Raw genomic sequence first — 192462 nt, forward strand, 5'->3', positions numbered from 1 at the left:
ACACCCGAGAGATCGGGTACTCGGTCATGTAGCCGTAGCCACCGAACAACTGGAGACATTCGTCGGCGACCTTGCACTGCTGGTCGGCGAGCCACCACTTGGCCTTGGCCACGGTCGGCACGTCCAATTCGCCCACCAGGTGCTTGGCGATGCAGTCATCGACGAAGCTCCACGCGACGCTCTTGATGGTGTCGCACTCGGCGAGCACGAACTGGGTGTTCTGGAACTTGAAGATCGGTTTGCCGAACGCTTCCCGCTCCTTGGTGTAGGCGACAGTGAGCTCGACGGTCTTCTCGATCACGGCAGCGGCGATCACGCCGAGGAAGAGCCGCTCCTGGGGCAGCTGCTGCATCAGCTGGATGAAGCCCAGCCCTTCGGCGGTGCCCACCAGGTTGGACTGGGGAACCCGGACGTCGTCGAAGAACAGCTCGACGGTGTCCTGGCCGTGCTGGCCGATCTTCTCCAGATTGCGGCCGCGCCGGAAGCCGTCGCGATCCGTCTCCACCACAATGAGCGAGGTGCTGTCCACGCCGTTGCTCTCGGGATTGGTCTTGGCGGCCACGATCACCAGATCCGCCAGGTAGCCGTTGGAGATGAACGTCTTGGACCCGTTGATCACATAGTCGTCACCGTCCTTGACGGCCTTGGTCTTGATGCTCTGCAGATCCGAGCCGGTGCCCGGCTCGGTCATGGCGATGGCGCCGATGGCTTCGCCGCTGGCCATCTTCGGCAGCCAGGCCTGCTTCTGCTCTTCGGTGCCATAGCTGCTGATGTAGTGGGCGACGATGGTGCTGTGCAGCGGGCCACCGAAACTCGGTGCCAGGGCACGCATCTGCTCGATCGCGATCACTGCGTCATGGGCGAAGGTGCCGCCGCCGCCGCCGTACTCCTCGGGGATGCTCGGGCACAGCAGTCCGAGGTCACCGGCCTTTTTCCAGACCTCGCGGTCGGTGTGCTGCTGGGCGCCCCATCGCTCCTCGTTCGGGGTGCATTCCTTCTCGTAGAACCGGCGCGCGAGATCGGTCAGCGCGTCCAGGTCCTTGTCCATCCATGCTGATCGGTGCAAGGCCACGGTTGAACTCCTCTGTTCTGTAATGACTCCTGCTTCGACGCTATGGGTCTGGTGGACCGCCACCAATGACCGCGGCGATCACCTCGTTGACCGGATCGCTCGCGGTGCCAAGGCGCGCGTTCAGCGCTGATATGAGCCCGGCGCGCTACCGGTCCAACGCCGGAAGGCTCGGGAGAACGCGCTGGGTTCGGAGAAGCCGAGCCGGCGGGACAGGGCCGCGACGGTTTCGTCGCCGCGCACCAGGCTGGCGATCGCGGCGTCACGCAGGATCTCTTCCCGGATGTCGCGAGCCGAGGTGTTCTCCTCGCGCAGCTTGCGCCGAAGGGTCTGCGGACTCACGGCCAGTTCGGCCGCGATGTCATCGACGCTTGGCCAGTCGCCGCCGAGCCCGCGTTGCAGGATGCGCCGCACGTGGCTGGTCAGCGAGACCCCATAGTCACGTCGTTCGAGCACCCCCGCAGGAGAGTCCCGAAGGAAGTCCATCAACTCCTGCTCGTTGCGCACGATCGGTGCGGAGAGCACCTCGGCGTCGAACACCAGCGCCGGCGCCGGCGCCGAGAACCGCACGGGCGCACCGAACAGCAGGTCGTAGTCGTCAAGTCCGGGATCCGCTGGGTACGGCACCTCGACACCCCGCAGGGCCACCCTGCGACGAATCGCCCAGCCGATGAAGCGGTGCATGACGGCCAGCATGGTGTCGATGGCCAGGCCCACCGGCTGGGGCACCGCGCTTATGTCGAACGACAGTCGGGCGACTCCCGCGTCCTCGGACAGTGTCACCGGCGGAACCCCCGGCAGTGACTTGTTGAAGCTTTCGAACCGGCCCAGGGCAATGCGCACGTCGGCGGCGCTGAGCAGACCGAAGCACACCAGGCGAAAGGTGCCGCGCGGCACAGGCTGCAAACCCAGCCCGAGCAGCTCGTCGTCGGTGACCTGCCACACGTGTCGAATCAACGTGGAGGCCTGGGCCGTCGTGACACGGGACCGCCCCTCGTCGAGCAGCATCGGCTCGATGCCCGCCTCGGTAAGCAGGGTCTTGACGTCCAAATTCAGGCGTCTCCCGAGCTCGACCATGTCCTGCACGCGCCGAATCGCGATCGTGTACCCAGAATCGGCGGACATGACGCCGACCGTAGCAACCGGATCCGGCCACCGGTGAAAAGCGTGAGCGTTTCGGTCAACGGGGCGAGAGGTTTGGTCATCGCCGGAGCTCAGTCCCGCTCCATAGCGTCGAACGCGACAACTCGCCCGAAGATCCGCACAGGAGTTCACCAGTGGCCGACAACGAGGGATACAACCTCGACCGCCTCGATGTATGGGGCGAAGAGCAGGAGTTCAAGGTTGAGGCGGAGCGCACGATCGCTTACGCCAAGGCCACCAACGACCCGATCGCCCAGCACTTGGACGGCACGTACGCGCCGCCGGTGTTTGCGGTCGTGCCGGCCATGGTGATGATGGCCGACGCCACCATGTCTGTGGTCCCGGACGAGCTGATGCTGCGAATCCTGCATGGCGAGCATGACTTCCGGTTCCACCGCCCGATCGAACCCGGCGAGGTGCTGACCGTTCGGGCCAAGCCGATCGGTATCGAGGGCAAGTCTTCCGGGGTGGTGGTGACCACGCTGATGGAAACTCGCAGCAACCGCGGCGATCTGGTCAACGAGCAGTACTTCATCGGGTTCTTCCGCGGCGGCCAATTCGGCCGCTCTCTCGGCGTTCCCGCACCGGATCACGCGTTCGACGAGTCACTGCGTGAGCGCGACCCGGACTTCACCGTGGTCCAGCAGTTCGACGAGGACCAGACCTTCCGGTACAGCGAGCCTGCCGGCGACCCGATGCCGATCCACCTGGACGACGAATTCGCCAAGGCCATGGGCCTTCCCGGGATCATCATCCACGGGTTGTGCACCATCGCCTTCACCTCGCACGCCTTGATCACCAACATCTGCCCCGAAGATCCCGCCCGGTTGAAGCGGCTGGCGGTGCGTCTGTCGAAGCCGGGCCGGCCGAAAGAGACCATCACCAGCCGGATCTGGCGCAAGAAAGACGGCGTGTACGCCTATGAGACCGCGGGCGATGAGAAGCCCGACAAGCTCGTCATCACCGACGGTCTCGCCGAATTCAAGGAGTGAACACTATGTCTAACAGGGTATTTGTCGTCGGCGTCGGCATGACGAAGTTCGAGAAGCCGGGCCGCCGCGAGGGCTGGGACTACCCGGCGATGGCGAAGGAATCCGGCACCAAGGCACTGGAGGACGCCGGGATCGAGTACGGCCAGATCCAGGAGGCCGCCGCGGGATACGTCTACGGTGACTCGACCTCGGGCGAGCGGGCCATCTACGAACTCGGCATGACCGGCATCCCCGTGGTCAACGTGAACAACAACTGCTCCACCGGGTCGTCGGCGTTGTACCTGGCCGCACGGGCCATTCGCGGCGGGCTGGCCGACTGCGCGCTGGCGATCGGGTTCGAGAAGATGCAGAGCGGCTCACTCGACGCCGGCTTCAGCGACCGGGAGCAGCCGCTGCTACGCCACATCGAGGCGCTCGCGCAGTTGCGGGACTTCGCAATGCCGGTGGCGCCCTGGATGTTCGGCGCCGCGGGTGCCGAGCACATGGAGCAATTCGGCTCCACCCCGGAGCACTACGCCAAGATCGCCGAGAAGAACCACCGGCACTCGGCAAACAACCCGTATGCCCAGTTCCAGGATGTGTACACGCTGGAGGAGATCCAGTCCGCGAAGATGGTCTACGAGCCGCTGCAGATGACGCGGCTGATGTGCTCGCCCACGTCGGACGGCTCCGGCGCTGCGGTTCTGGCCAGCGAGCGATTCGTCGAGGAGCATGATCTCGCGGATCGCGCGGTGGAAATCGTGGGCCAGTCGCTGGTCACCGACACCGAGTCGACATTCTCCGCGAAAACCGCCCGTGCGCTCGTCGGGTACGACATGAGTGCCACCGCGGCCCGCAACGTCTACGAGCAGGCCGGTATCGCCCCCGACGACGTCGACGTGATCGAGCTGCATGACTGTTTCGCCCCCAACGAACTGCTCACCTACGAGGCGCTGGGCCTGTGCGCCGAAGGTGAGGGCCACAAACTGGTGGACGCCGGCGACACCACCTACGGCGGCCGCTGGGTGGTCAACCCGTCCGGCGGGCTCATCTCCAAGGGCCACCCCCTCGGCGCGACCGGGCTCGCGCAGTGCGCCGAGATGACGTGGCAGCTGCGAGGCCAGGCCGACGCCCGCCAGGTGCCGAACGCGCAAGTTGCACTCGCCCACAACATCGGTCTCGGTGGCGCCGCCGTCGTCACCGCCTACCGGCCAGCCCAGCGCTGAAACAGACTGTCCCACAAAATCAATCACGAACAGGGAGTAGGAAAATGGCATCATCGAACGTAACCCGAGAGTTTGCGGCACCGCAGGAAAAGGTGTGGGCGGTACTCTCCGACCCGAACCGGTTCGAGGAGTGGCTGACCTTGCACACCAAGTGGAAGGAAGCACCGCCCGCGCAGCTGTCCAAGGGTGCAACGATGGCCGAAGTCCTCACCATCATGGGCATGGCCAACACGATCACCTTCACCGTCGACGAGTACGACGCGCCGAACACCACCAAGTTCTCGGGCACCGGCATGGCAGGCGCCAAGATCGCCTTCACGCTGACTGTCGAACCCAAGGGTGACGACGCGTCGATCGCGACGCTCGACGCGGAGTTCATCAGCCAGATGATGGTCGGCGCCATCGGCGGTGCGATCGAGCGGGCCTCCACCAAGGAGCTCGAAGCCTCCCTGGACAACCTGACCGCGCTGATCGTCTGACCGGCTCGTCAGCCCCGACTGAACTGAAGGAAAACACAATGGGTTCAATGGAGAATCGCGTCGCCGTCATCACCGGCGCCGGGCGCGGTATCGGTCGCGAACATGCGCTGCTCTTCGCCAAGGAAGGTGCCAGCGTGGTCGTCAATGACCTCGGTGGCAGCAACGACGGCAGCGGCACGGACGCCGGGCCGGCTCAGCAGGTGGTCGACGAGATCATCGCCGCCGGCGGCAAGGCCGTGGCCAACACCGACAACATCGCCACCTGGAGCGGGGCGAAAGGTCTTGTCGACCAAGCCATCTCCGAATTCGGCGGCCTGGACGTCGTGGTGAACAACGCGGGAATCCTGCGCGACGCGTTCATCGCGGGCATGGACGAGTCACAGTGGGACTCGGTGATCGCGGTGCACCTCAAGGGTCATTTCTCGGTGCTCCATCATGCCGCGGCCTACTGGAAGGATCAGGTCAAGGCCGGTAAAGAGGTCAAGGCCGCGGTGGTCAACACCGCGTCGGCATCGGGCACGTTCATGCCCAACGCGGGGCAGGCCAACTACGGTGCGGCCAAGGCCGGTATCGCTGCCCTCACCGAGGTGGCCGCACTGGAACTCGAGCGCTACGGCGTGCGGGTGAACGCGATCGCCCCGGTGGCGCGTACCCGCCTCACCCTGGCTACCCCGGGCATGAGCGCGATGTTCTTGGAAGAAGTTCCCGAGGGCGAGTTCGATGCCTTCAGCCCGGCCAACATCGCCCCGGTCGTGGTGTACCTCGCCTCCGAAGACTGCCCGTTGACCGGCAAGGTCCTCGCGGTGCAGGGTGGCGCGGTGTCGCTGCTGCAAGGCTGGACCACCAAGGATGTCGTCGAGACCGACGGCCCCTGGCTGTTGGACAAGCTGCCCGCGCAATTGGATCACTGGGCCACCACCGAATGATCGGCGAACGGCGCGCAACCTACGCCGGTGTCGGTACCCGCGAGCTGTATGTCGACGGAGCGGGGCCGACGCTGGTTCTGGTGCACGGATTCGGCCATCCCGCGCCGTGTTGGCGTCCCATTCTGGAGCGGTGCGCCGCGGCCGGGCAGGCGGCCATCGCGGTCGACCTGCCCGGCTTCGGCGAGGCCGACCCACCCTCGCCGGGTCCGTTCCTGCCACAGCTGGTGACGTTTCTGCGGGCCGTGGTGACCACGCACGGAGCTGGCACTCCCGTTGTGCTGGTGGCAAACTCGCTCGGCGCGAGCAGCGCCGTGCGATTGCTCGACACCGAATCCGATCTGCCGGTCTGCGGGCTGGTTGCCTTGGCCACCGCCACCGACCAGTGGACGCCGCTGATGAAGGCCGGGATGATCCGCCGAGGCCGGACACTGGCCGGACTGGCCGGCCTCCCGCTGCCACGTGGGATCCTCGGGCGCGGCGCGAACATCGTCGGCGCCCGACTCCTTTACGGCGACTACCGGCTCGCCGACGCCGCCACAGTCGCCCTGCTTACCGACCAACTCAGCTCGCGGCAGGTACGACGCGATCTCGCCGTCCTCGGCGGCCCGCTGATGTTCGAGGTCGCGGTGGTCGCCACCGCACATGACATCAGCTATCCCACCGTGTTCGTGCACGGCACCCGGGACAAGCTCGTCGCGGTCGCGGCCAGCAAGCACCTGCACGCCGCCAATCCAGCGAGTCGACTCGAGTTGCTGGACGGCATCGGGCACTGTCCCCACCTGGACGCGCCGGACCGCGTCACCGCCCTCGCCCTGGAACTGGCAGGCGCCGCGGGCGGGATTCGTACCGGCACCGTATGAAGGAGTTTCGATGGCAGATCGGGTAGCAGCGGTGCGCGGCAAAGTCGTTGTCATCACCGGCGGTGCGCGGGGTATCGGGCTGGCGACGGCGACCGCCTTGCACAATCTGGGCGCGAAGGTCGCCATCGGAGACATCGACGACGTCGCCGTCAAGAACGCCGCCGACGAGGTCGATCTAGCGTTCTACAGCAAGCTCGACGTCACCGACCGGGATTCTTTCGCGGCATTTCTCGACCAGGTCGAACAAAAGCTCGGACCGATCGACGTCTTGGTCAACAACGCCGGAATCATGCCGGTCGGCCGGCTGGTCGACGAGTCCGACGCTATGACCCGGCGCATCATCGACATCAACGTGATGGGCGTGATCATCGGCTCGAAGCTCGCCGCGCAGCGTATGCTGCGCCGGAACCACGGCCATATCATCAACGTGGCGTCGCTGGCCGGCGAGATCTACGGCTCAGGAATGGCCACCTACTGCGCCAGCAAGTTCGCGGTGGTGGGATTCACCGATGCCGCCCGCGTCGAGCACCGCAACACCGGTGTCGCGTTCTCGATTGTGATGCCGTCCTTCGTCAACACCGAGCTGACCGCCGGCACCAAAGGCATCCGCGGCATCAGAAACGCTGAGCCCGAAGACATTGCCGCGGCGATCGTCCGCTTGGTCGGCAAGCCTCGGCCGCGCGTCCGGGTGACCAAGCTCGCCGGCGGCCTCGCGGCGACGCAGAAATTCTTGCCGCGTGGCTTCGGCGAGTGGTTGGCCCGAGTGCTCGGCGGCGAAACGGTCTTTCTCGACGACGTTGACACCGAACGGCGTCGAGACTATGAGGAACGCGCCCGCCACAGCTGATTGATCACGACTCGCTAGTAACGGAAAGGTCTGATATGTCTGACGCCGCGATGATTCGCTGCAACACGGTGCAGCGGTCCTACGACGAGCTGCACGCGCGCGCCGCGCGGATCGCAGCGGGCCTGCGCGGCCTGGGCATCGCGGCGGGCGACAACGTCGCGGTCGTGTTGCCGAACTCCGTCGAGTTCCTGGAGGTGACCACGGGTATCGCGCTGGCCGGCGCCAACCCGGTCCCGGTGAACTGGCACTGGAAATCCGAAGAACTCCACTATCTGCTCGACAACAGCGAAAGCAAGGCGGCGTTCGTGGGTTCGGACTTCCTTGCCACCGTCGAACAGACCCGCACCGCGATCCCGCTGCTGGTGGTTCCGGCCGACGGCGCACCGGCGGCGGACCCCCGAGACTACGAGAGTTGGCTGAACTCTCAGGATGCCGACGGCGCGGAGTTCACCCCGTCGGCCGGTCTCGGCATGATCTACACCTCAGGGACCACCGGGCGGCCCAAGGGCATTGTCCGGGAACCGGTTTCCGCCGAGCGCATCCTGCAGGTGGCCATGGCGACCATGCAGCGTATGGGGCTCGGGCCGGGAGTACGGACCCTCATTCCGGCGCCGCTGTATCACACCGCACCCAACACCATGGCGGTGCTGGCCACCAAACTCGGGATGGACATCACCGTGATGCCGCGATTCGACGCCGAGGAGTTCCTGGCGACGGTAGAACGCCACCGCGTGCAGCAGGTGCAGATGGTGCCGACCATGTTCACCCGGCTGCTGCGACTGCCCGATGAGGTGCGCGGCCGCTACGACGTCTCGTCGCTGCAGACGATCGTGCACTCCGCGGCCCCGTGCCCGCCCCACGTCAAGCGGGCGATCATCGACTGGTTCGGGCCCATCGTCAGCGAGTATTACGGCGGATCCGAGACCGGGCCGGCGGTGTGGTGCACCAGCGAGGAGTGGCTGGCCCATCCGGGGACGGTCGGCTGCCCGGCCGACGGTGCGCAGGTCCGCATCGTCGACCCGGAAACCCGGGAGCAGCTGCCGACCGGCCAGGTGGGGGTGATCTACATCAAGCCGGCCGACTACTGGCCCGGCTTCAGCTACCACCGCGACAACAACAAACGCCGGGAGATGGAGCTCGATGGCTTCGTCACCGTCGGCGACATGGGCCGCCTCGACGAGGACGGGTACCTGTACCTGACCGACCGCGCCAACGACATGGTCATCTCCGGCGGCGTCAACATCTACCCCGCCGAGATCGAGGCGGTGCTCTACGAGATGCCCGCGGTGCGTGATTGCGCGGTGTTCGGCATCCCCGACGAAGAATACGGTGAATCGCTTGCCGCCCACATCGAAGTCGACGACGGCTTCAGCCTGACCGCCGACGAGGTGCGTGCCTTCCTGCGCGAGCGGCTCGCCGGCTTCAAGGTACCCAAGACCGTCGTGTTCGACGACAACCTGCCGCGCGAGGATTCCGGGAAACTGTTCAAACGCAAGATCCGCGACCTGTACTGGCGCGACGCCGAGGCCAAGATCTAGGAGTCGCGGGGGTGACGCTGCGCAGCGCGAATGACACCGCCTCACAGGGCGGCACACGGCGTCCCGTGTCGGAGAACTACACCCTGCAGGGTTTGCTGGCGACGCAGCGCGCCGCGTTCCTGCGCGACGGAATACCCGACGCGCGAACCCGAATCGATCGCATCGATCGGCTGGCGGCGCTGTTGCTCGATAATGCCGACGAGATCCGGCAGGCACTCAACGACGACTTCGGGACCCGCCCGGCTGACCTGTCGACCGCGACCGACATCGTCGGCTGCATGTACGACCTGCTGCACCAGCGCGCACACATCCGCCGCTGGATGAAGACCGAGCGGATCGGAAAGCTCCGCATTCTCGGTCTGTCCCAACGGATCCGCCACGATCCCCTCGGGGTGGTGGGAGTCGTCGGGCCGTGGAACTTCCCGCTGGCACTGACCATGGTGCCGGCCGGCGCCGCGCTGGCCGCCGGCAACCGGGTGTTGGTGCGGCCGTCCTCGACCACGCCGCTGACGGCCGGGGTCGTCGCCGCCCACGCCGGCGACTACTTCTCGATCGAGGAACTCGCGGTCGTCACACCGGCACACGGATCGGGATCGGATTTCTCCAAGCTGGAACTCGATCACCTGTTCTTCACCGGTTCCCCGCACGTCGGGGCTTCGGTGGCCGCCGACGCGGCCCGGAATCTCACGCCGGTCACCCTCGAACTCGGCGGCAAGAACCCGGCCGTCGTCGACGTGTCGGCCGACCTCACCAAAGCCGCCGAACGGGTCGCCGACTCGCGGATGGTCAACAGCGGACAGGTCTGCTTGAGCCCCGACTACGTGTTCGTCCCGGATGGCGCACTCGGCGAGTTCTGCGACCGCGTGGTCGATCGGTGGCGCAGCGCATACCCGACCATCGAGCAGAACCCCCAGTACACCTCGATCATCGACGACAAGAACTTCCGGCGCGTGTGCAGCCTGGTGGACGATTCGGTCGCCGCCGGCGCCGCCAAGCGGGTCGCCCTCCCGCCGGGGGAAACCCTGCCCGATGCCGATACCCGCAAGATTCCGCCGACCCTGTTGACCGGAGTCGATGGATCGATGCACATCGAGACCGAGGAGATCTTCGGTCCGGTTCTGGTCGCCTACCCCTACCGCGAGCTCGGTGAGGTGATCGACCACATCAACCGCCACAGTCATCCGCTGGCGATCTACTGGTACGGCAACGACAACGACAGGTTCGAGCGTCTGCAAGCGTCGACGCGCAGTGGCGCGGTGTGCGGCAACGATTTCGCGGTCCACCTCGCGACCGGTGACCTGCCGTTCGGCGGGGTCGGCCGCAGCGGGATGGGCTCCTACCACGGCAGGTGGGGCTTCGCCACCTTTACCCACGCGCGGGCGGTCTTTCACTCGAGGATGCCGGTTTCGCTGGCGTCGCTGATGTCGGCGCCGTTCGAGGGGGTGAAGAAGCGGGTGTGGTCGGCGCAGCTCGCGTTGTTCCGGGGGTGGATTGGCAGGCGTCGCCTTGGGCATTTCCGGCCGATACGCGACCGACAGCTAAGGTATGCTGGCATACATGAAACGGACGACGGTCAAGATCCCTGACGCGTTGGATGCTCGCCTGCGGCACGAGGCTGAGCGACGGAATTTGACCATCTCGGACGTTAGCCGTGAAGCGCTCGAGGCATACCTTGGCACGACCGGTACCGGTCGGCTCCTCAAGGCAGCGGCCGCCGGCCGTAGCGGTCGAAGCGATGTCTCCGAGCGTATCGAGGAGATCTTGGCCGCCGAGGTCGGGCCATAGCGGCAATTGTTGTCGATGCGGGTCCGCTATATGCCTACGTCGACGCCGACGACGCTCACCATGCGCCGTCGCTGGAACTTCTACAGACCCATCCCGGCCCGTTGATCGTCCCGACACTTGTCATCACCGAGGTGGTCTACCTACTGGCTACCCGGCTGGGCACCGAAGCCGAAGTGCGATTCCTCGGCGACTTGGCCGACGGTGCGTTCGCCGTCGAACCGGTAGCCGCCGGAGATTGGCTGCGGATCGCTGAGCTTGTCGCCCGATACCGAGACCTGCCACTTGGCACCGTAGACGCCTCCGCGGTGGCCACAGCAGAACGGTTGGGCATCGGTGAGATCGCGACCGTCGACCGCCGCCACTTCACCGTCATCCGTCCGAGCCATACCGAGAGCTTCACCCTTCTTCCGTGAATCCCCGGCAGTGCCGATCTCCTGGCCGCCGCCTACTTCGCGATCGCCATCAACGCGCCCGGCCTCAGCCAGCCGATGATCTTCACGAGCGTGGCGTCATCGATCGCCACGCAGCCCGCCGTCGGCCCGCCGTCGGTGGTGTGAAAGAAGTAGGCGGAGCCGTCACCGGGTGTGCGGGACTTGTTCACGCCGATGACCACCGCGTGCCGGTACTGCGGGATGTCGAGGTTCTCGCTGGCCGCCGTGTCGAACGGGCACTGGGCCTTTTTGCAGACCTGCATGGTGTTGTAGGTCGGACTGTTGGAGTCGCTGTCCCACCAGTGGTCGGAGCCGACTTGCACATACGGCAGGCCACCACCGGGATTCGGGGCGGTGCCGAACGCGGAATCGAGCGTGTAGAACCCCATCGGGGTCGACGGTTCGCCTTCCTTGGTTTGCGGCGTGATGCCCGCCGAGCCGACATGTGCCGGAATCCCGACCGCAACCGGTTCCCAGCCCGCTGGGGTTCGCTGATAGACATCGATCTTTGCAGTCGAATGACCCACTCCGACAACCGAAACCACTTGGGTGGCGTTACCAACCGCATTCGCGAACCACGGTTCCACGACCGCCGCGGCCCGTGGCGCGGTCACCGAACTCACGCCCAGCGCCAACGCCGCCGCGCACAGCAGAACCACCAGTCGACGCACCGCTTCATGGTCGATGACCGGTGGCGCCGGCGTCAAATAACCAGCGGCCTCATCACCCTGCTTCGCGGGAGCTGAACCGGGCGACCATCCGTTGCGCCTGCAGCTCCCGGCACCCAGCGGCCAACAGACCGTCGTAGCCGGCCGGGCCCGCAGCGATCACCGGCAGGCCCATCGCCGCCGCGGTGCGACCACTGGCCTCAGAACCGGCGATCACCAGCGCCTCCCCGGCAACGATGCCCAGCTCCCACAGCGCCAGCCGGTAGAGCTCGGCGTAACCGGCCGGACCGGTCAGGTCGTCGGCGCTGATGACCGTCTCGGCCATGCCGTCCCCGAGCAGTTCCCGCACCCGCGGCTGCACCCAGTCGCGCGGCCCCGCGCCGACCACCGCGACCCAGATACCGGTGGCGAACAGGCTCAGCACCAGGTCAGCCAGCCCGGACTGGGGCTCACCGTCGTCGTCGGCAAGCGCATCCAGATCGAAGATCACGGCTTGCAGGGGATAAACCTCGGCATCGGGGTGCACCTGGTCCCACCAGAACGGGCGGCCCGGACCGGTCCATGTCGCGAGTTCGGTTGTGATCTGCATAACAGCTACGGTGCCGGAAACCGGCTCGCGTGTCCTCCCCCATTGGGGGGATCTGGCCGGGGTAATCGTCCACCGGGTTCCGTCGGCGAGGCTGCGTGGGGCCTTATTGTCTTGCTATGCCCGTGCGACTGGTCCTCGTCGACGACCACGAGATGGTGATCGAGGGCCTGCGCGCGATGCTCACCTCGTTCGCCGACCGCATCGAGGTGGTCGGGCAGGCGATCAGCACCGATCAGGCACTGGACGTGATCGCCGACACCGACCCCGACATCGTGCTGTGCGACGTGCGGATGCGTGGCGAGAGCGGACTGGACCTCTGCCTGGCGCTGCGCGAACGCGACCCGGAACGCAAAGTCGTGATGCTGTCGGTCTACGACGACGAGCAGTACCTGTTCGAGGCGCTGCGGGTCGGTGCGGCCGGTTACCTGCTCAAGAGCATCAGCAGCGACGATCTGGTGCACCAGATCGAGTTGGCCCACCGAGGCGAGACGGTGATCGATCCCGGCCTGGCGGCCCGGGCGGCCGGCACCGCCGCGCGGCTGCAGCGTGACGAGTTCTGGCCCGGCGCCCGCCAGGGGCTCACCCAGCGGGAGAGCGAGATCCTGGCCTACATGGTCAGCGGGCTGTCCAACCGCGGTATCGCCACCAAGCTGGTGATCGGCGACGAGACCGTCAAAAGCCACCTCCGTTCGATCTACCGCAAGCTCGGAGTGTCCGACCGGACCGGCGCCGTGGCCACCGCGCTGCGCGAAGGCATCTACCGATGAGCTCGGCGGGTCAGAATCGCTCCCGCGCCCGCAAGCCCAACGCGGTCCGGGATTTTGTAGACGCCAATCATGAGTTGGCGCTGCTGCGAGAGCTCATCCAGGCCGCCTCCAGCGGGCCCGGGGTGGAACCGCTGGCCGCCGCGGCGGCCAGGATGATCACCGCGGCCACCGGCACCGACGTCTGCTTCGTGCACGTCCTCGACGACACCGAGCGCTCGCTGACCCTGACCGGCGCCACCCCGCCGTTCGACACCGAGGTGGGCAAGATCCGGCTGCCGCTGGGGTCGGGGGTGTCGGGCTGGGTGGCCCGCCACCGCGAGCCGGTGGTGATCAGCGACGACAAGGAGTCCGACCCGCGCTACGTGCCGATCGAGTCGCTGCGCGGACGCGAGTTCACCTCGATGGTGTCGGTGCCGATGGAGACCGATCCGGGCGGGCTGGTGGGCGTGCTCAACGTGCACACCGTGGCGCGCCGTGAGTTCACCCACGGCGACGTCGAACTGCTGCGGGTGATCGGTCGGCTGATCGCCGGCGCCATGCACCAGGCCCGGCTGCACCGCCAGCTGGTGGCCCGCGAACGCGCCCACGAGCTGTTCGTCGAGCAGGTGATCGAGGCTCAGGAGATCGAGCGGCGCCGGCTGGCCGGCGACATCCACGACGGCATCTCCCAGCGGCTGGTGACGCTGTCCTACCGGCTGGACGCCGCCGCCCGGGCGGTCCGCAAGGATCCGGACGAAGCCTCCACGCAGCTCGAGGCCGCCCGCGAGCTGGCCGGGTTGACGCTGCAGGAGGCCCGGGTGGCGATCAGCGGGCTGCGTCCGCCGGTACTCGACGACCTGGGCCTGGCCGGAGGGCTGGCCAGCCTGGCCCGGTCGATCCCGCAACTCAAGATCGAGCTGGACCTGGCCGAGGTCCGGCTGCCGGAGCACATCGAGCTCGCGCTGTACCGGATCGCGCAGGAGGGTCTGCAGAACGTCGTCAAGCACGCCGCCGCGACCACGGTGCGGCTGGGGTTCGCGGTGACCGCCGATCCCGACATCGCCCGGTTGGAGATCATCGACGACGGGGTGGGTTTCGACACCTTCGAGCACCCGGTGGGCGGCGACGAGATGGGCGGCTACGGGGTGCTGTCGATGGCCGAACGCGCCGAGCTGGTGGGCGGCCGGCTCAACATCCGGTCGCGTCCGGGTGCGGGCACCGCCGTCACCGCCACCATCCCGGTCCCGTCCCCCGCCGCGCGAGAATCCGCCGACTAGGAATGACGGCGTCGAGCTAGAAGTCCCCGGCGTTGCGCCGCAGCGTCTCGATCGCCGAAGACAGCGTGCGGGACTCCTCCGCCGACATCCCGATGTCGGCGAACACCTCGCGGTTGAGGCTGGCCGTCGCCTCGGCCACCGTCGAGCGGCCCAGGTCGGTGATGGACACCAGCGTGGTGCGGCCGTCGGTGGGGTGCGGCAGCCGCTCCACCAGGCCGGCGGCCTCCAACCGCCGGATCGCGTGCGTGACGCTGGTGACGTGCACCTGCAGCCGGTCGGATGCCTTGGTGATCGGCAGCGCGCCGGAGCGACTGAACGCCAACAGCCGCAGCAGCTCGAACCGGGAGAAACTCAGATCGTAGGGCCGCAGCGTCGCCTCCACCCGGGCCAGCAGGATCTGATGGGCGCGCATCACCGACGTCACCGCCACCATGCCGTCGGCGACCTCACCCCAGCCGGCGCGCTCCCAGTTGGCGCGGGCCAGTGCGATCGGGTCGGGCTCTTCGGGAGGGCTCATGGTCCCCGCTCGTCAGGAGATCGTCAAGATCCGGGGCCCGTCGTCGGTCACCGCGACGGTGTGTTCCCAGTGCGCGGCGCGGGACCCGTCGGCGGTCACCACCGTCCACTCGTCTTCGAGGATGACGGTCTGGTCGGTGCCCAGGGTCAGCATCGGCTCGATCGCCAGCACCGACCCGGCCACCAGCAGCGGTCCACGGCCCGGCGAGCCCTCGTTGGGCAGGAAGGGGTCCATGTGCATCTGGCGGCCGATACCGTGGCCGCCGTAGCCGGCGACGATGCCGAACCCGCATTTGAACTCCGCCGACGCGGCGCGGGCACCGGTTTCGATGGCGTGCGAGACGTCGCTGAGCCGGTTGCCCACCACCATCGCCGCGATCCCGGCCTCCATCGCCTGCCGGGTGGCCGCGGACAGGTTTTCGTCGGCGGGCGTCAGCGTCCCGATCCCGAAGGTGACCGCGGCGTCGCCGTGCCAGCCGTCCAGGATCGCGCCGCAGTCGATGGACACCAGGTCGCCCGCTGCCAGCACCTCGGTCGCCGTCGGGATGCCGTGCACCACCCGGTCGTTGACCGAGCTGCAGATCGACGCCGGGAAACCGTGGTAGCCCAGGAACGACGGCGTGGCGCCGGCATCCCGGATCACCGATTCGGCGACCTCGTCCAATTCCAGGGTGGACACCCCCGCAGCGGCAGCCTCGCGGACCGCGGCCAAGGCCGCCGCGACGACGGCGCCGGCGGCGGCCATCGCGTCGAGCTCCCCCGGGCTGCGATGCGGCACCGCTTTGCGCCGCTTCGGCAGTCCGATCACCTACTGTCCCAGGGCGTGCAGTGCGCGGGAGAACACCTCGTCGAGCGTGCCGAGTGCGTCCACGACATGCAGGTCGTGCTCGTCCTGGTAGTAGTCCAGCAGCGGCGTGGTCTCTTCGCGGTAGACGATCATGCGATTGTGGATGACCTCGGCGGTGTCATCGGCGCGACCACGTTCCTTGAGCCGCTTGAGCAGTTCACTCTCGGTGACCCGGAACTCCAGCACCGCGTCCAGCTTGGTCTGACGGCGTTCCAGCATGTCGTGCAGCGCCTCGGCCTGCTCCACCGAACGGGGGTAGCCGTCCAGGATGAATCCGCCTGCCGCATCGGGCTGGTCGATCCGGTCCTCGACCAGCGCGTTGGTCAGCTCGGGCGGCACCAGATCACCCGCATCGAGGTACTGCTTGGCCTGGCGGCCCAGCTCGGTGCCCTCGGCGATGTTGTGCCGGAACAGGTCGCCGGTGGAGATCTGCGGGACCCCCAGCTTCTCCGCCAGCTTCGCAGCCTGGGTGCCCTTGCCTGCGCCCGGCGGTCCCAGCAGTACGACTCTCACTTGAGGAACCCTTCGTAGTTGCGCTGCATGAGCTGGCTCTCGATCTGCTTCACCGTGTCAAGGCCGACGCCGATCATGATCAGCACCGCGGTGCCGCCGAAGGGCAGGTTCTGGACTGTTCCGGCGCTGCCCATCGACAGGAACAGGTTGGGCAGCACCGAGATGACGCCCAGGTAGATCGAGCCGGGCAAAGTGATCCTGTTGAGCACGTAGCGCAGATAGTCCGCGGTCGGGCGACCCGGCCGGATGCCCGGAATGAAGCCGCCGAACTTCTTCATCTCGTCGGCACGCTCGTCGGGGTTGAACGTGATCGACACGTAGAAGTAGGTGAAGAAGATGATCAGGCCGAAGTACACGCCGATGTAGACGAGACTGGACGGGTCGGACAGGTAGTTGCTGACGAGCTTGTCCCACCAGCTGTTGCCGGAGCCTCCGCTGCCGCTGTGGACCAACTGGGTGATCAGCTGCGGGATGTAGATCAACGACGAGGCGAAGATGACCGGGATGACGCCGGCCTGGTTGACCTTCAGCGGCAGGTAGGTCGACGTGCCGCCGTACATGCGCCGGCCCACCATGCGCTTGGCGTACTGCACCGGGATACGGCGCTGGCCCTGTTCGACGAAGACCACGCCGACGACGATGGCCAGTGCCGCCAGCAAGACCATGGTGAACACCATGCCGCCGCGGGAGTCCAGGATGGTCTTGCCCTCGATCGGGATGCGGGCGGCGATACCGACGAAGATCAGCAGCGACATACCGTTGCCGATGCCGCGCTCGGTGATGAGCTCACCGAGCCACATCACCAGCACCGCGCCCGCCGTCATCACCAGCACGATGACGATCAGCGTGAAGATGCTGTGGTCGGCGATGATGTCGTGACGCAGGCTGCAGGACTGCAGCAGGCCGCCGTTGGCGGCCAGCGCCACGATGCTGGTGGCCTGCAGGATGGCCAGCGCGACCGTCAGGTAGCGGGTGTACTGCGTCATCTTGTTCTGGCCGGATTGGCCTTCTTTACGCAGTTCCTCGAAGCGCGGGATCACCACGGTGAGCAGCTGCACGATGATGCTGGCGGTGATATAAGGCATCACCCCGATGGCGAACACCGTCAGCTGGAGCAGCGCGCCACCGGAGAACAGGTTGATCAGCGAGTAGACCTGCGCCGCGTCGCCGCCGCTGACTTCCTTGATGCACTGCTGCACGTTCTGGTAGTCCACGCCGGGCGACGGGATGGCCGCACCGAGCCGGTACACCACGATGATGCCCAGCGCGAACAGAATCTTGCGCCTGAGGTCGACCGTCCGCAGTGATGAGATGAAAGCCGAGAACACTCTTCTCCTCCTGCGCAGCCGAGGTCCGGTCGCGGCGTGCCGATGGGCTGTTTCGTTCCAGCCCTGGTTAGTCCTGGGTTAGTCCTGCGTTTTCACGTCGACGCGCGGGCCGATCATGACAAGCCACGCGTGTCTTATTGGCGCGTCAGCAGTCTACGAGACTAACAGCTCAGCACGGCGGGCCGGGCTGGCGTGGGGCGTCATTGTCAGCAGACGATCAGCGAGGAGGCGTACAGTCAGCGATAGCTCGTTAAATACGCTAACTAACTTTCGGGGATGTTCCCGACATGGACAGGGAGTTCGCACCATGGCGCGCACCGAGAACGACAGCTGGGACCTGGCCTCCAGCGTGGGCACCACCGCCACCATGGTCGCGGCCGCCCGCGCGCTGGCCACCGTGGAGGCCGACGCGATCATCTCCGACCCGTTCGCCGCGCCGCTGGTGCGCGCGGTCGGCATCGATTTCTTCACCCGGCTGATCGACGGCGAGCTGGAACCGGCGGTGGCCGCCGAGGCCAAGGCCGCCGCGGGGCCGATGACCGCGGTGATGGCGGTCCGCACCAAGTTCTTCGACGACTTCTTCCTGCAGGCCGCATCCGCCGGCATCCGGCAGTCCGTCATCCTGGCCGCCGGTTTGGATTCGCGGGCCTACCGTCTGGCGTGGCCGCCGGGCAGCCACGTCTATGAGATCGACCAGCCCGACGTCATCGAGTTCAAGACCCGCACGCTGGCCGCGCTGGACGCCCAACCCACGGCGGATCGCCGTACCGTAGCCGTCGACCTGCGCGATGACTGGCCGGAGGCCTTGCGCCGCAGCGGTTTCGACGAGACCAAACCCACCGCGTGGAGCGCGGAGGGTCTGCTCGTCTATCTGCCGCCGGAGGCGCAGGACCGGCTGTTCGACCACATCACCGCGTTGAGTGCGCCGGGCAGCCGGCTGGCCACCGAATACCACCCCGACGGCGCCGCCGCACTGACCGACTCGAACCAGTCTCTGGGCCAGCGCTTCGCCGATCAAGGCCTGGATCTCGACATCGCCAACCTGGTCTACTCCGGCGAGCGGAACCCGGTCGGGGCATACCTGACCGACCGAGGATGGCAGGTGCGGGAACGCGCCCGGACCGAAGTCTTCGACGCCTACGGTCGCAGCTTTCCCGACGGCGAAATCGTTGCGCGGATGCGCAATTCGGTTGCGATCGAGGCTATTCGTGCCGTGACGTGACGAGCCGTATCAGCCCGCCAGTGCGCCGACGTCGAGCAGCAGGGACAGGTCAGAGACATCCAGGTCCGGAACGGTGAACTCGGCGCCACCCGGCACCGGCAACGGGGCGTCGGTCGGCGCGATCACACCCGAGCCGAGCATGAACGCGATCGCCCGGGCCACGGCGTTGGTCGAGTCCACCACCAGGCCACCGACGGCGTCGTTCACCCACTGGGTGCCCTGAGCCAGCGCGCTGATCAGGAAGATGTCCTGGTCGACGATCCCCTGCAGGAACTTGTCGATGTCGGTGAAAACGCCGTTGAGCAGGTACGGGATGGTGGCGACCACCGTACGGATGCCCAGCGAGATGTCGTTGCCGATATTCGGGTAGCCGAACATCGCGATCGCCGAGTACAGCGCCTGCTGGAGATCGACGGGCGTGACGTTGCTGTTCAGGACGCTCGGGTCCAGGTGTATCGGGACGCCGTCGAAGTCCGACCGCAGCGGAATTCCGAAGAGCGACAAGATCGTGGGCGTGATGTCAGCCGTGGAGTAACTCAGGTTCTGGCTGCCGTCGGTCGCGTCGTCGCCGGCTCGATCGAAGATGACGAACGACGTCGTCTCGTTGGGCGACTGGAAGCCGTGACCGAAGCCCAGCGACTGCTGGTGGCCGTGGTCGGTGGTGAGGATGATCGACCAGTCGTCGCCGGTCTCCGCCCGCACGTAGGCGATCGCGGCCAGGATCTGTTGGATGTTGGCGCCCAGATTGATGACGGCCTGCATGTATTCTTCCGACCCGCCGCCGAACGAGTGCCCGGCCTCGTCGGCCTGCACCTGGTAGGAGAACAGGAAGCTCGAAATGTCGTCCGGGTTGTCCAAGGTACCCATGATCCGGGCGATGGTGAGCGCGGTGACCAGCTCGTCGGTGTTGGCCCAGCTGTCCTCGAACGGGACGAAGACATTGTTGTCGACCGGGTAGTTGCCGGCGTCGGCCAACTGGTTGAGGTAGTCCCAGTTGCTGATGATCGTGGTGTCGATCTCGGGCTTGTTGTACTCGATCAGGTTGAACACCGATGGCCATTGGGTGTAGACCTCGGGCCGGAACAGGTTGTTGATCACGCCGTGCTTGTCGTCCCACACGCCGGTGAGGATCGTCGACCATGACGGTCCGGAGATCGTGGTGTGGTTGGTCAGGCTGGCGGCTCCGGTGATGCCCTGATCCATCGCGGTCTTGAAACCGCTGTCTTCGTTATAGGCGTATTCCAGGATCTTGGACAGGTTGACGCCGTCGACACCGATCAGCAGCACGTGCTCGGCGGCCAGCATCCAGTCGGCGGACAGTGTGGACAGTCCCACCTGCGTCCCGACCGCCGCCCCTCCTCCGGCAACCAGGCTGGCGACCGCCGCACCACACAGAAACTGCTTGACTGTTGTCATGATCCAATTCCCTCGCCGAAGTTATGCGGGACCGATTTTGCGGCGATACTAGCAGGTTACCCAGGGAAAACTCAGGTTATTTGCCTAATCCGCTCATTGAAATCGCGATTCCGTGCTAGCCGACGGCCGGCCGCGGTATAACGCACCGATGGTGCTCAAACTCAGGGTTTCACCGGATCTGATCGGCGGCGACGTCGACGAGGGCTACGGCAAGATCGCGGACGCGTTCCGCGCCAATTTCGCTGGCGGCCAGGAGGTCGGCGCCGCGGTTGCGGTGTACCGCGACGGCGTCAAGGTGGTCGACCTGTGGGGCGGCTACCGCGACGGCGTCGCCTTGCAGCCCTGGCAACCCGACACCATGGTCAATGTCTTCTCGAGCACCAAAGGTGTGGCAGCCCTGGCCGTGGCGTTGGCGGTGTCGCGGGGACTGTTCGGCTACGACGACAGGGTGGCCGACCATTGGCCGGAGTTCGCCCAGGCCGGCAAGGGTGAGGTCACTGTGCGGCAACTACTGGGCCATCAGGCCGGGCTACCCGTGCTGAAGCCGGCACCCACCTTGGCCGAGGTCGCCGACCCGGACCGACTGGCGCCGATCCTCGCCGCACAGCGACCGGTGTGGGCGCCGGGCACCCGGCACGGCTATCACGCGGTCACGCTGGGCTGGTATGAATCCGAGCTGATCCGTCGCACCGACCCGGCCGGCCGCACCCTGGGCCGGTTTCTCGCCGACGAGATCGCCAGACCCCTCGGGCTGGACTTGCACATCGGTCTGCCGAGTTCGGTGTCGCGCGACCGGGTGGCGCTGTTGCACCAGTGGAAACGGGTGGAGTCACTGCGGCACCTCAACGTGATGCCGATGCGGCTGGTGGCCGCGTCGTTCAATCCGGTCGGATTGCTGGCCCGCGCGGGGTGTCTTCCGCGCGATGTCACTCCGTGGGCCGGCGACTACAACCGCGACGACGTCCGCGCGGTGGAGATCCCCTCGGCCAACGGGATCGCGACGGCATCGGCCATCGCGCGACTCTACGGCGCCGCGGCGACCGCGGATCCCGCCCTGCCCCTGAGCACCGATGTGCGCGATGCGCTCACCGCGATGCCGGCGCCACCGACCCGCGGCGAACGCGACAAAGTGCTGGGTGTCGAGGTCCTGTTCTCGCTGGGACTGTCCAAACCGGCCTTCGGCGCCGTCTTTGGTTCATCGGATAAGGCTTATGGCACACCGGGTTTCGGTGGGTCTTTCGGATTCGCCGATCCCGACACCGGGGTCGGTTTTTCCTACGTGATGAACCGTCTGGGCTTTCACCTCTACAGCGATCCTCGTGAACTCGCGCTGCGCCAGGCGCTGTTTCGCGACGTGCTCGGGGCCAGACCGCAGACCTGACAGCTACCGCGTATTGCCGCTTACCAGCGCGACTCCCCTAGCCACAGCACCTGCGTACCGTTGACCGACCGCTCGACCTGGTCGACGATCCCGCACAGTGACCGAACGAGCAGCCCGCCGAGAGCATCGGAGAGCACCGCGGCGGGCTGCGACGACTGGCGCGGCCGGACGAACTCCCACAGCGACGAGCCCGGGTAGGACACCGTGCGGACCTGCGCGTCGGCATCGAGGCCGGCCAGCACCTTGGCGCGACGGACCGCGGTGCGCAACCCGCCCAGCTCGTCGACCAGGCCACGTTCGGCGGCGTCGGCCCCGGTCCACACTCGCCCGCGCGCCACCGCGTCCACCGCCTCGGTGGACAGCTTGCGGCCTTCGGCGACCCGCGCGACGAAGTCGGTGTAGAACAGGTCGGCTTCGGTCTCCACCTGCTCCAGCTGTTCGGCGGTGAACGGGGTGTTGATCGACCAGGCGTCCGCGTTGGCTCCGGTACGCACCGTGTCGGTGCCGACGCCGAGGCGGTCCTTGAGCTGGCGGGCGACCACCTTGCCGGTCACCACCCCGATCGATCCGGTGATGGTGCCGGCGTTGGCCACGATGGTGTCGGTGGCCGCCGAGATGTAGTACCCGCCCGAGGCTGCAACCGCGCCCATTGAGGCCACCACCGGTTTGCCGGCCTCGCGGGCCTGCTGCACCGCCCGCCAGATGGTCTCCGAACCGGTGACCGACCCGCCCGGGCTGTCCACTCGCAGCACGATCGCGGCGACGTCGTCGTCGGCGCACGCCTCACGCAGTGCCGCCGCGATCGTGTCGCCACCGACGCTGCGATTGCCCAGCGGCGACAGCTGCGGCCCGCCCGAGCCGCTGACGATCGGACCGGCCACGGTCACCACGGCGATGGTCGGTTTGGGCTTGCGCCCGGGCAGGCCCGACCCGGACCGCTCGGCGGTGGCGTTGGCATAGCGGGACAGGTACAGGCGAGGTGGCGCGCCGTCGTCGTCCGCGCTTTCGATCCCCTCGCCGCCGATCAGTTCGGCGATCCGGTCATAGGCCTCGTCGCGGAACCCGATCCGATCGATCAAGCCCGAGTCCAGCGCGTCGTCGCGCAGCAGCGGGGCCTTGTCGGCCAGGCTGTCAACGACCGCGGGGTCCAGGTTCCGGGATTCGGCGACGGCCCGGCGCACCTGGGCATGCAGGCTCTGAACCAACGCGGTGTCGGCCTCGCGGTGCGCGTCGGTGTAGGAGTCCTGGGTGAACAGATTGGCCGCCGACTTGTATTCGCCGCGGGCGACGAACTGCGCCTCGATTCCGGCCTTGTCCAGCGCGGTGCGCAGGAATGTCGCGTTGGTGGCGAAGCCGACCAGCCCCAGCGTCCCCGACGGCTGCATCCACACCTCACCGAACGCCGAAGCCAGATAGTAGGACAGCGTGCCCGGATAGGTCTCGGCCCACGCCAGCGACGGCTTGACGGCGGTGAAGTCGGCGATCGCGGCGCGCAACTCCTGCACAGGTCCGGCAGCTGCGGCCGAAAGCTGCACCCTCGCAATCAATCCGGCAACGCGCGGATCTTCGGCCGCGCGATAAATCGCGGCCACCACGTCGCGCAGCACCGGCGGCCGGCCACCGGAACGAATCAGCGCCAGCGGATCGAAACCGCCGGTCTCGTGCGGCAGTTCCTGCAGGTCCAACTCGAGCACGACGCCGTCGGGCACACCGTGGTGCCGGGCGGTGTCGATGCGGCGGGCGACGCCGCGCAGGTCGTCCAGGCCGGGCATTGACGGCAGCAGGGAGAACATGGAACTCACCCTACCGGCGCCCTCCGACATGCCCGGCCGGACGAAGTCCCGGTCCTAGAAGGCGGGTGCGCCGGCGCCGCCGGTACCGCCGTTGCTTCCGCTCGGGGCTCCGCCAGGCTGGCCGGCGGTGCCGAGGCTATTGCTGCCGCCATCTCCACCGTTGCCACCCCCGCCGGGTGCGTTACCCCCGGTGCCACCGGTCCCACCGGCGCCCGGGATGAAGGGACTAATGAACCCGGCGCCGCCGGAGCCGCCCTTGCCACCGTCACCGCCGACGCTGTCGACTGTGCTGCCGGAGCCACCGGCACCGCCCGCGCCGCCTTGGCCGCCGGTAGCCAATCCGACGAAGGCCCCTCCGCCGTCGCCGCCCTGGCCACCGTTGCCACCGACGCCGTTGGCCCCGGTACCGGCGACGCCGCCGGTACCGCCCGTACCGCCTGCGGCACCGGTCACCGCCGTGAGGAGGTTGCTACCACCGGTACCGCCTTGGCCACCGTCACCGCCGGTGCTGTTGGCTCCGGTGCCTCCAGCGCCGCCGGCGCCACCGGCGCCTCCCTTACCGCCGGTGAAGAGACCAGCCACATTGCTACCGCCGTGGCCGCCCTGGCCGCCGACACCACCGATGTTGCCGTCGCCGCTGCCCGCGGCACCGCCGACGCCGCCACTACCACCGTCGGCGGCGGCCACGCCACCGAGGAGCGCGGCACCGCCGGTACCGCCCTGGCCACCGGCACCGCCGACGCTGTTGTCTCCAGCGCCGGCAGCGCCACCGGTGCCGCCGGCGCCGCCCTTGCCGCCAGTGAAGGCGCCGATGGCGTTGCTGCCGCCGTCGCCACCCTGGCCGCCGGCCCCGCCAACGCTGCCGTTGCCGTTGCCCGCGAAACCGCCCTCACCGCCCTTGCCACCGTCACCGCCGGTCCCCAGGCCAACGAGGTTAGATCCGCCCTCGCCGCCCTTACCGCCGGCGCCGCCAACGCTGCCGTCGACGTCACTGGCGGCGAGGCCGCCCTTGCCTCCGGCACCGCCCACACCGGCGCTGAGCGCACCACCGAGCAAGTCACCGCCTTGACCGCCCTCACCGCCTTCGCCGGCGACGCTGCCGTCCTGGTGGGCTGCGTTACCGCCGACGCCACCCGTACCGCCGACGGCGGCACCACCCAAGGCGGTGGCAAAGCCGTCGCCGGCGTCACCACCAACGCCACCCTTGCCACCCACACCGGGACCGCCTTGGTCAACTCCGCTACCGCCACCGGTTCCAGCATCGCCGCCGGCTCCACCAGTGCCACCGTCGCCGCCACCGCCGGCGAGGCCGATAAGGATGTTTCCACCGTCGCCGCCGCGTCCACCAACGCCACCGTTGCCGCCGGCGCCGTTGCTGCCGGTGGCGCCACCGCCCGCTGTACCAGCCGTTCCGCCGGTGCCGCCGACTCCGGCCGCTCCGCCGGTGCCACCCTTGCCCGCATCGGCACCCAGGGGGAACGGGTTATCCCCACCAGCACCACCTGCGCCACCGGTACCACCGGTACCACCGGTACCACCGGCGCCGGAGTTGAATCCGTTACCTCCGTCGCCGCCTATACCGCCGGCGCCGGCGGCTCCGCCTGTGCCGCCTTTGCCGCCCGGGATGATCAAGGTACCGAGGGTCCCATTCGCACCCGCCTTGCCCGTGCCGCCTTGACCGCCATTACCACCGTTGCCGCCGTCGCCCTGCTGGGCCTGGGTGACGTTGTCGGCTTCCAGGCCGCCCTGGCCGCCGTTTCCGCCGGTGCCGCCCTTGCCGCCGACGCCGCCCGGCGTGGCCGTCGAGCCGGAGGTGGTCCCCTGTGCGCCGTTGCCGCCGAGGCCGCCGTTCCCACCGACGCCGGCTTGGCCGTCCGTGCCGTCGGTGCCGGCCGCGCCGTCGACCGTCGGGCCGGCCCCGTTCCCGTCTAGGCCGCCAACACCGGCCGTGCCGGCCGCGCCCGCGTGGCCCGCGTCGCCACCCTTGCCGCCCGTCCCGCCGTTGCCGCCGTTGGCCCCATTGAGCGCGGGCGAGCTGTAACCGGTGCCGCCGGTCCCGCCGGTACCACCGTTGCCGCCATCGCCGCCGTCACCGGCGTCACCGCCCTTACCACCGGCGCCCACCGCGCCCGGCGTGAGCCCACCGCCCGCGGCACCGCCCTTACCGCCGGTGCCGCCGTTACCGCCGGTGCCGCCGTTGGTTCCGTTGCCGCCGATGCCCCCGGTGCCGCCATTCGGCGTACCGGCCGTTCCCGCCGTACCGATACTGCCGTTGTTGCCGTTGCTGCCGGCCACACCATTGCCGCCCGCACCACCGTCACCACCAGCACCACCATTACCGGAGGCCGCCTGCGTCAGACCACCAGCCTCCAGGCCACCGTCACCGCCCTTGCCACCGGCGCCACCGTTGCCGCCACTGGTACCCGAATCACCCGGGTTGACACCATCAACACCGGCCGCACCATGACCACCCTTACCACCGGCAGCACCCGTCCCCGCAACACCATCGACACCATCGGCCTGCTGACCATTACTGCCGGAACCACCGGCACCACCAGAACCGGCATTGCCACCCGAACCACCGGCCTGACCATCGGTGCCATTCGGATTGCCCTCATTACCGACCGCAAAGCCGTCCAAACCATCAGCACCGACCGCGCCGTTACCACCCTTACCGCCGTTACCACCCACAGCACCCAGGCCCTGCGTGCCCGCCGACGCACCCCCACCACCAGCCGCACCACCCAGGCCACCGGAACCACCGGCACCACCATCACCACCACTGGTCCCCGAATCACCCGGGTTCACCCCATCAACACCGGCCAGACCATGACCACCGGCAGCACCATTACCACCATTGCCCCCATCACCGGAGGCCGCCTGCGTCACCCCATCGGCCTCCAGGCCACCAGCACCACCAGCACCACCAGCGCCACCATTACCACCGGCAGTGCCATCAGGAGTCCCCACCGTGCCATCAACACCGGCCGCACCATGACCACCCTTACCACCGGCAGCACCCGTCCCCGCAACACCATCGACACCATCGGCCTGCTGACCATTACTGCCGGAACCACCGGCACCACCAGAACCGGCATTGCCACCCGAACCACCGGCCTGACCATCGGTGCCATTCGGATTGCCCTCATTACCGACCGCAAAGCCGTCCAAACCATCAGCACCGACCGCGCCGTTACCACCCTTACCGCCGTTACCACCCACAGCACCCAGGCCCTGCGTGCCCGCCGACGCACCCCCACCACCAGCCGCACCACCCAGGCCACCGGAACCACCGGCACCACCATCACCACCACTGGTCCCCGAATCACCCGGGTTCACCCCATCAACACCGGCCAGACCATGACCACCGGCAGCACCATTACCACCATTGCCCCCATCACCGGAGGCCGCCTGCGTCACCCCATCGGCCTCCAGGCCACCAGCACCACCAGCACCACCAGCACCACCATTACCACCGGCAGTGCCATCAGGAGTCCCCACCGTGCCATCAACACCGGCCGCACCATGACCACCCTTACCACCGGCAGCACCCGTCCCCGCAACACCATCGATACCGTTTCCAGCACCACCGGCCCCGCCGAGACCGGCATTGCCACCGGAACCGCCGCTACCACCCGCAGTCCCATTCGGGTTGCCCTCATTGCCAACCGCATTGCCGTCCAAACCATCAGCACCGACCGCACCGCTACCGCCGTTACCACCGTTACCACCGGTGCCCAGCTCGGTTCCGGTGCCGCCTAGACCGGCATTACCTCCACTGGCGCCCGGTATAGCTGTCTGATCCGTCGCGGCGTCATAGCCGTCGCCGCCGTCGCCACCGTTGCCCTGCGGACCGGACGGTCCGGCTCCTTCCTGCCCGTCCGCACCCGGCGTCGAGCCGGCTCCGCCGTTACCGGCCGCGCCGGCTTCGCCGAGCGCACCGCCGTTACCGCCCTTACCGGCGTGGGGGTTGTCCGCCATGCCGTCGGCGCCCCTGCCACCGTCGCCGGCCATGCCTGCGTTGCCGCCGTTGCCGCCGGCGCCGCCGTCTCCCTGCACGCCGTCGCCGGCGCCGTTGATGCCGATGCCACCGGCTCCGCCGGCACCGCCGTCACCACCCGCCGCGCCGCTGCCGGCCGCGCCGCCGTCGCCGCCATTGCCGGTACCGCCATCGTCGAAGGTCCCAGCGGCGCCTAGCGCACCATCACCGCCGTTGCCACCGTTGCCACCGGTGGCGCCGGCGCCGCCCTTGCCGCCGTGGTTGCCCGCACCGGAGCCCACACCACCGGCACCGCCGGTGCCGCCGGCCTGACCCTCGACGCCGCCTCCACCGGCCTCGCCGGGTTGCGCACCATCGTCGCCGTCGGCACCGTTCGCACCCACGGTTCCGTCGCCGCCGTCGCCGCCGTTGCCGCTGCCGATGGCGTCACCACCGTTGCCGCCGCTGCCGCCGTTGGCACCGCCGTTACCGGCGTCACCGCCGTCGCCCTGGTCGGTCCCGCCGTCGCCGCCGTCACCACCGTTACCGCCGGTGCTTCCACCGATTCCGGTGCCGTCACCGCCGTCGCCGCCGTGCCCACCGTCGCCGATCGCGCCGGCGTTGCCGCCGGCGCCGCCGTCGCCGCCGTCGCCGGCGCCCTGCCCGTCACCGCCCTTGCCGCCGTTGCCGCCGTTGCCCGCCTCGGTGCCGCCCGCACCGCCGTCGCCGCCCTTGCCGCCGTTAGCGTCCTCACCGCCGCCTCCGCCGTCGCCGCCATGCCCGCCGGTGCCGATGGTCCCGCCGCTGCCGCCGGCACCGCCGGCGCCGCCGGCCTCTCCTGGCGTGGTGGAGCTCCAGCCGTCACCACCGTTGCCGCCGTGGGTGTCTCCGGGCGACGGGCTCGATCCGTCCGCGCCGCCTGTGCCCGCATTGCCGGTGTTCTCTGCCCCACCGGTGCCGGCAGCGCCGCCGGCGCCGCCGGTGCCGACCTGTCCGGCGTCACCGGCGTTACCGCCATTGCCACCGTCCGGGTTGTTCGCGTCGCCGTCGGCGCCGTCACCGCCGATACCACCGGCACCGGCGTTTCCGCCGGCGCCGCCATCGCCGCCGTTGCCGTTGTCGCCTGCCGTGCCGGTCGGCGAGGTTGCCGCGCCGCCATTGCCGCCGGTTCCACCCGCGCCACCGGTTCCACCGGCGCCACCGGTCTGCCCGTTGGTGCCCGCGTCACCGGGATTGACGCCAGCCTTCCCGTCCAGCCCCGCCGTCCCGTCGCCGCCCTTGCCGCCGTTGCCGGCATTACCGCCGGCGCCGCCATTGGCACCGGTACCGCCCGCGCCGCCGCCGCCGCCGAGTCCACCGTTGCCGCCGGAGGTACCTGGCGCAGCACCGGCATCGACCGCGTCGAATCCGGCTCCACCGTTACCGCCCTTGCCGCCGGCACCGCCGTTGCCGTCGGAGGCGTTGGTGCCGTCGGCCTCCAATCCGCCTTTACCACCGTTGCCGCCGGCACCTCCGGTGCCGCCGGAGGTGCCGTTCGGGGCGGTGGAGGTGCCGTCGACCCCGTCGATACCGTTGCCGCCCTTGCCACCGTTTCCGCCGATGCCCGCCTTACCGTCGGCACCGTCCGCGGCGACCACTCCGTCGCCACCGACGCCGCCGGCGCCACCGAGCCCGGCATTGCCGCCGTTGCCGCCGTTGACACCGGCGGTTCCGTTCGGGTCACCCGACGTGCCGTCGCTTCCGTCTGCACCGTCGGCGCCATTGCCGCCGTTTCTGCCGTCACCCCCGACGCCGCCGGCACCCGCCGCACCTTGCGTACCCACGGCGCCAGGGCCACCGAACAACCACGCGCCCGCGCCGCCGGCGCCGGCCTGCCCACCGACTCCGCCATTCCCACCGGCACCGCCGTTGCTGCCGTTGCCGCCGTTGCCGTCACCGCCGTTGGCGAATGATCCTGCGGCCCCGTCGAAACCGTCACCGCCCGCGCCGCCGGCACCGCCGGCACCGCCGGTACCGCCGTTGCCACCGATCCCGAGCCACGTCGAACCGGCCCCGCCGTCACCGCCGTTGCCCCCCGCCGTACCCGAACCGCCGTCGCCGCCGTTCACCCCCTCGGTCGAGGAGTCCGCACCGGCGGCGCCGGCCAGACCCGCCCCGCCCTTGCCACCGTTGCCGCCGTTGCCCCACGCGCCCATTCCGAAGAAGTCCTGCGCCTGGCCCGAGGATCCGCCATTGCCACCGTTGCCGGCCGCCAGCGCCGCCGTCGCAGCGCCGCCGGCGCCACCGTCGCCGCCATGGCCCCACATCTCGCCGCCGTGACCACCGTTACCACCATCAGCACCCAGGCCGCCGGCGCCGCCGTCGCCACCATTGCCGATACCCCCGGCGTGACCGCCGTTACCGCCGGCCACGCCCTCGATGTTCGAGGTCCAGCCGTTGCCGCCGTCGCCCATCCACAGCCCGCCGGCCTGGCCGTTCACACTGAACTCGGTGCCGTCGGCGCCGTTGCAGATCATCCCGCAGAAGTTCTCGGTGAACGGCGCGAAGATCTGGTTGATCACACCATTGACCTGCGACCCGAAGTCAGAGTTGATCCAGGCCTGCAAACTCGCATGAAACGGCGCGTAGAAATAGGTGTCCCACAGCTGGGCTATCTCCACCCCTGTCTCATCAGCCGAGCCGGGCAGTCCCCAGAACGAGCCGGTCCACTCCGGCGTCAGCGCTTGGAAGTCGGAGTCCAGGCCGAACCAATCCAGGAAGTCGTCGAACCCGGAATCCGCTCGTGCCTCCGGTACTGCGGCAAACGGCGCCATCCCAAAAGCCAGGAAAGCGGCGACCGCGCTTCCGGCGCCCGCAGCACGTCGAGAGGCAGACCGCCGCCCGGAATCTGAACGCCACCGACGACTCATATGCCCACGCCTTCCTCGAATACGACCTGGGCAAGTGACGTAGATCACCACTGCCTATGATCGTTATATAAGCCTGAGAAGGGCATAGCAACTATTAACTTTTGGGGCGGTGCACCAAATGTCCAGCAAACATAAAATCGCACCCCATCAAGTCGATGGGGTGCGATTTTGTGGACGATTGTGGAACTAGAAGGGCATGCCCTACAGCTCGGTGGCGGTGCCTCCGGCCGCGGTGATCTTGTCCCGGGCACTGCCGCTGAACTTGTGCGCGGTGATGTCGGCCTTGACGGTCAACTTGCCGTCGCCGAGCACCTTGACAAGCGTGTTCTTGCGAACCGCGCCCTTGGCCACCAACTCGTCGAGACCGATGGTCCCGCCGTCCGGGAACAGCCGGTTGATGTCGCCGACGTTGACGACCTCGTACTCGGTGCGGAACCGGTTGCGGAAGCCCTTGAGCTTGGGCAACCGCATGTGGATCGGCATCTGCCCACCCTCGAACCGGACCGGCACGTTCTTTCGTGCCTTGGTGCCCTTGGTGCCGCGGCCCGCGGTCTTACCCTTGGAGCCCTCACCGCGACCGACGCGGGTGCGCTTGGTCTTCGACCCGGGCGCGGGGCGCAGGTCGTGCAGCTTGATGGTCATTCTGCTTCCTCCACTTGCACGAGGTGGTGAACAACCCGGATCAGCCCACGGGTCTGGGCGTTGTCCTCACGCACCACCGACTGGCGGATCTTGCGCAGGCCCAGGGTCCGCAGGCTCTCGCGCTGCTTCCAGCGCGCACCGATGGTGCCACGGACCTGGGTGATCTTCAGGTTTGCCATGATTACGCCGAGCCTTCCCGCGCCGCGCTGGCAGCCAGCGCTTCGCTCTCCCGGCGCGCCTTGAGCATGGCGGCCGGCGCCACGTCTTCGATGGGCAGGCCACGCCGGGCCGCCACCTCTTCGGGACGCTGCAGCATCTTCAGCGCGGCCACGGTGGCATGCACCACGTTGATCGCGTTGTCGCTGCCCAGCGACTTGGACAGGATGTCGTGCACCCCAGCGCATTCCAGCACGGCACGCACTGCGCCGCCGGCGATGACACCGGTACCGGGGCTGGCCGGACGCAGGAACACCACACCGGCGGCCGCCTCGCCCTGCACCGGGTGCGTGATGGTGCCACCGATCAGCGGCACCCGGAAGAAGCCCTTGCGCGCCTCCTCGACACCCTTGGCGATCGCCGCCGGCACTTCCTTGGCCTTGCCGTAGCCGACACCGACCATGCCCTTGCCGTCGCCGACGATCACCAGCGCGGTGAAGCTGAACCGGCGGCCACCCTTGACCACCTTCGACACCCGGTTGATCGCGACGACCCGCTCCAGGTAGTTGCTCTTGTCGCCGTCGCGGTTGTCACGGCCGCCGCGACCGCCGTCACGGCCACCGCGGCCGCCCCGGTTGTCGCGCCCGTCGGTGCGGGGGGCGCTGCCCGTGTCGGGACCTGCCGAGGAGGCCCCTGTCGGCTGCTCCGCCATCATGCGGTCCTTCCAGTCATTTTCGAGAAGTCAGTCATCAGCATCAGAACTTCAACCCGCCCTCGCGCGCCGCGTCAGCCAGCGCCGCGATCCGCCCGCCGTAGGTGTAACCACCCCGGTCGAACACCACGGTCTCGACACCGGCGGCCTTGGCACGCTCGGCGATCAGCTGGCCGACCCGCACGCTGTGGGCCTTCTTGTCGCCGTCGACACCGCGCACGTCGGCCTCGATCGACGATGCCGCGGCCACGGTGTGACCGGCCAAGTCGTCGATCAACTGGACGTGGATGTGCCGCGTGGAACGGTGCACCACCAGGCGGGGACGCTCGGGAGTACCGGCGATCTTCTTGCGCAGCCGCGCGTGCCGACGAATCCGGTGCGCGCGCCGGACCTCCGAGACGTTCTGCCCGACGGGCTTGCGGTCCGTGGTGCCTGCTTGTGATTGGGCCATGACTACTTACCTGTCTTTCCGACCTTGCGCCGAACCTGCTCACCCTCGTAGCGCACGCCCTTGCCCTTGTAGGGGTCGGGGCGGCGCAGACGGCGGATGTTCGCCGAGATCTGGCCGACCTTCTGCTTGTCGATGCCCGAGACCGAGAACTTGGTGGGCGTCTCCACCGCAAAGGTGATGCCCTCCGGAGCCTTGATCAACACCGGGTGGCTGTAGCCCAGCGCGAACTCCAGGTCGCTGCCCTTGAGCGCGACGCGGTAGCCGACGCCGAAGATCTCCATCTTGCGGACGTAGCCCTCGGAGACCCCGGTGACCAGGTTTGCCAGCAGGGTGCGGCTCAGACCGTGCAGGGACCGGTTGCGCCGGTCATCGTCCGGGCGGGTCACCACGATCGCTCCGTCGTCGTTGCGGGCGACGTTGATCGGTTCCGCCACGGTGAGCTCCAGGGTGCCCTTGGGTCCCTTGACCGATACGTTCTGACCATCGATGGTCACGTCGACCCCGGACGGAACCGGGACCGGTTGCTTACCAATACGCGACATGTCTGCTACTCCCTCACCACACGTACGCGAGGACTTCGCCGCCCACGCCCTGCCTGGCCGCCTGACGGTCGGTGAGCAGACCCGAGGACGTGGAGATGATCGCCACGCCCAGGCCGCCGAGCACCCGTGGCAGGTTGGTCGACTTTGCGTAGACCCGCAGGCCGGGCTTGGACACCCGGCGCAGACCGGCGAGGCTGCGCTCCCGGTTCGGGCCGTACTTGAGGTTGACCACCAGCGCCTTGCCCACCCGGGCGTCTTCGACGTGGTAGTCGGTGATGTAACCCTCGCGCTTGAGGATCTCGGCAATGTTGGCCTTGATCTTCGAGTGCGGCAGGGTCACCTCGTCGTGGTACGCCGAGTTGGCGTTACGCAGACGGGTCAGGAAGTCCGCGATCGGATCCGTCATAGTCATTTAGGCTGCTCCTCCACCCTCACCAGCTGCTCTTCTGCACACCGGGCAGCTCGCCGGCGTGCGCCATCTCGCGCAGGCAGATTCGGCACAGGCCGAACTTCCGGAGCACCGCGCGCGGACGGCCGCACTTGTTGCAGCGGGTGTAGGCGCGCACCGCGAACTTGGGCTTGCGGGCCGCCTTGATAACCAACGCCTTCTTAGCCATGTGGTCAGTTCTCCTTGAACGGAAAGCCGAGAGCCCGCAGCAGCGCTCGTCCTTCGTCGTCGTTGGTCGCCGAGGTGACGACGGTGATGTTCATCCCCCGCGGGCGGTCGATGGAGTCCACGTCGATCTCGTGGAACATCGACTGCTCGGCGAGCCCGAAGGTGTAGTTGCCCGAGCCGTCGAACTGCTTGGGCGACAGCCCGCGGAAGTCGCGGATACGCGGCAGGGCGATCGAGGTGAGCCGGTCCAGGAACTCCCACATCCGGTCACCGCGCAGGGTGACCCGGGCGCCGATCGGCATGCCCTCGCGCAGCTTGAACTGCGCGATGGACAGGCGGGCCTTGCGGATCTCCGGCTTCTGGCCGGTGATCGCCGCCAGGTCGTTGACCGCGTTGTTGATCAGTTTGGCATCCCGGGCGGCTTCGCCGACGCCCATGTTCACCACGACCTTCACCACGCCCGGGATCTGCATCACGTTGGCGTAGTTGAACTCTTTGTTGAGCGCGTCCCGGATCTCCTCGCGGTAGCGCACCTTCAGCCGAGGCTGGATCTTCTCTGCAGTCGTCATCTCTAGATGTCCTTGCCGTTGCGCTTGGAGATGCGAACCTTCTTGCCGGACTCGGCGTCCACCCGGTAGCCGATCCGGGTGGGCTTACCGTCGGAGTCGACGACCATCACGTTGGAGACATGGATCGGGGCCTCTTGCGTGACGATCCCCCCCGAGGAGGCACCGGCCTGGGTGGCCGAGTTCGCGACGTGCTTCTTGATCCGATTGACGCCCTGGACCAGGACCCGGTTGCGGGTGGGGTAGGCCCGCAGGACCTTGCCCTTGGCGCCCTTGTCCTTACCGGCGATGACCAGCACGGTGTCGCCCTTATGGACCTTCATCTACAACACCTCCGGTGCCAGCGAGACGATCTTCATGAAGCGCTTCTCACGCAGCTCGCGGCCGACCGGCCCGAAGATGCGGGTGCCGCGGGGGTCGTTGTCGGCCTTGATGATCACGGCCGCGTTCTCGTCGAACTTGATGTAGCTGCCGTCGGCGCGGCGACGCTCCTTGACGGTGCGCACCACCACGGCCTTGACGACATCACCCCGCTTGACGTTGCCACCCGGGATGGCGTCCTTGACGGTCGCGACGATGACATCACCGATGCCGGCGTAGCGCCGCGACGAGCCGCCGAGCACCCGGATGCACAAGATCTCCTTGGCGCCGGTGTTGTCGGCGACCTTCAACCGCGATTCCTGCTGAATCACCAGATCTCCTCAATAATCGGGACGACGCCCGGCATCACAATTGGCATGCCGGAATCTCCCGGTCGTGCATGGTCTTCATCACCGAAGAGCACGCAGGGCCAACTCACGCCGGCCGAGGTCTGCTCACGGCAACCCCTAGAGCTTAGGTGACGGATCGCCCAGCTCCAAATTGCTGGTTAAGACAGCCTGACGGTGCAGCCCGCCTGAGCCGGGTCAGCCGCCGTCAGTCGTCGCCTTGCCGGTGCCACGCGTAGATGAACAAGCTCATGGCCGTCGCCAGCGCAAGCAACACCCACTGGACGATTGCCTGGTCGATCCAGGATCCCGGCGGCGGGGCGCCGGGGAGGATGTTGCGCAGCGGGATGATCGCAAACAGATTCGCTGCATACCAGGTCCCCAGCGGCGGCAAGAACTTCCGCTTACCCAATGCCATCGGCACGGCAACCCACAGCGCCAGGGTCGGCAAGCTGACCAGGACCAGGCAGATAGCGAGGTCGAAGATCAACGGCCCCTTGGCACGCTGGATCTTCACCACCACCGCCGCATCGGCATCGCCGCGCTGGTTACGCGTTCTGCTGGCGTCATGAACCCGCGAGACGCTGGCGTCCCAGCCGTCCAACGCTCCGGTCACCTCGACGCGAGCCGGGATCCGGATCCGGTCATCACCGGTCCCGACGAAGACATCAGCCGCCAGCTCTTCGGTGGTGTAGGCATCGAAGGGCCAGTTGCCCGGGGCGCCGTACGCCTCGATCAGCGTGGTGACGCGCGCGGGCGCATCCCCTTCGGGGTAATGCAGGTCCCCCAGATCATTGGCGGGATACAACCGCACGGCCAGATCCGTGGTGAGAACATCAAACCGCTTGTCGTACAAAGCTTCTCCGGGGTGGACCAACACGTCCACCTCAAGCCGGTTCTCGACTGGCTTCAGTTTCTGAAGTCGCACTTGGACAATCGTGTCCGCCGGGTTCGCCGCACTCAGGTCGAGCGGAGGCAGAGGGCTGTCCGACGTCTGCAGGGCGTGCACTCCGAACAATGACGACGCGTAGGCGGCGACAATCGCGAGCATGACCGCCGTGGCTGTCAGAAAGCGCGGCCGCTTTCGCTTCGTCTCACCCGTGGCGTCCGCCGACATGGGGGTCAGGGTAGCGAACACCGACGCCGACTGCGCCGAGCGGGCGGCGCCCAAAAGGTATGCGGGTCAACAAATTTATCGCGACCCGATGTAACCCGCCCAGACGTCACCCGCTGCCCCCGCGCCGTTAACCTCTTGTTCGGCAATGCGCGGATTTCGGTTGCTATACAGGCGCCATGGATCGTCATCGGGGCGAGGGAACCCGCGCTTCAAGCGTTGCCGTGAGCATACTTTTGATCGTTGGCGCCTTGGTTCTGTCGGCGTGCGAAGTCCCACGTATGACGCTGGCCTACGCCAGTGAACTCGTTACCTGCGGCGGTAAGTCGGCCCTGATCGCCAGCGGGTCGACGGCGCAGGCGCACGCGATGGATGAGTTCATCATCGCCTACCGCAACGCCTGCACCGGTCACATGCTCAACTACACCCCGAACGGTTCGGGCGCCGGCATCGCCGACTTCCTGGCCGGAGAAACCGACTTCGGTGCGTCCGACACCCCGCTCAGCGCTGAGCAGCGCGAACTCGCCAGGGAGCGTTGCGGCGGCGCCGAGCCATGGAATCTGCCGATCGTGTTCGGGCCACTGGCCATCACCTACAACCTTCACGACGTCGACGTTCTGGTGCTCGATGCGCCCACCATCGCCAAGATCTTCAACGGCAGCATCACCCGCTGGGACGATCCAGCCCTGGTCGCACTCAACGGGCCGCTGCCCGCGCAGGACATCCATGTGGTCTACCGCAGTGACCTGTCCGGCAGCACCGACAACTTCCAGTCCTACCTGCAGGCCGCATCCGGTGGCGCTTGGGACAAGGGCGCAGGTAAGGCGTTCAACGGTGGCGTCGGCGTGGGTGCCAGAGGCAACGAGGGAACCGCGGCAATGGTGCGCAACACCGAGGGCGCGATCAGCTACAACGAGTTGGCCTTTGCGATGGACCAGGGGCTTTTCGCCGCTGAGATCAAGACCCTGGCCAGCCGCAAGTCCAAACGCCCGGTGCGCATCGGAACGGACTCCGTCGGCAAGACCATCGCCGGCGCGAAGATCATCGGAACCGGCAACGATCTCGTGCTCGACATCTCGTCGTTCTACAACCCCACCCAGGGCGATGTGTATCCGATCGTCCTGGTGGTCTACGAGATCGTCTGCTCGAAGTATCCGGATCCCGGCGTGGGCCAGGCGGTCAAGGCGTTCCTGCAGTCTGCGGCCGGCCTGGGCCAGGCCAACCTCAACAAGAAGGGCTACATCCCGCTGCCGCCCAATTTCCAATCACGGGTCTGGGCCGCCGTCGACGCCATCTCCTGAGCCCCGCCACTCCCGCTAGGCTGCGATCTCTATGGAGCAGACGCGGGACCGCTTCGCCGGCCGGCACGTGGCCACCGTGGTGTGCGGCAGCAACGTCGACGTCGGCGCCTACCAGCGCTGGGTTGGCCCCACCGGATGAGGGTGCGAGTCAACCGCTCGCGCAACGAAATCCGATGTGATTGGTGGCGGTGTCCTGAGACTGCGGAGACCGGGCCGCGGGCCGGTAGCGGTGGCAGTACTCCGGCGCGCAGAGGTGCGACCCACCTTTGAGTGCCTGGCTGATGCCGGGATCGGCAGGCCCCGACGGCGCACAGCACGCCTTCGGCGGTGCGTCGAGCCGGTGATGGCCGGTGAACTCGGTGGTGGTCCACTCCCACACATTGCCGATCATGTCGAGCAGGCCCCAGGCGTTCGGCGGGAAAGTGCCCACCGGCGACGTTCCGGACCAGCCCAGGGCGCCGTCGTTGCGGTACGGGAAGGCGCCCTGCCAGGTGTTGGCCATCAGATTGCCCGCGGGCTTCTCCTCCTCTCCCCAGGGGTATGTCGTGCCGGTGCCGGCTCGGGCGGCGTATTCCCATTCGGCTTCGGTCGGCAGTCGCCGTCCGGCCCATCGGGCGTAGGCCGCCGCATCGGGATAGGCGATTTGGACCACCGGATGATCCGGCAGGGCGACGACGGTGCTCGCGGGCCCGAGCGGGTGGCGCCAGCTGGTACCCGGAACCCACCGCCACCACTGCCGCCAGTCGGCAAGGTCGACCGGGCCGTCGGTTGCGGTGAAGACCAGGGCGCCGGGTTCAATCGGCGGTCCCAGCTTCGCCTCTCCTCCGTCGAGCCTCGCTGAACCGCCCGGCTCGGCGTCGTAAACGAGGTCGAGTTCCTGCTCGGCAAGGGTCACATAACCGGTCGCGGCGACGAAGTCGGCGTACTGCGCATTGGTCACCGGATGCCGCTCCAGCGCGAACGGCGCGACGGCGACGGTGTGGATCGGCGCCTCTTCGGGATAGAAGCTCGTCGAGCCCATCCGGAACACTCCGGCGGGAATATCGACGAGTTCTGTCAGCATGGCGTCAGTCTCGCGAGAATGCTGCAGCGATAGCCTTTTTCACGTCGAGGTACGGCTCGCCGCTGACATCCACCGTGACGTCGGCGATGGTGCCGCCGGTGAATCTGAACGGGGCCCGGTACGCCGACGACACCGCCTGGCCGGTGTTGCGGCCGACACTCACCCCGCCGCCGGCCAGCGCGAACGCAGCCGGCTGGGTGATCATGCCGGGCAACGTCGCGACTACCGTGTCGTCGATGTAGAGCGAGGCCTCACCGACCGGCGTGTGACTGCCCTCGACGGTGCCGCTGCGTTCGAAACGAACGCCGAACATGTGTTCTCCCAACGGAATCCGATCGGGAGCCGACAGCCACTGTTCGCGTTCGCCGAGGAAGTTGTAGACGTAGTGCAACCGACCGTCCTGGACGAACAGCGCATGGCCGCCATGCCGGGCGCCATGCTTGAACAGCACACCCTCGGCTGCCGAGGACTCCACCGAGACACGGGCCACCACCGAGAAGGACCGGCCGCGCAGCTCCACGCACGCGCCCAGCGGCACCTCGGCGGTGTTCGGGTAATAGGTGTAGTCGGTACGGTCGCCGGACAGGTAGGGACGCTGCCGGCTCGTCATCTCGAAGATGTTCAGGTCCGCCAGCGGCAGCCCGTTGAATTTCTCCGCCTCGGCGAACCACATCGCCTGCAGCTCTGCGAGCTTCTCGGGATGCTGCTCAGCAAGGTCGCGGCATTGGCTGCGGTCTTTGTCGAGGTGGTAGAGCTCCCATCGATCAGCATCGAAATGGCCCCAGCCGGACGGGGTGGCCGCGTGCACGGTGTTGGCGAACCAGCCCCGGTGCCAGATCCCGCGGGTGCCGAGCATCGTGTAGAACTGGGTGTGCTTGCCGGTGTCCGCTGCCGGATCGGCAAGTGCCGCTTTGAAACTGACGCCCTCCAGCGGACGCTGCGCTACGCCGCGCACGGTGTCCGGCGGGGTGATACCGAGCAGGTCGTAGACCGTCGGGGTCACGTCGCATACGTTGATATAGGTGTCGCGCACCTCGCCACGGGCGGCAATTCCGTTGGGCCAGCTGACGATCGCAGGATCGGCGATGCCGCCCTCATGGGAGGCGTAACGCTTGTAGAGCTTGTAGGGCGTGTTGAACGCCATCGCCCATCCCACCGGATAATGGTTGTAGGTCTCCGGACCGCCCAGCTGATCGAAGAGCTTCATAGCCTCCTCGACGGTGTCGATATAGCCGTTGAAGAACTTGTTCTCGTTGGGAGAGCCGTTCGGCCCGCCCTCACCGCTGGCCCCGTTGTCGGAGATCACCACCACAATGGTGTTGTCCAGCTGACCGGATTCCTCCAGGTAGTCCAGGATCCGGCCGATCTGGGCGTCGGTGTAGCTCTGGAATCCGGCGAACACCTCGGCCATCCGGGCGAACAGTCGCTTCTCGGTGTCATCGAGGCTGTCCCACGGACGCACCGTGTCCAAGATCGGCCATGGCTGGCCGTCGGCACCGGTCGCATCGGCGTAGGGATTGACCTCAGACAGTTCGGTGTCCGCCGGCACCAGACCCAGCTTCTTCTGGTTGGCCAGCACGATCTCCCGGTACTGTTCGTAGCCCATGTCGAACCGGCCGGCATAGCGGTCGGCCCACTCGACCGGCACATGGTGCGGGGCGTGGCCGGCGCCCGGACAGACATAGCCGAACCAGGGCTTGCCGGGCGCGATCGTCTGCGCGTCGCGGATGAATTCGATTGTCTTCTCGGCGAGGTCCGCCGAAAGGTGATAGCCCTCCTCGGGAGTTGCCGGCGGCGCCACCGGGTGGTTGTCGTACACCAGGTCGGGATACCACTGGTTGGTCTCACCGCCCAGGAAGCCGTAGAACCGTTCGAATCCGCGCTGTGTCGGCCAATGCCGCCGGGTGCCGGCCATGTTGGACTCTTCGAGCGGAGTCAGGTGCCACTTGCCGACGCAGAAGGTGTTCCAGCCGCGTTCGGCCAGAACCTCACTCAGCAGCGCGGTTTCGAACGGGATGCGTCCACTGCAGTTGGGGAACCCGTCGGTGAACTCTTCGATGGTGGCCATACCGACACTGGTGGCATTGCGACCGGTGAGCAGCGCCGCCCGGGTCGGGGAGCACAGAGCGGTGGTGTGGAACTGGGACAACCGGACGCCACGTTCGGCGATCCGGCCCATCGCCGGCATCTCAACCAGCCCGCCGAAGCAGTCCCAGGTGGCGATACCGGTGTCATCCCACACCAGGTACAGCACATTGGGTGCGCCCTCGGGCGCGGTCGGCGCGGCGAAGGGACCCCAGTCGGGTTCGGAATCCCGGATATCGAGATTGATCTTGCCTTTGAAATCCACCATTACCCATTCCGCTGTCGCCCCCGGATCGGGTGAGACACTACCGGCCCGGTGACGCTGCGGACGTCATTCACACGACGGGCGGCTCCCGGCGGCCGGACACGGCGCCGCCCGACACCAGCTCACCGAGAAAGGCCGCGGCCGCCGGTGACGGTGCCCGCTCGCTCGGGGTGATCAGCGCCAGCTCACGCGGGATCATCGGGTCGGTCGCCACACCGGCGAGGTGCTCGGATTTCTCCACCAACGCCGGCGGCAGAAACGCGACGCCCAGACCGGCGGCAACCAGGTCAACCAGATCGACCGGAGTGTTGGACTCGGCACAGATGCTCCGCCGAAAGCCGAGCTCGGCGCAGATGCCGTCGATGTGCAGACGTGTCCGCAGATCCGCCCGGCGCTCCACGAACTCGCGCTCCTGCAGGTCGGTCAGAGCGACGACGTCGCGGCCGGCGAGCGGGTCGTCGTGGCGCACCGCCAGTACCAGCGGCTCGTTCCCCAGGAACAGTTCCTTGACCCGGCTCCCGTCGTAGGGGCGGCTGACGAAGGCCAGGTCCAGGCCGCCGTCGGCGGTTGCCTGCACCAGTGTGTCGATGGGATCGTGGCGCAGCGAGATGTCGATACGCGGGAAGCTCCGGTGATACCTCGCCAGCAGCGCCGGCAGGTCGACAGTCCCCAGCCCCTGGATCACCCCGATGCACAGGTGCCCGGACAGCACGCCCCGGACCGCGTCGACGGCGGCGCGGGCCTGATCGGCCGCGGCCAGTGCGTTCTGCGCATCCGGCAGCAGCGCCTGTCCAGCCGTGGTGAGGTCGACGCGACGATTGTTGCGAACCAGCAGCGCGGTGCCGAGCTCATGTTCCAGGCTGCTGATCGACGCGGACAGAGTGGACTGCACCACGTGGACTTTCGCAGCCGCGCGGGTGAAGTGCAGCTCCTCGGCCACGGCGACAAAGTGTTTCAGCTGTCGCAGTTCCATAGCGATCAGTGTGCGGCCCGCCACCGGTTGGTCAAATCGAAGTTCCGTACCGCCAACGTTGTTGCTTTGATTCCACTGAGGCCAAACCGGGACAAACGCTGATCTTGGCCATAATCGAACTGTCGCAAGTACTTACATCGTCGCCTTTACGTGCGTCGATCGATGACGACGATTCTCTACATTGAGATTAACTGTTGAAATATCCACTCACAGGGGTGGTGACGTCGTCCTCGACCCGTTAGCGTCTGACGAGGATGCCAAGGGGGGGTTGAGGCAGGGTCCCTGACATCCGGGATATCCGTTGTCGCCCAAGATGTTCCATGCAATTGCGGTGCCCATACCAGGGTGGTCCATGCGTGGATCAAGGGCAAGCGACGATGTCCGCCCAATCCCGGGCAGGTCCCAAGGGGACCTCACAGGACCGGGAACGCCAAGGAACGGAAGGAACGCACCGAAAATGAGTCGTCGGATCATATCCCTGGTCGGCGGTGCCACCGCCGGTCTACTTACGGCCACATTTCTACCCGCGACAGTCGCTTTGGCCGACAGCGGTGTCGGCACGGCAGGCAATGTCGGCGGCACCGCCTTGCCGGTCGAGTTGACCAGCAACGTCGCCGGCACCGGGGGCACAGCGGCGTTGGGTGACGCCGGTGCCCTGGGTGCGAACGTGAACGCGCCCACCCCCAACCCGCTCGGCGAGCTCGGCGCCCTGTCTCCGATCCCGATCGCCAGCACACCCGATGCCACCCCCGGTGATGACGTGGCGCCCGTTGCCGACCACAGCTTCACGATCGGTGACCACACTTTCGACGCGGTCCAGGACGACGGGTCGGACGGCTTCAACCCGGTCAGTCCGCTGTTCAGCGCCCCACCGTTCTTCCAGGTCGGCGAGGGCGAACAGTCATTCGACGTCAGCAGCGGAACCGGGGACGACGCCACCGAACTCGGCAGCGTCACCGCCAGCACGAATGTCACCAATCTCTTCGGTGGCATTTACGGCACACAGTTCACGATCACCGACGTGGATCCGGCCGACGGCGCAACCGAGTCCGACCTTCCCACCGAGGGCACGGTGTACAGCGTCCTGAACTTCGGCAACGGATTCTCGAACGTCTACACCGCCATCCCCGGGGTCGACGGCGCTGACACCGACATCACCAACACCCTGGTGACTCCGTTCGGCGACTTCGACGTTCCGACCGATTTCGATGCCACCGGACTGCTGGATCCAGGCGACGCCTTCAGCGGATTGTCCGCGGTGGGCACCGATGTCGCAGGTAGCGCCGCGGACGCGGCAGCCGCAGGTGCCGCCGACGCGGCCGGAGGCGCCACGGATATCGCGAGCTTGCTCGATCCGACAGCCTTCTTCGGAATCTAGGGCATTTCCCGGCCGGGGTGGGCGGCCGGCTGAACATCCCAGGTCCATGTCGTCGGGCCTGGGGTGTTTGGCCCAGCACCGGATTGGGTATCCCGGCCGTCGCGTAGTTCATGGAGGTTCTGGGGGGACCATGAGACGGATGCAACGATGAGGGCGCAGCATACTTTCGGGCTGAACCTGTCCTGGATGCGTGTGACCACGGTGTTCCTGATCGATATCGGCATCTTGTGGCTGGCCGGCCACTGGCCCGCCGAGCTCGGGGCGGCGAACCGCGCTTGGTGGCCCGCCGTCGGATTGGCGGCGGTCCTCACCACTGCGGCGTTGATCACCCATCGCCGGGTTCCGCTGACGGCCATCCTGGTAGCCCGACTGCTCGATCGGTTCGCCACCCCGGAGGCGTTTCTGACCGAGGGCTGTACGGCCGGAGTCGATCACCGCCGCCGCTACAGCCGCGACGTGGTCGGCATGCGTGAGTACCGGGGCCGGCTCGTCTCCGTGATCGCCATACCCGAACAACCGGCCGAGCCCGCCGGCCGGCATCGTCGCGGGCCTGTGCCGGCACCCACACTTCCGGCCGAAGTCGTCGCCGCGGGCCTGCGGCAGTTCGATGTGCAGCTCGACGGCATCGATGTGGTCTCGGTGCGGACGTGCGACTCCCCCGCCGACGGCGAACCCGCCGACGACACGACGCCGGCGAGTGTGCCGCACACCGCCGGTCCACGCGATACCTGGGTGATCCTGCGGATGGATCCGATGAGCAACGCCGACGCGGTGGCCGTTCGCGATTCGGTGGCAGCCACCCTGGCCGCGGCCACCGAGCGGTTGGCGCACGATCTCGCCGAGCACCACCTTCTTGCGCGCGTGCTGTCCGCCGAGGAGTTCGACCAGGTCGATGCGGCCGTGCTGGCCGGTCTCCAGCCCTCCCGCATCCGCCGCCGGCGGCGGCGGTTGAAGCAGAAGGAACGCAAGGGGCCCAAGCAGTACGCGGCCACCTTCTGGATGTCGCCACGCGACATCACCTCGGCGAATCTGGAGCGGCTGTGGTTGCCCGAGACCGACACCACCGCGGTCACCGTGAGGCTGGCGCGACGTCACCACCGCACCGAGGTCGCGGTGCTGGTGCGATACCACAGCGCCAGCCGGCTGCCCCGGAAGAACACCTGGGCTGGGTTGAACCGCCTCAACGGCCGCCAGTTGACCGCGCTCCGGACCAGCCTGCCGACACCGATGCGCCGCACGCTGGCGGTGCCCGCCAGAGAGCTGAACGGTCAGGACTCGCTACAGCTACCGCTGGGCGCCGACGCCCGAGGCCCCCACGCCCAGCAACCGCTGGCGCGGGTCAGAATACCGGCGTAGCCGGTACTACTTCGCCTTCTCGAGGATCTCGACCAGGCGCCAGCGCTTCGTCGCCGACAGCGGACGGGTCTCCATCAGCGACACCCGGTCGCCGATGCCGGCGGTGTTGTTCTCGTCGTGCGCCTTGACCTTCTTGGTGGTCCGGATGATCTTGCCGTACAGCGGGTGGCGCACCCGGTCCTCGAGCTCGACGACGATGGTCTTCTCCATCTTGTCGCTGACCACGTAGCCGATCTGCGTCTTGCGGCGGCCCCGCGGCTTCTCGGTGCGCGGAGTGTGCTTGGGGCCCTTCTCCGCGGCGTTAGCCTTTGCAGCCTGTGCCATTACGATGCCTCGCCTTCAGAACCATCGGGACCGGACGCCAGGCCCAGTTCCCGTTCGCGCAACACGGTGTAGATGCGCGCGATCTGGTGGCGCACCGTGCGGAGCCGACGGTTGTTGCTGAGCTGCCCGGTCGCCATCTGGAAACGCAGGTTGAACAGCTCCTCTTTGGACTCACGCAGCCGCTCGACGAGCTCGTCGGCATTGAGCTCGCGCAGTTCGCCGGCGGTAACTCCCACTGCCATCAGAACTGCTCCTCTCGGGTGACAATGCGCGCCTTGATCGGCAACTTGTGGATCGCCCGGGTCAGTGCGGCGCGGGCGATGGCCTCGTTGGGGTAGCTGAGCTCGAACAGCACCCGGCCCGGCTTGACGTTGGCGACCCACCACTCCGGCGAACCCTTACCTGAACCCATACGGGTTTCGGCGGGCTTCTTGGTCAGCGGACGGTCCGGGAAGATGTTGATCCACACCTTGCCGCCACGCTTGATGTGCCGGTTGATGGCGATACGAGCCGACTCGATCTGCCGGTTGGTGACGTAGGCGTGCTCCAGTGCCTGGATGCCGTACTCACCGAACGTCACCGACGTGCCGCCGCTGGCGATACCGCGCTGTTTGGGGTGATGCTGTTTGCGGTGCTTGACCTTACGGGGAATCAACATGATTTAGCTCTCCGTGCTCTGCGTTGCTTGCGGCTCCGCGGTCACTGCGCTTTCCTGGACCGGTTCGGCAGCAGCGGTGTTCTCGGTGCTCTCAGCGGCCCGCCCGGCGTCGGTGCTGGTCGCGGTGGTACCGGACGCACCGCTACGGCGCGGGCGGGTGCCCGACGGCCGCTCCCGGCGAGGACGGTCGGCCGACGGAGCGGCGACGGCCAGCTCACGCTTGCCGCCCACCACGTCGCCCTTGTAGATCCAGACCTTCACGCCGATCCGGCCAAAGGTGGTCTTGGCCTCGTACAGCCCGTAGTCGATGTCGGCGCGCAGCGTGTGCAGCGGCACCCGGCCCTCACGGTAGAACTCCGACCGGCTCATCTCGGCGCCGCCGAGACGGCCCGAGCACTGCACCCGGATGCCCTTGACGTTGGGCTGGCGCATCGCCGACTGGATCGCCTTGCGCATCGCCCGGCGGAACGCCACCCGGTTGCTCAGCTGCTCGGCGACACCCTGTGCGACGAGCTGTGCGACGGCCTCCGGCTGCTTCACCTCGAGGATGTTCAGCTGCACCTGCTTGCCGGTCAGCTTCTCCAGGTCCGAGCGGATCCGGTCAGCCTCGGTGCCGCGGCGGCCGATGACGATGCCCGGCCGGGCGGTGTGGATGTCCACCCGCACCCGGTCGCGGGTCCGCTCGATGGTCACGTCGGCGATGCCGGCGCGCTCCAGGCCGCTGGACAGCAGTCGCCGGATCGCCACATCTTCCTTGACGTACTCGGCGTACTGCTTGTCGGCGTACCAGTGCGACTTCCAGTCGGTGGTGATCCCGAGCCGGAAGCCGTGCGGGTTGATCTTCTGGCCCATTACTCCGAGCCCTCCTTCGCGTCGGACGTCTCAGGCGCCTTCTTGGTTGCCGCCTTCTTGGCGGGCGCCTTCTTCGCCGCCGCTTTCTCGGTCGTCTTCTCGGCAGCCTTGGCCGCCGGAGCCTTCTTGGCGGCCGCCTTCTTGGCCCCACCAGCCGGGGTGGCCTTCTCGGTCGCCTTCTCCGCGGTCTTGGCCGCCGGAGCCTTCTTGGCAGCCGACTGCGCTGACCCCTTCTCCGAAGCCGCCTTGCTGGCCTGCGCACGACGTGCCCGGGTGGCGCCGGCGGACTGCGCCGAACCGCCGCCCTTCACCGGCCGGCTCTCAACCACGACGGTGATGTGGCTGGTGCGCCGACGGATCCGGTACGCACGCCCCTGGGCACGCGGCTTGATCCGCTTGGCGGTCGGGCCCTCGTCGGCGTAGACGGTGGCCACCACCAGGGTGGCCGGGTCCAGGCCGTTGTTGTTCTCGGCGTTGGCCGCCGCGCTGGCGATGACCTTGGCCACCGGCAGGCTGGCCTGCTGCGGCGCCCAGCGCAGGATGTCCAGCGCTTCGGACACGGACTTGCCGCGCACCAGGTTGATCACCCGGCGCGCTTTGCTTGCCGACACCCGCACAAAGCGGGCCTTGGCGACAGCAGACGGAAATTCAGTCGTAACGCTCACCGGCGCTTAGCCTTCCGGTCGTCTTTGATGTGTCCCTTGAAGGTGCGCGTCGGAGCGAATTCGCCGAGCTTGTGCCCGACCATCGACTCGGTGACGAATACCGGGACGTGCTTGCGGCCGTCGTGAACGGCGAACGTGTGCCCGATGAAGTCCGGGATGATCGTCGACCGACGCGACCAGGTCTTGATGACCTGCTTGGTGTTCTTCTCGTTCTGAACGTCGACCTTCTTGAGCAGATGGTCGTCGACGAACGGACCCTTCTTGAGGCTGCGTGGCATCGCTTTCCCTCCGATTCCTAGCGCTTCTTGCCGGTGCGCCGGCGTCGGACGATGAGCTTGTCGCTGGGCTTGTTCGGCCGGCGGGTGCGACCCTCCGGCTTACCCCACGGGCTGACCGGGTGCCGGCCACCGGAGGTCTTGCCCTCACCACCACCGTGCGGGTGGTCCACCGGGTTCATCACCACACCACGGACGGTCGGGCGCTTGCCCTTCCACCGCATCCGGCCCGCCTTACCCCAGTTGATGTTGGCCTGTTCGGCGTTGCCCACCTCGCCGACGGTGGCGCGGCAGCGCACGTCGACCCGGCGGATCTCGCCGGAAGGCATACGCAGCGAGGCGTAGGTGCCTTCCTTACCGAGCAGCTGGATGCTGGACCCGGCCGAGCGGGCCAGCTTGGCACCGCCGCCCGGGCGCAGCTCCACGGCGTGCACCAGGGTGCCGGCCGGGATGTTGCGCAGCGGGAGGTTGTTGCCCGGCTTGATGTCGGCGTTGGCACCCGACTCCACCACGTCGCCCTGCGACAGGCCCTGCGGGGCGATGATGTAGCGCTTCTCGCCGTCCAGGTAGTGCAGCAGCGCGATCCGCGCGGTGCGGTTCGGGTCGTACTCGATGTGCGCGACCTTGGCGTTGACGCCGTCCTTGTCGTGGCGACGGAAGTCGATCACCCGGTAGGCGCGCTTGTGGCCGCCACCCTTGTGCCGGGTGGTGATCCGGCCGTGGGCGTTACGCCCGCCGTGGCCGTGCAGCGGCCGAACCAGCGACTTCTCCGGGTGAGAGCGGGTGAGCTCAGCGAAATCGGAGACGCTGGCACCGCGACGACCGGGGGTCGTCGGCTTGTACTTGCGGATTCCCATGTCAGTTAGGTCTCTCTCTCACTCCGGTCAGGCCGGTGCGGCGAACAGGTCGATCGGCTTGCTGCCGGGCGCCAGGGTCACAATGGCGCGCTTGGTGTCCTTGCGCTTGCCGTAGCCGGCCCGGGACCGCTTGCGCTTACCCGGACGGTTCGCGGTGTTCACCGACGCGACCTTGACGGCGAAGATCTTCTCGATCGCGATCTTGATCTGCGTCTTGTTCGAGTCGGGGTGCACCACGAACGTGTACACGTTGTCCTCGATCAGCCCGTAGGACTTCTCGGAGATGACCGGCGCGAGGATGATGTCGCGGGGGTCGGTGATGGTCGCCATCAGGCCGAAACCTCCTCGGTTTTGGCGGTGTGCGCCTCGATGTAGGCATTCAGGGCCTCAACGCTGAACACCACGTCGTCGGCACGCAGCACATCGTGGGTGTTGAGCTGGTCCGGCGACAGGATGTGCACACCCGGCAGGTTGCGCACACTCTTGGCGCCCGTCTCGTCGGCCCGGCCGATGACCACCAGCACCTGCTTGCGGTCGGTGATCGAACCCAGGAACGTCTTGGCGCTCTTGGTCGACGGGGTCTGTCCGCTCACCAGCTCGGTGACCGCGTGGATCCGGCCGTTGCGCGCCCGGTCCGACAACGCTCCGCGCAGGGCGGCGGCGATCATCTTCTTCGGGGTGCGCTGGCTGTAGTCGCGCGGCTTCGGGCCGTGCACCACGCCACCACCGGTGAACTGCGGCGCCCGGGTCGAACCCTGACGGGCCCGGCCGGTCCCCTTCTGCCGGTAGGGCTTACGGCCACCGCCGCTGACCTCACCGCGGGTCTTGGTCGAGTGCGTACCCTGACGGGCCGCAGCCAACTGAGCGATCACCACCTGGTGCATCAGCGCGATGTTGGCGGGAGCGTCGAACAGCTCGGCGGGCAGCTCGACCGAGCCGCTCTTCTTGCCGTCCGGAGTCTTGACGTCAATCTTGATGCCGGCCATTACTTCTCACCCTTTTTGATCGCGCTGCGGACCAGAACCAGCCCACCGTTGCGTCCCGGAATGGCGCCCTTGATCAACAGCACGCCGTTCTCGGCGTCGACCTTGTGCACCACCAGGTTCTGGGTGGTGACGCGGTCGTTGCCCATCCGGCCCGACATCCGGGTGCCCTTGAACACCCGGCCGGGGGTCGAGCAGCCGCCGATCGAGCCCGGCCGGCGGTGCACCGCCTGGGCGCCGTGTCCGGCGCCCTGGCCGCGGAAGCCGTGCCGCTTCATGGTGCCGGCGAAGCCCTTGCCCTTGGAGGTTCCGGTGACGTCGACGTAGCTGCCGTCGGCGAAGATCTCGGCGGTCAGCTCCTGACCGACTTCATAAGCCGCCGCTGCATCTTCGCTGTCCAGCCGCAACTCGGCCAGGTGCCGGCGCGGGTTGACCCCGGCGGCGGCGTACTGACCGGTCAGCGGCTTGTTGACCTTGCGAGGGCTGATCTCGCCGTATGCGAGCTGCACGGCGCTGTAGCCGTCCCGCTCGGGGGTGCGGATGCGGGTCACCACATTCGGTCCGGCCTTGACGACCGTGACCGGCACGACCTTGTTGTTCTCGTCGAACACCTGTGTCATGCCCAGTTTGGTACCCAAAATACCTTTGCGTGCCATGGTTTCTTCCGAGCTCCTACTGGGATGCCTTATTGGATGTTGACGTCGACGCTGGCCGGCAGATCGATGCGCATCAGGGCGTCAACGGTCTTCGGCGTGGGATCGAGGATGTCGATCAACCTCTTGTGGGTGCGCATCTCGAAGTGCTCCCGCGAGTCCTTGTACTTGTGCGGGGACCGGATGACGCAATAGACGTTCTTCTCGGTCGGCAGCGGCACCGGGCCCACCACGGACGCCCCGGTGCGGGTGACCGTCTCGACGATTTTGCGCGCCGAGGCGTCAATCGCCTCATGGTCGTAGGCCTTGAGCCTGATGCGGATCTTTTGTCCCGCCACGCTTCTGCTACCTCACTCCTGCAAAGGGGGCTCGATGTTTCGAGCCCTTTCGTGCCCCAGCTCGTCTGTCGGACCCGTGGGTCCGGTGTCGACACTGCGCTGGGCGCTGCCGCCGCTGTTTACCTGTCCTGGTCCACCGGTCCCCGCGGTCGGGCGTGTCGCCCGCACGCGGCCTCGTGCACGGTGAAAAAACTCCGTACTGCGAGAGTGGGACCGGATGCGCCCGGGTGGGCGCTGGTCGTATGCCCAGCCAGGGGCAAACCTGGCGCAGGCGAACCTGAACAGTATGCCCCAGATCGGTTCAGCGGCCAAATCCCCGCGGTTTAGCAAGACTCGACGAAGGAGAGGCGAAGCTGGAACCGCGGCATCAACCCAGCCGTAGCTCCGCCGGGCCGCCGGACAGGTCACCGAAGAGCCGCCCGACACGCGATCTTACTTGTCGGTAAGATCGGTAGGCGTGACCGGATCTACCAGTACTTATCAGACATGGCGACGGCTCGCGGGCATGCCCGGCGGCACCCGGCTGTTCTCGGCCGCGGCGATGGCCCGGGTCCCCTACTTCGCCTCGGTGCTCCCACACGTGGTCCGAATGGAGCCCGGGCTGGCGGAAGTGCTGGTGCCGAAGTGGCCTTTCGTCTACAACCACCTGCACACGGTGCACGCGATCGCCTCCTGCAATGCCGCCGAGGTAGCGATGGGAATGCTGATGGAGGCCACCGTGCCGCGCACTCACCGCTGGATCCCCAAGGCGATGAACGTGCAGTACCTGGCCAAGGCGACGACGTCGCTGCGGGCGACGGCCCGCCTGGAGCTGCCGGACTTCGGATCCATCACAGAGGGCACCGAGGTGGTGGTGCCGGTCAGCGTCACCGACAAGACCGGCGCGGAGGTGGTGCACGCCGACATCACCACCTGGGTGACGCCGGCCTGATCGGGGCGCCTACTCCGTCTCCCCCGCCTGCCCCACCCCCGCCGAGCGTGTACTGAGACCGAGATTTCAGGCCGGCGATTTTTCGTACTGAGTACACGCTCGGCGAAGAAGAGTGACCCGTGGGTCAGCCCCGCACCGTCGCCCAGAAGTCGCACCGGTGCTCGGTGGCGTAGTCGTTGATGACCCGGTTGCCATCGGGTCGCAGCGACATCCACCGCCGGTCGGAACCTGTTCCGATTGCGGGCCAGTCGGGTTGCCCCACGCCGACCGGCGCTCCGGTCACCACGAACCCGGTCCAGTACTCGACCATCTGGTCGGACAGTCGGCGCTGGACGGGGTTCAGCGGCGGCGCGCCGCCGATGTCGAACAGGTAGCGCATCTCCAGGGAATGGGTGGCCCCGATCGGGAACGGCACCTGGTCGTACAGATCCGGGGCCGGGGCGTTCGGGTCGTCGAACTCGTAGCCGAACACCGGCGCGCTGCCGGCCAGCCCGCGCGCCATCCGGTCCGCCACGCAGGCGAAGATGTCGTCGGTCACCGCGGCCGCGTAGGCCAGCGAGACGCTGCCGTCGAACCGGGAGGGCGGATAGTGGTCGGCCACGGCGGCGCTGACATCGGGGCCGAAGGTGTCGAACAGCTCCTCGGGGTACTCCGCGGCGGTGATCTCCCGCCCGACACGCAGATACCGCAGCGCCACGAACATGGTGAACTCGTCACGGTTGATACCCAGCAGCACCGGTCTGCGAGCGGTGACGCCGGCTGCCGAATCCCCGGACTCCCGGAACTCCCGCACCGGGTCTTTGGGCAGCAGCGGAGTTCCGATCGCCGGGCCGCTGAGCTGATCCGAGCCGAACCGCGCATACCACAGCGGCTTGGTCAGCCGGTCCGGCGGCAGTGCGCGCAGACAGGACGCGATCTCCTCGTCGGGATCCTGGCCCGCCGTGCCGCGCTGGGCACACCCCATCGATTCCGTGTAGTCACGGCTGATCCGTTGCGCCTCGGCCAGCTCGACCTGTGACTGGCACGGTCCACTCTGGATGATCGCCGCCCTGAACAGCCCCGCCGAATCCGGTGCGACCAGGTGATCGCAGACCGACATGGCCCCGGCCGACTCGCCGGCGATGGTCACCTTGGCCGGGTCGCCGCCGAACTCACCGATGTTGTCGCGGACCCAGCGCAGTGCCGCCTGCTGGTCGGCCAGGCCGTAGTTGCCGGCCTCTCCCAGTGCGGGGTCGGCCAAGAACCCGAGCGCGCCCAGCCGGTAGTTGATGGTGACGACGATGATGCGGCCGCGGACCGCCAGCCGTTGCGCGTGGTAGATGTCGCCGGCGCCCCGCATGAAACTGCCGCCGTGAATCCAGACCATGACCGGCAGCGGCTCGGCGGCCGAACCGGTGGGCGTCCACACATTGAGCGTCAGGCAGTCTTCGCTGATCGGGTCCACATCGGCGGTGTCCGGCTGGATACACCACGGCCCAGGTTCGGCGGCGTCGCGCACGCCCGGCCACGCCGGCATGGGCGCCGGCGGTTGCCAACGCAGCGGTCCGATCGGGGGCGCGGCATACGGGATCCCCTGGAACAACCGGTGATCCAGCGCGACGGTCCCCTTCAGCAGCCCGGAACCGGTCCGCACGACGTCGGCGTTGAGCGCGACCGCGTGGAACCCGGCCGTCGGCTGCGACGCGGCTCCGTCGGACCGCGCGCACCCGGCGACCAGCGCGGTGATCAGTGCCAGCGCCACGGCGACGGCCCGCAGGCCCCGTCGGCGGCAGGTTCCGGTCAACATGACCGATGAGCCTAATCTGCCGGATCGCCGCAAATCACCGCCACGACGGGCGACGATCCCCGACACTGGGTAAAAAGCTGACACGTGTCAAGAAATCCGCGGGACAAGGAGCCGGGCATTGAGCACTCCGATCATCGATGAGGCGTCCCGGGTGTTCGCCGACCCGACCGCCTACGCCGACGAACCCCGCCTGCATGCGGCCCTGACCCACCTGCGGGCGCACGCGCCGGTGTCGCTGGTGGATCACCCGCCCTATCGACCGTTCTGGGCGGTCACCCGGCACGCAGACATCCTGGAGATCGAGCGCGACAACGTGCTGTGGATCAACGAGCCCCGGCCGTTGCTGGCCCCCGCCGCCGCCGACGATCTGCAGCAGCAGTTGCTGGCGTCCGGCATGGGGCTGCGCACCCTGATCCATATGGACGATCCGCTGCATCACAAGATGCGGACCATCGCGTCGGACTGGTTCCGCCCCAAGGCGATGCGGGCGATGAAGGCCCGCGTCGACGAATTGGCGCACCGCTACGTCGACAAGATGGCCGAGGTCGGTCCCGAATGCGACTTCGTTCAGGAGATCGCGGTCAACTACCCGCTTTACGTGATCATGTCGCTGCTGGGGCTGCCGGAGTCGGACTTTCCCCGGATGCTGCGGTTGACCCAGGAACTGTTCGGCGGCGATGACGACGAATACCGCCGCGGGATCACCCCGGAGGAGCAGCTGCCGGTGCTGCTCGATTTCTTCGCGTACTTCAACGAGCTCACCGCAAAGCGGCGTGCCCACCCCACCGACGACATCGCATCCACCATCGCCAACGCCCGTATCGATGGCGAGCCGCTGTCCGACGTGGACACCGCCTCCTACTACGTCATCCTGGCCACTGCCGGCCACGACACCACCAGCGCCGCGATCAGCGGCGGTCTGCGGGCACTCGTCGAACACCCCGATCAGCGTGAGCGGCTCCGCCAGGACATGCAGCTGATGCCGACCGCGGTGGAGGAGATCATCCGGTGGGTGACCCCGGTCAAGGAGTTCATGCGTACCGCGACCGTCGACACCGAGGTGCGCGGGGTGCCGATCGCCAAGGGCGAATCCGTCTATCTGTCCTACGTTTCGGCCAATCGCGACGAGGACGTGTTCGCCGACCCGTTCGTCTTCGACGTCGGACGCGACCCGAACAAGCACCTGGCGTTCGGCCACGGCGTGCACTTCTGCGTGGGATCCGCGTTGGCCCGCATGGAGATCAACAGTTTCTTCACCGCCCTGTTACCCCGGCTGGAGGACATCGAACTCGCCGGCGAACCGCAGCTGGTGTCGACGACATTCGTCGGCGGCATCAAGCACCTGCCGATCCGCTACCGGATGCGTTCCTGACCGTGCAGCAACGTCGTGGCCCGGTGCGCCAGCATGGCGATCGTCGCGTGCGGGCCGCGGCTGGTGATCCGGGGCAGCGCCGAACCGTCGATCACCCACAGCCCGTCGATACCGCGCACTCGGCATTGCGCGTCCAGCACCGCCGCTTCGTCGTCGTCGACGCCCATCGGGGCGCTACCGCACAGATGCTGCGAGGTGGACCAACGCGGCTCAGCGCCAGCGGTTTTCGCGCCCAGTAGCTGCCCGACCAGATCCACGCCGCGGCGCAGTGCCGCCAGGTCGTCCGGTTCGGTGTCATAGCGGTGCTCGATGCGCGGCGGGACCTGCGGGTCGGGCGAGACCAGGCTCACCCGGCCGCGGGCCCGCGGCACCATCAGCGCCACCCCGATCTGCGGTGGATCAGCCGGCCCGGCTTCACCGATCATCGCGCCGAAACCGGTGGTGTAAGGGCGGATTTCCAGGTCTTCGTGGTGCAGCACCGCCTCGAGCACCGGACGGCCCGGTGTTCCCGGCCAGTTGGCCGCGACCAGCCATTCCGGGTGATCCGCACAGTGCACACCCACCGGAAGCCTCGAATGCACCGCGATGCCGGCGTTGCGCAGCATCTCCTCCTCGCCGATTCCGGACAGCATCAGCAGATGTGCTGACCCGATCGCCCCGGCGCACAGAATGATTCGATCCGCGGTCAATCTGATCCGACCCTGCTCCCCGATCGCCTCGACGGCCACGGCCCGGCCACCGGAGACCTCGATCCGCACCGCCCGGGTCTCGGAGAGCACGGTCAGGTTGGGCCGATTCAGCGCGGGCAGCAGGAAGGCCGCGCCCGGTCCGGTGCGCACACCGTCGACGATATTGAGGGGGACAAGCCCGGCGCCGCCCAGCGACGTCGTCGTCGTGTCGTTGAGGTCGGCGATCCACCTGAATCCGGCCCGCTCGACGAGCCTTATGAATCGCTCTGTGCCGATACATGTTTCACGGCTACGACGCACAGGTATCGGCCCGGATTCCCCGTGTTGGGGGCCGCGGAAGTCAAGGTCGGTCTCGATGGCCCGGAAGGACTCCAGCACCTGCGGCCATGACCAACCGGGCGGGAAGGCGTCGAAGTCGACCGGGACTCCCCGGCAGAAGTAACCACCGTTGACAGCGCCCGAACCACCGATTGTGGCGCCCCGCATTATCGTCACCGGATTGCCGAATCCGCTGGTCAGCTCGGCTTGATATCGCTGGACCAATGGGCTGGCCGCGCCGATCGGCAGCTGCGCGGCATTCGCCGCATGCGCGGCCAGAGCGGGATCGGCCAGTCCCGGCCCCGACTCCAGGACGGTCACAGCGCACGCCGAATCAGACGAGAGTAGTGCTGCGACAATAGATCCCGCACTCCCGGCACCCACTATGAGGGTATCGCTGTGCAACACCGAAACGGTCAAGGCGACCTAACTGCGGATCTGCGGCTTGAGGGCGGCAAGGTTGCGCTCCCGCAGCACGCCGCCCCACAGGCCGGCCCCGTAGGCCAGGTCGTCGACCCGCTTGAGCAGCAGATAGGCCGGCAACCCGAGTGGCCGGTCATCGTCTTCACAGCGCGCGTGCCGCAGCCAATCCACCACCCCGTCGCTGACCGCCGCCACCAGCACCACCCGGCGGCAGCGCTGGGACACCAGCGCGGCCAGCAGGGCGACAGGCCAGTAGTGCCGGCACAGGGCCGAGGCGATCTGCAGCCCGGCGGCGGCCAGACCGCGCAACGTCACCATCAGCACGTCCGCGGGCGCGGTGTCCGGACCCCGCATGGACTTGGCAACCCGGTGCCCGGTCAGTGCCGTGATGGCCAACGAGACCAGGTAGCCCAGTGCCGAGCCCAGCGCCATCAGGGCCCAGCCCACCAGCGCCCACCCGGAGATCACCATCGGGGCTGCCTTGTCCGGGTGGCGGGCCGACAGCGGCGCCGCCGATCCACCGTAAAACGCCTTGCGCGCCACCCAATCCCGCAGCTGCACCCGGTGGTCGTGGGCAACCTGCGCGATCGGCTCGTAGCGCAGCCTCTTGCCGGCGTCCACCAACCGCCAGCACAGGTCCACATCCTCCCCGGACCGCAGCGCCTCATCGAAGCCGCCCAGCTCGCGCAGCGCCGAGCAGCGGCAGATGATCGCCGCGCTCGGGACGTAGGCGACCTTGCCGTACGGGACCACCGGCGCCTCGCAACCACCCAGGTCCAGCGACGAACGGATCGCCTCGTATCGCGCCACCAGGTGACCGCTGTCGGCCATGCCGACGATGCGCGGGGCGACCAGCGCCACCGTCGGATCGCAGAAATGCCCCAACAGTGCTTCCAGCCAGCCCCGGCGCGGCACCACGTCGGAATCCAGGAACGCCACGAACTCCGTCTTACAGGCCGCCAGGCCGGCGTTGCGCGCCGCCGCCGGACCTCTGCTCTCCGGGTGACGCAACACCTCCACCTCGCAGCAGTGCCCGGCCGTCAGCTCCTCGCGGCGCACCGGGACCTGCGACCCGTCGTCCACCACGACAACACGCAGGCCCCGCAGTGAGGCCATCAGCCGTTGGAGCCCGACGATGTTGTCCCGCACCGGAATAACCACGGTGACGTCCCGATGCGAGGGTCCGCCGGCCGGACGCGGATGGGCGACGGTGGCGTCGAGCAGGGTGCGGGCCAGCTGTGCGCTGACGGCGTCACGTACTTCCAGACGGCCGTCGGACAACATGCCCTGGGCGGCCGGGGCCAGCCGGAGCAGCCGGGTGGGCGAACCACCCAACAGCGTGGACCCGCGACCCAGTACCCGCACCTTCCGATCCACCTGCACCGCGAAACCGTCGGGTAGCCGAGCGGCGGTCATCGCAGCAGCCCGTCCGGACCGGGCGTCCAGCCGTCGATCAACGCGACGCCGCCGTCGACCATCTCGGCGAGGATCCGTCGCCCTTCCTCGGCACTGGCGGTGGTCGGATCGCCGAGCACCCCGACGGCGCTCACCGCGGCGACACCACCGCGCCGCATCGCGGGCAGCAGCTCTGCCAGCGGAGCGCTGTTGCCCGGCCGCGCCCGGTCGAATCTCACCTCATCGGGTGAAAGATGCAGCAGCAGAGATGTTTCGGTGTGCCCGGCATGGGCATCGGCGTGCGCTGCGGCGCACGGCAACCAGGCAACGTCGCGTGCTTCGAACCGCAGCCGGCGCACCGCCTCGGCCAGCGCGGGTACGTTGCCGCCGTGGCCGTTGACGAAGACCACCCGCTGCGCCCAGCAGCACGCCGAGCGGCCGTACTCCAGCAACAGCTGGGTCAGCGCGTCGGTGCCTATCGAGATGGTTCCGGCGAAGCTCTGATGCTCGCCGCTGGCGCCGTAGGCAATGGCGGGCGCAACCGGCCAGTCGTGCCCGGCGCGGGTGCCGGCCAACCGCTCGGCCATCCCCCGCGCCAGCGCCTGGGCGATCCGGGTATCGGTGTCCAGCGGCAGGTGCGGACCGTGCTGTTCGGTCGCCCCGACCGGGACCAGAAGCGTCACGGACCGCCCCGGTAGCTGGTTCTGCAGCTGACTCGACGTCGAACTACCGAGCTCGCCGCGAATCGCCATCGGACGATGGTAAGCGAATTCACCTGTCGTACACCAGTTGTTGACGAGCACGACAATGAGAAATTTTGCCCACCGACGTCCCGGGAATCGTGCCTGATTATCACGTCCGTCCCGTCCGCCACGGGCGTATCAGGTCCGGGCCCGGACTTCGCAGGTGGGCGAGCTGATGGGCGGCCCCGGGTGACTAGCCGACAGGGCCCGCCGGCACCCCGAGCGCCCGGGAGAAACCGGCCGGAATCAGGATGTCGTCCGGCGTGAGGTCGTGCACCGAGGCCCGGCCGAGCCCCATCAGGGCCGAGTCGATGCCGCCGCGAAGGATGTCGAGGACGTTCTCCACCCCGGGCTGTCCCGCCGCGGCCAGTCCCCACAGATACGCCCGGCCGATCATCACCGCCCGGGCCCCCAACGCCACCGCCTTGACGACGTCGCCGCCGCGCCGGATGCCGCCGTCCAGCAGCACCTCGATCTGGTCGCCGACGGCCTCGGCGATGGCCGGCAGCGCCCGGATAGCCGCGGGGGTGCCATCCAGATTGTTGCCGCCGTGGTTGGAGACTGAGATCGCCGAAACCCCGGCATCGACAGCACGTTTCGCGTCATCGACCCGCATCACGCCTTTGAGCATGAACGGCCCGCCCCACAGCTCACGCAGCCACGCGATGTCGTCCCAGGTGGGCGGCGGGGTGCCCATCCACTCACCGTAGGCCTGGAAGAACGGCGGACCTGGCTCGCCGCGGCGCGCCTGGTTGGGCACCCGCAGGGTCGGCGGGCGCATGGTCTTGGCCCACTGCAGGAACCACCGCGGCCGACTCAGGGCCTCCGGCATCATCTTGACCATGGTCTTGAGGTCCATCTGCTCCGGGATCTTGGGGCTGCCCCAGTCCCGGCCGTGCGAGAAGCTCCAGTCGGTGGTCGCGATCAGGCCGACCGCCCCGGCCTCTCGAGCTCGTTCCGCCCGCTCGGCGATGGCGTCGCGTCCCCCCAGCCAGTAGATCTGGAAGAAGGTCTTGGGGTTGGCGGCGATGACCTCCTCCATCGGCTTGCTGGCGAACGACGACAGCCCCATCGCGGTGCCGCGGGCCGCCGCCGCCCGTGCGACGGCCACCTCACCGGCCGGGTCGACCGCCTGCACACCGGTCGGTGAGATCATCACCGGCATCGATATCTCTTGCCCCATAACCGTTGTCGACAGCTCACGGCTGGCAGGAGCACCGACCACATGCGGGGCGAAACCCAGCTCACTGAACGCCGCAACGTTGTCGCTGACCGTCAAGCCCTTTTCGCTGGCCGAGATCAGCGACGAGTACGCAGATTTCGGGAGTCGCTTTTTGGCTCTTTCCTGGGCGATAGCAACGGTTTCGAACCAGACATCACGAGCCATTATCAGATTGGACTTTCATTGCAGAGGCGGGCCGGCGGACGCATGGACAGCGTCAACGGCACCACAGAGGTGATCGGCTTGCCACGGGAATGATCCGCGGAGGGACGGGGCTTGGCCCGATCTCGGGCCAGCGCCGGGGCACCGTAGCCCTGTACGCATTCCGGGTCGGGGCCGTCCAGTGGCAGCCCGGTGAAGAACTTGGCGGCCATACAGCCGCCCCGGCAGCTGTCGTAATGGTCGCATCCGCCGCAGGCACCCGCGGACTGCGGCTCCCGCAGTTCGCGGAACAGCGGGGAGTTCTTCCAGACGTTGTCGAAACCATGGTCGGACAACACGTTTCCGGCAAGGAAACGCTCGTGGATGGCGAATGGGCAGGCATAGACGTCACCGACGGGATCGATCAGGCACACCACCCGGCCGGCACCGCACATGTTCAGCCCGGCGAGCGCGCCGGGCGCCCCCAGCCCGGACAGGTGGAAGAAGGAGTCGCCGGTCAGCACCCGCTCGCCGTTGGCGACCAACCAGTCATAGAGCGCGACCTGCTGGTCGGCGGTCGGGTGCAGGTCGTCCCAGACATCGGCACCGCGGCCCGACGGCCGCAACCGGGTGATCCGCAGGGTCGCCCCGTACCGACTGGCCAGCGCGGCGAAGTCATCGAGTTGGTCGATGTTGTGGCGGGTCGCCACAACCGAGATCTTGGCGTCGGAGAAACCGGCCGCGGCCAGGTTCTCCAGCGCACGGATCGCCATGTCGAAGGAGCCCTCTCCCCGAACGGCATCGTTGACGTCGGCGGTCGCACCGTCCAGGGAGATCTGGACGTCGACGTAGTCGCTGGCCGCCAGCTTGGCGGCCACCTCGGGTGTGATCCGCAGGCCGTTGGTGGAGAACTTCACGCCGACGTGGTGCTCGGTGGCGTAGTCCACCAGCTCCCAGAAGTCCGGGCGCACAGTGGGTTCCCCACCACCGATGTTGACGTAGAACACCTGCATGCGTTCCAGCTCGTCGATGATGTCCTTGCATTGCTGCGTGGACAGCTCACGCGGATCGCGCTTGCCCGACGATGACAGGCAGTGCACGCACGCCAGGTTGCACGCGTAGGTCAGCTCCCAGGTCAAGCAGATCGGCGCATCCAGCCCGTGCTCGAACTGTTCGATCAGCCGGGGCACCGGTGCCACGGATGTCATTGGCCCTCCCTGGGCATCAGCATCTTCGAGTCCGCCAACACGCCCAGGGCGTGCAGGTACGGACCCTGGTCGGCATTGTCGACTCCGGCTGCTCGGCAGGCGGATCGGACATCGTCATGGTCGGCCAGTGACCGCACCACCTCGACGATGGTGCGGTTCTTCAGAAACGACAGCTTGCGGGTGCCGAAGTGGTACAGCAGCGCACCGAACGGCTCCGGACGAATCGCCACCTGCGGGTGCAACCGCCAGCCGCGGTCGGGGTCGAACGTCTGCGCGTCCGACTGCACGGCTGCCTCCGGCACGCTCAGTAGACCCCGCACATGCCGTCGATGGAGACCTCTTCGACCAGGCTCTCGGTCACGATCTCGGCGGTCTCGTTCTGCTGGTTCTCATCCATCACGGGGGCCTCTCTGACGTTCGTGTTCGACAACCGACTGTCGTGTCGGTCACAATCTCGGACAGAATATGGCATCGAGTGCCGTAACGGAAGTGGGGCGGTCAGATGGGCGGTACGCCGGGACCTCAGCCCCGCGCTGGTCGGCGCCGTTCCACCACCCGGCAGCACATCACCGACGTCGGCATCGACCTGTTCGCGGCGCGTGGATTCGGTGAGGTCAGCGTCGACGACGTCGCGCAGTCCGCCGGTATCGGCCGCCGCACCCTGTTCCGGTACTACGCCTCGAAGAACGCCATCCCCTGGGGTGACTTCGACGTACACCTTCGACAGCTGCGTGAACTGCTGGACGGCATCGACCCCGAGGCCCCACTCGGTGACGCGCTGCGCGCGGCGCTGTTGGCGTTCAACACCTTCGATGAGGGTGAGACGGCCCGGCATCGCCGCCGGATGCGGGTGATCCTGCAGACCGACGAGCTGCAGGCCTACTCGATGACGATGTACGCGGGCTGGCGCGGCGTCATCGCGGAGTTCGTGGCGCGCCGGGAGGGTGCGGATCCGGCCGAGCTGCGGCCGCAGACGGTGGCGTGGATGATGCTGGGGGTGGCGCTGAGCGCCTACGAGCGCTGGCTGGGCGACGAGTCGCTGTCGCTGCCGCAGCTTCTCGGCGAGGCGTTCGACGCCATCCGCGGCGGTCTGGACTGAGCGCTACCCGTTCCGCGAGCGAGCGTGTCTGCACGCCGACACGCCGCAAACATTGTCATTCTGTGCACCCTCGCGCAGGAAAGGCGAGCGGAGGGCTCACCCCACGACGTCGCGGTAGGCGGCGACCACCGGCTCCAGTTCATCCGGGGTGGCGCCGTGCATGATCACCGCGTCGGCACCGTAGTCGAACTCCCGGCGGATGCGTTCGACGCATTGGCGGGCTGAGCCGGTCGCTGCGGGTTCCAGCCATTCGTCGGGGAGCAACGTCGCGATGTGCTCGATCTGCTCGGCGGTGGCCTTGTGGTCGATGCCGCCCGGGATCGAGGTCACCACCGGATCCTCCCGGAAGCGTTGCAGCACGGCGGGATCCCAGTTGTTGGTGCGCACCATCAGATCCCCGTAGCCCTGTAGATAGGTCGCCAGTCTCCCGACGGTCTTGCGCAGCCGCAGCTCTTCGGGCAGGTGATCACCGACAGTGGCGAAGCACGACCACACCCGCACACCGTCCGGGTCGCGGCCGGCCCGTTCCGCGGCGTCCTTCACCGTTTTCACGCTGCGCTGCAGCGTCTCCGGAGTGAAGTAGGTGTGCAGAATGACATCGTCGAACAACGCCCCACCCAGCTCAAGCGTCTTGCGCCCGAATGCCACTAAGGCCAGCCGGATGTCCTCACGGAAGTCCGGATCCAGAAACAGCACCTGGTAGCGGCCGATCGGCCCGTCGTGGTCGAAGATCACCTCGCCGTGCCAGAGCCGGCGCATCACCTGCGCGAAGTCGGCCAGCTGCGCGGTGGTGACGCCCGGAATACCGAACGCCGCGTACATCGCGGCCACCCCGCGCCCAAGGCCCAGGGTGAACCGCCCACCGGACAGCCGGTGCATGGTGGTCGCCCACGATGCGGTGATCAACGGGTGGCGAGTGTTGTGATTGGTTGCCGCGGTGGCGATCTGCATCCGCTCGGTGACCGCGCAGGCCGCGCCGGCCAGCGACGACGCCTCCTTGACGTTCCAGCGCTCGGAGATGAACGCGGTACCGAAGCCGAGTTGCTCGCCACGGCGCGCCTCGCCCATCAGCGCAGCCGGTCCTTCCCCGCCGGCGCCGGCCAGCAGGTAGTAACCCAGCTCGTCGAGCACCCGGTCGGATCGGCCCATGACCGTACTCCTTCCACCCCGCGGGCATGCGTCTATCGACGGGTTTACGGTACGGTATTCAGTTGACCGCCCGCGAGAGGACACGCGATGAAGGTTCCGTTCACCTGGAAGGTCACCGGCTGGTTCATGATCGGCTGGTCACCGGAGTTCGTCGCCGGCCAGACCCGCGCCCTGCACTACTTCGGCGAAGACCTGGTCGCCTACCGCGGCGAGTCCGGCGAGCTGCATGTCATGGAGGCGCACTGCAAGCACCTGGGTGCTCACCTGGGCCACGGCGGCAAGGTGATCGAAGAACGCGTCGAATGCCCGTTCCACGGGTGGCAGTGGGGACCCGATGGCTGCAACAAGTTCATCCCCTATCAGCCGGACCGGCCGAACAAGGCGCTGCGGCTTCGGGTCTACCCGGTCCGCGAGCAGCACGGCTGTGTGTTCGTCTGGCACCATCCCGACGGCGCGGAACCCGGGTGGGAGATGCCGGACATCTTCGGCAAGTTCCCCGAGTTCACCACCGGCCCGCAGGACTACTACCGGGCCTATCCGGAGTTCTCCCGGCGCCTGGAGGGCGAACCGGTTCATCCGCAGATCGTCGCCGAAAACGCCGCCGACAGCGCGCATTTCCAGTACGTGCACCATGCGACGGTGACGCCGAGGGTGCTGGACTGGAAGATGGCCGACCGGGAGTGGCACTTCGTCGCCGGCTGGCCCGATGAGAACAGCGACGACCCCGATGACATGGCGCTGCGGTTCCACTCGCACCTGTTCGGACTCGGCGGGGCGATCAGCATCTTCGAGGGCGTGCAGCAGCACCGGCTGATCTTCACCTGCACACCGGTCGATGAGGGCCGATCGGATCTGTTCTATTCGATCTGGTGGCCGCGGCTTCCCGGCGATGATTCCGACGCACCGCCGGAAGACATCCGCAGGCGCGTCGAGAGACAGTTCTTGACCACCGTGGAAGACGACTTGGGCATCTGGCGCTACCAGCGCTACATCGAACACCCGGCGCTGGCCAAGGTGGACGCGAAACCGTTTATGACCCTGCGGAAATGGGCGCAGCAGTTCTACGATGCGCCGGCTGCCGACGTCGTCTTGACCTGACAGTCTTGACATGACAACCGCACTCGCGGACCTGGTGGCACCCGCACACACCGCGATCATCACCCAGGAGCTGCAGGGCGCCGTCGTCGGCCCCGACGCCGGACTGCCGATGCTCGCCGATCAGGCCCGCCGCGAAGCGCTGCCGAACATCGGCCGGCTGCTGCCGGTGGCACGCACCGCCGGGGTCCGGGTGGTGCACTGCCTGGTGCACCGCCGGCCGGACGGAGCGGGCTCCAACCACAACGCGCGACTGTTCGCCGCCGGCCGCCATGCGGTGCAGATCGAGCCGGGCAGCCCCGGCGCCGCCCTGTTGCCCGAGTTCGGACCGGAACCGTCTGACCTGGTGCTCAGCCGCTGCCACGGCGTGGGACCGATGGGCGGAACCGATCTGGACGCGGTCTTGCGCAATCTGAGCGTGTCCACCGTGGTCGCGGTGGGGGTCTCCTTGAACGTGGCCATACCGAACCTGGTCATGGACGCGGTCAATGCCGCCTATCGCGTGGTGGTGCCCCGCGACGCGGTGGCCGGTGTGCCCGCCGAGTACGGTGCTGCCATTATCGAGAACACCCTGTCGCTGCTGGCGACGATCACCACCACCGAGGAGCTGATACGCACGTGGCGACCCTGACCCAGTTCACCGTGCCGGAGGTCATCGACGCGGTGGCCGCGGCGATTCCCGACCGCGACATGATCGTCCAGGGCGATCGGCGCTACAGCTACGCTCAGATCCTTGAGCGCTCCAACCGCTTGGCCTCGTACCTGCATTCACGCGGGCTGGGTTGTCACACAGCACGATCGGAGCTGTCTCCGCACGAGACCGGACAGGATCTGCTGGGGATCTACGCCTATAACGGCAACGAGTTCGTCGAAACCCTGCTGGGCAGCTTCCGGGCCCGGGTGGCACCGTTCAACGTCAACTACCGCTACGTTCGCAACGAATTGGCCTACCTGCTGGCCGATTCCGGTGCCACCGCCCTGGTGTATCACGCCAGGTTTGCCGCCACCCTGGCCGAGGTGCTCCCCGACCTGCCGCAGCTGAAAGTGCTGATCCAGATCGCCGATGACTCCGGCAACGCCCTGCTGGACGGGGCGGTCGACTACGAGGCGGCATTGGCGGAGAGTTCGCCCCAGCCGCCACCGGTGCAGCCCTGCGCCGACGACCTGTACGTGCTCTACACCGGCGGCACCACCGGGATGCCCAAGGGCGTGCTGTGGCGTCAGCACGACATCTTCATGGGCTCGTTCGGCGGCCGAAACCTGATGACCGCCGAAGAGGTGCGCTCCGTCGATGACATCGTGGGGCCGGCTGCGGCCAATCCCGGGATCAAGCTGATGATCCTGCCGCCGCTGATCCACGGCGCCGCCCAGTGGGCGGTGATGACGGCGATCAACACCGGTCAAACCCTGGTCTTCCCTTCGGTTGTGGACCATTTCGACGCCGACGACGTGGTGCGTGCCATTGAGCGGGAGAAGGTGTTGTCAGTGACGGTGGTCGGCGACGCGATGGCGCGGCCGCTGATCGCCGCCATCAAGAAGGGCACCGCCGATGTGTCGTCGCTGATGGTGGTGGCCAACGGCGGCGCCCTGTTGACGCCGTATGTCAAGCAGCAGATCGTCGAGACGCTGCCCGGGGCCATGGTGATCGACGGGGTCGGCTCCTCGGAGACCGGAGCCCAGATGCGTCACATGTCGACATCGGGCGCCGTCTCCACCGGAACCTTCGCCGGCGGACCGGATACCTGCGTGGTGGCCGAAGACCTCGGCACGGTGCTGGAACCCGGCCACGACGGTCTGGGCTGGCTGGGTCAGCGCGGCTATGTTCCGTTGGGCTACAAGGGCGATGCCGCCAAGACCGCCGCGACGTTCCCGGTGATCGATGGAGCACGTTTCGCCGTTCCCGGCGACCGGGCCCGGCACCTGGACGACGGATCCATCGAGCTGCTCGGCCGGGACTCGGTGACCATCAACTCCGGCGGGGAGAAGATCTTCGCCGAAGAGGTCGAGACGGCGATCGCCTCCCACCCCGGGGTAGTCGACGTGGTGGTCGCGGGCCGGCCCAGCGAACGCTGGGGCCAGGAGGTGGTGGCCGTGGTGGCACTCGCCGAGGGCGCCGCCGTCACCGCCGCCGAACTCATCGAGCACGCCGGCGGATCACTGGCCCGCTACAAGCTGCCCAAGGCGGTCGTGTTCCGGCCGGAGATCGTGCGAAGCCCGGCCGGCAAGGCCGACTATCGGTGGGCGCGCGAGCAGGCCGAGCAGGGCTAGCGTTTCTTCAGCCGGCGACGAGTCCGGTTGCGCGCCCTGCGCAACATCATGTCGCCGTAGCGCTGCATTCCGGGCTTAAACGGCGGCGCGGCGCTGCCGGTCAGGCTGAACGGCAGATCCGAGCCGACCACCGTCCGGTAATGGCTGAACGCATCGAAGCCCGCCTTGCCGTGATAGGCGCCCATGCCGCTGCGGCCCACCCCGCCGAACGGCGCCCCCGACGGAATCATCTGAGCGGCGAAGTCGTTGCGGGCCACTCCACCACTTCTGGTGCGCCGCACAAAATCACGGAAGTTATTGCCGCCCGGGCCGAACCAATAGGCAACCAGCGGCGCGGGACGCGCGTTGATCGTCTCGATCGCATCGTCGAGACTGCCATATCCCTGCACCATCAGCACCGGCCCGAAGATCTCCTCGGAGGCGATGCGCATCGTGGCGTCGGCATCGCGCACGATGGTGGGCGCGATCTTGCGGGAGGCGCGGTCCGGCAGCGCCTCCCCGTCCGGGGCAACGCTCTCCACGACGGCACCGCGTTCGCGTGCGTCGTCGATCAGTCCCAGCACCCGGTCGAAGTTGGCCTCGTTGACGCATGAGCAGTAGTCGCCGTTGTCCAGGATCGTCGGGAACATGTCCCGCAACGTCTGCCGGGCCACGTCGACGAATGCCTCGACGTCGGGCTCGGGTACCAGTACGTAGTCCGGGCACACGCAGACCTGGCCGCCGTTGACCATTCGGGCCGACGCGATCCGTTTCGCCGATCGTGCGATGTCGGCGCCGGGTGCCACCACGACGGGATTCTTGCCGCCCAGCTCCAAGGTGACCGGCACCAGGTTGTCGGCCGCGGCGCGCTGCACCAGCGCACCCACCGACGGGGACCCGGTGAAGAAGACGTGGTCGAACGGCAGTCCGGCGAACGCCGCTGCCACATCGGCGCCGCCGGTGACGACGGCCAGTTCGTGATCACCGAAGTAGTCCGGCGCAACCTTCTGCATCAATTCGGCTGTGTGGCGGGTGATCTCGGACATCTTGATCATCACCCGGTTGCCCGCCGCGAAGGCCGCTGCCGCCGGCACGACCACCAGTTGAAGCGGGAAGTTCCACGGGCCGATGATCCCCACCACGCCGAGCGGACTGGGCTGGACCTCGGCGCGCAGCCCGGCCAACCGAGCCGCCCGCATCAGCTTGCCGGATCGCATCCATTGCCGGACATGCGATCTGGTGTGCTCGATCACCGGGATCATGCCGACCAACTCGGTGGACAGTGAGGCCGCGCGCGACCGGGTTCCGAAATCCTCGCCCATCGCCTCGACGAAGGCGTCGGTGTTGTCCAGCACCATGGCCAGCAACCGGTCGATGCGGTGGCGCCGCACGGCGACGTCGGGCGGCCCATCGGCCATGAAGGACCGCCGCTGCTTCTCCAGCAGATTCGCCAGCTCGGCCGTCACGACAGGTCCAGCGGCCCGTTCTCGGCCACAGTCCGCAGCTGGCCCAGCTCGACACCCCGGTCGGCGGCGGCCTCGATACAGGCGGCGACATCCTTACGCATAAAGGGGGCAACGACTTTGGCGAAGCTCTCCACCCCGCCGGCCGACTGCACATATCCGGCGGCCCGGCTGCCACCGCTGCACTGCGCCAGCGCTTCGAACAGGCTGGTGTCGCGCACTCCGAGGCTCTTGCCGAGTTCCACCGCGCCGGCGACCAGTTGCGCGTTGGCGGCGAACAGCACGTTGTTGATCAGCTTGAGGTTCAGCGCGGTGCCGAGTTCTCCGGTGGTGATCACCGGGTCGGCGTAGGCCGCCAGGACCGGCCGCGCGCGGGCCACCGCGTCGTCGGGCCCGCCGAGCAACACCGTCAGCGTGCCGGCGGCGATGTCGTGGGCACCGCCGCTGACCGGTGCATCCACCAGCACCGCACCGGCCGGGAACTCTGCCGTCAGGCCGGTCAGGGTGCTCACCGTTCCGGTGGTGTGGGAGACCACCACCGTGTCGGGGTCGGCGTTGGCCAACAACCCGTCGGCACCGCCGACGACGTCGACGAGCTGGGCGTCGGAGAACAGGCAGCTGATCACCACACCGGCACCGCGCGCAGCCGCGGCAACCGAGTCAACCGGCACGGCGCCGGCGGCAGCCAACCGCTCACGCACTTCGGGCCGGCGCGCGTACACCTGCACGCGATACCCGGCGTCAACCAGGCGCAGCACCATCGGCTCGCCCATCTGGCCGGCTCCAACAAACCCCACGACCTGGCCTGTTGTGCTCATTCTCGGCTCCTCAAGGCAGCTTTCGGCTATCCGGTAAGGCCAACCGTAGCATTGTCCACAAGCGCCGAATTCGTTACAGTCGAGCTTACTGTCGACTTTTCGGGTACATCAGAAGGCTGGCGCGATGAGCAACCCGCAGCGCAAGGTGGTGGTCGTGGGCGCCGGGTCGGGAATCGGCGCGGCCACAGCCGCGCTCTTCCACCAGCGCGGCGATTTCGTGCTCGCCGTTGACGTACGCGCCCACCACACGCCGGCGTCACAGCATGTCTGTTGCGACCTTCGGGATGCCGCCGCGATCACCGAGTTCACCCGCCGGGTCAGCGACGGCTGGGACCTGCTGGCCCACGTCGCAGGCGTGCCCGGAACCGCACCGGCCGCCGAGGTGCTGACGATCAACTATCTGGGCATGCGCCTGATGACCGAGGGCATGCTGCCACGGTTGCGGCGCGGTGGTGCGGTGGTCGCGGTGGCCTCGACCGCGGGGCTGGGCTGGGAGCAGCGCATACCGACGCTCGACGGATTGCTCGAGGCGACCGACGCCGAGTCGGTGGCGCGCTGGCAGGCCGATCAGGACCCCGCCTTCCCGGTGTACACCACCTCCAAGCAAGCCATGATCCTGTACGCCAAGCGGCGGGCCGCGAGCGCGCAAGCCGAATACGGCGTACGGATCAACACGGTGAGCCCCGGACCGGTCGAGACGCCGATCCTGCCCGACTTCGAGCGGTCGATGGGCAAGGAAATGCTCGACACCGTGCGCGCCACCGTCGGTCGGCACGCGCGCGTCGACGACATCGTGCCGGTGATCGACTTCCTGGGCTCCCCCGCGGCCGGCTGGATAACCGGCCAGGACGTTCTCGTCGACGGCGGTTTCATCACCTCGATCACCGCCGGCACACCCATCACCGTCTAGGGCCAACCCCCGAGAGGAAACCATGACCCTGAGCTCGAGCACCCCGACCTCACCGCACCGGTATCACGACCTCGACATCTCCGAAACAAGCTTCTGGGGCAGAGACTTCCGGAGCCGGGACGAGACATTCGCGACGCTGCGCAGCGAGCAGGGACTCACCTGGCACCGGCCGATGCCCGCAGTCTTCCCCCACGAGGAGACCGGATACTGGGCGGCGACCCGGCACGCCGACGTCAAGTTCGTCAGCCAGCACGAGGAGCTGTTCTGTTCCAGTGAAGGGGTCAGCGTCGATCCGATGCCGGCCGAGATCCAGCGCAACATGACGTTCTTTCTGGCCATGGACCCGCCCGACCACGACCGGTACCGCAAGCTCATCAGCTCGGGTTTCACCCCGCGGCAGGTCCGGCGCATCGAGGATCAGATCAAGTCCAATTCCCGCGACATCGTCGACAACCTGCTGGCGCAGCTGCGCCGCGGTGACCAGATCGACTTCGTCGCAAGCTGTTCCGGGCAGCTGCCGATGCGCACCATCTCCGACATGATCGGTATCGACCCCGCCGATCAGGAGAAGGTCGCCTACGCCGCCGAGTGCCTGTTCAGCGGCAGCGACGAAGAGTACGCCTCGCTGGAGGAACGGGCCGTGCACGTCATGACGCAGCTGGGCGTGCTGGCCGGCTCCGGTGTCGAGCTGGCGCAGCGCCGCCGCACCGAGCCGCACGACGATCTGATGACCGAGCTGGTCAATGCCGAGGTGGACGGCCACCGCCTCACCGACACCGAACTCGGCTCGTTCATGGTGCTTCTGGGCTCGGCGGGCAACGACACCACCAAGCAGACCACCACGCACGCGTTCAAGGCCCTCGTCGAACATCCCGAGCAGCGCGCCTGGCTGCTGGCGGACTTCGACAACCGAATCGGCGGCGCGGTCGAGGAATTCGTCCGCTGGGCCACACCGGTGCTCGCCTTCGCCCGCCACGCGGTGGCCGACACCGAGGTCGCCGGGACCGTAATCAAGGCCGGCGAGAAGATCGCGCTGTTCTACTGCTCGGCCAACCGCGACGAGACGGTGTTCGACCGGCCGCACGAATTCGACATCACCCGTGCCACCAACCCGCACCTGGGTTTCGGCGGCGGCGGCGCGCACTACTGCCTGGGCACCCACGTTGCGCGGATGGAGCTGCGCCACCTGTTCTACGAGCTGCTCACCCGGCTGCCGGAAGTCACGCTCGGCGAACCGGAGTACCTGCAGAGCACCTTCGTACACGGCATCAAGCGGATGCCCATCAGTCTCGCCTGACGCTGGCGTTACGATCACTTAATCATTTACTGTAATCATTACAGTAACTCATTCAACCAGATCGGAGGCCAGCCGTGGAGAGTCAGGTCGACGACGTCACTGCCGGACTCGACAAACCGGCCGGCTACCTGAAAGACCCCTACCCGTATTTCGCGAGCAAGCGCGGCAGAGCCGGGGTCTTCCCCGGAACGGTCATGGACTACTCCAAGACCCCGGCATCACTTCGGCCCGAAACACAGTTCGCCGCCGTCTCCTTCGAAGCCGTGAACCAAGTCTTCCGGGATGCGGACTCGTTCAACTCGCGCATCTACGACGTCACCATCGGCCTGTTCATCGGACCGACGATCCTGGCAATGGAGGGCGAGAAGCACCGCAAGCACCGCAACCTGGTGTCGTCGGCGTTCAAGCGCCGGTCGTTGGCACACTGGGAACCCGCCGTGGTCCGGCCCGTCTGCACCGCCCTGATCGATGAGTTCGTCGACGCCGGCACCGCCGATCTGGTCGCCGATTTCACGTTCGAGTTCCCCACCCGGGTCATCTCCAAGCTGCTGGGCCTGCCCGAGGAGGATCTGTCCTGGTTCCGTCAGCGCGCGATGGAACTGATCAGCTACACCGTCAACTACGAGCGCGCGTTCACCGCGTCGGCGGAGCTGAAGGAGTACTTCCTGGCCCAGATGGACAAGCGCAAGGCGCACCCGACCGAGGACATCATCGGCGACCTGGTCACCGCTGAGGTCGACGGCGAGAAACTCACCGACGAGGCGATCTACTCCTTCCTGCGCCTGCTGCTGCCGGCCGGGCTGGAGACCACCTACCGCGCCACCAGCAACCTGCTGTTCCTGCTGCTGACGCATCCCGAGCAGCTGGCCGCGGTCCGGGCCGACCACAACCTGATCGGCGCCGCCATCGAAGAGGGCCTGCGCTACGAAACCCCGCTGACCACGGTGCAGCGCACCGCCATCCGTGACACCGAGATCGCGGGTGTCCCGGTGCCCTCCGGCGCCGTCATCGACGTCTGCATCGGGTCGGCAAACCGTGACGAAGCCCGGTGGGAGCGCTCCGAGGAGTTCGACATCTTCCGCAAGTGGATTCCGCACATCACGTTCGCCGCCGGCGAGCACACCTGCATGGGACTGCATCTGGCCCGCATGGAGATGCGGGTTGCCATGGAGTGTCTGTTGGATCGACTCGCCGAGATCACACTCATCACCGAGGGCAACCCGCACATCTACGGACAGCCGTTCCGTTCACCGCGCGGCCTACCGGTGACGTTCGCGGTCAAATAACCCGCCACGCCACGTCGAGTGTGCGGTCCGGTACGCCAACGCCAATCCCCACACTCGGCACCCGCGTCACGCCCCGCGGGGCTTGCGGGAACCGACCGTCTTGGTCTCCAGGTACTGCTGGAATCCCTCGATGCCGCACTGGCGGCCCCAACCGCTGCTCTTGTAGCCGCCGAACGGCGCGTCGGCCCCGTAGTACATGCCGCCGTTGACTCCGATCGCCCCGGTCCGGACCCGGCGCGCCACCGCCATGGCCCGCTCGCTCGACGCCGAGACCACTGCGCCGGCCAGCCCGTAGGCACTGTCGTTGGCGATCCGCACCGCCTCGTCGTCGTCGGCGAACGGCAGCATCACCACCACCGGGCCGAAAACCTCCTCCCGCGCAATGGCGGCGGTGTTGTCGACGCCGACGATCACCGTCGGCTGCACGTAGTGCCCGCCCGCCAGATCATCCGGGAGGCCGACGACTTCCCCGCCGCCGGTGGTGATCTCGGCACCGTCCTGCCGCGCCTGCGCGTAGGCGTCGAGCACGCGCCGCTTCTGGGCGGCACTGATCAGCGGGCCGACCAGCGTCTGGGGCAGCGCCGGATCCCCCACGGTGACCGCCGCAAAGGCCGCGGTGACCGCGGTGACCAGGTCGTCGAAAAGGGAGGTGTGCACCAACATGCGGGTGGTGGCCGCGCAGGCCTGCCCGGCGTGCACGCACACGCCAACCGCGCCGGGGATGACCTTCGCCGGGTCGGCGTCGTCGAGCACGATCAGTGCCGACTTCCCGCCCAGCTCAAGGAAAGTCCGCTTCATGGTGTCGGCGCTGTTGCGGGCCAGCAGCTTGCCGACGGTGGTGGAACCGGTGAACGAGATCATGTCTACCCGGGGGTCGGTGCCGAGCAGACCGGCGACCTCGTTGGACGGCGTGGTCACCACGTTGAGCACCCCGGGGGGAATGTCGGTGTGCTCGGCGACCAGCCGCCCGAGTCGGGTGGCGTTCCACGGCGTGTTCGGGTCGGGCTTGAGCACGACGGTGTTGCCGGCCGCCAACGCCGGCCCCAGTTTGTTGAGGATCACCTCGATGGGGAAGTTGGACGGGGTGATCGCCGCCACCACACCGACCGGCTCCTTGACCACGGTGCGGACGTTGCGGTCGCCGAACAGTCCACCGCCGTCGAGCACCCGCTCCCACTCGAACTCGTCGATCAATCGCTCCGGGTATCGCAGCGCATCGGCCAGCGGCCAATCCAACTGTGCCAGTTGGGTTGTCATCACCGGGCAGCCCACTTCGGCGATCAGCTCGGTGCGCAACTCCTCCTTCTCGGACTCCAGGGCCGACTGCAGTTGACGCAGGCAACGCTTGCGCAGTTCGCGGTTGGTCGACCAGTCCGACTCGTCGAACGCCCGCCGGGCCGCATCGATCGCCCGCCGCATGTCGATCTCATCGGCGGCGGCGGTGCTGCCCAACCGCCGCCCGGTGGCCGGGCTGACGTTGTCGAACTCCGCACCCGAGGCAGCCGCCACCAGTTTCCCGTCGACCAGCATGCGCGACTCTGCCGCGACCGCGGCCCGCTCGCAGAGCTCAACACTGGCGGCACGCTGCCCGATATCGCTCACCCCACCCTCTTTCGGATGCCCAACCGTAACCATTACAGTAGAATACTTCAATAGGTTTCGAGTGGTTCGCACGGCGGCAGGAGCGCGCTGAGTTGATCAAGGTCATGGACGGCTTCCGGGTGCTGGAGGTCGCGCAGTTCACCTTCGTCCCCGCGGCCGGGGCGATCCTGGCCGACTGGGGCGCCGATGTGATCAAGGTCGAGCACCCGGTGCGCGGCGACACCCAGCGCGGGTTCATCCGGATGGGCGGCTTCGAGCTCAACCCCGACCGCCATCCGCTGATCGAACACCCCAACCGCGGCAAGCGCAGCGTCGGGATCGACGTCTCGACTTCCGGTGGGCAACAGGTGCTTTACGAACTTGCCGCCACCGCCGATGTGTTCCTCACCAACTACCTGCCCCGGGCCCGGCAGAAGAACAAGTTCGATGTCGAGCACATCCGCGCCGCGAACCCGGACATCGTCTACGCCCGCGGCAGCGCCTATGGCGACAAGGGGCCCGAACGCGACATCGGGGGTTTCGACGGCACCGCCTTCTGGACGCGCAGCGGGGTCGGCCACGCCCTGAGCCCCGAAGAACTCGGTGCGCCGCTGTCCCAGGGGATCCCCGCGTTCGGCGACTCGGTCGGCGGGATGAACATCGCCGGCGGGATCGCCGCGGCGCTGCTGCACCGCGAACGCACCGGAGAGGCACTCGAAGTCGACGTCTCGCTGCTGTCCACGGCGTGGTGGGCGGCCGGCGCCAGCGTGACACAGGGAATGGACACCGGCGAATCCATGCGAGCGATGATGCCGGAATCCGGCGGGTCCCCGGCGAACCCGTTCCTGGGCAACTACACGACCTCCGACGGCGGCACCATCAATCTGTGCATCGTCAGCCCGACCGGCTATATCCGAGACACCTTCGAGCACCTGGGAATTCCCGAGGCCGCCGACGACCCCCGCTTCGCCGACGTACTGCCGCTGATGCAGAACGCCGAGGCGGCCGGCGCCCTGATCGTCGCCGCGATCGGCGCCAAGCCGTTCGAATACTGGCGCCAGCACCTCAAGACCATGAAGGGCCAGTGGGCGCCGTTCCAGAGCCTGGTCGACCTGGGCTCCGACGAGCAGGCCATCGCCAACGACATGATCGTCGAGGTCGAACCCAGCGACGGCGGGCCGCCGTTCAAGGTGGTGCGCGGGCCGGTCCAGTTCAACCACGAACCGCTGGAGACAACCCGCGCCCCGCAGGCATCCGAGCACACCGAGGTCGTGCTGATGGAACTCGGGATGGACTGGGACCGCATCGAAAAGCTAAAGGAGTCCGGCGACATCGCCTAGATCGTGTTGAGTCTGCGCCCACGGCGCCGCCCACTCGACCTTTTCCACCATCAACGCAGAATCAACGGAGGACACATGCAGAAGGCACTCGCCCCGGACATCTCGACGTGGCCGGCCGAGAACCCCCAGCTGATCGGCAGTCGCTGCGGCGCCTGTCAGGCCACGGTGTTCCCGGCTCAGCCGCGCTGTCCCAACTGCAGCGGCGACCAGATGAGCGAGGAACTGCTGCCCCGCACCGGCACCCTGGTGGCCTGGACCACCCAGGGCTTTCCACCCGGTGCCCCGTATCTGGGCCCCACCGGCAAGGACTTCGTGCCGTTCGGCGTCGGTCTGGTGCAGCTCGGCGACGTCATCCGCGTCGAAGGCCGGCTGACCGAGAACGACCCGGACAAGCTGGAGTTCGGCATGCCGGTGGAACTGACCATGCTGCCGTTCACCTCCGATGCCGACGGCAACGAGGTCATCACCTTCGCCTTCCGGCCGGTATAGGAGACCTCGATCCCCATGGTTAATGACGTAGCGATCATCGGAGTCGGCCTGCACCCGTTCGGCCGGTTCGAAGGCAAGTCGGCGATGGAAATGGGCGTGGACGCCATCTTCGCCGCGGTCGAGGACGCTCGCGTGGACTGGAAAGACATCGGCGCTGCCACCGGCGGCAGCTGGACGGTGGCCAACCCGGACGCGATCGTCGGGATGGTCGGGCTGTCGGGCATCCCGTTCACCAACGTGTTCAACGCCTGCGCCACCGCGGCCAGCGCCGCCAAGGTCTGCGCGGACGGTATCCGGCTGGGCGACTACGACATCGGTATCGCCGTCGGCCTGGACAAGCACCCCCGCGGTGCGTTCACCGAGGACCCGGCCCTGGTCGGGATGCCGAGGTGGTACGCCGAGAACGGCCAGTATCTGACCACCCAGTTCTTCGGCATGAAGGCCAACCGCTACCTGCATGATCACGGCATCTCCCAGCAGACGCTGGCCAGGGTCGCGGCGAAGAACTTCCGCAACGGTGCGCTGAACCCGAACGCGTTCCGGCGCAAGCCGATCTCCGAAGAGGAGATCCTGGGCTCGACGATGCTGAATTACCCACTGACCCAGTACATGTTCTGCGCCCCCGATGAAGGCGCCGCCGCGGTGGTGATGTGCCGCGCCGACATTGCGCACCGCTACACCGACAAGCCGGTGTACCTGCGCGCGGTGGAGGTGCGCACCCGGAGGTACGGGGCATATGAGGTGAACACCACCTTCGCACCGGTGGCCGAAGACGTGGCCCCCACGGTGTACGCCGCTCGCGCCGCGTTCGAGAAGGCCGGTGTGGCACCCGAGGACGTCGACGTGATCCAGTTGCAGGACACCGATGCCGGGGCCGAGGTCATCCACATGGCCGAGTGCGGTTTCTGCGCCGACGGCGACCAGGAGAAACTGCTGGCCGACGGGGCGACCGAGATCACCGGGTCGCTGCCGGTCAACACCGACGGCGGGCTGATCGCCAACGGCGAGCCGATCGGCGCCTCCGGCCTGCGCCAGCTCCACGAGCTGGTCCGCCAGCTCCGCGGCGAAGCGGGCGAGCGCCAGGTGCCCGGGCAGCCCAAAGTCGGGTTCGCTCAGCTCTACGGCGCGCCCGGCACCGCCGCCGCCACAATCCTGACCACCTGATTCCCGCCGAGCAGACGCAAACTCGCACGATCTACCGCCCGAGAACGCGATTCTGCGTCTGCTCGCGGTAAGGAAAGGAGACACCCATGAGCCAGTTTCGCGACGCACCGATCTTCGATGCCGACCAGCACATGTACGAAACCGCCGAGTCGCTGACCAAGTATCTGCCGGAGAAGTACTCGCGGGCAGTCCAATTCGCCCAGATCGGCCGCCAGACCCGGATCATCATCAACAACCGGGTCAGCGACTTCATCCCCAACCCGACGTTCGAGCGGGTGGCCGCGCCGGGTGCACACGAGAAGTTCTTCGCCGGGGAGAACACCGAGGGACTGACCCTGCGCGAGATGCAGGGGCCGGCCATCGAGGCGCCGGCCGCCACCCGCAACCCCGCCGACCGGGTCGCCGAGCTGGACCGCCAGGGCGTGACCGAGGCGCTGAACTACCCGACGCTGGCCAGTCTGGTCGAGCACTCCAGTGCCGACGACCCGGAGCTCACCCTCGCGATCATTCACGCGCTGAACCGCTGGATGGCCGAGCACTGGACCTACAACTACCACGGGCGGGTGTTCTCGACGCCGATCATCAACCTGTCCGAGGTCGACGGCGCGCAGCGGGAACTGGAGTACATCCTCGACCAGGGCGCCGCGGTGGCGCTGATCAAACCCGGCCCGGTCAACGGCATTCATGGCTGGCGCTCCCCCGCGCTGCCGGAGTTCGATCCGTTCTGGCGCGACGTACAGGCTGCGGGCCTGCCCATCGTGCTGCATGCCAGTTTCCCTCCGCTCGACGACTATGTCGGCCGGTGGGAGCCGCCGTACACGCAGAACTTCATGGCGCAGAGCGCTTTCCGCTGGATGGTGCTGGGACATCGCGAGATCGCCGACATGATCACCGCCCTGATCTGTCATGGCACGCTGACCCGGTTCCCCAAGCTGCGCATCGCCAGCGTCGAGAACGGCAGCTCGTGGATCGGGCCGCTGTTCAACGACTTCGGCGAGCTGTACAAGAAGATGCCGCAGAACTTCCCCGAGCATCCGCACGAGGTGTTCCGGCGCAACATCTGGGTCAGCCCGTTCTGGGAGGGCTGCATCTCCGATGTCGTGGACACGGTCGGCTGGGACAAGGTGCTGTTCGGTTCGGACTATCCGCATCCCGAGGGCCTGGCCGAGCCGAAGGGGTTCTGGAAGTACGCCGAGGGCATGGATGTCCGGCGCACCTATGACTTCATGGGCGACAACGCGCGCCGGTTCATGGGGCTGCCGATCGCGAACCCGGATCCCGAGGCGCTCAAACCGCCGGCCCTGGCGGGCGCCTGAGCGTTCAGCGCGTCAACAGCCGGGCGACTCTGCCCAGCACCGCACGAACCCGTGGCGAGACATACACCGCCACCAACCCGTTGAACAGGTCCTCACGCAACCGCGTCAGCGTCGAGGTCTTGATCCGCCAATGTCCGTCGACCTTCTCGTAGGTCTCGGTGTAGTGGCCGTAGCCCCGCAGATTGACGCCCGGGCCGAACCGGACCACGTCCTCCAGCGCCCACACCCCGTGTGCCGTGGTCGGCGAGTCCAGCTCGATGTCGGGTGCGTGGACCTGGTGGACGGTGGGTTGGGAGCGCAGGCTCTTGCGGGTGAAGGCCACGAACTCCTCAGCTCCGGTGATGAGTTTTCCTCCGGCGCTTGAGGTGTCGCTGACGAAGTCGTCGGTGAACAGCGCGCGCCAGCCCGACCAGTCCTTGGTGTCCAGTAGGCGGCAGTAGCGGGACTTGAGGCGCTTGATCGCCTCGATCTCCGCGGCGGTGTTGTCAGTCATGGTTCGCCGCCGGTTCGTAGCGCAGCATCGTCACGTCGTGTTCCGGATAGTCGCAGAACACCGGCCGCACCCGCATCCCCACCGCCAGATCGGCGGGGTCGGTGTTGACCAGTTCGGTGGAGAACCGCGGCCCTTCATCCCATTCGACGATCGCCAGCAGTTGCGGCACGGCGTCGGCGAAGTGCAGGCCGACCGGGCGGCGCGCGACCGTGAAGGAGTACAGGGTGCCCATCCCGGAGATCTCGCGCCATTCCAGGTCGTCGGCCAGGGTGCGCGGCGCCCGGACCCGTGGGTAGAACACGTAGCTCTGCGTCGACGGCGAGTATTGGATGACGATGCGGTGCTGCGCCAGCGCGTCCCAGAACGGTGCGGTGGTGGGCGTCTTGACCGGCATCGGCCGCTCGAAGGTGGTCATCGGCGCTCAATCTCCTTCCAGGATCAGGGTTGTCTGTTCCGACAGGATCCCGCCGTTGCCGGAGACGAAGGCCCGGTTGCAGTCGGCCACCTGGGCGGCGCCGGCCCGGCCCATGATCTGGCGGGTGGCGTCGCAGACGTGGTGCATGCCACCGGCCAGACCGGCCTGGCCGAACCCGAGCTGGCCGCCCGCGGTGTTGAGCGGGAAGTCACCGCGGAAGGTCAGATCGTGATCGGCCAAAAACTGCATGCCTTTGCCTTTTTCGCAGAACCCGGCGTCTTCCAGAGACAGCAGCACGGTGATGGTGTAGCAGTCGTAGATCGAGACCATGTCCATGTCCGCGCGGGTCAGATCCGTCATCGCGAAGGCGGTGTCGGCGGCCTCGGCGATCGGGGTGGCCAGCAGGTCCGCGGCATACGTCGGGGTCTTGAACGGCACGTGTTCGCCGAATCCCTTGATCCACACCGGACGATTCTTGGCCCGCTTGGCGATGTCGGCGCTGGCGATCACCACCGCGGCGCCGCCCACGCAGGGCATCACGATCTCCAGCATGTGCAGCGGATCGGCGATCACCGGGCTGGCCAGTACGTCCTCGACAGTCAACGGGGTCTCGTGCCAAATCGCACCATCGGTGTGGTTGGCGTTGACGCGCTGGTCGACGACGAGCTTGGCCATCGCCCGCTCGTCGTAGCCGTAGACCGCACCGTAGCGGGTGGCGACCTGCCCGTAGGGGCCGTTCTGTCCCAGGTTGCCGTACGGAATCTCGAATTCCGCTTGCGGAGAACCGTATTGGTTGCTCGATGACCCGAAGAACATGGCGTCTACCAGCGGCTTGGGTTTCCGCTCGGACATCGGGGTGATGTAGCGGGCCGGCAGCGCGCACAGCACCACGTCGCAGATGCCCAGTTCGATCGCCGCCGCCGCCCGCCAGACCATGGCGGCGGCGCTGGCCCCGCCCAGGTCGACGATCTCAGCGAACCGCGCTGGAACACCGAGGTATTCGGCGATGGTCGACGGAACGAAGATCTCCGATTCGCCCAGGTGCGAGGTGACGATGCCATTGACGAGCTCGCCCGGCAGGCCGGCGTCGGTCAGCGCCGCCGCGCTCAGTTCCGCCCACTGCTCCAGGGTGAACGGCGCCGGGGTGGCCTTGTTCATCCGTTCCGGCGGCAGCTCGACGTAGCCGACGATCGCAGCGTCTCCGCGTAGTCCCATGTGTGCGTCCTCTGTCTCATTTGCGGGGTAGGCCGAGGATCATCTGCGCGATGATGTTCAGCTGAATTTCCTTGGTACCGCCGCCGATCAACTCGGCCGGCGCCAGCAGATAGGGTTCGACGACGGCCGGGTCGGAGTCGGCCACCATGGCCAGCCGTCCGACGGTGGCCAAGGTCGCCTGGAAGGTTCGCCGCAGCAGCACGTTCATCGCCACCTTGGCGATGCTCGACGACGCGCCCAGCCCCTGACCGTCGAGCAGCCGGATGGTCTCCCGCACCCCGAGCGCCTTGATGGCGTTGGCGTAGGAGTCGAGTTCACCCAGGGCGCGAATCGCATCATCGCGCGATCCACCCGTGGCCGCAGCCACCCGCCGCAGCGCGACGGCCCGGTCGTTCTCGACGTATCCGCTGATGGCAGAGCGCTCTTCGGCCATGGTGGCGATCGCCAGCTGCCATCCTCCGGTGGGCTCGCCGAGCAGCATGTCGTCGGGAACGAAAACGTCGGTGAGGAAGACTTCGTTGAATTCGGCGGCCCCGGTGGCCTGCACGATCGGCTGGACTTCGATCCCGGCCGAGCGCATGTCCACGATGAAGTAGCCGATGCCGCGGTGCTTGACCGCACCGGGATCGGTGCGGGCCAGCAGTGCTCCGTAGTCGGCGCGTTGGGCACACGACGTCCAGATCTTGTGACCGTTGATGCGCCACCCGCCGTCGACCTTGACTGCGCGGGTGGTCAATGCGGCCAGGTCGGATCCTGCTCCGGGCTCGCTGAACAGCTGGCACCAGGCGAGTTCGCCCCGCTGGGTCGGCGGGATCAGCTGCTGGGCAAGATCATCGGGAGCCGCCCGCAGCAGCGACGGCAGGATCCACTCGGCGATGCCCAGCGACGGCCGGACCAGCCCGGGGCGCTTGGCGAACTCCTCGATGATGATCAGTTGCTGCAACGGGGTGGCGTCGAGCCCCCACGGCGGGGGCCACTGCGGGGCGATCAGCCCGGCTTCGGCGATCATGGTCCGCTGCGGGCCCGTTTCGAAGTGCGGGTAGTCACCCTGGCGGCCCGGGCCGTCGTTGTCGAGGGCGGCGGCCGCGTCGAGCGTCGCGGCGACACCGGCCCGGAATTCGGCTTCGGCGCCGCCCAGGTCGACGGTGAAGTCCCGCTGCTGATCGACCGTCAGCTCACCGAGCCGGCGGGCCCAGCCGGTGGCGGCGCCGATCGAGGCGGCGATGCTGGTGGCGCGCCGCCAGTACAGGTGCAGATCGTGCTCCCAGGTGAACCCGATGGCACCGAACATCGTCAGGGTGTCCAGCACGGCATCCGGGCACGGCGCGATGGCCGTCAGTGCCGCGGTGGCGGCGGCCATCCGGTGCTGGGCGGGGGTGTCGGTGGCGGCGCGCAGCGCGTCCCAGGCTGCGGCGCAGGCCAGTTCGCTGTTGACCAGCAGCATCGCCGCCTGGTGTTGCAGGGCCTGAAAGGTTCCGATCGGTTTGCCGAACTGCTCCCGGGTGCGCAGATGCGCGGTGGCCGCCTCCACACACCAGCCGGCGATGCCGGCGCACACCGCAGCGGCCAGGCCGACGGTGAGGTTTTCCGCGCGCTGGGCGTCGATGCCTGCCAGGACATCGCCGGAGGCCACCGGGTAGTCGGTCACGGCGATGGTGGCCAGGTCGGTGAGCAGGTCGGTGCCGGCCACCGGTTGGATCACCGCGTGGGCTGTGTCGACCACCGCCCAGAGGTCGGTGCCGTCGTCACAGCTGGCGCAGACCAGCGCGATTCGAGCCGATCCGGCACCCGAGATCACCTCGGAGACACCGGTGATCAGCCATCCTTCGCCGACCGGTTGCGCGGTGAAACTCGACTGGCCCGCGAGCACTGCTACCGCCGGCGCGCCGGCGGCGAGTGCGCGCAGGAATTTCTCCCGGGCTGCCGTTGCCTCGGCGAGCAGCCCGATCGCACTGGCGGTCACCGTCGGCAGCAGCGGTCCCGGAAGGGACACCGTTCCCGCGGCCTCCAAGACGGCAGCGACGTCGAGCAGGCCACCGCCCTGCCCTCCGTACCGATCCGGCAGGTGTACGGCGTGAAACCCGTTCGACACCAGGTCATTCCACCAGGGCGGCAATTCACCGACGGCCAGCGTGTCGAAGGCCTTGCGGGTGTCGGCCATCGGCGCGTGCCGGGCGGCGAACTGCCGCAGCGACTCACCGAGTTGCCGCTGTTCAGCACTGAGCGTCACGCTCACGAGCTCTCCTCAGGTCTTCCCGCTGCGGTCCAATGGGATTCGATGCGGGCTGCGGTCTCCCGAACGGCCGCACCGAGATCGACGACCTCCGCGGTGGTCATGGTCGCGAACGGAACGACTCCCACCGACATCGTGACCGCGCCGTCGGAATCGCGGATCGGGGCGGACACGCTGGCGATCTGGTGCTGCTCGGCGGCGCCGAGCTCGTCGGGCAGGTAGTCGACCACGGTCAGATCGGCGAAAGCGCCGGCGAGCCGTGCGGTGATCTCGTCCGGCTCTCCCTCGGCGGCCAGCGCCTGCAGCGCCGAGTACACCCGGACGTACTCGCGGGTCATTCGGTCGATCGCGTAGCCGCGCCTGCCCACCTCGTCGAGCACCGCGCCGAGCCGTCGGCGCAAGCCGGGCGAGGGTACGCCCAGACCAGACAGCCATTCCTTTCGGAGGTTCTCACTCGTCCCGGCGACGAACTCCCGGCAGAACGGGGCCACCAGCGGCATCCGGAAGCCGGCGCCCAGCCGCGGCCCGGCGATCGCCTCTCCGACCGAATCAGTGACCACCACCGTCGCTCCTTGGCGAACGCCGAGGATGGCCTGCCTGCCGACCGCGTCGAACAGCCGCTGCAGCTGCGGCCGATACGCCTGCTTGTTGACCGGGCGGGCAAGGGCGGCAATGGCCGGGCCCCACGAATATCCGCCCGCATGCCGATCCCGAACGATCCACTGCCGGTTGGCCAGGGTGGTGACGATCGCATGGCAGGTGCCGTGGCTGATGCCGAGGGTGTGTGCGATCTCCGACATCGAGAAATGCCGTTCCGGATCGGCGGCCAGCAGCTCCAAGACCCTCATCACGCGCTCGGTCGGCGGCGAAGAGACCGTCATACTTTCGAAAAGTACGTCGAATACTCGACGGCCGCAACTCCGGGCGCGCAGCAGCGCTCAGCTGCCGGCGGCCGCCACCCGCGCTCGCTCCCGCATCGACGCCACCACACCGCCGTCGTTGAGGATGTCGGTGCCGGTGAGATACCCGGCCCGGGGGCCGGCGCAGAACGCCAGCAGATCAGCCATCTCCTCGGGCGTGCCCCAGCGCGGGACCGCGGCATCGGCGACCATCGCCCCGGCGCCGGCCTGTTCCTCCAGCCGGCCCATCTCGGTGTCGATCGAGCCCGGGGAGACCGAGACGATGCGCAGCCCGCGCCCGTTGAATCTCTCGGCCTGCGAGCTCGAGTACCAACGGACGAACGCCTTGCTCACGGCGTAGGCGATGCCCGAACGCACCTCTGGCGGCATCGGGTCGCAGACGCCTGCCATGGCGGCGGAGAACGCGTCGGGATCCTGCAGCGCCAGCGGGAACTGGCCGGTGGGGATCAGCTCGTCGGGCAACAGGTGCGCGGCCATCGATGCCACGTTGACGATCGCGGCCCCCTCGGGCGCCACGGCATAGAAGACCTCGTTGACATTGACCGTGCCGGTCGCGTTGGTCGTCATAACGTAGTCGGCGTCGCCCATGCTGGGGCTGACCCCGGCGGCGTGGATCACCGAAGTGACCGTCCCGACGCCGGTCGCTGCGTCGAAGAGCTTCTCGACGGCGCCGGGGTCGGTGACGTCGCAGTTGATCACCGTGACATCAATGTCTTTCAGCACAGCCACCGCCGCGTCCAGCCGATCTTGACGGACATCGCAGAGCACCACCGGCTGATCGTGTCCGAGCACCTTCGCGGTGGCCAGGCCCATACCGCCGGCACCACCGGTGATCACCGACACCATCGCGTTGCCCCTACGCCTTCGCCAGCTGCTTCTCGGCGTACCGGCGCGCCCACTCGGCACGCGGCCGGATCGAGACGTCCACGTCGGTGGCGGTGGCGCGCAAGGCACCCACCGTCGTCTGCTCACGCGGGGTGTGGGCGAACGGATCCCAGCCGAAGAACCGGCAGGAGTTCTCCCAGGTGATCTTGTTGATGTCGGAGTCGTCGGCGCCGGCAGCCTCCAGTTCGGCGAGCACCTGCTCGGGGGCGTCGGGCCAGAAGCAGTCCGAGTGCGGGTAGTCGCACTCCCAGGCGATGTTGTCGATACCGATCTCGTGGCGCAGCTTCAGCGAGGTTTTGTCGGTGACGTAGCAGGCCAGTGAGTGCTCACGGAACACCTGGCTGGGCAGCTTGTCGCCGAAGTCGCGGCGCAGCCACTTCTGGTTGGTGTAGTGGCGGTCGCTGCGGTCCAGGTAGAACGGGATCCAGCCGATTCCCCCTTCGGAGAACGCGAACTTCAGATCCGGGTAGTTGCGCATCGCCGGGCCCCACAGCAGGTCCTGCGCGCACATTGCCGAGACCTGGGTGGCCAGGATGATCATGTTGTCGATGGGGGCGTTGGGGGCCATGCTGATCGCCCCGAAGCCGGTGCCGATGTGCAGACACATCACCACGTCGCACTCCGACAGCGTGGTGAACACCGGACCCCAGTAGTCGTCGTCGTGGTAGCTGGGCAGCCCCTCCAGGTGCGGCAGCTCCGGCATGGTGACCGCGCGGCAGCCCTTGGCGGCCACCCGGCGGATCTCGGCGCACATCGCTTCGGGATTCCAGGTCGGCAGGATGGCGATCGGGATGAAACGGCCCGGATAGGAGCCCGCCCACTCGTCGATGTGCCAGTCGTTGTAGGCCGACACCATCACCAGGGTGACGTTCTCCCGGGTCATGTTGAGATGCCGCGCAGAGAACCCGGTGAAGGTCGGAAAGCACATCGAGGCGAGGATGCCGTTGCGGCTCATGTCCCGGACCCGCTCGTGCACGTCGTAGACGCCGGGGCGCATCTCGGCGAAACCGGCGGGGTCGCGGCCCCACTCCTCGGCCGGCCACGACACCACCGCGTTGAGCCCGCTGACGCCTTGCGGACGGCCCTGGTACATCCACTGGTCGACGCCCTTGTCATCGGTGACGACGATCGGTGCCTCTTCCCGGTACTTGGCCGGGACGTGGTTGAGGAACATGTCGGGCGGCTCCACCACGTGGTCGTCGATGCTGACCAGGATCAAGTCGTCGATGTTCATAGCTCTACTAGTACCCTGGAAAATCGTGACCGTCTCCGCGCGTTCGGCCATAGATTTTGCAGAACCGGCCAACATCGATCTGCGTCGCGGCGGCCGTGCCCGGGCCGGCAGCTACCTCTATGAGGGACGGCAACTGGTCACCGGATGGCATTCCCACGACATGCACCAGATCGAGTACGCCGTCGGCGGGGTGGTCGAGGTGGAGACCGCCGCGGCGCACTACCTGTTGCCGCCGCAGCAGGCGGCCTGGATCCCGGCCGGGCTGGAGCATCAGGCCGTGATGCGCGCTGAGGTCCGCACCGTGGCGGTGATGTTCGACCCCGAGCTGGTCGCGCACGCCGGCGACCGGGCACGCATCCTGACGGTCTCGCCGTTGATCCGCGAGATGATGCTGCATTCGCTGCGGTGGCCGATCGAGCGCCCCGACGGCGACGGGGTCTCCGACGACTTCTTCCGTACCCTGGGCCATCTGGTCGCCGCCGCGCTGGAACACGAGGCGCCGCTGAGCCTGCCCGTCTCCGATCATCCGATCGTCGGCGCGGCCATGGTCTACACCAAGGAGCACTTGGCGTCGGTTTCCGCGGCCGAGGTCGCGCACGCCGTCGCGGTGTCCGAGCGCACCCTGCGGCGCCAGTTCGAAGCGGTGATCGGCATGTCGTGGCGGACCTATCTGTTGCACGCCCGGATGCTGCAGGCGATGGCACTGCTGGCCGCACCCGATCAGGGCGTGCAACAGACCGCGACCGCCGTCGGCTTCGACAGCCTGTCGGCGTTCACCCGGGCGTTCACCAAGTTCGCCGGTGAGGCGCCGTCGAGTTACCACCGCAGGATCACGTCTTGACCACCGGTGGCGAGTAGTTCGGCTTGCCCAGACCCAGCACGTACTGGGCGATCATGTTGCGGAACACCTCCAGGGTGCCGCCGTAGATGCCGACCAACGGCGCGAACCGGTAGACGTAGTCCGACGCCCCGTTGTCGATGGCGCCGTCGGTGTCGATCGGCAGCGCCGAGGCGCTGCCCAGCAGGTCCATCAGGTCCGGTGAGACGTCCCGCATCGCCTGCGCCAGCGCCACCCGCCCGAAAATCGACGGCGCCGACAGCGACGCCTCCACCCGGGCGGCGGCCCGGCCGAGCCGGTAGGCCACCGACCGATCCGCGATGCTGCCCGACCGCCCGACCACCGCGCCGGCCTTGTCGACGGCCACCGCCATGAAGTTCGCCTGGTGCATCATGATCGAGACGTCTTGCAGTCCATCGGGATTCGCGTCCACCGCACCGTGTTCGACGTTGAGCGGCTCACGCAGCACGGTCCAGCCACCGTTGACCTCACCCAGCCGGTACTTGTCGTCCACGCGGACGTCGCTGTAGTAGACGATGTTGGTGCGGTCGCCGTCGACGGTGCGCAGCCCCTGGATCTCGATGCCCGGCGAGTTCAGCGGCACCAGGAACATGGTGAGGCTCTTGTGTTTCCGCGCCTCGGGGTCGGTGTTGGTGATCAGGAAGACGTATTGGCAGTTGTGGGCGCCGGTGGTGAACATCTTGGAGCCGTTAATGATCCAGTTGTCCCCGTCCCGCACCGCGCGGGTCTTGCAGGTTGCGACATCCGAACCGCCCTCGGGTTCGGTGTAGCCCAGACAGAGCCGGACGTGACCGCTGAAGACGCCGGGCAGCACCTCGTCGCGCAGCTCGGGTGATCCGAACGACGCCACCGAGCGGGCCACCATGGCGGTGGTTCCCCAGGTGACCCACGGAACGTGGGCGCGGCGCTTCTCCAGCTCCCAGATGCGCCGGCGCACCCGGGAGAAGCCGCCGTCGGCCTCGGTTTTCCACTCCGCCTCCAGGTAGCCCGCGGCGCCCAGCGCCAGGTGCACACCTTCGTCGAAATTGTCGCCCGTGGCGCGGTCTCGGCGCTTGACGTCCTCGGTCACATGGGTGGCCAGGAACGCGCGCACCTCGTCGCGGAAAGCCAGGTCGTCGTCGGTCAGCTGCGGTCGTGAGAAGTCCATGGTCTCGGTTTCCTAGTTGGCTGCGGGGGAAGCGGTTTCGCGGGCGGCGATGATCTCGGCTATGCGGCAGGCGCTGGCGCCGGGGTCGCCTCCGGCCAGCGGCCAGCCGCGGGCCCGCACCAGATACGCCGTCGCCGCTGCTTCGGCCGAGACGCCCAGGCCGCCCTGGATGTGTACCGCCATGGTGGCGGCCTTGGCGGCCTCCTCGGCCATGAACACGAACGCCGACGCCGCCAGTTCCGGTCGCTCGTCGGGTTCGTTGTCCATGAACCACCCGGCGCGATAGGCCAGGTTGCGCCCGGACGCCACGGTGATGGCCATGTTCGCCAACGGGTGCGAGATGGCCTGCAGGGTGCCGATCGGCACACCCAGGGTGTAGCGGGTCTTGGCGAACTCCGCGGCGATGGTCATGGTCTGCTCCACCATCCCGACCAGTGCGGAGGCGGTCAGCAATCGCCATTCATCCAGTGCCCGCTGGTATTCCGCCAGCGCGTCCGGTCCGCTCGCCAGCACAGTGCGGGAGTCGGCGGCGGCGGGGTCGACCCAGGCCATCGGCAATCGGCCGATGTTGTCGACGTGGACCGGCCGGGTGTCGAAGGACAGCCGCACGACATCCTGACCGTCCCGGATGATGATCGCGTCAGCGATCGACGCCGCCGGGATGAGCCGAGCACCCGAGACGCTGTCCTGGTGCGGGTCCAATGCCGCGAGCTGCTTGCCGTTCACGACTTCGGATTCCACCGTCCCGATCCTGGCCAGAAGCCTTGCCGCGCAGACGTGGTCGATCCAGGGCACCGGCGCCACTGCGCGGCCGATCTCCTCGGCGACCAGGGCGAGGTCCACCAGGGTGGCGCCGTCGCCGCCGACCGACTCCGGCAGCGCCATGGTGGTAGCGCCCATCGCGCACAGCCGCTCCCACAGGTTCTTGTCGAAGCCGGATTCCTCAGCGGCACGCACGGTTTCGATATCGCAGTGCGTGGCGAAGAACTGCTTGTAGGCCGCCTGCAACGCGGTGTGGTCCTCGGTCAGGCTGTAGTCCAGCCTGCGCAGTTCGAAGCGATCCATCTCAGCTCTCCTGTTCGGGTACGGCGCCGCGTTCGGCGAAGAAGAAGTCCGCGGCATTGCGGTAGAGGTACTTGTCGAGCACGTCGGGCGGCAGGTCCAGGGCGAGCGCCTCGGGTACCACCCGGCTCATCCGCAGCACCGGCCAGTCGGAGGCGAAGATGATCTTGTCGGCGCCCCGGGTCCGCATGAAGTGCAGCAGGGACTCCGGCAGTCGTTTGGGCGACCACGCCGAGGTCATCAGCCGCAGGTTGCGGTATTTGATCAACATCCGGATCGCGACGTCCCACCACGGGTCAGCACCGTGAATCATGCACAGCCGCAGTTCCGGGAAGCGCACGCACACCCGGTCCAGGTGGATCGGGTGCTGCACCTCCCCCGGAATCGGCGGGCCCGGGATACCGGTGTTGACGCACAACGGCAGATCCAGTTCGGCGCACTTGGCATAGAGCGGGTAGTAGACGGCGTCACTCGGCGGGTACTGGCCGTCGCCCCAGAAGCTGGGGCCCACCACGGCGTAGACCACCGGCAGGTCGTTGACGACGGCGCTGAGCTCCCGCAGCGCGGGAACCGGCCGCAGCAGGTTCACCCCGCCCATCGCGAGTGCGAACCGATCCGGCCTGGCGTCGACGAACTTGCGCGCCGTCACCGACGGTTTGACCAGGTTGTCCATCAGTACGGCCTTGGTGACCCCGTTGGCGTCCATCTCGTCGAGCAGCGCCGACATGTCGGCCGGTTCGAACATCGAATCGGGGCCCTTGAAGTAGTCATCGCGTGTCCTGACCATCCAGGCGGGCTGTTCGTTCTCGCCGAAGTGCACGTTGACCAGACAGTCGATGGCTCGTGGCTGTTCGCTCATGCGGTGGATACCTCTTCGCTTACTTGACTTTTCGCCCAGCGGTAGTCGGGCTTGCCGTTGCCCAGCCGACGCACCTGCACCACGCTGATGAACGTCTTCGGCACTTTGAACCCCGCCAAGACCGCCCGGCAGTGCGCGTCCAACTGTTCATCGGTGAGGTCCGAATCCGGGTGCACCGCCACCAGTGCGACCAGTTCTTCGCCCCACCGATCGCTGGGCCGTCCCACCACCAGCGCGTCGGCCACCCCCGGGTGGGCGCGCAGCACTTCCTCGACCTCTTCGACGAAGACCTTCTCTCCGCCGGTGTTGACCACCAGTGCATCGCGGCCGAACAGCCGCAGGGTGCCGTCTTCCTCGACCGCGGCCCGGTCGCCGGAGATCACGAGCCGCCGGCCGTCGATCTCGCAGAAGGTGCGCCGGGTCGCGTCGGCATCGTCGAAGTAGCCGAGTGGGATCCGGCCGGTCCGCACCACCCAACCGATCTCGGGCTCACCGGGTTCGAGGAACCGGGTCCGGTCCTGTGAGACCACCGCTCCGCCGGTACGCAGGTCGAAGGTGTCGCGGCGCGCGTCGCGCTGACTGCGCCCGAATCCCATGTTCCCGGTCTCCGAGGAGCCGTAGCCGTTGATCAGGGTGATCTGGGGCAGGTATTCCAGCAGCGCCGCCTGATACTTCGGATTCGTTGCGGCGCCGCCGGTTCCGATGGAGTGCAGTGACGACAGATCGTAGGCCCGCCTTCCCAGCTCGGCCACCACCGGTGCGGCGTAGGCGTCGCCCACCATCGTCATCAGCCCGACCTTCTCGCGCTCGACGGTTTCCAGAACGGCACGGGGGTCGAATCTGGTGCGGGTGTCGTTGAGGATCACCGTCTGTCCGCTCAGAATCGCCGAGAATGCGGTCCACAGTCCGGCGGCGTGCATCAGCGGCGACAGTGCGAACCACGGCTGACCGGCGTACTGCACCTTCTGGTGGATCTCCGCCGCGGACGCGTGGTCGTCGCCGACCATCGATGAGACGTAGATGTCGCTCTGGCGCCACAGCACGCCCTTGGGACGGCCGGTGGTTCCACCGGTACAGATCATCAGCAGATCGTCGGGCGAGGCGGCCACCGCCACATCGGTATCGCCCTGTGCCAGTGCCTCTTCCAGCGGTATCGCGCCCAGGTCGGGGGCATCGTCGGCTCCGTCGTCGACGCAGATCAACAGTTCGGCGCCGGAAGCCCCGATCGTGTCGGCGAACTTCGCCGCCAGTGACCGGTGGTAGATGACGGCGCGGGGCCGCAGGTAGTCGAGCAGTTCGGCGGCCTCGGCCGAGGTGTAGTAGTGGTTGACGTTGACCGGGACCGTGCGTGCCTTGAGGCAGCCGATCACCATATCGGGGTACAGGTCGTTGTGCATGAGCAGGGCGACCCGGTCCTGGCCGCATTCCCAGTTCTTCAAGCCCGCGCGCTCACGCTGCACACCGAGCCCTTGGCCCGCCAGGTAGTTCGCCAGTCTGCGGGTGCGATCCGCTGATTCGGCGAAGGTGCTGCGCCGATCCCCACAGATCGTCATGATCCGGTCGGGAACAACCTCGGCGACCTCGTCGTGGACGGCGCCGATGGTCCACTCACACACCGTTAGACCGAAGCTGCCAGGTGGGCAACGCCCGGTGCGGTACGGTTGGGATCGCCGAGCAGGGTTAATGCGTTGTCTCGCATCACCATTCGGGTATCCTCTGCGCTGAACTCAGGGAACTGCGGGATGTCTGCGGTGAAGGTCGTCGGGTCGGCCAGACCCTCACCGTGCGGCCAGTCCGAGCCGAACATGATCTTGTCGACGCCAATGGTGTCGGCCAGCAGCTTCACGTCGTCCTCGTAGTAGGGGGCAATCCAGACGTTGTTGCGCAGCTGCTCAATCGGATCTTCCTTGTAGTGGTACGGCGCATTGTTGGCCGACTTCTTCAACCGCTTGATCAGCCGGTAAACGAAATACGAGCCGTTCTCGATGCTGGCCACCTTGAGCTTGGGGTGACGGGTGAACACCTGGTGCACGATCATCGAGGCGATGGTGTCGTGGATCGCGCGATCGTCCATGATCACCATGTCCAGCGGGTCGCGCTTGCCGAATCCCTTGAACACACCGCTGCCGCCCCACAACGCCGGGATCGCCATGTAACCGGAGTCGGACAGGTGGAAGACGACTGCGACGCCCGCCTCGGCCAGGCGCGCCCACACCGGGTCGTGCACCGGGTCGCCGAGGGACCGGGGCCGAACCTCGCCGGGCACCGGCGCCGGGCGCACACACACCAGCTTGGCCCCGCGGCTGATCACGAATTCGACTTCGTCGACGGCCTTCTCGGGGTCGGCCAGAGAGATGATCGGTGCGGATATCACGCGGCCGTCGGGACGGTCGAAGCCCCAGTCCTCGTCGAGCCAAAGGTTGAACGCGTGCACCGACGCGACGGTGGCGGGGATGTCGTGCTTGAGGCCCTCCTCCACGCCGCAGGCGAAGGTCGGCAGCATGAACACCGTCTCCAGCCGCTGCCGGTCAAGCACCTGCACGCGGGCGTCGCGGTTCTGGTATTCGGGATGCTCGGAGAGCCGGTCGAGCTTCATCAACGACGCCGGGTCCACACCTTCGGGGATCTCGCCGCGGAACAGCAGATCCAGGCAGCCGGGTTCGATGATCGGGTCGAAGCTCGGGTTCGGGATGAAGTGGTTGACGACCCCGCCGAACACCGCCAGGGTGCGATTGCCGTCCTGCACCATCTGGACACCGCGGCTGCGGAATTCTTTGGGCAGGTGCCGAGTGAAGGCGTCCAGCGGCTCGTAGTAGTGGTTGTCGACATCGACGGCCAAGTACGGGAGCCGTTCAGGTGCGGCAGTCATGTGCTCAACCTTTCTGGGTGAGGGGCGGGAAGTTTGGCGGCCGCTTCTGCAGGAAGCTCGTGATTCCCTCGATGAGGTCGGGCCGCGCAAGCGACTCATACATCAGGGTTTCCGCGCGTGCGCTCACCGCGGCGACGTCATCGAGCGCGTCGCGGTAGGCCTGCGCCTTGATCACCGCCAGCGATGCCGGTGAGCAGTTCGCGGCGATGTCTCGCGCGTAGTCCATGGCGCGTTCCAGCAGCCGGCCGCCCGCCACGACGTCGTTGACCATGCCGAGTTCTCGGGCTTCCTCGGCGAGGAAGGTCCGCCCGCTGAGCAGTAGGTCCATCGCCGCGCCCCAGCCGACCAGGCGCGGAAGAATCCAGGAGATCCCGTGTTCGGCGATCAACCCGCGCCGGGTGAACGCGGTGGCGAATTTGGCTCCGGCAGCGGCGAACCGGATGTCACACATCAAAGCGTGGGTCAGCCCGATTCCGACGCAGGAGCCGTTGATAGCCGCGATGACGGGTTTGCGCAGTTCGGTGAGGAAGTGCGCGGGACGGTCCCCGACCAACTGGGACACATCGGTTTCCGAGGTGTCGAGGCCCGACTCTTCGGTGTTTGCGGCCGGGCCCAGGTTGGCGCCGGCGCAGAATCCCCGGCCGCTGCCGGTCACCACGATCGCCCGCACCGCAGGGTCCGCTTCGGCACGATCGATCGCGGCGTAGAAACCGGCCGCGATGTCCGGCCCCCAGGAGTTGAGCCGCTGCGGGCGGTTGAAGGTGATCACCCCGACGCCGCCCTGCACGTCGTAGAGCACCGCGGGTTGGTCCGGGGTGCCCGTCTCGACGAGCGTGCCGTTGTCGGCAGCGGTCATCGGCCCTCCTCGACGGCCCATTGGGAATCGTTCTTACTGTATACCTTTCGGTAGCGGGTTCCGCAAGCTGCCGCAGCGCGACAGGTCAGCAGGTCAGAGCCATCTTCAGGTGAAATCCGAGCCGCCGTCGACGTTGACATTCGCCCCGGTCATATACGAGTTGCGGCGCGAGGCCAGAAACGCCGCGACGGCGCCGACTTCGTCCGGCAGGCCGGCCCGCGGCAGGTGCGCGGGATGGCCGAAGTGCTCGGCAATGGCGTCCATCAACCGGTACGGGTCCACCCCGTCGGCGCCGTCCACTCCGACCGAGCGGGCCCAGCCGACCAGCGCCTCGGAGGCGACGCTGCCGGGCGAGACCACGTTGACCAGGATCTCGTCGGGTGCCAGCAGCAGTGACAGATTCTTCGAGATGCTGTTCACCATCGCCTTGGCCGCGGTGTAGGCGGCCAGGACCGTGCTCTGGCGCTGCGTGGACTGCGCCGAGAAGTTGACGATCCGCGCCCATTCGGCCTTGCGCAGCAACGGCAATCCGGCTCGCACGGTGTGCACCATCCCCATCGCCCCCAGGTCGATGGCGCGGCGCCACTGTTCGTCGGTGAGATCGTCGAAGGTGCCCTGCACATCGGGCCCGGCCGCGTTGATCAGGATGTTGAGCTCACCGCCCCAGCGCTCGCCCAACGCGGCGAACGCCTCCTGCACCCGCTGCTCATCGCAGACGTCGACGACCACCCCGATCGCCTCGGGACTGCCGCGCCGGGTCAGGTCATCGGTTGCGCGCTCCAGGTCGGCGGCCGAGCGCGCCATGATCGCGACACGTGCTCCGTCGTCGGCCAGGCAGCGTGCGGCGGCCAGGCCCATCCCCCGACTACCGCCGACGACGACGGCGCGCGCATCGCGCAGACCCAGATCCACCGCTGGACGCCCGCTGCCCGACGCGCCGGCTCAGCGCGGCTGGAAGCGTTGCGCACCGTCGATGCGCACCACTTCGCCGTTGATGTAGGTGTTTTCCAGCAGGTGCTGCGCCAGGTTGGCGTATTCGTCCGGGGTGCCGAGCCGTTTGGGGAACGGCACCGTTTCGGCGAACTTCGCCAGCATCGCGTCGGTGGCCCGTTCCATGGCCGGCGTGCGGATGGTTCCCGGCGCGATGCTGTTCAACCGGATGCCGACGGCACTGAGGTCGCGGGCACCGGTGAGGGTCAGCGCGATCACCCCGCCCTTGGCTGCCGAGTACGCCGACTGACCCACCTGACCTTCGTAACCGGCGATCGACGCGGTCATCACGATCGCGCCCCGCTCGCCGTTGACGCCGGGTTCGGTTGCGGCGATCTTGGCCGCAGCCAGCCGGAGGACGTTGTAGGTGCCGGTCAGGTACAGCGCGATGGTGTCGGTGAAGCCGGCCAGCGGTGCGGGGCTGCCGTCCCGGCCGACGACCTTGTCCACCACGCCGAAGCCGCCGTGGGCGATCACCGCGTAGCGCAGGGTACCCAGTTCATCGGCCTTGGCCAGTGCGGCCTGCACGTCGTCGTCATTGAGCACGTCGGTGCGCACATAGACGACCTTGTTCCCCAGCTCATTCGCCAGCTTGGTGGCCTTCTCGTCGGCCACGTCCGCGATGACGACGGCTGCACCGGCTTCATGCAGCCGGCGGACGGTGGCCTCTCCCAGACCACCGGCTCCCCCGGTGACCAGCACCACCTCACCTGCAAAAGACATGCGTTCTCCCTCCCCTTGGCCTACGTTCTGCGGTTGTGCGCCAGTAGTTTTAGGCGCCGGTCCAGTTCGGTGCGCGCTTCTCGGCGAACGCGATGGCGCCTTCCTTGGCGTCCTGCGAGGTGAATACCGGCGTGATCAGCTCACCCTGCTTCTGCCACATCTCGTCCTGGCTCCAGCCGGCGGACTTGACGATGATCTCCTTGGTCACCGCGACGGCCAGCGGGCCGTTGGCGGTGATCCGCTCGGCCAGTGCGATCGCCTGGTCCAGCGCTTCGCCCGGTTCGGTGAGCACGTTGACGAAACCCCACTCGGCGCCCTGCTCGGCGGTGAAACTCTCACCGGTCAAAGCCAATTCGAGAGCCTTCTGATAGGGGATGCGGTGCGGCAACCGCAACAGACCACCGCCAGCGGCCACCAGGCCCCGTTTGACCTCCGGGATACCGAACTTCGCGCCCTTGGCAGCCACCACCAGGTCGGTGGCCAGCACCAGCTCGGTTCCGCCGGCCACCGCGTGACCCTCGACGGCGGAGATGATCGGCTTGCGTGGCGGGCGCTCGGTGAAGCCGAGCCCGCGTCCCGGGACATACGCCAGCTCCCCGGCCGCGAACGCCTTGAGGTCCATTCCCGCACAGAAATTCCCGCCGGCGCCGGTCAGCACCGCCACCGACAGTTCCGGGGTGTCATCGAGTTCGTCGCAGGCGGCGGCCAAACCCTCGGCGACCGCTTTGTTGGCCGCGTTGCGGGCCTCCGGCCGGTTGATCGTGATGACGAGAATTCGTCCGCGACGCTCGGACAGTACCGCTTCGGACACGGCTCACCCTTCAGGCGTTGTGACAAGGTATACCAAAATGCTTACCATATGCTTTACGGTAAGAGAAGCTCAATACCCGGTGGCGACGACGGGTACCGGTAGGTTTGACGGCTAGGTTTGACGGCGAACAACCGGCCGTGCCGACCAGAACTGGAGGAACCCGCAGTGGCAAAGCAGCCAGTCGCCGAGAAACGGCAGCGGCGCGAACGCGGATCGATCAACCCCGACGACATCATCGACGGCGCGTTCGAGCTCGCCGAACAGATCGGCGTCGACAATCTGAGCATGCCGTTGCTCGGCAAGCATCTCGGCGTCGGCGTGACGAGCATCTACTGGTATTTCCGCAAGAAGGACGACCTCCTCAATGCGATGGCCACCCGGGCCCTGCGGCAGTACGTGTTCGCCACGCCCTACGTGGAGGCCAAGGACTGGCGCCAGACCTTGAGCAATCACGCCCACACCATGCGGTCGACGTTCTTGGGCAACCCGATCCTGTGCGACCTCATCCTGATTCGGGCCGCGCTGAGCCCCCGGGCTGCACAGATCGGTGTCCAGGAAGTGGAGCGGGCGATCGCAAGCCTGGTGGAGGCCGGCCTGTCGCCCCAGGACGCCTTCGACACCTACTCGACGATCTCGGTCCACATCCGCGGATCGGTGGTGCTGCGGCGGCTCTACGAGAAGAACCGGGCATCGGATGCCGAGGGGCCGTCCGATTTCGAGGAGGCCCTCGTCATCGACCCCGCCGTCACACCGCTGCTGGCAGAGGCCACGCGGCAGGGGCATCGGGTCGGCGCGGCAGACGACGCCAACTTCGAGTACGGGCTCAACTGCATTCTCGATCACGCCGAGCGGCTGATCGAGAAGAACACCAAGCCGGCCGGGCGACAACGTAGCCGGTGACTTGTCACCGGTCTCGGCCTTCTTGGCAACTGGGGCCGAAGATGGGTCTTAGAGTCCACTATCGTTGGCTACAGCCGCATGGTAAACCGATCGCTGACTCTCAAGTTGGATGCACTGCCGGTCGGACGAACAGGGGCTCCAGCGTGACCGGACCACCCTACTCCCCACCGCGCGGGACAACACCGTGACGCTGATCCAAACTCTCTTCACCGAAGACCTCGTGATCCAGGTATCAGATCGGCGGCTGACGAACGGCAGTGCAGAGCTTCACCAGCGTGTGGGATGCCATCGCCGACACCCGCGAAGAAGCGGCGAACCTGCGCGCCCGCTCCGATCTCATTCACGCCATCGAGCGTCGACTCAACGAGTTCGAATGGTCCCAGGCCGTCGCGGCGCACCATCTCGGGATCACCCAGCCGCGAGTATCGGACCTGCTCCGCGGAAAAATCAGCAAATTCTCCCTGGACGCCTTGATCAACATCGCTGCGCGTATCGGGCTACACACCCAACTGGTCATCACCGCGGATACCGAGCACCCACTCCCGGCCTGATAAGCAGACAGCTTGGCGCGGCCCGCCGCGTGTATACAATGAGATACATGCCCGCGCGGAATCCCGAGATGGCGGCACACAGCCAAGAAACATTGGCCGGGATTGGTGGCGCCCTCCGCAGCCGCCGGCGAGCCCTCGGCCTCAGCGCCGTGACCACCGCCGAAGCAGCGGGGATGTCACGAGTCACCTTGCATCGCATCGAGGCCGGTTCACCATCGGTGACCATCGGCGCCTACCTCAACGCGGCAGCGGCCCTGGGCTTACGACTGAAGCTCGATGAGCTGCAACTGCACCGGCCACCGGTCCGCAAAACAGCACAAGCAGCACCAGAGACGACGGTTCGCGTCGGGGATTTTCCGCAACTGCGCGCAATCTCCTGGCAGCTGCGCGCCGATACCGAACTCACCGGCGCCGAGGCGCTGCAGCTGTACGAACGCAACTGGCGCCACGTGGACCAAGCCGCGATGAGCGACGAGGAACGCGCCTTCGTCCAGCGGCTGGCCGACACCGACAGCGGAGGGGTGCTCCTTGTTTGAGCGAGCGCATCATGCGCGTGCGGCGTTCACCAGCACCAAGACCCGCTAGACCTCGATCACCACCGCGCCGCCCTGGCCACCACCGGCGCACATGGCGGCCACACCGATACCGCCGCCGCGCCGCTGCAGTTCGTAGGCCAGCGTGGTCACCATCCGCGCGCCGGATGCGGCGATGGGGTGGCCGAGGCTGCAGCCGCTGCCGGAGAAGTTCACCAGCTCTTCGTCGATGCCATATTCCTTGCAGGCCGCGATCGGCACCGAGGCGAAGGCCTCGTTGATCTCCCACAGCGCGACGTCGCCGACGGACAGCCCGGCACGCTCCAGAACCTTGCCGATCACCTTGACGCCGCCCAGACCGGTGTCGCGCGGTGCGACACCGACCGAGCCCCAGGCCTTGACGGTGCCCATCACATTCAGGCCCTTGTCGCGGGCGTAGTCCGCGTCGACGAGCGCGACCGCGGCCGCGGCGTCGTTGGTGCCGCTGCTGTTGCCGGCCGTGATCGAGAATCCCTCGATCTCGGGGTGCAGCACCTTCAGGCCCGCCAGCTTCTCCACGGTGGTGTCGCGGCGCGGGAACTCGTCGACCTTGAACTCGGTCACCGACCCGTCGGGAAGTTCGACCTTCAGCGGGATGATCTCATCGACGAACTTGCCGGCGTCGATCGCCGCGATCGCCCGCTGATGCGAGCGTGCGGCCCAGGCGTCCATCTCCTCGCGGGTGATGCCCGCCGCCTGCGCGGTGTTCCACCCGACCGTGATCGACATGTCACGGGTGGGCGCGTCGGGGGTCTCCGGGTGGGTCGGCGGCATCCAGGGCTCGACGAACTTCAGCTCGGGCCCGGGCACGCGCCACTTGGTCAGCGGCGTCATCGACAGCGACTGCACACCGCCGGCGATCAGCACCCGCTCCATGCCGGAACCGATCTGCGCGGAGGCGTTGCCGATCGCGGTCAGGCTGCCGGCGCAGTGCCGGTTGACCGACTGACCGGGAACGCTCTCCATTCCGCACGCAGCTGCCGCGTAGCGGGCGAGGTCACCTCCGCCGTAGTGGGATTCGGCGAAGATGATGTCGTCGATCGCGGCCGGGTCGATGCCGGCCCGGCGAACCACTTCCGGCAGCACCGTGGTGATCAGGGTCTCCGGGGGTGTGTTGACCAATGTTCCCTTGAACGAACGTCCGATGGCCGTCCGAACGGCACCGACGATGACAGGCGTAGGCATTCCTCGACCTTACATTATTCGTCTTTTTTGTAAAGACGCCCGCACGCCCCGCTGGACGCGACGACCCGGAATTATTTGGCCGCGGCAGCCTTTCAGCCGTTCTTGGTCAACTGGTAGTTCACCATCACGCTCAGCGGCTTGGGACAGATATCGGAGGCGAACAGGGCTGGCGTGACCGTTCGCGTGCAGACCACGACCTCGCCGTTGTCTGTGGCATGCAGTTCAAAGGTTCCGGTCCACTTGCCGTCTGCCTCGTGAAGTTGAGCCCGCTGGGCGTCGACGTTCACACAACCCGGACCGCAAGGGGTGAACACCCAGGTGGGGGCAGGATCGTTGAGATAGTTTCCGATGGACCCGGTCACGGTCGCCGTGTAGGACCCGCTCAATGGGTCGGCGACCGCCACACCGGCCGAACCGATCGCCGCTGTGGCCAGAACCGCGCCCGCCATCAACCCGCGAATTGCGCTCATGCCGTCTCCCGGGGGTGAGTAGAACTGTTCAGCTGCTATCCACTGAACTGGAATGTAATCCCTCGCCGTTGATGGCAACAATCATTCCGACGTATTGCTCATTGGGCCACCTACTGCGCATTCGAGACTCACGGCTCCGGCACGTGAAAGTGCTCGTCACGCAGCCGGAACGCCTCCTTGGTCCCGTACTGCGCGCGGGTCTTGACGAAGTTGAACTCCCCCGGCGCGAACTGCAGGTTGGTGCCGTAGGCGTGGAACAGATAGCTGGCCACCTCTTCGCCCTGATACGCCTGGCTCTGCTCGACGAGCCGGAACGCCTCCTTGGCGATCACCACCCCGTCGGCGGGCATCTTCGCCGCCTTGCACGCCCAGTACCGCGCCCGTGCCGTCACCGCCGCCGGATCGCACGTCTCGGTGAACACACCCAGATGTTCGACCGCCGCCGCTTCGATGATGTCGCCGGTCAACAGCAGTCGCCGCGCCAGCACCGGACCGAGGCGATGGAAGAACATGTGCAGGCTGCCCAACGCCGGGCCCAGGAAGCGGGTCGCAGGCATGCCGATCTTGGTGTCGCGCGCGATCACCGAGATGTCGGTCATCAACGCCATCTCGAAGCCGCCGCCGAGCGCATACCCGCTGATCTCACCCACCGTGACCTTCGGGAAGCCCATCAGATTGTGATAGAAGCCGAATGAGCGGCGGTCGACGGTGAGCCGACGACGCTGGCTGGGCCGGCCTTTGGCCGCCGGCTGTGTTGTCTCGGCTGACTGGGCCGGATCGCCGCGTTCGCCGTACCAGCCGTAGGCGTTGTTCATGTCGGCGCCGGTGCTGAACACTCCTTCGGCACCCCGCAGCAGCACCACCACCAGGTCGTCGTCTTCGGCGACGCGGTCCAGGCAGCGTGCCACCGCGTCGCGCATCGCGGCATCGTAGGAGTTACGCCGGCCGGGATTGTTCAGGGTGATGGTGGCGATCCGCCCGTCGGGATCGACGTCGAAGAGCACACGGTCATCGCTGGTGTCACCGGGGCTCATCGCTGGGACTCCTCACCTGTCTGCGGCCGAATCGGATCGCGCTCAACTTGTTCGGCGGTGCCGCCGCCGTGGTGACCTCACCGGTACACAGCAGCTCACCGCGATGCAGCAGTCGCGCGGTGGAGGCGAGCCCCCGCTCGACCTCGCTTCGCACGATGTCGAACTCCAACTCGGTCAGCACGGGCGTCGGCCGACGGTAAGTGACCAGCAGTGAGCGGGTGCGCCCGGCCGAACCCGCGGCACAGCTCTGATGCTGGGTCACGCAGTCGAAGAAGACCCCCAGAAAACCGCCGTGCACCAGACCCGGTGGCCCTTCGTACACCAGCGGGAAAGTGACTCGCCCCGAGGCGGTCTCGGCGTCCAGGTGGTCGAACCGGTACTCCGGAAAGCAGGGGTTGAACGATCCGACGTCGAAGGCGTGACTGAGGTAGACCCGGCCGTCGTCTTCTGACTCGAGACGGGGCACCGGGTCCAACGTCGCAACTGCACTCAGTTGCCGCTCCCAGTCGGCGAATTGCGCCAGCATGTCATCGACCACCGGGTGCGGGTGCTCGAGCGCGAGCAGCAGCCCGGTCATCCGCCGCATGGCGCCGGCGGCCGCAACGGTCTGCTGCAGCGGCTGCTCGCCGAACCGCGCGCCGTCGGCCGAAACCGCTGAGTTCCCCGAACCGTCCGCCATAGGCCTTTCTCCGCCGAATCGCGCCAATCGTATAGCCTACTGTAGCCATCACGATATAGCGTTGAAAGGTGGACACCACCGTGGCCGACTCCCCCGATTCCGAGTCCGGCTCTCCTCCGGACGGCTCGGTGACTGCGCTGCGTGACGGTGCGCTGCTCCGGCTCACCCTGACTCGCCCGGATCGCCGGAATTCGCTGAGCCCATCAATGACCGATGCCCTGGTCGATGCCCTCACCGATGCGGCGAGCGACGACACGTTGCGCGCCGTCCATATCCGGGGTTCCGGTGCTGACTTCTGCGCGGGCGCGGACTGGGTTGCCACCAACTCCGGCGACCGGCGACCCCGCACCGGCGATCTGGTCCGGCGCGTCCCGCACGCCGCGCATCGGGTGATCGAACTGGTGCACACCATCCACCTGCCGGTGGTGTGCAGCGTCCGGGGCTGGGCGGTGGGCCTGGGCTGCAGTCTGGCGCTGGCCGCCGACTTCACCGTCGCTTCGAGCGACGCCGTCTTCTGGGAGCCGTTCCTGGCGCGTGGCTTCAGCCCCGACTCGGGATCCACCTGGTTGCTGCCGCGTCTGGTCGGGCTGGCCCGGGCCCGACGCATGCTGCTGCTCGGGGAGAAGGTCAGTGGAGCCGCTGCCGAAGACTGGGGACTGATCCATCAGGCGGTGGCACCGCCGGACCTGGACTCCGCCACCGAAGAGCTGTTGGCGCGGCTGGCCGACGGACCCACGGTCGCAATCGGACTGACCAAGCAGGCACTGGACTACGGGCAGCAGGCGACACTGCCGCAGGCCATGACCCAGGAGTTGTTCAACCTCGAACTCAGCTGCCGAACAGGCGATTTCAAAGAAGGCCTGGCCGCGTTCCAACAGCGCCGCCCGCCGAAGTTCACCGGCCGCTGAGAGGAAAGAGACCGGCCATGCCGACGTTCGACACCATCGACTACGAAGTGCGCGGGCACACCGCCACGATCACGCTGAACCGTCCGGAGGCGCTCAACGCGCTGAGCCCGCACATGGTCACCGAACTGCGGACCGCCTACGCCGAGGCCGAGAACGACGAGGCGGTGTGGGTGCTGATCGTCACCGGGAACGGTCGGGCGTTCTGCACCGGCGCCGACGTGAAGGAGATCCCCGGCGACGGCAAGGTGATCAACGAGCGGCCGTACCTGTCCACCTACGAGCAGTGGGAGGCACCCCAGGAGGGCACCCCGCCGTTCCGGACGATGGCCAAGCCGGTCCTGGCGGCGATCAACGGGATCTGTTGCGGCGCAGGGCTGGACTGGGTGACCACGTGTGACATCGTGATCGCCTCGGATCGTGCGACGTTCTTCGATCCGCACGTCTCGATCGGCCTGGTCGCCGGGCGGGAGGTGGTGCGGCTGGCCCGGGTGCTGCCCCGGTCGATCGCGCTGCGGATGGCGATGATGGGCCGCCACGAACGGATGGACGCCCAGCGCGCCTACGACCTCGGGATGATCAGCGAGGTGGTGGAACACGACCGGCTGCTGACACGCGCCCACGAGATCGCCGACATCCTGAACTCCAATGCGCCGCTGGCGGTTCGCGGAACTCGGCTGGCGATCCTCAAGGGTTTGGATCTGCCGCTGCACGAGGCAGAGATGCTGGCAGAGTCCTTCCGGGAACGCAACCTGCACACCGAGGATTCACTGGAGGGGCCTCGGGCCTTCGTCGAGAAGCGCGCGCCGGAATGGCAGTGCCGATGAGTACCGAGTTCACCACCATCCTGCTCGACTTCGACCGCACCGATCACGTTGCCACCATCACGCTGAACCGGCCGGATCGGCTCAACGCATTCGACCGCACCATGTGCGAAGAGATGACCGCGGCCTGGCGCATCGTCAAACTCGACGCGGGCGTCCACGCCGTCGTGCTGCGCGCCGCCGGCGATCGGGCGTTCAGTGCCGGACTGGACATCAAGGCCTCCTACGGACAGCCCGACAACGTCTGGAACCATGAGGATCCCGGCGAGGCGCTCAGCCCCAAGTGGCAGAAGATGTTCAAACCGGTCATCTGCGCGGTGCAGGGGATGTGCACCGCGGGCGCGTTCTACTTCCTCAACGAAGCCGACGTGGTGATCTGCTCGCAGAGCGCCACGTTCTTCGACTCCCACGTCTCCGCCGGGCTGGTCTGCGCACTGGAGCCGATCGGGCTGATGCGCCGGATAGGCTTGGGCGAAACCCTGCGGATCGCGCTGATGGGCAACGACGAGCGAGTCAGCGCCGACACCGCGTTGCGCATCGGCCTGGTCTCGGAAATCGTTCCCCCCCAACAACTTTGGGCGCGGGCGCATGAGATCGCGGCGACCATCGCAGCCAAGCCGCCGTCGGCCACCCAGGGCACGGTGAAAGCGATCTGGGAGTCCCTGGACAAGCCCTACCGGGCCGCCCTGGACCAGGGCCTGATCTACACCCGACTGGGCAACCCGCTGGGCAAGGCCGAACTCGACGCGCTGCCGCCGCGCCCCGCCGCGCCGCCGCGGATCCGCTGATGGCACATCCGCTCAGCCGGCGCATCGCCACCGTGCTCGATCTGGCGCCCGAGGCACCGGCGCTGGAGTATGACGGCCGGTGGCACTCCTGGTCTGAGCTGGGGGCGATGGCACGGCGCATCGCGGAACTGACCCCTGCCGGCGCACCGGTCGGGATCCTGCTGCGCAACCGACCCGTCCAGCTGGCCGCACTGCTCGGGGTGCTGCTGAGCGGCGGCTGCGTGGTGGTGATCAATCCGTCCCGCGGTGATGACCGCACCCGTGCCGAGATCGCCGCGCTCGAGCTGCCGGTGATCATCGGGGAGCGCGATGATCTGGCCGCGCTGGTGGCCGCCACACCGCGCACAACAGTGGTGACGATCTCCGATCTCACCGAGCCACCGCAGCTCACCGCGGCCACCGAACCCGGACCGGATCTGGCGCGCCCCGGCGTGGCGGTGTGGATGCTGACCAGCGGCACCACCGGCCCGCCCAAACGCGTCGACCTGCGGTACGACATGCTGGCGCACAGCGTGATCGGCGCCGACCCCGAGCACGCCGCGGCACCGACACAGCTGCGCCGCGGTGTCGCGATCGTCAACTCGCCGCTGGTGCACATCGGTGGTGTGTTCCGGGTGCTGCAATGCATCGCCGAAGCGCGTTCCTTCGTGCTGCTGGAGCGATTCGAGCTGCAGCGCTGGGCCGAGGCGGTGCGCCGGTGCCGGCCCCGTGCGGTGTCACTGGTGCCGGCCGCGCTGCGGACGGTGCTGCATTCGGAGCTGAACCGCGAGGATCTGGCCGGTATCCGCGCGGTCACCTCGGGCACCGCACCGCTGTCCGCCGATGACGCCGACGCCTTCACCGCCAAGTTCGGTATCCCGGTGCTCACCTCCTACGCCGCAACAGAATTCGGCGGTGGTGTCGCCGGCTGGACACTGCCCGACTACCAGCGGTACTGGCAAGACAAGCGGGGCAGCGTGGGCCGCGCAAGCCAGGGTGCGCAACTGCGCGTGGTCGGCGACGACGGCGCCCCGCTGGGTCCCGATCAGCCCGGGCTGCTCGAAGTCAAGCCCGGTCAGCTGGGTCCCGGCGCGGACTGGATGCGCACCACCGACCTGGCGCGTATCGACGCCGACGGCTTTCTGTGGATCCTGGGCCGGGCGGATCAGGCCATCATCCGCGGCGGGTTCAAGGTGATGCCCGACGATGTGCGGGTCGCCCTGGAAGCCCACCCGGCGGTCAAAGGCGCTGCCGTGGTGGGGCGTGCCGACGATCGGCTCGGCGAGACCCCGGTGGCGGTGGTCGAGCTGCGCCCCGGAGCCTTCGCCGACGCCGGACTACTCACCGAATTTCTGCGTGGCCGGCTGGCAGGCTATGAGATTCCCACCGACATCGCGATCATCGACGACATCCCGCGGACCCCGTCGGGCAAGGCCGACCTGGGCGCGGTGCGGGCACTGATCGGTGCGCAGAGCAAGCATGCCCACTGAGACCCTGCCGCAGACCCTGCGCGCCCAAGCCCGCTCGCGCGGGTCTCATCCGATGCTGATCTGCGATGCCGAGCGGATCAGTTATACCGAAGCCGAACGGCGTTCGGCGGTGTTGGCCCACCGGCTGATCGCGCTGGGCGCGGGTAAAGGCACTCACGTCGGGTTGCTGTATCCCAACGGTGCGGCCTTCGTGGTGGGCATGCTGGCCGCGGCCCGTATCGGCGCGGTGGTGGTCCCGTTCCCCACCTTTGCGACCGGTCCGGAGTTGGGGTATCAGTTGGCGCACAGTGACGTACGCATCCTGCTTGCCGCCGAGTCCTACCGGTCGCTCGACTACCGGACGCGGCTCGCCGAGGCACTGAGCGACATCGACCTCGACAGTGCTGCACCGCTGTTCAGCGTCCACGCACCCCAGCTTCGCCATGTGGTGTTCGATGCCCCTGAGTGCGTCCAGGCCGTCGACGACGCCCGGCTGGCGGCGCTGGAGCACGATGTCACCGGCAGCGATCCGCTGTGCATCATCTACACCTCAGGATCGTCCGGATCTCCCAAAGGAGTGGTGCACACCCACGCCGGGCTACTCGGCCACCAACGCGACCTCAACGAACTCCGCAGGCTCACCGCGGCCGACATCCTGTTCTGCAACTCGCCCTTCTTCTGGATCGGGGGCTTCGCCTTCGCGCTGCTGGCCAGCATGCTGGCCGGCTCGACGCTGCTGTGCTCCAATGCCACCGACCCCGGCGCCACCCTGGATCTGCTGGAAGCCGAGAAGCCCACGCTGACCAATGGTTTCGTCACCGGCATCGCGGGCCTGAGTCAGCACCCCAGCCTCGGCGAGCGAGACCTGTCCAGTATGCGGCGGGGCAACCTGTACCCGATCATGGCGCCGGACACGCGACCGGAGGACCCCCAACTGCGGCACGGCATGCTCGGCATGACCGAGACCGGAGGCCCGGTGTTGCTCAGTGACGACGACACCGACCAGCCCGAGTACCGTCGCGGCAGCTACGGCAAGCCCGCCCCCGGATTCGAGTGCCGCATCGAGGACGGGGAACTGTGGGTGCGCGGGCGCTACCTGATGCAGCACTACCACAAGCGCAGCCGCGAGGAGTGCTTCGACGCCGAGGGCTGGTTCCACACCGGCGATCTGGTCCGCACCGACACCGACGGCTTCTACTACTTCCTGGGCCGTCGGGACAGGTTGATCAAGACCGCGGGAGTCAACGTTTCTCCCACCGAGGTGGAACGCGCCATCACCAAGGTCACCGGCTTGGTTGCGCACGTGATCGGTATCCCCGATCCCGACCGCGGGCAGGTGGTGGCCGCGGTCCTGGTGCGGCGCGACGGCGATATCGACGAAACGGAGCTGCGCGACCGACTGCGGGCGGAGCTGTCGGCGTACAAGATCCCTCGCATATTCACCACGGTGGCCGCCGATGACGTCCCGCTGCTCTCCAGTGGCAAAGTCGACCTTCATGCCCTGACAAAGGTATTCAATGACTAGCCACCGGACTGTAGACGCGCTGATCCGTGCCCGGGCCTCGTCCGAGGGAACGAAGCCGGCAGTGATCGATCCGACCAGCCGGCTCAGCTACCGCGACCTGGATGCGTCGTCGCGGGAACTGGCCGCGGTCTTCGTGCAGGCCGGCGTCGGCAAGGGCACCCGGGTGGGGCTGATCATGCCCAACGGCGCCGACTGGGTTCGCGTCGCGGTGGCCCTGACTCGGATCGGGGCGGTGCTGGTTCCCCTGAGCACCCTGCTGACCCCGCCGGAGCTGGTCGCGCAGCTGCGAGTCGCCGCGGTGCAGTTCCTGATCAGCGTCGAGGAATTCCGGGGCCGCCGCCATCTCGACGCCCTGCGCGCGGAGCCATCACTGACCGCGGAACTTCCCGCGCTGCAGCATGTCTGGTCCACCCAAAGTCTGACATCCGTCACCGCCGGCGATGGCCCCATCCGGATCGTCGACGCGCTGGCCGCGACGGTCACCCCCGCCGACCCCATGCTGGTCATGTTCACCTCCGGAAGCAGCGGCCCGCCGAAGGGGGTGCTGCACTCGCACGGCAGCGCGCTGGGCGCGGTCCGGTCCGGCCTGGCCGCCCGCTGCATCGACGCCGATACCCGCCTGTACCTGCCGATGCCGTTCTTCTGGGTCGGCGGCTTCGGCGGGGGCGTGCTGTCGGCGCTGCTGGCCGGGGCGACCCTGGTCACCGAGGAGATCCCGAATCCGCAGACCACGTTGGGGCTGCTGGAATCCGAGCGGGTCACGTTGTTTCGCGGCTGGCCGGACCAGGCCGCGGCATTGGCCCGGCACGCCGGCTCCGCCGACCTGTCGGCGCTGCGGCCCGGGAGCCTGGAGGCTTTGCTGCCGCCGGAGCTGCGCGCCCAGCCCGGTGCGCGGGCCAACCTGTTCGGGATGACCGAGGCGTTCGGGCCGTACTGCGGCTATGCCGCCGACACCGACCTACCGGAAAAGGCGTGGGGCAGCTGCGGAAAGCCGTTCGCCGGCATGGAGGTTCGTATCGTCGACACCGACACCGGTGTTCCGGTGCCCGCCGAGACGGTCGGCATGATCCAGCTGCGCGGACCGCACATCCTGCGCGGCCTGTGCGGACGCAGCCGCGAGGAGACGTTCACCGTCGACGGCTTCTACCCCACCGGCGATCTGGGCCGGCTCGATGACGACGGCTTCCTGTTCTACCACGGCCGATCCGACGACATGTTCAAAGTCAGCGGCGCCACCGTCTATCCGAGCGAGGTCGAGACGGCGCTGCGGTCCATCGCCGGCGTGGAGGCCGCGTTCGTGGTCAACGTGCCCGACGCCGGCCGGGAGCAGGTCGGAGCGGTGGTGGCCGGCGATGCGCTGAGTGTCGAGGTGCTACGCGAACAGGCTCGAACCCTGTTGAGCCCGTTCAAGGTACCGACGGTGTGGCTGCTGGTCGAGCGCGCCGACGCCGTTCCGCGCGGGCCCACCGGCAAGGTCGACAAACGGCGCCTGCGGCAGTTGCTCGCCGCACCAGCAACGACGAAGAACCCAGCGTGATCGACTTGGAGGACATCACATGACAGGGCGACTGACCGACAAGGTGGCTTTCATCACCGGCGCGGCACGGGGCCAGGGACGTGCCCACGCAGTGCGGATGGCCACCGAGGGCGCCGACATCATCGCGGTCGACGTAGCCGGCAAGCTGCCGGACTGCGTGCCGTACAACCCCGCCACCCCCGAGGATCTGGCCGAAACCGTGCGGCTGGTGGAAGCCACCGGGCGGCGCATGGTGTCCGCGGTCGTCGACACTCGTGACTACGACGGCTTGCGTGAGGCGGTCGCCGACGGCGTGGCCACGCTGGGGCGACTGGACATCATCGTCGCCAACGCCGGCGTTGCTGCCCCGCAGGCCTGGGATGCCATCTCCCCGGAGAACTTTCGCGATGTCATCGACATCAATGTGACGGGCACCTGGAACACCGTGATGGCCGGCGCGCAACCGATCATCGACGGGAAGCGCGGCGGCTCGATCATCTTGATCAGTTCGGCCGCCGGCCTCAAGTTGCAGCCGTTCATGGTGCACTACACGGCCAGCAAGCACGCCGTCACCGGGATGGCACGCGCCTTCGCCGCCGAGTTGGGCAAGCACGCGATCCGGGTCAACAGCGTGCACCCCGGCCCGGTCAACACCGACATGGGCACCGGCGACATGGTCAGCGCGCTGGGCCAGGCCATGGAGACCAATCCGCAGCTCTCGCACATGCTCACGCCCTTCCTGCCCACCTGGGTGGCCGAGCCGGACGATGTCGCCGGGACGGTGTGCTGGCTGGCCAGTGAGGATTCGCGCAACGTCACCGCCGCTGCGATTCCGGTGGACCAGGGCTGCACCCAGTACTGAAAGTCGTTGACCGGCTGGTCTAGTTCGACCGCCGACGGACTGTCTGCGGCGCAGCTTCGCTCGCTGCTACCGCTTTGGGGCGTTGGACGCGAACCGGCTCCGCAGGGCCAAGGAGACGTAGACCAGGCCAACGAGTACGGGGACTTCGATGAGCGGGCCGACGACGCCGGCCAGTGCCTGCCCGGAGGTCGCACCGTAGGTTGCGATGGCCACGGCAATGGCCAGCTCGAAGTTGTTACCGGCGGCGGTGAACGCCAGCGTGGTGGTCCGCTCATAGCCCAACCCGAGGGCGGCGCCCAGGACATAACCGCCGCCCCACATGATGGCGAAGTAGGCCAGCAGCGGAATCGCGATGCGGGCCACGTCGAGAGGCCGGTTGGTGATCTGATCGCCTTGCAGTGCAAAGAGAATCACGATGGTGAACAGCAGTCCGCAGATTGCCCACGGGCCGATCATGGGCAGGAGATCGGATTCGTACCAGTCGCGACCCTTGACACCTTCCCCGAACCGGCGGGACAGGTATCCGGCGGCCAGCGGGATGCCCAGGAAGATGAGCACGGATTTCGCAATCTGCCATGGCGAGGTTTCAATGCTGGTCTGCGGCAGTCTGAGCCAGCCGGGCAGCACCGACAGGTAGAACCAGCCCAGGACCGCGAACATGATCACTTGGAAGATCGAGTTGAGTGCGACCAGCACTGCTGCGGCTTCGCGGTCACCGCAGGCCAGGTCGTTCCAGATGATGACCATGGCGATGCAGCGGGCAAGGCCGACGATGATCAGCCCGGCGCGGTACTCGGGCAGATCGGGCAGCAGCAGCCAGGCCAGGGCGAACATCAGCGCCGGCCCGACGATCCAGTTCAGCAGCAACGAGGACAGCAGCAGTTTGCGGTCGCCGGTTACGGTGCCGAGTCGGTCGTAGCGGACCTTGGCCAGCACCGGATACATCATGACCAGCAAGCCCAGGGCGATGGGCAGGGATATCCCGTCGATCTGGACCCGTTCCAGTGCGGCGTTCACACCCGGAATCCATCGGCCCAGCAGCAGTCCCGCCGCCATCGCCGCACCGATCCAGACCGGAAGAAAGCGGTCGAGGGCGGAGAGTTTGCCTACAACGGGGGCTTCAGTAGCGGTAGCGGTCATGTGGGCGCCCCCACGGTGTCGACGCTCCCGTCATGGAGTAGTTGCGCCCACCGGTTGGCGTGCACGCGGATCTGGCGGCTCAGACCGGCGTGGTCGCCGCCACCGCCGAATTCGACCAAGGCCTGCCTGTCCGTGGGGCTGAGTTCAGATGACCAGACAGACTCATCAGGAAAGTCTGTTGGCGTCCATACCGATGGCGAACCATCGGCAACCGGAGATGTCACAATGGCGCTCCTTCTCGGGACAGCAACTCCACGGTCAGGGATCGGACACAGCGTGGGCGGGGCGGGTCTCCAACGACGTGGGCGCCCACCCCGCAACGGGGGTCAGTCTGCGTTCAGCAAACACGAGGTGCGCTCGGCGCCGGCCGGTTGGCCCGTTTCCGCGGGTGCGGTGGTGCCGTCGCAGCACACCGTCTCGCCCTCGGCCGCACCATCGGAGTGTTGCGGACCGCCGCCGAAGGTGTCAGAGTCCGCCAGCACGGTATAGACCTCCCACCTCTCTCCGGCCGGGCCGGTCACCCAAACCTTGTCCTGGGTGGCGAAACAGCACGTGGTGCCGATCTCCTCATCGGTGAACAGACCCTCGCCGGCCAGCCGGGCGATCTCGGAATGCACAGCTTCGCCGGATTCGACTTCGATGCCCAAGTGGTTGATGGTGCCGCCACTACCGGGGTTCTCCAGTAGCACCAGCTTGAGTGCCGGCTCGTTGATCGCGAAGTTGGCGTAGCCGGGCTTTACCTTGGCCGGGGCGGTGTTGAACAGCTTGGAGTAGAACGTGATCGCCTCGTCGAGGTCATCGACGTTGAGAGCGAGTTGAACACGGGACACGATGAACCTCTCTCACAATTGAGACATATATCGAACTGACGCGTCGAGGCCCAGCATGCCACCTTTTTGATATATGTCAATATCACTGGCAGGATGAAGAGATGCCCAAAGCGCTGCCCGTGATCGACATGTCCGCCCCGGTGTGCTGCGCCCCGGTAGCAGCCGGACCGCTCAATGACAGCGACGCCTTGCAGATCGCCATGCGGCTCAAAGCGATCGCCGATCCGGTGCGGGTCAAAATCGTGTCGTATCTGTTCAGCTCGTCAGCGGGCGAACAGAGCAGCGGGGAGCTGGCCGCGGTGCTGGAGCTGAGTGAGTCCACCGTCAGTCATCACCTGGGCCAGCTACGCAAAGCGGGGCTGGTGATCTCAGATCGCCGCGGGATGAACGTCTTTCACCGAGTCCGACCCGAGTCGTTGCGGGCGTTGTGCGTGGTGCTGGACCCGAACTGCTGCACCTGAACCAGGTTCCGCGCAGGAAGAGCGGGAGCCCGAAACGCCGCAGCCGCGGTACCGATGAGCATGCCGCCGGAGATTAGCCACCTGTCAGCGCTGCGCCGGGCTGCCCGTGACCGTTCCATGTCCTCATCGAGCCCGAGCCCGTCGTGCTGACCCTGCCCTACGGTGCGCAACCGCCACCCGCCTACGACAGCAGGGATATCACTGACTTAAGTCAATATTTATTTCCGACGGGATCAGCGCAAGGCACGCAGGCTGCGGCTTGTCCTGGTCAGGTAGTCGGCGACCAGCTCCGGCCGGATCGGCCAGTCGCGCGTGGTGATCAGCAGCGCGTACAGACCGAGCAGGAAGAAGACGGCGCTGTTCATGGCGACGACGTCCTCGTCGATCTCGCCGCGCTCCCGCGCCACTTCGATGCGCTCGGCGATCAAGACGATCAACGGGTGATGCTCGCCACTCTCAGCGGGCGGGCGGGTCGGCGAGAAATGCAGCGCCAGAAACTCGGTGAACAATGGATCACCCAGGCGCCGCTCCAGGTCGATGACCAGGCGCGCAGCTTCGGCCAGTATGTCGGAAAGGTCGTGGTGTTTAACCAGAAACTTCCCGAACTGCTTGGCTATCCGCTCTTCCTCCCGGCGCTCCAGCTCCAGCAGCACATGCTCCTTGGTGGGGAAGTGAAAGAAGAACGTTCCGTGTGCAACGCCGGCGGCGGCCACAATGGCGCCGACGTCGGCCTGAGCCATCCCGGTTCGCTTGAACTCTGCGGTTGCCGCGCCCAACAGTCGCTCCCGCGTCTGCAGGCGCCGGGCTTCGCGCGCCGTCACCTTGTCTGACTTGTCCGCCACGGCCATGCCCGCATCCCTCTACCGACCGACTTTCCACCAACCGCCGGTCACGACAGTAGCGCCTCATCGGTTACACACGCATCAATGGTGACTCAAGTCAGCGACGGTGACTCGTGCAGGGCCGTCGCGATCAGGGCGCGAACGTTGTTTCGGCAGCGCCCGCACACCGTGCCCGCGCCGGTCCTCTCACCGACTTTTTTGGTGGTCGACGCACCCGCCTCGACGGCGTCGGTCACCTGCTGACTGGTCACCCCGGCGCACAGGCAGACGTACACGGCCCGTCACACCCCGGTCTCGCGGACCCTTGCCTCCAGCTGCGCCTTGTCCACCTTCCCGGTGGCGTTCAGGGGCAGCTCGTCCACGAAGCACACCGACCGCGGAACCTTGAACCCGGCCATCCGGTCTCGGCTCCAGGCGATCAGATCCGATTCGGAAGTCAGCGTGTCCGAGGCCTTTCTCACCACGAAGGCCTTGCCCACCTGCCCGAGCCGCTGATCGGGGACGCCGATCACCGCAACCTGCGAGATGGCCGGATGCTCCAGCAGGAATCCCTCGATCTCGGCAGGGTAGGCGTTGAATCCGCCGACGATGAACATGTCCTTCTTGCGGCCGACGATCCGCAGCCGGCCGGCGGCGTCCAGCGTCCCGACGTCCCCGGTGTGCAACCAGCCCTCGGCGTCGATCGCCTCGGCGGTCGCCGCCGGGTCGTCGAGGTAGCCGACCATCACGTTGTAGCCGCGCACCAGAACCTCGCCATCTTCGGCGATACGCAATTCGATGTCCTCGCAGGCCTGCCCGGCGGTGGTCGCGATGTCTTCGAACGAGTCACCGCGGCGCGACGCCGTCACCGTACCGGCTTCGGTCAGACCGTAGCCGGTCATGATGGACCGGAACGGCAACTCGCTTCGGATCCTGCGGACGAGGTCCACCGGGATGTCCGCGGCGCCGGTGACCGCGGCACGCAAGGACGACAGATCCCGCGTCCCGCCCGCATCCAGCAGTGACTGATACAGCGTCGGCGGCCCGGGCAGCATGGTGATGCGTTCGGCTTCAATGAGTTCCAGCACGGCATCGACATCGAAGACCCGGACCGGCACCATAGTGGCGCCCCGGATACACGAGGCGATGCAACCCGCCTTGTAACCGAAGGTGTGGAAGAACGGATTGACCATCAGGTACCGGTCGCCCTCGCGCAGATCAGCCAGATCACACCATTCGGCGTAGAGCCGCAGGTTCTGGCGATGGGTCATCATCACGCCCTTGGGCCGGCCGGTCGTGCCCGAGGTGAAGATGATGTCGGCGATGTCATCGCCGTCGACCGCACGTTCCAGCGGTGAGCCGGAGCCCAGGAAGTCCGATTTCAGGTCGATGACCGGGACGCCGGGCGGGGCGGTGAAATCCAGTCCGAGAAAACCCTTCTCGACCAGGACGAGCTTCGCCCCGCTGCGGCGGATGATGTCTTCGGCCTCGGCCGGTTTGAATCGGGTGTTCACCGGAACCAGCACCCCACCGGCGGTCAGCAGACCGAACGCGGCGATGATCCAGTCCGCGGAGTTCGGCGCCCAGACCGCCACCCGATCACCCGTGGCGACGCCCGCGGCTGCGAATGCGCCTGCCGCGCAACGGACCCGGTCGGCCAGCTCGGTGAAGCTCAGCCGGACCGGGCCGTCGGCGATCGCCTCGGAGTCCCCGAAGCGATCGCCGACGCTCAGGACCATCTCGGGAATGGTCTGCCAGCGTGGCACTCCTAGACGGTGACGAGCCGACCGAGGTTGCCGCCCATGATCTTGGCCTGGTCCTCGACGGGAAGGTGCGACAGCGCCGTCACGTAGTGCGTCGGCTCGGCCAGCCCCTCGGGATGCGGCCAGTCCGAACCGTAGAGCACCTGGTCCACACCGATCAGGTTGATCAGGTCGTCGATGCCCTCTTCATAGAAGGGGCTGACGTAGATGCGGTTCTTGATCTCCTCCATCGGGTTGCCCAGGAAGGCTTCCGGCGCCTTCTTGTACACCTCGGCCATGGAGTCCAACAGCGGGAACATCCACTTGGACCCGGCCTCCACGATGCCCACCTTGAGCTTCGGGTGGCGGAACAGCGCACCGTGAATCACCCAGGAGGCCACCGCATCCTGAATCGGGCGCCATTCGTTGAGGATCGACATGGCGTTGGTCTGGAACGGCAACATCTCCTGGGTGGCACCGTCCCATTCGGAGGTGTAGCGGGAGTAGCCGCTGTCCGACGAATGCATCCCGACGAACACGTCGTACTCGACGCACTTCTCCCAGAACGGGTCGAACTCGGGCAACGCGAAGGACCGCGGACCGCGGAAGCCGGGCACCGGCGCCGGCCGGATCAGGATGGCGCGGGCGCCGCGCTTGACCGCCCAGTCCAGTTCCTCGATGGCCTTCTCCACGATGGGCAGGGTGATCACCGGCGTGGTGAAGATGCGATTCTTGTAGTTGAAGCCCCAGACCTCGTCCAGCCACTCGTTGAGCGCGTGGATGATGACGTGGATCGCCACCGGGTCGTCGCGCAGCCGCTCCTCGATCAGGCTTGCCAGGGTGGGGAACATCAGCGAGCGGTCGACACCCAGCTCGTCCATCAGCTCCAGGCGCGGGGCTGGCTCGAAGAACGCCGGAATCGACTTCATCGGCTCACCGAACAGCTCACGCTTGCTCTTGCCGTCGGGGTTGCCGAACTTGAAGTACTCCTCCCAGGCGCCGGGCTTGGCCACCACCGAGAACGTGGGGTTGGGGATGTACTCGCTGATCTGGCCGCGGATGGCGATCTTGGTGCGGCCCTTGATCTCCACGTACTGGACGATGTCCTTGTATTCCTTGGGCAGGTACTTGGTCATCGCCTCCGGCGGCTCATAGAGGTGATTGTCGGCATCGAACAGAGGAAACGGGATGTCGACGCGATGTGACAGTTGGCCCATGAAATGCTCCTTTTCGGTTCATGAGAATCATATTCTCACGCGCTGGCTGTTGCAACACTCTCGGCAAGCTGCGTGCGCACCAGGTACTTCTGCACCTTGCCGCTCGCGGTACGCGGGAAGTCCTCCACCTCGTGCAGCCCCTCGGGCCACTTCTGCGGTGCCACACCCGTCCGCTCGAAGTGCTCCCGCACTTGCGCCATGGTCGGCAATGCGCACCCCGGCTTGAGCCGCAGCACCGCCACCGCCCGCTCCCCCAGCCGGGCATCCGGCACCGCCACCACGATCGCCTCGGCCACGGCCGGCATCCCCAGCAGGACGTCCTCGACCTCGACCGCACTGATGTTCTCGCCGCCGCGGATGATGACGTCGGCTTTGCGGTCGGTGATGGTCAGATATCCATCCGCATCGAGTACCCCGATATCCCCGGTGTGGTACCAGCCGTCGGCGTCGAACGCCGCCTCGGTCAGCGCGTCGTCGGTGTAGCCCAGGCACAGATCGGGTCCGCGGCTCAGTATTTCGCCGTCGTCCGCCAGCCGCACCTCCACGCCGGGCCGGGCATCGCCGTCGGTGAACAGGCGCTTGTCCTCCGGGGCGCTCGGGCCCGAACCGGTGATCGACGGATGTTCGGTGCTGCCGTAGGAGCGGAAGACGAAGATGCCCAGATCGGCCAGTCGACGGGTGACCGCGGGGGGCACCGTCGACCCGCCGAGGCCGACGTGGCGAATGTGACGCAGGTGCTCATCGTTGAAATCCGGATGATCCAGCAGGCTGGTGACGAAGTACGGCGGCCCGCCGCCGATCGACACCCCCTCGTCGGCCATCAATGCGAGCACCTTCGCCGGATCCCAGACGTCGGCGAGATCGATCGGCGCCCCCTCCAGCACCGGGATGAGGAAGGCCCCGACCATCCCGATGAAGTGTCCGACCGGGGTGGCGGTGAGCTGGCGGCCGCGGTCCTTGGGGTAGTTGGCGAGCAGCTGACGGGTCTCGCAGCACAGCGTCTGGTGGCTGTGGATGACGCCCTTGGGTTGCCGGGTGGTGCCGGAGGTGAACGCGATCAACGCCGGCCCGCCCGGGTCGGTGGCCAGCGTGCCGGCCATCGGCTCGTTGGCGAGCAGGTCATCGAAGTCCCTACCCACCACCCCGACAATTGGGACATCTGCGCAGAGTTCGGGGCGAAAGCTCATCCGCCCGAACCGCTCCGCGGTGATGAACACCCGCGGCCGGCTGGCGGACAGGATGTAGCCCAGTTCCCGGGGCCCGTAGAAGTGCACGACCGGTACCACCACCGCACCGAGGAACGCCGCCGCCCAGAACGTGGCCGCCGCCTCCACCCAGTTGGGCAGTTGGAAAGCCACCACGTCACCCGGCCCGACGCCACGGGCCCGCAGCCCGGCCGCCAGCCGGCGGGCGACATGCTCCACATCGCCGAAGGTCCCCTGCCACGGCCGAACCGCCGAGTGCACCTCAAATCGCGTGTCGGGGCCCGCGGCCAACCCGGCGGATAGCAGGTCACCGAGGGTTTCGCCGGTCCACCACCCCTGCTCTTCATAGCGCCGGACCAGGTCAGCGGGTATCTTTCGCATCTTGTCAGCGATGATATTCTCCGTTTTTGAGAATGCCAATATCTTGAGTGGAGAGCCATGGGCTACGAAAGTCCGGACGAGCTGGATGTCCAACTGGACGACGGACTGGCCGTCATCACCATCGACCGGCCACAGGCCCGCAATGCCATCGCTCCCGAAACCATGGATCAACTCGACCGGGCACTGGACAAGGTCGCCGGAGCGCAGGCGCTGGTCATCACCGGCGGCGGCGACCGCGCGTTCGTCTCCGGCGGTGACCTCAAGCAGCTCGCCGCCCTGCGCACCGAGCCGGAAGCCGCCGCGATGGCGTGGCGGATGCGCACACTGTGCGATCGGATCGCGGCCTTTCCGGCACCGGTCATCGCCGCGCTGAACGGCCACGCGCTCGGTGGTGGCGCCGAGGTCGCGGTGGCCGCCGACATCCGGATCGCCGCCGCGGACGTCAAGATCGCGTTCAATCAGGTGTCGCTGGCGATCATGCCCGCCTGGGGCGGCGCCGAGCGCCTGGCCAAACTGGTCGGATACAGCGAGGCCCTGTTGCTGGCCGGCACCGGGACCGTGCTGGACGCATCGGCGGCCGAACGGATCGGCCTGGTGAATCGGGTGGTGCCGCGGGAATCGTTCGACGCCGAATGGCGCGCGTTGGCCCGGTCGTTGGCCAACCCGTCGGCGGGTGAGATCAAACGGGTGCTCGGCGGCGCGTCGGCGGACGAGGCGGTGGCGGCGTTCGCCCGGCTGTGGGTCTCCGACGAACACTGGGCGGCCGCGGACCGCCTGCAGCAGCGCAGGACGCAGCGCTAGTGCGCGACCGGCCCCGATGCCAGCACGCCGCCCATGATCGGGGCGTGCGGCGGCGGGTCACCCTCGAATCGGCGCAGCCAGCGCTCGACGAACTCGATGGTCTCGGCATGGCCCAGGGTCATGCCCAAGCCCTCCTGCTCGATGATCAGCATCCGCGACGCGCTGGTCATCAGCACCATCAACACCGTCGGCGGGAACTCCTGCGCGTCGATGCCGTAGCCCGCCAGCAGTCCGGCCACCGCGGCGATCTGTTCCGCGCGAAGCCGCTCCGCGTAGCTGGCGATCTCGGCCCGCAACGTCTCACGCTGGTTGGCCAACTCGATGAACTGCATGGTCAGCGCGGTCCACGCCGGGTCGGTGTTGAATCGCCACAGCGCCCACAACGGCTGCGGCGACTCGAGCGCGGCGGCCTGCTCCTGCAGGCCCTGATCGCCGCGCCGGCGGAAAATCGCGAGGAACAAGTCGTCCATGGTGCGGAAGTAGTAGTGCACGAGCTGGTGCTTGAGGCCGGCCTGCTCCGCCACCCGCCGCGAGCTGACCCCACCGGCGCCGACCGTCAACAGCAGCTCTTCGGCGGCATCGAGCAGCAGCGTCCGGTTCTTCGCTTCCGGGGCCCCAATCCTGCGCTGCCCCTTACCCGAATCCGGCATACCGTCCACTCCGCATCGCCGTCGCCGCCTTTACATGTCCGGCGGCCATCGTAATGCCGCCCAACTCTTGACCCTCTAACCCCGCCCATGCTAAGCAGGTGCACAGCAGCTGTCAGCCCGTTCTGCAGAGAGGTCCATGTTGACCGACTTCGAGACGATCGACTTCTTCACCGATCAGTCCCTGGTGCCCGATCCGCACCCGTACTTCGACTACCTGCGGTCCCAGAACCCGGTCACTCCGCTGGGCGTTTACGGCGTGGTCGCCGTGACCGGTCACGAAGAGGCAAACGAGATCTACCGCGACTCCGAAACCTTCTCCAACCTGGTCGCGGTCGGCGGGCCGTTCCCACCGCTGCCGTTCACGCCCGAGGGCGACGACATCGGCGAGCAGATCGAGGAGCACCGCCACCTGATGCCGATGACCGAGCACATGGTCACCATGGACCCGCCGATGCACACCAAGGCCCGGTCGCTGCTGAACAGGCTGCTCACCCCGAAGCGGCTCAAGGAGAACCAGGACTTCATGTGGAAGCTGGCCGACCGCCAGCTCGACTACTTCATCGACAGCGGCAGCTGTGAATTCCTCTCCGAGTATGCGAGGCCGTTCGCACTGCTGGTGGTCGCCGACCTGCTCGGTGTGCCCGAGGAGGACCGGCCGGCGTTCCAGCAGGTGCTGGGCGCGCCGCAGCCCGGTGCCCGGATCGGCTCGCTGGATCACGAAGAGCTGGCCCACGACCCGCTGGCCTGGCTGGACGACAAGTTCAGCCGCTACCTGAGTGAGCGGCGGGAGAGTCCGCGCGCCGACGTGCTGACCGACTTGGCCACCGCCACCTATGAGGACGGGTCCATCCCGGAGATCGCCGACGTGGTCAAAAGCGCCACGTTCCTGTTCGGGGCGGGGCAGGAGACCACCACCAAGCTGCTCAGCGCGGCACTGCGGTTCCTGGCCGAGGATCCCGCCCTGGTCGAACAGCTCCGGGCGGACCGCAGCAAGATCCCGAACTTCCTCGAGGAGACCCTGCGACTGGAAAGCCCGGTGAAGACCGACCCCCGGCTGGTGCGCAGGACCACCACGCTGGGCGGGGTCGAACTCAAGGCCGGCACCGTCGTGGTCATGTTCCCCGGGGCGGTCAATCGCGACCCCCGCAAGTTCGAGAACCCGCACGAGCTGCGGATCGACCGGCCCAACGTCCGCGAGCACCTGGCGTTCGCCCGCGGCAGCCACACCTGTCCGGGCTCACCGCTGGCGCGTGCCGAGAGCCGAATCTCGCTGGAACGAATCCTGGACCGCATGACCGACATCCGGATCAACGAGGCACACCACGGCCCGGCAGGCCAGCGCCGGTACACCTTCGAGCCGACCTTCATCCTGCGCGGCCTCACCGAGCTGCACCTGGAATTCACCCCGGTGGCGGCTCCCGTCACCGCGGGCCTGTAGATCGCAGCTCTGCCGACACGAGGGACGGAACAACCATGACGGCCACCACCACCGACGAAGCTCGCTACGACCCTTACGACGTCGAACTCAACAACAACCCGTACCCGATGTTTCGCCGGCTGCGCGAAGAGGCACCGCTGTACTACAACGCCGAGCACGATTTCTACGCGTTGAGCCGATTCGAAGACGTGCACGCCGCGTTCACCGACTATCAGACGTTCAGTTCGGCCAGGGGCGCCGTGCTGGAGATCATCAAGTCCGGCATGGAGATTCCGCCGGGCATCATCATCTTCGAGGACCCGCCGATCCACGACATCCACCGCAACCTGATGGCCGGGATGTTCAGCCCGCGCCGGATGAACGCGCTGGAATCGCAGATCCGGGAGTACTGCGCGCGCTGCCTGGACCCACTGGTGGGCACCGGGAAATTCGACTTCGTCAACGACCTCGGCGCCGAGATGCCGATGCGGGTGATCGGCATGCTGCTGGGCATCCCCGAGGAGGACCAGAAGCACGTCACCGAGCACGGCGACGCCACCATCCGCACCGAACCGGGTCAGAAGATGACCGACAACCCGGACGGTCCGATCGCCACCGGTGACGTGTTCGCCGACTACATCGACTGGCGTGCCAAGCATCCGTCCGACGACCTGATCACCGAGCTGATGAACGCGGAGTTCGAGGACGAAACCGGCACCCGCCGACGGATGGGCCGCGAGGAGCTGCACCTGTTTCTCACGGTGCTGGCCACGGCCGGCAGTGAGACCACCACCCGGCTGATCGGCTGGAGCGGCAAGGTGCTGGCCGAGCACCCGGACCAGCGGGCCGAGATGGCCGCCAACTTCGCCCTGATTCCGCGTGCTGTGGAGGAACTGGTGCGGTTCGAACCGCCGGCACCGCAGGCAGCCCGCTACGTCACCCGTGACGTGGAGTACTACGGGCAGACCGTGCCGGAGGGCTCCGCGATGCTGCTGCTGATCGGCGCCGCCAACCGGGACCACCGCCGGTTCCCGCCGGACGGCGACGTGTTCGACATCCATCGGGAACGCCGCCCGCACCTGGGTTTCGGGCAGGGCACCCACTTCTGCGTCGGCAACGCGCTGGCCCGGCTGGAAACGCGTATCGCCCTTGAGGAGATCCTCAAGCGCTTCCCCGAGTGGGAGGTCGATCTGTCGGCGACGCAGATCTCGCCGACGTCGACAGTGCGAGGCTGGGTCTCCATGCCGGCGAGCATTCCCTGATTTCACAACCAACGAATCGAGGTTTCCATGACTGGACGTGTTGAAGGCAAGGTCGCGTTCATCACCGGCGCGGCACACGGTCAGGGCCGCAGCCACGCGGTGCGATTGGCGCAGGAGGGCGCCGACATCATCGCGATCGACGCCTGTAAGAGGGTCGTCAAGGACTCGCCTATTCCCCCGGCCACACCGGAGGAGCTGGCCGAGACCGCCGATATGGTCAAGGCGCTCAACCGCCGGATCTTCACCGCGGAAGTCGACGTGCGCGACTATGACGGGCTCAAGTCCGCGGTGGACGCCGGCGTGGAGGAGCTCGGCGGCCTGGACATCATCGTCGCCAACGCCGGCATCGGCAACGGCGGCGACACCCTGGACCAGTGCAGTGAGCACGACTGGCAGGAGATGATCGACGTCAACCTGTCGGGGGTCTGGAAGACGGTCAAAGCCGGTGTGCCGCACATTATTTCCGGCGGCAAGGGCGGTTCGATCATCCTGACCAGCTCCGTCGGCGGGTTGAAGGCCTACCCGCACTGCGGCAACTACGTCGCCGCCAAGCACGGCGTGGTGGGCATCATGCGCTCATTCGCCGTAGAGCTGGGACACCAGAACATCCGCGTCAACACGGTGCACCCCACCCACGTCAGCACCGGCATGATCATGAACGAGGGCACCTGGAAGATGTTCCGTCCGGACCTGGAGAACCCCGGCCCGGACGACATGGCGCCGATCTGCCAGATGTTCCACACCCTGCCGATTCCCTGGGTGGATGCGGTGGACATCAGCAACGCCGTGCTGTTCCTCGCCTCTGACGAAGCCCGCTACATCACCGGCGTCACCCTGCCGGTGGACGCGGGAAGCTGCCTGAAGTAACACTTTTCGGTCGTTGACTCTGCGTCCAAGGTGCAGAAGTGCGAGTAGCACCCACCGTGGGCGCAGAGTCAACGCCGGCTACGCCGGTGCAGCACCGATAACCCCGTCGGCCGCCAACGCGGCGATCTCGACGTCGGACAGGCCCAGCTCGCGCAGCAGCTCGTGGTTGTGCTCACCGAGCAGCGGAGCCGGCCGGCGATGGAATCGCTTGGGTCCGTGGGCCGAGCGCACCGGAAGCGTGCTGTGCCGCACCGCCGGGTTGACCGGATGGGCGACCTCTTCGAAGAAGCCGCGGTGCAGCAACTGCGGCAGCTCGGCCTGTCGGTGGGGTTGCATCGCCTTGGCCACCGGGATTCCGGACGGCCAGAGCAACTCCACGATCTCGTCACCGCTGCGTTCGGCGCACCAGGCACCGAGCTGGGAGTCGATGAGCTCGCGGTGTTCGCGGCGGCCTGCGGTGGTCGCCAGGGCCGGCTGCAGCGCCCAGGCCGGCCGGCCCAGCGCGCCACAGAGCGCAGCCCACTGCCCGTCGGTGGCGATCGCGACGGCCACCCAGCTGTCCAGACGGCCGAACTCGTCGATATCGGCGGTGCGGTAAAGGTTCTGCGGGGCGGCGGTCGGCCCGCCGTTGCCGTCGCGCTGCAGCAGCGCTCCGTAGGCCGAGTATTCGATCACCTGCTCGGCGGCGATATTGAGTGCGGCGTCGACCATCGCGGCTTCAACCAGCACGCCCTGACCGGTGCGATTGCGGTGTTCCAGGGCCAGCAGCAGTGCGTTGAGCGCGTGCACTCCGGCGTTCGGGTCGCCCACCGAATACGGTTCGTACGGGTTACGTTCGGGGAATCCGGTCAGCCAGCTCACCCCGGATGCCGCCTCGATGACGTACGCGAACGCCGGGTTGTCCCGCCACGGACCGTCCAGCCCGAAACCGGGCATCCGCACCATGATTGCGCCCGGTTGCAGCTGCCGGACGGTGTTGAAGTCCAGCCCGATCTGTTCGAGGACCCGAGGGGTGAAGTTCTCCACGATCACGTCAGCGGTCGCGATCAGCTTCCGCAGCACCTCGCGGCCCGCTTCGTGCTGCAGGTCGACCGTGAGGCCCTTCTTGTTGGTGTTGAGCGCCGAGAAGATCGGTGAGCGCTCCCACCACTGCGCTTCGCTGACCGGGATCCCGGCGATCAGCCGGGTTCCGTCCGGCCTGCGGGTGGACTCCACATGGATGACGTCGGCGCCGAGCATCCCCAGCGGATGGGTGCAGCTCGGACCGGCCCAGAACGTGGTCATGTCCAGCACCCGCAGGCCGCTGAACGGCAGGATTTCGGCGCGATTGTTCCCGCTGGGCGGGTGTAATCGCGCCGAAATCACCGAGGACCGGTAGTGGTCGGTGTGTTGACCAAGACGCGGGGCGGGCTGCGGCGGCCGAAGGGCTGCCGGATGCAGACGGTAGGGCCGGTCGGGCTGGGTGAATCCGTCGCGGGGGTTGGTGACGAACGATCTGCGGTGCGCGAAGTGATCCAGTTCGGTGACGTTGGCGCCGTTGGCAACCGGAGCGTTCGGGATGCGGAACGCGGTGGCCAGGTCGCGGATCTCTTCCACCGTCTGCTCTTTCACCCAGGCGTAGATCTCCTCGGCCTTCTCGTTGGCCTGCTGGGTGATCGACAGGGGTGAGTGCTCGTCGATCCACTCCGGATGTCCGGTCATGGCGCACAGGTCGAACCACTGCTGGGCGGTTCCACATCCGACGTCGACCAGCCCGTCCTTGGCCGACGCGATCCCGGGGACGGTGACCTTGCGCGCATCACGCCAGGGCCGGCCGAGCATCTCGAAGTAGGTGACCGGGTAGTAGGTCAACCCCAGGATCTGGGTCTCCAGCATCGACAGGTCCAACAGGTCCCCGACGACGCCGTTGCGCCGGGCATGCCAGGACGCCAGAGTCATCGCGCTCGCATACGCCCCGGCGAGGTACTCGCCGACCTGCCCCCCGACGAATGCCGGTGGCAGGTCGGGTGATCCGCGTCCGATCCCGAATATCCCGCCCGACCAGGCCTGCAGGGTGAACTCGGTGGCGGCGCGATCATGCCATGGTCCGTCCAGGCCGAAGGGGGTGATGGCGGTGACGATCAAGTGCGGGTGGTCGCGGTGAATCTCCTCCGGCGCCAACGACGGGTGTTCGGCCACCACCGAACCGCGCGACCACACCACCGCATCCGCACCGGACAGCAGCGTGGCGAGGAACTCGCCATCGGTATCGGGGTCTACCACGACACTGTGTTTGCCGCCGGCCAGGAAACTGAACAGGGCACCGTCACCGCCGGTGTCGGCTCCCGACGCCGACCAGTGACGCAGCGGATCACCCTGGGGTGGTTCGACTTTGATGACCTCTGCACCGGCGTCGGACAACAGCTTGGTGCAGTATGCGCCGGCGATTCCGGTGGACAGATCGACGACGGTGAAGCCGTCCAGCGGTGTCACCGGCTAGCTGTCCTTGTTGCGGCTGGTCTTGCTCAACCGGAAGTCGGGCGGGAACTTCGCGTCGTTGTCCTTGACCGCTCCGGACAGGCCGGATTCGATTGCCTCGTCCAGCATCAGGTCATCGGTGTCCGGCGCCACGCCGGACCCCATCGACTCGAAGAACGCCGACAGCAGGCTGCCCATGTACTCGCCCTGATGCTGTTTGTAGACCTCGAAGAACATCTTCTGCATGAACACGGTGTCGACCGGGCGGTTGCGCGCACAGGCCAGGGCGTACTTCTCGACCTCGGCCTCCAGTTGGTCGCGCGGGACCACCTTGTTGAGGAAGTTGCACTTCTCCATGTCGGCGGCGGTGAACGGCCTTCCGGTGAAGACCATCTCGGAGAACTTGCGCAACCCCATCATCTGCACCCAGGTCCACATCCGTGGTCCCCACCCGTAGTAACGGAATGACGGGTGGCCGAACAGTGCGTCGTCGCTGGAGATCACCAGATCGGCGTCGGCGGCCTGATAGAAGTGCCAGCCGTAGCAGTAGCCCTTGGCTTCCACGATGCTGATCTTCTTGAGTTCCTGCAGCGGCCGGTTGCCAGCCTGGACGTTGGCGTACCAGGCGCTGATGGTGGCGCCGTTGCGAAAGGTCCCCTGCGGCGGGTAGTTGACGTCCATGCCTTCCAAACGCAGTTCGGCCAGGCGCTTTTCGGGTTCGTCGACACCCTCCATGAACTCCGGCAGGTCCGCCCCGCTGCCCAGGTTGTCGCCGACACCGCGGATCACCACCACTTTGACGTCGTTGTCCACGCTGGCCCCGCGCAGCAGGTCCGCGTACCGCAGCCGCGCCGACGACGTCGGCGCATTGAGGTATTCGGGCCGGTCGAAGGTGATGGTGGCGATCTTGGTGGCCGGATCCTTGTGGTAGCGGATGATCTCTTCCGCGGACGGCCGTGCGGACGACCCTGGCGTGCCGGACATGGGCAATCTGCTCCTTCAGGAACCGGTGGCGAATGGGGCGGTGGTCAAGACTTCATGGCCGTCGTCGGTGATCAGCACGGCCTCACGCCCGAACACCGCACCCACGCCGGGCTCGAACACGTAGCCGGTGATCGCCAGCACCATTCCCGGTTCAAGTCGTTCGGACGCCGCGGTTTCGGGGAGCTGCGCCGACACCACCGGCGGGTCGAACCCCAGCCCCAGACCGTGGGCCACCGGAACCGGCGGCAGCGGCTCGCCGGCGTCGTCGTAGGCACGCAACAGCTCGCTGCACGCTGCACCCGGCCGGCAGGCACCGGACAGCTTCTCCCACAGGGCATCCCAGCGCCGATAGGCAGCGGCGGCGTTGCCCTGGGGCGCCCCACCAACCGGATACGTGCGTCCCACTTCGGCGACGTAGCCGCCGGCCAGCACGCCCGCCGAGAACGCCACCAGGTCACCGGTGTGCACCCGACCGTCGCCGGCCGCACGACGCCACGGGTGTTCCCGCGAGGTCACCCAGGCGACGTCCTGGGTGGCCGGGGTGCTCACCCCGCCCGCCGTCATCGCCTCCATCAGCACCCCGGTCAGCGTCTGTTCGCTGACGCCGTCTTCCAGCGCGTCGACCGCGGCCGCCAACGCCGATTCGGCCACCTGCACCGAGGCCCGTAACGCGGCGATCTCCTCAGCGGTCTTGATCGCGCGGGCCGCCCGCATCGCCAGCTCGCCGTCGACCAGTTCCGCACTGGGGAAGGCCATCGGCAGCAGCTGGGCGAACAGTGGTGACATCGCGTCGGTTCCGACCCGCCGGGCCGTGGCGGCGCCTTCGATACGCGACAGTGCCGCAATGGTATTGGTCGGGTTCCATGAGATCCCATAGAGATTCTCGTGCGGAATGTCCTCCGGCACCCCTTCGTCCCAGGTGCTCAGCAGGTGGATGGCTCCGGTTGCGCGAACCAGCACGCAGGTGGGGCCGAACGGGCGGGTTCCGGCGACCCAGAGCTGCGGTGCGCCGGTGACGTAGCGGACGTTGGCCTGCCGGCCCAGCACCAGCACGTCGAGGTCGTAGGCTTCCATCTGCGCCAGGGCACGCCCACGCCGTCCGCTGCGAAGCGCAAGGTGGTCCGGCAATACCTCAGTACTCATCGGTGCTGCTCCTCAGGCATAGGGCGTATAGGGGTAGTCGCTCAACGAAATCCAGCCGTCCTCGGTGACGACGACCACCTCTTCACCCCGGTATCCGCCGGTGCCGTCCTCCCACACCACCGGCTCGAGCACCAGAACCATTCCCGGCTCGAAGGCGAAGTTGTTGTCGAACTCATCGCCCAGATCGGTGCCGATCATCGGCATCTCGGCGGCATTCACGCCGATACCGTGGCCGAGGTAGAAATGCGGCAGCCAGGGCCGAGTCCCGTCCCCGTTGGCCGCGATGGCCGCGCGGGCCAGATCCCCGGAGGTCACCCCGGCCCGAAGCACCCCGCGCACGGCGTCGAGGATCTCCCGCCAGCGCTGGAACTGTGCCCGCTGGCGGGCAGTCGGGTCAGCCCCGACAATCCAGGTGCGGCCGAAGTCCGAGCAGTATCCGCCATAGGTGATCGAGACATCGGTCCACAGCACGTCGCCGGCCGCCAGTTCCCGCTCGGTGGTCAGCAGCGGCAGCGCCAGATCACCGTGGGTGGTCCAGACCCCGGAGTCCCTGCTGTCAGGCATGACCTGCCAGATCGGCTCCAGCATGCTGGCGCTGGCGCCCAGTTCGAAGGCGTGGCGCAGGAATTGGGCCGACAGGTCCATCTGGCGGATGCCGGGTGCCAGCGCCGCCTCGACGTCGACCATGGCCTCGTCGGTGATCCGGCATGCGGTGCGGATGCAGGCCAGCTCATCGGGGGTCTTGATCAGTTTCGCCGCGCTGACCACCTGGGACGCGTCCACCGGTCTGCCGCCGGGGAACAGCTGCTGCTGGGCGCGGCGCATAGCGCCGGTGCACTCGTCGGTTCCGATCACCGCGCGACCGGGAATCAGGTCGGCCAGCACCTGGGCGAAATGCCGTACTCCTTCGTCGAATTCGAGGTAGACGGGCCCGTGCACGTGGTCTGCCGGCAGGTCGGAGTCACCGGATGCGCCCTCCCGGAACGGCAGGAACAGATGCGGCCATTCGTCGTCGGCGAGCACCACCGCGACGGGGCGTTCGACGTGGGACAGTCCGGCGTCACCCAAGCGCCAACTGGTGCCGGTGGCATAGGTGACGGCATTGTTTCCCAGCAGCACCAGGGCGTCGACGCCCCGGTCGGTCATCGCCGACCGCAGTCGCACGCCGGTCTCCCGGCGCAGCCGGGCGCGGTCCGGGATGTCCGGTATCTGAATACTGCCGGTGGATTCGGACAACGATGTAGGCGCAGACATCACAACCCCAGGAATGCTTTGATGTTGCCGCTCACCACTTTCGCCGCGTTCTGCGGCCCCAGTGTTTCGACGACGTTGGCCAGCGACTTCTCCGAATAGCCGAAGGTGCTCTCGTTGTGCGGGTAGTCCGACGACCACATCACCTTGTCGACCCCGATCCGGTCGATCAGTCGCAGACCGAGCGGGTCGACCATGAACGACGCGCTCATGTGGGTGTCCCAGTAGTGCCGGATGTCGTGTTGCAGCTGGTGGGTGAACATGTGCTGGTAGGACGCGAGCAGATGTTCGGCGTCCTGCAAAGCGGTGGGGACCCAGGCGATCCCGCCTTCGAACCAGCCGATCCGCAGGGCCGGGTGGCGGTCCAGGATGCCGGAGAAGATGTACTTGGCGAACTGCTCGCGGAACGAGTCGACATTGACCATCATGCCGACCACGACGCTGTTGACCTCGCAGGGCGTCTTCGGCGGGGTTTCACCGATGTGGTGGGTGATGGGCAGCCCGGCCTGCTCGATCTCATCCCACACCGGGTCCATCACCCGGGCACCGAAGTCGATGATGTTGCCGTCGTCGTCCTTGCCGGGATTCAGCGGCAGCAGGAATGTCTTGAGCCCCAGCGCCTTGCACTCTTCCACGGTGCGCCGGGTGCCGGCGGGGTCCCACCAGTTGATCAGGCCCACCCCGTAGAAGTGGCCGTTCGACCGCTCCTGCAACTCCGCCATGTACTCGTTGTAGATGCGGAATACTCGCTCCCGCAGTTCCTTGTCGGGAAAGTGGAACAGAGCCAGCACCGCGTTGGGGAACGCCAGTTCCTTGTCGACGCCGTCCTCGGCCAGCTCCCGGATCCGGGCCTCGATATTGCTGCTGGCCGCACCCGCCAGATCGTCGTACTGCATGAGCACCGCGCTGAAGTCCCCGGGCAGGAACGACTGCCCCTTGCGGCCGACCATGTAGGCGCCGTCTTCGTACCAGATCCGAGGGGCCTTGTCCTTCAGGTCCTCTGGGAACCGTTGGTAGAAGATGTCGTCGGCGATCGAGATGTGGTTGTCGGCGGAGAACACTTCGGTGCCCGCAGGCAGACCGACATCGGCCCCGGCGTGGCCACGGCGGTCCTTGGGCGCCCCGTAACCGCCGGGGGGATAGAACGCAAGATCTTGAGTTGATGTGCTGGACATGTCAATCCACTCCAATCGGGCGGTTACCAGGTAACGGGGAGTTCGTAGACGCCGTAGGCGAGCCGGTCGTTCTTGAACGGGATCTCGTCGATACCCACCGCCAACTTCAGCGTCGGGATGCGCCGGAACAGGGTGCGGAAGGCGACCACCATCTCGGCGCGGGCCAGCTGTTGACCGACGCACTGATGCGGACCGAATCCGAACGCCATGTGCTGGCGGGCCGGCCGCGCCAGATCCAGCACCTCGGGCTCGGGGAAGGCGGTCGGGTCCCAGTTGGCCGGCGCCAGGTCGATGATGATGCCCTCACCGGCCCGGATGGTCTCGCCGCCGATCTCGATGTCCTCCAACGCGACTCGGCGCTGGCCGGTGTGGATGATCGACAGGTAGCGCAGCAGTTCCTCGACCGCGTTGGCGATCGCGGCGTCGTCGTCACCGCGGAACACCGCGGTCTTCTCGGCGATCTTGTCGGGCTCATGCAACAGCGCCACGATTCCCAGGCCGATCATGTTCGCGGTGGTCTCATGGCCGGCGATCAGCATCCCGGTGCCCAGCTGGGTGGCCTCCCGCACCGACAGCTCGTTGTTCTTCACCCGCTTGCCCAGGTCGGAGACCATGTCGTCGGCCGGCTCGGCCATCCGACTCTCCAGCAACCGGACCAGGTATTTGGACAGTTCGGTGGCGCCCTCGGCGAGGTCGTCGGAGGTGGCGTTGCGGTCGACGCCCATGGTGGCGTGCTGCTGGAAGAATTCGTGGTCCTCATAGGGCACGCCGAGCAGTTCGCTGATCACCAGCGAGGGAATCGGCAGCGCGAATCCTTCGATCAGGTCGGCCGGCTGCGGTCCGGCCAGGATCGCGTCGAGGTGTTCGTCGGTGATGCGTTGCGCGACCGGGGTAAGCGCCGCGACACGCTTCATGGTCAACGACGGGGACAGGATCCGGCGGTACCGGATGTGCTCGGCACCGTCGGTGGTGAACACCGACTTGGGCCGGTGGTCGACGCTGGCGCGCATCATCTCGTTCCAGTGCGGGAAGCCGGGCTGGTGGTCGTCGACGCTGACCCTGGGATCGGAGAACAGCTCGCGCACCGCGTCGTAACCGGTGATCAACCACGGCGTGCTGCCATCCCAGATCCGCACCCGGCTCAGTGGGCGTTCCGCGGCCAGCGCCATGGTCTCCGGCGGCGGCGCAAAGGGGCACCGGCCGTCGCGGCTCATCGGGTATTCCGGTGTTGCGGTGGTCGCAATGGTGGGTGCGTCGGTCACGCTCACTCCTCGACGATCTGGATAGCTCCGGACGGACAGACTCGGACCGCTTGCCGCACGGCGTCGGCCAATTCCTCGGGGGGGTTCTGGTCGAGCAGGACGACGACACCGTCCTCGTCACGCTGGTCGAACACCCGGGGCGCAAAGCCCACGCACTGTCCCGACGACGCGCAGATGTCCTGGTCGGCGGTCACCTTCATCGCGGACCTCCCCGTACCGGTGTGACCGGGGCCAGCCACAACCCCACGACGGCGTCGATGAGGTCCGACCCGGCCTCCGCCCAGCTCAGGGACGCCGACGAGCCGGCGGCCAACGCACGTTCGTGGTCGGCGCAGGTGTGCATCAACAGGTTTCGGGCCATCACGTTGCGTGCCTGATGCACCCGGACCGGAAGATCCGGAAGGCAGGTGTTGATGCCGTCGATGACCTGCACCAGCGATGCCGAACTCAGCGCGTCCTTGACGATGATGTTGTGGTAGGCCGGGTCGGCCATCACCTGTGCGGCAAACCGCGCGTACCAGGTCGGGTTCCCCAGTGCGGCAAGGTGATCGGTGAGCGGCCGGACCAGACACGACACCCAGTCACGCAGGTCGGTGGATTCCAGCGCACCCGAGACCATCTCCTCGCGCAGCCGCTCGACCGGAACCCGGTGGCGACGCTCGATCTCGCGCACCAGGTCGGTTTTGGTGCCGAAGTGGTAGCCGACGGCGGCGTTGTTGCCCTGTCCGGCGGCTTCGCTGACCTGACGGTTGGAGACCGCGAAGACCCCGTGCTCGGCGAACAGCTGTTCGGCCGCGGTCAGGATCGCCTCCCGCGTGCTGTTGGCCCGCTCGGCCCGCACAACCCGATCTGCGGTGGTCACGGCGTCAGTCAACCGCGAATCGCACATTAAGTCAAGCGATTGATTTAATTCTTTTCGCCGTCGGTCGGCTTGGCGCGGCGGGGGATCGCCTTGCCCGCGACCGTGCCGCCGTCCACCGGCAGCACCACGCCGGTCACGTAGCGGGAGCGCTCACCGGCCAGGTACAGCGCCGCTTCGGCGACGTCGGCGGCGGTCCCCTCCCTCTTCAGGGGCCGGTCGGCGCGCATCCTCTCGCGGATCGCCGCCTCGTACCGTTCGAGAGCATCGGCGTCCAGGTTCGCCGCTGCTGACGACGCGACGAACGGTGTCGGAACGTTGCCGGGCGCGATGGCATTGACCCGGATGTCGTAGTGGGCCAGTTCGATGGCGGCGGACTTGGTGAACTGGATGACGGCGGCTTTCGATGCCCGGTAGGTCATCACCCCGCCGCCGGCCTGGATGCCGCCGATCGAGGTCAGGTTGAGGATCGATCCACCGCCGGACTTCGACATGTGCCGGGCGGCGTCGCGGGTGCCGGCCATCACGCCGAGCACATTGACCGCCATGATGCGGTGAAAGTCGGCCAGGTCGTCGTCGAGGAACCGATTGTGCATGGTTCCCGAGACACCGGCGTTGTTGACCATGATGTCCAGGCCGCCGAACGTCTCGACCGCCGCCTCGACCAGCGCACTCACCTGCGCCGGGTCGGCGACGTCGGCGACCCGGAAGGTCACGTCGGCGCCGAGTTCACCGGCGAGGGCCGCGCCGCGCTCCGGATCCAGATCGGCGATGACCACGCGGGCGCCCTCGGCGAGGAATCGTTCCGCGATCCCGCGGCCGATGCCCGATGCTCCGCCCGTGACGACAGCTACCTTGCCGGCTAGCTCGTTGACCATCTGCGCCCTTCCGTCGAGTCCGCGCCATGCGACCGGTTCGACTCAACCCGCTTCCCCGGTTTCAGTCAAGCGACTGATTTAAATGGTCGGCCGAACTAGAGTCGGCGACATGACGGGCCCCGTCTCAGCCGACGATCAGCTGGATATCTCCGCGCTGCTCTACCGCTACGCCCGCGCGGTCGACACCAAGGACTGGGCGCTGTACCGGTCGGTGTTCACCGAGGACGCCGTCATCGACTACTCGTCGGCCGGCGCCATCTGCGGCGGCATCGACGAAGTTGCCGATTGGCTGGCGGCCGGCTTCTCCGCCATCCCGATGTCCATGCACTACATCACCAACATCGAAATCCTGGAGCGCACCGGTGATACCGCCACGGTGCGGGCCATGTTCTACAACCCGATGCGACTGCCGGGGATGGCCGACCTGAGTTACTGCGGCGGCTACTACCACCACGAACTGGTTCTTACCGGCGACGGCTGGCGCAGCCGAAACCTGCGCGAGGAGAACGTCTGGTTCACCAATCCTGCGGCTCGCACCTGATCTCCCCAACGCGACATCACATGCGCATGCCATGCGCATGTGATAGTTGGCGGCCATGGCAGTTGCGATTCAGATCAAAGATGTCCCGAAGAAGTTCGCGACGCGCTGGCAGCCCGCGCCGAGGCGCGCGGCCAGTCCACCCAAACGTATCTGCGGTCACTGCTGGAACGGGAGTACCAGGCGGGGCGAAACCGGCAGCTCTTGGAAGCGTTGGCTGATCATCGCAGCCTCACCATGACAGCCGCGGAGGTGACGGCCGCCATCCGCGCCGACCGCGACGGGTGAGTTTCCTCCTGTGATCGTGGTGGACGCAGGCGCGCTGGTCTTGGCACTCACGAGCCGCGCTCCCCAAGGCGACGCGGCACGCGCAGCCCTGAACGGCGACGACGGCTGGCTCGCGCCCGCCCACATGCCAGGCGAGGTGCTACGCACCCTGCACAGGGCCGTCTTGCTCAAGCAATTGAAGCCTGAGGACGCCGAGGCTGCCGCCGACACCGTCACCGCACTCGCCATCGAATATGTGCTTCCCGATGCGCTGCGCCTGCGCACCGCCTGGGCGTGGCGGCACAACATCTCAATCCACGACGGCCTGTATGTGGCGGTCGCCGCCGAACACTCAGCCGCCATCATCACCGTCGACGGCCGCTTGGCCAGTGCCGCCAATCAGCTCGGTATCTCCATCGCAATCACCCTGCTCTGATCACCCGGCCAAGAACTCCAGCAGCAACTCATTGACCTGCTCGGCCTGCTCGATCTGCGGGCAGTGGCCGGAAGCGTCGACGACAACTGATCGCCCCCCGGGGATCTGGTCGGCGATCTGCTTCGACCAGCCGGGTGGGAGCAGCTTGTCGCAGGCACCTTCGACCACCAGCGTGGGCACCGAAATCCGTTCGTAGGGACGGCTGCTCGACGCCGGCGGGGGCGGCTCGGCGCCGGGCCGACGGAACCGCGCCGCCGCCACCGCCTCCCAGGCTCCGGGTGCGACGCTGGATGCGTACCGCCGCCCCACATAGTCCTCGTCGGCGGGGTAGGCCGGATCGTGGAACAGTGCCGCCACGATCCGGCGCATCGCGGGCAGGGTCGCGTCATAGTCGTAGAGCGCGGCCATGTGCTGGTTCTGCTGGATCTCGCCACCGCCGCAGATGGCGACCAGCCGGCGCACCGGCAGCAGCGGTGCTGCCGAGGTGGTGTCGACGAGCAGCATGATCGCGCCCATCGAATTGCCCACGAAGTCCGCCGATTCGACGCCCAGTGCCGCGCAGAACCGCGCGACGTGGCGGATCCGCATACCCCGCCCGTCGTTGAAGTCGATGACCTTGGCCGACTCCCCGAACCCGAGCAGGTCCGGGGCGAGCACTCGGTGCTGCTGCGCCAGCGCGGCGATGTTGCGTTCCCAACCGATCTCGGCACCCGCACCGAACTCCCCGCCGTGCAGCAGCACCAGCGCCGGGGCCCCCGGATCGCCGGCCTCGAGATAGGAGGTGCTCAAGCCGTCCACCAGGACGGTCTTACGCGCGAACGGCAAAGTCGGCTCCTCAATCAGGGATAAGTGGGCCGGTCGGACGAGTCGTGGTGGCATGCACCAGCAGTTCGGCCAGTTCGGCGGGTCGGCTCAGAAACGGCGAGTGTGAGGCGTCGATGGTCAGCGGCTCGACGCCGAGGCGCTGGCAGACCAAGTCGGCCAGCCAGCGTGGATAGGCACGGTCCTGTTCGCACCGAATGAAGCTGCGCGGCAGGTCGGCCGCCCAGAAGTTCGGCACCGACACCAGGGCGACCGTGGTGTCGCCGAACCGCTCCGGTCCGAGCCGTTCAAAGGCCCACCGAACGGTCTCGTCATCACAGTCGTGGTAGAAGTACTGCCGCGCACCCTCGATGCCGGCGAACGTCATCGCCCCGTCGTCGGCGAAGTGCAGATGGGTCAACATGTCAGCGGCCGCGGTGTCGAAGAACTCGGCGCCCTCACTGCCCATGGTCATCGCGTCGGTGTAGCTGCGCCCCTCCCGGGGCAGTGCCGCGGCAAGATAAGTGATGTGGCGCACCAGATCCGGCGCCGTGTCGGCGCCCAGGGTGGCATCGAAGCCTCCCCCGGAATGTCCCACCAGCACGTCGCCGGGCTGCAGCACGGCCGCCACCGCCTCCCGCCGGTTGTCCAGCGTGGACTCCTCGCCGACCCGGGAGCCGTGGCCGGGAAGGTCGACGGCGATGCCGGCGTGGCCGATCTTCTCCAGCTCCGCTATCACGCGACTCCAGCACCAGCCGGCGTGAAACCCGCCGTGGACGAACACGAATCGCATGGGTGCTCCTGGTCCGTGCTACTTGATCGCGATCGGGTTCACCGGCGAGCCGACCCCGCCGGTCACCCGCAATGGTGGCGCCACCAGCTGGAACTCGTACACTCCGTCGGCGGCGCAATCGGCGGCCAGCGCACCGAGATCCCAGTACTCCCCGAGCATCATCCCCATGTCCCGCAGGCACAGCATGTGCATGGGCAGGAAGGTTCCGTCGACGCCCGACACCGGGTCCTCGACCATCAGGTTGTCGGCGGCCACCGCGGCGACGTTGTGCTCGTGCAGCCAGGGGGCGCACCGCCAGTCCAACCCGGCGCCGGGCTCCGCACCGTTACCGGTCTGCAGAAACCTTGTCCACCAACCGGTTCGGACCAGCACGATGTCGCCGGATTCAATGGTCACCTGTTGAGCCCGTGCCACCTCGTCGAGCTCATCCGGGGTGATCGGGGTACCCAGTGGCAGAAAGGTCTCCGCGCCGCGGTGGGCGACCACATCCAGCAGCACTCCGCGGGAGGTGATGCCTTTGCCGTCGACTTTGTCGATGCCGCAGTGGTAGGCACCCAGGCTGGTCACCGAACTGGCCGGGAACCCGTTGTAGAGCTGGTCGTCGTAGTAGACGTGGGACAACGCATCCCACTGGGTGGCCGCCTGCAGCGGCATCACGATCATGTCGTCGTTGAACCGGAACGGGTTGTCGACGAAGAACTCGCTCAACTGCTGCGCCACGATGTTGCGGTGCCACTCCGGCCCGTATTGGGCCAGCGTGCTCACATCGCCGCCGTCGATGGTCATCACATGAATGGGGTTGTGCCGGAACTGGAACGCGCCCTGCGGACCCGACGATCCGAAGTCCACCCCGAGCGGGAAGACCTTGCCGTGTCGCACCAGGGCGGCAGCTTTGGCGACCGTCTCGCGCGTGATGAGGTTCAGGGTGCCCAGTTCGTCCGTATCGCCCCAGCGTCCCCAGTTGCGCACCGTCTCGGCGATCCGGCGGAATTCGGTCAGGTTGGCCACGCACCCGGTCCGTTCTCAATCACGGCGGCGGTCCGGCCGCTGATGTTGCCGCCGTCGACCCAGAGCACCTGGCCGGTGACGTATCCGGCTGCCGGACTGTTCAGGAACACCAGCGGTGCAGCCTGTTCGGCGGGAGTGGCCACCCGGCCCAGCGGTTTGGGGATGTCGTCGAGGTAGTGCTGGCCGTAGCTGCTGCGCAGCTGGTCGAGGATCGGGGTTTCGGTGACTCCGGGCGCAGTGCAGTTGATCCGGATCCCCCGCTGCGCCAGCGGGACGGCGTTGACCATGCTGTAGAGGATGATCGCCTCCTTGGACAGCCGGTAGCCGCCGTCGGCCAGGGCTGCGGGATTCGCACGGCACCACTGTAATCCGGCGGCCATGCCGTCGGAGTTCAACAGACCGACCGAGGTCGGCGCGTTCTCGCGGTAGGCCGCCGCCGCCAGTGAGGAGACGCCGGCGATCGCCGATCCGGCCGGCATCATCGGCAGCAGGGCCTCGGTGAGGTGACGCATACCCAGGAAGTTGATGGCGACCACCCGCTCGGGATCGCCGATACCGGAGGACACGCCGGCGACATTGAACAAGGCATCGACTCGGCCGGGCCCGCGGATCGCTGCGACGGCCCGATCGATCGACGCACGGTCAGAGAGATCGGTCGCGTGGAACTCGTCGACTGCCGCCGCGGGTTCGACCCGGTCCAGGCCGATCACCTGCGCTCCGAGCTCACTCAGCTGCGCCACCAGTTCCGCGCCGATCCCCGACGCGCAGCCGGTGACCACGGTCCGTCGACCGTCGTAGCGCCAAAGCCCGGCGGCTGCGCTCACTGCTGGCCGCGCTCCCGCTCCGCTCGTTCTTCCTTGGCCAACTGAGCAGCCTGCACCCGACCCTCGTTCATCTCGGCCATCGCCTCGGGGATCTCGGTGGCGGTGAACGTGCCGCCCCGGCCGGTCGGCAGGCCGCCGAACGAGTAGGACTCGTCGAATGCCGGCGCGGTGGACGCCGGCCGGCGGGACTCCAGCTTCTCCAGCACCGGTTCGAGGCGCTTGGCCTTCTCGGCGACCGCCTTCTCATCGCGTTCGATGAACTCCGGCAGCACCTCCTTGCCCATCAGTTCGATGGCCTCCATGGTCGCGTCGTGACTGCGCGGGTTGAGCAGCAGGATGAGCTCGTCGACACCGCTCTCCTCGTAGCCGCGCAGGAATTCCCGCGTGGTCGCGGGGCTTCCGATCGCTCCGCGGCCCGGCCCGTAGGCCAGTGTCGGGTCTTTCTCCACCTCTTCGAGGTAGCGGTTCCACACCCCGGTGCGGCCCGGGGTGTGCTCACCGGTCATGTAGTAGTGCATGATCCCGAACGAGAAGAATCCGCCGCCGACGCCGAGCCGCTGGATCGCCTGCTCATCGGTGGGGGCCACCATCATGGACAGGTCGCCGCCGATGGCCAGGATGTTCGGGTTCACCTGCGGGGTGACCGGGACGCCGTTCTCTTCGAGTTCCTTGTAGTAGCCGTTGACCCGTTCGGCCAGTGGGCCGGGGCCGGTGTAGGCGAAACTCAGTGCGCCGATGCATTTCTGGGCCGCCATCTGCACCGAGGCGGGCCGGGTGCACGCCACCCACACCGGCGGGTGCGGCTTCTGCATCGGCTTGGGGATGACGTTGCGGGCCGGCATCTGCACGTGCTGGCCGTCGAAGCCGGTGAACGGCTCCTCGGTCATGCAGCGGATGGAGACCTCCAGTGCCTCCTCCCACTGGGCGCGTTTGTCGGCCGGGTCGATGCCGAACCCGCCGAGCTCGGCGATCGAGGAACCCTCCCCGGTACCGAACTCGACGCGGCCGCCCGACAGCAGGTCCAAGGTGGCGATCCGCTCGGCCACCCGGGCCGGGTGGTTCACCACGGGCGGCAGGTGCATGATGCCGAAGCCCAACCGGATGTGCTTGGTCCGCTGGCTGGCTGCCGCCAGGAACATCTCCGGGGCGGTGGCGTGGCAGTACTCCTCCAGGAAGTGGTGCTCGGTGAGCCAGACCGTCGAGAACCCGGCCTTGTCGGCCGCCTCCACCTCGTCGAGGCCGTCTTGGAAGAGCGCGTGCTCGTCGTCGTCCGACCACGGACGCGGCAGCGCGAACTCGTAGAACAGTGAGATCTTCACGGGTTACCTCCTGAGGATTGGTTGGAAGTCTGCGAATCGAAGGATTGCTGGCGAGCAGAGGTATCGGCGATATGTTGGGCGGCAACGTAACCGAATGTCATCGCCGGGCCGATGGTCGCTCCCGCTCCGGCGTAGCTGCGGCCCATCACCGGTGCCGAGGTGTTGCCCACCGCGTAGAGACCGTCGATCACCGAGTCGTCGGCGCGCAGCACCCGGGCATGCTCGTCGGTGCGCAGGCCGCCGGAGGTGCCCAGGTCGCCGAGGATGATCCGGAACGCGTAGTAGGGCGGCTTGCCCAGGGGGTAGAGGTTGGGGTTGGGCAGCGTCGGGTCGCCGTAGTAGTTGTCGTAGACGCTGTCGCCGCGGTTGAAGTCGTCGTCGTGACCGGTCCGGGCCAGCTCGTTGAACCGTTCGGCGGTGCGCCGCAGCCGGTTCGGCGGAACTCCGATCGCGGAGGCCAGCTCCTCGAATGAGCCGCCCGCCTTGACCACCCCGGAGTCCAACCAGGCCTGCGGTATCCGGCGCCCGGTCGGTACCGGGGCACCGGGGACCTTCGGGATCGGCAGGTGCCCGGCGACGACGTAGCGGTGGAAGGACCGCTGGTCGGTGATCAGCCAGCACGGGATGTGGGTGACTCCGGTTTGCTGGCCCGCGATCATGGCGTGCGCGAAGTCCATATAGGGCGCCGCTTCGTTGATGAACCGCTCGCCGTCGCCGTTGACGATGAACTGGGACGGCATCATGCGTTCGTTGAGCATGAACTGCAGTCGCCCGTCGGGCCAGCACAGCGCCGGGAACCACCACGCCTCGTCGAGCAGTTCGGTGGCCGCTCCGACGGCTTCCCCGGCCCGGATGCCGTCGCCGGTGGCCAGTGGGTTGCCGAAGCTCCAATCATGTTCCAGCACCGGTTGATACTGCTTACGCCAGGCCAGATCGTGGTCGAAGCCGCCGCTGGCCAGGATCACCCCGCGGCGCGCCGAGATGCGCTGCGCCCGGCCGCCGCGCTGCACCACCGCGCCGGTGACCGCGCCGGAGACGTCGGTGATGAGCGCGGTCATCGGCGTGTCGAGCCAGAGCGGAATGTCGCGTTCGACCATGGCCAGCCGCAGGCGCGCGGCCAGCGATTGGCCGATGGCGGCCATCCGGTCGCCGAACACCCGGGCGCGGAACATCCGCCACAGCAGCTTGACCAGGACCGCTTTGCCGCGCCACGACTGGCGGACCTGGTAGAAGAGGCGAAGGTCCTTGGGCCCCAGCCAGATTCCCTTGGGTGCCAGTGCCAGCGGCGCCAGCAGGTGCTGCTCCTCGTCGCCGAGGCTGCGCAGGTCCATGGCCGGCACGTTGATGGTGCTGCCCAGCTCCGAGCCCCCTGGCAGTTCCGGGTAGTAGTCGGCGTAGCCGGGTTTCCAGACGAACTCGAACCAGGGGCTGGCCTGCTCCAGGAACTCCATCATCGCCGGGGCGGCGTCCACGTACTGCCGCAGTCGTGCGTCGCTGACCAGACCTTCGGTGATCGTGCGCAGATAGGTGAAGACGTCATCGGGGTCGGGGACATAACCCTCCCGGCGTTGCGACGGTGCCCCGGGCACCCAGATGCCGCCGCCGGACAGCGCGGTGGATCCGCCGAAGTACGAGGACTTCTCCACCACCAGGGTGTCGAGCCCGCGGGCGTCGGCGGCCAGCGCGGCGGTCATGCCGCCGCCACCGGAACCGATGACGAGCACGTCGACGACATGATCGGTCATCCGCGCGCCCCCGTCGGTTCTGCGGTGCGGATGGCGAACCCGGCGATCAGTTCCGGAGCCGGCCGGTAGTAGCGGTGGACGGTGCGGTAGCCGCCCTGGGCCGCCAGCGCACCGAAGGCGGCTGCCCAGGTTCGGATCTCGTGCGCCGATCCGCCGCCCGCCTCGGTGATGTACGAGTTCGACCAGTCAGCCAGATTGTCGAGGCTGCCGCTGTCGAGGATCGACAGGAACCGCTGATCGAATTCCGGGTTCAGCGGTGCGAGATCGTTGGTTCCGGCGACGAAGTCGCGTGCCGCGGCAATGACCGCGTCCTGGCGGGCCGATCGCTGCTCGGGGCTCATCGGGGTGCCGTGCAGGATTCGGTCCCGGGTGACCGGTGGTGCGGTCTCCAGCGTGGGGATCGGCGGATCATGCGACAGTCCCCCGGATCCCAGGACGAGCACTCGCAGATCGAGGCCGGCCAGGAACTCGCCCACCGCGGCGCCCAGTGCGCGGGCGCGGTGTATCGGGCCCAGCGGAGCGGCGACGGCGTTGATGAAGATCGGGATCACCGGGCATGCCGCAGCGTTGCCGAACAGCCGCTCCAGTGGCTGCACCACCGCGTGATCGACGTCCATGTTCGCCGAAACCGCCAGGTCCACACCGCGTTCCAGCACGGCGGCCGCGCAGTCGGCGGCGAGATCCGCGGGGACGTCCAGCGGGCCGAGATGCGTGCCGTAGTCGCCGATGCCCTGCGCGGCGGTGCCGATGCAGAACGGCGGCATCAGCTTGAAGAAGAACCCGTTGTAGTGATCCGGCGCGAACACCACCGTCAGCTGCGGGTCGAAGTCGGCGACGAAGGCCGCGGCCTCGGTGATCGCGGCGTCGATGTCGTCCATCAACTCACGGGACGGTCCCGGCAGATTCAGCAGTGGACTGTGGGACATGCAGCACAGGGCCAGTGGCATCGGGGCGATCACCTCCTTCGCCGGTCAGCGCGAGGATGTCGAAGAGTCGGGCGCTCACCTCGGGTGCGCGCTGGGCGATACAGGCCGCGGCGATGCAGCGGTCCGGACGCAGGAACAGCACCGATTCGCTGTGGCGGTCGAACCAGGACTTCAGCTCTCCGGTCCGATCGCCGACGATGGTGACCGCGGGGTCGTCGGCCTCATCGGGTGGGGTCCAATGCAGCTGGGTCGACGGCCGGACCGCGACGAAACTCGCTCCCAGCGCCGCCCATCGCCCGAAGGCCTTCTCGCCGAGCAGGACCCGGGGGTTGTTGTTCCAGGCCAGCACCGCGAAGCCGGTGCCGATCACGTCGTCGAGGAGCAGATCGGTCTTGGTGCGGGTGTCCACGCGCGGCTGAATGAACAGGGTCCCGGTGGGCGAGTCGGGACGGCGCGGCTGGTCATGGACGACCGCACCCTGCTCGTAGCGCGGCATCGGTTTGAACCGCATCTCCAGCACGTAGCGCTTCAGGGTCGGCACCGCCGAGGCCGCGCGGATCACCCGGTCGCGTATGCCGGCCACTCGCCGGTTGGTCGGCGAGATCACCTTGCCCACCATCGTGGAGAGGTCGATCATGGCGCGGGCGTGCTTGCGCCGCTCGGTGTCGTAGCTGTCCAGCAGGCTCGGCCGGGCCTGCCCGCGGACCACGGCGGCCAGCTTCCAGCCGAGGTTCATCGCGTCGCGGATCCCGCTGTTGTAGCCCTGGCCCTGCCAGACCGGCATCAGATGCGCGGCGTCGCCGGCCAACAGCATCCGGCCGCGCCGGAAGGCGCCCGCGATCCGGGAGTGGTGGGTGTAGACCCGGTGGCGGATCACGTCGACCTCGTGCGGACGCGGCAGGAACGGCGCCAGCATGGCCGCGACGAATTCCGGGTCCTCGGCCTGCTCGTCGGTCTCGTCGGCGTGGATCATGAACTCGAAGCGCCTAATGCCGTGCGCGATGGAGATCGAGGCGTAGGGGCGCGCCGGGTCGGCCCCGACTTCGCTGTTGGGATGGCCGAGCGGGTCGTTGGCGATGTCGATGACGAGCCAGCGTGTCGAGGAGGTGGTTCCGTCGAACGACACGCCCATCAGCCGGCGGGTGGCGCTGCGACCGCCGTCGCAGCCGACGACGTAGCGGGCCGAGACGGTCTGCGGTTCCTGGCCATCCGAGCCGCCCAGGCTTACGGTGACGCCGTCGGCCGTCTCAGCGCACCCGGTCATCGGGCGGCCCCACAGCACCCGGACATGGTCGAAACGCTCCAGGCCGCGCAGCAGTTCGGCGTCGACCAGTGGCTGCACGAAGCCGTTGCGCTTGGGCCAGCCGAAACAGGCGTCGGCGGGCGCCATCTCGGCCAGGAGCCGCCGCTTGCCGTCGTAGAACCGCAGGATCTGGTTCGGCACGGTGTGCGGCAGCACGGCGTCCACCAGGCCGATCGCCTGGAAGGTGCGCAGCGACTCGTCGTCGAGCCCGACCCCCCGGGGATAGTCGATGAGGGTGTCGCGGTCCTCGAGCACCAGGGTGCGAACTCCTTGCAGGCCAAGGATGTTGGCCAGGGTCAGGCCGACCGGACCGGCGCCGACGACGACGACCTCGACGTCGCAGTCGCCGTCCCCGCTTTTCTTGGCCGCCACGCTAACGCCCCAGCAGGAATTCCAGGTGCAGGCGGTTGAAGGTCTCGGGGTCCTCGTACTGGGGCCAGTGGCCGCAGCCCGGCATGAGCTCGAACCGGGCACCGGGGATCATCGACGCGATCCGCTTGCCCTCCTCGACGTCGGCCGTCGGGTCGTCACTGGTCCAGACCACCAGCGTCGGCGCGGTGATCTTCCCGTACTCCCCCGGCCCCAGCAGGTTGCGCGCCCTGATCTCGGGGTCCTGCAACGCCATGATGTCGCGCATCGCGTCGACGAATCCGGGCAGGCGGTAGATCCGCTGACGACTGGCCACGATGTCGTCGTAGTCCTTGGACTTGTCGGCCATCAGCCACTTGATGCGCGCCTGGACGGTTTCCCAGCTGGGGTTCTCGGCCGCGGCCATCGACAGCGTGATGATCCGCTTCATCACCTCGGGGTCGGCCTGGGAGCCGCCCGCGGTGTTGAGCACCAGGCGCTGCACCCGGTCCGGGTGATCGATGGCGACGCGGGCCGCCACCCAGCCGCCGAGTGATTCACCGCTGATGCTGGCCGTGTCGGCGCCGATCGCGTCCAGCACGTCCATCAGGTGTGTCACGTAGTGGGAGATCTCCAGCGGGTGGCCGGGTTTGTCGGTGTAGCCGTGGCCGAGCATGTCGACCGACCAGGTCCAGAAGTGCTCGGCGTGCGCGGCCAGGTTGCGGACGTAAGCCTCGGCGTGGCCGCCGGACCCGTGCAGCAGTACCAGGACCGGCTTGCTTGGATCGCCGGCCCGCAGGTAGCGGGTGCGGACGCCGGCCGCGTCGAGATACCCCTGCTCGAACGCGACACCCTGGAGATCACTCCAGACGCTCTCGAAGTCGGGCACCGGCCACCTCTTCCCTGCGCTCGGGCGGAAATATCGTTCTCATTTTCCGGCATACTTTACGTGCTTTTATCGCACATGTATGTACGTTATATTCAAGAGCATCACTCTCCCACGGGTGTATGTCAAGGAGGCCATGCTGATGTCCAGGCTGATGACCGACGCTGCCCCCGAGACCGCGCGAGGTTCGCAGACACTGGCCCGGGGACTGGCCGCCCTGCAGGCGGTGGCCGCCGCCCCGGAGGGGTTGACGGTGCAGCAGGTCGCCGACCGGGTCGGCGTGCACCGGACCATCAGCTATCGGCTGCTCAACACACTGACCGGTTTCCGGCTGGTAGCCAAGGGAGACGATGGCCGGTACCGCTCGGCGGCCGGGCTGGCCGTACTCGGCGCCTCGTTCGACAACAACGTGCGCCAGCTGTGCCTGCCGACGCTGCGCGCGCTCGCCGAGGAACTCGGGACCACGGTGTCACTGCTGGTGGCCGAGGGCGACCAGCAGGTGGCGGTCGCCGTCATCGTGCCCACCCAGGTGGGCTACCAGCTCGCGTTCCACGAGGGCAGCCGCCATCCGCTAAGCCTCGGCGCCGCCGGGATCGCGCTGCTGGCAGCCATGCCGCCGCGCCCCGGAGAACGCGACGTCGTCCCGCAGACCCGGGAACGCGGGTGGGTGGTCACCCACGGCGAGATCGAGCCCGGAACCTTCGGACTGGCCGTTCCGGTCCGCCGTCGTCCTCCGTCGCCACCCACCTGCATCAACCTGATCTCACACCGCGAGGACGTGGTGCTTCGCGGCCGCGATGCCGTGCTGATGGCGGCCCACCGACTGTCCGAACTCCTGAGCTGAAATCCCCTGTGCCCGAGAGGAAGAAATCGATGCCAGCCGGCGCGCGACGCGATTGGGACGACGACGATTGGGATAACGCAGTGGACGTGGTGGTACTGGGCACCGGCGCCGCCGGGCTCACCGCCGCGCTCACCGCGGCGGTGCACGGCGCCTCCGTCGCCGTCTACGAGAAGTCCGAAACCATCGGAGGCACCACCGCGGTCTCCGGGGGCATCGCCTGGATCCCGGCACACGACCGGGCGCCCGGTTTGACCGTTGAGGCCGCGATGGACTACCTGCGCGCCCAATCCTTCGGCGCGATGGACGACGCACTGGTCTCGACGTTCGTGCAGACCGGCCAGGAGATGGTCGACTTCGTCGAGGCGCACAGCGACGTCCGCTTCGAGGTCGCCACCGGATTCCCGGACTACAAGCCGGAGCTGCCCGGCGGCCGCCCGTCCGGGGGGCGGTCGCTGAGTCCACTGCCCTACGACGTGTCCCGGGTGGGCCCCTGGCAGGACCGGATCACCGCGTTCCCAGCCGACTACAGCAATGTCGGATTCGACGCCGAGACTCGCGCGCGGCTGCATGCCGACTTCGAGGACTCAGCGGCCGGCAATCTGTGCGTCGCCGGTACCGCACTGATCGCCGGGCTGCTCAAGGGCTTGCTGGACGTCGGGGTCACACCGGCGACGGGTTGTCGCGGCGTGGAGCTCATCGCCGGCGCCGAGGGCGACATTGCGGGGGCCCTGGTCGACGACGGCGGTACGACGCGCCGGGTCCACGCCCGGCGGGGTGTCATCCTTGCCAACGGGGGATTCGAATGGGACGTCGCGCTGGTCGAAGCGTTCCTGCGCGGGCCGATGCGGGGCGCGGTGTCGCCACCGAACAACACCGGAGACGCGCTGCGCATGGCAATGGCGCACGGCGCCGACCTGGCCAACATGGGCGAGGCGTGGTGGGTTCCGATCGTGCGGATTCCCGGCGACACCATCTCCGGCAAACAACGCAGCCGCAGCGTACGACTGGAACGCACCCGACCGCGCAGCATCATCGTCAACCGGGCCGGCCGGCGGTTCGTCAACGAGGCCTGCGACTACAACTCGATGGCCGGCGCCTTCCACTACCTGGAGCCCCGCGGCGGGTACGTCAATGATCCGGCGTGGATCGTGTTCGACTCCGGACACCTGAAACGGTACGGATTCCTGGGCGTGCCACCCGGCGGCCAGGCACCGGAGTGGTTCTGCGAGTCGCGCGATCTGGCCGATCTGGCCGCGAAGACCGGCATCGACGGGTGCGGGCTGGCGCAGACAGTGGACGCCTGGAACCTCGGCGTCGCGGCGGGCTCGGATCCCGAGTTCGGGCGGGGCTCCAGCGCGTACGACGGGTACTGGGGCGATGATCAGGCGACCACTGTGGCGGGGCGGACCCTGGGGCCCATCGACACCGCCCCCTACTACGCGGTGCCGCTGTCGGTCGGGGCGATGGGGACCAAGGGCGGGCCACGCACCGACTCCGACGGCCGGGTCCTGCATGTCACCGGTCGGGCGATCCCGGGCCTGTTCGCCGCGGGCAACGCGATGGCCGGGGTGACCGGTCGGGCCTACGGTGGAGCGGGCGGCACCATCGGCCCGGCGATGGTGTTCGGCTTCCGGGCCGGGCGGGCCGCGGCCATCACAGGCACGGCGTCTTGAAAGCGGCGTCTTGAACGCGGGGCACCCCGACGCGGAAATGCTATTCTTCTCTGCAAAGAATTTGAGTCTTTGGCGGTGCGGCCGCTCGGCGGCGCAGCAGTGGAGGGGCCCATGACAGCCAGGCAGGTCGCCGCGGCATCCCTGGTCTTGGGTGTGGCGTTCGGCGGCGCGCTGGCAGTCGCCACCCCGGCGGGTGCCGACGGGCACCGGGTGCGTTACTCGGTCAGTGCGACCCAAACGACGCGGGTGGTGATCTACTACCGCGAGGTACAGCCGCCCAACTTCGGTGAATACAGCCACAACCCGTACCAGTACAGTCCGCGAGCGGACGTCACGGTCGGGCCGAATCAGCCCTGGATCTTCGAGACCACCCTGGCCGTCCCCCAGGACTGGGCGATGGTGGTGGCCTCCCTTCCGGAGCACCATTCCGAGCTTCCCTCACCCGGGTTCGTCTGCGAACTGCGCGTCGATGACGTCGTGGTCGCCACCGACGCCGGCACCAAGGGGGCGCTCTGCTCGCTCCGCACCTGGTGAGCGCCCTGGTGCTACCGTTTTGGAGCGGTCTTGCGAAGGTGCCTGATCTGGTGGGGACCTTGTTGGAGCTGGGTGGACAACGAGACAGGAGGCCGTATGCCGTCGCGTGATCCGGCGAAACCGGGAGGCACCGAAAAGGACGCCACCGAACCCGCCGCCGCGAAAGAAGCCTTGACGCTGGCGCAGGCCGAGGCGAAGGCCGCCGAGGCAGAGGCGGCGGCTGCCCGGGCACGGGCGGAGCTGCTCAAGCTGCAGCGCGACAGCGAACCGGAAGACGCCACCGACTCGGAGCCAGATTCAGACGAGCCGAAGGCTGACAAAGTCGGGCCCCAGGCGGGCACAGCCGAGCGGGTCGAGCAGCCCCGCCTGCTCAGCCGCATCCGGAGCCGGCTGCACTGGGTGGCAGCGACGCTGGCAGTCCTCGCCATCGGTGGGCTCATCGCGGCCGATGTTCTGATGCTGCTCCACCATCGAGGTGCCACACAACGGCAGCACCAAGCCGCCGAGTACGCCGCGGCCGCCCGACAGGGCGTGGTGACCCTGATGTCGCTGAACTATGAGACGGTCGACGAGGACGTCAAGCGCATCATCGACAACTCGACCGGCGAGTTCAAGAAGGATTTCGAGGCCCACGCAGGCGATTTCACCAAGACGGCCCGCGAATCGAAGACGGTTACCGAGGCGACCGCGACCGTCTCCGGCGTGGAGTCGATGTCGGACAACGAGGCAGTGGTGCTGGTGGCGGCCAGCACCAAGGTCACCAATACCGCCGGCGCGAAAGAGGAGCCGCGCAATTGGCGGCTGACCGTGCACGTGGCCCGCGACGGAGACCAGGTCAAGATGTCGAAGGTGGACTTCGCGACATGAGCGAACCCGACGAGAACGCTCAAGACGTCGAGCCGCAGGCCGCCGAAGTAGAGGCGGCACCAGCGCAGGAACCGGGCGCCCCGGCGGGATCGGCGCTCGGCGGCTCACGCGCACGACAGATAGCAATCGCGCTCGCGGCGGCGCTGGCAGCTTCCGCCGCGCTGGGTTGCTGGCTCTACTTCGGCGTCTTTCGGGTCGACCAGCAACTCGGCCCCGACGCCGAGCAGGCGGTGATGGCCGCCGCCGCCGACGGCGCGACCGCCGTGCTGACGTACTCGCCAAAGACGCTCGAGCAGGATTTCGCGGCCGCCGAGAGCCATCTCACCGGTGACTTCCTTTCCTATTACACCGATTTCACCCAGAAGGTCGTCACCCCGGCGGCCAAGGAGAAGGATGTGCAGACGGCGGCGTCGGTGGTCCGCAAGGGCCTCGTGACGCTGCGCCCAACGACGGCCGAGGTGTTGATCTTTGTCAACCAGACCACGGTCAGCAGAGCGAACCCGGACGGCTCCTTCTCGATGAGCAGCGTCAAAGTCGGCCTGGAGAAGCACGACGGTCGCTGGCTGATCTCCTCATTCGACCCCGTCTAGCGGCGTGTCGCTACATGCGCACCAGGGCGAACGTCCAGGTGTTCGTTCCGGGCGGTGCGTTGAAACAGCCCACTTCGAAACGAGATTCGACCACTCCGGACAGCGTGTTCGCATCCCAGGTGTAGGTGTCGCGGGTCGGCAGGTACGGGCCCATCGGGCAGTGCAGTCCGTCGGCGACGTCAGTGGTGAACGAATACTGACCATTCACCAGTCGGGCGGTACCGCCGTAGTACGCGCGACCGAAGAAGTGCGGCCTGTCCACCGCGCTCACCGTGACGCAGCCGGCCGGCATCTGGTCGAACGTTCCCGGGGTCTCGCACGGATACGCGGCCCATACCCATGAGGCGTCGGTCCAGCGATTACTCAGCACCTCGTAGTTGCCAAAGGCCATGTCCGCGCCGGCAGCCGGCGCCACAGCTGTTCCGACGGCCAGCGCCGCAGCGGCCGCACCGACGGTGACTCGAAACATCGCGAACTCCCTCATCTACCGAATTTGCTGTGCCGCTACAGATCTCCACGACGCCACAATGTCTGGCCGTCGCCGGCGGCGTCGGCGACGCAGGTCAGGAACAGTCCGTCAGGCGCTTGCGCCACCTCGCCGTCGTAGGCGTCGCACTTGCTGCCCTCCTCCTTGATGCCGTGCATCTCCGGCGACCGGAACCAACGGGGGTCATAACGGCGTGGCGAGCCGCAGAACACCAACCGGCCCGGCAGGGTCGAGGGCCCTGCGACGGCGGACCCGAAGACGTAGTAGGTGGTGTTGGAGCACGGCGCGCCCAGCACGACGTCCGGCATGATTCCCGGCGTGCAGGCCGGATAGTCGCACTGTTGCGGGTCGGCGGCCGACGGCGCCGGCGTCCCCAGCGCGCCGGCGGCCAATGCCACCGCGAGCGCCGACCTGAACATGATGTTCTGCATCGTCTCCCCGCCCACTAGATCCGTCGCACGGTCAGCGGCATCTGAATCACCGTCGGCTGGTTGCGCCCGCAGGCTCCCGAGACGCCGATGGTCCTGTCGTAACCGACCAGCAGGTCGGTGTTCAGCTTCTCCCACTGACCGTTGGCATCACTGCCCTGGAACTGGTAGCGCTGCCGTCCCGGCGAGGTGGTGCCGTCCGGGCAGGTCTGCCAGTGCTCGTGGAATCTGTCGACGATCCAGCGTGAGGTCCGGAATTCCATTGGCGCCGTCCAGCCTTCGTCGCTGCTCACCTGACCGGTGCATTCGTGCGCGTTGGCACAGCTGGAGCTGACCGTCCACACCGACACGACGGTTCGCTCGTTCATGTAGACCTCGTTGGTCTTCGACCAGTCCCCGTTCGAGGTGACCTGGTAGCGGCCGTTGAGTTCGAAGCCGAGACCGGCCTGCGCCGGCGGTGCGGCAACCACCCCCAGGACAAGCCCGACCGCGGCTGCGCCGTAGGCCGATTCACGTGCACGCATGCGATGTCCTCCTTTGCCTCAGGTCGGCATCAGGTCGGTCCACGACCTGGGCACGGCACCGGGCACCAGGTTCGTCTGCTGCTCGTATCGCCCGCCGGGGGTCATGTACTTGCCGGTGTTCGGGTCATAGGGCAGTAGCGCGACCGAGGGTCCCCCACCGTCGGCGGCATACCCGGAAGGCGCCACTCCCGGCGGCGCCGGTGGCGGAGCGGGGGCTTGCGGCGGGGCCGGGACTTGCGGCGGAGCAGGCACAACCGGTCGGGGCGCATCGGGCGGCGTGCCCGACCGTACGGCTCCCGGCGGCAACGGGGTGCCCCCGGTCGGCGCGAAGAGCCGGTCACTGAAATCCACTCGGTCGTCGACGGGGATGCCCTGCTTGAGCAGGTTCGGATCCAGCGGGCCCGGCCCGGTGAGGTGCTGCCGCATCGCGAGCGGGACGAACCCCTTCGGGTCGTCGCAGAGTTCGACCGTCGGCGCGCGCTTGCCCGGGTGCTCGATACACGGGAAGTTGCGGGCTCCACGCACGGATATGGGCGAGTCCTGTGGCAGTTTGCAGTACAGCCCGTCCGGGGTGTCGATCGTGGTCGTGTCTGCCGGCGACCGCCACGCCGACGGAGGCAGGAATCCCACTGTGCAGGCGTTCGGGTCACCGAAGGTGAGGGTGAAGTCACCCTGCGGCATTCCGGTCGCGTTGTTCTTCGGCAGGCCGAAGGACTGCTGGGCCGCAATGTATCCCGGCAGCAGAACCATCAACTGTTCGATCGACGGGTTGTAGGTCATCAGTACCTGGCCGACGGTGTTCATGTTCGCCAGCAGGATCGGCAGCGTCGGCTTGAGATCCTGCATCAGACCGGCGACTTCATCGGCGAAGCCGGGGCCGCGCTGCAGAATGGCGCGCAGTTGAGGGTCGTTGACGGCGACCTGTTCGGTGATCCCGGCCATGCTGCGCGCGAAAGTCCGGATCGAATCGGTGCTCTGGTACTGGGAGTCGAGCAACGGTGCGCCGTGGTCGATCAGCATGCGCAGCCGCTCCGAGGTTCGGTTGGCATCACCGCTGATCGTGGCCGCGGAGTCCAGTAGCGACTGGAAGTCGTAGCCGGCACCGTTGAAGGCCAGGTAGGTTTCGTCAAGCAGATTGCCGAGCCGCTCCTTGGGAATGCTGTCCACCAGCTCGCTCACCTGGTCGAGCATCGGACCGACTGGTTGGGGCACCTCGGCGTTCGAGGCCGCGATCACCGAGCCGTTCTCCAGGTACGGCGCCCCGTCGCTGCGGGGCAGCAGGTCGACATACTGCTCGCCGATCGCCGAAACACTGCGTACCGCGGCCCGCAGATCCGCCGGGATTCGAGGCGATCGATCCAGCGACAACGTGGCTCGCACCCCATTGTTGGTCAGGGCGACGTCGGTGACCATGCCGATCTGCACCCCGTTGTAGGTGACATTGGAGAACCGGTAGAGCCCACCGGCCTCCGGCAGATCCAGTTTGACCGTCAGCCGGCCGATCCCGAACAGGTCGGGAACGCGCATGTAGTTGAACAGCATCATCCCCACCCCGACCACCGAGGCGATCGTGAAGATGATCAGCTGCATGCGCACGAAACGGGTCAGCATACTCAGCCACCACCTTCCGGCGCCGGTGCCGCGGGCGGTGCCGGCGGGCCGGGGGGACCCGGCGGACCGGCCTGTCCCGATGACTGCAGGATCGGTTCCCGCAGTGGATCGTAGGAATAGTTCAGGTACCACGGATCGCCGGGCGCCGGAACCAGTTTCGTGTCTTCGTCACCCCACTGGGTGCCGGCGAACAGGGCCCGCTTGAGCCGTGGTTTGGTGAGGTCGAAGATGGCGAACAGGTTCAGGAAGTCTCCCCTGACGGCGCGCTCGATGGCGTTGGGCCCGTACGGGAAAGCCGTGGCGTAGGCCACCGCCGCGTTGAGGTCCGGTCCGATGTCGGCCAGCGACTCCAGGGCCGGTTCCAAGTGGATGAGATCGGAGACCAGTTGACTACCCGCGTCGTCGACCAGACCGGCCGAGAGGTCGCCGAACTGCCCCAGTTTGGTCAACGCGGTGGTGAACTTGGGTCGCTCCTTGATCAAGACGTCGATGGCGGGCGGGATCTTGTTCAGGGCACGATCGATGGTGTCGCGCTGCCCGGCGAAGGTGTTGGCCACCCGGTTCATTTCCTGGATTGAGGCGACGATGTTGTCCCGCTGCCTCTCGAGCGCCGCGGTGAAGTGGTCCAACCGGACGATCAGGTCACGGATATCGCTTTCGCGGCCCGACATCGTGGCACTGAAGTTGTGGATGATGTCGCCGATCTGACCGAGTCCGCCGCCGTTGACCAGCACCGCCAGCGACGACAGGGTCTGCTCGGTCGACGGATAGGTCGAGGACTCGCCCAGCGGGATGGTGGCCCCGGGCGCCAGGCGCCCCATCGGGGGCTCCCCCACCGGCGGATTGAGCGCCAGGTGCATCGAGCCCAGCAGGCTGGTCTGGCCCACGGTTGCCACGGCGTTGGCGGGGATCTCGACGTCGGGGTTGACGGCGATGTCGACGTTGGCGTGCCAGTTGCTGACGGTCATCTTGCCGACGCTGCCGACCACGACGTCAGACAGCAGCACCGGCGAATTGGATTCCAGTGTCCCGACATTGGCCACTTCGACGGTGAAGTGTTGGGCGCCCGCCCCGTGGCCCTCGACACCCGGCAGCGGTATCGAGTTCAGCCCGCCGAAGGCGCAGCCGGTCGCGGTGCAGGCGACCAGACAGCCGAGCGCCAGGCCGCGTCTCAGCGAGTGTCGTAGCGAGTTCAGACCGATCATGGCGACGGTGTCCCTTCCGCCGGCAGCGGACCCGGCAGTGGGCCCGGCGGCGGGCCGGCCGGCAGCATCATCCCGTCGAAGGTGGTGGGGCTCGGCGGCGGCGCTCCGGGTAGCAGGGGAGGTGTCGCCGCAGCGGGAAGGCCGTCAGGAGCCAGGGAGCCCCGCGGAAGTGGCGGGTTCTCCCATCCCGGTGGGGGCGGGACATCGCCATGAAGTCCGGTGTAGGCCGAAATCGACGGCTCCTGTTCCACCGGCCGAGCGGGTTGGTTCCCGGAATTGGGCATCAACGCGGGGTCGGTGTAGATGAGCTTGTCCGGGCTGGCCGCCTTGGTCAGATACGGGTGTACCGGAAACGGCAACCCGTTGAAGTTCAGCAGCCGCATGGCCGGCCCCAGATACTGCGAGCACAGCTTGCCGGTCTCCGCCGACGTGGTGTTGCCTATGCCGCCGATCATCGCGCAGATCGCCTGGACCGGGTTGGAGAAGTTGACGAAGGCGAACGAACCGACCGGCGTCCCACTCGACACGTTGTACATGTTGAGCGTGTTGGCTATGGCGTTCGGCGTGACGTGCAGGATGTTGCGAATCGCGTTCTTGGCCTCCGCCAGCGTCTGAGTGACATTGACGAGCCCCCTCACCGCGTCGACGGTCTCGGCACGACTTCCCGCCACGAAATCCCTCACCTTGTCGATCGCACCCGAGAAGTCGTTCAGGGCCGCGTCCAGACTGTTCCGGCTGTCGTTGACCACGCTGGTCAGCGTCGCGAGCCGGGATTCGAAGACCACGATCTGCTGATCGCTCTGACGCAGGGCGGTCACGAAGGTCTGCATGCCCTCGATGATGTCGACGATGTTGCCGCTGCCCTCGGCGAAGATCCTGGCCACCCCGGACAGTTGCGCCAAGGTCTCCCGCAGCTTGGCGCCGTTGCCGTCCATGGCGTTGGCGGTGCTTTCGATGAACCGGGACGCCGACGTCCCCGATATGCCGCTGCGCGGGCCCAGTTCGGTTGCCAGCCGGTTCAGTTGGGTTTTCACCTCGTCCCACTCGACCGGGACTGCGGTGCGCTCCCGCGGGATCACCGCGCCGTCGGCCAGGGTTGGCCCGTCACCGTGGTGATACGCCGGGGTCAACTGAACGAACCGGGCGGCCACCAGGTTGGGGGCAACGATGACGGCCTTCGCATCCGCCGGTATCGGCACCTTGTGATCGACCCGCAGCGTGAGCTTGGCCTGGCTGCCGTGCGGCTCTATACGGTCGATGGTGCCGACCTTCACCCCGGACACCCGGACCTCGTCGCCGGCGTAGATCGCGGTCGCAGTGGAGAAATACGCGGTGATCCTGGTCGGCTTCAGCACCGTTCGGCCGATCAGAAGTACCACACCCGCGAGCAGCAGCACGGCCAGCAGTGCGCCGGCTGTGATCCGCAGTGGTTTTCCAGTCTTCATCGCGGCGGCAGATCTCCTGGTTGCGGAATCCCGTTGACCGGGAACGGAAGTTCGGCACGCGGGCCGGCATTGTCCGGCGGCTGACCGGCATCGACGCCGCGCCGGAAGCCGAAGATGTAGTCCAGGAAGGGCTGGAACAGCTGCGGCAGCAGCAGGTTCGGGACATAGGCGCTGTAGAACGAGCCGTTGGACACCGCCTCACCCTGGGTGAGTTCATATTTCGCCAGGCCGGGCAGCGCCCTGGCGATGTTGTCCCGATTCTTCTCCAGGATCTTGTTCAGCGAGCGGATCTCGTCCAGCGTCGGTTTGAGCTGTTCGTTGTTCTGGGCGACGAGTTCGCTCAATTGCCGGGACACCGCCGACGTGCTGACGAGCAGGTTGACGATCGCCTGCCGGCGGGAGTTGAGCACCTCGACGAGGCTGTCGGCGTCCAGGATCAGCGAGTTGATCTGCTGGCTGCGTTCGGAGAGCACCCCGGTCACGTCAGCAGCCGACTTGAGCAGGTCGGCAAGGCCTTCGTTGCGGCTGTTGAGCGCCCGCGACATCCGGCTGAGGCCGTCGAACGTCGGGCCCAACTGCGGAGCGATCTGATCGATGGTGTCCGAGAGGGTATCCAGCGATCGGTTCAGGGATTCGGTGTCGGTACCCGCGGTGTTGGAGGTCAGCTCACCAACCACGTCGGTCAGCGAATACGGCGACGACGTGCGAGTGACCGGGATGACGTCGAGCGGACGCATCTTGCCGCTGCCCGCCGGCTCCACCGTCAACACCCGCTCGCCGAGCAGAGAGCCGGTGCGGATGTGCGCGGTGGTCTGCGATCCCAGTGGGTATTTGCCGGCCATCGTGAACGTCACCAGGGCGTCACCGTTGTCGAGTGCGACATCGGTGACCGCGCCGACCTTGATCCCCGACAGCGTGACGTGGTCGCCGGTGCCCAGGCCACCGGCTTCGGTGAACCGCGCCTGATAGCGCACCGAGGTGGCCCACGCGATCAGTTGTTCGGGTTGCAGCCCGATCGCGACGATGAACGCGGTGACGACGGCGCCGATGAAGCCCATCCGGAACAGGTGGTTTCCGCGGTATCTGAGCATCAGTGCCCACCACGTCTTCCGTGCGCGGCACCGGGCCGGGCGACGGTCATTCGGTATCGCTGCATCGGCCCTCCTCCGATTTGATCCAGGGGAACACCGCGGTGCGGCCCTGGGTGTCACTTACCCGAACCTGGACGGCGCAGAGGTAGTACTGGATGAATCCGCCGTAGGATCCCAGCCGAATGGCCTTGCGGTAGTTCTCCGGTGCCTTCTGCAGCGACATGTCCAGGCCGGCCTGGTCGGCATTGATCGCCTTCGTCAACCGGTTGACCTGGGTGATGGTGTCGGTCAGCGGATCGCGCGCCCTGCTGAGCAGGTCGGCCATCGAAGCCGTCCCGCGGTCCAGGGCCGTCACGGCGGTCCCGATCGGATCACGGTCGGCCGCCAGTCCTCCGACCAGCTTGTTCAGCCGGTCGATCGCACCGGACAACCGCTTGTCGCCGCTGGTCAAGGTGGCCAGCACGGTGCGCAGCTCGTCGATCAGGGACTCGATCACCTGGCTGTTGTCGGCCAACGAGTTCGAGAACGACGACGTCTGCGACATCAGCGAGTCGATGGTGCCGCCCTGGCCCTGCATGATCTGGATGAGCGACGCGGTGAGCGCATTGACATCCTGCGGGTTCAGCCCGCGGATCACCGGTTTGAGGCCGTTGAGCAGAAGGTCCAGATCCAGTGCGGGAGCAGTCCTTTCGACCGGGATCTGGGAGCCGGCCGGCAACAGGCGGGTCGAGCCCGGTCCGTCCACCAGCTCCAGATAGCGGTCGCCGACCAGGTTGAGGTAGCGCACCGCGGCCTGAGTGCCGGTGGTCAGCGCGACGGCCCGGTCGGCGTTGAACTTCACCAGCACGGTGCCGTCTGGCCGCAGGGCGACGCCGCCGACTGTTCCCACCCGCACCCCGGCGACCCGCACGCTGTCCCCGGACTTCAGCCGCGAGGCGTCGGAGAACACGGCGCTGTAGCCGACGGTCGGACCGGTCCGCACCTCCCCGAAGATCGCGAACAGGAACGCCGTCGCCAGCAGCATCACCACGGCGAAGGTGCCGAACTTGAGCACGGTCCCCAATGAGCGTGTCATCCCGGCATCCCCACCTGGGCGCTGTTGCGCGGCGGTCCCCCGATGGGCCCGAACAACGCCTCCTTGAGGCCGTCGGAGTTCAGCAGGATGCCCTGGTTGCCGTACTCATACGGGTTGGCCCCGACGTCGGCGACCAGTGCGGGCACCCGGAACTCCGGCGGCACGTCGGGCAGGCCCAGGTCCGCGCAGTAGGAGCGCTCGGCGGTGGCCGCCACTTTCGGCAGGTGGTCGGGGTATCGATAGCGTTCCTTGCCGAGGGTGAAGCTGGCCGTGATGACGATGCCGGGAACCGGCATGGGCGGTGACTTCGCGAACGGCACCAGACCACCGATCGAGCAGCCGAGCTGCTCGTGGTATTTGTCCAACAACTGCGAGGTCGGCTCCAGTACCCGTGTCAGGTCGGTCAGACCCTGCCGGTTGTCTCCCAGCACTTCGTTGCCGGTATCGGCAAGACCGATGGCGCTGAGCAGGAAGGTGTCCAGGCTCTCGCGCTCCTCGACGATGCTCTCGCTCATTGTGGTGGCGTGCTCGATCGTGGCGGTGAGGTCCGGTGCCGCGTCGGCGTAGGACCGAAACACCGGCGCCATGGTGGCAGCCTCGTGCTCGAGGGTGTTCAGGCTCGGCTCGATCTCGGCCAGCAGCCTGTCGAAGTCGGTGAGCGCCTGCCCGATCTTGTGACCCCGGCCGTTGAAGGCCGTCGAGACGGCGCCGAGGGTTTCGTTGAGTTTCTTCGGGTCGATCTTGTCCAGAACCCGGACGAGTTGTTGGAACACGGTGTTGATCTCGATGGTGACGTGTTCACCGGTCAGCACCTGACCGGCGTGCATCCTGGCCACCGACGGCTCCGGCGGCGCCACCAACTCGACGGACTTGGCGCCGAAAACCGTCGTCGAGGCGATGTTGGCGATGACGTTGGCCGGGATCCGCTGCAGCTGTCCCGGGTCCAGCTGCAGATGCAGTACGGCGGTGCCGTCCGGCCGGGGCTCGATATCGCCGACCTTGCCGACCTGCACGCCGCGCATCTTGACCTTGGCATCGGGGTACATCACCAGGCCGGCCCGCTGGGACACCACCGTGACCGGCACCGTGCGGGTGAAGCTGCCGCGGAACAGGCCGATCGGCAACGCGATCAGCGCGGCGATGATCACCACCGTCGCCAGCCCGAGCAGCGGCCGCAGATATGCCGGCTGCCGCCGTCTGACACCGGCGGGCCGATGCCGGGGCGCGGCGGAGGACCGTTGGGCGCGGTCGCGTCCCAACGGTGGATCTGCCGTCGCCCCCAGCACCACTACGGTTGTCCCGTCACCTCGACGCCGACACCGACGTCATCGCTCCCGACGAACAGCGGTTCGACACAGCGCTACGCCCACGACTGCCGCCCCCTTCCACGATGGTTACCGCCGACACCGCAGTCGGACCCCCGATGTTGTGCGCCAAGCCGATCCGGGCGCCGTTGACCTGATTGACCGCTGCACCGCGCAACTGCTCGAAGAGTTCTACGCACTGTGCCATACCGGTGCCCCCCGGTGGGCGGCCTTTGATGTACGGCATCGAGATCTCCCTGCTGCTTCCCGATGGCCTAGGTGACCGCGCCGACGGTCTTGAGTTCGATGATGCGGTCCCAGTCCAAGCCGAGTTCGGTCAGGATCTCGTCGGTCTGTTCGGCAAAGCCGGGGGCCGGCCCGGTCGCCGGAGCGGTCACGTCGAACTGCACCGGGTTGGCGACCAACTCGAGTTCACCTGCGGCGACCAGGTATTCGTTGGCCCGGACCTGAGCATCGCGGGCCGCCTGCAGGGTGTCCTGCACCGGCGCCCACGGCCCGGACAGGGTGGCGAACCGCTCGCTCCACTCGGCCAGCGTGCGCTGGGCCATCGCCGCGGTGAGCAGTTCCACCGCCGCGGGAGTGTTGGCGGCGATGTCCTCGACGGTGGCGAACCGCGGGTCCTCGATCAGGTCGTCGAGTTCCATGTGCCGGCACACATCGGCCCAGAACTTGGTGGGCTGCATCATCACCAGCGAGATGTAGCGACCGTCGGTGGTCGGGTACAAGCCCACCAGCGGGTTGATCGGCGAGCCGTGCACGCCCGGCGGGAATGCCTCCAGCCGCTGACCCAGGTGGGTGGTGACCGCGACGGTGTGCCCCATCGCCCACAGCCCGCTGCCCAGCAGCGAGACGTCCACGACCGAGGGTTCGCCGGTGCGCTCCCGCTTCAGCAGCGCCGCCGCGATCCCGCCGGCCAGGTTGGTACCGGAGATGGTGTCGCCGTAGGCCGGTCCCGGCGGGCCGACCATGCCCGCCATCCCGGGCGGGGTGATGGTGGCAGCGGTGCCGGCACGACACCAGAACGCGGTCATGTCGTAGCCGCCCTTTTCGGATTCCGCGCCACGCGGACCCAGCGCGCTGCCGCGCGCGTAGACGATGTCCGGGTTGATCGCCCGGATGTCGTCGACATCGATGCCGAACTTCTGCCGGTGTGCGGGAAGGAAACTCGTCAGGAACACATCAGCACGGCGGGCCAGCTCATAGAGCACGTCCCGGCCTTCGGCCACCGACATGTCCAAGCCGATGCTGCGCTTGCCGCGGTTGGCGTGTTCGATATTGGGATTCGGGTCGCCCTCGACCCGCAGCATGCCGGTCTGCCGCAGCCCCCGCTGCGGGTCACCGGTCACCGCGTGTTCGACCTTGATGACCTCCGCACCCCACTCGGCCAGCACCGCACCGGCCGAGGGGACGAACCCGTACATCGCGACTTCCAGCACGCGAATGCCTTCGAGCGGCCTCATGCATTGTCTCCGGTGAACGGCACGGCGAAGGTCTTGCTCTCCAGGAACTCCTCCAGTCCGGCGACGCCCATCTCACGGCCGATGCCGGACTGTTTGTATCCCCCGAACGGCGCGTCCGGGCTGAAGTAGTTGCCGCCGTTGATCGAGAACGTTCCGGTCCGGATCCGGCGGGCCAGCGCCACCGCCCGGTCCTGGCTGCCGAAGACCGCACCGGAGAGCCCGTAGATCGAGTTGTTGGCGATCCGCACCGCATCGTCGTCGTCGTCGTAGCCGATCACCGTCAGCACCGGCCCGAAGACCTCCTCCTGGGCGATCTCGCTGTCCGGGTCGACGTTGGTCAACAGCGTCGGGGTGTAGAAGAAGCCGGGATCGACCTTCTCGCCGCCGGTCACCAGATTGGCCCCAGCGGCGACGGCTCGTTTGACCATGCCGTCGACCTTGTCGCGCTGCTTGGCGCTGATCAGCGGACCCATGTAGGTCTTGGGATCGGTCGGGTCGCCGTAGCGCACGTGGGAGAAGTTGGTCTTGATCAGTTCGACGATCTCGTCGTGGTGACTCTTGGGAACCAGCAGCCGCGACGTCAGGGCACAGCCCTGGCCGGCGTGGGTGACCATCGAGAACGAGGCGAAAATCGCGGCCATGTTGAAGTCGGCGTCGTCGAGGATGATGGCCGCGGACTTGCCGCCGAGTTCCAGGAAGACCCGCTTGAGTGTCCCGCTGGCGGCGGCCATGATCGCCCGGCCCGTCGGGGTGGACCCGGTGAAGGTGACCATGTCGACGCCCGCGTCGGTGGTCAGCGCCGCGCCCACCGCGGGGTCCGACGAGCTGAGCACGTTGACCACCCCGGCCGGGATGTCGGTGTGGTTCGCGATCAGTTCACCGAGTGCCAGTGTCACCAGCGGGGTGTCGGGCGCTGCCTTGAGCACGATGGTGCAGCCGGCGGCCAGCGCTGGCGCCAGCTTTGCCAGCGCCAGCTGGTTGGGGTAGTTGTAGGCGATGATGGCCGCGACAACGCCGGCGGCTTCCTTCTCCACCCAGCGGTGGTGCAGCATGCCCCGGCTTTCGATGTTGCCGAGGTCTTCGGTCATCGGATAGTCCTTGAGCAGATCGGCGTAGTAGCGCACGATCGCGATCGGCTGGTCCAACTGGGCACCCTGGGTCAACGCCGGGGTGGCGCCGACTTCGGCGATGGTGAGGGCGGCGAGTTCGTCGCGGTGCTCGACCAGCGCACGATGCAGCTGATCCAGGCAGCGGATGCGCAGGGCGGTGTTGGTGGGCCAATCGGTTGCGTCGAAGGCCTGCCGCGCCGCCGCCACCGCCGCGGTCGCCTGCTCGACAGTGGCCTCCGGGGCCTGGCCCAGGACTTCTCCGGTGGCCGGGTTGAGCGACGCGTACGTTCGGTCCGCGTCCACCAGTTCGCCGTTGATCAGCAGTCGCCGGGCAGGAACCTCCTCGGTGGCCGTCGCTCCGCGTAGGCCATCGGTGATGGTCTCTGCCGTGTCCTGCGAACTCATCCAAGCCTCCCGGCGGGGTAACTAGATTCTCATCTGCGGCGAATCATACATCTCATATGTGAGAACTCAAGGGCGGGAGAAACCCTCGCGGCCTGCGGTTCTACGACGGGAGTCCGTGGCGCTGCGGCGTTTTCGCTGCTGGGAGGTGGTCCATCGGCGCCTTGCCAGAAACAGACGTGCGAGAGTACGATTCTCACACCTTGGAAAGGAGATTCTTTGTGACCGAGACGGGCCTCGCGAGGACTGCTGTCGTGACCGGGGGCGCCTCGGGCATCGGCGCGGCCGTGGTGAATCGACTGCGCGCCGACGGTCACCGGGTCGCCATCATCGACCTCAAGCCTCAGGACGCTGAAGAATCGGCCTTCGCCGCCGACGTCACCGACCGCGGCCAGATCGACGCCGCCCTGACGCAGATCCGCGAACAGCTGGGACCGGTCACCATCCTGGTCAACGCCGCCGGGCTGGACGGCTTCAAGAAGTTCAGCCACATCAGCTTCGCCGACTGGCAGCGCGTCATCGACGTCAACCTCAACGGCGTCTTCCACACCATCCAGGCGGTGCTGCCCGACATGCTGGCAGCCGGCTGGGGCCGCATCGTCAACATCTCTTCGTCGAGCACGCATTCCGGCACTCCTTATATGGCGCACTACGTTGCCGCCAAGTCCGCCGTCAACGGGCTCACCAAGACTCTGGCGCTGGAATACGGGCCGAACGGAATCACCGTCAATGCGGTGCCGCCGGGATTCATCGACACCCCCATGCTGCGCAACGCCGCGAGCCACGGATTTCTCGGCGACCTCGAGGACAACATCGCCCGCACCCCGGTGCGCCGCATGGGCAGGCCCGAAGACATCGCGGCGGCGTGCGCGTTCCTGGCGTCCGAGGAGGCCGGCTACATCACCGGACAGATCCTGGGCGTCAACGGCGGCCGGAACACCTGACATCTCACCAACGAGGCGGGCACAGACACCAACGAAAGGAACAGCTGTGGGACGCGTTGCCGGAAAGGTCGCATTCATCACGGGAGCAGCCCGCGGGCAGGGCCGCAGCCACGCGCTGCGGCTTGCCGAGGAGGGCGCCGACATCATCGCCGTCGACCTGTGTCAGGACATCGAGACGATCGGCTACCCGATGGCCCGGCCGGAGGATCTCGAGGAGACCGCCAAGCTGGTCGAGAAGACCGGACGCGGCATCGTCACCGCCCAGGCCGATGTGCGCGACGCCGCGGCGCTCAAGACCGCGCTGGATGCCGGGCTGGCCGAGTTCGGCAAGCTCGACATCGTCGTCGCCCAGGCCGGGGTGGCCGGGATGAAGGGCAACCCGCCGCTGCAGGCGTGGATCGACGTCATCAACACCAACCTGGTTGGCACCATCAACGGCATTCAGGTCGCCCTGCCGCACCTGTCCGAGGGGGCGTCGATCATCGCCACCTCGTCGGCCGCCGCGTTGATGGACGCCCACCAGAAGGCCAACCCGGGCGGCGACCCGGGCGGAATGGCCTACATGACCTCCAAGCGGTTGATCGCGCAGTACGTACACGACCTCGCGACGGAACTGGCGGTACGCGGCATCCGCGCCAACGTCATTCACCCGACGAACTGCAACACCGACATGTTGCAGAGCGAGCCGATGTACCGCTCCTTCCGGCCTGACCTGGAACACCCGACCCGCGCCGACGCCGAACCGGTCTTCTACGTGCAGCAGGCGATGAAGGTGCCGTTCATCGAACCCGAGGACATCTCCAACGCGGTGCTCTGGCTCGCCTCCGAGGAGGCCCGGTACGTCACCGGCATGCAGTTGCGGGTCGATGCCGGCGGATATCTCAAGTGGTACGACTACCACGTCTGATGTCATCGAGATCGCCGAAATCGACTGGAAAGGAACGAGAACATGAAGGTCTCCGTTGACGGACAGCGTTGCCAGGGGCACACGCTGTGCGCGATGATCGCGCCTGATTCCTTCGTGCTCAACGACATCGACGGCACCTCGTCACCGGTGTCGGAAGTGGTTCCGGCCGATCAGCAGGACGCCGTGCGCGAGGCCGCACACTCCTGCCCCGAACAAGCCATCCTCATCGAGGAATGAGTAGGGAGGATTCCTTGACCGTCAATGATTCCCCGGCCGCGACCGGCCAGGACGACTCAGCAGACGACCGTAAGAAGAACGTCTTCTACTTCGATCGCCACACCCCGGAGTACCGCGAACACTTCGACGAGATCACCAGCGAGATGCACGCCAAGTGCCCGATGGCGTGGAGTCCCACCTACAACGGGCACTGGGTGGCCGCCGACAGCAAGCACGTCTTCGAACTGGCCCGCTGCCCCGCCGTCTCGAATCATCACGACATCAGCGGCGAAACACCGTTCCAGGGCATCACCATCCCCAAAGCAAGCCGTGCGACGGTGGTGCGTGGCGGCATCCTGGAGATGGACGAGCCCGAGCACAGCGCCTACCGCGGTGCGTTGAACCCGTACCTGTCCCCCGCCGCGATCAAGCGGTGGGTGCCGTTCGTGGACGAGATCACCCGCGCGGCAATCGATGAGCACATCGAGTCGGGCCGGATCGACTTCGTCGAGGACCTGGCCAACGTGGTCCCCGCGGTGTTCACCCTCGCCATGATGGGTATCGAACTCAAGAAGTGGAACGTCTACAGCGAGCCCACGCACGCATCGGTGTACACCCCCGAGCACTCGCCCGATCGCGAGAAGATCAACGAGCAGCACCGCGAAATGGGCATCGACATCATCAACAACATGATGGAGATCCGGGAGAACCCGCGCCCCGGCCTGGTCAACGCCATGCTGCAGTTGCGCATCGACGGTGAGCCGGCGCCGGACATCGAGATCCTGGGCAACCTGGGCCTGGTGATCGGCGGCGGTTTCGACACCACCACGGCGCTGACCGCGCACGCGCTGGAATGGCTCGGCCAGCACCCGTCCGAGCGCACCCGGCTCAGCAACGAACGCGAAACTCTGTTGGACCCGGCGACCGAGGAGTTCCTCCGGTTCTTCACGCCCGCGCCGGGCGACGGCCGGACGTTCTCCGAGGATGTCGAGGTCGAGGGGCAGCAGTTCAAGCAGTTCGAGCGGCTCTGGCTGTCCTGGGCGATGGCGAACCGGGACCCCTCGATCTTCTCCGAGCCCAACCGGCTCATCATGGACCGTAAAGGCAACCGGCACTTCAGTTTCGGCCTGGGGGTCCACCGCTGTATCGGCTCCAACGTGGCGCGCACCGTCTTCAAGTCGATGCTGACCGCCGTGCTCGATCGGATGCCCGACTACCAGTGCGACCCCGACGGGACCGTGCACTACGACACCATCGGTGTCATCCAGGGCATGCGGAACCTGCCGGCCACCTTTACCCCCGGCAAGCGACTCGGGCCGGGACTGGACGAGACGCTGGAGAAGCTACAGCGGATCTGCGACGAGCAGGAGTGCGCGCGCCCGATCACCGAACGCAAGGAGACCGTCGTCATCGACTGAACCCCCTGCGCGAGCAGACACAGAATCGCTTCGCGGGGTGCGATTGTGTGTCTGCTCGCGCTAAGCGCGGGGCAGTCCCAGCACCTGCTGGGCGATGATGTTGCGGTGGATCTCCGAGGTGCCCCCGGCGATGGTGCCCGAGAAGCTGCGGGCATGCCGCTCGAACCAGCTGGCGAAGTAGCTGTCGAGGTTCATCGGCGCGTACGGCCCCGAGTTTGCCGGGTGCACAAGCCCACCCGCCCCGGCGGCGTCCAGCGCGTGACCGGAGGCGAACATCTCGGCCTCCGACCCCAGTAGCTTGAGCACCGACAGCGCCGCCACGTCCTCCTCGCCGCGCGCGGCCCGCGCCAGCGCCCTGGACCCCAGCAGGCGCAACGCCTGATAGTCCATGACCGCCGTGGCGAATCGGTCGCGCTCCAGTGCGCCGTCGGGGTGGAAGTCGGCGATGATGTTGTCCAGCCGGTCGGCGAAACCCAGCCACATCATGGTGCGTTCGTGGCCCAGTGATCCGTTGGCCACCCGCCAGCCGCCGTTCAGCGGGCCTACCAGGTTCTCCCCCGGTACCCGCACATCGGTGAAGAACACCTCGTTGAAGTCTTTGTCGTCGATCCCGCAGACGGTGGGGAACGGACGGCACACCACCCCGGGGGTGTCGGTGGGGATCAGCAGCACGCTGATGCCTTTGTGCTTGGGCGCGTCGGGATCGGTGCGCACGAACGTCAGCAGCACGTCGGCGTCGTGAGCGCCCGAGGTCCACACCTTCTGGCCGTTGACGATGAAGTCATCTCCGTCGCGATCCGCCCTGGTGCGCAGCGATGCCAGATCAGAGCCTGCGCTCGGCTCGCTCATCCCCAGCGATGCGGTGATCTCGGCGCGCAGAATCGGCACCGCCCAGCGCTGCTTCTGCTCGTCGCTGCCGAACGAAAGCAACGATGCCGCAATGATATTCACACCCTGTGGATTGAAACTGTGATAGATCCGGCGCCGGCACAACTCCTCCAGGTGCACGAACTGCTGCAGCAGGGTGGCGTTGCGGCCGCCGAACTCGGGCGGGTTGCCCGGCAGCAGCCAGCCGTTGTCGAACAGCAGTCGCTGCCAGCGCCGCGCCCACTCCGGCATGTGCGACACCGAGCGTGGGCGCTCGCAGGTGTCGGCCTCGGCGGGCAGGTTGGCGTCGAGGAAGGCCCCGAACTCGGCGCGGAACTCCTCGACGTGCGCGTCAAATGTGAGCTGCAAGATACTCCTCGGCGATGGCGGCTCGGTGTTGCGCGGCACCACCCAGCATCAGCTCACCGGCCTTGGCCCGCTTCAGCGCGAACTGCAGGTCGTTCTCCCAGGTGAATCCCATCGCGCCGAAAAGCTGCAGTCCGTGCCGGAAGACGAGCGACTGGCATTCCCCGGCGGCGGCCTTGGCCATGGCGGCCGCCATCCGCCGCCGCGGGTCGTCGGCCGCGATCGTCAATGCCGCGAAATAGGCCAGTGCCCGGGCACGTTCGATCGCCACGTGCATGTCCGCCGCTTTGTGCTGGACGGCCTGGAACGACCCGATCGGGACGCCGAACTGCTGACGGCTGCGCACATGCTCGAGCGCCAGATCCAGGATGCGCTGGCAGGCTCCCACCATCGTCATCGCCATTCCGCTCAGCGCGACATGGCGGGCCCGGTCGATGTCGACCCGGATCCGGGCGGTGTCGGGTACCTCGACTCCGGCGAAGGACACGTCGGCCACGTGCAGCGTCGGGTCGAACACCGCGGCCTTGCGGGTCGTCACCGCGCCGGAGTCGACCACGAACACCCCTGCATCGGTGACCACCGCCAACCGATCGGCCCGATCGCCGTCCAACACGCCCACGGCCGTCCCCTCCAGCACCCAGCCGGCCGCATTGCGATGGGCGGTCACCCCGCTGAACACCGCCGCCCCGGTCGAACCGTCCGGGCGATGAAGCTCACCGACCAGCGGCGCGAACTGAGTCATGGTGGCCAGGAACGGGGTGGGGTCGGTGGCGCGGCCCAGTTCTTCGAGAACGATCGCCAGCTCCACCGCGGTTTCGGGCTCATGCAGCTCGGTCCAGCCCAGGTCGACATAGACCTTCCACAGCGGGCCGATGTCGACCCCATCCTCGGCAACACTGCGCACCAGCGACGGCGAGCACTGTTTGCCCACCACGTCGCGAACCGTGCCCTGCCACAGTCGCTGATCCTCGTCGAACTCCAACAGCATCGCAGTCATCTCCTCTGGGCGCCGGTCGAGAATAACATTCTCGCTAGCGAATGTAACGATCTCGGTCTGAGATACCTTGCTGCCGCAGCCCGGCGCGGACCTGGGCGACCCGACCCCACGTCAGGTGCCGTCGACCGACCGGACCAATAGTGAGAATCAAATTCTTGCAAGCCAAGAATACAGCTATACAATGGTCTGGCGGGGCTCGGTTTCCCGGCGACTGCCCACCGCGCCCGGCGGGCGACACTGCGAAGGACAACGTTGATGATCGAACACCCGGACGGCACCCACACGCCCGTCATCGACGCCAGCGTGCACATCTTCGCGGCATCCAACAAAGACCTGCGCAGCTTCCTGCGGGAGCCGTTCAAGAGCCGCGGTTTCCCCGACTACGAGATGGACTGGTACGGGGCGCCGGGCGGCGAGTACGCGCCCGGCACCGAGGGCCCGCAGCGCGGGTATCCGGGCTCGGACCCCGACGTGGTGGCCCAGCACCTGTTCGCCGAACGCGGTGTCGACGTCGCGGTACTGCACCCGATGACCCGCGGCGTCATGCCGGACAGGCATCTGGGGTCGGCGATCGCCGCGGCGCACAACGAGATCCTGGTGTCACGCTGGCTGGACCACGCCGAGCACGGCGAGCGCTTCCGCGGCACCATCAGGGTCAACCCCGACGACATCGCCGGCGCGCTGCGCGAGATCGACCGGTGGAAGAAGCACCCCCGGATGGTGCAGATCGGGATTCCACTGCAATCCCGGGAGCTGTTCGGCAAGCCGCAGTTCTGGCCGCTGTGGGAGGCCGCCGTCGACGCCGGTCTGCCGGTGGCCGCGCACATCGAGGTCGGCACCGGCATCGCTGCCGCCCCGACGCCGTCGGGCAATACCCGCACCTACGAGCAGTACGTCAGTTTCATGGCGTGCAACTACATCTATCACCTGATGAACATGATCGCCGAGGGCGTCTTCGAGCGGATGCCGGGGCTGAAGTTCGTCTGGTCTGACGGCGCCGCGGACCTGCTGACCCCGTTCATCTGGCGGATGGACTGCTTCGGCCGGCCGCACCTGGAGCAGACGCCGTGGGCACCGGAGATGCCCAGCGACTATCTGCCCGGGCACGTGTTCTTCGTGCAGGGTGAGATGGACGGCCCCGGCGACACCGACTTCGCCGGTGAATGGTTCGGGTTCACCGGCAAAGAGGACATGGTGATGTACGGGTCCAGCTACCCGCACTGGCAGCGCAACGAACTGAAAGTACCGAGCGCATTCAGCGCCGAACAACGCGACAAGTTGTGCTGGCTCAACGCCAGTGAGCTCTACGGCATAGAAGTGCCTGCCGTTCCGGCCCGCGTAGGCGCACACTAGAGAACAGCTGGGATCAAGGGAGATCACGATGTCTGTGACAGCCACCGAGCGCAAGCCGGCCGCCGAGCGGGTCGCCGTGCGGTGCGTCGACTCCGACGTTCATCCGGTGCCGAGACGCGGCGAACTGGTCCAATACCTTCCGGAGCCGTGGCGCAGCAAGTACTTCCTGCCCCGCCGGGTCGGTGAGCTGATCTACTACGACGCTCCCGACTATGCGCACGCCTACGCGATGCGGGTCGACGCGTTTCCCGCCGACGGCGAATTCCCGGGCAGCGACCCGGATCTGGCCTTCAAGCAGCTCATCATGGATGCCGGGTCGGACTTCGTGATCCTGGAGCCCGGCGCGTATCCCGCGCGTATTCCCGAAGCGCAGCAGGCGATGTCGTCCGCACTCAACGATTGGCAGGTCAATCACTGGCTGGATGCCAAGAACAACTGGCATCAGCGCTGGCGCGGATCGATCTGCGCGGCGATCGAGGATCCGTTCGGCGCGGCCGCCGAGGTCGAGAAGTGGGCCGGCCACCCCTACATGGCGCAGGTCCTGATCAAAGCCGAACCCCGTCCGTCATGGGGTGACCCCAAATACGACCCGATCTGGGCGGCGGCCACCAAGCACGACATCACCGTCAGCTGCCACCTGTCCCGCAGCCACCACGAAGAACTGCCGATGCCGCCGGTCGGACTGCCCAGCTACAACCACGACTTCATGGTCACCTACTCACTGCTGGCCGCCAACCAGGTGATGAGCCTGGTCTTCGACGGGGTCTTCGACCGGTTCCCGACCCTGCGCATCGTGCTGGTCGAGCACGCGTTCACCTGGATCCTGCCGCTGATGTGGCGGATGGACGCCATCTACGAGGCGCGCAAGTCGTGGCTGGACATCAAGCGCAAGCCCAGCGAATACGTCAAAGACCACATCAAGTTCACCACCCAGCCGCTGGACTACCCCGAAGACAAGACCGAGCTGACTCGGGTCCTGGAATGGATGGAGTGCGACAAGATTCTGCTGTACTCCTCCGACTACCCGCACTGGACGTTCGACGACCCGCGCTGGCTGGTCAAGCACCTGCCCAAGGCCGCCCGCGAAGCGGTGATGTTCCGCAACGGCTTGGCGACCTACCACCTGCCCGACACGGTCCCGGCCCTTGAGGGACAGGTGCGGGTGTTCTAGATGAGCCATGACGAACAGCGCCCCCGGCTAGCCCAGGGCCGCGAGCACATCGTTGCCACTGTCGACGAGATTCCGCCCGGCACACATAAACTCGTGCCGATCGGACATCACGGCGTCGGTGTGTACAACATCAACGGGACGTTCTACGCGATCGCGAACTTCTGCCCCCACCAGGGCGGGCCGCTGTGCGCCGGACGGCTTCGGGGCCGCACCGTGGTCGACGAGAACGCCCCGGGTGACGCCGCCATGGTCCGGGACCTGGAGTACATCTACTGCCCCTGGCATCAATGGGGTTTCGAGCTCGCCACCGGCACCACCGCGGTCAAACCCGAGTGGAGCATCCGCACCTATCCGGTCCGGGTGGTCGGCAACGACGTCCTGGTCCAGGCCTAGCACACAGGAGTTTCGGTGGCCTCTATCGAAGTCAACGGTGGAAACGTTGTCTACGAAATCCTCGGCACAGGCGGCGATCTGATCGTGCTGACACCCGGCGGCCGGTTCTCCAAGGAGATTCCGGGGCTGCGTCCGCTGGCCGAAGCGTTGGTCGACGGCGGCTACCGGGTGCTGCTCTGGGACCGGCCGAACTGCGGGGCGTCCGATGTGCAGTTCTACGGCCAGTCCGAATCGCATATGCGTGCCGAAACCCTGCACGGCTTGCTTACCAAGCTCGACACCGGGCCGTGCATCATCGCCGGTGGTTCAGGCGGTGCGCGGGACTCGATGCTGACCACCATGCTCTACCCGGAATTGGCCACCAAGCTGGTGCTGTGGAACATCGTCGGCGGGTTGTACGGCACGTTCGTGCTGGGGTCCTACTATGTGGTGCCCAACATTCTGGCGGTGCGCGGCGGCGGAACGCCGGCGCTGTTGAACCTCCGCGAATGGCAGGAGCGCATCGAGGAGAATCCGGACAACAAGCAACGACTGCTCGATCTGGACCGCGACGAGTTTCTCAAGGTGATGCTGCGCTGGCTCAACGCGTTCGTGTCCAAGCCCGGGCAGACGATTCCCGGCGTCGACGACGAGATGTTCGATCGGATAACGGTTCCCACGCTCATCATCCGGGGCGGCGAGAACGACTGGGACCACCCCAAACGCACCTCGCTGGAGGTGAACTGCCTGATCAAGGGTTCCGAGCTGATCGATCCGCCCTGGCCGGAGGACGCCTGGGAACGCGCCGGCGAGGAGCGTGCCGCCGGAAAAGTCAGTCACTTCAACATGTTCGAAACCTGGGTGCAGGCCGCGCCGGCGATCCTCGAATTCCTGGGCCGCTGATGGCCTCAGTGACTGTGGATGTGAACCTCGCAGTTCAGCGATGCCTCGAGCGCGGTGTGGATGCGGCTCTCTCCGACCCGCGCCACGTCCGGCTCCGCCAGGGTCACATGGACGACGTCCAGACCGTCCGGTCCGGATGTACGGCCGACCTCGCCGGCCAGCCCCAGCCCGGCCAGAACGCCGTGCACGTCGTCGTCGGTGCCCCTGCTCAGATAGGTGACCACCCCCGCCGCGGGCATGGTACCGAATGCATTGGCGCACAGTCTGATCCCAATGTCGACAACGTCGGCTTCGGCACCCGTTATCAGCAGCCGCGCTTGACGGCGGCCCACCGGCATGGCCGCAACGCTGGCGTCGACCAACTCGGCGCCGGCCTGGCCTGCCAGGTCGCGCAGCGCCGCCATCCCGGCCACCAACTGCTCGGGGGTCAGTTGCCCGGTCGGGTCGACGTCGACGCGCACCACCGCAGTTCTCACGTCCGCGAGCCTAGCCAAATGAGGTGGCAATGACGACAACTGCCGCGACCCCGCACACCACCGTCGCCGTGTGGCCGGGCTGTGCGCCGCGACTGCTGAGCGAGGGTGTCGAGGACGGCGCGAGTTACCTGGCGGGCGGCGGCTATCGGCCAGTGCCCGACGCCGACGAGTTCCTGGCCGAGGTGGATCGCAGCGGGCTGCTCGGCCGCGGCGGGGCGGCGTTTCCGCTTGCGGTCAAGCTGCGTTCGGTGCGCGACGCCGCCCGTCGCGGCCGCGACACCGTGGTGCTGGCCAACGGCGAAGAGGGCGAGCCGGCGTCGGTCAAGGACCGCTGGTTGCTGCGCAACCGTCCGCACCTGGTGCTCGACGGGCTGCGGCTGGCCGCCGCCGCAGTGGCGGCCGACCGTGCCTACGTCTATGTCTCGGACCCGACGGCAGCCAACAGCGTGGAGCACGCGCTGGCCGAGCTCGACACGAAAGTCCTTGGTGGGCTGACGATCAGTGTGTTCACCGTCGACGCGGGCTATGTCGCCGGCGAGGAGACCGCAGCGGTGCGGGCGATCAACGGCGGACCGGCCAAACCGACCGACAAGCCGCCCCGCCCCTACCAGCAGGGGATCCGCCGGCAGCCGACGCTGGTGTCCAACGTCGAGACGTTGGCGAATCTTCCGTACCTGCACCAGCACGGCGCGGCGGCGTTCCGCACGGTGGGGACCGAGTTGTCGCCGGGCACCTTCCTGGCGACGGTGACCGGCGGCGGGCTTCCACCGGTGCTCTACGAGCTGCCGCACGGCATCGCGGTCGCCGAACTTCTGGGTGTGCACGGGATTTCGCTCAAGCGGGTGCGCGGGTTGCTGATGGGCGGCTACTTCGCCGGCCTGCTCAACCGCGACGCATTGGAGACGACGCTCGATCACGAGTCGCTGCGCGCCGCCGGCAGCGGTCTGGGCTGCGGGGCGATGTCGGTTCTCACCGACGACTGCCCGGTCGCCGTGGCCGCCTCGGTGTTGGCCTATTTCGGCCGGGAGAACGCCGGGCAGTGCGGGTCGTGCTTCAACGGCACCGTGGCGATGGCGGCGGTCGCCGAGGCGCTGCGGGACGGCGTCGCGGAGACCGAAGACGTCGAGCGGATGCGACGGTGGGCCGGGGTGCTGCCCGGGCGGGGCGCCTGCGGCACCCTGGACGGCGCCACCAATGTGGCGGCCAGTCTGCTGAATCGGTTCCCGGAGTTGGTCGCCGGTCACCTGGACGGCGCCTGCGATGCCTGCCGTGGCGGCGCCTTCCGCGCGATGCGTCCCTATGCGGTCGAGGAGGTGACGGCATGAGGATCCGCCTGGATCGCACGCTGTGCGACGGATTCGGCTTCTGCGCCAAACACGCACCGAAGCACTTTTCCCTGGACGACTGGGGCTACGCATCCATGACGGGCGATGGGACCGTGGCCGAGGCCGACGAGCATGACGTCAAGCGCGCCCTGCTGGACTGCCCGGTGCACGCCATCATCGAGATCACCGAGGACGACGACGTATGAGGCACCCAGCATGAGTTCACCGGGACGGCCACTGCCGGCCATCACCGCCGAGAACGAGTTCTTCTGGACCGCTGGCGCCGACGGGGTACTGCGGCTGCAGGAGTGTCGCGACTGCGCCGCACTGATCCATCCGCCGCAGCCGGTATGCCGATACTGCCGCGGCCAGAACATGGGCGTGCGCGACGTGTCCGGGCGGGCCACGCTGGCCGGATTCACCGTCAACCATCGGTTCAGCCTGCCCGGCATGCCGGCGCCCTATGTGGTGGCACAGGCGGCGATCAATGAGGATCCGCGAATTCGGCTGACCACCAACATCATCGACTGCGACCCGGACCAGCTCGAGCTCGGCAGGCAACTCGAGGTGGTGTTCGAACAGCACGAAGACGTGTGGCTGCCGCTTTTCCGCCCCGCCGGCGATGTCACCGACGTCGCGCCGCTGCCCGACGACGAGATCGCACCGCAGGACTTCAGCAGCCACGTCCGGCCGATGGTCACCGCCCGCAAGTTCGAGGACGAGGTCGCGATAACCGGAATAGGCATGTCCGACCTGGGCCGCCGGCTGATGAGACCGCCGCTGGCACTGACGGTCCAGGCCTGTCAGCAGGCCATCGACGATGCCGGCCTGAGCCTCGACGAGATCGACGGCCTGTCCACCTATCCGGGTCCCGGCATGCTGGGCCCGTTCACCGAGGGCGGCGTGACGGCGCTGGAATCCGCGCTGGGAATCCGCCCGACCTGGCACAACGGCGGCATGGAGACTTTCGGTCCCGGCGGATCGGTGATCGCCGCCATGCTGGCGGTGGCCGGCGGTTTGGCACGTCACGTGCTGTGCTTCCGCACCCTGTGGGAGGCCACCCACAACGAGCTGATGAAGCAGGGCAAGATCAGGCCCCAGGGCGGCCGGACCGCCAGCTGGCAGATGCCGTTCGGTGCGACCTCCGCCGCGCACACGCTGGCACAGAACGCCCAGCGGCACTTCCACCGCTACGGCACGACCCGGGAGACGCTGGGCTGGATCGCGTTGAACCAGCGGGCCAACGCCCAGGTGAATCCGACGGCGATCTACCGGGATCCGATGAGCATGGACGACTATCTCTCGGCCCGTCCGATCACCACCCCGTTCGGCCTGTACGACTGTGACGTTCCGTGTGATGGTGCGGTCGCGGTGATCGTGTCGGCAGTCGACGCGGCCCGGGACCTGGCCAAGCCGCCGATCCGGGTCGAGGCGGTCGGCACCCAGATCATCGAGCGGATCGACTGGGACCAGAGCACCCTGACGCATGAACCGCAGGTTCTGGGCCAGTCCGCGCATCTGTGGTCGCGGACCCCGCTGCGGCCCGCGGACGTCGACGTCGCCGAACTCTACGACGGGTTCACCTTCAACTGCCTGTCCTGGATTGAGGCACTGGGGTTCTGCGGCATCGGCGAGGCCAAGAGCTTCCTCGACGGCGGCACCAACATCGCCCGCGACGGAGTGCTTCCGCTGAACACCCACGGCGGCCAGCTCTCCCACGGCCGCACCCACGGCATGGGGCTGATCCATGAAGCCGTCACCCAGTTGCGCGGCGAGGCCGGCGAACGCCAGGTCGCCGGCGCCCGGGTCGCGGTGGCGAGCAGCGGCGGGCTCACCCCCAGCGGGGTCATGTTGCTGCGGACGGACTCGTGAGTCCCCCAGTCCGCCCGCGGATGGTCAGCGCCGACGGTGTGCCGATGTCGGCGTTGGTGGCCGACGTCGCGGATCCTCATGCCGTGGTCGTCGCGCTGCACGGCGGCGGGACCACGTCGATGTATTTCGACTGCCCCGGCCAGGCCGAGTTGTCCCTGCTGAGAACCGGTGCCGCACTGGGCTACACGGTGATCGCGCTGGACCGACCGGGCTACGGGAGCTCGGCGCTGTATCCGGAGGCGACAACCGATCCCGGCCAACGCGTCCGGCTGGCCTACCTGGCCGTCGACCGGATTCTCGGCGAACGGCCACGCGGTGCCGGCCTGTTCATCCTGGGGCATTCCAACGGCTGCGAACTGGCGCTGCGGATGGCGGCCGACGATCGGGGCGCCGAGCTGCTCGGGCTGGAGTTAGCCGGTACCGGGCTGCGCTACCAGGATGCCGCGCGCAGGGCACTGAGCACGGCCGGCCCCGGTCAGCGGCCGGTCGGTCTACGCGAACTGCTCTGGGAACCGGCCTCGCTGTACCCGGACGCGGTTTTGCGCGGGATCACCCACGCCTCCCCGGGCTCGCAGTATGAAGCCGAAATGGTGGCCGATTGGCCGCGCCGTGATTTCCCGTCGCTGGCCGGCCGGGTCCGGGTACCGGTGCGCTTCACCTTCGCCGAACACGAGAAGATCTGGCAGTCCGACCCGGATGCGCAGCGCGATATCCGCGACATCTTCACCGCCACACCGAGTTTCACGAGCAATAACCAACCCGGGGCGGGGCACAATCTCAGCCTCGGCTTCAGCGCCGCGGAGTATCACAGTTCGGCACTGTCATTCGTCGGTGAGTGCGCGGCGTCCGCTGTCGCCGCGCGGGATTCGGAGGTCAGCTGATGCGCGTCGGTTTCATCGGGTTGGGCAGCCAGGGCGCGCCGATGGCGCGGCGCATCGTCGAGGGCGGGTACGCCACCACGCTGTGGGCCCGGCGGGACGGCACCCTGGAGCCCTTCTCCGACACCGAAGCCCGCGTCGCCGACTCCCCCGCCGAGCTGGGCCGCCAAAGTGATCTGGTCTGCCTGTGCGTGGTCGGCGATGCCGACGTCGACGAGGTCATCGTCGGGGACAGCGGGGTGCTGGCCGGACTGCAGCCCGGCGGCATCATCGCGATTCACAGCACGGTCCACCCCGACACCTGTCGCCGGCTCGCGCAGCACTGTGCGGACCAGGGGGTCTCGGTGATCGACGCACCGGTCAGCGGCGGCGGTCCGGCTGCCGCGGCCGGGACGCTGCTGGTGATGGCCGGGGGTGAGCCCGATGTCGTCGAGCGCTGCCGCCCGGTGTTCGAGACCTACGCCGACCCGGTGGTGCATCTGGGTGATCTCGGCTCGGGTCAGGTGACCAAGCTGCTCAACAACCTGTTGTTCACCGCCAATCTCGGGACCGCGGCGACCGCACTGGCACTCGGTGAGCAACTCGGGGTCGCCACCGACCGGCTCGCCGAAGTGGTGTCACGTGGCAGCGCGAACAGCTTCGCGCTGAACAGCATCCGGGGTTCCGGCGGGACCCTGGACCGGCTGGCCGGCCTGGCCGGGTCGCTATTGCAGAAGGATGTCCGGCTGGTGGCCGATCTGGCGCAGCGGGCGGACGCCGTTCCCGGTGCGGTGCTCGAAGCCGCCGACGCGGCGCTTTCGCTGATGGACCACCCGCGGTGAACCCGGTCGGCGATCGCCCCTTCCAACGGTCTGCCGTTTGTCTTACAGTAGCGGTTATAGTCTGCCGTCCCCGGGAGGTTCGATGACCAAGGCGGAACTCGTCTTCGACCCGTTCTCCGAAGAGTATTACGACAATCCGTTCGACATCTATCGGCGAATGCGCGAGGAAGCGCCGCTGTACTACAACGAGGAACTGGACTTCTACGCGCTCACCCGCCATGTGGACGTGGCCGCGGCCTTCAAGGACTTCGAGACCTACTCGTCGGCTCGCGGCTGCGACCTCGCGATGGTGCGTTCGGGTGAGGTGCCGCAGAAGATGATCATCTTCATGGACCCTCCCGATCACCGGCACATGCGCAGCCTGCTCAACAAGGCCTTCACCCCGCGCGCGATCCAGTCCCAGCGCGAGACCGTGGTCGAACAGGTCGAGCGATTCCTGAGCGCCGTCGGCCCCGACCGGTTTGATGTGGTGCAGGACTTCTCCGGACCGTTCCCGGTGGAGGTCATCACTCGGATGGCCGGGGTGCCCGAGGAGTACCGCCAACAGGTCCGGCACTGGATCGACACCTCGCTGCACCGCGAGCCGGGGCAGATCGAGACCAGCGAGGCCGGCATGCAGGCCACCATCGAGACCGCGACCTACTACTACGGACTGATCCAGGAACGGCGCGGCGACCCGCAGGACGACATGATCAGCAGGCTGATCGCCGCGGAGATTCCCGGCGAGAACGGCGAGATGCGGCGCCTCGACGATATCGAGATCACCGGATTCGCCTCGCTGCTCGGGGCCGCCGGCGCGGAAACCGTCACCAAGCTGGTCGGCAGCGCCGCGGTGATCTTCGCCCGCAATCCCGACCAGTGGCAGAAGCTGCTCGACGACCCCAGCAAGGTGCCCGCCGCCGTCGAGGAACTGCTGCGCTACGAGGGACCGGTGCAGTACAACGTCCGCTACACGCTCAAAGAGGCACACGTCAGTGGCGGCACGATTCCGGCCGGCAAGCCGGTGTTCTTGATCGGCGCCGCTGCCAATCGCGACCCGGAGGCATTCGCCGACGCCGACACCTTCGACATCGACCGGGATCAGACCGAAGCACAGCACCTCGGGCTGGGATACGGGATTCACAGCTGCCTCGGCGCGGCGCTGGCCCGGATGGAAAGTGTCATCGCCTTGGAGCGGCTGCTGGACTTCATGCCTCGTTACGAGGTGGATTGGGATGGGCTGCAACGGGTGCACATGCAGAACGTCTCCGGCTATTCCAACGTCCCGGTTCGTGTGATCCGGTGAGGAAACCCCGATGACCAAGCGAAGGGTTGTCGTCGACTACGGGCTCTGTGAGTCCAACGGGATCTGCATGGGCATCAATCCGGATGTGTTCCACCTCGACGACGAGGACAACCTCTATATCCTCAAGCCGGACATCACGCCGGAGACCGAAGGCGATGTCGCCGAGGCGGTCCGCAGGTGTCCCCGTCAGGCGCTGGCGGTCGCCGAGGAAGAGTAGACGAGGACTAACGCCCCGGGAACCCGGACAGGATGACCGCGTTGCAGTCGGCTGCGGCCTGCCGCAGCTTCGCGGCCTTCTGGTATTCCTCGGAGTGATACCAGGCGCGGGCGGCGTCCACGGATTCGAATTCCAGGACGACGGTTTGATTTCCGTGCCAGTCGCCTTCCAGCAACTCATGCTGGGTCTCAACGGCCAGGATCGTCGCGCCGCCGGAGGCCATCGTCGGCCCCGCGGCCTTTCCGTAGGCGACCATGCCCGACGGATCTTTGATCGCCTCGGTCAGGATGACATATCCCTTGGGCGCGTTCGCCATTAGCTCTCCTCGGGTGAATTGTCGGTGATGTCGTCGATGGCGTGTTCCGGGCATTGCTTGATGGCATCGCGAACCGCGTGCTCGAACTCCGGCGGCACCTCGTCCACGGTGACCTCCGAATACCCGTCATCGTTGATCGCGAACACCTCGGGACAGATCGTGGTGCAGATGCCATGCCCGGCACAACGATCCGGGTCGACCCAGGCCTTCATCGCGCCGGCCGCCCCACCTCGGTGAACTCCAGGTTCAGCTGGATCAGGCCACGCAGGATGTAGGTCGGAATGTAGCTGAATCGCCGCGCGTCGGCGGGGCCGTGCAGCTCCTCGGAGATCCTGATGTCGGTGGTGCGATCCAGCAGGCGCTCCATCGCGATCCGGGTCTCGGCGCGGGCCAGTGGCGCTCCCGCGCAGCTGTGGATACCGCGCCCGAAGGTGATGTGCTGGCGGGCATTCGAGCGCGCCGCGTCGAAGGTCTCCGGATCGGTGAAACGGCGCGGATCGCGATTGGCGCCCGCGCTGAGCACCATCAGGGTGGTGCCGGCCGGGATGTGAACTCCGCCGATCTCGGTGTCCACCCGGGAGAGCCGGAAGTCTCCCTTGACCGGACTCTCGAAGCGCAGCACCTCCTCGATGAAGTTCGGGATGAGGCTGCGGTCATCACGGAGGCGCTGCTGAAGGTCCGGCTGCTCCGCGATGATCTTCAGCGCGGAGCCGAGCAGTCGCACCGTCGTCTCCTGGCCGGCCGAGTAGACGTTGGCAGCCACCTTGGCCACGTCGATCGGGTCCGGGATGGAACCGTCCGGGAAGGTCGCCTCCGCCATGCCGGTCAGGACGTCATCGCGTGGTGCACTGCGACGGTCGGCGATGTAGCCGGCGAAGGTGGCGTAGAGGAACTCCAGCGGACTGTGCGCCAGCGCCTTGGCATCGGTGCTGCCGATCCCGCCGCCGGCGTTGCGGTGAATGTTCTTGACGAAGTCGTCACGGTCTTCATCCGGGACACCGAGCAGGTCCGCGATGACCAGCAGGGTGAACGGCGCGGCGAAACCTCCGATGAACTCACCGGCGCCGGGCGCGAGGTAGTCGTCGAGCACCCGGTCGGCCAGCTCCCACATGGCGTCCTCGTTCTCCTTGAGGCGCTTGGGGGTGAGCAGCCGCATCAACAGGGCGCGGTGGTTGGTGTGCGTGGGCGGGTCCAGGGTCGGCAGCTGGTCGCTGAACGGCAGTTCGTCACGGTGCTTGTCGATCAGTTCCGCGACGGTCGCACCGCCCAGGTCGCCGTCCAGCGGCACCGGGAAGCCGGGGAACGGGCCGGTCACCGCGATGCACGAGGAGAACACCTCGGCATTGCCGGCCACCGCGCACGCCTCTTCCCAGCCGGTCACCATCATCACGCCGTGGTGCGGTTCCCGGGTGATCGGCGACCGCTCCCGCAGCGCGCGCAGATACGGGTAGGGGTCCCCGACCACCGATTGGTCGGTGAAGAAGTCGATCGTGTCTGGATCCATCACGAGCCGTTTCGCTCCCTCTCGCATACGAGAATGCCATTCTCGTCACCGGTCAACAGACTTCCATAACCCGGGGGTGCCGTCAACGCCTGGGGTCTCCTTCAGGCCCGTCAGCGCCGACCGGGCCGACTCAGCTGTTCGAGCGCGCGGCCTCCATCAGCGCGTTCGCCTGCCGATCCCCGTCTTTGTGGTGGCTGAGCGCGCGAATTGACACGTCGTGTCCCTCGGCGGCCTTGCGCAGCGCACCCACTCCTGCCTGCTCACGGGCGATGTGGGCGAACGGGTCGAACGAGTACCAGCGCATGGCGTTCTCGTGGGTCATCTTGTTGATGTCGTCATCGGCCACGTTGTTGGCGGTCAGCACGTCCCACAACTCTTCGGGCGCGCCCGGCCACATCGAGTCGCTGTGCGGGTAGTCGGCCTCCCAGGCGATGTTGTCGATGCCGATCATGTGGCGCAGTTGCACACCCACCGGATCGGAGATGAAACAGGTCAGGAAGTGCTCCCGGAACACTTCGGAGGGAACCTTGCCGCCGAAATTCTGGCCCGTCCAGGTCGAATGCATGTCGTAGGTGCGGTCCGCCCGCTCCAGGAAGTACGGGATCCACCCGGTGCCGCCCTCGGACAGCGCGATCTTGAGGTCCGGGTATTCCTTGATCGGCCTAGACCACAGCAAGTCCGCCGCGGCCTGCACGATGTTCATCGGCTGCAGGGTGATCATCACGTCCATCGGCGCGTCGGGCGCGGTGATGGCCAGCTTGCCCGACGACCCGATGTGCACGTTCATCACCGTGTCGGTGTCGCACAGCGCCTGCCACAGTGGGTTCCAGTACGCGTCGTGGAAACTCGGGTAGCCCATCGCGGCCGGGTTCTCGGTGAACGTCAGAGCGTGCACTCCCTTCTTGGACACCCGCCGCACCTCATCGGCGCACTTCTGGGCGTCCCAGATCACCGGTATCGCCATCGGGATGAAGCGTCCGGGATACGCGCCGCACCATTCGTCGATGTGCCAGTCGTTGTAGGCCTGGACCAGCGCAACCGAAAAGTCGGGATCCTCGGTGGCGAACAACCGGCCGGCGAAGCCGGGGAACGACGGGAAGCAGATCGAGCCGAGGATGCCGCCGGCATTCATGTCCTTGACCCGCTCATGGACGTTGTAGCAACCGGGCCGGATCTCGTCGAGGCCCTGCGGCTCCAGTCCGTACTCCTCTTTGGGCCGGCCCGCGACCGCGTTGAGCGCGACATTGGGGATCACCACGTCGCGGAACTGCCAGGAGTCGGAGCCATCGGCGTTGTGCACCAGGCGCGGCGCGTCATCCAGGTACTTGCGCGCCAGATGGTTGGCGAACATGTCCGGCGGCTCGACGGTGTGATCATCGACGCTGATCAGGATCATGTCGTCCTTGTTCACGGCCATCCTCCGATCCGGGTCCGGCGCGGGTGAGCCGGGCTCAACAACGTCTCCGTTGAAAACTATCTTCCCGTTTTCGGAGAATCAACCTTCTAACCTACCCGCCTTGCCGGGGCGGCGCCGGCGTAGCCGGGGGCGTGCAGCGGGCGTTCGACACGGCCGTCCTAGCTGCGCAAACGGCGGAGTGTTGACCAATCGAGCCAAACATGGAAATCTGTTGGTCAAATATGAGAATGTGATTCTCGCCGACGAGGAGTGGCCACATGCGTCTAGCTGAGCTGTCGGAGTCGCACTGGGACGACGCTGACGTACAGCGCGCGCTGGCCCAGATGCTGCCCGAGGAGCGGCGCAATGCCCGCGACGCCGGCAACGCGCTGGCCATGCTCGTCCACCACCCGAAGCTGGCCCGGGTGTTCCTGCGCTTCAACGTCCACCTGCTGTACGGCTCGGCCCTGCCCGCGCACCTGCGCGAGCTCGCAGTCCTGCGGACGGCGCACCGGCGCGGCTGCGAATACGAGTGGGCACACCACGTGACGATGGGCAAGGAAGCCGGTCTCACCGACGACGACATCAGCGACCTGCAACACGGCACCGGCCGCGACGAGCTCTACCAGGCAGTGCTGGATGCCACCGACGAACTCGACGAGAAGACCCGGCTCTCGGCCGCCACCGAGGCGGTCCTGACCAAACACCTGGACGAGCAGCAGGTGATGGATCTGGTCTTCACGGTCGGCTGCTACTGCATGTTGGCCATGGCCTTCAACACTTTTGGCGTTGAACTCGATGAAGAACCCGAATCAGGGAGGTAACACCGTGCCCCATTTCCCCAAACCGGCCGCAGGTAGCTGGACGCAGAACTATCCCGAACTCGGCACCGAGCCAGTCGATTACAGCGACTCGATCGACCCGGCATTCTTCGAGGCCGAGCGCGAGGCCGTCTTCAAGCGGATGTGGCTCAACGTCGGCCGCGTCGAGCGCCTGCCGCGCACCGGCAGCTACTTCACCAGGGAGCTGCCGTCGGCCGGAAAGGGCATGTCGGTGATCGTCTGCAAGACCAAGGACGGGTCGGTCAAGGCCTACCACAATGTCTGTCGCCACCGGGGAAACAAGCTGGTGTGGAACGATTTCCCGAACGAGGAGACCTCCGGCACCTGCCGACAGTTCACCTGCAAATACCACGCCTGGCGCTACAGCCTGGACGGCGATCTGACCTTCGTCCAGCAGGAGGACGAGTTCTTCAACCTCGACAAGGGCGACTACGGCCTGGCCGGCGTCCGCTGCGAGGTGTGGGAAGGCTTCATCTTCATCAACTTCGACGACAACGCGCAACCGCTCGCCGACTACCTCGGGCCGCTGGCCAAGAGCATCGAGGGCTACCCGTTCGGCGAGATGACCGAGACCTACTCCTACCGCGCCGAGGTCGGCAGCAACTGGAAGCTCTTCATCGACGCGTTCGTCGAGTTCTACCACGCGCCGATCCTGCACCAGGGCCAGTACACCAAGGAAGAAGCCGCCAAGATCCAGAAGTTCGGCTACGAAGCGCTGCACTACGAGCTGGCCGGCCCGCACAGCCTGCAGTCGACGTGGGGCGGTCAGGCCCCGCCCCCCGACATGTCCATGGTCAAGCCGTTGGACCAGGTCCTGCGCAGCGGGCTGTTCGGCCCGTGGGACAAGCCGGAGCTCATCGCCAATCTGAAGGAGCTGCCGCCGGGCGTGAACGTCAAGCGAGTGCCGCAGTGGGGCATCGACTCGTGGCTCTTCTACCCCAACTTCATGTTGCTGATCTGGGAACCGGGCTGGTATCTGACCTACCAGTACTGGCCGACCGCCGTCGACAAGCACGTCTTCGAGGCGAACCTGTACTTTGTGCCCCCCAAGAATGCGCGCGAACGCCTGGCCCAAGAGTTGGCCGCCGTCACGTTCAAGGAGTACGCGCTGCAGGACGCCAACACCCTGGAAGCCACCCAGACCATGATCGGCACCAGGGCCGTCAAGGACTTCCTGCTGTGCGACCAGGAGATCCTGATCCGCCACCTGCACAAAGTGAACCGCGACTTCGTAAAGGAGCACCAACATGCCGCTACCGTCTGAATTCGCCGCTCTGGAGCCCTATTTGGACTGGGACCTGGCCCACGAGCCCGACCGCTACGCCAAGCGGCTGGCGTCATCCATGGCCGAGATGCAGGAGTTCTACGACGTCGCGTTCCCGATGCTGAACGACGTCGTCGCATACTGCGACAAGTTTCCGCTGGACGACTTACCAGATGACGCAAAGACTCTCATGCACATCATGCAGTCCCTCGTCATGGTGTCGTTCCCGATCGAGGCCTGGAAACAGCCGCGCGTCCCGGACAGCGGCGCGGCGTGGGTCGAACTGCTCAGCGAGCCGGTGATCTAGGGGTGCTGACGCTCAAGGCGGCCGGGCTGCTCGACGTCGACGCCGGCGAGATCATCCGCCCCGGTGTGCTGCACGTCGAGGGTGACCGGATCGTCGGGGTCGGCGAACGCCCGCCGGACGGGGCCGAACCCGAGGAGGTCATCGACCTGGGCGACTCGATCCTGCTGCCGGGGCTGATGGACATGGAGGTCAACCTGCTGATGGGGGGTCGGGGCGAGAACCCCGGCCTGTCCCAGGTCCAGGATGATCCGCCGACCCGGGTGTTGCGTGCGGTGGGCAATGCGCGGCGCACCCTGCGTGCGGGCTTCACCACGGTGCGCAACCTCGGCCTGTTCGTCAAGACCGGTGGCTATCTGCTCGACGTGGCGCTGGGCAAGGCGATCGACGCGGGCTGGATCGAGGGCCCCCGTGTGGTGCCGGCCGGGCACGCGATCACCCCGACGGGCGGGCACCTGGACCCGACCATGTTCGCGGCGTTCATGCCGGGTGTGCTGGAGCTGACCGTCGAGGAAGGCATCGCCAACGGTGTCGACGAGATCCGCAAGGCGGTCCGCTACCAGATCAAGCACGGTGCGCAGCTGATCAAGGTGTGCTGCTCCGGCGGCGTCATGTCGCTGACCGGAGAGGCGGGCGCGCAACACTATTCGGATGAAGAGCTGCGCGTCATCGTCGACGAGGCGCACCGGCGTGGGCTGCGGGTGGCCGCACACACCCACGGCGCCGAGGCCGTCAAACACGCGGTCGCGTGCGGCATCGACTGCATCGAGCACGGCTTCCTGATGGACGACGAGGCCATCGCGATGCTCGTCGACAACGACCGCTTTCTGGTCACCACCCGGCGGCTCGCCGAAGCCATGGACGTGTCCAAGGCGCCGCCGGAACTGCAGGCCAAGGCCGCCGAGATGTTCCCGAAGGCCCGCACGTCGATCAAGGCGGCCTATGAGGCCGGGGTGAAGATCGCCGTCGGCACCGACGCGCCAGCTATTCCGCACGGCCGCAACGCCGATGAACTGGTCACGCTGGTCGACTGGGGCATGCCGCCGGCCGCCGTGCTGCGGGCCGCAACGGTGACCGCAGCCGAACTCATCAACGCAAGTGATCGCGGCCGGCTGGCCGAGGGTCTGCTCGCCGATGTCATCGCGGTTCCCGGGGATCCGCTGGCCGACATCGCCGTTACCCAGAAGGTGAACTTCGTCATGAAAGGCGGCAAGGTGTATGTCCACAAGAACTGACGACCTGGTCGAGATCCAGCAGACGCTGGCGCGCTACGCGGTGACCATCACCCAGGGCGATATCGACGGTCTGGTGGCAGTGTTCACCCCGGACGGCACCTACAGCGCATTCGGCGAAACCTATTCGCTGGAACGGTTTCCGGTGCTGGTGGATGCCGCGCCCAAGGGCTTGTTCATGACCGGCACCCCGGTGATCGAGTTGGACGGTGACACGGCGACCGGCACCCAACCACTGTGCTTCATCGACCACGCCAGCCACGACATGCGGATCGGCTACTACAACGACACCTATGTACGCACCGCCGAGGGCTGGAGGCTGCGGACCCGGGCGATGACGTTCATCCGGCGCAGCGGTGCGCACGATGCAGGGCGTCCGCACGCGGTCGGCAGGCCCGAAGCCTGATGGTTGCACCGCACGATCCCGCCGAGTTCCGCACCCAACTGCGCGCCTGGCTCGAATCCACCGATCTGACACCGCCCCAAGACCACTCGCTGGAATCCCACATGCGGCAGTTCGCCCGTGTGCAGCGCGCCCTCTACGACGCCGGGTGGAGCCGCTACGGCTGGCCCGAGCACGCCGGCGGCCTCGGCGGCCCGGACATGCTGCGCGCCATCGTGGGAGAGGAGGTCGTCGGCCGGCGCCTGGCCGAACCGGGCCCGTACTCCATGCTCGAGGTGCTGGCCCCGACGATGATCGACTACGCCAGCCCGGAACTGGCCGCCGAGATGGTCCCCAAGCTGCTGAGCGGCGAAGAGCAGTGGTGCCAGGGCTTTTCCGAGCCGGGTTCCGGCAGCGACCTGGCATCGCTGAGCACCCGCGCCACCCCGCGCGGTGACCAGTGGGTGATCAACGGCCAGAAGGTCTGGACCAGCTTCGCCCAGTACTCGCACCGCTGCATCCTGCTGACCCGCACCGGGGATGCCGATACGCCCGATCACCAGGCGATCACCGCGTTCTTCGTCGACCTCGACAGCCCCGGGATCGACGTGCGCCCGCTGCGCACCATGCACGGCGTCGACGAGTTCTGCGAGGTGTACTTCGACGATGTCGTCGTCGACGCCTCGCGGATGCTCGGCAAGCCCGGCGACGGCTGGCAGCTGGCCATGGACCTGCTGCCCTATGAGCGCTCCACCTGCTTCTGGCAGCGCATCGCCTACCTGTACTCGCGCTTCGATGCGCTGATCGCAGCGGTGAAGCGGCAGGGCGCGGCCGTCGACAACGAGCTGGGTGCGGTGTATCTGGCGCTGCACACGTTGCGCTGCCGCTCCCGCGACACCCAGCACCGGCTGGCCGACGGCGGGCGGCTGGGCCCGGAGACCTCCATCGACAAGGTGCTGCTGGCCGGCGCCGAACAGTTGCTCTATGACACCGCGCGTGACCTGTTGCCGGGGCTGATCGAGCTGGACGAGGGCGAGTGGCGCGCCGAGTACCTGTACTCGCGGGCGGCCACCATCTACGGCGGCACCGCCGAGATCCAGCGCAACATCATCGCCCGCAGACTGCTCGGCCTCGGCAAGGAGTGACGATGACCACCGGAATGGATGCCACCTCGCTCGCTCTGTTGGAAGACACGCTGCGCAAGACCATGCTGGGCTGCTCCGGCGCGGAGCTCGACCATGCCCTGGCCGAGCTTGGTTGGGCGGAAATGCTTTCCGAGAACCCCGATCTGGCCATACCGTTGGTGTTCCGGCTGCTCGGCGAGACGGGTGCACACGCATCGGTGCTCAACGACGTGCTCCTGGAGACCATCGGCGGCCTGCCCGGCGGCACTCCGCCGATGCCCTACGCCGGCGGCAGTTGGGTGATCTGGGAACGCAGGGAAGCACAAGGCAATACCGACGATCCCGTTCTTGGCGGGCTTCCGCTGCGCCAGGTTCCAGACGGGGAATTGATGCGCGTGGGTGAGGCCCAGCGCGCGTTGGGGTGGTGGCTCGTCGGCTCGGCGCGGGCCATGCTGGCCCTGGCGCGCCAACACGCACTGGACCGGACGCAGTTCGGCAAACCGATCGCCTCCTTCCAGGCCATCCGGCACCGGCTCGCCGAAACCCTGGTCGCCATCGAGGGCGCCGAGGCCACCCTCGCCGCGCCCGCGATCGAAAGCCCGGACCTGACTTCCATGCTGGCCAAGGCTGCCGCGGGCAAGGCCGCGCTGACCGCGGCCAAGCACTGCCAGCAGGTGCTCGGCGGCGTCGGTTTCACCGCGGAACACGATCTGCACCGCCACATCGAGCGGGTACTGGTGCTGGATGGACTGCTCGGCAGCGCCCGCGAACTGACCCGCCGGGTCGGCGGCGGTCTGCGAGCCCGCGGCTCGGCGCCCCGAATGGTGCAGCTCTAGCGATTTCGGCGCGGTTATAGCCGCTCAGCGGGAAAAACCGCGCCGAAATCGCTACCGGGGCAGGCCGAGCACCCGCTGGGCGATGATGTTGCGCTGGATCTCCGAGGTGCCGCCGGCGATGGTTCCGGCGAAACTGCGCAGGTAGCGGTCGAACCGGCTTCCGCTGGCGTAGTCCTCGTTGAGCGGCATGTACGTACCGGAGCTGGCGGGGTGGACCAGGCCGGCCGCGCCCGCGTTGTCCAGGGCGTGTTCTGCCGCACTCTGCACAGCTTCCGAGCCGAGCAGCTTGAGCACCGACAGCCCAGGCACGTCCTGCTCGCCGCGGTCGGCCTGCGCCAGCGCCACCGAACCGAGCAGGCGCAGCGCCTGGTCGTCCATCAGCAGCGTGGCGAAGCGGTCGCGTTCCAATGCGCCGACCGGACGGAAATCGATGATCAGATCGCGCAACCGGTCGGCGAAGCTCATCCACAGCAGCGTGCGTTCATGCCCGAGTGAGCCGTTGGCCACGCCCCAACCGCCGTTGAGCGGGCCCACCAGGTTCTCGACGGGAACATGGACGTCGGTGAAGAAGACCTCGTTGAAGTCGACGTCGTCGTGCGCACATGCCGACGCAAAAGGCCGCCGCACAACGCCTTCGGTGTCGGTGGGGATCAGCAGCACACTGATGCCCTTGTGCTTGGGCGCATCCGGGTCGGTGCGTACGAACGTCAGCAGCACATCGGCGTCGTGGGCGCCGGAGGTCCAGACCTTCTGCCCGTTGACCACGAAGTGATCGCCTTCCAGCACCGCCCGGGTCTGCAGACCGGCCAGATCTGAGCCGGCGCCCGGCTCGCTCATTCCCAACGACGCGGTGATCTCGGCCCGCAGAATCGGTACGGCCCAGCGATGTTTCTGCTCCTCGGTGCCGAAAGACAGCAACGACGCGGCGATGATGCCGACCCCCTGCGGGTTGAAGCTGGGGTAGATCCGCCGCCGGGACAGTTCCGCAGAATGCACGTACTGCTGCAGAATCGTGGCGTTGCGGCCGCCGAACTCCGGGGGGTTGCCGGGCAGCAGCCAGCCGTTGTCGAACAGCAGGCGCTGCCAGCGGCGGGCCCAGTCCGGCACGTCCGAACAGGACTGTGACCGCTCGAGGGCTTCGGCATCGGTGGGCAGATGCTCGTCCAGGAACGCCGAGAACTCGGCGCGGAAGCTCTCGACTTCGGCATCAAAGGTCAGTTGCACCGCAACTCCTCGGCTCGGGCGCCCCGGGGTACCCCGATTCGAAAGCAGTGCCGATCTTTGCGAGTCCGCTTCCCTAGACGCAGAGATGAGAATATCATTCTCGAATGGAGAAGTTACGATCTCTGCATCGTTGCCCCCGCGCCGGTGTGCGACCCCACCGGCGCGTTACCGTCCAGTACAGTTGCGCCATGTCTCGGCCACCGCAGCGTCCGGAGTGCCGGTGACAAGTCCGAGCGAGGAACCCGCCTGGAAGCAGCGCGCGGTCGAACGCTCCATCAAGACGGCGAAGATTCGCGCGGCGCAACGCGTCCAGCGCTTCTTGGACGCCGCGCAGTCGATCATCATCGAGAAGGGCAGCACCGACTTCACCGTCCAAGAGGTCGTGGACCGGTCGCGTCAGTCGCTGCGCAGCTTCTACCTGCAGTTCGACGGCAAGCATGAGCTGCTGCTGGCGCTCTTCGAGGACGCGCTGAGCCGCGCCGCCGATCAGATTCGCGCCGCCACCGCCAACCACTCCGATCCGTTGGAACGCCTCAAAGTCGCGGTGGAGTTGCTGTTCGAGTCGTCGCGCCCCGACCCGGCCGCCAAGCGGCCGCTCTTCACCGACTTCGCTCCCACCCTGCTGTTGACCCACCCGGTCGAGGTCAGGGTTGCCCACACACCGCTGTTGGAGTTGCTCGCCGAGCTGACCGAACAGGCCGCCGACGCCGGACGGCTGCGCACCGACGCCAATCCCCGGCGGGTGGCGGCCATGATCATGCAGACGGTCATGTTCAACGCCCAATCCAGCCCGGCCTCAGCAGATCCGGCGGTCCACCCGCTGACGGCCGAGGAAGTCTGGGACTTCTGCGCGCACGGCTTCTCCACGTAGCTGAGCAGTCGCCGGGGCCTGGGCGCCCCTGAACACCCCCGCCCCGCCGCGAACTCTGGACATCCGCCGGGGAAGCGCATACCCTCATGCAAACGTAATTATCGGAATACGAGAAGGGGATTATCAATGTCGGTGCAGACGGTGTTGGACGACATTCGGAAGGTCCCCGGCACCGGTGACGTGATTCCGATCATCGATCCGGCCACCGAAGAACAGCTCACCGAGTTCACCGACTGCGGACCCGAAGCGGTCAACGACGCCGTCGCCCGGGCCAAGGCCACCGCGGAGTCCGGAGTGTGGTCACAGAAGGCCGACTACGACCGCGCCCGGGTGCTGTGGAAGATCGCTGACCTCATCGACGAGAACGCCGAGGTCCTCGCCGAACTCGAGTCGATCAACGCCGGCATCCCGCCCGCCCAGGCCGCGATCATCACCAAGGTCGGCTCGGAGTGGTTCCGCTACTACGCCGGCTGGTGCACCAAGATCGACGGTATCGCGCGCGACGTGAACACCGGTGGCCTGACCGGCATCGAGTCGCACCAGCACGTCTACACGCTGCGCGAGCCGTACGACGTGGTGGGGCTGATCTTCCCGTGGAACGGCCCGGTCTTCAACTTCTGCGCCAAGCTGGCGCCGTCGCTGGCCGCGGGCTGTAGCAGTGTCGTCAAACCGGCCGAGGAAACCCCGCTGTCCGCGCTGGTCCTCGACCGCATCCTGGCCGAGGCCGGTGTTCCCGAGGGCGTGGTCAACATGGTGCTGGGCTATGGCCACACCGCAGGTGCGGCCATCACCGCACACCCCGACGTGGACAAGGTCGCGTTCACCGGCTCCACCGAGGTCGGGCGTGAGATCGTACGGGCTTCGGCCGCAAGCAATCTCAACAAGGTGACACTGGAGCTCGGCGGCAAGTCGCCGGTGCTGATCTTCGATGACGCCGACCTCGACCTGGCCATCACGGTGGCGGCATTCGGCACCTTCATCCACTCCGGGCAGGCGTGCGTGTGCGGGTCGCGGGTGTTCGCCCAGCGCGCCGTGTACGAGCGGGTGGTCGAGGGCCTGGCCAACATGGCCAACAGCATGCCGCTGGGCGGCCCCAAGGAGGAGGGCGCCATGATCGGCCCGCTGATCAGCCAGAAGCAGCTGACCCGGGTGCTGGGCTACCTGGAGCAGGGCCGTTCGGATGGCGTCGAACTGGTCACCGGCGGCCAACGGCTGGACCGCAAAGGCTATTTCGTGCACCCGACGGTGGTCACCAATGTCGACCCTGACAGCAGCCGCCTGTTCCAGGAGGAGATCTTCGGGCCGGTGGTCACGGTGCTGCCGTTCGATGACGAGGACGAGGCGATCGCGCTGGCCAACAACAGCACCTACGGCCTGGCCGCCACGGTCTACACCAGCAACCTCGGCCGGGCGCACCGGTTGGCCAAGCGGCTCAAGGCCGGAACGGTCGGACTGAACTGCCAGATGCAGTTCGACCACTCGATGCCGTTCGGCGGATACAAGCAGTCCGGCTGGGGCTACGAGTCCGGCAAAGCGGGGATCGAGACCTATCTCCAGACCAAGATCGTCTGGGCCCAGATGTAAACGGGGCCAGGCGACATGGCTGCCACCCCCACCTCGCCCTACCGGATCGTCCAGTGGACGACCGGGAACGTCGGCAAGAGCTCTGTCCGGGCGATCGCCGGCAATCCCGCCTACCAGCTCGTCGGCCTGTTCGCGTGGTCCGACGACAAGGTCGGCCGGGACGCCGGCGAGCTGGTCGGTATCGGCCCGCTCGGTGTCACTGCGACCAACGACACCGCGGCGTTGTTGGCGCTCAAACCGGACTGCGTCGTCTACAACCCGATGTGGATCAATGTCGACGAGCTGGTGGAGATCCTTTCGGCGGGCGTCAATGTCGTGACGTCGGCATCCTTTATCACCGGGCACAACCTCGGCGAAGACCGAGCCCGGCTCGAGGAGGCTTGCCACAAGGGCGGATCCACGCTGTTCGGCTCCGGGGTGAGCCCGGGCTTCGCCGAGCTGCTGGCCATCGTGGCGGCGACGGCCTGCGACCGGGTCGACAAGATCACCATCACCGAGACCGCGGACACCACCCTCTACGACTCGCCCGACACCGAGCGGCCGGTGGGTTTCGGTGTCGCGATCGACGATCCGGAGCTCGAGCCGATGGCCGCCCGCGGCACCGCGGTCTTCGCCGAGGCGGTCCGCCTGGTCGCCGATGCGATGGGCGTCGAACTCGACGAGATCACCTGTGTCGCCGAATACGCCCAGACCACAGCGGATCTGCCGATGGCGTCGTGGACGATACCGGCCGGCCATGTGGCCGGGGTGTTCGCCAGCTGGCGGGGAATCGTCAACGGCAAGACCGTCATCGACATCAACGTGCGGTGGCGCAAGGGGCAGACGCTGGAGCCGGACTGGCAGCTGGACGGCGACGGCTGGAAGATCACCATCGACGGCCGGCCGACGGTGAACATGCAGGTCGGTTTCGCCCCGCCGCCGGACCTGATCGCCTCGGCGAAGTCACTCGACGACTTCTTCGAGCTCGGCCACATCATGACCGCGATGCCGCCGATCAACGCCATCCCGGCCGTCGTCGCCGCCGAGCCCGGCATCGCCACCTACAACGACCTGCCGCTGAATCTGCCCCGCTTCCCGGCTCAGAACAGATAGATCGCGAGCACGGCCGTCCACAACACGACGAGCCAGGCGTCGGTGGTGCGGCGCAGCCAGAGCGGTGCGGTTCGGACCTCCATGAAGTTGCGGATGATCAGCCGTGCCTTGACGGCCGACAGCGCGATCACCGCGACGGTGATGGGGATGCTGGGTTCGACGTGCCCGCCGGCATGCCCCGGGGAAAGCCACCAGGCCAGCACGGTGATCACCACCAGGACCAGCCAGCTTCCGGTCAGCAGCGGGTCGGGCACGAAGCGGGAATGCTGTTGGACGGCCACGCTGTTCACCTCATCACGTAGAGCAGGGCGAAGATCACGATCCAGAGCAGGTCGACCATGTGCCAGTAGGTCGCGCCCTGTTCGACCATGCTGACCCGAGCCCGGCGCGGGTTGCGCAGTTCCCGAACCACGACTCCCAGAATCAGCAGTCCCAGTCCCACGTGGAACAGGTGCACACCGGTGAGCACGTAGTAGAAGCTGAAGAACGCGCTGGAATTGGTGTGTCCCGCATGTATTTCGCAGGACCACTCGTAGACCTTGATCGCCGCGAACAGCGCGCCGCACAGCGCCCCGCCGCGCACCAGACTGATCGCGCCGGTGCGGTTGCCGGCCCGGGCGGCCTGAACACCCTGTGCGACCAGCCAGGAACTGGTGATCAGCACAATGGTGTTGACCACGCCGATGGTGATGCTGAGGTGCTGCTGGTCGGCCAGGAACTGCTCGGGCGAGCGGGTCCGGAACACCAGGTAGGCGATGAAGTAGCCGCCGAAGATGAACAGATCCCCGAGCACCATAAACCACATGTGCCCGTCGCCGGGCAGATGTGTCTTGGTACCGAGGTCGGATTCCGCACGGGCGGTTGATATCTGCTGGTCAGTCACTCCACGGCTCCCTCGGGGGATTCGCGCTTGCCGGTGACCCACATGATGGGGAAGATCAGCCCCAGCCAGGCGGCGAAGATGACGACGGCGATGTAGAAGGTGATGATCCCGTTCCAGGCGAAGGCGCCCGATTGGTACAACCACATCTGGGTGGCGATCACCTCGGTGACGATCTGCCAGACCGTGATGTAGGCGAACCATTTCGGGAAGATCTTGTTCTTGTCGTAGAAGATCGCCAGCGCCAGGCAGAAGTAGGCGGCGGTGAAACAGCCCAGCGAACCGTTGTAGGACAGCGTCCCGAGGTCGTAGAAGAACCGCACCAGCTCCGGGTCGCGGTCTGACCGGAACACCGCGAGCAGGTAACACAGCATCATCAGCTGGAAACCGGGGATCGCCCCGACCGCCATGGCACCGATGTAGCCGTAGGCCAACAACGAACCCGAGCTCATCCGTTTCATGTGATAGCCGATGAGGCCGTTGGAGATCGCGGCGCCGCCGGTGATCATCAGCAGCATCACGAAGCCGATCCGGATGGTGATCGCGTGCTGGTGATACCAGTCCACGATCTCGGGCACCCCGACATCGGGCCGCGGTGGCGGCGTCACCCTGCCCAGCAGACAGACCCCGAGACCCATCAGCAGGTAGAACGCGACGGAAATCCAGAACACCAGGCGCACATCGCGTTTACCACCGCCGGGCGGGTCGGGCTCGTCGACCTCGCGGCCGGACAGCAGCGTCGTGACGCTCACCGCACCAGCCCTTCCTTGACGCCCTGCCGGTACAGCGCATCTCGCAGCGCGAAGAACATCGCGAACACGAAGACCGCGAAGGCGCCGTTGCGCAGCCAGAACGAGATGAGCCCGTCCCAGGCCAGCGGCCCGGTGGTGTACACCGCAGCCGCCGCCGAGGGCAGCATCGCCAGCGCGGTGATCACCGACAGATGCGCCACCCAGCGCGGGAATACCGGATCAGGACCGCGGTCGAAGTAGACGGCGCAGGCCAGCATCGCGAACTGCGCCACGATCATGCCGATGGGTGCGATGAACGACAGCCACGCCATGTCGTTGAGCGCCTGAATCAGCTCCGGGCTGCGGTCGGAGCGGAACGCGCCCACCCCGAAGAAGATGTTCGACAGCGCGAACAGTGTGGCGCCGCTGACCACGGCGGCCAGGTAGGCGTAGGCGAAGACGTGACTCTGGGTGGACATGCGCTTCATCTGACCGACGATCAGTACCAGGAACGGCACGATCATGATCCCGCACAGGTTGAATCCGACCATGCTCAACCGGATCCAGGACCGGTGCTCGTCGTAGAACTGCGCCACCTGCTGGGCGGACATGGTCGGTGACATGGGCGGGAAGAAGCCCGGGAACGCCGCGAACATCGCGAGCAGCACCGCGGCAACGACCGGGCCGGACCACAGCAGCACCAGCTGCGCCCGGAATGCCGACGCCTGTGGCGAATCCTCGACTTCGGCGAGCAATTGCATAGCGCTACCCCTTCACCCCGCTAGCCGATCGGCTATCGAAAAGGTAGCCGAGCGGCTAGCCGACGGTCAATGCCCGTCGGCGATGTCGCCGGGAGCTTCGATGAATCGCCTGGTGAGCCGCAGCAGTTGGGCGCGCAGCGTGTCGTCGTCGATGCCGCCCACCAGGGGATGCATCACCCCCACGGCGATGGCGCCCGACAGCATGGCGGCCGACACCACGGCGTCGGCGCCGGCGTCGCCGACGAGCACCCCGTAGAGCCGCGCGATGAACTGCTGAAACGGCTGGTGCTCGGCCAGCAGCCGGACGATCACCGGGTCGAACTGCAGGGTGCTCGCCACGCCCCGCCGGCGCACCGCCATGTCGATGACGCCGTCGAGCAACAGCTCACGAGCCCGCGGCCGGCTCTGCTCGGCTTCGGCGACCTCCAGGGCTTCCTCCAACAGGCCCAGTTCCCGCTCGGTGAGCGCGACCACGATCTCCTCTTTGGTCTTGAACTGGTGATAGACCGCCGCCTTGGTGACCCCGATCGTGTCGGCGATCATCTGCAGTGACGTTCCGCCGACACCGTTTTCACCGATCAACTGCAGCGCAGCGTCGAGAATGCGGGTCTGCGCCGCGCTGCGGGCGATGAAGCGGAACCGGGTGGCGGCCGGAGTGAAAGCCATGCGAAGAGAGTAGCCAGTCGGCTAGACATCCCAGGTCCGTAAGTTGTCAAGCGGCTGCGGGCGTGCGGTGTGCCCAGGCTTTGTGTTCGTCGTAG

General features: G+C 67.4%; 196 protein-coding genes and 1 pseudogene (1 of these 197 cut by a window edge). 78 read left to right on the top strand and 119 right to left on the bottom strand.

Features of this window, described 5'->3' with window-relative positions:
* Together AWC16_RS01700 and AWC16_RS01705 are read right to left on the bottom strand one after the other, a co-directional pair.
* Positions 1–1048, bottom strand: the 5' portion of a protein-coding gene (locus tag AWC16_RS01700) for an acyl-CoA dehydrogenase family protein (protein ID WP_085263089.1). 77 nt of this gene lie to the left of the window's left edge; 1048 of the gene's 1125 nt are visible here — the first part of the coding sequence; the start codon lies at positions 1046–1048; its stop codon lies off the left edge, out of view.
* Between the two features lie 144 nt (positions 1049–1192).
* Entirely contained in the window at positions 1193–2194 is a 1002-nt protein-coding gene (locus AWC16_RS01705) for an AraC family transcriptional regulator (protein WP_085263090.1), read from the bottom strand.
* 152 nt (positions 2195–2346) lie between these two features.
* Between AWC16_RS01705 and AWC16_RS01710 the strand changes: the two genes are divergently transcribed.
* The 10 genes from AWC16_RS01710 to AWC16_RS01755 are packed head-to-tail and all read left to right on the top strand — an operon-like array spanning position 2347 to position 11257.
* On the top strand, positions 2347–3204 hold the full coding sequence (locus AWC16_RS01710; protein WP_085263091.1) for a MaoC/PaaZ C-terminal domain-containing protein: 858 nt from the start codon (positions 2347–2349) through the stop codon (positions 3202–3204).
* Between the two features lie 5 nt (positions 3205–3209).
* The gene (locus AWC16_RS01715) at positions 3210–4409 is read left to right on the top strand and encodes a lipid-transfer protein (RefSeq protein ID WP_085263092.1); all 1200 of its coding nucleotides are present in this window, start codon (positions 3210–3212) and stop codon (positions 4407–4409) included.
* Between the two features lie 44 nt (positions 4410–4453).
* Complete coding sequence (locus AWC16_RS01720) at positions 4454–4888, top strand: type II toxin-antitoxin system Rv0910 family toxin (protein ID WP_085263093.1); 435 nt, start codon at positions 4454–4456, stop codon at positions 4886–4888.
* A 38-nt stretch (positions 4889–4926) separates the two neighbouring features.
* Positions 4927–5814, top strand: a complete 888-nt coding sequence (locus tag AWC16_RS01725) for an SDR family oxidoreductase (protein WP_085263094.1) — start codon at positions 4927–4929, stop codon at positions 5812–5814.
* Positions 5811–6674, top strand: coding sequence for an alpha/beta fold hydrolase (locus AWC16_RS01730; RefSeq protein WP_085263095.1), 864 nt, complete (start codon positions 5811–5813; stop codon positions 6672–6674). The genes AWC16_RS01725 and AWC16_RS01730 overlap by 4 nt, the downstream gene beginning before the upstream one ends.
* 10 nt (positions 6675–6684) lie before the next feature.
* The gene (locus AWC16_RS01735; RefSeq protein WP_085263096.1) at positions 6685–7521 is read left to right on the top strand and encodes an SDR family oxidoreductase; all 837 of its coding nucleotides are present in this window, start codon (positions 6685–6687) and stop codon (positions 7519–7521) included.
* Positions 7522–7556: 35 nt separating this feature from the next.
* The gene (locus AWC16_RS01740) at positions 7557–9059 is read left to right on the top strand and encodes an AMP-binding protein (protein WP_085263097.1); all 1503 of its coding nucleotides are present in this window, start codon (positions 7557–7559) and stop codon (positions 9057–9059) included.
* An 11-nt stretch (positions 9060–9070) separates the two neighbouring features.
* A complete protein-coding gene (locus AWC16_RS01745; RefSeq protein ID WP_085263098.1) occupies positions 9071–10645 on the top strand; it encodes an aldehyde dehydrogenase family protein in 1575 nt (524 codons plus the stop codon).
* Positions 10617–10844 carry a ribbon-helix-helix domain-containing protein gene (locus AWC16_RS01750; RefSeq protein WP_234812083.1) on the top strand — a complete coding sequence of 76 codons (228 nt, stop codon included), beginning with the start codon at positions 10617–10619 and terminating at the stop codon, positions 10842–10844. Before AWC16_RS01745 ends, AWC16_RS01750 begins: the two co-directional genes overlap by 29 nt.
* Positions 10845–10849: 5 nt before the next feature.
* Positions 10850–11257, top strand: coding sequence for a type II toxin-antitoxin system VapC family toxin (locus tag AWC16_RS01755; protein WP_207572239.1), 408 nt, complete (start codon positions 10850–10852; stop codon positions 11255–11257).
* 32 nt (positions 11258–11289) lie between these two features.
* Here the strand turns inward: AWC16_RS01755 and AWC16_RS01760 are convergent, their stop codons facing one another.
* Together AWC16_RS01760 and AWC16_RS01765 are read right to left on the bottom strand one after the other, a co-directional pair.
* Positions 11290–11946, bottom strand: coding sequence for a L,D-transpeptidase family protein (locus tag AWC16_RS01760; protein ID WP_085263100.1), 657 nt, complete (start codon positions 11944–11946; stop codon positions 11290–11292).
* A 52-nt stretch (positions 11947–11998) separates the two neighbouring features.
* Positions 11999–12532 (bottom strand): HAD family hydrolase, encoded by a 534-nt coding sequence (locus tag AWC16_RS01765; protein WP_085263101.1) that lies wholly within the window; start codon positions 12530–12532, stop codon positions 11999–12001.
* Positions 12533–12648: 116 nt separating this feature from the next.
* On the opposite strand from AWC16_RS01765, the gene AWC16_RS01770 reads away from it, so the two are divergent.
* Positions 12649–13299, top strand: a complete 651-nt coding sequence (locus AWC16_RS01770) for a response regulator (protein ID WP_085263102.1) — start codon at positions 12649–12651, stop codon at positions 13297–13299.
* Entirely contained in the window at positions 13296–14555 is a 1260-nt protein-coding gene (locus AWC16_RS01775; protein WP_085263103.1) for a GAF domain-containing sensor histidine kinase, read from the top strand. Before AWC16_RS01770 ends, AWC16_RS01775 begins: the two co-directional genes overlap by 4 nt.
* A 16-nt stretch (positions 14556–14571) precedes the next feature.
* On the opposite strand, the gene AWC16_RS01780 is transcribed toward AWC16_RS01775, so the two are convergent.
* The 4 genes from AWC16_RS01780 to secY are packed head-to-tail and all read right to left on the bottom strand — an operon-like array spanning position 14572 to position 17759.
* Complete coding sequence (locus tag AWC16_RS01780) at positions 14572–15072, bottom strand: MarR family winged helix-turn-helix transcriptional regulator (RefSeq protein WP_085263104.1); 501 nt, start codon at positions 15070–15072, stop codon at positions 14572–14574.
* Between the two features lie 12 nt (positions 15073–15084).
* Positions 15085–15879, bottom strand: coding sequence for a type I methionyl aminopeptidase (gene map, locus AWC16_RS01785; protein WP_085263105.1), 795 nt, complete (start codon positions 15877–15879; stop codon positions 15085–15087).
* On the bottom strand, positions 15880–16431 hold the full coding sequence (locus AWC16_RS01790; protein ID WP_085263106.1) for an adenylate kinase: 552 nt from the start codon (positions 16429–16431) through the stop codon (positions 15880–15882).
* Entirely contained in the window at positions 16428–17759 is a 1332-nt protein-coding gene (secY, locus tag AWC16_RS01795; RefSeq protein ID WP_085263107.1) for a preprotein translocase subunit SecY, read from the bottom strand. The genes AWC16_RS01790 and secY overlap by 4 nt, the downstream gene beginning before the upstream one ends.
* 307 nt (positions 17760–18066) lie before the next feature.
* On the opposite strand from secY, the gene AWC16_RS01800 reads away from it, so the two are divergent.
* On the top strand, positions 18067–18981 hold the full coding sequence (locus AWC16_RS01800; RefSeq protein WP_085263108.1) for a class I SAM-dependent methyltransferase: 915 nt from the start codon (positions 18067–18069) through the stop codon (positions 18979–18981).
* 9 nt (positions 18982–18990) lie between these two features.
* Here the strand turns inward: AWC16_RS01800 and AWC16_RS01805 are convergent, their stop codons facing one another.
* The gene (locus AWC16_RS01805) at positions 18991–20397 is read right to left on the bottom strand and encodes an alkaline phosphatase family protein (protein ID WP_085263109.1); all 1407 of its coding nucleotides are present in this window, start codon (positions 20395–20397) and stop codon (positions 18991–18993) included.
* A 148-nt stretch (positions 20398–20545) separates the two neighbouring features.
* Between AWC16_RS01805 and AWC16_RS01810 the strand changes: the two genes are divergently transcribed.
* Entirely contained in the window at positions 20546–21778 is a 1233-nt protein-coding gene (locus AWC16_RS01810; RefSeq protein ID WP_085263110.1) for a serine hydrolase domain-containing protein, read from the top strand.
* Between the two features lie 20 nt (positions 21779–21798).
* On the opposite strand, the gene sppA is transcribed toward AWC16_RS01810, so the two are convergent.
* From sppA to AWC16_RS01880, 13 genes are all read right to left on the bottom strand, one after another.
* Positions 21799–23571 (bottom strand): signal peptide peptidase SppA, encoded by a 1773-nt coding sequence (sppA, locus tag AWC16_RS01815; protein WP_085263111.1) that lies wholly within the window; start codon positions 23569–23571, stop codon positions 21799–21801.
* Positions 23572–23625: 54 nt separating this feature from the next.
* Positions 23626–30363, bottom strand: coding sequence for a PGRS repeat-containing protein (locus AWC16_RS25465; protein WP_165759148.1), 6738 nt, complete (start codon positions 30361–30363; stop codon positions 23626–23628).
* Between the two features lie 297 nt (positions 30364–30660).
* Positions 30661–31101 carry a 50S ribosomal protein L15 gene (gene rplO / locus AWC16_RS01830; RefSeq protein WP_085263112.1) on the bottom strand — a complete coding sequence of 147 codons (441 nt, stop codon included), beginning with the start codon at positions 31099–31101 and terminating at the stop codon, positions 30661–30663.
* Entirely contained in the window at positions 31098–31280 is a 183-nt protein-coding gene (gene rpmD, locus AWC16_RS01835; RefSeq protein WP_085263113.1) for a 50S ribosomal protein L30, read from the bottom strand. The genes rplO and rpmD overlap by 4 nt, the downstream gene beginning before the upstream one ends.
* A 2-nt stretch (positions 31281–31282) precedes the next feature.
* The gene (gene rpsE, locus AWC16_RS01840; protein ID WP_109561236.1) at positions 31283–31972 is read right to left on the bottom strand and encodes a 30S ribosomal protein S5; all 690 of its coding nucleotides are present in this window, start codon (positions 31970–31972) and stop codon (positions 31283–31285) included.
* Positions 31973–32012: 40 nt separating this feature from the next.
* Positions 32013–32420, bottom strand: a complete 408-nt coding sequence (rplR, locus tag AWC16_RS01845) for a 50S ribosomal protein L18 (RefSeq protein ID WP_085263114.1) — start codon at positions 32418–32420, stop codon at positions 32013–32015.
* Between the two features lie 2 nt (positions 32421–32422).
* Entirely contained in the window at positions 32423–32962 is a 540-nt protein-coding gene (gene rplF / locus AWC16_RS01850) for a 50S ribosomal protein L6 (RefSeq protein ID WP_085263115.1), read from the bottom strand.
* Between the two features lie 13 nt (positions 32963–32975).
* Positions 32976–33374: a 30S ribosomal protein S8 gene (rpsH, locus tag AWC16_RS01855; protein WP_013830245.1), complete on the bottom strand. Its 399-nt coding sequence runs from the start codon at positions 33372–33374 to the stop codon at positions 32976–32978.
* A 19-nt stretch (positions 33375–33393) separates the two neighbouring features.
* Entirely contained in the window at positions 33394–33579 is a 186-nt protein-coding gene (locus AWC16_RS01860) for a type Z 30S ribosomal protein S14 (protein WP_024440399.1), read from the bottom strand.
* A 4-nt stretch (positions 33580–33583) separates the two neighbouring features.
* Positions 33584–34147, bottom strand: a complete 564-nt coding sequence (gene rplE, locus AWC16_RS01865; RefSeq protein WP_085130011.1) for a 50S ribosomal protein L5 — start codon at positions 34145–34147, stop codon at positions 33584–33586.
* A gap of 2 nt (positions 34148–34149) precedes the next feature.
* On the bottom strand, positions 34150–34467 hold the full coding sequence (gene rplX, locus AWC16_RS01870) for a 50S ribosomal protein L24 (RefSeq protein WP_085263116.1): 318 nt from the start codon (positions 34465–34467) through the stop codon (positions 34150–34152).
* Positions 34468–34836, bottom strand: coding sequence for a 50S ribosomal protein L14 (gene rplN, locus AWC16_RS01875; protein WP_003883432.1), 369 nt, complete (start codon positions 34834–34836; stop codon positions 34468–34470).
* A 223-nt stretch (positions 34837–35059) separates the two neighbouring features.
* Positions 35060–35968 (bottom strand): DUF4436 domain-containing protein, encoded by a 909-nt coding sequence (locus tag AWC16_RS01880; protein ID WP_085263273.1) that lies wholly within the window; start codon positions 35966–35968, stop codon positions 35060–35062.
* A gap of 176 nt (positions 35969–36144) precedes the next feature.
* Here AWC16_RS01880 and pstS point away from each other — a divergent pair, with 176 nt between their 5' ends.
* Positions 36145–37266 (top strand): phosphate ABC transporter substrate-binding protein PstS, encoded by a 1122-nt coding sequence (gene pstS / locus AWC16_RS01885; RefSeq protein ID WP_085263117.1) that lies wholly within the window; start codon positions 36145–36147, stop codon positions 37264–37266.
* A 148-nt stretch (positions 37267–37414) separates the two neighbouring features.
* Here pstS and AWC16_RS01890 read toward each other — a convergent pair whose 3' ends face one another.
* The 3 genes from AWC16_RS01890 to AWC16_RS01900 form a co-directional block, all read right to left on the bottom strand.
* Complete coding sequence (locus AWC16_RS01890; protein ID WP_085263118.1) at positions 37415–38329, bottom strand: formylglycine-generating enzyme family protein; 915 nt, start codon at positions 38327–38329, stop codon at positions 37415–37417.
* Positions 38330–38333: 4 nt separating this feature from the next.
* Positions 38334–40682 (bottom strand): arylsulfatase, encoded by a 2349-nt coding sequence (locus tag AWC16_RS01895; RefSeq protein ID WP_085263119.1) that lies wholly within the window; start codon positions 40680–40682, stop codon positions 38334–38336.
* A gap of 67 nt (positions 40683–40749) precedes the next feature.
* Positions 40750–41652, bottom strand: coding sequence for a LysR family transcriptional regulator (locus tag AWC16_RS01900; protein ID WP_085263120.1), 903 nt, complete (start codon positions 41650–41652; stop codon positions 40750–40752).
* A gap of 457 nt (positions 41653–42109) precedes the next feature.
* On the opposite strand from AWC16_RS01900, the gene AWC16_RS01905 reads away from it, so the two are divergent.
* Positions 42110–43030 carry a hypothetical protein gene (locus AWC16_RS01905; RefSeq protein ID WP_133055901.1) on the top strand — a complete coding sequence of 307 codons (921 nt, stop codon included), beginning with the start codon at positions 42110–42112 and terminating at the stop codon, positions 43028–43030.
* Between the two features lie 147 nt (positions 43031–43177).
* Complete coding sequence (eccE, locus tag AWC16_RS01910; protein WP_085263122.1) at positions 43178–44386, top strand: type VII secretion protein EccE; 1209 nt, start codon at positions 43178–43180, stop codon at positions 44384–44386.
* 6 nt (positions 44387–44392) lie between these two features.
* Here eccE and rpsQ read toward each other — a convergent pair whose 3' ends face one another.
* Genes rpsQ through rpsJ form a run of 11 tightly spaced genes read right to left on the bottom strand, consistent with a single transcriptional unit; the run spans position 44393 to position 49991 of the window.
* On the bottom strand, positions 44393–44710 hold the full coding sequence (gene rpsQ / locus AWC16_RS01915) for a 30S ribosomal protein S17 (protein WP_085263123.1): 318 nt from the start codon (positions 44708–44710) through the stop codon (positions 44393–44395).
* Entirely contained in the window at positions 44710–44952 is a 243-nt protein-coding gene (gene rpmC, locus AWC16_RS01920) for a 50S ribosomal protein L29 (protein ID WP_013830257.1), read from the bottom strand. The genes rpsQ and rpmC overlap by 1 nt, the downstream gene beginning before the upstream one ends.
* On the bottom strand, positions 44952–45368 hold the full coding sequence (gene rplP / locus AWC16_RS01925; RefSeq protein ID WP_064998451.1) for a 50S ribosomal protein L16: 417 nt from the start codon (positions 45366–45368) through the stop codon (positions 44952–44954). Before rplP ends, rpmC begins: the two co-directional genes overlap by 1 nt.
* Before the next feature lie 3 nt (positions 45369–45371).
* Positions 45372–46220, bottom strand: coding sequence for a 30S ribosomal protein S3 (gene rpsC / locus AWC16_RS01930; RefSeq protein ID WP_085263124.1), 849 nt, complete (start codon positions 46218–46220; stop codon positions 45372–45374).
* Positions 46220–46885 (bottom strand): 50S ribosomal protein L22, encoded by a 666-nt coding sequence (gene rplV, locus AWC16_RS01935; protein WP_085263125.1) that lies wholly within the window; start codon positions 46883–46885, stop codon positions 46220–46222. The genes rpsC and rplV overlap by 1 nt, the downstream gene beginning before the upstream one ends.
* On the bottom strand, positions 46882–47163 hold the full coding sequence (gene rpsS / locus AWC16_RS01940) for a 30S ribosomal protein S19 (RefSeq protein WP_006245110.1): 282 nt from the start codon (positions 47161–47163) through the stop codon (positions 46882–46884). The genes rplV and rpsS overlap by 4 nt, the downstream gene beginning before the upstream one ends.
* Before the next feature lie 17 nt (positions 47164–47180).
* On the bottom strand, positions 47181–48017 hold the full coding sequence (gene rplB / locus AWC16_RS01945) for a 50S ribosomal protein L2 (protein ID WP_085263126.1): 837 nt from the start codon (positions 48015–48017) through the stop codon (positions 47181–47183).
* A gap of 27 nt (positions 48018–48044) precedes the next feature.
* Entirely contained in the window at positions 48045–48347 is a 303-nt protein-coding gene (rplW, locus tag AWC16_RS01950; protein WP_064855850.1) for a 50S ribosomal protein L23, read from the bottom strand.
* Positions 48347–49003, bottom strand: coding sequence for a 50S ribosomal protein L4 (gene rplD, locus AWC16_RS01955; protein WP_085263127.1), 657 nt, complete (start codon positions 49001–49003; stop codon positions 48347–48349). The genes rplW and rplD overlap by 1 nt, the downstream gene beginning before the upstream one ends.
* Positions 49003–49656 carry a 50S ribosomal protein L3 gene (gene rplC / locus AWC16_RS01960; RefSeq protein ID WP_085263128.1) on the bottom strand — a complete coding sequence of 218 codons (654 nt, stop codon included), beginning with the start codon at positions 49654–49656 and terminating at the stop codon, positions 49003–49005. Before rplC ends, rplD begins: the two co-directional genes overlap by 1 nt.
* A 29-nt stretch (positions 49657–49685) precedes the next feature.
* Positions 49686–49991: a 30S ribosomal protein S10 gene (gene rpsJ / locus AWC16_RS01965; RefSeq protein ID WP_003883485.1), complete on the bottom strand. Its 306-nt coding sequence runs from the start codon at positions 49989–49991 to the stop codon at positions 49686–49688.
* Between the two features lie 505 nt (positions 49992–50496).
* Here rpsJ and AWC16_RS01975 point away from each other — a divergent pair.
* Positions 50497–50922 carry a hotdog fold domain-containing protein gene (locus AWC16_RS01975; protein WP_085263130.1) on the top strand — a complete coding sequence of 142 codons (426 nt, stop codon included), beginning with the start codon at positions 50497–50499 and terminating at the stop codon, positions 50920–50922.
* A 124-nt stretch (positions 50923–51046) separates the two neighbouring features.
* Here AWC16_RS01975 and AWC16_RS01980 read toward each other — a convergent pair whose 3' ends face one another.
* A complete protein-coding gene (locus AWC16_RS01980) occupies positions 51047–52708 on the bottom strand; it encodes a carboxylesterase/lipase family protein (RefSeq protein ID WP_085263131.1) in 1662 nt (553 codons plus the stop codon).
* Between the two features lie 118 nt (positions 52709–52826).
* Between AWC16_RS01980 and AWC16_RS01985 the strand changes: the two genes are divergently transcribed.
* On the top strand, positions 52827–54080 hold the full coding sequence (locus AWC16_RS01985) for a cytochrome P450 (protein ID WP_085263132.1): 1254 nt from the start codon (positions 52827–52829) through the stop codon (positions 54078–54080).
* Here the strand turns inward: AWC16_RS01985 and mftG are convergent.
* The 7 genes from mftG to mftA all read right to left on the bottom strand — a co-directional run bounded on the left by mftG (position 54062) and on the right by mftA (position 60616).
* Entirely contained in the window at positions 54062–55507 is a 1446-nt protein-coding gene (gene mftG / locus AWC16_RS01990; protein ID WP_085263133.1) for a mycofactocin dehydrogenase MftG, read from the bottom strand. The two genes, AWC16_RS01985 and mftG, sit on opposite strands and share 19 nt — an antisense overlap.
* 6 nt (positions 55508–55513) lie before the next feature.
* On the bottom strand, positions 55514–56926 hold the full coding sequence (gene mftF, locus AWC16_RS01995; RefSeq protein ID WP_085263134.1) for a mycofactocin biosynthesis glycosyltransferase MftF: 1413 nt from the start codon (positions 56924–56926) through the stop codon (positions 55514–55516).
* Positions 56923–57657: a mycofactocin biosynthesis peptidyl-dipeptidase MftE gene (gene mftE, locus AWC16_RS02000; RefSeq protein WP_085263135.1), complete on the bottom strand. Its 735-nt coding sequence runs from the start codon at positions 57655–57657 to the stop codon at positions 56923–56925. The genes mftF and mftE overlap by 4 nt, the downstream gene beginning before the upstream one ends.
* 184 nt (positions 57658–57841) lie before the next feature.
* Entirely contained in the window at positions 57842–59035 is a 1194-nt protein-coding gene (mftD, locus tag AWC16_RS02005; RefSeq protein ID WP_085263136.1) for a pre-mycofactocin synthase MftD, read from the bottom strand.
* A 2-nt stretch (positions 59036–59037) separates the two neighbouring features.
* Positions 59038–60219 carry a mycofactocin radical SAM maturase gene (mftC, locus tag AWC16_RS02010; protein WP_085263137.1) on the bottom strand — a complete coding sequence of 394 codons (1182 nt, stop codon included), beginning with the start codon at positions 60217–60219 and terminating at the stop codon, positions 59038–59040.
* Positions 60216–60521 carry a mycofactocin biosynthesis chaperone MftB gene (mftB, locus tag AWC16_RS02015; RefSeq protein ID WP_085263138.1) on the bottom strand — a complete coding sequence of 102 codons (306 nt, stop codon included), beginning with the start codon at positions 60519–60521 and terminating at the stop codon, positions 60216–60218. The genes mftC and mftB overlap by 4 nt, the downstream gene beginning before the upstream one ends.
* Positions 60522–60523: 2 nt before the next feature.
* Positions 60524–60616, bottom strand: a complete 93-nt coding sequence (gene mftA, locus AWC16_RS02020) for a mycofactocin precursor MftA (protein ID WP_085263139.1) — start codon at positions 60614–60616, stop codon at positions 60524–60526.
* A 105-nt stretch (positions 60617–60721) separates the two neighbouring features.
* Here mftA and mftR point away from each other — a divergent pair, with 105 nt between their 5' ends.
* Entirely contained in the window at positions 60722–61318 is a 597-nt protein-coding gene (mftR, locus tag AWC16_RS02025) for a mycofactocin system transcriptional regulator (protein ID WP_085263140.1), read from the top strand.
* A 96-nt stretch (positions 61319–61414) separates the two neighbouring features.
* Here the strand turns inward: mftR and AWC16_RS02030 are convergent, their stop codons facing one another.
* Positions 61415–62467: a TIGR03857 family LLM class F420-dependent oxidoreductase gene (locus AWC16_RS02030; protein WP_085263141.1), complete on the bottom strand. Its 1053-nt coding sequence runs from the start codon at positions 62465–62467 to the stop codon at positions 61415–61417.
* A gap of 87 nt (positions 62468–62554) precedes the next feature.
* Between AWC16_RS02030 and AWC16_RS02035 the strand changes: the two genes are divergently transcribed.
* Genes AWC16_RS02035 through AWC16_RS02045 form a run of 3 tightly spaced genes read left to right on the top strand, consistent with a single transcriptional unit; the run spans position 62555 to position 65830 of the window.
* On the top strand, positions 62555–63565 hold the full coding sequence (locus AWC16_RS02035; RefSeq protein WP_085263142.1) for an aromatic ring-hydroxylating oxygenase subunit alpha: 1011 nt from the start codon (positions 62555–62557) through the stop codon (positions 63563–63565).
* A 10-nt stretch (positions 63566–63575) separates the two neighbouring features.
* The gene (locus tag AWC16_RS02040) at positions 63576–64193 is read left to right on the top strand and encodes a cysteine hydrolase family protein (protein WP_085263143.1); all 618 of its coding nucleotides are present in this window, start codon (positions 63576–63578) and stop codon (positions 64191–64193) included.
* Positions 64181–65830, top strand: coding sequence for an acyl-CoA synthetase (locus AWC16_RS02045; protein ID WP_085263144.1), 1650 nt, complete (start codon positions 64181–64183; stop codon positions 65828–65830). Before AWC16_RS02040 ends, AWC16_RS02045 begins: the two co-directional genes overlap by 13 nt.
* Here the strand turns inward: AWC16_RS02045 and AWC16_RS02050 are convergent.
* Complete coding sequence (locus tag AWC16_RS02050) at positions 65827–67254, bottom strand: aldehyde dehydrogenase family protein (protein ID WP_085263274.1); 1428 nt, start codon at positions 67252–67254, stop codon at positions 65827–65829. The genes AWC16_RS02045 and AWC16_RS02050 overlap by 4 nt on opposite strands.
* Positions 67255–67271: 17 nt before the next feature.
* Positions 67272–68090, bottom strand: coding sequence for an NAD(P)-dependent oxidoreductase (locus tag AWC16_RS02055; protein ID WP_085263145.1), 819 nt, complete (start codon positions 68088–68090; stop codon positions 67272–67274).
* Positions 68091–68214: 124 nt separating this feature from the next.
* Here AWC16_RS02055 and AWC16_RS02060 point away from each other — a divergent pair, with 124 nt between their 5' ends.
* The 3 genes from AWC16_RS02060 to AWC16_RS02070 all read left to right on the top strand — a co-directional run bounded on the left by AWC16_RS02060 (position 68215) and on the right by AWC16_RS02070 (position 71583).
* Entirely contained in the window at positions 68215–69000 is a 786-nt protein-coding gene (locus AWC16_RS02060; protein ID WP_085263146.1) for a coniferyl-alcohol dehydrogenase, read from the top strand.
* Positions 69001–69022: 22 nt separating this feature from the next.
* Positions 69023–70297 carry a cytochrome P450 gene (locus AWC16_RS02065; RefSeq protein WP_085263147.1) on the top strand — a complete coding sequence of 425 codons (1275 nt, stop codon included), beginning with the start codon at positions 69023–69025 and terminating at the stop codon, positions 70295–70297.
* Between the two features lie 74 nt (positions 70298–70371).
* A complete protein-coding gene (locus tag AWC16_RS02070) occupies positions 70372–71583 on the top strand; it encodes a cytochrome P450 (protein ID WP_085263148.1) in 1212 nt (403 codons plus the stop codon).
* A 66-nt stretch (positions 71584–71649) separates the two neighbouring features.
* On the opposite strand, the gene AWC16_RS02075 is transcribed toward AWC16_RS02070, so the two are convergent.
* The gene (locus tag AWC16_RS02075) at positions 71650–73113 is read right to left on the bottom strand and encodes an aldehyde dehydrogenase family protein (RefSeq protein ID WP_276062228.1); all 1464 of its coding nucleotides are present in this window, start codon (positions 73111–73113) and stop codon (positions 71650–71652) included.
* Between the two features lie 176 nt (positions 73114–73289).
* Between AWC16_RS02075 and AWC16_RS02080 the strand changes: the two genes are divergently transcribed.
* From AWC16_RS02080 to AWC16_RS02095, 4 genes are all read left to right on the top strand, one after another.
* Positions 73290–74504, top strand: coding sequence for a CaiB/BaiF CoA transferase family protein (locus AWC16_RS02080; protein ID WP_085263275.1), 1215 nt, complete (start codon positions 73290–73292; stop codon positions 74502–74504).
* A gap of 75 nt (positions 74505–74579) precedes the next feature.
* Complete coding sequence (locus AWC16_RS02085; RefSeq protein WP_085263150.1) at positions 74580–74993, top strand: Zn-ribbon domain-containing OB-fold protein; 414 nt, start codon at positions 74580–74582, stop codon at positions 74991–74993.
* Positions 74994–75008: 15 nt separating this feature from the next.
* On the top strand, positions 75009–76157 hold the full coding sequence (locus AWC16_RS02090; protein ID WP_085263151.1) for a thiolase family protein: 1149 nt from the start codon (positions 75009–75011) through the stop codon (positions 76155–76157).
* Positions 76158–76243: 86 nt separating this feature from the next.
* Positions 76244–77473 carry an amidohydrolase family protein gene (locus AWC16_RS02095; protein WP_085263152.1) on the top strand — a complete coding sequence of 410 codons (1230 nt, stop codon included), beginning with the start codon at positions 76244–76246 and terminating at the stop codon, positions 77471–77473.
* Between the two features lie 4 nt (positions 77474–77477).
* Here the strand turns inward: AWC16_RS02095 and AWC16_RS02100 are convergent, their stop codons facing one another.
* The 7 genes from AWC16_RS02100 to AWC16_RS02130 all read right to left on the bottom strand — a co-directional run bounded on the left by AWC16_RS02100 (position 77478) and on the right by AWC16_RS02130 (position 84868).
* Positions 77478–77966: a nuclear transport factor 2 family protein gene (locus AWC16_RS02100; protein WP_085263153.1), complete on the bottom strand. Its 489-nt coding sequence runs from the start codon at positions 77964–77966 to the stop codon at positions 77478–77480.
* Positions 77959–78381, bottom strand: a complete 423-nt coding sequence (locus AWC16_RS02105) for a Zn-ribbon domain-containing OB-fold protein (protein ID WP_085263154.1) — start codon at positions 78379–78381, stop codon at positions 77959–77961. Before AWC16_RS02105 ends, AWC16_RS02100 begins: the two co-directional genes overlap by 8 nt.
* A gap of 6 nt (positions 78382–78387) precedes the next feature.
* Entirely contained in the window at positions 78388–79596 is a 1209-nt protein-coding gene (locus AWC16_RS02110) for a thiolase family protein (RefSeq protein ID WP_085263155.1), read from the bottom strand.
* A gap of 16 nt (positions 79597–79612) precedes the next feature.
* On the bottom strand, positions 79613–81832 hold the full coding sequence (locus tag AWC16_RS02115; protein WP_085263156.1) for an acyl-CoA dehydrogenase family protein: 2220 nt from the start codon (positions 81830–81832) through the stop codon (positions 79613–79615).
* Positions 81829–82677, bottom strand: coding sequence for a helix-turn-helix domain-containing protein (locus tag AWC16_RS02120; protein ID WP_234812084.1), 849 nt, complete (start codon positions 82675–82677; stop codon positions 81829–81831). Before AWC16_RS02120 ends, AWC16_RS02115 begins: the two co-directional genes overlap by 4 nt.
* A 90-nt stretch (positions 82678–82767) precedes the next feature.
* A complete protein-coding gene (locus AWC16_RS02125; protein ID WP_085263158.1) occupies positions 82768–83595 on the bottom strand; it encodes an SDR family oxidoreductase in 828 nt (275 codons plus the stop codon).
* 10 nt (positions 83596–83605) lie between these two features.
* Positions 83606–84868, bottom strand: coding sequence for an amidohydrolase family protein (locus tag AWC16_RS02130; protein ID WP_085263159.1), 1263 nt, complete (start codon positions 84866–84868; stop codon positions 83606–83608).
* Positions 84869–84893: 25 nt separating this feature from the next.
* Here AWC16_RS02130 and AWC16_RS02135 point away from each other — a divergent pair, with 25 nt between their 5' ends.
* Entirely contained in the window at positions 84894–85709 is an 816-nt protein-coding gene (locus AWC16_RS02135) for an AraC family transcriptional regulator (RefSeq protein WP_085263160.1), read from the top strand.
* Here the strand turns inward: AWC16_RS02135 and AWC16_RS02140 are convergent.
* The 9 genes from AWC16_RS02140 to AWC16_RS02180 form a co-directional block, all read right to left on the bottom strand.
* Positions 85699–86874, bottom strand: a complete 1176-nt coding sequence (locus AWC16_RS02140) for an acyl-CoA dehydrogenase family protein (protein WP_085263161.1) — start codon at positions 86872–86874, stop codon at positions 85699–85701. The two genes, AWC16_RS02135 and AWC16_RS02140, sit on opposite strands and share 11 nt — an antisense overlap.
* 12 nt (positions 86875–86886) lie before the next feature.
* The gene (locus tag AWC16_RS02145; protein WP_085263162.1) at positions 86887–87939 is read right to left on the bottom strand and encodes an acyl-CoA dehydrogenase family protein; all 1053 of its coding nucleotides are present in this window, start codon (positions 87937–87939) and stop codon (positions 86887–86889) included.
* A gap of 1 nt (position 87940) precedes the next feature.
* Positions 87941–88795: an amidohydrolase family protein gene (locus AWC16_RS02150; protein ID WP_085263163.1), complete on the bottom strand. Its 855-nt coding sequence runs from the start codon at positions 88793–88795 to the stop codon at positions 87941–87943.
* Positions 88792–90411, bottom strand: coding sequence for an acyl-CoA synthetase (locus AWC16_RS02155; RefSeq protein WP_085263164.1), 1620 nt, complete (start codon positions 90409–90411; stop codon positions 88792–88794). Before AWC16_RS02155 ends, AWC16_RS02150 begins: the two co-directional genes overlap by 4 nt.
* A gap of 2 nt (positions 90412–90413) precedes the next feature.
* Positions 90414–91664, bottom strand: a complete 1251-nt coding sequence (locus AWC16_RS02160; RefSeq protein ID WP_085263165.1) for an amidohydrolase family protein — start codon at positions 91662–91664, stop codon at positions 90414–90416.
* Positions 91665–91668: 4 nt separating this feature from the next.
* Positions 91669–92520: an enoyl-CoA hydratase gene (locus tag AWC16_RS02165; protein WP_085263166.1), complete on the bottom strand. Its 852-nt coding sequence runs from the start codon at positions 92518–92520 to the stop codon at positions 91669–91671.
* Between the two features lie 105 nt (positions 92521–92625).
* A complete protein-coding gene (locus tag AWC16_RS02170) occupies positions 92626–93432 on the bottom strand; it encodes an SDR family NAD(P)-dependent oxidoreductase (RefSeq protein WP_085263167.1) in 807 nt (268 codons plus the stop codon).
* Positions 93433–93462: 30 nt separating this feature from the next.
* Positions 93463–94233 carry an SDR family oxidoreductase gene (locus AWC16_RS02175; RefSeq protein WP_085263168.1) on the bottom strand — a complete coding sequence of 257 codons (771 nt, stop codon included), beginning with the start codon at positions 94231–94233 and terminating at the stop codon, positions 93463–93465.
* A gap of 49 nt (positions 94234–94282) precedes the next feature.
* The gene (locus AWC16_RS02180) at positions 94283–95044 is read right to left on the bottom strand and encodes a crotonase/enoyl-CoA hydratase family protein (RefSeq protein ID WP_085263169.1); all 762 of its coding nucleotides are present in this window, start codon (positions 95042–95044) and stop codon (positions 94283–94285) included.
* Between the two features lie 165 nt (positions 95045–95209).
* On the opposite strand from AWC16_RS02180, the gene AWC16_RS02185 reads away from it, so the two are divergent.
* The 3 genes from AWC16_RS02185 to AWC16_RS02195 all read left to right on the top strand — a co-directional run bounded on the left by AWC16_RS02185 (position 95210) and on the right by AWC16_RS02195 (position 97031).
* A complete protein-coding gene (locus tag AWC16_RS02185) occupies positions 95210–95944 on the top strand; it encodes a TetR/AcrR family transcriptional regulator (protein WP_085263170.1) in 735 nt (244 codons plus the stop codon).
* Positions 95945–96201: 257 nt separating this feature from the next.
* Positions 96202–96495 carry a helix-turn-helix domain-containing protein gene (locus tag AWC16_RS02190; protein ID WP_085263171.1) on the top strand — a complete coding sequence of 98 codons (294 nt, stop codon included), beginning with the start codon at positions 96202–96204 and terminating at the stop codon, positions 96493–96495.
* Positions 96496–96542: 47 nt separating this feature from the next.
* Entirely contained in the window at positions 96543–97031 is a 489-nt protein-coding gene (locus AWC16_RS02195) for a helix-turn-helix domain-containing protein (protein WP_085263172.1), read from the top strand.
* A gap of 45 nt (positions 97032–97076) precedes the next feature.
* Here AWC16_RS02195 and AWC16_RS02200 read toward each other — a convergent pair whose 3' ends face one another.
* The 4 genes from AWC16_RS02200 to AWC16_RS02215 form a co-directional block, all read right to left on the bottom strand.
* Positions 97077–98252, bottom strand: a complete 1176-nt coding sequence (locus AWC16_RS02200) for a thiolase family protein (protein ID WP_085263173.1) — start codon at positions 98250–98252, stop codon at positions 97077–97079.
* Positions 98253–98344: 92 nt separating this feature from the next.
* Positions 98345–98722, bottom strand: coding sequence for a hypothetical protein (locus AWC16_RS02205; RefSeq protein ID WP_133055902.1), 378 nt, complete (start codon positions 98720–98722; stop codon positions 98345–98347).
* A gap of 128 nt (positions 98723–98850) precedes the next feature.
* The gene (locus AWC16_RS02210; protein ID WP_085263175.1) at positions 98851–99756 is read right to left on the bottom strand and encodes an enoyl-CoA hydratase/isomerase family protein; all 906 of its coding nucleotides are present in this window, start codon (positions 99754–99756) and stop codon (positions 98851–98853) included.
* Positions 99743–100435, bottom strand: a complete 693-nt coding sequence (locus tag AWC16_RS02215) for a hotdog family protein (RefSeq protein WP_085263176.1) — start codon at positions 100433–100435, stop codon at positions 99743–99745. Before AWC16_RS02215 ends, AWC16_RS02210 begins: the two co-directional genes overlap by 14 nt.
* A 68-nt stretch (positions 100436–100503) precedes the next feature.
* On the opposite strand from AWC16_RS02215, the gene AWC16_RS02220 reads away from it, so the two are divergent.
* From AWC16_RS02220 to AWC16_RS02250, 7 genes are read left to right on the top strand one after another with little or no spacing between them, the layout of a single operon-like run.
* Entirely contained in the window at positions 100504–101343 is an 840-nt protein-coding gene (locus AWC16_RS02220) for an enoyl-CoA hydratase/isomerase family protein (RefSeq protein ID WP_085263177.1), read from the top strand.
* Positions 101344–101360: 17 nt separating this feature from the next.
* Positions 101361–102167, top strand: a complete 807-nt coding sequence (locus tag AWC16_RS02225) for an enoyl-CoA hydratase/isomerase family protein (protein WP_085263178.1) — start codon at positions 101361–101363, stop codon at positions 102165–102167.
* Positions 102164–102952: an enoyl-CoA hydratase/isomerase family protein gene (locus AWC16_RS02230; RefSeq protein ID WP_207572233.1), complete on the top strand. Its 789-nt coding sequence runs from the start codon at positions 102164–102166 to the stop codon at positions 102950–102952. Before AWC16_RS02225 ends, AWC16_RS02230 begins: the two co-directional genes overlap by 4 nt.
* Positions 102952–104421, top strand: a complete 1470-nt coding sequence (locus AWC16_RS02235) for a class I adenylate-forming enzyme family protein (protein WP_085263180.1) — start codon at positions 102952–102954, stop codon at positions 104419–104421. The genes AWC16_RS02230 and AWC16_RS02235 overlap by 1 nt, the downstream gene beginning before the upstream one ends.
* Entirely contained in the window at positions 104411–105925 is a 1515-nt protein-coding gene (locus AWC16_RS02240) for a class I adenylate-forming enzyme family protein (RefSeq protein WP_085263181.1), read from the top strand. The genes AWC16_RS02235 and AWC16_RS02240 overlap by 11 nt, the downstream gene beginning before the upstream one ends.
* Positions 105918–107462 (top strand): class I adenylate-forming enzyme family protein, encoded by a 1545-nt coding sequence (locus tag AWC16_RS02245; protein WP_085263182.1) that lies wholly within the window; start codon positions 105918–105920, stop codon positions 107460–107462. Before AWC16_RS02240 ends, AWC16_RS02245 begins: the two co-directional genes overlap by 8 nt.
* A gap of 19 nt (positions 107463–107481) precedes the next feature.
* Positions 107482–108303: a mycofactocin-coupled SDR family oxidoreductase gene (locus AWC16_RS02250; protein ID WP_085263183.1), complete on the top strand. Its 822-nt coding sequence runs from the start codon at positions 107482–107484 to the stop codon at positions 108301–108303.
* Positions 108304–108369: 66 nt separating this feature from the next.
* Here the strand turns inward: AWC16_RS02250 and arsB are convergent, their stop codons facing one another.
* Positions 108370–109443: an ACR3 family arsenite efflux transporter gene (gene arsB / locus AWC16_RS02255; protein ID WP_085263184.1), complete on the bottom strand. Its 1074-nt coding sequence runs from the start codon at positions 109441–109443 to the stop codon at positions 108370–108372.
* Positions 109444–109769: 326 nt separating this feature from the next.
* Positions 109770–110273, bottom strand: coding sequence for an ArsI/CadI family heavy metal resistance metalloenzyme (locus AWC16_RS02260; protein WP_085263185.1), 504 nt, complete (start codon positions 110271–110273; stop codon positions 109770–109772).
* 101 nt (positions 110274–110374) lie between these two features.
* Between AWC16_RS02260 and AWC16_RS02265 the strand changes: the two genes are divergently transcribed.
* Positions 110375–110734 carry an Rv2640c family ArsR-like transcriptional regulator gene (locus AWC16_RS02265; protein WP_085263186.1) on the top strand — a complete coding sequence of 120 codons (360 nt, stop codon included), beginning with the start codon at positions 110375–110377 and terminating at the stop codon, positions 110732–110734.
* 233 nt (positions 110735–110967) lie between these two features.
* Here the strand turns inward: AWC16_RS02265 and AWC16_RS02270 are convergent, their stop codons facing one another.
* The 5 genes from AWC16_RS02270 to AWC16_RS02290 form a co-directional block, all read right to left on the bottom strand.
* A complete protein-coding gene (locus AWC16_RS02270) occupies positions 110968–111582 on the bottom strand; it encodes a TetR/AcrR family transcriptional regulator (protein WP_085263187.1) in 615 nt (204 codons plus the stop codon).
* Between the two features lie 86 nt (positions 111583–111668).
* On the bottom strand, positions 111669–111851 hold the full coding sequence (locus tag AWC16_RS02275; protein ID WP_085263188.1) for a (2Fe-2S)-binding protein: 183 nt from the start codon (positions 111849–111851) through the stop codon (positions 111669–111671).
* A gap of 6 nt (positions 111852–111857) precedes the next feature.
* Entirely contained in the window at positions 111858–113321 is a 1464-nt protein-coding gene (locus AWC16_RS02280) for a FadD3 family acyl-CoA ligase (RefSeq protein ID WP_085263189.1), read from the bottom strand.
* Positions 113322–113323: 2 nt separating this feature from the next.
* Positions 113324–114514 (bottom strand): amidohydrolase family protein, encoded by a 1191-nt coding sequence (locus AWC16_RS02285; RefSeq protein ID WP_085263190.1) that lies wholly within the window; start codon positions 114512–114514, stop codon positions 113324–113326.
* A gap of 35 nt (positions 114515–114549) precedes the next feature.
* Positions 114550–116100: an AMP-binding protein gene (locus AWC16_RS02290; protein ID WP_085263191.1), complete on the bottom strand. Its 1551-nt coding sequence runs from the start codon at positions 116098–116100 to the stop codon at positions 114550–114552.
* Positions 116101–116157: 57 nt separating this feature from the next.
* On the opposite strand from AWC16_RS02290, the gene AWC16_RS02295 reads away from it, so the two are divergent.
* A complete protein-coding gene (locus tag AWC16_RS02295) occupies positions 116158–116901 on the top strand; it encodes an enoyl-CoA hydratase/isomerase family protein (protein ID WP_085263192.1) in 744 nt (247 codons plus the stop codon).
* Here AWC16_RS02295 and AWC16_RS02300 read toward each other — a convergent pair.
* Entirely contained in the window at positions 116898–117551 is a 654-nt protein-coding gene (locus tag AWC16_RS02300) for a TetR family transcriptional regulator (RefSeq protein WP_085263276.1), read from the bottom strand. The genes AWC16_RS02295 and AWC16_RS02300 overlap by 4 nt on opposite strands.
* 139 nt (positions 117552–117690) lie before the next feature.
* On the opposite strand from AWC16_RS02300, the gene AWC16_RS02305 reads away from it, so the two are divergent.
* The 3 genes from AWC16_RS02305 to AWC16_RS02315 are packed head-to-tail and all read left to right on the top strand — an operon-like array spanning position 117691 to position 121097.
* On the top strand, positions 117691–118989 hold the full coding sequence (locus tag AWC16_RS02305; RefSeq protein ID WP_085263277.1) for a cytochrome P450: 1299 nt from the start codon (positions 117691–117693) through the stop codon (positions 118987–118989).
* Between the two features lie 35 nt (positions 118990–119024).
* Entirely contained in the window at positions 119025–120230 is a 1206-nt protein-coding gene (locus tag AWC16_RS02310) for a cytochrome P450 (RefSeq protein ID WP_085263193.1), read from the top strand.
* Positions 120231–120257: 27 nt separating this feature from the next.
* The gene (locus tag AWC16_RS02315) at positions 120258–121097 is read left to right on the top strand and encodes a mycofactocin-coupled SDR family oxidoreductase (RefSeq protein ID WP_085263194.1); all 840 of its coding nucleotides are present in this window, start codon (positions 120258–120260) and stop codon (positions 121095–121097) included.
* Positions 121098–121175: 78 nt separating this feature from the next.
* Here AWC16_RS02315 and AWC16_RS02320 read toward each other — a convergent pair whose 3' ends face one another.
* From AWC16_RS02320 to AWC16_RS02360, 9 genes are read right to left on the bottom strand one after another with little or no spacing between them, the layout of a single operon-like run.
* Positions 121176–123569 (bottom strand): CaiB/BaiF CoA transferase family protein, encoded by a 2394-nt coding sequence (locus AWC16_RS02320; protein WP_085263195.1) that lies wholly within the window; start codon positions 123567–123569, stop codon positions 121176–121178.
* Between the two features lie 3 nt (positions 123570–123572).
* Positions 123573–124538: an enoyl-CoA hydratase/isomerase family protein gene (locus AWC16_RS02325; protein WP_085263196.1), complete on the bottom strand. Its 966-nt coding sequence runs from the start codon at positions 124536–124538 to the stop codon at positions 123573–123575.
* A gap of 15 nt (positions 124539–124553) precedes the next feature.
* A complete protein-coding gene (locus tag AWC16_RS02330) occupies positions 124554–125681 on the bottom strand; it encodes a M24 family metallopeptidase (protein ID WP_085263197.1) in 1128 nt (375 codons plus the stop codon).
* A gap of 12 nt (positions 125682–125693) precedes the next feature.
* On the bottom strand, positions 125694–126935 hold the full coding sequence (locus AWC16_RS02335; protein WP_085263198.1) for a M24 family metallopeptidase: 1242 nt from the start codon (positions 126933–126935) through the stop codon (positions 125694–125696).
* A complete protein-coding gene (locus tag AWC16_RS02340; protein ID WP_085263199.1) occupies positions 126935–128107 on the bottom strand; it encodes an amidohydrolase family protein in 1173 nt (390 codons plus the stop codon). The genes AWC16_RS02335 and AWC16_RS02340 overlap by 1 nt, the downstream gene beginning before the upstream one ends.
* A 23-nt stretch (positions 128108–128130) precedes the next feature.
* On the bottom strand, positions 128131–129321 hold the full coding sequence (locus tag AWC16_RS02345; protein ID WP_085263278.1) for a cytochrome P450: 1191 nt from the start codon (positions 129319–129321) through the stop codon (positions 128131–128133).
* Positions 129322–129371: 50 nt separating this feature from the next.
* Positions 129372–129569 carry a ferredoxin gene (locus tag AWC16_RS02350; RefSeq protein WP_085263200.1) on the bottom strand — a complete coding sequence of 66 codons (198 nt, stop codon included), beginning with the start codon at positions 129567–129569 and terminating at the stop codon, positions 129372–129374.
* Positions 129566–130231 (bottom strand): TetR/AcrR family transcriptional regulator, encoded by a 666-nt coding sequence (locus AWC16_RS02355; RefSeq protein ID WP_085263279.1) that lies wholly within the window; start codon positions 130229–130231, stop codon positions 129566–129568. The genes AWC16_RS02350 and AWC16_RS02355 overlap by 4 nt, the downstream gene beginning before the upstream one ends.
* Before the next feature lie 44 nt (positions 130232–130275).
* Positions 130276–131106, bottom strand: a complete 831-nt coding sequence (locus AWC16_RS02360; protein WP_085263201.1) for an SDR family NAD(P)-dependent oxidoreductase — start codon at positions 131104–131106, stop codon at positions 130276–130278.
* 109 nt (positions 131107–131215) lie between these two features.
* Here AWC16_RS02360 and AWC16_RS02365 point away from each other — a divergent pair, with 109 nt between their 5' ends.
* Both AWC16_RS02365 and AWC16_RS02375 read left to right on the top strand, forming a co-directional pair.
* On the top strand, positions 131216–131647 hold the full coding sequence (locus AWC16_RS02365) for a nuclear transport factor 2 family protein (protein ID WP_085263202.1): 432 nt from the start codon (positions 131216–131218) through the stop codon (positions 131645–131647).
* Between the two features lie 295 nt (positions 131648–131942).
* Complete coding sequence (locus AWC16_RS02375; RefSeq protein WP_085263203.1) at positions 131943–132347, top strand: type II toxin-antitoxin system VapC family toxin; 405 nt, start codon at positions 131943–131945, stop codon at positions 132345–132347.
* Here the strand turns inward: AWC16_RS02375 and AWC16_RS02380 are convergent, their stop codons facing one another.
* The 9 genes from AWC16_RS02380 to AWC16_RS02420 are packed head-to-tail and all read right to left on the bottom strand — an operon-like array spanning position 132348 to position 142303.
* Positions 132348–133172: an alpha/beta fold hydrolase gene (locus AWC16_RS02380; RefSeq protein ID WP_085263204.1), complete on the bottom strand. Its 825-nt coding sequence runs from the start codon at positions 133170–133172 to the stop codon at positions 132348–132350.
* A 10-nt stretch (positions 133173–133182) separates the two neighbouring features.
* Positions 133183–133941 carry an alpha/beta fold hydrolase gene (locus AWC16_RS02385; RefSeq protein WP_085263205.1) on the bottom strand — a complete coding sequence of 253 codons (759 nt, stop codon included), beginning with the start codon at positions 133939–133941 and terminating at the stop codon, positions 133183–133185.
* An 18-nt stretch (positions 133942–133959) separates the two neighbouring features.
* Positions 133960–134949, bottom strand: a complete 990-nt coding sequence (locus AWC16_RS02390; protein ID WP_085263206.1) for a cyclase family protein — start codon at positions 134947–134949, stop codon at positions 133960–133962.
* Positions 134937–135773: a coniferyl-alcohol dehydrogenase gene (locus tag AWC16_RS02395; protein WP_085263207.1), complete on the bottom strand. Its 837-nt coding sequence runs from the start codon at positions 135771–135773 to the stop codon at positions 134937–134939. The genes AWC16_RS02390 and AWC16_RS02395 overlap by 13 nt, the downstream gene beginning before the upstream one ends.
* Positions 135770–137092 (bottom strand): LLM class flavin-dependent oxidoreductase, encoded by a 1323-nt coding sequence (locus AWC16_RS02400; RefSeq protein ID WP_085263208.1) that lies wholly within the window; start codon positions 137090–137092, stop codon positions 135770–135772. The genes AWC16_RS02395 and AWC16_RS02400 overlap by 4 nt, the downstream gene beginning before the upstream one ends.
* Entirely contained in the window at positions 137089–138837 is a 1749-nt protein-coding gene (locus tag AWC16_RS02405) for an FAD-binding protein (protein WP_085263209.1), read from the bottom strand. Before AWC16_RS02405 ends, AWC16_RS02400 begins: the two co-directional genes overlap by 4 nt.
* On the bottom strand, positions 138834–139763 hold the full coding sequence (locus AWC16_RS02410; protein ID WP_234812085.1) for a 3-carboxyethylcatechol 2,3-dioxygenase: 930 nt from the start codon (positions 139761–139763) through the stop codon (positions 138834–138836). The genes AWC16_RS02405 and AWC16_RS02410 overlap by 4 nt, the downstream gene beginning before the upstream one ends.
* On the bottom strand, positions 139720–141438 hold the full coding sequence (locus AWC16_RS02415) for a bifunctional 3-(3-hydroxy-phenyl)propionate/3-hydroxycinnamic acid hydroxylase (RefSeq protein WP_085263210.1): 1719 nt from the start codon (positions 141436–141438) through the stop codon (positions 139720–139722). Before AWC16_RS02415 ends, AWC16_RS02410 begins: the two co-directional genes overlap by 44 nt.
* Position 141439: 1 nt before the next feature.
* On the bottom strand, positions 141440–142303 hold the full coding sequence (locus AWC16_RS02420) for an alpha/beta fold hydrolase (protein WP_085263211.1): 864 nt from the start codon (positions 142301–142303) through the stop codon (positions 141440–141442).
* A 139-nt stretch (positions 142304–142442) separates the two neighbouring features.
* On the opposite strand from AWC16_RS02420, the gene AWC16_RS02425 reads away from it, so the two are divergent.
* The 5 genes from AWC16_RS02425 (at position 142443) to AWC16_RS02445 (ending at position 146808) form a co-directional block, all read left to right on the top strand.
* Positions 142443–143144: an IclR family transcriptional regulator domain-containing protein gene (locus AWC16_RS02425; protein ID WP_165759149.1), complete on the top strand. Its 702-nt coding sequence runs from the start codon at positions 142443–142445 to the stop codon at positions 143142–143144.
* Positions 143145–143173: 29 nt separating this feature from the next.
* Positions 143174–144817: an FAD-dependent oxidoreductase gene (locus AWC16_RS02430; protein ID WP_085263282.1), complete on the top strand. Its 1644-nt coding sequence runs from the start codon at positions 143174–143176 to the stop codon at positions 144815–144817.
* A 111-nt stretch (positions 144818–144928) separates the two neighbouring features.
* Positions 144929–145351 (top strand): hypothetical protein, encoded by a 423-nt coding sequence (locus tag AWC16_RS02435; RefSeq protein WP_085263212.1) that lies wholly within the window; start codon positions 144929–144931, stop codon positions 145349–145351.
* Between the two features lie 96 nt (positions 145352–145447).
* Positions 145448–146218: a VirB8 family type IV secretion system protein gene (locus AWC16_RS02440; protein ID WP_085263213.1), complete on the top strand. Its 771-nt coding sequence runs from the start codon at positions 145448–145450 to the stop codon at positions 146216–146218.
* Entirely contained in the window at positions 146215–146808 is a 594-nt protein-coding gene (locus tag AWC16_RS02445) for a twin-arginine translocation pathway signal (protein WP_085263214.1), read from the top strand. The genes AWC16_RS02440 and AWC16_RS02445 overlap by 4 nt, the downstream gene beginning before the upstream one ends.
* Positions 146809–146818: 10 nt before the next feature.
* Here the strand turns inward: AWC16_RS02445 and AWC16_RS02450 are convergent, their stop codons facing one another.
* The 12 genes and pseudogenes from AWC16_RS02450 to AWC16_RS02505 all read right to left on the bottom strand — a co-directional run bounded on the left by AWC16_RS02450 (position 146819) and on the right by AWC16_RS02505 (position 158973).
* Complete coding sequence (locus AWC16_RS02450; protein WP_085263283.1) at positions 146819–147277, bottom strand: hypothetical protein; 459 nt, start codon at positions 147275–147277, stop codon at positions 146819–146821.
* Positions 147278–147312: 35 nt separating this feature from the next.
* A complete protein-coding gene (locus AWC16_RS02455; RefSeq protein WP_409370645.1) occupies positions 147313–147714 on the bottom strand; it encodes a hypothetical protein in 402 nt (133 codons plus the stop codon).
* Positions 147715–147740: 26 nt separating this feature from the next.
* Positions 147741–148247 (bottom strand): Rv2253/PknI dimerization domain-containing protein, encoded by a 507-nt coding sequence (locus tag AWC16_RS02460; protein WP_085263215.1) that lies wholly within the window; start codon positions 148245–148247, stop codon positions 147741–147743.
* An 18-nt stretch (positions 148248–148265) separates the two neighbouring features.
* Positions 148266–149858 (bottom strand): MCE family protein, encoded by a 1593-nt coding sequence (locus tag AWC16_RS02465; RefSeq protein WP_085263216.1) that lies wholly within the window; start codon positions 149856–149858, stop codon positions 148266–148268.
* Between the two features lie 2 nt (positions 149859–149860).
* Positions 149861–151063: an MCE family protein gene (locus AWC16_RS02470; protein ID WP_085263217.1), complete on the bottom strand. Its 1203-nt coding sequence runs from the start codon at positions 151061–151063 to the stop codon at positions 149861–149863.
* Positions 151060–152508 (bottom strand): MCE family protein, encoded by a 1449-nt coding sequence (locus tag AWC16_RS02475; protein ID WP_085263218.1) that lies wholly within the window; start codon positions 152506–152508, stop codon positions 151060–151062. The genes AWC16_RS02470 and AWC16_RS02475 overlap by 4 nt, the downstream gene beginning before the upstream one ends.
* Positions 152505–153599 carry an MCE family protein gene (locus AWC16_RS02480; protein ID WP_085263219.1) on the bottom strand — a complete coding sequence of 365 codons (1095 nt, stop codon included), beginning with the start codon at positions 153597–153599 and terminating at the stop codon, positions 152505–152507. Before AWC16_RS02480 ends, AWC16_RS02475 begins: the two co-directional genes overlap by 4 nt.
* A 46-nt stretch (positions 153600–153645) precedes the next feature.
* Positions 153646–154674, bottom strand: coding sequence for an MCE family protein (locus AWC16_RS02485; RefSeq protein ID WP_085263220.1), 1029 nt, complete (start codon positions 154672–154674; stop codon positions 153646–153648).
* Positions 154671–155963 (bottom strand): MCE family protein, encoded by a 1293-nt coding sequence (locus tag AWC16_RS02490; protein ID WP_085263221.1) that lies wholly within the window; start codon positions 155961–155963, stop codon positions 154671–154673. Before AWC16_RS02490 ends, AWC16_RS02485 begins: the two co-directional genes overlap by 4 nt.
* An 85-nt stretch (positions 155964–156048) precedes the next feature.
* A pseudogene (locus AWC16_RS02495) lies at positions 156049–156213 on the bottom strand (thiolase C-terminal domain-containing protein); the annotation flags it as partial.
* A gap of 40 nt (positions 156214–156253) precedes the next feature.
* On the bottom strand, positions 156254–157459 hold the full coding sequence (locus AWC16_RS02500; protein WP_085263222.1) for a CaiB/BaiF CoA transferase family protein: 1206 nt from the start codon (positions 157457–157459) through the stop codon (positions 156254–156256).
* Positions 157456–158973, bottom strand: coding sequence for an aldehyde dehydrogenase family protein (locus AWC16_RS02505; RefSeq protein WP_085263223.1), 1518 nt, complete (start codon positions 158971–158973; stop codon positions 157456–157458). The genes AWC16_RS02500 and AWC16_RS02505 overlap by 4 nt, the downstream gene beginning before the upstream one ends.
* Before the next feature lie 218 nt (positions 158974–159191).
* Between AWC16_RS02505 and AWC16_RS02510 the strand changes: the two genes are divergently transcribed.
* Genes AWC16_RS02510 through AWC16_RS02525 form a run of 4 tightly spaced genes read left to right on the top strand, consistent with a single transcriptional unit; the run spans position 159192 to position 162455 of the window.
* Positions 159192–159914: an SDR family NAD(P)-dependent oxidoreductase gene (locus tag AWC16_RS02510; protein ID WP_085263224.1), complete on the top strand. Its 723-nt coding sequence runs from the start codon at positions 159192–159194 to the stop codon at positions 159912–159914.
* Between the two features lie 46 nt (positions 159915–159960).
* A complete protein-coding gene (locus AWC16_RS02515) occupies positions 159961–160821 on the top strand; it encodes a mycofactocin-coupled SDR family oxidoreductase (RefSeq protein WP_085263225.1) in 861 nt (286 codons plus the stop codon).
* 42 nt (positions 160822–160863) lie between these two features.
* Positions 160864–161058, top strand: coding sequence for a ferredoxin (locus AWC16_RS02520; protein WP_024440885.1), 195 nt, complete (start codon positions 160864–160866; stop codon positions 161056–161058).
* Positions 161059–161072: 14 nt separating this feature from the next.
* Complete coding sequence (locus AWC16_RS02525; protein WP_234812086.1) at positions 161073–162455, top strand: cytochrome P450; 1383 nt, start codon at positions 161073–161075, stop codon at positions 162453–162455.
* Between the two features lie 60 nt (positions 162456–162515).
* On the opposite strand, the gene AWC16_RS02530 is transcribed toward AWC16_RS02525, so the two are convergent.
* Both AWC16_RS02530 and AWC16_RS02535 read right to left on the bottom strand, forming a co-directional pair.
* On the bottom strand, positions 162516–163691 hold the full coding sequence (locus AWC16_RS02530; protein WP_085263227.1) for an acyl-CoA dehydrogenase family protein: 1176 nt from the start codon (positions 163689–163691) through the stop codon (positions 162516–162518).
* Positions 163675–164676, bottom strand: a complete 1002-nt coding sequence (locus AWC16_RS02535; RefSeq protein ID WP_085263285.1) for an acyl-CoA dehydrogenase family protein — start codon at positions 164674–164676, stop codon at positions 163675–163677. Before AWC16_RS02535 ends, AWC16_RS02530 begins: the two co-directional genes overlap by 17 nt.
* Positions 164677–164940: 264 nt before the next feature.
* Between AWC16_RS02535 and AWC16_RS02540 the strand changes: the two genes are divergently transcribed.
* Genes AWC16_RS02540 through AWC16_RS02555 form a run of 4 tightly spaced genes read left to right on the top strand, consistent with a single transcriptional unit; the run spans position 164941 to position 168484 of the window.
* The gene (locus AWC16_RS02540; protein ID WP_085263228.1) at positions 164941–166038 is read left to right on the top strand and encodes an amidohydrolase family protein; all 1098 of its coding nucleotides are present in this window, start codon (positions 164941–164943) and stop codon (positions 166036–166038) included.
* A gap of 28 nt (positions 166039–166066) precedes the next feature.
* A complete protein-coding gene (locus tag AWC16_RS02545) occupies positions 166067–167209 on the top strand; it encodes an amidohydrolase family protein (protein WP_085263229.1) in 1143 nt (380 codons plus the stop codon).
* Positions 167210–167602: a Rieske (2Fe-2S) protein gene (locus AWC16_RS02550; protein WP_085263230.1), complete on the top strand. Its 393-nt coding sequence runs from the start codon at positions 167210–167212 to the stop codon at positions 167600–167602.
* A gap of 15 nt (positions 167603–167617) precedes the next feature.
* Positions 167618–168484 (top strand): alpha/beta fold hydrolase, encoded by an 867-nt coding sequence (locus tag AWC16_RS02555; RefSeq protein WP_085263231.1) that lies wholly within the window; start codon positions 167618–167620, stop codon positions 168482–168484.
* A 5-nt stretch (positions 168485–168489) separates the two neighbouring features.
* Here AWC16_RS02555 and AWC16_RS02560 read toward each other — a convergent pair whose 3' ends face one another.
* On the bottom strand, positions 168490–168960 hold the full coding sequence (locus AWC16_RS02560) for a hypothetical protein (protein WP_085263232.1): 471 nt from the start codon (positions 168958–168960) through the stop codon (positions 168490–168492).
* Positions 168961–168989: 29 nt separating this feature from the next.
* Between AWC16_RS02560 and AWC16_RS02565 the strand changes: the two genes are divergently transcribed.
* The 7 genes from AWC16_RS02565 to AWC16_RS02595 all read left to right on the top strand — a co-directional run bounded on the left by AWC16_RS02565 (position 168990) and on the right by AWC16_RS02595 (position 175358).
* Positions 168990–170285 (top strand): NADH-ubiquinone oxidoreductase-F iron-sulfur binding region domain-containing protein, encoded by a 1296-nt coding sequence (locus tag AWC16_RS02565; RefSeq protein WP_085263233.1) that lies wholly within the window; start codon positions 168990–168992, stop codon positions 170283–170285.
* Positions 170282–170491 carry a ferredoxin gene (locus AWC16_RS02570; protein ID WP_085263234.1) on the top strand — a complete coding sequence of 70 codons (210 nt, stop codon included), beginning with the start codon at positions 170282–170284 and terminating at the stop codon, positions 170489–170491. Before AWC16_RS02565 ends, AWC16_RS02570 begins: the two co-directional genes overlap by 4 nt.
* A gap of 10 nt (positions 170492–170501) precedes the next feature.
* Positions 170502–172157 (top strand): thiolase C-terminal domain-containing protein, encoded by a 1656-nt coding sequence (locus tag AWC16_RS02575; protein WP_085263235.1) that lies wholly within the window; start codon positions 170502–170504, stop codon positions 172155–172157.
* Between the two features lie 20 nt (positions 172158–172177).
* Positions 172178–173038, top strand: a complete 861-nt coding sequence (locus tag AWC16_RS02580) for an alpha/beta hydrolase (RefSeq protein ID WP_085263236.1) — start codon at positions 172178–172180, stop codon at positions 173036–173038.
* A complete protein-coding gene (locus tag AWC16_RS02585) occupies positions 173038–173856 on the top strand; it encodes an NAD(P)-dependent oxidoreductase (protein WP_085263237.1) in 819 nt (272 codons plus the stop codon). The genes AWC16_RS02580 and AWC16_RS02585 overlap by 1 nt, the downstream gene beginning before the upstream one ends.
* Positions 173857–173938: 82 nt before the next feature.
* Positions 173939–175141, top strand: a complete 1203-nt coding sequence (locus AWC16_RS02590) for a cytochrome P450 (RefSeq protein WP_085263238.1) — start codon at positions 173939–173941, stop codon at positions 175139–175141.
* 10 nt (positions 175142–175151) lie between these two features.
* Entirely contained in the window at positions 175152–175358 is a 207-nt protein-coding gene (locus tag AWC16_RS02595; RefSeq protein ID WP_085263239.1) for a ferredoxin, read from the top strand.
* 7 nt (positions 175359–175365) lie between these two features.
* Here AWC16_RS02595 and AWC16_RS02600 read toward each other — a convergent pair whose 3' ends face one another.
* From AWC16_RS02600 to AWC16_RS02615, 4 genes are all read right to left on the bottom strand, one after another.
* The gene (locus tag AWC16_RS02600; protein ID WP_085263240.1) at positions 175366–175674 is read right to left on the bottom strand and encodes a DUF1330 domain-containing protein; all 309 of its coding nucleotides are present in this window, start codon (positions 175672–175674) and stop codon (positions 175366–175368) included.
* Complete coding sequence (locus AWC16_RS02605; protein ID WP_085263241.1) at positions 175674–175886, bottom strand: ferredoxin; 213 nt, start codon at positions 175884–175886, stop codon at positions 175674–175676. Before AWC16_RS02605 ends, AWC16_RS02600 begins: the two co-directional genes overlap by 1 nt.
* Positions 175883–177178: a cytochrome P450 gene (locus tag AWC16_RS02610; protein WP_085263286.1), complete on the bottom strand. Its 1296-nt coding sequence runs from the start codon at positions 177176–177178 to the stop codon at positions 175883–175885. Before AWC16_RS02610 ends, AWC16_RS02605 begins: the two co-directional genes overlap by 4 nt.
* A 130-nt stretch (positions 177179–177308) precedes the next feature.
* The gene (locus AWC16_RS02615) at positions 177309–178589 is read right to left on the bottom strand and encodes an amidohydrolase family protein (protein WP_085263287.1); all 1281 of its coding nucleotides are present in this window, start codon (positions 178587–178589) and stop codon (positions 177309–177311) included.
* A 263-nt stretch (positions 178590–178852) separates the two neighbouring features.
* Here AWC16_RS02615 and AWC16_RS02620 point away from each other — a divergent pair, with 263 nt between their 5' ends.
* From AWC16_RS02620 to AWC16_RS02650, 7 genes are read left to right on the top strand one after another with little or no spacing between them, the layout of a single operon-like run.
* Complete coding sequence (locus tag AWC16_RS02620; RefSeq protein WP_085263242.1) at positions 178853–179398, top strand: carboxymuconolactone decarboxylase family protein; 546 nt, start codon at positions 178853–178855, stop codon at positions 179396–179398.
* Positions 179399–179402: 4 nt separating this feature from the next.
* The gene (locus tag AWC16_RS02625; protein ID WP_085263288.1) at positions 179403–180680 is read left to right on the top strand and encodes an aromatic ring-hydroxylating oxygenase subunit alpha; all 1278 of its coding nucleotides are present in this window, start codon (positions 179403–179405) and stop codon (positions 180678–180680) included.
* Positions 180664–180987, top strand: a complete 324-nt coding sequence (locus tag AWC16_RS02630; RefSeq protein ID WP_085263243.1) for a hypothetical protein — start codon at positions 180664–180666, stop codon at positions 180985–180987. The genes AWC16_RS02625 and AWC16_RS02630 overlap by 17 nt, the downstream gene beginning before the upstream one ends.
* Positions 180988–180989: 2 nt before the next feature.
* Positions 180990–182219, top strand: coding sequence for a metal-dependent hydrolase family protein (locus tag AWC16_RS02635; RefSeq protein ID WP_085263244.1), 1230 nt, complete (start codon positions 180990–180992; stop codon positions 182217–182219).
* On the top strand, positions 182203–182622 hold the full coding sequence (locus AWC16_RS02640; RefSeq protein ID WP_085263245.1) for a nuclear transport factor 2 family protein: 420 nt from the start codon (positions 182203–182205) through the stop codon (positions 182620–182622). Before AWC16_RS02635 ends, AWC16_RS02640 begins: the two co-directional genes overlap by 17 nt.
* Positions 182622–183743: an acyl-CoA dehydrogenase family protein gene (locus AWC16_RS02645; protein ID WP_085263246.1), complete on the top strand. Its 1122-nt coding sequence runs from the start codon at positions 182622–182624 to the stop codon at positions 183741–183743. The genes AWC16_RS02640 and AWC16_RS02645 overlap by 1 nt, the downstream gene beginning before the upstream one ends.
* A 2-nt stretch (positions 183744–183745) precedes the next feature.
* Entirely contained in the window at positions 183746–184558 is an 813-nt protein-coding gene (locus AWC16_RS02650) for an acyl-CoA dehydrogenase family protein (RefSeq protein ID WP_085263247.1), read from the top strand.
* 51 nt (positions 184559–184609) lie between these two features.
* Here AWC16_RS02650 and AWC16_RS02655 read toward each other — a convergent pair whose 3' ends face one another.
* Entirely contained in the window at positions 184610–185782 is a 1173-nt protein-coding gene (locus AWC16_RS02655) for an acyl-CoA dehydrogenase family protein (RefSeq protein ID WP_085263248.1), read from the bottom strand.
* A gap of 220 nt (positions 185783–186002) precedes the next feature.
* Between AWC16_RS02655 and AWC16_RS02660 the strand changes: the two genes are divergently transcribed.
* The 3 genes from AWC16_RS02660 to AWC16_RS02670 all read left to right on the top strand — a co-directional run bounded on the left by AWC16_RS02660 (position 186003) and on the right by AWC16_RS02670 (position 189329).
* Entirely contained in the window at positions 186003–186653 is a 651-nt protein-coding gene (locus tag AWC16_RS02660) for a TetR/AcrR family transcriptional regulator (protein ID WP_085263289.1), read from the top strand.
* 126 nt (positions 186654–186779) lie between these two features.
* Complete coding sequence (locus tag AWC16_RS02665; RefSeq protein WP_085263249.1) at positions 186780–188237, top strand: aldehyde dehydrogenase family protein; 1458 nt, start codon at positions 186780–186782, stop codon at positions 188235–188237.
* 15 nt (positions 188238–188252) lie between these two features.
* Positions 188253–189329: an NAD(P)H-dependent amine dehydrogenase family protein gene (locus AWC16_RS02670; RefSeq protein ID WP_085263250.1), complete on the top strand. Its 1077-nt coding sequence runs from the start codon at positions 188253–188255 to the stop codon at positions 189327–189329.
* Here the strand turns inward: AWC16_RS02670 and AWC16_RS02675 are convergent.
* From AWC16_RS02675 to AWC16_RS02695, 5 genes are all read right to left on the bottom strand, one after another.
* A complete protein-coding gene (locus AWC16_RS02675) occupies positions 189317–189610 on the bottom strand; it encodes a cytochrome C oxidase subunit IV family protein (RefSeq protein WP_234812087.1) in 294 nt (97 codons plus the stop codon). The two genes, AWC16_RS02670 and AWC16_RS02675, sit on opposite strands and share 13 nt — an antisense overlap.
* Positions 189611–189615: 5 nt before the next feature.
* Complete coding sequence (locus AWC16_RS02680; protein ID WP_085263291.1) at positions 189616–190134, bottom strand: cytochrome c oxidase subunit 3; 519 nt, start codon at positions 190132–190134, stop codon at positions 189616–189618.
* Positions 190135–190208: 74 nt separating this feature from the next.
* Complete coding sequence (locus AWC16_RS02685; RefSeq protein ID WP_234812088.1) at positions 190209–190961, bottom strand: hypothetical protein; 753 nt, start codon at positions 190959–190961, stop codon at positions 190209–190211.
* Positions 190958–191701: a hypothetical protein gene (locus AWC16_RS02690; protein WP_085263251.1), complete on the bottom strand. Its 744-nt coding sequence runs from the start codon at positions 191699–191701 to the stop codon at positions 190958–190960. Before AWC16_RS02690 ends, AWC16_RS02685 begins: the two co-directional genes overlap by 4 nt.
* Positions 191702–191767: 66 nt before the next feature.
* Positions 191768–192367, bottom strand: coding sequence for a TetR/AcrR family transcriptional regulator (locus AWC16_RS02695; RefSeq protein ID WP_085263252.1), 600 nt, complete (start codon positions 192365–192367; stop codon positions 191768–191770).
* Positions 192368–192462: the final 95 nt, after the last annotated feature.

Source organism: Mycolicibacter longobardus, assembly GCF_002102265.1.
Lineage (GTDB): Bacteria > Actinomycetota > Actinomycetes > Mycobacteriales > Mycobacteriaceae > Mycobacterium > Mycobacterium longobardum.

Bases quoted from the DNA above. Each gene is read 5' to 3' on its own strand.
- AWC16_RS01705 (WP_085263090.1), bottom strand. From the start codon at position 2,194: ATGTCCGCCGATTCTGGGTACACGATCGCGATTCGGCGCGTGCAGGAC.
- AWC16_RS01715 (WP_085263092.1), top strand. From the start codon at position 3,210: ATGTCTAACAGGGTATTTGTCGTCGGCGTCGGCATGACGAAGTTCGAG.
- AWC16_RS01720 (WP_085263093.1), top strand. From the start codon at position 4,454: ATGGCATCATCGAACGTAACCCGAGAGTTTGCGGCACCGCAGGAAAAG.
- AWC16_RS01725 (WP_085263094.1), top strand. From the start codon at position 4,927: ATGGGTTCAATGGAGAATCGCGTCGCCGTCATCACCGGCGCCGGGCGC.
- AWC16_RS01730 (WP_085263095.1), top strand. From the start codon at position 5,811: ATGATCGGCGAACGGCGCGCAACCTACGCCGGTGTCGGTACCCGCGAG.
- AWC16_RS01735 (WP_085263096.1), top strand. From the start codon at position 6,685: ATGGCAGATCGGGTAGCAGCGGTGCGCGGCAAAGTCGTTGTCATCACC.
- AWC16_RS01740 (WP_085263097.1), top strand. From the start codon at position 7,557: ATGTCTGACGCCGCGATGATTCGCTGCAACACGGTGCAGCGGTCCTAC.
- AWC16_RS01750 (WP_234812083.1), top strand. From the start codon at position 10,617: ATGAAACGGACGACGGTCAAGATCCCTGACGCGTTGGATGCTCGCCTG.
- AWC16_RS01765 (WP_085263101.1), bottom strand. From the start codon at position 12,532: ATGCAGATCACAACCGAACTCGCGACATGGACCGGTCCGGGCCGCCCG.
- AWC16_RS01770 (WP_085263102.1), top strand. From the start codon at position 12,649: ATGCCCGTGCGACTGGTCCTCGTCGACGACCACGAGATGGTGATCGAG.
- AWC16_RS01775 (WP_085263103.1), top strand. From the start codon at position 13,296: ATGAGCTCGGCGGGTCAGAATCGCTCCCGCGCCCGCAAGCCCAACGCG.
- AWC16_RS01780 (WP_085263104.1), bottom strand. From the start codon at position 15,072: ATGAGCCCTCCCGAAGAGCCCGACCCGATCGCACTGGCCCGCGCCAAC.
- AWC16_RS01800 (WP_085263108.1), top strand. From the start codon at position 18,067: ATGGCGCGCACCGAGAACGACAGCTGGGACCTGGCCTCCAGCGTGGGC.
- AWC16_RS01805 (WP_085263109.1), bottom strand. From the start codon at position 20,397: ATGACAACAGTCAAGCAGTTTCTGTGTGGTGCGGCGGTCGCCAGCCTG.
- AWC16_RS01810 (WP_085263110.1), top strand. From the start codon at position 20,546: ATGGTGCTCAAACTCAGGGTTTCACCGGATCTGATCGGCGGCGACGTC.
- sppA (WP_085263111.1), bottom strand. From the start codon at position 23,571: ATGTTCTCCCTGCTGCCGTCAATGCCCGGCCTGGACGACCTGCGCGGC.
- AWC16_RS25465 (WP_165759148.1), bottom strand. From the start codon at position 30,363: ATGGCGCCGTTTGCCGCAGTACCGGAGGCACGAGCGGATTCCGGGTTC.
- rplO (WP_085263112.1), bottom strand. From the start codon at position 31,101: ATGACCATCAAGCTGCACGACCTGCGCCCCGCGCCCGGGTCGAAGACC.
- rpmD (WP_085263113.1), bottom strand. From the start codon at position 31,280: ATGGCAAACCTGAAGATCACCCAGGTCCGTGGCACCATCGGTGCGCGC.
- rpsE (WP_109561236.1), bottom strand. From the start codon at position 31,972: ATGATGGCGGAGCAGCCGACAGGGGCCTCCTCGGCAGGTCCCGACACG.
- rplR (WP_085263114.1), bottom strand. From the start codon at position 32,420: ATGGCCCAATCACAAGCAGGCACCACGGACCGCAAGCCCGTCGGGCAG.
- rplF (WP_085263115.1), bottom strand. From the start codon at position 32,962: ATGTCGCGTATTGGTAAGCAACCGGTCCCGGTTCCGTCCGGGGTCGAC.
- rpsH (WP_013830245.1), bottom strand. From the start codon at position 33,374: ATGACTATGACGGATCCGATCGCGGACTTCCTGACCCGTCTGCGTAAC.
- AWC16_RS01860 (WP_024440399.1), bottom strand. From the start codon at position 33,579: ATGGCTAAGAAGGCGTTGGTTATCAAGGCGGCCCGCAAGCCCAAGTTC.
- rplE (WP_085130011.1), bottom strand. From the start codon at position 34,147: ATGACGACTGCAGAGAAGATCCAGCCTCGGCTGAAGGTGCGCTACCGC.
- rplX (WP_085263116.1), bottom strand. From the start codon at position 34,467: ATGAAGGTCCATAAGGGCGACACCGTGCTGGTCATCGCCGGTAAGGAC.
- AWC16_RS01880 (WP_085263273.1), bottom strand. From the start codon at position 35,968: ATGTCGGCGGACGCCACGGGTGAGACGAAGCGAAAGCGGCCGCGCTTT.
- pstS (WP_085263117.1), top strand. From the start codon at position 36,145: ATGGATCGTCATCGGGGCGAGGGAACCCGCGCTTCAAGCGTTGCCGTG.
- AWC16_RS01890 (WP_085263118.1), bottom strand. From the start codon at position 38,329: ATGCTGACAGAACTCGTCGATATTCCCGCCGGAGTGTTCCGGATGGGC.
- AWC16_RS01895 (WP_085263119.1), bottom strand. From the start codon at position 40,682: ATGGTGGATTTCAAAGGCAAGATCAATCTCGATATCCGGGATTCCGAA.
- AWC16_RS01900 (WP_085263120.1), bottom strand. From the start codon at position 41,652: ATGGAACTGCGACAGCTGAAACACTTTGTCGCCGTGGCCGAGGAGCTG.
- AWC16_RS01905 (WP_133055901.1), top strand. From the start codon at position 42,110: ATGAGTCGTCGGATCATATCCCTGGTCGGCGGTGCCACCGCCGGTCTA.
- eccE (WP_085263122.1), top strand. From the start codon at position 43,178: ATGAGGGCGCAGCATACTTTCGGGCTGAACCTGTCCTGGATGCGTGTG.
- rpsQ (WP_085263123.1), bottom strand. From the start codon at position 44,710: ATGGCACAGGCTGCAAAGGCTAACGCCGCGGAGAAGGGCCCCAAGCAC.
- rpmC (WP_013830257.1), bottom strand. From the start codon at position 44,952: ATGGCAGTGGGAGTTACCGCCGGCGAACTGCGCGAGCTCAATGCCGAC.
- rplP (WP_064998451.1), bottom strand. From the start codon at position 45,368: ATGTTGATTCCCCGTAAGGTCAAGCACCGCAAACAGCATCACCCCAAA.
- rpsC (WP_085263124.1), bottom strand. From the start codon at position 46,220: ATGGGCCAGAAGATCAACCCGCACGGCTTCCGGCTCGGGATCACCACC.
- rpsS (WP_006245110.1), bottom strand. From the start codon at position 47,163: ATGCCACGCAGCCTCAAGAAGGGTCCGTTCGTCGACGACCATCTGCTC.
- rplB (WP_085263126.1), bottom strand. From the start codon at position 48,017: ATGGGAATCCGCAAGTACAAGCCGACGACCCCCGGTCGTCGCGGTGCC.
- rplW (WP_064855850.1), bottom strand. From the start codon at position 48,347: ATGGCGACCATCACCGACCCCCGCGACATCATCCTCGCGCCGGTCATC.
- rplD (WP_085263127.1), bottom strand. From the start codon at position 49,003: ATGGCCGGCATCAAGATTGACGTCAAGACTCCGGACGGCAAGAAGAGC.
- rplC (WP_085263128.1), bottom strand. From the start codon at position 49,656: ATGGCACGCAAAGGTATTTTGGGTACCAAACTGGGCATGACACAGGTG.
- AWC16_RS01975 (WP_085263130.1), top strand. From the start codon at position 50,497: ATGCCCGGCGGCACCCGGCTGTTCTCGGCCGCGGCGATGGCCCGGGTC.
- AWC16_RS01980 (WP_085263131.1), bottom strand. From the start codon at position 52,708: ATGTTGACCGGAACCTGCCGCCGACGGGGCCTGCGGGCCGTCGCCGTG.
- mftF (WP_085263134.1), bottom strand. From the start codon at position 56,926: ATGACCGCCGCTCGGCTACCCGACGGTTTCGCGGTGCAGGTGGATCGG.
- mftE (WP_085263135.1), bottom strand. From the start codon at position 57,657: ATGGCGATTCGCGGCGAGCTCGGTAGTTCGACGTCGAGTCAGCTGCAG.
- mftD (WP_085263136.1), bottom strand. From the start codon at position 59,035: ATGGCTCGTGATGTCTGGTTCGAAACCGTTGCTATCGCCCAGGAAAGA.
- mftC (WP_085263137.1), bottom strand. From the start codon at position 60,219: ATGACATCCGTGGCACCGGTGCCCCGGCTGATCGAACAGTTCGAGCAC.
- mftA (WP_085263139.1), bottom strand. From the start codon at position 60,616: ATGGATGAGAACCAGCAGAACGAGACCGCCGAGATCGTGACCGAGAGC.
- mftR (WP_085263140.1), top strand. From the start codon at position 60,722: ATGGGCGGTACGCCGGGACCTCAGCCCCGCGCTGGTCGGCGCCGTTCC.
- AWC16_RS02030 (WP_085263141.1), bottom strand. From the start codon at position 62,467: ATGGGCCGATCCGACCGGGTGCTCGACGAGCTGGGTTACTACCTGCTG.
- AWC16_RS02035 (WP_085263142.1), top strand. From the start codon at position 62,555: ATGAAGGTTCCGTTCACCTGGAAGGTCACCGGCTGGTTCATGATCGGC.
- AWC16_RS02040 (WP_085263143.1), top strand. From the start codon at position 63,576: ATGACAACCGCACTCGCGGACCTGGTGGCACCCGCACACACCGCGATC.
- AWC16_RS02055 (WP_085263145.1), bottom strand. From the start codon at position 68,090: ATGAGCACAACAGGCCAGGTCGTGGGGTTTGTTGGAGCCGGCCAGATG.
- AWC16_RS02060 (WP_085263146.1), top strand. From the start codon at position 68,215: ATGAGCAACCCGCAGCGCAAGGTGGTGGTCGTGGGCGCCGGGTCGGGA.
- AWC16_RS02065 (WP_085263147.1), top strand. From the start codon at position 69,023: ATGACCCTGAGCTCGAGCACCCCGACCTCACCGCACCGGTATCACGAC.
- AWC16_RS02075 (WP_276062228.1), bottom strand. From the start codon at position 73,113: ATGCTGGTCGACGGGAAACTGGTGGCGGCTGCCTCGGGTGCGGAGTTC.
- AWC16_RS02080 (WP_085263275.1), top strand. From the start codon at position 73,290: ATGGACGGCTTCCGGGTGCTGGAGGTCGCGCAGTTCACCTTCGTCCCC.
- AWC16_RS02085 (WP_085263150.1), top strand. From the start codon at position 74,580: ATGCAGAAGGCACTCGCCCCGGACATCTCGACGTGGCCGGCCGAGAAC.
- AWC16_RS02090 (WP_085263151.1), top strand. From the start codon at position 75,009: ATGGTTAATGACGTAGCGATCATCGGAGTCGGCCTGCACCCGTTCGGC.
- AWC16_RS02095 (WP_085263152.1), top strand. From the start codon at position 76,244: ATGAGCCAGTTTCGCGACGCACCGATCTTCGATGCCGACCAGCACATG.
- AWC16_RS02100 (WP_085263153.1), bottom strand. From the start codon at position 77,966: ATGACTGACAACACCGCCGCGGAGATCGAGGCGATCAAGCGCCTCAAG.
- AWC16_RS02105 (WP_085263154.1), bottom strand. From the start codon at position 78,381: ATGACCACCTTCGAGCGGCCGATGCCGGTCAAGACGCCCACCACCGCA.
- AWC16_RS02110 (WP_085263155.1), bottom strand. From the start codon at position 79,596: ATGGGACTACGCGGAGACGCTGCGATCGTCGGCTACGTCGAGCTGCCG.
- AWC16_RS02120 (WP_234812084.1), bottom strand. From the start codon at position 82,677: ATGAGGGTCTTGGAGCTGCTGGCCGCCGATCCGGAACGGCATTTCTCG.
- AWC16_RS02125 (WP_085263158.1), bottom strand. From the start codon at position 83,595: ATGGTGTCGGTGATCACCGGTGGTGCCGGCGGTATGGGCCTGGCCACC.
- AWC16_RS02130 (WP_085263159.1), bottom strand. From the start codon at position 84,868: ATGAACATCGACGACTTGATCCTGGTCAGCATCGACGACCACGTGGTG.
- AWC16_RS02140 (WP_085263161.1), bottom strand. From the start codon at position 86,874: ATGGACTTCTCACGACCGCAGCTGACCGACGACGACCTGGCTTTCCGC.
- AWC16_RS02145 (WP_085263162.1), bottom strand. From the start codon at position 87,939: ATGGATCGCTTCGAACTGCGCAGGCTGGACTACAGCCTGACCGAGGAC.
- AWC16_RS02150 (WP_085263163.1), bottom strand. From the start codon at position 88,795: ATGAGCGAACAGCCACGAGCCATCGACTGTCTGGTCAACGTGCACTTC.
- AWC16_RS02160 (WP_085263165.1), bottom strand. From the start codon at position 91,664: ATGACTGCCGCACCTGAACGGCTCCCGTACTTGGCCGTCGATGTCGAC.
- AWC16_RS02165 (WP_085263166.1), bottom strand. From the start codon at position 92,520: ATGACCGCTGCCGACAACGGCACGCTCGTCGAGACGGGCACCCCGGAC.
- AWC16_RS02175 (WP_085263168.1), bottom strand. From the start codon at position 94,233: ATGTCTTTTGCAGGTGAGGTGGTGCTGGTCACCGGGGGAGCCGGTGGT.
- AWC16_RS02195 (WP_085263172.1), top strand. From the start codon at position 96,543: ATGCCCGCGCGGAATCCCGAGATGGCGGCACACAGCCAAGAAACATTG.
- AWC16_RS02200 (WP_085263173.1), bottom strand. From the start codon at position 98,252: ATGCCTACGCCTGTCATCGTCGGTGCCGTTCGGACGGCCATCGGACGT.
- AWC16_RS02205 (WP_133055902.1), bottom strand. From the start codon at position 98,722: ATGAGCGCAATTCGCGGGTTGATGGCGGGCGCGGTTCTGGCCACAGCG.
- AWC16_RS02210 (WP_085263175.1), bottom strand. From the start codon at position 99,756: ATGAGCCCCGGTGACACCAGCGATGACCGTGTGCTCTTCGACGTCGAT.
- AWC16_RS02215 (WP_085263176.1), bottom strand. From the start codon at position 100,435: ATGGCGGACGGTTCGGGGAACTCAGCGGTTTCGGCCGACGGCGCGCGG.
- AWC16_RS02225 (WP_085263178.1), top strand. From the start codon at position 101,361: ATGCCGACGTTCGACACCATCGACTACGAAGTGCGCGGGCACACCGCC.
- AWC16_RS02230 (WP_207572233.1), top strand. From the start codon at position 102,164: ATGAGTACCGAGTTCACCACCATCCTGCTCGACTTCGACCGCACCGAT.
- AWC16_RS02235 (WP_085263180.1), top strand. From the start codon at position 102,952: ATGGCACATCCGCTCAGCCGGCGCATCGCCACCGTGCTCGATCTGGCG.
- AWC16_RS02240 (WP_085263181.1), top strand. From the start codon at position 104,411: ATGCCCACTGAGACCCTGCCGCAGACCCTGCGCGCCCAAGCCCGCTCG.
- AWC16_RS02245 (WP_085263182.1), top strand. From the start codon at position 105,918: ATGACTAGCCACCGGACTGTAGACGCGCTGATCCGTGCCCGGGCCTCG.
- AWC16_RS02250 (WP_085263183.1), top strand. From the start codon at position 107,482: ATGACAGGGCGACTGACCGACAAGGTGGCTTTCATCACCGGCGCGGCA.
- arsB (WP_085263184.1), bottom strand. From the start codon at position 109,443: ATGACCGCTACCGCTACTGAAGCCCCCGTTGTAGGCAAACTCTCCGCC.
- AWC16_RS02265 (WP_085263186.1), top strand. From the start codon at position 110,375: ATGCCCAAAGCGCTGCCCGTGATCGACATGTCCGCCCCGGTGTGCTGC.
- AWC16_RS02270 (WP_085263187.1), bottom strand. From the start codon at position 111,582: ATGGCCGTGGCGGACAAGTCAGACAAGGTGACGGCGCGCGAAGCCCGG.
- AWC16_RS02285 (WP_085263190.1), bottom strand. From the start codon at position 114,514: ATGGGCCAACTGTCACATCGCGTCGACATCCCGTTTCCTCTGTTCGAT.
- AWC16_RS02290 (WP_085263191.1), bottom strand. From the start codon at position 116,100: ATGCGAAAGATACCCGCTGACCTGGTCCGGCGCTATGAAGAGCAGGGG.
- AWC16_RS02295 (WP_085263192.1), top strand. From the start codon at position 116,158: ATGGGCTACGAAAGTCCGGACGAGCTGGATGTCCAACTGGACGACGGA.
- AWC16_RS02300 (WP_085263276.1), bottom strand. From the start codon at position 117,551: ATGCCGGATTCGGGTAAGGGGCAGCGCAGGATTGGGGCCCCGGAAGCG.
- AWC16_RS02310 (WP_085263193.1), top strand. From the start codon at position 119,025: ATGACGGCCACCACCACCGACGAAGCTCGCTACGACCCTTACGACGTC.
- AWC16_RS02315 (WP_085263194.1), top strand. From the start codon at position 120,258: ATGACTGGACGTGTTGAAGGCAAGGTCGCGTTCATCACCGGCGCGGCA.
- AWC16_RS02325 (WP_085263196.1), bottom strand. From the start codon at position 124,538: ATGTCCGGCACGCCAGGGTCGTCCGCACGGCCGTCCGCGGAAGAGATC.
- AWC16_RS02330 (WP_085263197.1), bottom strand. From the start codon at position 125,681: ATGAGTACTGAGGTATTGCCGGACCACCTTGCGCTTCGCAGCGGACGG.
- AWC16_RS02335 (WP_085263198.1), bottom strand. From the start codon at position 126,935: ATGTCTGCGCCTACATCGTTGTCCGAATCCACCGGCAGTATTCAGATA.
- AWC16_RS02340 (WP_085263199.1), bottom strand. From the start codon at position 128,107: ATGTCCAGCACATCAACTCAAGATCTTGCGTTCTATCCCCCCGGCGGT.
- AWC16_RS02345 (WP_085263278.1), bottom strand. From the start codon at position 129,321: ATGAGCCGCGACGGCCGGTGCCCCTTTGCGCCGCCGCCGGAGACCATG.
- AWC16_RS02350 (WP_085263200.1), bottom strand. From the start codon at position 129,569: ATGAAGGTGACCGCCGACCAGGACATCTGCGCGTCGTCGGGACAGTGC.
- AWC16_RS02360 (WP_085263201.1), bottom strand. From the start codon at position 131,106: ATGGTCAACGAGCTAGCCGGCAAGGTAGCTGTCGTCACGGGCGGAGCA.
- AWC16_RS02365 (WP_085263202.1), top strand. From the start codon at position 131,216: ATGACGGGCCCCGTCTCAGCCGACGATCAGCTGGATATCTCCGCGCTG.
- AWC16_RS02385 (WP_085263205.1), bottom strand. From the start codon at position 133,941: ATGCGATTCGTGTTCGTCCACGGCGGGTTTCACGCCGGCTGGTGCTGG.
- AWC16_RS02405 (WP_085263209.1), bottom strand. From the start codon at position 138,837: ATGACCGATCATGTCGTCGACGTGCTCGTCATCGGTTCCGGTGGCGGC.
- AWC16_RS02410 (WP_234812085.1), bottom strand. From the start codon at position 139,763: ATGTCCCACAGTCCACTGCTGAATCTGCCGGGACCGTCCCGTGAGTTG.
- AWC16_RS02425 (WP_165759149.1), top strand. From the start codon at position 142,443: ATGTCCAGGCTGATGACCGACGCTGCCCCCGAGACCGCGCGAGGTTCG.
- AWC16_RS02430 (WP_085263282.1), top strand. From the start codon at position 143,174: ATGCCAGCCGGCGCGCGACGCGATTGGGACGACGACGATTGGGATAAC.
- AWC16_RS02435 (WP_085263212.1), top strand. From the start codon at position 144,929: ATGACAGCCAGGCAGGTCGCCGCGGCATCCCTGGTCTTGGGTGTGGCG.
- AWC16_RS02440 (WP_085263213.1), top strand. From the start codon at position 145,448: ATGCCGTCGCGTGATCCGGCGAAACCGGGAGGCACCGAAAAGGACGCC.
- AWC16_RS02445 (WP_085263214.1), top strand. From the start codon at position 146,215: ATGAGCGAACCCGACGAGAACGCTCAAGACGTCGAGCCGCAGGCCGCC.
- AWC16_RS02450 (WP_085263283.1), bottom strand. From the start codon at position 147,277: ATGTTTCGAGTCACCGTCGGTGCGGCCGCTGCGGCGCTGGCCGTCGGA.
- AWC16_RS02455 (WP_409370645.1), bottom strand. From the start codon at position 147,714: ATGTTCAGGTCGGCGCTCGCGGTGGCATTGGCCGCCGGCGCGCTGGGG.
- AWC16_RS02460 (WP_085263215.1), bottom strand. From the start codon at position 148,247: ATGCGTGCACGTGAATCGGCCTACGGCGCAGCCGCGGTCGGGCTTGTC.
- AWC16_RS02465 (WP_085263216.1), bottom strand. From the start codon at position 149,858: ATGCTGACCCGTTTCGTGCGCATGCAGCTGATCATCTTCACGATCGCC.
- AWC16_RS02470 (WP_085263217.1), bottom strand. From the start codon at position 151,063: ATGATCGGTCTGAACTCGCTACGACACTCGCTGAGACGCGGCCTGGCG.
- AWC16_RS02475 (WP_085263218.1), bottom strand. From the start codon at position 152,508: ATGAAGACTGGAAAACCACTGCGGATCACAGCCGGCGCACTGCTGGCC.
- AWC16_RS02480 (WP_085263219.1), bottom strand. From the start codon at position 153,599: ATGCTCAGATACCGCGGAAACCACCTGTTCCGGATGGGCTTCATCGGC.
- AWC16_RS02485 (WP_085263220.1), bottom strand. From the start codon at position 154,674: ATGACACGCTCATTGGGGACCGTGCTCAAGTTCGGCACCTTCGCCGTG.
- AWC16_RS02500 (WP_085263222.1), bottom strand. From the start codon at position 157,459: ATGAGGCCGCTCGAAGGCATTCGCGTGCTGGAAGTCGCGATGTACGGG.
- AWC16_RS02505 (WP_085263223.1), bottom strand. From the start codon at position 158,973: ATGAGTTCGCAGGACACGGCAGAGACCATCACCGATGGCCTACGCGGA.
- AWC16_RS02520 (WP_024440885.1), top strand. From the start codon at position 160,864: ATGAAGGTCTCCGTTGACGGACAGCGTTGCCAGGGGCACACGCTGTGC.
- AWC16_RS02535 (WP_085263285.1), bottom strand. From the start codon at position 164,676: ATGCTGTTGGAGTTCGACGAGGATCAGCGACTGTGGCAGGGCACGGTT.
- AWC16_RS02540 (WP_085263228.1), top strand. From the start codon at position 164,941: ATGATCGAACACCCGGACGGCACCCACACGCCCGTCATCGACGCCAGC.
- AWC16_RS02545 (WP_085263229.1), top strand. From the start codon at position 166,067: ATGTCTGTGACAGCCACCGAGCGCAAGCCGGCCGCCGAGCGGGTCGCC.
- AWC16_RS02550 (WP_085263230.1), top strand. From the start codon at position 167,210: ATGAGCCATGACGAACAGCGCCCCCGGCTAGCCCAGGGCCGCGAGCAC.
- AWC16_RS02565 (WP_085263233.1), top strand. From the start codon at position 168,990: ATGACGACAACTGCCGCGACCCCGCACACCACCGTCGCCGTGTGGCCG.
- AWC16_RS02570 (WP_085263234.1), top strand. From the start codon at position 170,282: ATGAGGATCCGCCTGGATCGCACGCTGTGCGACGGATTCGGCTTCTGC.
- AWC16_RS02575 (WP_085263235.1), top strand. From the start codon at position 170,502: ATGAGTTCACCGGGACGGCCACTGCCGGCCATCACCGCCGAGAACGAG.
- AWC16_RS02580 (WP_085263236.1), top strand. From the start codon at position 172,178: ATGGTCAGCGCCGACGGTGTGCCGATGTCGGCGTTGGTGGCCGACGTC.
- AWC16_RS02585 (WP_085263237.1), top strand. From the start codon at position 173,038: ATGCGCGTCGGTTTCATCGGGTTGGGCAGCCAGGGCGCGCCGATGGCG.
- AWC16_RS02590 (WP_085263238.1), top strand. From the start codon at position 173,939: ATGACCAAGGCGGAACTCGTCTTCGACCCGTTCTCCGAAGAGTATTAC.
- AWC16_RS02595 (WP_085263239.1), top strand. From the start codon at position 175,152: ATGACCAAGCGAAGGGTTGTCGTCGACTACGGGCTCTGTGAGTCCAAC.
- AWC16_RS02600 (WP_085263240.1), bottom strand. From the start codon at position 175,674: ATGGCGAACGCGCCCAAGGGATATGTCATCCTGACCGAGGCGATCAAA.
- AWC16_RS02605 (WP_085263241.1), bottom strand. From the start codon at position 175,886: ATGAAGGCCTGGGTCGACCCGGATCGTTGTGCCGGGCATGGCATCTGC.
- AWC16_RS02610 (WP_085263286.1), bottom strand. From the start codon at position 177,178: ATGGATCCAGACACGATCGACTTCTTCACCGACCAATCGGTGGTCGGG.
- AWC16_RS02620 (WP_085263242.1), top strand. From the start codon at position 178,853: ATGCGTCTAGCTGAGCTGTCGGAGTCGCACTGGGACGACGCTGACGTA.
- AWC16_RS02630 (WP_085263243.1), top strand. From the start codon at position 180,664: ATGCCGCTACCGTCTGAATTCGCCGCTCTGGAGCCCTATTTGGACTGG.
- AWC16_RS02640 (WP_085263245.1), top strand. From the start codon at position 182,203: ATGTCCACAAGAACTGACGACCTGGTCGAGATCCAGCAGACGCTGGCG.
- AWC16_RS02645 (WP_085263246.1), top strand. From the start codon at position 182,622: ATGGTTGCACCGCACGATCCCGCCGAGTTCCGCACCCAACTGCGCGCC.
- AWC16_RS02650 (WP_085263247.1), top strand. From the start codon at position 183,746: ATGACCACCGGAATGGATGCCACCTCGCTCGCTCTGTTGGAAGACACG.
- AWC16_RS02665 (WP_085263249.1), top strand. From the start codon at position 186,780: ATGTCGGTGCAGACGGTGTTGGACGACATTCGGAAGGTCCCCGGCACC.
- AWC16_RS02670 (WP_085263250.1), top strand. From the start codon at position 188,253: ATGGCTGCCACCCCCACCTCGCCCTACCGGATCGTCCAGTGGACGACC.
- AWC16_RS02680 (WP_085263291.1), bottom strand. From the start codon at position 190,134: ATGTGGTTTATGGTGCTCGGGGATCTGTTCATCTTCGGCGGCTACTTC.
- AWC16_RS02690 (WP_085263251.1), bottom strand. From the start codon at position 191,701: ATGCAATTGCTCGCCGAAGTCGAGGATTCGCCACAGGCGTCGGCATTC.
- AWC16_RS02695 (WP_085263252.1), bottom strand. From the start codon at position 192,367: ATGGCTTTCACTCCGGCCGCCACCCGGTTCCGCTTCATCGCCCGCAGC.